The sequence below is a fragment of the Serratia sp. 121840015-1 genome (assembly GCF_053627655.1).
Map to the genome: position 1 here is coordinate 225072 of NZ_JBSEYF010000001.1, position 225000 is coordinate 450071.

Consider the following 225000-nt stretch of genomic DNA (forward strand, 5'->3'; position numbering starts at 1 on the left):
CCGCCACCATGGTCATCAGGATCGGCAGCGTGCCGTGCGGCAGCCAGCCGGAAGCGGTCAGGTTATGCAGGAACGGCGCCGGCGTGCCGTCTTTCATCGGCAGCAGGCCGAACATGGCGGCGCCGCCCAGAATGATAAACGCCAGAATGGTCACCACTTTGATCAGCGAAAACCAGAATTCGCTTTCGGCGAAAAAGCGGGTGGTCACCACGTTAAGCAGGAAAATGGCCGCACAGAAGATCAGGCACCATAGCCACACCGGCGACTGCGGGAACCAGTACTGCATGCAGAATCCGGCGGCGGTCAGGCTGGAGCCGAGTGCCACCGTCCAGGTGAGCCAATACAGCCAGGCGACGGCATAGCCGGTGGCCGGCCCCAGATAGCGCGAAGCATAGACGTGAAAAGCGCCGGTTTCCGGCATCGCCACCGACAGCTCGCCCAGGCACAGCATCACCAGATACACCACCAGCGCACCGATCAGGTAGGCCAGCAGCGTGCCGAGCGCCCCAGTGGTGGAGATGATGTAGCCGGTGTTGAAAAACAATCCGGTGCCGATCACGCCGCCCAGCGATAGCATCACCAGGTGCCGGGCCTTCATGCTGCGTTTGAACTGTCCTGCGGCGGGTGCCGATGGTTGCATAATAATCTATCCGTATAGACGTCTAAATATCTGAATGGCTATTGGTTATACCCGCAATGCTTTTTCAACGCAATGCGCAGCCGGCGATCGGCGCGTAAAAAAATCGTTAAGTCGGATCTATATGCAAATGATAATTATTATCTATAATGTCGCCATTTTCGATAATGGGGCAACATGATGAGATACCTGATTTTATTGGCGGCGTTGGCGCTCGGCGCCTGCAGCCAGGCGCCGGTGAAGGCGCCGGCCAACGACGTCGCGAGTTTGGGGAGCATCACCGATCTGCACAGCGGCGCGACCCTGACGCCGGAGCAGCTGTTGACGCGACTGGCGCAGCAGCCGCGGGTGATCCTGGGGGAGAAGCATGACAATCCTTACCACCATCAGATTGAGCAATGGCTGGTGCAGCAGCTGCCGCTGCGGCGGCCGCAGGGCAGCGTGCTGATGGAGATGATCAACCCGAACCAACAGGCGCAGGTCGACAAGGTCAAGCAGTGGTTGCAGAGCGATCCCACGGTGCGTGACGGCCGCGTAGCGGAGCTGATCGCCTGGCAGCCGGGCTGGAAGTGGGAGCTGTATGGCGGGGTGACGATGGCGGCGATGCGCGCGCCTTACCCGCTGTGGTCGGCCAATCTGGATCGCAGCGAGATTACGGCGTTCTATCAGCAGCCACAGTTCCCGGCGGGGCAGCTATCGGCGCAGCCGGCGGTGCGCAAGGCGCTGGAAGAGACCATCCGCACTTCGCACGGCGGCAAGATTGAGGCCGACCAGCTGCAGGCGATGTTGGCGATCCAGCAGCAGCGCGACCGGCGCATGGCGGAACGTCTGCTGGCGGCGCCGACGCCCGCGCTGCTGATCGCCGGTGGCTATCACGCCGCCAAATCGGTGGGGGTGCCGCTGCACGTGCGGGATCTGCAACCGGCGGCGGCGCCGACGGTGCTGATGTTGGCGGAGCCGGGCGTACAGGTCGATGCGAACACCGCAGACTACCTGTGGATCACACCATCAGTGAAATGAATACGTTAAGAGAGTGAAAAGGGGTGTTAATTATATTTGCAAATGATTATCATTAGTAAATGTGATCTGCAATCATTCGCAATTAAGCAAGCTAATGCCCCTATGTTAAGTCAGTCTTACTCCCTCCCGGCCTTTGAACTGCCGCAGCCGCGCTGGGCGCGCGGCCTGCTGCTCGCCCTGGCGGCGCACGCGGCGTTGGTGCTGCTGTTTTACTGGCCGCAGACGGCGCTGGAGCCGGTGGTACTGCCACCGCCGGCGGTGATGATGAGCTGGGCAGCGCAGATTGAAGCGCCGGAAAGCAAGCCGTTGCCGCTGGGCGTGCAGCAGGCGGAATCCGCCGCGGCGCAGCCTGCGGAGCAGCAGCAACAGCCGGATCTGCCCAAGCTGGCGCGCGCCGAGAATGCGAAAATCGTGACGGCGCAGAAGAAGCGTGCCGAACACCGCCCCCCGCAAAAATCGCAGCCGAAGCCGCAGGAACAGGCCAAAGAGACGCGCAATGCCGCCGCGTCCAGCGCCGCCGCGCCGCAGGCGCAGACGCTTTCCCACCAGACCGCCGCACCGATCAACAGCGACGCCAATAGCAACGCGCAGGCCAAACTGTCGTGGGAGAGCCTGGTGAAAGGCAAACTGAACCGCATCAAGGATTACCCTTTGGATGCCCGCAGCCGCCGGCGCAGCGGCATGCCGCAGGTCAGCTTCAGCGTCGACGCGCAGGGGCGGGTCTCGAACGTCATGCTGCAGGTGCGTTCCGGCACCGCGTCGCTGGATCGGGAAGCGGTGGCGGTGGTGTCACGCGCCCAGCCGTTGCCGCCGCCGCCGCCGGAGATGCTGCAGCAGGGAGCCGTCAAGGTGACGATGCCGATCGATTTCAATCTGGCGGAGCTGAATGCCCGCCGTTAATGCCCGCAGGCGCCGCATCGCCGTCGTGCGCCTCTTCAAACTTCGTGAGGGATTATGAATCCGCTGTTATTCACCCCGCGCCGTCGCATCGCGGCCGCGCTCTGGCTTTCTTTAGGCATCGCCGGCGCCGCGCTGGCGCAACCGCAGCCGCCATTGGCGGAACGCGCGCCGAAAGCGCTGACGGCGCACGGCGAGACGCGCACCGACGATTACTACTGGCTGCGCGACGACAGCCGAAAAGAACCGAAGGTGCTGGACTACCTGAAGGCGGAGAACCGCTACACCGAGCAGATGATGGCACCGTACCAGAAGCTGCGCGCCACGCTGTATCAGGAGATGCTGGGCCGCATGAACCCTGACGATCGTTCGGTGCCGTATCAGCTCAACGGCTATCGCTATCAGGAAAGCTACGCCGCCGGTAAAGATTTCGCGCTGTATCAGCGCCAGGCGCTCACCGCCGACGCGCCGTGGCAAACCTTGCTGGACGCCAATCAGCGCGCGGCCGGCCACGCCTACTATCGCCTGGGGGCGATGGACGTCAGCCAGGACAACCGCCGGCTGGCGGTGGCCGAAGATCTGCAGGGTCGCCGCCAATACCGCATCTCCCTGCGTGAGATAGGCAGCGAACGCTGGTCGCCGGAAACGCTGGAAAACACCTCCGGCAACATGGTGTGGGCCAACGACAACCAAACCCTGTTCTACGTGCGCAACCACCCGCAAACGCTGTTGCCATACCAGGTTTATCGCCATCAGTACGGTACGCCGACGGCGGAAGATAAGCTGGTGTACCAGGAAAACGATCCGGCGTTCTACCTCAGCCTCGGCCGCTCGTCCTCGCGCGATTACCTGATTCTGACCATCAGCGGTAACACCACCTCCGAGGTGCGCCTGATCGACGCCAACCAGCCGCAGCGCGAGCCGCAGCTGTTCGCCGCCCGGCAGAACGGCCGCGAGTATTACCTCGATCACTACCGCGGCGAGTTCTACCTGCGTTCTAACCATCAGGATCCGAACTTTGGCCTGTACCGCACGGCGGCGGCGGGCAAACCCTGGCAGACGCTGATCGCGCCGCAGGCGCAGCACGAGGTGGAGAGCTTCAGCCTGTTCCGCGACTGGCTGGTGGTGCAGGAGCGCGCCAACGGGCTGGTGCAGCTGCGGCAAATCAGCTGGGACGGCAAAACCGAGCGCGCCATCCCGTTCGATGACGCCAGCTACATGGCCTGGCTGGGCTATAACCCCGAGCCGGACAGCGATCGGTTGCGCTATGGCTATTCGGCGATGACCACGCCGACCCGCACCTATGAATGGGATTTGAACAAGGGCGAGCGCACCCTGCTGAAGCAGCAGGAGGTGAAAGGCGTCGATCCGAGCCTGTATCACAGCGAGCGCATCTGGGTCACGGCGCGCGACGGCGTGAAGGTGCCGGTCTCGCTGGTGTACCGCACATCGCTGTTCAAAAACGGGCATAACCCGCTACTGGTGTACGGCTACGGCGCTTATGGCATGAGCATGGATCCGGCGTTCAGCGCCAACCGCATCAGCCTGCTGGATCGCGGCTTCGTCTATGCGCTGATCCACGTGCGCGGCGGCGGCGAGCTGGGGCAGAGCTGGTACAAACAGGGCAAGCTGACGCATAAACCGAACAGCTTCAACGACTTCATCGACGCCACCCAGGCGCTGATCAAAGACGGCTATGGCCAACCGGGGCGCATCTACGCCATGGGCGGCAGCGCCGGCGGCTTGCTGATGGGGGCGGTGATCAATCAGGCGCCGCAGCTGTACAACGCGGTGGTGGCGCAGGTGCCGTTCGTCGACGTGGTGACCACCATGCTGGACGACAGCATTCCGCTGACCACCGGGGAATACGAGGAGTGGGGCAACCCGCACCAGCCTGCCGCCTATGCGCTGATGAAGTCCTACAGCCCGTACGACAACGTGCGCAAGCAGCGTTACCCGAACCTGCTGGTTACCAGCGGCTTGTACGACTCGCAGGTGCAGTATTGGGAGCCGGCCAAATGGGTGGCGAAGCTGCGGCGCTTCAAGCAGGGCGATTCGCTGCTGCTGCTCTCCACCGACATGACCGCCGGCCACGGCGGCAAGTCGGGCCGCCTGGCGCGGCTGGAAAACGGCGCGCTGGAGTACGCCTTTATTCTGGCGGCGGATCGGCAGGCGCAGAAATAACCTTCAGCGCCGCGGCACGCTGCGGCGCAATAAAACAATAACAACTTTTACCGCGCTTTCGGCGGGCTTTTTGCTGGGCATTGTCGGCCATCAAACCTTATTGGCTATTTCTGGGGATATATGAAAATCAAAATGATAGCGAGCCTGATCGGCGCGGGACTGGCGCTGTACGGGCCGGCTGCGGCCGCGCAGGAACAGGCGGAAAATAATAAAGGCAGCGTGGCGTTCAGCCCGCTCAACGTCTCGGCCGCCGACAGCGGCAAAAGCAGCGAAAAAGACGCATTGGCCCGGCCGGGCGCGTTCAGCTCGCGCGATGAAAACAAGAATCTGGAGTCGGTGGACAGCATTCTGCGCAGCATGCCGGGCACCTATACCCAGATCGATCCCGGCCAGGGATCGGTCAGCGTCAATATTCGCGGCCTGAGCGGCTTTGGCCGGGTCAACACCATGGTCGACGGCATCACGCAAAACTACTACGGCAACTCGCCGAGCGACGCAGCGCACGGGGGATTGCCCACCAGCCAGTTCGGGGCGCTGATCGATCCTAACTTTATCGTCGGCGTCGACGTGGCGCGCGGCAATGCCACCGGCTCCGCTGGGGTGAACGCCCTGGCGGGCAGCGCCAACTTCCGCACTATCGGCGTGGACGACGTGGTGTTTTCCGATAACCCGTTCGGCGTGCGCACCAAATTCTCGGTGGGCAATAACGGCATCGGCCGCAGCGGCATGATCGCCGTGGGTGCCAAAACCGCCGCCTTTGCCGACGGCGGCAGCCTGGGAGCGATGGCAGCGATCAGCGGCAGTTCCATCACCTCCAACTACAAAAACGGCGCCGGTTTCGACAGCGAGGTGTTCAACGTTGATAAAACCTACCGCCAGAACCCGAAATCCCAGCTGTTCAAGGTGGACATCAAGCCGGATGCCTTTAACAGCATCGAACTGTCGGCGCGCAGCTACCAGAATAAAATCACCCGCCGCCACATCGACAGCGACGATTTTTACCTTAAATATCACTACGCGCCGTTCTCGGAACTGATCGATTTCAACCTGACCGCCAGCACCAGCCGGGGTGAGCAGAAATTCATGTCCAACAACATGGCGGGCTTTAGCGACAGCACGGCGAAAAACATCTCTGATGCGCTGGATATCAACAACACCAGCCGTTTCAGCCTGCAGGATGTCGATTTCGCCTTCAGCTACGGCGGCAAGCTGGTGCGCAATGAGTATAAGAAAAAGGCCTCCGGTTTGGTGACGGATGACAATCAGGCGGAAAGCATGCCGGTGGGAATGTCGGGCAAGCAAGATATTTCCAGCCTGTATAGCGGGTTGCAGGCCAACTACGGCATCTGGCAGGGGAATTTCGATCTGAACTACACCGCCTATCGCCTCTCCGGCTATAAGCCGGCCTGTGACGAGCGCGTGGAGTGCTTCCCGCAGGGCGCCGGCAATATCAACCGCAACGAACACGGCTTCAACCCGTCGGTCATGCTGTCGGCGCAGGTAACGCCGTGGCTGCAACCGTTCGTCAGCTACAGCAAGTCGATGCGCGGGCCGAATATCCAGGAGGTGTTCTTCGCCAACAGCGGCGGCCAGTCGATGAACCCGTTCCTGAAGGGCGAAAAAGCGGAGACCTGGCAGGGCGGTTTCAATGCCAATGCCCACGATCTGTTGTTCAAGCAGGACAGCTTCCAACTGAAAGCGGTCTATTTCGAAACCAGGATCAAAAACTACATTTCCAGCCAATCCTACCTGGTGTGTAAAAATCGCCAGAAGTGCAATCGCTCGCAGGCGACGCAGGAAGAGTGGGATAACGCGGACGCCAACGTCAAAATGACCATGTACAGCAACGCTCCCGAGCCGGTCAAAATGCGCGGGGTGGAGCTTGAAGCGCTGTACGACGCCGGTTTCGCCTTCACCAAACTGTCGTTAAGCAAGGAGCATACTTCCCAGCCGACCAACCAGGCCAGCAACGAATTCGGCGCGGGCGACATCAGCGAACTGCCGGAATTCTACTTCACGCTGGACAGCGGGGTGCGCCTGCTGGACGAGACGTTGACGCTGGGCGGGGTGGTGAAATACACCGGCAAAGCGGTGCGCCTGTCGCCTGATTCCACTCCCGATGAAAACGAACAGTTGATGAAGGAGCCGGCGCCGCATATTCCGACCATTATCGATCTGTACGGCACCTATCAGGTGAATCGCAATTTGTTGCTGAAGCTCAGCGTGCAAAACCTGATGGACAAAGACTATTCGGACGCGCTGAACAAGATGAACTCGCTACCGTCGCAGTCACAAGATTTCACGCCGACCAACACCGCCCGTGGGCGGACTTATATCTTCGGCGGGGAGGTACGCTTCTAAACCGCAGCAGAGCAGGGCGCAGTCACTGCGCCCGTTTTGCCTGCAGCAGCCATTTGTCCAGCTCGTTGGCGAACTGCTGGCGGTCGCGCTGGTTCAGGGCGTTCGGGCCGCCGGTCTGAATGCCGCTGGCGCGCAGGGTATCCATAAAATCGCGCATGTTGAGGCGCTCGCGGATGGTGTCCGGCGTATAGCGCTCGCCGCGCGGGTTCAGCGCCACCGCGCCTTTCTCTATCACCTCCGCCGCCAGCGGAATGTCGGCGGTGATCACCAGATCGCCCGCTTCGCAGCGGCGCACGATCTCGTTGTCGGCCACGTCGAAGCCGGCCGCCACCTGCAGTGAACGGATGTACTTCGACGGCGGCGTGCGCAATGGCTGGTTCGCCACCAGCGTCACGGTGATGGCGGTGCGATCGGCGGCGCGGAACAGCACCTCTTTGATCACGTTCGGACAGGCGTCCGCATCGACCCAAATCTGCATCATTTCGGCTCCTGCAGCCAGTCGCGCACCGGCAGGAAATCGCGCGCCAGCGCCGCTTCCGGGCTGTCGGCGTCCGGCTGGTAGTTATATTCCCAACGCACCAGCGGCGGCATCGACATCAAAATGGACTCGGTGCGCCCGCCGGTTTGCAGCCCGAACAGCGTGCCGCGATCCCACACCAGGTTGAACTCCACGTAGCGGCCGCGGCGATACAGCTGGAACTGGCGCTCGCGCTCGCCCCAGGTCAAGGCCTTGCGTTTTTCGACGATCGGCAGATAGGCGTCGAGGAAGCCCTGGCCCACCGCACGGGTGAAGGCGAAACAGTGGTCGAAGTCCGGGGTGTTCAGATCGTCGTAGAACAGGCCGCCGATGCCGCGCGCTTCGTTGCGGTGCTTGATGAAGAAGTAATCGTCGCACCACCGCTTGTATTTGGGGTAAACCTCGTCGCCGAACGGCGCGCACAGCTCGGCTGCGGTACGGTGCCAGTGCACGGCATCTTCTGCGAAACCGTAGAACGGCGTCAGATCAAAGCCGCCGCCGAACCACCACACCGGCGCTTCGCCCGGTTTTTCGGCGATGAAGAAACGCACGTTGGCGTGGCTGGTGGGCACGTAGGGGCTGAGCGGATGGATCACCAATGAGACGCCCATCGCCTGGAAGCTGCGCCCGGCCAGTTCCGGACGGTGCGCGGTGGCCGAGGCCGGCAGGGTGGCGCCGGAGACGTGCGAGAAGTTGACCCCCGCCTGTTCGAACACCGCGCCGTTGGTCAGCACGCGGCTGCGGCCACCGCCGCCTTCTTCACGCGTCCATTGGTCTTCGGTGAACACGGCGCCGTCGGCCTGGGCGAGCTGCGCGCAGATATGATCCTGCAGCGCCAGCAGGAAGGATTTTACTTCAGCGATGTTAGGTAAACTCATGCGGGGTCTTTATAGCGTCTGGCTGAACAAGGCGCTGAGTATACTCTTATTCGCCGCCCGCGGCATCAGCGGGGTTTGCGCTGGTGGGCGTCGAAGTAGTCGAAGAAGTTGACGATGCCGTCCGCGATGGCGCGGGCTATTTTCTCGCGAAACGCGGTGGTGCCCAGCAGCCGCTCTTCGTTCGGGTTGGTGATGAACGAGGTTTCCACCAGCACCGAGGGAATGGACGGGGATTTTAACACCGCGAACGCCGCCTGTTCGGTGCTGTCGCTGTGCAGGTGGTGTACCGGGCGGATCTGGCCGAGCACGTGGCGGCCGAGCGTCAGGCTGTTGTTGATGGTGTCGGTTTGCACCAGATCGAACAGCACCTGTTGCAGGTAGTTGTCCTGATCCTTGTACTTGCCGCCCGCCACGTCGTCGGCGGCGTTTTCGCGGTTGGACAGGTAGCGCGCCATGGCGCTGCTGGCGCCGCGGTTGGAGAGGGCGAACACCGAAGCGCCGGAGGCCGATGGGCTGGTAAAGCCGTCGGCGTGAATCGAAATGAACAGGTCGGCCTGGTGCTGGTGGGCGATCTCCACCCGCTGGAACAGCGGAATGAATTCGTCTTCTTCGCGCGTCAGGCGCGCCTCGACGTGGTCATGCTCATGCAGAAAACGGCGCACGTGGTTGGCGATTTCCAGCACGATGTGTTTTTCCTGCGAGCCTTCGTGGCCGACCGCGCCGGAGTCGATGCCGCCGTGGCCGGGATCGATCATCACCAGCTTTTTGCCGCCGGCCGGTTTCGCCGCCGGTTTGCTGTGCTGATTGCGCAGCAGGCCTTCCGCCCTGGCGCTATGGTTTTTCACGCCGAACAGCGCTACCGCCAGGCCGGAAAGCAAAAGTTGGCGTCGCGTCGGAGAAACGGCAAGCGGCTTAAAATTGAGGAATTGTTTACCCTGCTTTTTCATTACGCAACGCTCCATCGACGTTTCTATTTTGCGACGTTATATCGTATTGATAATCATTAATCGACCCGATAACTATTTCCATTTATTACGCCTGTTACCGGCGATTTCTGGGCAAATAGCGCGGTAAATCGCAGTTTGATATTGCGTAAGTGAATAATCACGCGATAATCAGATAAACACCTTAATTAACAGCGGCCAACATCGATGGAAATTCGCGTATTTCGACAAGACGACTTTGAAGAGGTCATTACCCTGTGGGAGCGCTGCGATCTGCTGCGGCCCTGGAACGATCCGGAAATGGACATCGAGCGCAAGCTGAACCACGATCCGGAGCTGTTCCTGGTGGCGGAAGTCGGCGGCGAAGTGGTCGGTTCGGTGATGGGCGGTTATGACGGCCACCGCGGCTCGGCGTATTACCTCGGGGTGCATCCCGACTATCGCGGGCGCGGCATCGCCAATGCGTTGATCAATCGTCTGGAGAAGAAGTTGATCGCCCGCGGCTGCCCGAAGATCCAGATTATGGTGCGCGAAGACAACGACACGGTGGTCGAGATGTACGAGAAGCTCGGCTACGAGATCCAGGGCATCACCAGCCTGGGCAAGCGGCTGATCGAAGATCAGGAATATTGATCGAGCGGCGGGCGGCGGCGTTGCACCGCCCGCCACAGTGCATTACGGCAGCTTTTTGACGGTTTTCACGTCCACTTCGACGCTGCTCCAGTCTTTATCCACTTTGCCTTCCAACTGCACCTTGTCTTTCGGCGTAACGGTTTGGCCGTTCCAGCGTTTGCGATCGATATCGACCGTCAGGGTGCCGGTGGCGTCGCGGAAGGTATAGGTTTCGTCGCCGATGCGCTGCTCGATGTTGCCCTGCAGCATCACCCAGGTGTCGTCGCTCATCGATTTCACCTTGTCCACGGTGGTCAGCGCCGCGCTGGGGCCGGAGAAACCGCCTTGTGCGGTGGTTTGCGTTTGGGCCTGCGGCGCGGCCGGATCGAGGAATCCGCCTTGTTGCGCCAGTACCGGTGCGCTGCACAGCGCGATCAGAGCGGCCAGAGTCAGTTTTTTCATGTTGCGCTTCCTTATCGTTATCGAAAATCACATCCCGCTGATATCGGGTTGCTTGCTCAGTGATAAGGATTAAAACACGCCGATCTTAAGAGCTTCTTAAGCCGACGCATTGAAATTCACGCCGCCGGCGCCCATCTGTAGCCATAGTCTTTATTCTGTTGGCAAGGAACGATCGTTGAAGCCATTCTCACCCCGGTTTTCCCCGGACGATTACGACCAGCATGGCGCGCTGCGGCTGCCGCTGGGATTTTGGGCCGTGCTGATTTTGCAGGCGCGCACCTGGCTGCTGTTCGTGATGGCCGGCGCTTCGCGTGAGCAGGGTGAAAGCTTGCTGGCGCTGTTTTATCCGGATACCCAACGCTTTTGGTACGGCATGCTGCTCGGCCTGCCGGCGGCGCTGGCGTTTTTGCTGAGCGGCCGCCGCCACCAATGGCCGCGGCTGTGGCGCGGCTGGCGTTGGGGGCTGATTATCTCCGTGCTGGCGTCCCTCGGCGGCTCGCTGTTCAGCCTGTGGCGCCAGGACGGCGATGCGCCGGGGCTGGAGCTGGCGTTGGCGCTGCTCGATGCGCTGGCGCTGAGCTATCTGCTGTTGAATGCGCGCCTGAAAGCCTGTTTTGCGCCGGTGGAGCACGCCGACTAATTGCCGAGAAGTGCGGCACTTTTCGCATTTTCCGCACTCCAAGCTGGCAACCGTTGGCGTAGTGCGGGCCGTTGTGAGAGGCTGGCACGCAGCAAAACGCCGAGTGCGGCAGGGGCGGGTCACCGCCCCGTGCCATTGATGTTTAAGGAGCTAGAGATGAATATTCGCCCCCTGTTGTTAGGGCTTCCGCTGTTACTGACCGGCTGTTCGAGCATGTCCAATTTCTCCTGGTCCAGCCTGTCGCCGTTCAACTGGTTCGGCAGCAGCCTGGAGGTCGGCGCCAAGGGCGTCGGCAAGCTCAACGCCGGCACGCCGATGTCGGAAAGCGCCATCAACGACGGGTTGGACGGCAACTACCGCCTGCGCGGCGGCATGGCGACCAGCAACGGTCAGATCGTCTCTTATTACCAGGCGCTGTCCGGCGACGAAGTGAAGCTGGTGATCACCGGCGAGCCGAAAGGGCACGTGCAGCGGGTAGACGTAATAGATCAGAAAGTGGCGACGGAGTGGGGCAACAAGCTCGGCACGCCGTTCGGCGATATGTACAGCAAGGCGTTCGGCTCCTGTAAACCGGGCAGCGGCGAAGACGCCGGCAAAGTGGAGTGCGTGGCGGAACAGAGCAAGTACGTTACCTATATCTTCAGCGGCAAGTGGGCCGGGGCGCAGGACATCATCCCGCCGGACGACACCCTGAAAAGCTGGACGGTCAGCAAAATCATCTGGCACGCCAAGCCGCAGCAGTAATATGTTCAACGGGCGCCGGTTCACGGCGCCTGCCTTTCCAAGCCATTACCCCTATTTTCTTTGCGCTGCTGCAAGGCAATCGCCCGTGCTTGCGGTATGATAGCGCGCGTTTGTAACAGGGAACCCGCGCGTCAACCGCCATACCTTACCTGTTGCCGGATTCTGGTATTGAGGATAACAACATGACACAGGTTCAGAGCGGCATTCTGCTGGAGCACTGCCGTTTCGCCATTTTTATGGAAGCCACCGTACAGGGCGAATTCGCCGACTTGCGCCAGGGCTGCAAACAGTTTTGTCAGACGCTGAGCGAGCTGCAGCAGCAGTTTCCCGATGCGCGCCTCGGCGCGGTGATCGCCTTCGGCTATGACGTTTGGCACGATCTTTCCAACGGCCAGGGCGCGAAAGAGCTGAAGCCGTTCACGCCGCTCGGCAAAGGGCTGGCACCGGCCACCCAGCGCGATATGCTGATCCACATTCAGTCGCTGCGTCACGACGTCAACTTCACGCTGGCGCAGGCGGCGCTGGCGGCGTTCGGCAACGCCATCAAGATTGAAGAAGAAACCCACGGTTTCCGCTGGGTGGAAGAGCGCGATCTGAGCGGTTTCATCGACGGTACCGAAAACCCGCAGGGCGAGCAGCGCCCGGCAGTGGCGACGATCGCCGAAGGCGAAGAGGACGCAGGTGGCAGCTACGTGCTGGTGCAGCGCTACGAGCACAACCTGCGCCAGTGGCAGCGTTTTACCACCGAACAGCAGGAGCAGATCATCGGTCGCACCAAGCAAGACAGCGAAGAGCTGCCGGCCGATCAGCGCCCGGATACCTCGCACGTCAGCCGCGTCGATCTGAAAGAGAACGGCAAGGGCCTGAAAATTCTGCGCCAGAGCCTGCCTTATGGCACCGCCAGCGGCAAGCATGGCCTGTTCTTCATCGCCTATTGCGCACGCCTGCACAATATCGAGCAGCAGCTGCTGAGCATGTTCGGCGATCTGGACGGCAAACGCGACGCGATGCTGCGTTTCAGCCGTGCGGTTACCGGCAGCTACTACTTTGCGCCATCGCTGACGCGCCTGCTGTCACTTTGACGCCGTTGCCGAAGCCGGCGCGCCCGGCTTCGGCCCGTTTTCCCGCCCCGAAAACGCCTCGCATTCCCTGTCTTATAGCGTTTGATGCTTGTAAATCACTAAACGGTATATAAAAGCGTTACAGCTCCGCACCGAGTTATAAATACACTGGTCGTCAATAAGGCGAAAGCCTGAAGGAATGACTCAGTGATAAGGTGCAGAATGAAACAAAACCGGGTTAAAAATCTCGTGCTGAAAGGTTGGCTGGCGGCTGCGCTGTTGGCGAGCGGCGCCGCGTCGGCGGCGGAATTGCTGAACAGCTCTTATGACGTTTCCCGTGAATTGTTCGTCGCGCTGAATCCCGGCTTTGAACAGCAGTGGAATCAACAGCATCCGAATGACAAGCTGACAATCAAACAATCGCACGCCGGTTCCTCCAAGCAGGCGCTGGCGATCCTGCAGGGCCTGCGCGCCGACGTGGTGACGTACAACCAGGTGACCGACGTGCAGATCCTGCACGATCGCGGGCAGCTGATCCCGGCGGACTGGCAGGCGCGCCTGCCGAACAACAGTTCGCCGTTCTACTCCACCATGGCGTTTCTGGTGCGCAAGGACAACCCGAAGGGGATCCACACCTGGAACGATCTGGTGCGCGACGACGTGAAGCTGGTGTTCCCGAACCCGAAAACCTCCGGTAACGGCCGTTACACCTATCTGGCCGCCTGGGGCGCTGCCAATCAGGCCGACGGCAACGATCCGGCCAAGACCCGCGCCTTCATGACCCGCTTCCTGAAGAACGTGCTGGTGTTTGATACCGGCGGCCGCGGCGCGACCACCACCTTCGTCGAGCGCGGCTTGGGCGACGTGCTGATCAGCTTCGAGTCCGAAGTGAACAACATCCGCAAGCAGTACGGTGAGGACAAGTACGACGTGATCGTGCCGCCGGTCGATATTCTGGCGGAGTTCCCGGTGGCCTGGGTCGACAAAAACGTCGAGCGCAACGGTACCGAACAGGCGGCCAAAGCCTATCTGAACTATCTCTACAGCCCGGCGGCGCAGCAGGTGATCACCAGCTTCTACTACCGCGTGTATGACCAGAAAGCGATGGCGGCGGCGAAGGGGCAATTCCCGGACACCCAACTGTTCCGCGTGGAAGACCAGTTCGGCGGCTGGCCGCAGGTGATGAAAACCCACTTCGCCACCGGCGGCGAGCTGGATCAGCTGTTAGCGGCAGGGCGCAAGTAAATGTTGGCGTTGTCGTCCAGTAAGCGGGTGCTGCCCGGATTTGGCCTCAGCCTCGGCAGCAGCCTGTTTTATACCTGTTTGATCCTGCTGTTGCCGCTCACCGCGCTGGTGATGCAGCTGGCACAGATGAGCCTGGCGCAATACTGGGAAGTGATTTCCAACCCGCAGGTGGTGGCGGCGTATAAAGTGACGCTGCTGGCGGCTGGCGTCGCCAGCCTGTTCAACGCGGTGTTCGGCATGCTGATGGCCTGGATCCTGACGCGCTACCGTTTTCCCGGCCGTTCGCTGCTGGACGGCCTGATCGATCTGCCGTTCGCACTGCCGACCGCAGTGGCCGGCCTGACGCTGGCGGGGCTGTTTTCCACCACTGGCTGGTACGGTCAGTGGCTGGCGCACTTCGACATCAAGGTCACCTTTACCTGGCTTGGGATCGCGGTAGCGATGGCGTTCACCAGCCTGCCGTTTGTGGTGCGCACCGTGCAGCCGGTTCTGGAAGAGCTGGGGCCGGAATACGAAGAGGCGGCCGAGACGCTGGGCGCTACGCGCTGGCAGAGTTTCCGCCGCGTGGTGTTGCCCGAGGTGGCACCGGCATTGCTGGCCGGCACCGCCATCTCGTTTACCCGCAGCCTGGGCGAGTTCGGCGCGGTGATTTTCATCGCCGGCAACATCGCCTGGAAGACGGAAGTGACCTCGCTGATGATTTTCGTGCGTTTGCAGGAGTTCGATTACCCGGCGGCCAGCGCCATCGCCTCGGTGATCCTGGCGGCGTCGCTGCTGCTGCTGTTCAGCATTAACGTATTGCAAAGCCGCTTCGGCAGACGTTTGGGAGGAGGGCACTGATGGCCGATGTTTCCGCCTTCAACGGCGCCGAGCGCCCGCGCGTCAACTGGGGCAAGTGGACGCTGATCGCCATCGGCACGCTGTTCTCGGTGCTGCTGCTGGTGGTGCCGATGATGTCGATTTTCGCCGAGGCCTTTTCCAAAGGGTTCGGCGCGATGTGGAGCAACTTGCTCGATCCGGACATGCTGCACGCCATTTGGCTGACGGTCTTGATCGCGCTGATCACCGTGCCGTTCAACCTGGTGTTCGGCACGTTGCTGGCATGGCTGGTGACGCGCTTCACCTTCCCCGGCCGCCAGCTGCTGCTGACGCTGATCGATATCCCGTTCGCCGTTTCACCGGTGGTGGCGGGGCTGATTTACCTGCTGTTTTACGGCAGCAACGGCCTGCTGGGCGGCTGGCTGGATGCGCATAACATCCAGATCATGTTCTCCTGGCCGGGCATGGTGTTGGTGACTATTTTCGTCACCTGTCCCTTCGTGGTGCGCGAGCTGGTGCCGATGATGCTCAGCCAGGGCAGCCAGGAAGACGAGGCCGCGATTCTGCTGGGGGCGTCCGGCTGGCAAATGTTCCGCCGCGTGACGCTGCCCAACATTCGCTGGGCGCTGCTGTACGGCGTGGTGCTGACCAACGCGCGCGCCATCGGCGAGTTCGGCGCAGTGTCGGTGGTGTCCGGTTCGATTCGCGGCGAAACCTACAGCCTGCCGCTGCAGGTCGAGCTGTTGCAGCAGGATTACAACACCGTCGGCTCCTTTACCGCCGCCGCGCTGTTGACCCTGATGGCGATCGTTACCCTATTTTTGAAGAGTGCGCTGCAGTGGCGTCTGGAACGTCAAAACGCGCGTCTCGAGCGGGAGGAAAATCATGAGCATTGAGATTAACGGCATCAACAAGTACTTCGGTCGCACCAAGGTATTGAACGATATCTCGCTCGATATTGCTTCCGGCGAGATGGTGGCGCTGCTCGGGCCGTCCGGTTCCGGCAAAACCACGCTGCTGCGTATCATCGCCGGGCTGGAAAGCCAGAGCGGCGGCAAGCTGGGCTTCCACGGCACCGACGTCAGCCATATGCACGCGCGCGACAGGCGCGTGGGCTTCGTGTTTCAGCACTATGCACTGTTCCGCCACATGACGGTGTTCGACAACATCGCCTTCGGCCTGACCGTGCTACCGCGCCGCGAGCGCCCGAACGCCGCGGCGATCAAACAGAAAGTCACTCAACTGCTGGAAATGGTACAGTTGGGTCACCTGGCCAACCGCTATCCATCGCAGCTGTCCGGCGGGCAGAAACAGCGCGTGGCGCTGGCGCGCGCCCTGGCGGTGGAGCCGCAAATTCTGCTGCTGGATGAACCGTTCGGCGCGCTGGATGCGCAGGTGCGCAAAGAGCTGCGCCGCTGGCTGCGTCAGCTGCACGAAGAGCTGAAATTCACCAGCGTGTTCGTCACCCACGATCAGGAAGAGGCGATGGAAGTGGCCGACCGCATCGTGGTGATGAGCCAGGGCAATATCGAACAGGTCGGGTCGCCGGTCGAAATCATGCGCGAACCGGCGAGCCGTTTCGTGCTGGAATTCATGGGGGAAGTGAACCGCCTGAACGGCGAAATTCGCGGCTCTCAGCTGTTCGTCGGCGCGCACCAGTGGCCGTTGTCGTTCCAGCCGATGCACCAGGGCAGCGTCGATCTGTTCCTGCGCCCGTGGGAAATGGAAGTGGCGACCGAAAGCAGCGAGCGCTGCCCGCTGCCGGTTCAGGTGCTGGAAGTCAGCCCGCGCGGCCATTTCTGGCAGTTGACGGTGCAGCCGATCGGCTGGCATCAGGAACCGATAAGCCTAGTGCTGCCGGAGGGCAACGCCACGCCGGTGCGCGGCGGCCGTTACTACGTTGGCAGCCTCAATGCGCGGCTGTATGCCGGCGATCAACTGCTGCAACCTGTTGCGTTAGCCAAAAGCGCCTGATAGGTTTTAGCAGCCCTTTTCTTCAAGGCAACCCCCGGGTTGCCTTTTTACTTTACGCACACCAACACACAGGCAAAGATCGTGACAACGCTCGAACAATGCATCGGGAACACCCCGCTGGTACAACTGCAACGGCTGGCCGCCCAGGCGGGCAGCGAGGTATGGGTCAAACTGGAAGGCAATAACCCGGCGGGATCGGTGAAGGATCGCGCTGCGTTGGCGATGATCCAGCAGGCGGAGCTGCGCGGCGAGATCAAGCCCGGCGACGTGCTGATCGAGGCCACCAGCGGCAATACCGGCATTGCGCTGGCGATGATCGCCGCGCTCAAAGGTTATACGCTGAAGCTGCTGATGCCGGAGAACATGAGCCTGGAGCGGCAGGCGGCGATGCGTGCGTACGGCGCCGAGCTGATCCTGGTCAGCCGTGAGCAGGGGATGGAAGGGGCGCGCGATCTGGCGCTGGAGATGCAGCGCCAGGGGCAGGGAAAGGTGCTGGATCAGTTCAACAATCTCGACAATCCCTACGCCCACTTCACCACCACCGGCCCGGAGATTTGGCGCCAGACCGAAGGACGCATCACGCACTTCGTTTCCAGCATGGGCACCACCGGTACCATTACCGGCGTGGGCGGTTACCTGAAGAGCCAGAATCCGCAGGTGCAGATCATCGGCCTGCAGCCGGCCGAAGGCAGCAGCATCCCCGGCATTCGCCGTTGGGCGCCCGCTTACCTGCCGGGCATTTTCCGCCCGGAGCTGGTGGATCAGGTGCTGGATATCGAGCAGCGCGATGCCGAGCAGACCATGCGCCAGCTGGCGCAGCGTGAAGGCATCTTCTGCGGCGTCAGCTCCGGCGGCGCGGTAGCCGGCGCCCTGCGCGTCGCGGCGGCCCATCCCGGCAGCGTCGTGGTGGCGATCGTCTGCGATCGCGGTGACCGTTACCTCTCTACCGGCGTGTTCGACTGAATGTGCCCTCCCGGAGGCGTGTTCCGCCGGGAAAACCCTTCTCACTTCCCTTTTGACCGACGGTATAGCCGGCCCGCCTGCGCGGTGGCCGGCGCCTGTCGGCATGCCAATACCCTGACAGAAGTAGAGAAATTGCGCGACAGCAGCCACACTAACGATGGCGAGACGCGAACCGCGATGTGTAAGGATTGAGTAAAACCGGCTGCGGGCCGGCGGAATTGGCGGGAAAATAACGAAAATCGGTGAAGGAGCAAGGCATGAAAATTTTACTGGTCGACGATGACCTGGAGCTTGGCACCATGCTGAGCGAATACCTGACGGGCGAAGGCTTCGACGCCACGCTGGTGCTGACCGGCAAGGCGGGGGTAGAGGGCGCGCTGTCGGGCGACTATACCGCGATGATCCTCGATATCATGCTGCCGGACATGAGCGGCATCGACGTGCTGCGCGACGTGCGTAAAAAGAGCCGGCTGCCGATCATCATGCTGACCGCCAAAGGCGACAACATCGATCGGGTGATTGGCCTGGAGATGGGCGCCGACGATTACATGCCCAAACCTTGCTACCCGCGCGAATTGGTGGCGCGTCTGCGCGCGGTGCTGCGCCGTTTCGAAGAGCGGCCGCAGGAGGCGGACGACGAAGCCGCCATCAGCTTCGGCGAGCTGACGCTGAACCCTTCAACCCGCAGCAGCGAATGGCGCGGTAAGGCGTTTGATCTGACCGCTTCGGAATTCAATCTGCTGGAGCTGTTGCTGCGCGCGCCGGATCGCGTGGTGTCGAAGGATGAATTGTCCGAGAAGGGGCTGGGGCGCCCGCGCGAGGCCTATGATCGCAGCGTGGACGTGCATATCAGCAATATCCGCCAGAAGCTGAGCGCGCTGGCCGGCAATACGCTGAGCATCGAGACGGTGCGCAGCATCGGCTATCGCATTCGGTAACCTGACATGCGCGGAAGACTGTTCTGGAAAATTTTGCTCGGCTTTTGGCTGACCTTCCTCATCATGACGCAGGCCCTGTGGGTGGCGTTTTCTTTGTATGGCGACCGCTATGTGCCGCCGGAGAACGCCATGGCGCGGCGGGTCATCGGCCTGCAGCTGACCTCGGCGGCTACCCAGTTGCGCAGCGGCGGCATGCCGGCGCTGGAAGCCCTGATGCGCGACTGGCCCGAGGACGATCGACGCCTGTTGTCGGTGACGCCGATGACCCAACCGCCGCCGCCCGCGCCGGAAGAACCGGCATTTGAAGGGCGGCGGATGCCGCAGGAAATCTCTGCCTGGGTGCAGACCGGGGAAGGGCAGGGATACTGGCTGAGCTATAACGTGCGCGGGCTGCGGGAAGAGTATCGGCCGGAGCGGCGTTCCCATTTCTTCAACATTCCTGCGCCGATGCTGTGGGTCGGCGGGCTGGGCGGTTTGCTGTTCAGCGCCGTGCTGGCCTGGAACCTGACCCGGCCGATGCGTCAGCTGCGCGGCGGTCTGGATCGGGTGGCGCAGGGCGATCTGTCGGTGCGGCTGTTCCCGAAAATGCGCCGCCGTCATGACGAGCTGTCCGACGTGGCGCGCGATTTCGACACCATGGCCGAGCGGCTGGAGCTGCTGGTCAGCGCCCGCGAGCAGCTGTTGCACGACGTTTCACACGAGCTGCGTTCGCCGCTGGCGCGCCTGCAGCTGGCGATCGGCCTGGCGCGGCAGAATGCCGGCAACGTCGAAACCTCGCTCAAGCGCATCGAACACGAGTCGGGGCGGCTGGATAAGATGATCGGCGAGCTGCTGGCGCTGTCGCGCGCCGAACACAGCAGCCTGCCGGACGAGGAGTATTTCGATCTGTACGGCCTGGTGGATGCGGTGGTGAGCGATGCACGCTACGAGGCGCAGGTGCCCGGCGTGGATATCGTGCTGCAGGCCGAGTCGGACGTGGAGTACACCGTCAAGGGCAATGCGGAGCTGATGCGGCGAGCGGTGGACAACATCGTGCGCAATGCGCTGCGCTTTTCCAGCCACGGCCAGCGGGTGACGGTGGCGCTGACGCGCGTTGATAACCAGTTCCAGATCGCGGTCAGCGATCAGGGGCCGGGAGTCGAGGAGGCGAAGCTGTCGAGCATTTTCGATCCGTTCGTGCGCGTGAAGTCGGCGCTGTCGGGCAAGGGGTACGGCCTGGGGCTGGCGATCACCCGCAAGGTGGTGCTGGCGCACGGCGGCCAGGTTGAGGCGCGCAACGGCGATAAAGAGGGGCTGGTCATTACCCTGCGTATCCCGCGCTGGCAATAATAGACTATCTTACTTGCCATTTTGAACTAGGGCAGTGCTCGCCTTCGTCACGTACTGCGTGTACGCTCCGAAGGTTGCGCGCTGTCCATGTTCAAACTGCCTGCGCCGATAACGTCTATTATCCGCGGCATGCCCAAAGGATTTCGAATTGCAGCTAGGCGGCAAGCGGGGGAATCCCCGGGAGCTTACTCCGGTAAGTGACAGGGGGGAGCACGTGCGGCCAACAACGCTGCGGTTCGAAAGACGAAGGATATAAAAAAAACGGCGCCGAGGGCGCCGTTTTTCTTGCTCATTCGCGATTACTTCTTGATGCGGATGATCGGGGTTTCGCCAACGGTCACGCTGCCGGACAGTTTGATCAGCTCTTTGATCTCGTCCATGTTGGAGATAACGACCGGCGTCAGGGTAGACTTGGCTTTCTCTTCCAGCAGAGGCAGGTTGAACTCGATAACCACGTCACCTTTCTTGACGCGCTGACCTTCTTCGGCAATGCGTTTGAAGCCTTCGCCTTTCAGTTCTACGGTATCGATGCCGAAGTGGACGAACAGCTCAATGCCGCTGTCGGATTCGATAGAGAATGCATGGTTGGTTTCGAAAATCTTGCCGATGGTGCCGTCAACCGGAGCAACCATTTTGTTGCCGGCCGGTTTGATGGCGATACCGTCGCCAACGATTTTTTCAGCGAACACTACGTCCGGCACATCTTCGATATTGACGATTTCGCCAGAAAGGGGAGCGACGATCTCGATAGTGCCCGTGTCTTTCTTGTCATCAGAAACCAGAGATTTCAGTTTATCGAACAAACCCATGATCTTCTCCTAAGCATTAAATTGGGCGGCGTTCCAGTGTCGTGGAAGTTTAGCAGAGCGTTTTTTCTTCGATGAATTTATTGACGCAATTCATCAGGTCTTGTGCCGTTGGCTGTGCCAAGGCCTGCGCTGCCAACGCCTTCACATCTTCGAAATTCGTGTTACGAATAATTTTCTTGATGCGCGGGATTGAAATCGCACTCATGCTGAACTCATCCAGCCCCATGCCCAATAACAACAGTGTAGCACGCTCATCGCCAGCCAGTTCGCCGCACATGCCGGTCCACTTGCCTTCCGCGTGAGATGCATCAATAACCTGTTTGATCAGGCCAAGCACTGATGGGGACATCGGGTTATAGAGATGAGAAATCAGCTCGTTGCCGCGATCTACCGCCAGAGTATACTGGGTTAGATCGTTTGTCCCAATACTAAAGAAGTCGACTTCTTTCGCCAGGTGGTGAGCAATGACCGCCGCAGCCGGTGTTTCCACCATCACGCCCACTTCGATGCTCTCGTCAAACGCCTTGCCTTCTTCGCGCAGCTGCGCTTTCAGCGTCTCGATTTCGCCTTTCAGATCGCGCACTTCTTCCACGGAGATGATCATCGGGAACATGATGCGCAGTTTGCCGAACGCCGAGGCGCGCAGGATAGCGCGCAGCTGGGCGTGCAGGATTTCACGGCGGTCCATCGCGATGCGGATGGCGCGCCAGCCGAGGAACGGGTTCTCTTCCTTCGGCAGGTTCATGTACGGCAGGTCTTTGTCGCCGCCGATGTCCATGGTACGGACGATCACGGCCTGCGAGCCCATGGCTTCCGCCACGGCTTTATAAGCCTGGAACTGCTCGTCTTCGGTCGGCAGCGAGTCGCGGTCCATGAACAGGAACTCGGTACGATACAGGCCGACGCCTTCCGCGCCGTTGCGCTCTGCACCCGCGACGTCGCGCACGGTGCCGATGTTGGCGCAGACTTCAACCTGATGGCCGTCCAGCGTAATCGCCGGCAGGTCCTTCAGCTTGGCCAGATCGTTTTTCTCGGTGATGTATTGGTTCTGGGCGGCTTTCAGCTGATCGATAACGTCAGCGGTCGGGTTAACGTAAATTTTGTTGTTAACCGCATCCAGAATCAGGTAGTCGTCGTTTTTCACCTGCTTGGTCACGTCGCTGGTACCGACGATCGCCGGCAGCTCCAGGGAGCGCGCCATGATAGAGGTGTGGGAAGTCCGGCCGCCGAGATCGGTAATGAAGCCCAGCACTTTGTCCAGGTTCAGCTGCGCGGTCTCTGACGGGGTCAGATCGGTGGCCACCAGGATCACTTCGTCCTGAATGGAGCCCAGATCGACGATCGGCATGCCCAGGATGTTCTGCAGCAGGCGCTTACCGATGTCGCGCACGTCGGCGGCGCGCTCTTTCAGGTATTCGTCGTCCAGCTCTTCCAGCGCTTTCGCCTGACCTTCGATCACGGTGTAGGCGGCGGCGTCTGCGGAGGCCAGATCGTCTTTGATTAGGGCTATGATTTCCTGCTCAAGCTCTTCGTCTTCCAGCAACATGATGTGGCCTTCGAAGATAGCTTCCTTCTCTTCGCCGAAGGTTTCGCCAGCTTTGGTCTTGATCGCTTCCAGCTGTTCGGACGCTTTCGCGCGGCCGGCCAGAAAACGCGAGACTTCCTGCTCTACTTGATCAGCAGAGATTTTTTTCCGGTTGATGACAATGTCGTCTTCTTTCAGCAAGAGAGCCTTACCAAAAGCGATGCCCGGTGATACTAAAATGCCTGAAATCATAACCCTACCTTACTCTTGACTGGTGTTAACTAAAAAGACGGGCCGATTACTCAAGCTCTGCCATCAGTTTTACCAAGTGCTCAACGGCTTTCTGCTCGTCTTCACCTTCAGCGGAGATGGTCACTACGGTCCCTTGAGTCAGCCCCAGAGTTTGCAGTTTGAACAGGCTTTTAGCGCTGGCGCTTTTGCCGTTGGAGGTCACGGTGATGTCAGACGTGAAGCCTTTGGCTTCTTTAACGAACTGAGCGGCAGGGCGAGTATGCAGACCATTCGGAGCGGTAATAGTAACTTCTTGCTGGAACATTGATGTTTCCCCAACTTATTGGATTAATGTTGTGGAGCTAAAGTTTAGCCCAGGGGCCTAACTTTAGCTTGTCTGGTTATAGCGCCTGACTATGGACAGGGGCGAACGTTGATGCAACAGAAAACGACGCGTTAGGCACTTCAGATCAAAAAACTCGGCTTTAGACGTCGTTCCAATCCGCTCCCCATTATGCCCGATTCGACGCGTCGGCGACAGATGAGTAAATCGATTCAGCCTTGACCGGGCTCGGGGGGTGATTAATTTTGCGCATCGAAATAATGCACCGTTAAATACTAAAGCCGACGGGCAAAAGCAATCTTGGACTGCTATAAAGTTTGATCCAGTCCACAAAAAAGCACCCCGCAGGGTGCTTTTTTAGCGATTTGTGCAGTGGTGGAATTACTGCTGCAATTCCTGCTCGGTGAACAGATCGGCAAACAGCGCGGTGCTCAGATAACGTTCGCCGGAAGAGGGCAGGATCACCACGATGGTCTTGTCGGCGAACGCCGGTTCTTCGGCCAGTTTCACCGCCGCCACGACCGCTGCGCCCGAGGAAATGCCCGCCAGGATGCCTTCTTCGTCCATCAGGCGACGCGCCATGCTGATGGCTTCGTCGTTGGAGACCTTCTCGACGCGATCCACCAGGTCCAGATCGAGGTTGCCTGGAATGAAGCCGGCGCCGATGCCCTGGATCTTGTGCGGGCCCGGTTTCAGCTCTTCACCGGCCAGCGCCTGGCTGATGACCGGCGAGTCGGTCGGCTCGACCGCCACGGTAGTGATGGCCTTGCCTTTAGTGTTCTTGATGTAGCGGCTGACGCCTGTCAGCGTGCCGCCGGTGCCGACGCCGGAGATGAACACGTCGACTTCACCGTCGGTGTCTTCCCAGATTTCCGGGCCGGTGGTTTTTTCATGGATGGCCGGGTTGGCCGGGTTGCTGAACTGTTGCAGGATCAGGTAACGGTTCGGATCGGTGGCGACGATCTCTTCGGCCTTGGCGATAGCGCCTTTCATGCCTTTCGCCCCTTCGGTCAGCACCAGATTGGCGCCGAGCGCCTTGAGCAGCTTGCGGCGCTCGATGCTCATGGTTTCCGGCATGGTCAGCGTCAGCTTGTAACCGCGCGCGGCGGCCACGAAGGCCAGCGCGATGCCGGTGTTGCCGCTGGTCGGCTCCACCAGCTCTTTACCGGCGGTCAGCACACCACGTTGTTCCGCATCCCAAATCATATTGGCACCGATGCGGCATTTGACGCTGAAGCTCGGGTTGCGTGATTCAACCTTGGCCAGAATGCGTCCGTTGCCGATACGGTTCAGACGAACCAGCGGCGTATGGCCGATTGTTAATGAGTTGTCTTCATATATCTTGCTCATAGCCCGTCCTTTAACTCTATGAAAATGTGGGGAACATCGAAAGCATACGCTAACAGTACCGGCAGGGAAGTAAAGAATTGGTATATCTATATGTTATTAGGAAATAAGTTTTAAGCACAATGATAAGGGCGCGAAATGCGCGCCCTGTCGAAAATTCCCGCGCTATCGGCGGTAAAAAGCGGCGGTTATCGGACGAATTGCGAGCGGTAGCGATCGACCCACATCGCGGTGGCGCCGCAGACGGCGACCGGCAGGATCACCAGGTTGAGGATCGGGATCATGGTGAACAGGCTGACCAGCGCGCCGAACTGCAGGTTGTCGGTTTTGTGCTGGCGCAAGGCGCGGCGCATGTCGGCAAAGCTCACCTTGTGGTTGTCAAACGGGTAGTCGCAATACTGGATCGCCAGCATCCAGGCGCTGAACAGGAACCATAGCACCGGCGCCACCGTCTGGCCGATGCCGGGCACGAAGTACAGCGCCAGCAGCAGCAGCGCGCGCGGCAGGTAATACATCAGCTTGCGCCATTCGCGCGCCATGATGCGTGGCAGATCTTTGGCGATGCCGAGCAGGCCGGTGTCCGGCAGCGGTTTGCCGGTCAGGCTGCCTTCGAGCTGCTCGGCCAGCAGGCCGCAGAACGGCGCCGCAATCAGATTGGTGATGGTGCTGAACAGATAGCTGAACACCAGCAGCACCGAAATGACCGCCAGCGGCCACAGCAGGTAGCTCAACCATTGCAGCCAGTCGGGAACGTGGCTCATCATCGCCGGGATCCAGTCGCCGAGCCGGCTGAACAGCCACCAGAAAGCGGAGCCCATCAGCAGCACGTTGACCAGCAACGGCAGGACCACATAGCGTTTAATCCCCGGGCGCGAAATCAGGCGCCAGCCTTCGGCGAAATAGTGAATGCCGCTGGTTGAGCGGGCAGGGGGCTGCGTATAGGACATATCTTAAGTTATCTCGTTGTCTGAACAGGCATCATTATCATATAGGGATGATTTTCCACTGGCTAGGGTAGGGTTGGCTGAAAAACCAGCAGAAAAAGGCAGTATAATCATCTTTATTGGCATAAAGTTCAGCACGGACTTGCACTTGTGTGCGCGGGCAAATAGAGTTAAAGAGTGAATGTTTGCCGCGGTGGCAATGTATTGGAACAACAGAGATAGCAATGATGCAGGATTTGCGTCTGATATTAATCGTTGTTGGCGCGATCGCCATAATAGCGCTGTTATTGCACGGTCTGTGGACCAGTCGCAAAGAACGGTCAGCGCTCTTCCGCGATCGCCCAGCCAAACGTTCCCAAAAGGAACGTGAACAAACTCCGATCGACGATCTCGAAGAAGGCGTCGGTGAGGTGCGCGTACGCGCCGCTCACCCGCAAGACGAGCCGTCATTCGGCCATTTCGATGCCGCACGCGAAGAACCCGTGGCCGCGCCGAAGCCCGCTCCGGCGGCTGCGCCTGCGCCCCGCGCCGTTCAGCCGGCTGCCCATCAGACGCCGCCTCCGCTGTCTCAGCGGCCGGAGTATGATGACATCCTGCTGAACAACTACGCGCCGAACGAAGAACAGGCCGAGCCGCAGCAACCGCAACCGGCCGCGCGCCGTGAGCCGCGCGTCGACGATCTGCCGCATGAACATGAGGCGCCGCAGGGGGCGGAACCGGCATTCCACGCCGAGCCGGCCCCTGTGCAGCAGGCGCCGGAAGTGAAGCCGGCGCAGGAGCCTGCGCCACAGCCACAACAGCCGGCGGCTGCGCCCATTCAGGCCAAGCTGAAAGAGACCGTGCTGGTGCTGCACGTCGCGGCCCATCAGGGCGGCGTAATCGGCGGCGAAGTGCTGCTGCAGAGCGTGTTGCAGGCGGGCTTCCAGTTTGGCGAGATGGGCATCTTCCACCGCCATATCAGCCCGGCCGGCAGCGGCCCGGTGCTGTTCAGCCTGGCGAACATGGTCAAGCCGGGGTCGTTCGATCCTGACATGATGTCCGATTTCTCCACGCCGGGCGTGTCGATGTTCATGATGGTGCCGTCTTACGGCGACGCCAATCAGAACTTCAAGCTGATGCTGCAGTCGGCACAGCGCATCGCCGACGACGTGGGCGGCGTGGTGCTGGACGACGAGCGCCGCATGATGACGCCGCAGAAGCTGGAAACCTACAAAGCGCGTATCCGTGAAGTGTTGGAAAACAACGCCTGACCGGGTTGCCGCGCGCACTGAACATCCGTAACAACAAAGCCCCCGCTAGCCGGGGGTTTTTTATCTTTGATGGTGAGCCATGGAATCGATAATCCAACAAATCAATCAACTACGAGCCACACTGCGCCATCATGAATACCAGTATCATGTGCTGGATGCGCCGGAAGTGCCGGATGCGGAATATGACCGCCTGATGCGCGAACTGCGCGAACTGGAGAGCGCGCATCCGGAGTGGGTCACCGCCGATTCACCGACCCAGCGCGTGGGCGCCGCGCCGCTGGCGGCGTTCGACCAGGTGCGTCACGAAGTGCCGATGCTGTCGCTGGACAACGTGTTCGACGAAGAAAGCTTCCTGGCGTTTTACAAGCGCGTGCAGGATAGGCTCAAAAGCAGCGATCCGCTGACCTTCTGCTGCGAGCTGAAGCTGGACGGCCTGGCGGTCAGCCTGCTGTACGAAGACGGTGAGCTGGTGCGCGCGGCGACGCGCGGCGACGGCACCACCGGCGAGAACATCACCACCAACGTGCGCACCATTCGCGCCATCCCGCTGCGCCTGACCGGCGACAACATCCCGCGCCGCCTGGAAGTGCGCGGCGAGGTGTTCATGCCGCAGGCCGGTTTTGAACAGATGAACGAAGAAGCCCGCCGCAAAGACGGCAAGGTGTTCGCCAACCCGCGCAACGCCGCCGCCGGTTCGCTGCGCCAGCTCGATCCGCGCATTACTGCCAAACGCCCGCTGACCTTCTTCTGCTACGGCGTCGGCCTGCTGGAAGGCGGCGAGCTGCCGCGCAGCCACTTTGAGCGCCTGATGCAGTTCAAGGCCTGGGGCCTGCCGGTCAGCGATCGCGCCCAACGCCGCACCGGCAGCGAGGAAGTGCTGGCGTTTTATCGCCAGGTCGAGCAGGACCGCGCGCAGCTCGGTTTCGACATCGACGGCGTGGTGATCAAGATTGACGATATCGATCTGCAGGAAACGCTGGGCTTCGTGGCGCGTGCGCCGCGCTGGGCGACGGCGTTCAAATTCCCGGCGCAGGAGCAGATCACCGTGGTGCGCGAAGTGGAGTTTCAGGTTGGCCGCACCGGCGCGATTACGCCGGTGGCGCGCCTTGAGCCGGTGCTGGTAGCCGGGGTGACCGTCAGCAACGCCACCTTGCACAACGCCGATGAAATTGAGCGTCTGGGGCTGCGCATCGGCGATACGGTGATCGTGCGCCGCGCCGGCGACGTCATCCCGCAGGTGGTGGGGGTGCTGGAAGATCGTCGGCCACAGGATGCGCGCGAAGTGGTGTTCCCGCTGCACTGCCCGGTGTGCGGCTCCGACGTTGAGCGCGTGGAAGGCGAGGCGGTAGCGCGCTGCACCGGCGGTCTTATCTGCGGCGCGCAGCGCAAAGAGGCGTTGAAGCACTTCGTTTCCCGCCGCGCGCTGGACGTTGAAGGCATGGGCGACAAGATCATCGAGCAGCTGGTGGACAAAGAGTACGTGAAGAACCCGGCCGATCTGTTCCGTCTGTCCGCCGGCATTCTGACCGGCCTGGATCGCATGGGGCCGAAATCGGCGCAGAACCTGGTCAATGCGCTGGAGAAATCCAAACAGACCACCTTCGCTCGCTTCCTGTATGCGCTGGGCATTCGCGAGGTCGGCGAGGCGACCGCCGCCAACCTGGCGGCGCATTTCGGATCGCTCGAGAAGCTGTTCGCCGCCGATATCGAGGCGCTGAAAGAGGTGCCGGACGTCGGCGAAGTGGTGGCCAAACACACCCGCAATTTCCTCGATGAAGCGCTCAATCAGCAGGTGATCGACGAGCTGGTGGGCGCCGAGATCGGCATCCACTGGCCGGCGCCGGTGGTGGTGGTCGCGGAAGAGATAGACAGCCCGTTCGCCGGCAAAACCGTGGTACTGACCGGCTCGCTGAGCCAGCTGTCGCGCGACGAGGCCAAAGATCGCCTGACGGCGCTGGGCGCCAAGGTCAGCGGCAGCGTGTCGAAGAAAACCGATTTGGTGATCGCCGGCGAAGCGGCCGGCTCCAAGCTGGCGAAGGCGCAGGAGCTGGGTATCGCCGTGATCGACGAAGCGGAAATGATCCGCCTGCTGGGTGACTGATGGAAAAGGAAAACCTGCTGGAGATCGCCAATACCGTGATGCCGTTCGGCAAGTACCAGGGGCGGGTGCTGATCGACCTGCCCGAAGAGTACCTGCTGTGGTTCGCCCGCAAGGGCGAATTCCCCAAAGGCAAGCTCGGCATGCTGATGGAGATGACGTTGGCGATTAAAATCGAAGGGCTTGACCACTTGGTCAAGCCGCTGAAAAAAAGCTGATCTGACGGGCCTCGGCCCGTCTTTTTTTACCCGCGCGATGCCTGCACGTTGGCGTTGGGCACCGCCTGTTGCGCCCGCTGCTTGCGCTGATACCTTTTCGCCAGCACCGCACAGGTCATCAACTGCACCTGATGGAACACCATCAGCGGCAGCACCATGATCCCCACCGTCGCCGCCGGGAACAGGATATTGGCCATTGGAATGCCGTTCGCCAGGCTTTTCTTCGAACCGCAGAACACGATGGTGATCTCGTCCGCCTTGCTGAACCCGAGCCAGCGCGCCATGTAGGTGTTCACCACCAGCACGATCGCCAGCAGCACGATGCTGCCGCCGACGATAAACGCCAGCGAACCGATCCCCACCTGATGCCAGATGCCGTGCGTGACCGCCTCGCTGAAGGCGGCGTACACCACCAGCAGAATCGAGGTCTGGTCGGTTTTGCCGATCAGCGGGCGATGGCGCTCGATCCAGCCGCCGATCAGCGGCCGCAGCAGGTGGCCGGCGACGAACGGCACCAGCAGCTGCAGCACGATCGAGCCCACCTGCCGCAGGCTGCCGGTATCGCCGTGCACGTTCATCAGCAGGCCGACCAACAGCGGCGATACGAAGATCCCCAGCAGGCTGGAGGCGGAGGCGCTGCACACCGCCGCCGCCACGTTACCGCCCGCCAGCGAGGTGAAGGCGATGGCCGACTGCACGGTGGCGGGCAGGATGCACAGGTAGATGAAACCGGCGTACAGCTCGGGGCTGACGTCGATCGGCGTCCACCAGGCGAACAGCATCCCCAGCGCCGGAAAAATGATGAAGGTGCTGAACATCACCCACAGATGCAGCCGCCAGTTATTGCTGCCGGCCAGGATGGCCTCGCGCGACAGCTTGGCGCCGTGCATGAAGAACAGCAGGGCGATGGCGGCGATGGTCAGGGCGTTGAGCCAGCCGACGAACTCGCCGCGCGCCGGCAGGAAAGAAGCCAGCAGCACGGTGGCGATCAGCGTCAGGGTAAAACGATCGGGTAGGAATCTCATGGCGATGCGCTCGGGTAGAAAATCGATGGGGCTATTCTCCCGCGTGGGTATATAATAATTAAATTGATTTATTTAATTCATCTATGAATAAAATACATGAATTACTCACTCAAACAGCTGCGGGTGTTCGTCGCTGTCGCCCGCCACGGCAGCTTCAGCCGCGCCGGTGAGGCGATCGGCCTGACGCAATCGGCGGTCAGCCACAGCGTGAAAGAGCTGGAGGCGGAGGTCGGCGTGCGCCTGCTGGATCGCACCACGCGTGAAGTGGTGTTGACCGACGCCGGCCTGCGGCTGGCCAACCGGGTCGAACGGCTGCTGGACGAACTGCAGGCCGCGTTGCTGGATGCGCGCAGCTTTGGCGTACAGCGCAGCGGCACGGTGCGGGTGGCGACCAGCCAGACCATTTCCGCCCATCTGATGCCGCAGTGCATCGCCGCCGGCGAGCGCGAATATCCGGAGATACGCATCATGCTGCGCGATCAGGCGCAGCAGCAGGTGCTGCACAGCGTGCGCAATGCCGAGGTGGATTTCGGCATCGTGGTCGATCCGGTGCAGGCGGTGGATTTGGAGTGCGAAGCGGTGCTGCATGAACCGTTCCTGCTGCTGTGCCGCGACGATCACCCGTTTGCTGCGCGTCAAGAGGTGCGTTGGTCGGCGTTAAACGGCTGCCGCCTGGTGTTGCAGGATTACGCGTCGGGCAGCCGGCCGTTGATCGACAGCGCGCTGAGGCAGCAGGGCGTCGAGGCGCAGGTGGTGCAGGAAATCGGTCATCCGGCTACGCTGTTCCCGATGGTGGCGGAAGGGATTGGCATCAGTATCTTCCCGGCGTTGGCGCTGCCGCTGCCGGAAGGGGGGCGGCTCCGGGTACGGCGGCTGGTGCCGGAGATCAATCGCGCGTTGATGCTGGTGCGGCGCAAGAACCGCTCGCTGACGCCAGCGGCGGAGGCCATCTGGCAGGTGGCGCGTCAGCAGGCGGCGCTGCTGCACCAGCGCCGGCAGGAAAACGCCGAATATTGATTCAGATATAGACGTCCACCGCGTTGAGCGGCGTCGGGCGGTTTACGCCGTCGCCGGATTGCGCCGCGGCTTTTTCCATTTGCTCCTGTTGCTGCTTTTCCATTTCTTCTTTCTGGATGCGCGCGATCTCGGCCTGCAACATCTTGATCTGTGCTTCAATCAGCTGCTTTTGCTTCTCGATCTCTTTGGGATCGGCGCTGGAGTCCTTCAGCTCCACCAGCTTTTGCTGCAGAGCCTGAATCTGCCGGTTCAGCGCCTTGATGCGTGCCGAGGCGCGGCTTTCGTTGAGATTTTCCGGTTCGTCATTGCCGCTGGCGCCTTCGCTTTTCTTCGCCTTGCCGCCTTCCGGCTGGTTGTTGACCGGTTTGGCCATCAGCAATTCGCCCTGATGGCCCGGCGCGCTGAAGACGTGGCTGACGCCGGGAACGGTATTTTTGATCGGTACGATCATGGTGATGGTGGTCGACATGGGTGCTCTCCCTGAGTCTGGCTATCGCTGTTCAGGGTATCGGCAGCGGCGATTAAATCTTTACCTGCCGCAGGTGCGGCCAGCGCTGCAGCCAGCCTTTGTTGAGCACGCGCTGGGCATAGGCCGCGCGATCGCCGTTTTTCACGTTGAAGGTGATGGTGTCGTCGAACAGCGCCGTGAGCCCGAAGGGGGCCACCAGCGTGATGCTGTCGTCGGCGTTCAGGCGCGCGCCGATCGCCGTTTCCACTTCGGTCCAAAAGCTGATGGCCTCTTCGCTGTCGCGGTAAGGCGCCCGCCCGCCGCGCAGGTGCATGCGCGCCTGATTCTTGACCGACCAAGGCCGCGGCAGCCATTGGTGCAGGCGCGTCTCCAGCATGCGATCGCGCTCGGCGTCCGCACGCTCCGCATCGAAGTGGATCACGTCGATATCGTTGAGCGGCGTGGCGTCCAGGTAGCCGTGGCGCCGATCCCACACCAGATTGCGTACGAAGCCGGCGCCCAGGCACCAGTCATTCAGGCCGAGCCGGCGCGCGGTGCGCAGGGCGGCCATGCGAGCGTCATCTTGTTGCAGCCAGTCGATAATTTGCCGTTGCGGATCCATCACCCCTCCTTTTTTCGCGGCTACTGTAACCCGAAGCGGCGGCGGGTGAAATGGGGGAAAGCGCGACGGCGGCGATCGCGTGCAAAATAATTTTCTTTTCCCACTGACTACACTTGGTGCAGGGCTGTTATCTCGTCACTCGGGGCAAGGGAGGGGGCTATGTATCAGGCAACGGTGGGCCAACGCGGCTATCGCTTTGGCGATCTGCGTCAGCTGATGGCGAAGGCTTCGCCGGCGCGTTCCGGCGATTATCTGGCGGAGGTGGCGGCGCAAAGCGCCGAAGAGCGTATGGCGGCGCGCATTGCGCTGGCGGACTTGCCGCTCAAGGCGTTCCTGCAGCAGGCGCTGGTGCCGTACGAAGAGGACGAGGTGACGCGCCTGATTATCGACGGCCACGATGCCGCCGCCTTTGAGCCCATCTCGCACCTCACGGTCGGTGATTTTCGCGATTGGTTGCTGAGCGAGCAGGCGGACAGCGCCATGCTGGCGCAGGTGGCGGCCGGTATCACGCCGGAGATGGCGGCGGCGGTGAGCAAGCTCATGCGCAATCAGGATCTGATCCTGGTGGCGAAGAAGTGCCGGGTGGTGACGCGCTTTCGCAATACGATCGGCCTGCCGGGCCACCTCAGCGTGCGGCTGCAGCCCAATCACCCGACCGACAGCCTGCAGGGCATCGCCGCCAGCATGCTGGACGGCCTGTTGTACGGCAGCGGCGATGCGGTGGTCGGCATCAATCCGGCCAGCGACAGCCTGCCGCTGCTGGAAAAGCTCAACTACATGCTGGACGACGTGATCCAGCGCTTCGCCATTCCCACCCAATCCTGCGTGCTGACCCACGTGACCAACACGCTGCGGCTGATAGAGCGCGGCGCGCCGGTGGATCTGGTGTTTCAGTCGATCGCCGGTACCGAAGCGGCCAATCGCGGCTTCGGCATCAGTTTGGCGCTGCTGGTGGAAGCGCAGCAGGCGGCGCTGAGCCTCAGGCGCGGCACACTGGGCGACAACGTGATGTATTTCGAAACCGGGCAGGGCAGCTGCCTGTCGGCCAACGCCCATCACGGCGTCGATCAGCAAACTTGCGAGGCGCGCGCCTATGCGGTGGCGCGCCATTTCTCGCCGCTGCTGATCAACACCGTGGTAGGGTTTATCGGCCCCGAATACCTGTATGACGGCAAGCAAATTATCCGCGCCGGGCTGGAGGACCACTTCTGCGGCAAGCTGCTCGGCCTGCCGCTGGGCTGCGACGTCTGCTACACCAACCATGCCGAAGCCGATCAGGACGACATGGACACGCTGCTGACGCTGTTGGCCGCCGCCGGGTTAACGTTCCTGATCGGCGTGCCGGGCGCGGACGACATCATGCTCAACTACCAAAGCACATCGTTCCATGACGCGCTCTATATCCGCGAACTGCTGGGGCTGAAGCACGCGCCGGAGTTCGCCGCCTGGCTGGCGGCGATGAACATTACCGACGAACGCGGACGGCTGCGCGACGCCGCCGCCAATCATCCGCTGTTGCTGGCGCTGCAGGGAGAACGCACATGAGCAAACCGGTTCACGCCAACAGCTGGGACGCGCTGCGCGCCTTTACCGATGCGCGCATCGCGCTGGGGCGCACCGGCGCCAGCCTGCCGACCGATGAGCTGCTGCGCTTCGGGCTGGCCCATGCCCAGGCGCGCGACGCGGTGCATCAACCTTTCGACAGCGAGCGGCTGGCGGCGGATCTGCACGATGCCGGTTGGCCCACGCTGGCGGTGCACAGCCAGGCCGCCGATCGCGCCGCCTATCTGCGCCGACCGGATCTGGGGCGGCGGTTGGCGTCGGACAGCCGCAGCCTGTTGCTCGGTTCGCCATCGCGCCGCGTCGATCTGCTGCTGATAGTGGCGGACGGCCTCTCCTCCAAGGCGGTGCACCGCCAGGCGCTGCCGCTGCTGCAGGCGCTGCGGCCCTATCTCGATTCGCTGGGGCTGACCGTCGCGCCGGTGGTGCTGGCGCATCAGGCGCGGGTGGCGCTGGGGGATGAGATCGGCGAATGCCTGCAGGCCCGGGCGGTGGCGGTTCTGATCGGCGAACGGCCGGGGCTGTCGTCGCCGGACAGCCTGGGCGTCTATTTGACCTGGGGGCCGAACGCGCGCAGAACGGACGCCGAGCGCAACTGTATCTCCAACGTGCGGCCCGAGGGGTTGGATTATCCGCAGGCGGCGTTCCGCCTGGCCTGGCTGCTGGAGCAGGCGTTCCTGCGGCGGCTGAGCGGCATCGAGCTGAAGGACGAGAGCGACAACCCGGCTTTGCACGGCCGGGTGACGCCGCTTTACCCCCAGCTGGGCGGTTGACCGATGGTTTGCTGCAGCAGGGCGGTGAAGGCCGCCAGCCGGGCGGACACCTTCGCCATCGGGCGCAGCAGATAGATGCCTTGCTGCTCATGGCGAGGATCTTCCAGCATTTGCACCAGCTGCCCGTGCTGCACGTCCGGCCCCACCACCCAGTTGGGCAGGAAGGCGATGCCGAGCCCGAGCAGCGCGGCCTGGCGCTGCGCGGTGAAGTCGTCGCAGCGCAGCGCCATGGTGCAGCGGCTCATCAGCGCCGCGTCGAGGATCTGCGCCCAGCAGGCCGGCTGCTGCTTGTGGTAGCGGGCGATCAGCCGATGCTGCGGCAGCGCCTCCAGATCGGCCGGCAGGCCATAGCGGGCGACGTAGGCGGGGCTGGCGCACATCACCCAGCGTTGGGTGGCGATGCGGCTGGCATACAGCGCGCTGTCCTTCTGTTCGCCGATGCGGATGGCGGCGTCGAGCCGTTCCTGCGTCGGATCGGTCAGACGTTCGGTCAGATCGAGGTCGACCGACAGCTGCGGGTAGCGTTCCGCCAGCGTCGGCAGCAGCGGCAGCACATAGGTTTTGCCGAAGGTCGGCAGGCAGCTGATGCGCAGCGTGCCCTGCGGCGTTTCGTTCAGCGCGCTCAGCTCGGCGCGAAGGCCGGTAATGTCCGTCATCAGCGCGGTGGCGCGCGTCAGCAGCAGCTCGCCGGCGTCGGTCAGCAGCAGGCCGCGGGTGGAGCGCACGAACAGCGCGGCGCCGAGCGCGCTTTCCAGGGCATCGATGTGGCGCACCAGCGAGGAGGGCACCATGCCCAGCCGGCGCGCGGCGGCGGAAAAGCTGCCCAGGCGGGCCACGTCGAGAAAAATTGGCAGATGTTCTACATAGCGGGCGTCATTCATTTTTGCATTATATGCAAAAGCGTTTCTTATGAATACCCGCTTCTCTGCCGACGGCGCGGCGGCTACTCTGGCTGCGGGTTGACGACGGGCTTCAAGGCCGTCCCATCCCGGCCGTATAGAGAGAAAACGTATAAACCTCGCGGCGCTTAGCACTAAATAGCAGATGTTTTTCCCAGGCTGCGCGAGCCGCCTGCGGAGTTGATTGTCGCTCCAACACCAGATTAACCGTTCAATTTGATAACCGGTTCAGTCTCAATGATTAGTAAGCCTTTACTTTATCTCATTCTGATCTGATACCTGGTTATCGGCCGGCCAGCCGTGCCGGTTTTTTTGTCGCCTTAGGCTGAATCGTTCCAACTGATGAACGCGCCTTGGGGGACATCTTGGCTCACCGTCGGTGGGCCTTTTGAACGCGCGGAACCGCGATCCCGCGCTGGTGGAGGAGTCAGTCATGAACGAAAAACACGGGTGTTCCTGTGCGCGCCATTTGGCGCAGGGTTTTGCCAGGCAGTCGATCAACGCCGGGGAGGGCGAAATCTATCAAATCTCGCTGATGAGCGCGCTCATCGACGGGGTTTACGAGGGGGAGACCACCATTGCCGAGCTGCTCAAGCACGGCGATTTCGGCCTTGGCACCTTCAATCACCTGGACGGCGAACTGATCGCCTTCGATCAGGAAATACACCAGCTGCGCGCCGACGGCAGCGCCCGGCCGGCCGGCCTGCAACAGAAAACCCCCTTCGCCGTCGTCACCTTTTTCCAGCCCAGCGTCAGCCAGCAATTCGACCGGCCAATCACCAAGGCGCAGCTGCACCAGTGCATCGACGAGCAGGTCGCCTCGCCGAACCTGTTTTGCGCGGTGCGGGTCGACGGCGAGTTCAGCCACGTGGAAACCCGTACCGTGCCTCGCCAGGAGCGGCCCTACCGCCCGATGCTGGAGGCGATAGAAGAGCAGCCGACCTTCTCGTTCCATCAGCGGCGCGGCACGCTGGTCGGTTTCCGCTCGCCGGATTACATGCAGGGCATCGGCGTGGCCGGCTATCACGAACACTTCGTTACCGACGACCGCAGCGGCGGCGGCCACGTGCTGGACTACCAGCTCGATCATGGCCGTCTGCAGTTCGGCGTCATCACGCGTCTCAATCTTCAGTTACCGCATGATGCGGATTTCTTGCGCGCCAACCTCTGCCCAGAGGATTTGGATCGCGCGATTCGTTCCGCCGAGGGCTAACCCCGGCGATCGTTTTCTTAGGAGGTGGAACCATGGCACAGGAAAAAACAGGCAATGACTGGCAATGCGGCGCCGATTTGGTGGTGAAAAACCTGGAAGCGCAGGGCGTCAAACACGTTTTCGGCATTCCGGGCGCCAAGATCGACCGGGTGTTCGACTCGCTGGAGGACGCGCCATCGATTGAAACGGTGGTGGTACGGCATGAGGCCAACGCGGCCTTTATGGCGGCGGCGGTCGGCCGCTTGACCGGTAAGGCCGGGGTGGCGCTGGTCACCTCCGGGCCGGGCAGTTCCAACCTGATCACCGGGCTGGCCACCGCCACTTCGGAAGGGGACGCGGTGGTGGCCTTCGGCGGGGCGGTGAAGCGCGCCGACAGCCTGAAACAGACGCACCAGAGCATGGATACCGTCAGCATGTTCCGGCCGGTGACCAAGTATTGCGCCGAAGTGCATGCCGGTTCGGCGATTTCCGAAGTGATCGCCAACGCCTTTCGCCGCGCCGAGTTCGGCCGGCCGGGGGCATCGTTCGTCAGCCTGCCGATGGATATCGTCAATGAACCGGTCAGCGCGCCGGTGCTGGCCGGCTGCCGCTTGCCGCGCATGGGGGCCGCCGCGGCGGACGACATTCAGGCGGCGGTGAAACTGATCCGCCAGGCCAAATGCCCGGTATTGCTGCTCGGCCTGCAGGCCAGCCGGCCGGAGAACAGCGAGGCGGTGCGCCATCTGCTGTACCGCACCCATATGCCGGTGGTCGGCACCTATCAGGCGGCGGGGGTGATCGACGTCAACCACTTCGCCCGTTTCGCCGGCCGCGTCGGCCTGTTCAACAACCAGCCGGCCGATCAGCTGTTGCAGAAGGCCGATCTGGTGGTGAGCGTCGGTTATGATCCGATCGAATACGATCCCTGCATGTGGAACAGCCACGGGCGGCTGAAACTGGTGCACATCGACGTGCTGCCGGCGGATATTGATACCTGCTATCGGCCGGACGTTGAGCTGGTGGGCAACATCAGCGCCACGCTGAACATGATGACCGAAACGTTCACTGAGGCGGTCTGCGTGCCGCCGGAGGTGGAGCTGATCCTCACCGATCTCGGCCGCCAGCGCACTGAACTGGCGGAGCGCGCCGCCCGCCGCGGCGGCATGCCGATCCACCCGCTGCGCATCGTCAAGGAGCTGCAGGACATCGTCAGCGACGACGTAACCCTGTGTGTGGACATGGGCAGTTTCCATATCTGGATCGCCCGCTACCTGTACAGCTTCCGCGCCCGCCAGCTATTGATCTCCAACGGCCAGCAAACCATGGGGGTGGCGCTGCCGTGGGCCATCGGCGCGGCGCTGGTGCGCCCCGGCGATAAAGTGGTGTCTATCTCCGGCGACGGCGGGTTCATGCAGTCGAGCATGGAGCTGGAGACTGCGGTGCGGCTGAAAAACAACATCGTGCACGTCATCTGGGTCGATAACGCCTACAACATGGTGGAGATGCAGGAAGTGAACAAATACCAGCGCAAATCCGGCGTGGAGTTCGGGCCGATTGATTTCAAGGCCTACGCGGAATCCTGCGGCGCGGTCGGTTTCGCCGTGCAGTCGGTGGACGATCTGCGGCCGATGCTGCGCAAGGCGATGGCGATCCAGGGGCCGGTGGTGGTGGCCATTCCGGTCGACTACGCCGACAACTATAAGCTGATGGCGCAGATGAACTTCAGCCAGATGATTTAATTTCATCATCATCGGGCGGTTTCACCGGGGCAGGCCGCTTGCGCGCCTGCCCGTTTTTATGCGCGGAATTTGTCCTTTACTTCGCTAACTGCATGATTTATTGCTATCCGTTGGGCTGTTTTTTCACCACTGGGGATAGCGCAATGAAAAGAAAAGCAATAACGATCGGGCTGCTGGCGTTGGCGATTGCCGGCGGCGCGCGGGCCAATACGCTGGTCTACTGTTCCGAAGGCTCGCCGGAAGGCTTCAACCCGCAGCTGTTCACCTCCGGCACCACGGTGGACGCCAGTTCGGCGGCGATCTACAACCGGCTGGTGGACTTCAAACCCGGTACCGTCGAGCTGCAACCCAGCCTGGCGGAAAGCTGGGAAGTGAGCGAGGACGGCAAGCGCTATACCTTCCACCTGCGCAAGGGCGTGGCATTCCAGAGCAATAAATATTTCACGCCTACCCGCGATTTCAACGCCGATGACGTCATCTTCTCGTTTATGCGACAAAAGGACGACAACAACCCGTATCACAAGGTCTCCAACGGCGCCTACACCAACTTCGAGTCGATGGAGTTCGGCACGCTGATCGACCGGATCGTCAAGGTGGACGATCACACCGTGCGCTTTGAGCTCTCCCGCGCCGAGGCGCCGTTCGTCGCCGATCTGGGCATGTACTTCGCCACTATTTTTTCGGCGGAATATGCCGACGCGATGCTGAAGGCCGGTACGCCGCAGCGGGTGGACAACGATCCGATAGGCACCGGGCCGTTCCAGCTGGTGCAGTACCAGAAGGACGCGAAAATCCTGTACAAGGCGTTCGACCGCTACTGGGAAGGCAAACCGAAGATCGATCGGCTGGTGTTTTCGATCACGCCGGATGCGACGGTGCGTTACGCCAAGCTGCAAAAGAACGAGTGCCAGGTGATGCCGTTCCCCAACCCGGCGGATCTGGCGCGCATGCGGCAGGACGGCAACCTTCAGGTGATGGAAAAATCCGGCTTGAATATCGGCTTCCTGGCGTTTAATACCCAGAAAAAACCGTTGGATAACGTCAAGGTACGCCAGGCGTTGGCGCTGGCGGTCAACAAGCCGGCGATCATCGAGGCGGTGTTCCACGGCGCCGGCCAGCCGGCCAAGAACCTGCTGCCGCCGACCCAGTGGGGCAGCAACGCGCAGCTTGAAGACTACCCGTATTCGCCGGAGCGGGCGAAGCAGCTGTTGCAGGAAGCCGGGCTGGGGCAGGGGTTTGACATCGATCTGTGGGCGATGCCGGTGCAGCGGCCCTATAACCCCAACGCCAAGCGCATGGCGGAGATGATCCAGGCCGACTGGGCCAAGATCGGCGTGCGCGCCAAAATCGTCACCTTCGAATGGGGCGAATATTTGCAGCGGATTAAAAACGGCGAGCACCAGACGGCGCTGATGGGCTGGACCACCGCCAACGGCGATCCGGACAACTTCTTCGGCCCGCTGTTCACCTGCGCTTCGCTCGGCGGCTCCAACTCGGCGAAATGGTGCTACAAACCGTTCGACCAGCTGATCCTGCAGGCGCGCGAGGAGAACGATCACGCCAAGCGGGTGGCGATGTACCAGCAGGCGCAGGTGATGATGCACGATCAGATGCCGGCGCTGATGATCGCGCACTCGACCATTTTCGAACCGGTGCGCAAGGAAGTGAAAGGCTACGAAATAGACCCGTTCGGCAAACACATCTTCAAGCAGGTGTCGCTGGAGAAGTAACGAAAAGGCCGGGGTAACCCGGCCTTTTTCATGCCTGCGGCGCGTCGCAGTGATAGCGGCCGCGCGGGATCACCAGCGGGGTGTGGGACAGCGGATCGTCGATGATCATGCACGGCATGCCGAACACCCGTTCCACCAGCTCGGCGGTGATGATTTCCGCCGGGTTCCCCTCCGCCACGATCTTGCCGTCGCGCATGGCGATGATGTGATCGGCATAGCGGCAGGCGTGGTTGAGATCGTGCAGCACCGCGATGAGGGTTTGGCCGTGCTCGCGGTTGAGCTGGCGGAACAGATCCAGCAGCTCGATTTGGTGCGCGATGTCCAGATAGGTGGTCGGTTCATCCAGCAGCAGCAGCGGCGTTTGCTGTGCCAACGCCATCGCCACCCAGACGCGTTGGCGCTGCCCGCCGGACAGCTCGTCGACGCTGCGGTCCGCCAACTGGCTGACGTTGGTGGCCGCCATGGCGGCTTCCACCGCCTGTTTGTCGGCCTGCGTCCACTGTTTCAGCAGGCTCTGGTGCGGATAGCGGCCGCGCGATACCAGGTCCGCCACGGTAATGCTGTCCGGTGCGATCGAAGTTTGCGGCAGCAGCCCAAGCTCGCGCGCCAGCGCCTTGGTGGCGAAGCTGCTGATGTTTTTGCCGTCCAGCATCACCTCGCCGGCGCTGGGTTTGAGCAGGCGGCACAGGGCGCGCAGCAGCGTCGATTTGCCGCAGGCGTTCGGCCCGACGATCACCGTGAAGGCGCCGTCGGGGATCGCCACGCTCAGATCGTCAGCGATGATTTTATTGTCGTAGCCCAGCTTCAGGTGCGAGGCGTGCAGGCGGTGGCTCATGGCGTTATCACTTTTCATTATCTGCGGGCCTCACGGATGAGCAGCCAAATCAGGTACAGGCCGCCGATGCAGACGGTCACGACCCCGACCGGCAGTTGGATCGGCGCAAAAAGATGTTGGGACACCACGTCGGCGCCGAGCAGCAGCGTCGCGCCCATCAGCGCCGAGGACGTCAGGGTGACCGAGGATTGTCCAGCCAGGCGGCGGGCGATCTGCGGCGCCGCCAGCGCGATAAAGGAAATCGGCCCGGCGGTGGCGGTGACGGCGGCGGTGAGGGTGACGCCGAACAGCATCAGCCACAGCCGGCTGCCTTCGGCGTTCACGCCCAGTGCGCGCGCCGTGTCGTCGCCCATTTCCAGCAGCTGCAGCCGTTTGCCCATCAGCAGCGCGGCCGCGGCCGCCAACACGATGAACGCCGTAGCGGGCTGGGCTTTCTGCCAGGTCATGCCGTTGAGTGAACCGGCCTGCCACATGGCGGCGTCCATGGCGCGCTCCAGCGAGGCGGTGATGATCAGCCAGGTATTGGTGGAGACCAGCACCGCGCTGATGGCGATGCCGACGATGATCAGCCGGAAGCCGGCGATGCCCTGGCGCCAGGCCAGCAGGTAGATGGCCAGCGCGGAGAGAATGCCGCCGGCCAGCGCACCGCCGGCGATGTAGTAATAGCCGCCGTTGAACAGGGTGATGGCGATCAGCGCGCCGGTGTAAGCCCCCATGTTAAAGCCAATCACGTCCGGGCTGCCGAGCGGGTTGCGGATAATCGACTGGAAGATGGCGCCGCTCATGCCGAGTGCGCCGCCTAACAGCAGCGCCATGGCGATACGCGGCAAGCGCCATTGGGTAACCACGGTGACCAGATTTTTCGGCGCCTCGCCGCTGAGCGCGGCAAAGACCTGTTCCAGCGAAAGCTGCAGCGTGCCGTAGCACAGCGCGGCAACGGCCATTGCCAGACACAACGCCAGCAGCGAAAGATTGACCAACAGCAGGCGCAGCGGCATGCGCCAGTTGATGACGCCGTCTGGGCGGCCGATATGCAACGTGTGGGGCAGACTCATCACAGACCCCCCAGCGTTTTCTTGCGGCGCACCAGCCAGATCAGCACCGGCGCGCCGATGAAGGCCGCCACGATGGAAACCCGCAGCTCACCGGCCGCCAGCAAACGGCCGACCACGTCGGCGCACAGCAGTAAAATCGGCGCCAGCAGCATGGAGTAGGGCAGGATCCAGCGCTGGTCGGGGCCGACCCACCAGCGGGCGATATGCGGCACCATCAGGCCGATGAAACTGATTGGGCCGACGGTGGCGGTCGCCGCACCGCACAGCAGCGTGATGGCGATCACCGCGACGACCTGAGTCAGCACCACGCGCGCGCCGAGCGCGATAGCCAGGTCTTCCCCCATGCCGATGGTATTCAGCGGCCGGGCGATGAGCAGCGTCAGCAGGCAGCCGAGCAAAATGGCGGGGGCGGTAACCGGCAGCGTGGACAGCGTGCGGATATCCAGCGTGCCGGCCTGCCAGAAGCGCAGTTGGTCGAAGGTTTGTGGATCGATCAGCGACAGCCCGGTGGTGATGCCGAGCAACACCGCGCCGATCGCCACGCCAGCCAGCGTCAGCCGCACCGGGTTGATGCGCCCGCCCGCCAGCGTGCCGATCAGGTAGACCAGCAGGGTGGTGAGGGCGGCACCGACGAAGGCGTAGGCCATATAGCTTTCGGTGGTGGCCGCGCCGAAAAACATGATGCCGATGACCACGGCGAAGCTGGCGCCGGCGTTGATGCCGAGCACGCCGGGATCGGCCAACGGATTGCGCGTCAACGCCTGAATCAGCGCGCCGGCGGCGCCGAGCGCCATGCCGGCCAAGATGCCCGCCAGCGTGCGGGGTACCCGGGCGTTGAGAATGATGGTGCTGTCGGAACCGCTCGCGGCGCCCTGCAGGCTGAGCCAGACGGTATGGAAGGGGATGGCTTTGGAACCCAGCATCAGGCTGGCAATGATGCACAGCAGCAACAGCGCCAAGCCGATACCGAACCCGGCGATGCGTTTGAAGCCACTGACGTAAGCTGCGTGCGGTGCGGACGAAAGCGTCCGCTCAGTCGGAGTGGGTACGTTCACACCGGTAACTCCTGTATGATTTTTATTCTCATTGTTATTTGCGTTCATGCGGGCGCTAATAGTAGCACGAGTTTACGCCCGCATGCACCCGCCGGTTGGTGGCGCAGGTGCGTTGACGATGTTAATAACTATTGATATTTCAATTGATTGAATGTGAACGGTTGCCCTGTTTATGGCAAACGTCGGCAGGAGGCTGGCCTGCCGACGGCGTGGTTCAGGGCTTTTTGAACAGCCGTTCGATTTGGTTCAGCATGTTGGTGGCGCTGTAGTAATCGAGACGGAAAGTGTCGTTGCCGACGGCGTAGACGTGCCGCTGTTCCACCGGCTCCAGATGTTTGAGGAACGGGTTGGTCAGCACCTCTTGCACTTTACGCTCGTTGGTGGCGAACAGGATCAGCGTTTTGCCGTTCAGGCCCTCGGCCATTTTTTCGCCGGAGATCTGGATGATGTCATGGCGTTTACCCATGCTGGCATTGCCTTTGGCGCTTTCCGGCGGGGTGGCCAGTTGGAAGCCGAGCTGGGTCAGCAGTTTGCCCTGGGCTGACCCCGGTGTCCACAGCATGGCCTCGCGGCCGTTGTCGGCATACACCAGCGGGGTGGTCGGCTGCGGCGGCAGCGCGATCGCCTGCTTCACTTGCTCCACGCGCTGTTCGAAACGATCTTCCGCCTGTTTGGCGCCGGCTTCATGGCCGGTGATCTCGCCGAGCTCGCTGGCCAGCTGTTGCCAGCTTTTGTCGCCATAATCGAGCACCAGCGTCGGCGCAATGGCGGACAGCTGATCATACAGTTTCAACGCCGAATCCCCGCCGGTTGCGGCGACGACGATCAAATCCGGCGCGGCGGCGGCGACGGCTTCGGCATTGGGCTCCACCTGATACAATCGTTCGACGTGGCGCTGTTTGGCTACCTCGCTCCACTGGGTAAAGAAGCCTTGTTTATCGGCCACCAGAGGGTTCGGGCTGGTGGCGCCGCTGGCGACCACCGGGGCGTCGATAGCCAGCAGCGTGCCGGTGATGGTGACGCTGGTGGACACGATGCGCTGCGGCGGTTTTTCCAGCGTGAACTTCCCTTTGGCGCTGTCGATGGTGCGCGGCCAACTGCTGTCGGCAGCGGGGGCGGACGGTTTCTGCCCGTCGCTCTTGTCGTCCGGGCCGCAGCCGCTGAGCAGCAGGCTGGAAGTGGCGATAAATGCAATGAACAGCTGGCGTAAGGATAGGGTCATGAGCGGGCTCTTTCTTTCCTTGAACTAAGGCGTATCAATCCGGCGGCGGATTGGCTGCGTGGTGGATGCCCGCTAATTTACCATTCAAGCCGCCAAAATGATAACCATTCGTATCTTAGCGTGTGGTGAATAGAGAGAATAAGAAGAAGGGGAAGTGAGTGCGGCAGAAACGAAAAAAGTGCCAAAAGGCGCTTTTTTCTGAATTGGTGGGTCGTGCAGGATTGATTCGGCCCGTGGCCTCACCCTGCGGGCAACGCTGCGCGTTGTCGTATCGCTGCGCGATGCTCGAACCTCTACGGCTATCCGCCTATTTCATAGCCGGCCCCTTCGGGCCAGCGCAAGCGCTGTTCAAAAGCATAAATGCTTTTGTCTTATCCTGCACGACTCGGTGAACTCTGTCGGCAAGAAGATTAAGTCGGGTTTAGGGGGGCGCAGAAACGAAAAAAGCGCCAAAAGGCGCTTTTCTCTGAATTGGTGGGTCGTGCAGGATTCGAACCTGCGACCAATTGATTAAAAGTCAACTGCTCTACCAACTGAGCTAACGACCCGCAGAAGTGGTGGGTGATGACGGGCTCGAACCGCCGACCCCCTCCGTGTAAAGGAGATGCTCTACCAACTGAGCTAATCACCCACTTCAGGACTTCCAGGTACTGCTAAACGAGAGAATGATGGTGGGTGATGACGGGCTCGAACCGCCGACCCCCTCCGTGTAAAGGAGATGCTCTACCAACTGAGCTAATCACCCTCATTCGTTCTCATTTTTACTCAACAAGATGGTGGGCGATGACGGGCTCGAACCGCCGACCCCCTCCGTGTAAAGGAGATGCTCTACCAACTGAGCTAATCGCCCCGTCTTGTTGGAGTCGCATTATAGGGATAGTTCAAAGTGAGTCAACGGTTTTTAAAATGATTTCAATCGTTCGCCGCAAATTTAGGCAGGGCGCGATAATTATCGCCAACGGCGCCGATTCTTTGCGCAACGCTATGCGAAACTCGCCGCAAAACGCGCGAAATCGACCGGTGCAATATCGTGTCGGCGTTGAGGAATTAGCGCGTGGTGATACAATGTCGTCCACTCTTTTTTCAATTCCGAGCAATCGTCGGCAACCGCCGACACGCGTTGCGTAATAAGGCAGTGAACCCAATGAAAATCAAAACCCGTTTTGCACCGAGCCCGACCGGCTATCTTCACGTCGGCGGCGCGCGTACCGCACTTTACTCCTGGTTGTTCAGCCGCCATGCGGGCGGTGAGTTCGTTCTGCGTATCGAAGATACCGATCTGGAACGCTCCACCCAGGACGCGATCGACGCAATTATGGATGGCATGAACTGGTTGAACCTGGATTGGGATGAAGGCCCGTATTTCCAGACCAAGCGTTTCGATCGTTACAACGCGGTCATCGACGAGATGCTGGAGCAGGGCACGGCCTATAAATGCTATTGCTCCAAGGAACGTCTGGAAGCGCTGCGCGAGAAGCAGATGGAAAACGGCGAAAAGCCGCGTTACGACGGCCACTGCCGCGACAGCCAGTGCAGCCACACCGACGACGAGCCGCACGTGGTGCGCTTCCGCAACCCGCAGGAAGGCTCGGTGATCTTCGACGACAAAATTCGCGGCCCGATCGAATTCAGCAACCAGGAGCTGGACGATCTGATCATCCGCCGCACCGACGGTTCGCCAACCTATAACTTCTGCGTCGTCGTCGATGACTGGGACATGGAAATCACCCATGTGATCCGCGGCGAAGACCACATCAACAACACCCCGCGCCAGATCAACATTCTCAAAGCGCTGGGCGCGCCGGTGCCGGAATACGCGCACGTGTCGATGATCCTCGGCGACGACGGTAAAAAGCTGTCCAAGCGTCACGGCGCCGTCGGCGTTATGCAGTACCGCGACGACGGCTATCTGCCGCAGGCGCTGCTGAACTATCTGGTGCGCCTGGGCTGGTCCCACGGCGATCAGGAGATCTTCTCCATCGATGAGATGAAAGAGTTCTTCACGCTGGAAGCGATCAACAAATCCGCCAGCGCGTTCAACACCGAGAAGCTGCAGTGGCTGAACCACCACTACATCAACCATATGCCGGCGGAAGAAGTGGCGGTGCATCTGGCATGGCACGTTGAGCAGCTGGGCATTGAAACCCGCAACGGGCCAGAGCTGAAAGACATCGTCAAACTGCTGGGCGAGCGTTGCAAAACGCTGAAAGAGATGGCGGAGTCCTGCCGTTACTTCTACGAAGACTTCAGCGAGTTCGACGCCGACGCGGCCAAGAAGCACCTGCGCCCGGTGGCGCGTCAGCCGCTGGAAGCGGTGCGCGCCAAGCTGGCCGCCATCACCGTCTGGACGCCGGAAAACGTGCACGACGCCATTCAGGGCACGGCGGATGAGCTGGGTGTCGGCATGGGTAAAGTCGGCATGCCGCTGCGCGTTGCGGTGACCGGCGCCGGCCAGTCGCCGGGCATGGACGTGACCGTGCATGCGATCGGCCAGAAGCGTTCGCTGCAGCGCATCGACATGGCGCTGGCTTACATCGCCGAGCGCGAAGCGCAAGCCTGATTCGCTGATACGTCATAAAGAAAAAGCCCCGTGGAGCGATCCCGGGGCTTTTTTCATGGCGGTGCGTCAGGCTTGCTCGCTAGCCGGCAGCCCCGGGCGGTAGGCGAGGAAATACATCAGCCCGACAAAGCCGGCGCCTCCCAGCGCGTTGCCGAGAAATACCGCGACGAAATTGGGCAGATACTGCTCCCAGCCCATGCCGCCGGCAAAGATGGCCGCCGGGATGATGAACATGTTCGCCACCACGTGCTGGAAGCCGATGGCGACAAAAGCCATGACCGGGAACCACATGCCGATCACTTTGCCCGGCACATCCTTGCTGGCGAAGGCTAACCATACCGCCAGGCACACCAGCCAGTTGCAGCCGACGCCGGAAATAAAGGCGTGCAGGAAGTCCGCATCCACTTTGGCCTGCGCGATCGCCAGCGTTTTATGCAAGAACGCACCTTCGGTCAGGCCCAGCAAATGACCGAAGAAGTAGGCGACGGCCAGGCTGCCGGCCAGGTTGGCCAGGGTGACCCAAAACCAGTTACGCAGCACGGCGATGGCGGGGATTTCGCGGGCAAACCAGGCCATCGGCAAGGTCATCATGTTGCCGGTCAGCAGTTCGCCACCGGCCAGAATGGTCAGGATCAAACCGATAGGAAAGACCGCGGCACCCAACAGGGCGCCGAAAGAGCCCCATTCGGCCGGCAGGGTGCCGATGACGTGAATATCCAGCAGAAAGCCGGTGGCGATAAAAGCGCCGGCGAGAAAGCCCAGAATCAACAGATTAGCGAGAGGGGCGCGGCTTTTGTTTACCCCGGCCTGAACGGCGAGGGCGGCGATTTCTTTTGGTGAATGCAAAGACATGACGGACTCGGTTTATAGTAATGAAGTTTGTGGCGCGGGCAGTCTATGCCGCTCGGGAGTCCGACTCAAGCGCATTTCACTAACATTCCGTTAATTAAAAATCAATGTGATATGCAGGGTCTTTTGCCATTTTGAGATGTAGCGCGCAAAATGGATGAACTCTGCACAAAGTGATGATTTTTTGGCGCCAAACATGCTGATTTGGCGGCTTTTTCAACGCTTGATTCAGGAATTCAATTTAGCCGTTGACAGCTTTGAGCGGGTTTCATATCATGCGCCCCGTTCACAGCACAAAGTGATTGTGGAACGGGGCTATAGCTCAGCTGGGAGAGCGCTTGCATGGCATGCAAGAGGTCGACGGTTCGATCCCGTCTAGCTCCACCAACCTTCTTCTCAGAGAGGTTGGGGAATACCGTAACGCCGGTCAACGCGTACCACTTTTGTGGGGCTATAGCTCAGCTGGGAGAGCGCTTGCATGGCATGCAAGAGGTCGACGGTTCGATCCCGTCTAGCTCCACCACCATTTAAAAAGCCGACCTTAGGGTCGGCTTTTTGCTTTGCGTTATTTCACCTTCGCCGAATGCAGGCCAACAAAAAAGGCGCCCGCAGGCGCCTTGTTATCGCAGTCGGCTCGAGGCTTAGCCCAGCACCAGACCCGCGATGGAAGCGGACAGGATGCTGACCAGCGTAGAGCCGTACACCAGCTTCAGGCCAAAGCGCGACACCACGTTGCCCTGGTGTTCGTTCAGGCCCTTGATCGCACCGGCCACGATGCCGATGGAGGAGAAGTTGGCGAAGGACACCAGGAACACCGACAGGATCCCCAGGCTGCGCGGCGACAGTTCGGCAGACACTTTCTGCAGCTCCATCATTGCCACGAACTCGTTGGAAACCAGCTTGGTGGCCATGATGCTGCCAACCTGCAGGGCTTCGTGTTTAGGAATCCCCATGATCCAGGCGAACGGATAGAAGAAGTAGCCGAGGATTTCCTGGAAGCTCAGGCCGAAGATGGCGCTGAACACACCGTTGAGCGCGGCGATCAGGGCGATGAAGCCGATCAGCATCGCGGCAACGATAATCGCTACTTTGAAGCCGGCCAGGATATATTCACCCAGCATTTCGAAGAAGCTCTGGCCTTCGTGCAGGTTGCCGAGGTGCAGCTCTTCTTCTTTATTGGTGTCGTACGGGTTGACCAGCGACAGCACGATAAAGGTGCTGAACATGTTCAATACCAGCGCCGCCACCACGAACTTGGCGTCCAGCATGGTCATGTAGGCACCGACGATGGACATGGACACTGTAGACATCGCGGTCGCCGCCATGGTGTACATGCGCTTTTCCGACATCTTGCCCAGGATATCCTTGTAGGCGATGAAGTTTTCGGATTGGCCCAGGATCAGCGAGCTGACGGCGTTGAACGACTCCAGCTTGCCCATGCCGTTCACTTTCGACAGCACGGTACCGATAATACGGATGATGAACGGCAGCACCTTGATGTACTGCAGAATACCGATCAGCGCCGAAATGAAGACGATCGGGCACAGCACCTTCAGGAAGAAGAACGCCAGGCCTTTGTCGCCCATGCCGCCGAATACGAAATCAGTCCCTTGTCCCGCAAACCCGAGCAGTTTGTCAAACAGCGCGGCAAATCCTTTTACGAAGCCCAAACCCGCTTCCGAATGCAGGAAAAAGTAGGCCAGCAGTACTTCGATAACCAGTAGTTGAATAACATAGCGAATGCGGATGCTTTTACGATCGCGGCACACCAACAGGGCCAGGATCGCCACCACCACTATCGCCAACGCAAAGTGCGCAATATGGGACATGTTTGCTCCAAATTTGAGGCAGGCTGAATTTCGGCTGTCATTTTATGTAACGCTACGTTTAAAAACGAGACTTCTATTGCAAATATGGAAAATCATAGCGGGAGTTCTCCTAAAGTGTTGCGCAAAAGCATAAAAAATCAAGACGTTAAAGCGGCAATAGGAAATTCGTATTCTTGTGCTAACCTATCTTTCAGGGGTATTGCAGCCAAAATCCCATCAGAAAAGCACGGAAATCGGCAAGCTCCGCGCTGAACCCTTCGATAAAACCGTTAATGTTGGCTATTACAGAGATAAGTTTTACCGCTCTAAATGCGCTTGATAATTATTATCATTTATATAGAGTGGAGATAAACGTAATTTCAGTAAGGGTTCAACATATGCTGAACAGTCGCGTGGTTGAAACCACCTCCGGGCGCTCCGCCAGGAAAATCAAACTCTCGCTGATGGGGCCCGCCTTCATCGCCGCTATCGGCTATATCGATCCCGGTAACTTCGCCACCAACATCCAGGCCGGCGCCTCGTTCGGCTACAGCCTGCTGTGGGTGGTGGTTTGGGCCAACGTGATGGCGATGCTGATCCAGCTGTTGTCCGCCAAGCTGGGCATCGCCACCGGGAAAAACCTGGCCGAGCATATTCGCGATCGCTTTCCGCGGCCGGCGGTGTGGGCTTATTGGGTACAGGCGGAGATCATCGCCATGGCGACCGATCTGGCCGAGTTTATCGGCGCGGCGATCGGCTTCAAGCTGCTGCTCGGCGTTTCCCTGTTGCAGGGCGCAGTGCTGACCGGCATCGCCACCTTTTTAATCTTGATGCTGCAAAAGCGCGGGCAAAAGCCGCTGGAGCTGGTGATTGGCGGCCTGCTGCTGTTCGTCGCCGCCGCTTATATCGTCGAGCTGGCGTTCTCCCAGCCGCAGCTCGCGCCGCTGCTGAAGGGCATGGCGCTGCCCGATCTGCCTAACGGCGATGCGGTATTTCTGGCCGCCGGGGTATTGGGCGCCACCATCATGCCGCATGTGATCTACCTGCATTCGTCGCTCACCCAAATCGGCGGCGAGCACGACAAGGCGGAGCGCTATGCCGCCACCAAAGTCGATGTCGCCGTGGCCATGACCATTGCCGGTTTCGTTAACCTGGCGATGATGGCCACCGCCGCCGCCGCGTTTCATTTCAGCGGCCACAGCGGCATCGCCGATCTCGATGTGGCTTACCTGACGCTGCAACCGCTGCTCGGGCAAGCCGCTGCTACCGTGTTCGGCCTGAGCCTGGTGGCCGCCGGCCTCTCCTCTACCGTGGTGGGCACGCTGGCGGGGCAGGTGGTGATGCAAGGGTTCGTGCATTTCCATATCCCGCTGTGGCTGCGGCGCGCGGTGACCATGCTGCCGTCGTTTATCGTCATCATGCTGGGGATGGACGCGACGCGCATTCTGGTGCTGAGCCAGGTGCTGCTCAGCTTCGGCATTGCGCTGGCGCTGGTGCCGCTGCTGGCTTTCACCGGCAATCGGGCGCTGATGGGGGAGATGGTCAACGGCCCAGTGGTGCAAAACCTGGGTAAGCTGATCGTACTGGTGGTGGTGGGATTGAACGGCTATCTGCTGATCGGCAGCGTGCTGTAGGCAAAAAAAGCGCGGGCCGGCATGGTGCCGGCCCGTCGTCGTTAATCGCGGTCGTCATCGCCGTGGCGGCGCCAGCGATCGTGATCGTGATGGTGTTTTTTCTCTTTCTTCCAGTAATGCTTGTCGCAACGGCGGTCGCACTTGTAATAACGGCCATCGCGAGAGTAGTAGTATTTGCGCCAATAGTCGCGATCGCGCCAGCGATAGCCGTCCCAGTAATAGCCACGCGAGCTGCGGTCGCCGAGATAGCGGCCCTGATGGCCTTGCCACCAGTCGCGATCGCGCCAGTCGTAACCGTCCCAGTAACGGCCGCGATTGTCCTGATCGCCGATGCGCAATGAAACGCCCGGCATCAGATCGATGCTGAGCCCTTCGGCGCGAGCCTGCTGTACGGCGGGCAACACCGTCGCCGCCAAGATAGCGGCCAAGAGCAGAGGTTTAAACATGACTTCTCCTTTCCGCTTGCGCGGCCTGGCCGTTAATCACTTTATGAAGCGCGTTCATCAGTTTAAAAAGCGGCCTTATCGTTATTTTTGCTGCAATATCGGCATCATAGCGCCGGCGCATAGGATTGAATCTGAGAGCCACTCTGAAAACGGCGCCGCAGGCCGAGATTTGAGATTTTTCTGGGGGATCGCCGCTCGGTGGAGCGGCGGTATTTGTAAGCGATTACAGTAGGATTTGTTCGATCTGCGCGAGCTCTTCTTCACTGAAATGACGATTGGCCAGCATGCCTACCGCGTCTTCTATCTGCGCATTCTTGCTGGCGCCGATCAGCACCGAGGTGACGCGATCGCCGCGCAGCACCCAGGCCAGCGCCATTTGCGACAGCTTTTGCCCGCGTTGCCGCGCCAGCGCATCAAGGCGGCGCACCTTGTCCAGCCGTTCGGCGGTCAGTTGCTCCGGCTGCAGGAAGCGGCTGCCGCTGGCGGCGCGGGAATCTTGCGGGATGCCGTGCAGGTAGCGGTCGGTCAGCAGGCCGCCCGCCAGAGGGGAGAAGGCGATCGACCCGACGCCATGCTCCGCCAATGTGTCCAGCAATCCCGCCTCCGGCCCGCGTTCCAACATCGAATACTTCGGCTGGTGGATCACGCACGGCGTGCCGAGCTGCTGCAGAATGTCGAACGCCTGTCGCGCGCGTTCGGCCGGGTAGTTAGACAGGCCGACATACAGCGCTTTGCCCTGGCGCACCAGCAGATCCAGCGCCGCCATGGTTTCTTCCAGCGGCGTGTCCGGATCCGGCCGGTGGTGATAAAAGATATCCACATACTCCAGCCCCATGCGCTTCAGGCTCTGATCGAGGCTGGCGATCAGATACTTTTTCGAGCCCCAATCGCCGTAGGGGCCGGGCCACATGGTGTAACCGGCTTTGGACGAGACGATCAGCTCGTCGCGCCAGGCCCGCAGATCGGCGTTGAGTATGCGGCCAAAGTTCTCCTCGGCGGCGCCGGGCGGCGGGCCGTAGTTGTTGGCCAAATCGAAATGGGTAATGCCGCGATCGAAGGCGCAGCGGATCAGGCCGCGGGCGTTGTCGTACAGCGTGGCGTCGCCGAAGTTGTGCCACAGCCCGAGCGAGACGGCGGGCAGCTTCAGCCCGCTGCGGCCGCAGCGCCGGTATTCCATATCTTGATAACGCGTAGGGGAGGCTTGGTAGGACATAGTTATCCTTGTCGGCGGGAGGTGAAGTGCTTTGAGTGTATACGCTTTCACACCGCGCTGCCGGGGGAGCGATCACAGCGCCGGCATGTAACGCCAGGTTGCCGATCGAGGCAGGAGCGTTTGTTCGAAATTTGAACGGCATCTTCGATACTTAAGATAATCGCTCCAGCTGCAGACAGGTGATGATCATGACTCAGACCTATACGGTGGCCGATTATCTGCTCGATCGTCTGGCCCAAATCGGCATCCGTCATTTCTTCGGCGTGCCGGGGGATTACAACCTGCAATTCCTCGATCACGTTCTCGCTCATCCGCAAATCACCTGGGTAGGCTGCGCCAACGAGCTGAACGCCGCCTATGCCGCCGACGGCTACGCTCGCTGCAAACCGGCGGCGGCGCTGCTCACCACCTTTGGCGTGGGGGAGCTGAGCGCGTTGAATGGGGTGGCCGGCAGCTACGCCGAATACCTGCCGGTGATCCACGTGGTCGGCACGCCGGCGCAGCGCGCCCAGCGCGCCGGTGATTTGCTGCACCATTCGCTGGGGGATGGCGACTTTACCCACTTCGCGCGGATAGCCAAAGAGGTGACCGTCGCGCAGGCCGACCTGACCGCCGACAACGCCGCCGTGGAGATAGACCGCCTGATCGGCGTCGCCTTGCTGGAACATCGCCCGGTTTACCTGATGTTGCCCAGCGACGTCGCACAAGCGCCGCTGTCGGCCAAACCGGCGCCGCTGATGCTGCGTCAGGCCAAACTGTCGCGCAGCGCATTGCAGGCATTTATCGCCGCAGCGCGCGAAAAGCTGCTGCCGGCGCGGCGGGTATCGCTGCTGGCGGACTTCCTGACCGATCGCTTCGGCGCCGAAGCGGCGCTGGACGAGTGGCTGCAGGCGGTCGACATTCCGCACGCTACGCTGCTGCTCGGCAAAGGCGTGCTGGATGAGAACCGAGCCGGGTTTGTCGGGACCTACTGCGGCGGCGCCAGCGATCCGGCGGTGAAACAGCTTATCGAAAACGCCGATGTGGTGATCAACGTCGGCGTGCGTTTGACCGACACCATTACCGCCGGTTTCACGCATCATTTGCCGGTGGAAAAATGCATCGACATTCAACCGTTCGAGGCCTGGGTCGGGCGGCAGCGCTTTAGCCGCATTCCGATGCGCGAGGCGGTGCAGGCGCTGCACCGCCTGAGCCTGTCGCTGGCGTCACGCTGGCCGTTGCCGCCGATCGTCCGCCCGACGCTGCCGGAAACCGATGGGGAAGGGCTGGATCAGCACGCCTTCTGGCGGCAGATACAGGATTTCCTGCGGCCCGGGGATATCGTGCTGGCCGATCAGGGCACTGCCTGTTTCGGCGCGGCGGCGTTGACGTTGCCGCGTGGCTGCCGCCTGATCGTGCAGGCGCTCTGGGGATCGATCGGCTATACCCTGCCGGCGACGTTCGGCGTACAGACCGCTGAACCGCAGCGGCGGGCAATATTGCTGATCGGCGACGGCGCCGCGCAGCTGACCGTACAGGAACTGGGATCGATGCTGCGCGACGGGCTTAAGCCGGTGATCTTCGTGCTGAATAATCAGGGTTACACGATCGAGCGTGCGATCCACGGGCCGGAGCAACGTTATAACGACATCGCGCGCTGGAACTGGACGCAGCTGCCGCCGGCGCTGGCCGGCGAGCGGCCGGTGAAGGCGTTGCGGGTCAGCGATCCGGACGGACTGCGCCAGGCGCTGCGCGAGGTAGCGGACGACGATCGGCTGGCCTTCATCGAAGTGATGCTGCCGAAGATGGACATGCCGGAACTGCTCGATACCGTCTCACGCGCCATTCAGGCACGCAACGCCGCCGCTTAAGGCAGGGTATCGCCCAGCAGGCGATCCAGCATCCAGAACCCCGCCGGGCCCGGCGGGGTCAGTTTGGACCAGACCGCATCCACCGAAATCAGTTTTGGCCAGCCGCGCGGCCGCAGCTGGGTGAGTTTGCCGTGGCCGTATTGTTGCACCAGCCAGTGCGGCAGTACCGCCCAACCGAACCCCTGTTCCGCCATCTCCAGCAACAGCAGATAGCTGGGCGCCGACCAGACCAGGCCACCCTGTCTGGCCGCTTCGGCGCCGGTGTAGGTATTCAGGATCAGCTGGCGGATGCTGGACAGCTGCTCCGGCGTTGGCGCGGCGACCTGGGCCAGCGGGTGCTGATGGGCGACGAACAGCCCCATTTCGGTCTGTTCAGGCAGCCGGGAGAAGGCGATATCCGGCGGATAACTTTTTTGCACTTCCACCATGCCCAAGTGCGCGCGGCCGCTTTGCAGCAGATCGATAACGTCGCCTTCTTCGGCGATCATCCATTCCAGCTCAATCTCCGGGTAGCGCTGTTCGAACAGCTGCATCAACCGATCGTGATGCTTGGGCTGGTAGGTATCGGAAAACACCATGCTCAGGCGCGGTTCAACCTCGCCCGCCAGCTGAATGCTCAGGGCGTCGAGCCGTTCGCTGGCCGCGAGGATCGCCTGCACATGCCCCAGTACCTTGCGGCCGGCGGCGGTGAGCACCGGCTGGCGCGCGCTGCGATCGAACAGCGTCAGCGCCAGATCGGCCTCCAGATTGGCGATGGCAGTGCTGACGGTGGATTGGCTTTTGCGCAGCTTGCGCGCGGCGGCGGAAAACGAGCCGAGGGCGGCGGCTTCGACAAACGCATGCAGCGCTTCCGGAGAATAGTGCATAACCTATCTACTTTATCGATGGAATCTATTTTTAACCTACCCGAAAAAGCGATGATAATCACCTGGCTTTCGCAACAACTGTTGAAAAAAGGTGATGTATGCAACTGCAAAACAAGTCTCTCATTGAACGTATCGTCCACGCCGTCGGTTTCGAGGCCATCGCCGTGATGGTTTGCGCCCCGCTGGGCGCGTGGCTGCTGAACCGCTCAATGGTGCAGGTCGGTGCGTTGGCGGTGATGCTCTCCACCGTCGCGATGCTGTGGAACATGGTTTACAACACGGTGTTCGACCGCCTGTGGCCGGTCAGCCGGGTGGTGCGTAACCTGAAAGTGCGTGCGCTGCACGCCGTCGGCTTTGAAGCCGGTTTTATCCTGATCGGCGTGCCGATCGCCGCCTGGATGCTGAGCATCTCCTGGGCGCAGGCGTTTATGCTGGAAATCGGTTTCTTCCTGTTCTTCCTGCCGTACACCATGGCCTATAACTGGCTGTACGACACGCTGCGCCAGCGCTGGTTCGAAGCGCGCCAGCCGATCAATTCCGGCGCCAAATAAGGCGTCGTCAGCCCGGCGATTCTCAGGTAAGGTCAGAGGATCGTCGGAAATGCTGAGGAACGAATGATGAAAGTGTTGGGCTTGCTGAGTGGCATGAGCTGGGAATCCACCATTCCTTATTACCGCACTATTAACGAGCAGGTAAAGGCACGCCTCGGCGGGCTGCATTCGGCCAAAATCGTGCTCTACAGCGTCGATTTTCAGGAGGTTGAACGCTTGCAGCACCAGGGCGATTGGGACGGTGCCGGCCGGCTGCTGGCCGCCGCCGCAGTGGCTTTGCACGCCGCTGGCGCCGAAGCTATCGTGATCTGCACCAACACCATGCACAAGGTGGCGGAGGCGGTCGAGCAGGCCAGCGGCCTGCCGCTGATTCACATCGCCGATGCCACGGCGCTGCAGGTGCGGGAAAAAAACATTCGCCGCGTCGGGCTGCTGGGCACGCGCTTTACCATGGAGCAGACCTTCTATCGCGGCCGCCTGCAGGAATTGCACGGCATCGACGTGGTGACGCCGGTCAGCGCCGATCGCGACATCGTACACCGCATCATCTATGACGAACTGTGCCTGGGTAAAATTCGCGACGCCTCGCGCGACGAGTATCGCCGGATCATCAGCGATCTGGAGCAGCAGGGCGCGCAGGGGATTATTTTCGGCTGCACCGAAATAGGTTTGCTGGTGAGCGAGCGTGATGCGTCGGTGCCGGTGTTCGACACCACCGCGATCCACGCCCGCGCCGCCGCGGCGTTCGCGTTGGCCTAATCGTCGTGCGGCGGCTGCCGGCGATTCACCAGCATCAGCGGTTTGCCCGCCAGCGCCAGCCAGGCGGGCAGCATCACGATGCACAGCACCGGCAGCAGGTGCAGATCCGGCACCACCGCCACCGCCATGAACAGGCTGAGCCAGCCGTCGCGCGTGACCACCAGCACCAGCCCCATGATGGCGCAGGAGACGGTGATCGCCGCCGGCACTGCGGGAACGTGCTGATGCAGCATCAGCCCCAGCGCCACGCCGACGAACACCGCCGGGAAGATACGCCCACCGCGAAAGCCGCTGGCGGCGGCGATCACCAGCGCCGCCAGCTTGGTCAGGGTAATGGTCAACAGCGCCGGCACCGAATAGCCGTCGTCTTGCGCGAGGCGCTTCATTTCATCCAGCCCTTTGAACAGGGTAATCTCTCCGCCCACCAGCGCCAGCAGGCCCAGCACAAAGCCCCCCAGCCCTAACATCAACACCGGGTTCTTCATCGAATGGAACAGGCGGTGAACGTGCGGGAAGCACCACAGCGCCACCATGCCGAGCGCGATGGCGATCAGCGCCACGATGGCGCCGCTGAAGATGTCCGGCAGCCGAGTTACATCGTAGGCGTCGAGCTGCAGGGCGAAATTGGGCACGAAGAACATCTGGGTGGTGACCGCGCCGGCGGCGGCGGCAACCAGCGGGGCGAACAGCCGATCCCACAGCGGCGTTTCGTTATTGCCCGCCAGGGTTTGCGAGAAGATCAGCGCGGCGGCGACCGGCGTGCCGAACATCGCGCCGATGGTGCCCGCAGCCGCCAGGATGATCCAGTCCATGCGCGGCACCTTCGGCAGCAGGCGCGCTCCGGCGGCCGCTACCAGCGCGATATTGATGGCGGTGATCGGGTTCTCCGGCCCCAGGCTGACGCCGCCGGCCAGGCCGACGATCAGCGCCAATCCCAGCCCCGGCAGGGCGGAAAGCGGCAGCGGCATGCCGATCAACGATTCCGTCGCCGGGTCCGGCCCGGCGTGGCCCGGCATATAGCGCACGATAAGGCCGACAGCCACGCCGGTCAGCGTCAGCATCGCGACCGGCCACCAGGGCGACTGGGCGTCCAGGCTCAGCGCACCGGGCAGCGTCACCCACAGTAATTGCTGCAGTGCGGCGGCAATTTTCATCACCAACAGCAGCACCAGACTGGAAGCGGAACCGATAATCAGCGCAGGCAAAGCAAAGGCCAACATGGCATTGGCGCGCGGATGCAGCATGGATAATCCCTTGTCGATGCCTCCCGGCAGGGCAGGGAGAACGGGTGGTTGAGCAGTGGCCACAGCTTGCCAGACTATCGGCGCGCAGGCACGCATTGATATTGCCCGGCGTCGATGACGGTTAACAGTCGCCGGGGAGCGTTTTTTGCCGCAATTTGTTTCAAAACGCGGCGCCGCAGGCCAGCTGAAACGTTTTTTGTGATCCGGATCGCTATTGGGGTGCAGATCCGAGGCGGGTGATTGTTGTTTTTGCAGCAGGATTTTACAGTGTGGGCAGCTTTTTATTTTTCATTTTGCGGAGACGAAATCAATGACCTATGCCCTCGTAGGTGATGTTGGCGGCACCAATGCCCGCCTGGCGTTGTGCACTGTTGCGACGGGTGAGATTACCCAGGCGAAAACCTATTCCGGCCTGGAGTTCGACAGCCTGGAGGCGGTGATCCGCCAATACCTGAAAGCGTGCGATATCGAGGTGCAGGACGCCTGTATCGCGATCGCCTGCCCGGTGACCGAAGACTGGGTGGCGATGACCAACCACAGCTGGGCGTTCTCGATCAAAGAAATGAAGGCCAGCCTGGGGCTGAGCCATCTGGAAGTGATCAACGATTTCACTGCCGTCTCGATGGCGATCCCGATGCTCTCGCCGGACGACGTGCTGCAGTTTGGCGGCGGCGATGCGCAGCCGGGCAAACCGATCGCGGTGTATGGCGCCGGCACCGGGCTGGGCGTTGCCCACCTGGTGCACGTCGATCGCCGTTGGGTCAGCCTGCCGGGCGAGGGCGGCCATGTCGATTTCGCGCCGAACAGCGAAGAAGAGGACATCATTCTGGAGGTGCTGCGCGCGGAAGTGGGGCACGTTTCCGCCGAGCGCGTGCTGTCCGGGCCGGGCCTGGTCAATCTGTATCGCGCCATCGTCAAGGCGGACAGCCGCCTGCCGGAGAAATGGGAGCCGAAGGACATCACCGAGCGGGCGCTGGCAGACAGCTGCATCGACTGCCGCCGCGCGCTGTCGCTGTTTTGCGTGATCATGGGGCGCTTCGGTGGCAACCTGGCGCTGAATCTGGGCACCTTCGGCGGCGTGTACATCGCCGGCGGCATCGTGCCGCGCTTTATGGAATTCTTCAAGGCCTCTGGCTTCCGCGCCGCCTTTGAAGACAAGGGGCGCTTCCGCGACTATGTGCGCGAAATCCCGGTGTTCATGATAACGCACGGCCAGCCGGGCCTGCTGGGTGCCGGCGCGCATCTGCGCCAGACGCTGGGCATGCACCTGTAAGCTCAGGGGCGGGGCAATAAAAAAGGGGCGCAACCCACAGGTTGCGCCCCTTGTCGTTTTCACGGGGTATCAGGCTTTGGCCAGCTCCGCCGTTTGGGTGGTTTCTGCCGTTTCCGCTTCCACCGCCTTCGGCGCTTTGATGAACAGCGTAATCAGCAGAGAGGCGGCGGACAGAACGCCAATCACCATGAAGGTGGCGTGGAAGCCGCCGAAGTATTTGGCGACGAACGAACCGGCCAGCGCGCCCAGGCCGAAGCCCTGGTAGATGATGCCGTAGTTTTTGCTGTGGTTCTTCAGGCCGAAGAAGTCGCCGACAATCGCCGGGAACACGGTGATGTTGCCGCCGAAACAGAAGGCTACCGCGCCGACGCAGATAAAGAACAGCGTGTGGTTCAGGGTCATGAAGCTCAGCGCGACAATCGCCAGCACGGTAACCAGCATGGTGAAGCTGATGACGCGCATACGGCCAACTTTATCGGACAGCGTACCCAGGATGATGCGGCCGGCGGTGTTGAAGATGGCGACGGCGGACACGGTGTTGGCGGCGGTGGCCAAATCCATCCCGGCCAGTTGAACGCCCATGTCTTTCACGATGCCGATGAGGTACAGACCGCTCATGCAGGCAGCGAAGAAGATGGTGAACAGCAGGTAGGCTTCTTTGGTGGCCAACATCTGGCGCACGCTGAAGTCGTTGCCCAGACCGTTGGCGCCTTGCTGCGCGGCGTTGGTCGCCAGCACCGGCTCTTTCAGCAGCAGGGAACCGACGACGATCAGGCCCATCACGATGGCGCCCCAGTAGAAGAAGGCACCGGAAACGCCGACGTCGGCGATCAGGGCGGCGTTGACGTATTTGAACAGCAGGCTGCCGCTGCCGAAGGCGCCGACGGAGATGCCGGAAATCAGGCCTTTGTTGGCCGGGAACCACTTAATCAGGTTGGACAGGGTGGAGATGTAGGCGATACCGACCGCAAAGCCCACCACCACGCCGGCCAGCAGGTAGATCATGTCGAGCGAGCTGACGTGAGCGCTGGCGATAAGGCCCAGGCCGACCAGGATGCCGGAACACAGCGTCAGGTTGCGGATGCCGAAGCGTTCTTGCAGCTTGCCGGCGAACAGCGTGGCGAAGGCCAGGAAGAAGCTGGTGATGGAGAAGGTGGTGGCGACGTCCGCCAGTCCCCAATGGAACTTGTCGACCAGCGGCTGGTTGAACAGGCTCCAGGTGTAGATGGTGCCCAGGCCCATCTGACAGATGATGGTGCCGAGAACGATTAAGCTGCGATTTGCCGGTTTGGTGTTCATGGCCGGTCTCCTTCCTGTGTGTGCGTTGCCGGGCGTGAGCCGCTGGCTGAAATTTGCGGGGTGAAGCTGGGTTCCCGCGGTATGGGCTTATTATATGGCCGCCCCCCCCGGCGGGCGGCGGATCGGGAATGAGTTGCACGGTGAAAGGAATGAAATGCATGTTATGCGGCGTGAGCTGCCGTTTTTGCACCGAAAAGCGCGTGAAATGCCGTGGGTGGCACGTGATCTACATCAAAGATATCAACGATTTATTGTTAACTGCCGGTGAACGATTGTGGTGAAATTGTGAAGGATGCGTCTGAAAGGCGTAAATCGGCATTGCGCCTATAGAGCGGCGATGAGCGCGGGACTATGTTATCTGCGATCGGACGAGGTCCGCTCTGCAGGAGTCCATGAAATGAAAAAAACGCTGTTGTTACTGGCCGCGCTGCTGGCGCTGCCGCTGGCGAGCCAGGCCGACGTGTCCATCGGCGTGAACGTGCCGGGCCTGTCGTTGCATATCGGCGATCGCGATAATCGCGGCCACTACTGGGACGGCTATCGCTGGCGCGATCCGCGCTGGTGGGCCGATCACCACCGGTATGAACGCCCGCGCGGGTACTATTATGGCCCGCCGCCACGGGTGATTTACTACGGGCCGCCGCCGCGCGACTGGCGCGACCGGCCGCATTACCGCATGCCGCCACCGCCGCCGCCCGGCTATTACTACCGTCCGGGCCCGCGCTGGTAAGCGCTTACAGGCGCATCAGCTGGCGAAACTCTTTCACCTTGCTGCGGCTGACCGGCACTTCAAACTCAAGATCGCTCAGCCGCAGAATGTAGGTATTGTTGAACCAGGGCACGATCTCGCGGATCTTCGCCAGGTTAACGCAGTAAGAGCGGTGGCAGCGGAAGAAATGCGCTTCCGGCAGCCGGCCGTAAAACTCGGTGATGTTCATCGGCATCACGAACTCTTCCCGGCGGGTATAGACCCGCGTCACCTTTTCATCGGCGGCGGCGTAGTAGATGTCGTTGATGTCGGTAACGATGATCCGCTCGTCTTTGATCAGGTTGATGCTGTGGCTGCCGCGGCTCGGCGCGCTGGTCGGTTCCGCCCCACCGGCGGGGCGCTGATGCAGCGCCTCCAGTTTTTGCAGCATGGTGACGATGCGCGCCTCGTGATAGGGCTTGAGGATGTAGTCGAACGCCTCGATCTCGAACGCTTCCACCGCGTGCTCTTTATAGGCGGTGATGAACACGATCGACGGGCGATGCGCGAACTTGCTGATGTTTTGCGCCAGCAGCACGCCGTCCAGCGAGGGGATGTTGATGTCGAGGAAAATGGCGTCGACCTGGTGGGTTTGCAGGTATTTCAGGACGTCGAGGCCGTCCTCGAAGCTGGCGACGATATCGATATTGCTGTGTTTTTTGATCAGGTAGCTGAGTTCTTCCTGCGCGAGGAATTCGTCTTCCACGATGATGGCTTTCATGAGGCCTCCCCGACCGGCGGCGCGCTCGCTTCCTGATGCAGCTTGCCGCCGTTTTTGCTGATGTAGAACGCGATTTCGGTGCCTGGCTCCAGGCGGCGAATATGCAGCCCTTCACCGTACAGCAGCGACACGCGGTGGTGCACGTTGAGCAGGCCAATATTGTGGCCCGGCATCTCGTTGCGCGCCACCCGATCGATGGTTTCCTGATTGATGCCGTGGCCGGTATCCTTCACCGAAATCTTCACCCGATCGCCTTGATCTTTCACCGCGATCACCACCACCCCTTTACCCTTGCAGGGCTGGATGCCGTGCACGATGGCGTTCTCCACCAGCGGCTGGATCAGCAGGCTCGGAATGCGCACCGAGACGTCGTCGTCGATGTCGTAAATCACCGTCAGCTTGGCGCCGAAGCGCGCCTGTTCGATGGCGATATAGTCCTGAATCTGATGCAGCTCCTTGCGGATATCGATCAGTTCGTCGTTCAGCTCCAGGTTGTAGCGCAGGTAGCGCGACAGGTTAATGATCAGTTGGCGCGCGGTGTCCGGATTCAGGCGGATAGAGGAAGAGATGGCGTTCAGCGCGTTGAACAGGAAGTGCGGGTTAATCTTGCTCTGCAGCGCACGCATTTCGGCCTTGTCCGCCATCTGGCGCAGGTGCTCGATGCGGGACACTTCCATCTGCGTGGAGATGATTTGCGACAGCCCTACCGCCATCACCTTCAGCGTGTTGGTGATCTGGTGAGCGTGGCAGTAGTAGATTTTCAACGCGCCGGTCACTTCGCCTTTTTCCCACAGCGGCACCACCAGCTGCGAATGGATCTGCGGCGCCGCCGGGTTTTCCAGGTTGTTCTTGATGATGATCTTGCCGTGGCGAATGCTTTCGCGGGTGACGCGGCTCAGCCCTTCGCGGCCGATCGGGTAGGCTTCGCGCCCTACGCCGACGTAGGCCAGCACCTGATGGGTATCGGTGATCGCTACCGCATCGGCGCGGATGTCCTGGCGGATGATATCGCAGATGGTGGCCAGCGATTCGCTGTTGATGTTGCGGAAATAGGGCAGCGTCTTGTGGGCGATATCCAGCGCCAGCTTGGCCTGGCGCGCGGCGATCACCTCTTTTTCATCCTCGACGCTCTGCACCAGCAGCACGATCAGGCCGATGCACACCGTGCCGAGGATCATCGGCAGGGCAATCTGCGACACGATGTCCAACCCAAGCTCGGTCGGCTTGGCCCACAGCACGATTAGCAGCATGGTGAGGGATTCGCACAGCATGCCGCCGACGATGCCAGCGCGCCAGCGCTGCTCTTTTTTCACCTTGAGGTTGATGTAGCCGGCGCTGATGCCGGCGATGATGCTGGTGATAAGACAAGGCACCGACGTGATGCCGCCGATATCGATCAGATAGCGGTGTACCCCGGCGACGATGCCGGTGACGATCCCCACCCAGGGGCCGAACAGGATGCCGCCGGCCATAATGGCGATGACGCGCACGTTGACCAGCGATCCTTCGACGTTGATGCCGGAGTAGGTGCTGAACAGCGCGAACAGCGAGAAGATCGCCGTGACGATGCCGAGCTCGAGCGGCGTATGGTCTTCTTTTTGCAGCAGTTGGCGGAACAGCCGGGTGCGGGTCAGGAAAAACAGACAGATCAACATCAGCGCGGCGCGATCAAACACCGCCAACAGCATTTCAAAAAAAGGGTGCACGACGGGTTCTCGCTGCGGCCTACGGATGGCGGCAGTATACCACAGCGAAAGGGGCCCGTGGCGCGCGCCACGGGCGGGGGGATCAGCCCATGCCGAGCTGCGTTTTGCCCAGCGGCGTCAGCAGGTCGGCGGTGGCGCGGCCGTCGAAATCCACCTCGAAATCGTCGGGGGCGAAGTCCGGCGGCGTTCTGCCGTCGATAAAGCTCGGCAGCTGGCGCTGCAGATAGGCGTCGTTTTTCTCGCAGCCCGGCGCGGCGGCGATGTACATCACGTTGCTGTCGAATTCGCCGTTATGCTCGTTCTCCACCGCGTGGATCACGTCGCAGTGCCAAAAGACCGTGTCGCCCGGCTCCAGATCGGGAATAGGGGAAATCCCACTTAATAAAAGGGGATGCCACTTTTCCGAGATCGACAGCGCGCGGCCCGGCGCCGCATCGCACAGATCGTCGTCGGCGACGTCGTCCTGCAGCGCGCGCAGCAGCACATAGGCCATGGCGTTGGCGATCGGCACCAGGTTCAGCGTGCCGGCGTTGGTGCGCTGCGGCGTCAGCGCCGTCCAGCCCTGGAAGGTACGGAACATCGAGCAGACCGCCGGGGAGGCTATCTCGCGCACCTCGGTGCGGCCGTCGGCGGCGAAGGGATCGTACTGCTGCCAGTCGCCGGAGAAAACGTGGCGATACACATAGCGGAAGTTTTCGTCCAGCCAGCGCTCGATGGTGCCGCTGTCGACGTGCGGCGACAGGCCCAGCGACGAGGAGTTCGGCGGGCGGCGGCGGGTGCGATCGGCGTAAGTGGCGACGCGGGTCGGATCGAAATGCTGTTTGCCGTTGCTCTCGGTGGCCCACAGGCTGTTGAGGAACACCTGCACCGCATGCATGCGCGCATCCTGCCGCGCCTCGACCTGCGGTTGCGACCAATAGATGCCGTAGATCTGCGGTTTGCTGGCGGCCAGCTTGCCGAAATAGTTGTCTTCGGCGGCGTTTTTCAACCGCTCGACGAAGTTGTTGCGCTCAAGGTAGTCGCCGATTTCCCGGTTCCAGCCCTCGGCCTTGGCGCGGGGAAACACGCCGCGAATGGCGCAGGCGCCGCGCTGTTTGATCAGCGCTATCTGCTGCTCGCTGACGCGCTGCTGCAGGATATCTTCCGCGTCGATCTGCGGCACCGGATTGTGGCCGGCGGCCAGCTCGCGGCGGATCTGTTCGACCTGGCCGCGGATGTTCTCTTCCAGCGCCAGAAACACGTCGCGGTAGTTCGGCAATGCCTGGCGCAGCTGGCGTTTGACGTTAACGATCGTTTGCGGAATATCGTCGATGACTAAAGAGGCCATGGTGTTCTCCTCGTGCCGCATGAGTGACTGCGGCGAGCGGTTGTAGGGAATCGGGCAAGACGTTATGGTTTTGTGGTTTTAACGTGAATGATTATCGGCAACCCATCGGGGAAAATAAAGAAATATCTTTCATTCGTAAGTTCCTCTTTTTCGTTTTTCGGAGATTATATGAAGCTGGTCACTGAACGTCTGAGCTTGCAGTCGATAACCGCCGAGGATTGGCCGCTGTTTTTGCGCCTGTACCAAGATCCCGAGGTGATCCGTTACATCTCAGATCCGCGCAGCGAAGCGGAGATCCGCGCCCGGTTCGAGGAGCGGCTGCCGGCCTGGGACAAACACGGCGAGCAGTGGCTGTGCCTGGTGATGCGTGAGAAGCACAGCGCAGAGGCGGTGGGCATTACCGGTTTTCGCCCGCAGTGGGTGCCGTATCGGCAGGCGGAAGTGGGATACGGGAGTTTGCCTGCCGGGCAGGGCAAGGGGTATGGCAAGGAGTCGCTGCGGGCGGTGCTGGATTTTGCGGTGAACGCCTGCGGCTTTCACAAGCTGACCGCCACCGTGACCGCGGGCAACCTCGCTTCGCGCGGCCTGCTGGAATCGTGCGGCTTTCAGCTGGAAGGCACGCTGCGCGACAACTACCGTCTGGCGGGGCAGTGGTGCGACGACTGGCTGTTCGGGCTGCTGGCGGCGGAGTTTCAGGGCGGCAAATAAAAATATCGCGCCGGGTATCGACAAGCTCGTCGGCGCTGCGCTATGTTCGATATTCGGTCAGTTCGCTGGCCTGCGTCGCTCGGACGGTCCGGGCGCTAACGTCTATCGAGGAATCCCCTATGGCTGATAACAGTCCACAGCGCCGTTTCACGCGCATTGAACGCCTTCCCCCTTACGTATTCAACATCACCGCCGAACTGAAGATGGCCGCACGCCGTCGCGGCGAGGATATTATCGACTTCAGCATGGGTAACCCCGACGGCCCGACGCCGCCGCACATCGTGGAAAAACTGTGTGCCGTCGCCCAGCGCGACGACACCCACGGTTATTCCACCTCGCGCGGCATTCCGCGCCTGCGCCGCGCCATTTCGCGCTGGTATGCCGATCGTTATCAGGTGGATATCGATCCGGAAAGCGAAGCCATCGTCACCATCGGTTCGAAAGAGGGGCTGGCGCATCTGATGCTGGCGACCCTCGATCACGGCGATACCGTGCTGGTGCCGAACCCCAGCTACCCGATCCACATTTACGGCGCGGTGATCGCCGGCGCCCAGGTGCGTTCGGTGCCGCTGGTGGACGGCGTGGATTTCTTCGGTGAGCTGGAGCGCGCCATTCGGGAAACCATCCCGCGTCCGAAAATGATGATCCTCGGCTTCCCGTCCAACCCGACCGCACAGTGCGTGGAGCTGGATTTCTTCGAGCGAGTGGTGGCGCTGGCCAAGCAGTACAACGTGCTGGTGATCCACGATCTGGCCTATGCCGATATCGTCTATGACGGCTGGAAAGCGCCGTCGATCATGCAGGTGCCGGGGGCGAAAGACATTGCGGTGGAGTTCTTCACCCTGTCGAAAAGCTACAACATGGCCGGCTGGCGCATCGGTTTCATGGTCGGTAACCCTGAACTGGTCAGCGCGCTGGCGCGCATCAAGAGTTATCACGATTACGGCACCTTTACGCCGCTGCAGGTGGCGGCCATCGCCGCGCTGGAAGGCGATCAGCAGTGCGTGCGCGATATCGCCGAGCAGTATCGGCAGCGCCGCAACGTGTTGGTGAAGGGGCTGCACGAGGCCGGCTGGATGGTGGAAAGTCCGAAGGCGTCGATGTACGTGTGGGCGAAAATTCCCGAGCCTTATGCCCACCTCGGTTCGCTGGAGTTCGCCAAACGCCTGCTGGCAGAGGCCAAGGTCTGCGTCTCGCCGGGCATCGGCTTCGGCGACTACGGCGATACCCACGTGCGCTTCGCGCTGATCGAGAATCAGGACCGTATCCGCCAGGCGGTGCGCGGTATCAAGGCGATGTTCCGCGCGGACGGGTTGCTGAAGCCGGGCAAGGCCGGCAGCGCCAAATAATGCTGTCAGGCCGGGCGTTCGCCCGGCCTTATTTTTTCCGTCCCAAGGTTTTCTTCATCATTTCCCCATTATGCTCATCTACGCTGAATTTTATTTTTTGGATAGAGTGTATGAGCAACCGCTACGCGCGATCGCAAATCGTTTTACATTGGCTGACGCTGCTGATGGTGATCCTCACCTATGCGGCGATGTTGCTGAAAGATTCAGTGCCGGAGGCGTGGGTGCCGATGGTCAAAAATCTGCACTTTAATTTTGGGGCTTCGGTCTTTGCCCTGATGCTGATTCGGTTGGCGGTGCGTTCTTTCCACACGCCGCCGCCGACCACGCCACCGCTGGAAGAATGGCAGGAGGTTGGTGCCAAGATCTTCCATTGGCTGCTGTATGTGGTTTTCCTGATGTTGCCGCTGCTGGGCATGTTAACCCTGGCCTACGGCGGGAAATCGTGGTCTTTGCTGGGCTGGCCGGTGCCGCAGTGGGTGATGCCGGATCCGGTGATGCGCAAGCTGGTCAAAACGGTTCATGAGACGCTGGCAAACATCGGCTACTTTATCATTGGCGCACATGCGCTGGCGGCGCTGTATCATCACTACCTGCGCAAAGACGACACCCTGCGCCGCATGATGCCGGGCAAATGATCGCAAGCCGAAACGACAAAGGGACGCTTGCGCGTCCCTTTGGCTGTGTTCCTGGTCTGGCTGCTGTCAGGCAACCATCAACATGAAGGTGCCAACCCAGGCAACCAGCATGAATGACACGCCCATCAAAAAATATTTCACTGAACAACTCCTGTCTGGAGTCCTCGCCAGCAATGATCCCGATTGTTGTGCTGAGTATTTTATGGGCAACCTGCCTGTCGGGTGGGTTCTTCCAAGCGAAAGAACAACGGCCCCACGTACGGGTTGTCCGGTTGTCGCGCCTCATGCTCCGTGAGGTAAAATCCGAACCGCGACAGGATCGGCGCTAATGTACTCTCAATACTGGTCTGATTTCAATACTGTGTTTTTGATCACAATTTTCGGCTGTTTTTTGCACAGCGTGGACTGTTTTATAACGCTTTTTATGGGCAAGCGACAGGAAGTAGCCTGCCGCTGCGGGTTTTAAAATCGGGGTATTGCAATGCGGTGGCAGGCGCTCAAGCGACGGCGTTGATGCCGGTCACCAAAATGGCCCAAAAAACGAGACAAGACAGCAGAATAACGGCCCAAATATGACGGCGACTCCACTCCATTTTTAGCCTTCGTTGTTGCGACAAGTGATTAGGTAACGATCATATCGGCGCACAATGGGGAAAATTTAGCCCCATCGGATAATATTTCGCTTACCTGCCGCTAACTTATTGGCAAACTCCGCTTATTGTCACGCGCACTTCGTAGCCCAGCAGATACAGCGCCTGCTCCAACGCCTCAACCTTCGAGGCGTAGCCGAGATCCAGCAACCGCTCCATTTGCCCGCTGTTGAATCCCAGCTTGCGTGCCAGCTCCGCTTTGCCGGTGTTTTTGCGCAGCATGGCGTTGTGCAGTTCGATCTTCAGCGCCACCAGCACCGACAGGTGTACCCTCAAGTCATCGGTTTGCAGCGGGGAAGGAGCAGGCAGGGGCAGCCCTTCGTCCATCGCGGCGGCGATGGCGGCCAGCAGGCTTTCCTGCGCTTCCAGCTCGACGTCTTCGCGTTTATAGCAGGCCGATTGCCACTCGGGGAAGTCGTGGAAACCGATCTGCCAGGCGTCGCTGTCGCTATCGAAGGTGTAATGGGCGGGGTAGTGGCTGTACATGGCAATCCCTGATTGAAGCCTGAATGAGGCGCTATTGTGACGGCATGCCCGGGAGATAGCCAGCATGAACGTCGCCGTGGGGAATTTAAATTGAAAGTAATAATTATTAGCAGGCAAATTTAATTTTCTTGTTAGCAATATTCTTATTATTTTTTACGGAAAGAAAGATTATTTAATTAGGTGCTTGGATTAACATCCCCATTAATGATTGATAATGAGAATTGAAATCAAATATCACGTCGGTTTTTATACAATTTCACACGAAGGGATGAAGATAAGAATATTGATCATGATAAAAATGTATATTTATGATTTTTATGGCTTTAATTTTTATTATTTCACTTTTTAACAATTGTGAAATTCCATTTTCATTCAGATATCACCTGGCTGCGGTATTCATCGGCAGATTTATAAAATACTCTTTTTAGGCAAAGGCGCATTCGATTCTATTTAAGCGTGCGTCAGACAGAAATATTCATTACTCCATGCTTATTACCCGACGGCCTTAGCCGATTTTTCGGGTGCCTGCTCGCATTTCCACTTTGCCAGGACAGCAGCTCACGGATTAAAGGAATACCTCGTGCCTAAAGTTAACTCGCGTTCATTACGCTTTACCGAACGCCACGCCACCAAATATGCGGCGTCATTGCTGTTTATCGGTTTATCCCTGCCGGCCGCCGCGCTGGCGGATGAACGCTATGACGCGCTGATCCGTCAGGCCAGGTCGGGTGATACCGCGCCGGTGCTGGCGTATTTATCGCAGCGGCGCGCTCAGGAGGGGTTGAGCCTGCAGCAGCGAGCCGATTATATCCAGGTGGCCGGCTGGGCCGGCCACGATGAAGAGGTGGTCGCGCTTTGGCGTGCCGACGGCGCTGCGCTGCAGCGGGATAGCGCCAGTTTGGCGACGGCGGCCCGCGCCTATCGCAACCTGAAGCAGTGGCAACCATCGCTGCGCCTGTGGCGTGCGGCGTTGCAGCTCGCTCCCGCCGACGGCGGTCTGCAGCGCGGCTATGTGATGACGCTGGCAGATGCCGGGCAGGATGTGCAGGCGCAAACGGAAGCGGCAAAAGCGGAGAAGCTGCTGGAGCCGGCGACGTGGTATCTGACGCGCGCCTATGTGGACCAGGCCGCCGGCCGCAGCTGGGCGGCGCTGGAAAACGCCACCCATGCCCGTGCGCTGGCGCCGTCCGACACCGGAATTCAGGCTTATTACGTGACGCTGCTGGCGGCAAATCGGGTTGCGGATCCGGCGCTGCGTGAAAGCCAGGGGCTGGCATTGCCGCCCGCGCAGCAGCGCCGCCTGCAGGCGGATGAGGCCGCCGAACTGGTGCGGCTGTCGTTTATCGATGCTCGCGGCGAACAGGAACGTTTCGTCATCGCCGACCGCGCGCTGGCGCGCTATGACCAACTGCTGACGCAGTGGCGGCCGCTGCCGGAGGCGCAGGACAGCTACCAACAGGCGCGTATCGATCGCCTGGGTGCGCTGCTGGCGCGTTATCGAATGGCCGACGTGGTGAGCGAGTATCAAACCCTGCAGGCGGAAGGGCGCACGGTGCCGGATTATGCCCAGCGCTGGGCGGCGTCCGCCTACCTCTATCTGCAGCAGCCGGACAAGGCGCAGGCCATTTTCGGCCGCCTGAACGCCGCCGCACCGCAGGCGGTGACCGCCGAAGACGAAACCGATCTGTTTTACGCGCAGGCGGAGAACGAACGCATCGATCAGGCGGCGTTGCTGGCGCAGCGCGTCAGCCAGCGCTATCCCTACGCGACCCGCCTGTACCAGCTGCCGACGCTGGCCTACAACGATGACTGGCTGGTCGGCCAATCGCTGCTGGCGCAGTCGCGGGTTTATCAACGCGATCTGGCCGAGGCCGAACGGCAGCTGACCCATCTGGCGCGCACGGCGCCGGGCAATCAGGGTCTGCGCATCTCCTTGGCCAGCGTTTATTTGGCGCGCGGCTGGCCGCGTCGCGCCGAGGATGAGCTCAAGCAGGTGGAAGGGCTGGAGCCGCGCAGCCTGCCGTTGGAGATCCAGCAGGGCTATGTCGCGCAGGAGTTGCAGGAGTGGCGCCAGCTGGATTTGCTGGCCGACGATGTCATTCAGCGCGCGCCGGAAAGCGTCGCCGCTCAGCAGCTTGAACGTTCGCGACGCATTCACCACATGTCTGAACTGCGTATCAGCGGCAATCAGGGCATCGATTCCGACGGGCCGGTCAGCGGCAGCCACGATTTTGGCATTCACGCCGCGCTCTATTCACCGCCGATCGACGACAACTGGCGGCTGTTCACCGGCTGGGGATTCAACACCGGCCAGTTCGACGAGGGCAAGGGCATCAACCGCGATCTCAGCGCCGGCGCCGAGTGGCGCTCGCGCGATCTGTGGCTGGAGGCCGAGGTGGCCAACCGCAACTACGGCCACGGCAATGAGCTCGGCCTGCGCCTCTCATCCTGGTATGACCTGAATGATCAATGGCGCCTCGGCGGTTCGGTGGCGCGCCTGTCGGCCGAGACGCCGCTGCGTGCGTTGACCAACGGCATCAGCGCCAACGGCGGCAACCTGTGGCTGCGTTGGCAGCAGAACGAAAGCCGCGAGCTGCGCGCCAGCGTGGCGCCTTCGCACTTCTCGGACGGCAACAACCGGCTGGAATACGGCCTGGAAGGGCGGCAACGGCTGCTCGCCGGCGCCCGCTATCGGCTGGACATGAACCTGACGCTGTCCGGCAGCCGTAACAGCCAGGAGAACGTGCCGTATTACAACCCGAAGCGCGACTTCACGCTGCTGCCGTCGTTAACGCTCGATCACACCCTGTATCGCCATTATCAGACCGAGTGGAGCCAGCAGTTCCAGGCCGGTGCCGGCAGCTATTGGCAGCGGGACTATGCGCGCAAGCCGATCACCCAGCTGGGTTACGGCCAGCGCATCAGCTGGAACGGGGTGTTGGACGCCGGCGCGATGCTGCAGTTTGAGAAGCATCCGTACGACGGCAAACGCGAGCGGAACATCGGCGTGACGTTTGATCTGAATTATCGTTTTTAAAGGAATAATCATGCTTATTCGATCCTCGCTTTTCGTGTTGGCCGCGTTGCTGACCACCGCCTGCAGCCAGGCGGACGTGCCGCGCTTCACGCCGCCGGCGGAGCGCCCCGTGGGGCCGATGGAACGCCCTTGGCCGGCCAACCGTTACGCGGTGCTGGCGTATCACGACGTGGAAGACGGCGCGGCGGACCAGCGCTACATGTCGGTGCGCACCAGCGCGCTCAACGAACAGTTCGCCTGGCTGAAGCAAAACGGCTACCAGCCGGTGTCGGTCGAGCAGATCCTGCAGGCGCAAAACGGCGGCCCGGCGTTGCCGAACAAGGCGGTGCTGCTGACCTTCGACGACGGCTACCGCAGCTTCTACAGCCGGGTCTTCCCGCTGCTGAAGGCCTACAACTGGCCGGCGGTGCTGGCGCCGGTCGGCGTCTGGCTGGATGCGCCGGCCGGCAAGCCGGTCGATTTCGGCGGCCTGCTGACGCCGCGCGATCGCTTCCTCACCTGGCAGCAGGTGCGGGAGGTGTCGGACTCCGGGCTGGTGGAGATCGGCGCGCACACCTACGCGTCGCATTACGGCGGCATCGCCAACCCGCAGGGCAATACCGAACCGGCGGTCGCCAATCGGCTGTACGACGCCAAACAGGGCCGCTACGAAAGCGAGGCGGAATATCGCCAACGCATCGAGAAGGACGTGGCGTTGATCACCCAGCGCATCACCGCCGCCACCGGTAAGGCGCCGCGCGTGTGGGTCTGGCCGTACGGCGCGGCCGGCGGCGTGGCGCTGGACATCGCGCGCAAGCACGGTTACCGCATGGCGCTGACGCTGGAGAACGGGCTGGGAGACGTCAACGCGCCTGAAAACGTGCCGCGCATGCTGGTGGCCGGTAACCCGTCGCTGACGAGCTTCGCCCAGCAGCTGACGCAGATACAGAACCGGCAGATCATGCGGGTGGCGCACGTCGATCTCGACTACCTCTACGATCCCGATCCGCAGCAGCAGGCCAAAAACCTCGACAAGCTGATCCAGCGCATCTACGACCTGCGCATCAATACCGTTTTCCTGCAGGCGTTCGCCGATCCAAAAGGCGATGGCAACGTGCGCGAGCTCTATTTCCCCAACCGCTGGCTGCCGATGAAGGCCGACCTGTTCAACCGGGTCTCCTGGCAGCTCTCTTCGCGCACCGGCGTGGCCGTGTATGCCTGGATGCCGGTGCTGGCGTTCGAACTGGGCTCTGACGTGCCGCGCGTACAGCGCCTCGATCCGCAAAGCGGGCAGCTGTCGGTAGACGACAAGCAGTACCGCCGCCTGTCGCCGTTCAGCCCGGTGGCGCGCCAGCGCATCGGTGAGATCTACGAGGATCTGGCGGCCCACGCCACCTTCAAAGGGATCCTGTTCCACGACGATGCCCTGCTGTCGGACTTCGAGGACGCCGGCCCCGACGCCGTTGCGGCCTACCGCCAGGCCGGCTTCGCCGATTCGGTGGCGGCGATACGCCAGGATCCGCAGCAGATGGTGCGCTGGACGCGCTTCAAGAGCCGGGCGCTGATCGCGTTTACCCAGTCGCTGACCGAGCGGGTGCGGGCGATCCGCGGCCCGCAGGTGCAAACCGCGCGCAACATCTATGCGATGCCGGTGCTCGAGCCCGCCAGCGAAGCCTGGTTCGGCCAGAATCTGGCGGATTTCCTGCAGGCCTACGACTGGGTAGCGCCGATGGCGATGCCGCTGATGGAAAACGTGTCGCGTGCCGACAGCGGCCGCTGGCTGGATCAACTGGTGGGCAAAGTGGCCGCTTACCCCGGCGCGCTCGATAAAACGGTGTTTGAGTTGCAGGCCGTCGACTGGCGCAAGGAGCGCCGGATCAGCCTGGATGACGGTCAACTGCTGGCCGAATGGATGCGTCGCCTGCAGCGCAATGGCGCTCAGAGCTTTGGTTATTACCCCGACAACTTCCTCGACGATCGGCCTAAGCTGGATGCCATTCGCCCGGTGTTGTCCTCAGCCTGGTTCCCACTGCCATGACCGATCGTTTAATTGCCTTATTTATCCTGTGCCTGGTGTTGAGCGTGCCTTTCGGCATCGTCCTGCTGTTTACCGGCGAAGTGCTGCTCAACTTCGTGTTTTTCTGGCCACTGTTCATGTCCGGTATCTGGATCGCCGGCGGCATCTATTTCTGGCTGCACCGCGAGCGCCACTGGCGCTGGAGCCCGGACATGCCCGCGCCGGTGCTGCCGGGCAACCCGTCGATCAGCGTGCTGATCCCCTGTTTCAACGAAGGGTTGAACGCGCGTGAAACCATTTCGGCGGCGATGGCGCAGCGCTATGAAAATATCGAAGTGATCGCCATCAACGACGGTTCCAGCGATGACACCGCCGAGGTGCTGGATCAGTTGACGCTGGAGTTCCCCCGCCTGCGGGTGATCCATCTGGCGCAAAATCAGGGCAAAGCGATCGCGCTGCAGGCAGGCGCGGCGGCGGCGCGCAGCGAGTTTCTGGTGTGCATCGACGGCGATGCGCTGCTGGATCGCGATGCGGCGGCCTATTTGGTGGCGCCGCTGTTGGCCAATCCGCACGTCGGCGCCGTGACCGGCAACCCGCGCATCCGCACGCGCTCCACGCTGATCGGCCGCATCCAGGTCGGTGAGTTTTCGTCGATCATCGGCCTTATCAAGCGCACGCAGCGCGTCTATGGCCGCCTGTTCACCATCTCCGGCGTGGTGGCCGCGTTTCGTAAGCAAGCGCTTACCGATGTCGGCTACTGGAGCCAGGACATGATCACCGAAGACATCGACATCAGCTGGAAGCTGCAGCTCAAGCACTGGGCTATCTTCTTCGAACCGCGGGCGCTGTGCTGGATCCTGATGCCGGAGACCCTGCGCGGACTGTGGAAGCAGCGCCTGCGCTGGGCGCAGGGCGGCGCCGAGGTGTTTTTAAAGAATCTGCGCAACCTGTGGGCCTGGGAGCACCGGCATATGTGGCTGCTGTTCGCCGAGTATTGCCTCTCTACGTTGTGGGCGTTCACTTACCTGGTCAGCGTGCTGATTTTCCTGGTCGGGCTGGCGGTGCCGCTGCCGGAGGGCATCCGCATTCATTCGTTGCTGACGCCGGCGTTTACCGGCCTGGTGCTGGGCGTGGTGTGCCTGCTGCAGTTCACCGTCAGCCTGCTGCTGGAAAAGCGCTATGAGAAGGGCTTCGGCCGCTCGCTGTTCTGGATTATCTGGTATCCGCTGGTGTATTGGCTGCTCAGCCTGCTGACCACGCTGGTGGCGTTTTCCAAAGTGATGTTGAAAGCTCGGCGCGGGCGTGCGCGCTGGATCAGCCCCGATCGGGGCATTGGGAGGATCAAAGAATGACGGACGTCCTGATTTATTCCGAACGCGGCCTGCTGCCGCGCGTGGTAGACAGCCTGTTGACGCTTTTTGCCTGGTGCGGCTTCCTTTATCTGTTCAGCCGAGGCCTGATGTCGGTGATGGATCAGCACGGGGTGGGGTCCGCCCTGTCGCTGCTGGAGGTGATCTCGCTGTATATCATTGTGGCGTTGTTCAATGCCGTCACGTTGATCGCCTGGGCCAAATACAACCAGTATTTCTCCCGCCGCAGGGCGGCCGGCCGCTGGCGGAAACAGCAACCGAACACCCACATCGGCTATATCACGCCGGAGTTAACCCGGCAGCTGCGGCATTTGCCGATCGCCGTGGTGTCCCATAACAGCGGCGGCGGCATCAGCCAGGTCAGCGGCAGGCTGACGGCGGCCGAACCGGCAGCGAACAAGGTGGTGCAGCTGCGTTAGTCGTCAGCGTTGCCGTCCGGCTTGCGGCGCAGCCCGCCCGGCGGCAACAGCAGGGCGCAGATCATGACGGCCAGGCTGAACAGCGGCAGCCAGCGCGCCACCGGGCCGGGGGAGTAGTTGTTGAGCACCGAGCAAACATAGCACGCCACGGCCAGCGCCCAACCCGGCAGGCCGATATCGTTGAGCCGAAACGCGGTTTTGGCCATAAACCACGTCACCAGGCCGAAACAGAACAGCGCCCAGACCATAATGCACAGCAGGTACAGCAATACCGAGACGAATTCCTCGGTATCGCCGTGCGCATGGGCGCGAAAATGGTTTTTATCCAGGTAGGTCGACAGAAACGACAGCAACACGATGCCAATGGCGAAGATCGCCAGCGAGAAAACAAAGGGTTTGCGCGAGATGCGCCCACGGTAAAGATCTTTGGCGAGTTGTCCGAGAGATTCCATTACAGTCCATTGTCGTGATCATTGCGGCGATAGCCGGATGGCAAGCAGCCGGGCATTTTATCGGGGTAAAAGGGGGCGTCAAGGTGATAATTTTTCTCATTTAGTCGCGGTTGAGATTCCGCGCGGCCGCACCGGGCGTCCTTTCACCGTGCAAAACGTCACAATTTGGCACGTTTGGCTACCTGACGCGGTAATTGGCGACATAATCCAGTTTGTTCGCGCCGAACAATGCATTAACATAACTCCCACTTATCTCTTGCATGGTTATATGGATATCCGATGCGTCACCTGGTTGCGCTTTTACCGCTGATTACCTTGCTTGCTGCCTGTAGCAGCACGCCGAAACCCAGTCCCACCGCTACGCCGCAGGGCACCCCGGTAAAGGGCGGCTTTTTGCTGAGCCCGGCGCACAGCGGCGCGCCGCTGGGTGGTGATTTCGCCAATAACCCGAATACCGCGCGCTTTATCGATAAGATGGTGCAGGAACACGGCTTTGATCGGCAGCAACTGCACGACGTGCTGGCGCAGGCACGGCGCCTGGATTCGGTTCTGCGGCTGATGGACAGGCAGGCGCCGACGCCGTCGACCCAGGGGCCAACCGGGCCGAATGGCTCCTGGCTGCGCTACCGCAACAAGTTCATCACGCCGGATAACGTGCAAAACGGCGTGGTGTTCTGGAATCAATATCAGGATGCGCTGCAGCGTGCCTGGCAGGTGTACGGCGTGCCGCCGGAGATCATCGTGGGGATTATCGGCGTGGAGACCCGCTGGGGCCGCGTAATGGGTAAAACCCGCATTATCGATGCGCTGGCGACGCTGGCCTTCGACTACCCGCGCCGCGCCGATTACTTCGCCGGTGAGCTGGAAACCTTCCTGCTGATGTCGCGCACCGAAGGCGACGATCCGCTCGAGCTGCGCGGCTCCTTCGCCGGCGCGATGGGCTATGGGCAGTTCATGCCTTCTTCCTTCAAGAGCTATGCGGTCGACTTCAACGGCGATGGCCATATCAACCTGTGGGATCCGGTCGATGCCATCGGCAGCGTGGCCAATTACTTCAAGGCGCACGGCTGGTCCAAAGGCGAGCCGGTCGCGATTCAGGCCAACGGCCAGGCGCCGGGGTTGGAAAACGGCTTCAAGACCCGCTACTCGGTCACCGCGCTGGCGGAAGCCGGCCTGAGCCCGCAGGGATCGCTCGGGGATAACCAGGAAGCCAGCCTGCTGCGGCTGGACGTCGGCACCGGCTACCAGTATTGGTACGGCCTGCCGAACTTCTACACCATCACCCGCTATAACCACAGCACCCATTACGCCATGGCGGTATGGCAGCTGGGCGAAGCGGTAGGGCGCTCGGCGCGCGGCGGTTTCTGACGCTGCGCCCATAAACGAAAAAGGCCGCTTGCGCGGCCTTTTTTACGTTCTGAGCAATCAGAAATCGTAGCGCAGACGCACCACGGTCATATCGCCGAGGTTGTCGGTGCTCGATGTCAGCACGTGCTCTACGTCAACGCGGAAGCCGTAGTCAAACTGCACGGTAACCCCGAGGCCGTTGTCGATGCGCTGGTAGTTGCGCCCGGTGACGTATTCCAGGCGATCGCCCATAAAGTACGGCATCACCGATTTCACCGCGTACTGGCCAACCGGCACGGTATAACCGGCCAGGTATTCGATACCCCACGCATCGCCGGCGAAGTAATTGTTGACGTCGGCTTTCTTGGTGGTCAGGAAGTCGTGGTAGTAACCGCCGCCGAAGGTGAGGGTCCAGTTGTCCGGTTTCCAACTGAGGGCGGTGCCGACGATGTTCTGATCGTAGCTCTTGCTGCCGCTGGTGGACGGGTTGCGCATTTCGGCGCGGGTGTAGTTCCAGGCGGTGCCCCAGGTCAGATCCTGCGTGATGTGGTAATCCACGCCCAGTGAGCCGCCGCCTTTGCGCTTATAGCGCAGGCCGTTGCCCGGCAGGTAGTCGCTGTCGCTGAACAGGTACGACGCATAAACGTCCGCATCGCCGAAGCGGTTCTTGTACTTCAGCATTTTGCGTGAACGGTAAGAGCCGTCGTAGTCGCCGTTGATGCCGTTGCCCGGCGCCTGGGCCAACATGTCGTAGTCCCAGATATCGGTCTTGGCGCCAACCACATCATAGTAAACGCTGTTCTGCTGGCCGAAGGTCATCTGGCCCCAGGTGTTGCTTTTCAGGCCGGTGTACAGCATGCGGCGGCTGGTGTTTCTCGCGCCGTCGGCATAGTGATGATCCCAGTCGAACAGCGCCGGAATGTTTACGCCCAGCTCGTAGTAGCTGATCCAGCTGATATCGTCGAACAGGTAGTAGTCCGCCGCGAAACGGAAGCGGGTGCCGCCGTCAAAGCCGTTACGTTTGTAGGAACCTTTGTCGCCGTCGCCCGTCATGTTGTTGAACTGCGGACGGATGCTGCCGCCAACGGTGAAGTTCAGGCGGCTGAGCGGATCACCGGCCTGTGGATCCTGCTTCAGCAGGGTGATTTCCGCCTGAGCGGCGAACGACGCGCTGCCGATCGCCAGACCCAGCGCCACCGCTTGAGTCAATACGCGCAATTTCATTGCCATGTGTTATCCCTGTTTTATGTATGACCGCCCCCATCAGCGCCGCCATGCCGATGTTTTGCGCAGAACGCTGCGTTTTTGCGCATTTTGACGGTTTTTTTTGGTGTTTTAGCGGCGGGCGGCATTTGTAACATAAACAGGGACATAAATAATTACTTTTCTTGCTAATTATTGGCCGGTTTTTGACCATTCCGTGCGGTGCAAAGGGCCGCTGTTCATGTTTCTCGATTCGGATGAATTCATTTAACGCCAAGGTTTATATTTTTCATTTGTCAGTCACCGGCGCCAGCCTGTAATTTCATCCGTGCAAGAGGTAATTAATTTGAGCCTTTTACCGGTGTATTAACGTCAGCCTTTGTCTGCGTAATCGGCCGGCATGAATAAGCGATTGGGAGGTCGCCATGAGAAACCTGTTAATGTTGTTAGTGGGGCTGTTTTCACTGCCGGCGATGGCGGCGGAGTCGCACGTTTGTCATTCTCAAGCGTATGATTATGCAGAGGTTAGTAAGCTTAGGTTGTCGGATGACACCCTGTTCACCTGCCGCGGCGTGGGGCGCCTGACGATCCCTGAATTAGCGCGTAAAGGATGGAGGGTGATTCATTTGGCGCAGCAAACGGAATATACCGACTCTGTCGATAGCGATGGTGAGGTTATTAAACTTTATCAGGAAATCGTGGTTTATAAAGAATAACGCGACGGTTGCCCGTTATTATTCTCACGGTGGCGAGAACCCTATTATGAATGCGAGAATCGGAATCGACGGCAGGGCTGCCGCCGCGATGGTGATGCTATGCGCCATCTGGGGAATGCAACAGGTGGCAATCAAGGCCGCCGAGCCGGATGTGTCGGCGGTGCTGCAAATCGCCATTCGCTCGGGTCTCGCCGCGTTGGCGGTTTACCTGCTGGCGCGCGGCCGCGGCGAGCGCTTCACCTGGGATCGCGCCACGCTGTGCGCCGGTTTGAGCGTGGGGGCATTGTTCGCGCTGGAGTTCTTTTTTGTCTCCGCAGGGCTGCGTTACACCAGCGCCTCGCATATGGCGGTGTTTTTGTACACCGCGCCGCTGTTTTCCGCCCTTGGCCTGCATTTTCTCCTTCCTCAGGAGCGCCTGTCGCCGGTGCAGTGGCTGGGCATGCTCATCGCCTTTGGCGGCGTGGTGCTGGCCATATCGGGCATGGCTGAGGGAAGCGGCGGAGCCGAACGGCTGAAAGGCGATCTCTACGGCCTGCTGGCGGGGATCGCCTGGGGAGCCTCTACCCTGGTGATCCGCACCACGCGCCTGGCGGAGTGCCCGGCCAAACAGACGCTGCTGTGCCAGCTGACGGGCGCCTGTGTGCTGTTGTCGTTGCCGGCGCTGGCGACGGGAAACCTGCATTTCACTCTGAGCCCGGTGGCCTGGTACAGCCTGCTGTTCCAGACCGTGGTGGTGTCGTTTTTCAGCTACCTGATCTGGTTTTCACTGCTGCGCCGTTATCAGGCCTCCTCACTGGGCATTCTCACCTTTATGACGCCGGTATTCGGTATCCTGGCGGGGGGCGTGATTCTCGGCGAGCCGTTGCAAATTGAGTTTGTATTGGGGGCTGTGCTGATCGTGCTGGGATTAATCGTGGTGAGTTGTTCTTATCTTATTTATTTTGACCGAAGGGTGGCACCCAAAATATAAATTATGGATGTTGATGTACAGAACTACCAAATAAGCTGCGAAAGCCAATTCATTATCCAGCTGCAAATATCCCGCTATGCCTGGGGCGTGCCGCTGATCACGCTCAGCGATAACGGTGATTTTACCGTGATAAGAAGCCGAGGCTGGTCGAGGTTGGCTAATGGGATGCAATTGGAGGTTTATTATTTTGCCAATAATTCCCTGCTTACCTGGGATAAAAACCGCAAATATATCTCTTATTCAAAGGCCGGCCGGCTCTACGCCTGCGCGCTGCGTTTTTCTTATTCCCCCAAAATAGAGCGCTAACCCTCTGGCCATCAGACCAGAGGGGCGATTTTCATGATCCACTGCTTAAACGCGAGGATTTTCGGCCACTGCCGCTCGGAGATGGTCGAGGTAAAATAGCAGTGCTCGCAGGGCACGGTCATGTCGGTGAACGGAATGATCAGCTCGCCGCTTTTGATCCAGTCCTGCACCAGATTGAGCCGCCCCATGGCGACGCCAAGGTGCCGCGTGGCGGCCAGCACCGCGAGATCGGAGCGGTCGAACTCCATGCTCTTGCTGTCGGTATCCAGCCCCAGCGCAAAGTGTTGCGACCAGGTTTGCCACTCGTCTTCGCCGGAGTTGTAGCGATCGTGCAGCAGCGTGCAGTGGGCCAGGTTTTCCGGCGCATCGTACAGGCTATGTGCGGCGGCATACTGCGGCGTGCAGATCGGCACCATCGATTCCTGCATAAAAGCCTCGTCCAGATGCCGCCCCGAGGGCAGTTTGCCGAAGTACATCGCCAAGTCTACGCCGCGGTTGGCCAGGTTGATGATCTCCTGCCCGGTCAGAATGTTGAGGTGAATGGTGGGGTGCTGGGCGATAAAGTCGCCGATGCGCGGCAGCAGCAGGCATTGCACCAGAGACGGGTGCGAATAGAGGGTCAACGTCCCTGTCAGCTCGCGATTTTTGATGTCCAGAATTTCCTGGTTTAAGGTGTTGAACGAGCTGTCCAGCGCCCATTGCATGCGCTCGCCCTCCGGCGTCAGGGTAATTCTGCGATGAAAGCGCTGGAATAGCAGGAAGCCCAACTCCTTTTCGAGCAGATTAATGCGGTGGCTTACGGCGCTGGGGGTGATCGACAATTCTTGCGCCGCCAGCGCAAAAGATAAATGACGGGCGACGCATTCGAAAGTATGCAACCGGGAAAATTGATAGCTGGTCAGCGGGGTGGCCCGCTGTGAATGTTTTTTACTGGGGAACATGCTATTTCTCCGTGCGCATAATACGCCAATGTTAACATCTAATGGAGAGAGGGATAAACCCAGGTTGACCGATAGAGTCGGTTTTTAAACTGGCGGTTTTAACTATGTTGAGGGTAAACCGATGGAGCGTATAAAAACCGGAAATAACAGCCGGTGAACGCTTTGATGGAGAGGGCGATGATAATCGGGAATAGGGCGAATATAATAAAATGGCGGGTTGTTAAACGGCGAGTAAAGGCGGTATGCGACAACCTGAATGATAAAGGCCCGTATTTAATAAGGGATATAACGGCTTAACCATAATAATCCGCCGTTGTGACGACGCGGAGTACCCGTTAATCATCATTGCCGGCGAATAAATCGATAAGACCGCATGTTCGCTACGTTTGCTCTTTGACCTGGGGAACCGCGCCCGGTGGTGACCCTCCGGGCACGGCATTCAGGGAAAAACGGTATGCTTGTCGGCGCGCATCAACGGCGGCGCAGCAGCAGGCCGGCCAACAGGCCTGCACCAGCAATGAGGGCTAATGCGGCGAGGGGGTTTTTCTTCATCATGCTGCCGGCGCAGCTCAGGGCGTCGCCGTATTTTTCTTGCAGCGCGCCCGCTGCATAGCGCGTGACGCCTTCGGCCTGCAAACGTTCGTTTCCGGTGACGTCGCCCGCCATTTCCTGCGCTTTGCCCGCCACTTTTTCCATCATGCCATTGGCTTTTTCGCTGTTCATTATGATGCGCTCCTAAGGTTCGATCCGTTTGGCTTCCGCACAGGGCGAAAGCCTGCATTTGCACCTCCATGTTATGCACTTCACGTTGTGCCTATAAGGGGCGTTTGCATCGGTACGGATAGTGCATTTGCAGGCTACTTGCCGTTCCTGGTGGCCGGCCCGCCGGTAAACAGACCGCGCTCCCTGGCCCAGACGATGGCTTCGCTGCGGCTATGCACACCCAGTTTGGAATAGACCGTCGCGACATGATTGCGAATGGTGTTGAGCGCCAGATTGAGACGCGCCGCGATTTTCTTGTCCGGCAGCCCCTCGCAAATCAATTCCAGCACATCGCGCTCGCGCGGCGTGAGATCGCTGGCGTTAAATCCGGTCTGATCGGGCCGGTTGATGCTTTTCACGTTGGCCAGTTTTTCAATCAAGGTTTGGCTGAACCAGGAAGCGTCCTGCATCACTTCCTCGATGGCGCTCACCAGCTCCAGCTCCGAGCGTTTGCGTTCGGTAATGTCCATGAGCACCAGCAGGTAGCAGGGCGTATTGTGAATGCTGACGGCATCCGCCGAGGCCACGCAGTCGATCGGCTCGCTCCCTTTCTTGCGTACCCGGATGTCCAGCCCTTCGACGTTACCGCTTTTTTCCAGCGCGGCAAACAAACGGCGGTTCGCCTCGGGATCGTCAATAAATTGGATCTCATCGACCGTTTTGCCGATCAAGGCTTCGGCGTCGTACTCGGTGGTGCGGGTGAAGGCTTCGTTGACGTCCAGCACGCGCCGCTCGTGCGCCGTACACAACAACGTCGGCACCGGGCTCAGGCGAAATGTCTTGGCGAACCGCTCTTCACTTTCCCGCAGCGCCGATTCCGCCTGACGCCGGGGTTCGAGATCGGTAAAAGTGAACAGCATGCAGTCGTCTTCATTGATGTCCAGCGGTTGGCCGGCAACCACCACCAGCTTGCTTCCGCCACCGGGCAGTTTCAGCTCGGCCTCCATTTGCGGAATAGTTGCGCCTTCCCCCAGGCGCTGAATCGCCAGCTCTTTGTGCTCAGCCTGTTCCAACACGTCGAGTTCATAGACCGAACGCCCCATGACCTGTTCACGCTGGTAACCGGTCATATCGAGGAACCCCTGATTGACCTTGACGTAACGCAGGTCGCTTAGCCGACAAATGACCGCCGGCGCCGGATTGGCGTTGAAGGTTTTTTCAAAGCGCTGTTCGGCGCTGGCCCACTCCGTCGCGTCGCTCAGGATCAGCGCCAGCAGCTCCGGCTGCCCCTGTGCATCGGTGATAATCAGGCTCCGCAGGCGGTGTACCCAGAAGCTGTCCGGATCGTCGACCTGCCGAACTTCCACCACCACATCGGTGAAGGTCTCGCCATCGGCAACCCGGTTCAGCGGGTACTGTTCCAGCGCCAGCGGGTGGTTGTTGCGATAACGCAGGGCAAACCGCGCCGCGTACTCGTCGGCATTGGCCCCCAGGGCTTTCTGGTGGCTCACGCCATGCATGGCCAAGGCGGCTTCGTTGGCCCAAAGCAGCGTTTGATCGGTATCCGTCAGGATCACGCCGTCGGACAAGCCGGAGATGATTTGCTGCAGGTGGCCGCGGTGGGTTTCGCTGGCCAGGACGGATGGGTTCATGTGCTCTCCGCTAGACAGAAGGGGGAGCGGCCTCTGACGGGGGCCGCGGGTTACGCTACTCGCTGAGCAGCTTAGTGCATAACGTGCGTATTCGCAGGGTGTGAATGCACTAGTCATTCTGGCGCAAATGAACCGGGACGGCCGACGATGCCGCGCGGCAGACTGGATTTGTCTGCGCGGTTATCCGCCGTGCGTGCAATCACTTGTCCAGAAAATATAAGGAACAACGATGACCACTGTCTATGAATCAAATCGCTTTGCGTTTCAGGTGTCATGGGGCTCGATATTGGCCGGGAGTGCCGTGGCGCTGGTGACTTATCTGATCTTCAGCGTGCTGGGTACGGCTGTCGGTGCCCAGGCCGTGGATATGATGCAAAAGGGCAACCCGCTGAGCGGCTTTGGCACCGGCACCGGGATCTGGCTGCTGGTTTCAACGCTGGCCTCGCTGGCCGCAGGCGCGTTCGTCGCCGGCCGCACCGCACCGAATCGCGGCGGCTTGCATGGCCTGCTGAGCTGGGCGATCACCACCTTGCTGACCACCTGGCTGGTGGTTTCATTGGCGAGTGGCGTGGTGGGGCTGGCGGGCAGCGCGGTGGGCAAAGGGCTTTCGCTGGCGGGCAGCGGCCTGGCTGCGGCAGCGCCAAACGTGGGCGAAGGCCTCAAGCAACAGCTGGATAAAAAAGGCATCAGCCTTGACTGGGGAAGCCTGGAAAACCAGTTGAACGCCACGCTCAAGCAGACCGGCAAGCCAGAACTGGATCCGGCTCGGTTGGAACAGAAGGCCGATAGGGCGACCGCCGACGGCAAGCAATCGGCCATGGACGCGGCGGCCGATCCGGCGCGGGCCGCCTCCGAGCTCAAGCAGTGGTTCGACCGCGTCAAGCAGTCCGGTGAGCCGACGTTGAGCGCGGCTGATAAGGATGCGTTGGTGAATATCGTTGCGGCGCGCACCGGCAAGAGCCGTGATGAAGCGAGCCAAATCGTCGATAACTACGCTCAGGCTTATCAGCAGGCGGTGCAGAAAGTGGAGAAACTCAAGGCTGAGGCCGAGCAGAAAGCGCGTGAAGCGGCCGATGAAGCAGCTAAACAGCTGTCGCGCGCCGCATGGGGGTCGCTGTTGGTGCTGCTGTTGGGCGCCGCGCTGAGCGCCGGCGTGGGGCGGATTGCCGAATCAACTCGCCGCACCCTCGCGGTAAGTTGAGATGAAAAAAAACCTGTCGTGCATTTCGCTGAATTATCGAAAAGTAGCCGGGGCCTCTGCGCCCGTGCTCGTCATCGATTTTTGCAACGAAAACAACGAGCGCTATACCCTGCGCTACAACCTGCCGCCGGATACCCCGGAACGCACCGAGCGGCGGGTGTCTTTGCTGCTGTATCTGTTGCGTAAGCACAGGTCCGCAGAGATCGACAACCTGGCTGATTGATCAGTCCGTGAATGAAAAGCCCGGCTTTGCGAGCCGGGCTTTTTGCTGCGCTTGGGCAATAAAGCGTGGCACAAGCAGACGCGGCACTGTTACGAGGGAAGGAGAGGCGGTTCAGCGGGGCACCAGTGGCGATCCTATTGACATGGAGGGAAAATAGGGCATCGAACAGGGTTTGTTGAAACGTCGATTCTTCACCGTGCGGGAGAAGATAAAAAAGAAACTCGCAATGACGATCTGTGATTATCGGGCCCGAGGTTAAGATCTTGCGCTTATCCGCCGCATCTTCCTTCGCCACCGTTCATACTTTTTCGTATTCGGCTCAATAGTTTTATCAACCGGCCAAACAATAAAACACGATTTAATTTGTGATGATGAAATTCCTATTCGGCCATGCCCGTGGAGCGTAAAAAAACACTTTAAGATAAAACAATTAACATAAAGTGTGATTCACCCTGGCGGGGCAAATGCATCTTTAATGGATGCACTTTGCGTGACGCATTTTTTATTCACGGATTTTTCGCAAGCGTATTTATATAACATGATCATTTTCAGTTATTTATATGATGACTTTTCCTATGCCGTAAAAATTGCATTGACAGGGTGATTTTTTTTAGGATTAATCTTAATGACTTGATTTGAGAGGTTAACGATTTTAATAAAAAGGACACAATCTTTATAAAGGCAGGGAGCGCTCATGGATTATAGAAAGGATATTCTTGTACAGGTCTTGGAGTATATGGAGAAAAATATTATAGAGGGGCTTTCCGTTGAGAAGGTTTCCATTATCTCGGGTTACTCTAAATGGCATTTACAGCGGTTATTTAAACATTATTTTGGCATTACGTTAGGGACTTATATCAGGAATAGAAAGCTGAGTCGGTCCGCTGTCCTGCTCAAACAGCATCAAGGTAACATATTGGATGTTGCCCTGGCATCCGGGTTTGCTTCTCAGCAATGCTACACGCGGGCATTCAAACGTTTCTTTGGCGAAACGCCCAACAGCTTTAGGAACAGCCGGGGATGGGATTTCTCCACCCAGATCCCACCGTATGGCAGCGACAATAAACCCTATTTTTATCATACGGTCATGCCGGATGATATCGACATGTTGAAGCAGTACAAGGCATTGATTTTCCACTCCGTCAGGAAGTACAGAGATGCCAGTGACATTACCCAGACGAATGATAAATGGCTAAGTAAAAATGGGAGGACTTATAGCGTAGAAAAAAGAAAAGGGGGGCGGCCGCATGCCAACGGCAAGGAGCAAGAGGTTTTTCATTCCATATTTAACTTCTATATACCCATGGGGAAATATATTGTCATTCCCTTTATCGGGGAGCTACCTGAGTATATTGCCTTTTTTGAGGGTATCTATGACGCCCATCTGCCGGCTATTAATGTCAAAATGAGGGAGAGCTTTTTCATCGAATTATACAGGCACGAGCATTTAAACAGTAAGATCATCAATGTCGATATACTTATTCCTGTGGCGTAGTGTTGAGGAAAGGAGGCATCATGAGTAAAGAAAAATCCTCTGGCTCGATTAATAAACACCGCCGCGCGCTCTTTATGCTACCTTTAACGTTGCCTGCCTTTGGCAGAGTGAACGTTAAAGGTTTAGGCCGGCAGGCAATTCAATTAGCGCTGGCATTAACGCTCTTCATGTTTTCAGGAAATGCGATGGCAAATAATCGGGAACAGCATCAAATAGCGTTAGTCGGCACCTGGACCCATATTCCGGATGCGCCAACGGTGCAGAAACCGACGCGCCCCAGTGAAGGGCTCTATCGTCTGGCGGTTAATGGCGACGGCACGTTAACGCTGCTCGATGCCCTTAAAATGAAAAGCCCGTCGTGGATCGTCACATCCCGCGATGGCCGCTTCGCCTATGCCACCAATGAGGAGGACGCGGGAACGGTGACCGCCTTGGCGATAGACCAGGCTGGCAGCCTGCGGGTGCTGAATACGGTGAGCAGCGCGGGTCGGCAGCCGACGCATGCCACCCTCAGCCCGGACGGCAAGTTTCTGTTGGTCGCCAACTATTCCGTCGCCAAAGGCGGCGCGGGGGTGACGGTATTGCCGATTGGCAGCGACGGCAGGCTGGGTGAACGCGTACAGCATTATCCGTTTACGCCCGGCTCCGGCATCGTGCAGGGGCGCCAGGAAGGCGGGCATGCGCACTCCACCACCTTCAGCCGCGATGGGCAATACCTGTACGCGGCGGATCTCGGCGGCGATAAGCTGCACGCCTACCGCTATCGTTCGGATAACGCGCAGCCGTTGCAGGCGGATGCTTCGCGCGATGTCGCCTTTGCGCCCGGCGCCGGCCCAAGGCACATGGTGTTCTCGCCGGCAGGCGACTATGCCTATGTCATCACCGAAATGGCGGGCGAGATCGAGGCGTTTGCCGTTAACGACAATCGATTGACGCGGCAAGGGAAAGTGAAACTGAACGGCGGCCTCGATTCGGCGGAGGCGAAAAGCGGTGGGGCCATTATCCTGAGCCCGAGCGGCAGATATCTTATTGCCACCCATCGCGGTACCGATAACCACCTGCTGGTATTAAAAATAGGCAGGGACGGTCTGCCAGGCGTGCCGACGCGCTATGAGGCCGGCGGCATTGAGCCGCGTGCGCTCGCTTTCGATGCCGGCGGTAACCATCTCTATGTGACGAATGTATTCACCAATAGCGTGACGCTGTTCGATTTCGATGATGAAAAGGGCGAGTTGCAGGCCAGAGGGCAGGCGGCGACGATTTCAACGCCGACGGATATTAAGTTTTTCAATTAATGCCCATCATAAGGCGCGTGAGAAACCGGGTCTGAACAGGGGAAAAGGGGAATTGCGGGTGCAGATGATGGGGAATGGCGTGATAAGAAAGAATGGTGTCCCCGACTGGAATCGAACCAGTAACTAGCCCTTAGGAGGGGCTTGTTATATCCGTTTAACTACGGGGACGCTGCGGGCCGGCAACCGAAGCTGCCGGGGCATTATACCTTTTTTTACCCGCAGAATAAGCGCTTAGCGGCGCGTTTGCTCAATACCTCGCCATTTCACGCCGAAATTTCCTCGGCTAACCGACCGCGATCACGGTTTTTCCCCGCCGTGGCGCCGCTTTTCCTCTTGCCGACGCGCGGCCTGGTTTTTGGCGCTCAAATCGTTGCGGATCTGCGCGTGGCTTATCAGCGCAAAGATAAAGGTGCCGCCGATGATGTTACCCGCCAGCGTCGGCAGAGCGAACGGGTAAATGAATTCTTGCCAGCCAATCGCGCCGTTGAACACCAGATACAGGATCTCGACCGAACCGACCACGATATGGGTCAAATCGCAAATCGCCACCAGGTAGGTCATCAGCACGATCACCCAGATTTTCGCCGCGCCGGCGGCCGGGAACATCCACACCATGGTGGCGATGATCCAGCCGGCCAGGATGCCGTTGGCGAACATTTCCCCCGGCGTATGGCGCATCACCTCTTCGCCCAGGCTGACGAAGGCGCCGCGCGTTTCGGTGTCGAACAGCGGCATATGGGTAAACGCCAGCGCCGCCAGCCCGGTGCCGATCAGGTTGCCGAGCAGCACCACGCCCCACAGGCGCAGCAGGATCAGCAGGTTGCGCGGCGTGGGCTTATGCATGATTGGCAATACCGCCGTGACGGTGTTTTCGGTAAACAACTGCTGGCGCGCCATGATGACAATGATGAAACCGAAGGTATAGCCGAGGTTCTCGATGAAAAAGCGGCTGGGATCGTCCGGCAGGCGGGCGTGGAAAATGCCTTTCGCCGCCAGCGAGGCACCCATCGACAGCCCGGCGGCGATCGCCGACCACAGCAGCGCCAGCCCGTCGCGCTCCAGCTCTTTTTCGCCTTCCATCCGGATCTGTTCATGCACCGCTGCCGCGCGCGACGGCAGATTCTCTTCCCTGACTTCGATTTCGCGCTTGCCCTGTTCCTGCTCCTCGCTCTCTACCTGCATCGTCTCATCCGGCTCGTGCTCTTGGCGCTGCTGCTCGCTCATGCTGTCGCTCCTGCTCATTAAGGGTGAGTTCACGTCATTAAGCGTAGTTGCCTGGCCCAAATGCGGCGAAATACAGAAAAAGGTAACAAGAGTTAAAATCCGCCGATTTTTTCCACGCATTCTTGATCCTGCTCGCCATATTGGCCCGTCGGCGCGCCCGCCGCGGGCTGCGTGCGGGGAAAGGCTTATGCTATGATTCGCTATCCCAAAGAAAAATATGAGTTCCCCGATGCTGGAAGCCAAAAGTCTGAGTTGCGTGCGCGATGAGCGCATCCTGTTTAGCGAGCTAAGCTTTTCAGTTCAGCCGGGCGATATCATTCAGGTAGAAGGGCCGAACGGCGCGGGCAAAACCAGTTTGCTGCGCATTCTCGCCGGCCTGGCGCGGCCGGACGGCGGCGAGGTGTGCTGGCGCGGGCGCAGCACGCTGCGCGATCGTGCGGGTTACCAGCAAGATTTGCTGTTTATCGGCCATCAGCCCGGCATCAAAGCCGTATTGACGCCCTTCGAAAATTTGCAGTTTTATCAAGCGGTGCGCGGCACAACCGATCATCCGGCCATCTGGCGCGCCCTGGAGCAGGTGGGGCTGGTGGGCTACGAAGATCTGCCGGTGGCGCAGCTTTCCGCCGGGCAGCAGCGGCGCGTGGCGCTGGCGCGGCTATGGCTCAGCGCGGCGCCGCTGTGGATCCTCGATGAGCCGCTGACGGCGATCGACAAACAGGGCGTAGCCGAGTTGATTAGCCTTTTTGAACAACATGCGCAGCGGGGCGGCATGGTATTGTTGACCACCCATCAGGATTTGGCCGGCGTCAGCCAAACGGTAGGTAAAGTTCGTTTGGCGGAACATGACGCGGGGAGCCTGTGATGTTTTTGACCCTGGTGCGCCGCGAACTGAAGATCGCCTGCCGTAAAGGCTCGGAGATCGTCAACCCGCTGTGGTTTTTCCTGATTGTGATCACGCTGTTTCCGTTGGGGATTGGCCCGGAGCCGCAGCTGCTGGCGCGCATTGCGCCGGGCATCGTGTGGGTGGCGGCGCTGCTGGCCTCGCTGCTGTCGCTGGAGCGGCTGTTTCGCGACGACTTCCTCGACGGCTCGCTGGAGCAGCTGTTGCTGCTGCCGACGCCGCTGCCGATGACGGTGCTGGGCAAAGTGTGTGCTCACTGGGTCGTGACGGGATTGCCGCTGCTGATCCTGTCGCCGCTGGTGGCGCTGCTGCTGTCGCTCGATATGCAGACCTGGCTGGCGGTGGCGGGGACGCTGCTGCTCGGCACGCCGACGCTGAGCCTGATCGGCGCTATCGGCGTGGGGCTGACCGTCGGCCTGCGCAAAGGGGGCGTGCTGCTCAGCCTGCTGGTGCTGCCGCTGTATATCCCGGTGCTGATCTTCGCCACCGGCGCGATCGACGCCGCCTCGATGGGCATGCCGATCGACGGTTACCTGGCGATACTCGGCGCGATGCTTGCGGGCAGCGTGACATTGGCACCGTTTGCCACCGCGGCGGCGCTGCGAGTGAGCGTGCACTAGCTAACGTATTGAATGAACAGACGGGGCAAGGCCGACAAGAGCGTACCCCGCAGAAGATTTTCGCCGTTTCGATCGCTCGGGGCGGCCGACGCATAAAAATTACCGTGAGCACTGACGACAATGTGGAAATGGTTACATCAACTGGCGCGGCCTGAACGGCTGTATCACGTCTGCGGCCGCTTTATCCCCTGGCTGGGGCTGGCGGCGGCGGCCTGCCTGCTGCTTGGCTGGGCATGGGGCTTTGGTTTCGCGCCGAAGGATTATCAGCAGGGCGACAGCTTCCGCATCATTTATATTCACGTGCCGGCGGCCATGTGGTCGATGGGCATCTACGCCTCGATGGCGGTGGCGGCGTTTATCGGCTTGGTGTGGCAGATGAAAATGTCCGATACCGTGGTGGCGGCGATGGCGCCGATCGGCGCGGTGTTCACCTTTATCGCGCTGGTGACCGGCTCCGCCTGGGGCAAGCCGATGTGGGGCACCTGGTGGGTGTGGGATGCGCGTCTGACCTCCGAGCTGGTGCTGCTGTTCCTTTATATGGGCGTCATCGCGCTGTACAACGCCTTTGAAGACCGCCGTCTGGCGGGCCGCGCCGCCGGGATTCTGGTGCTGGTGGGCGTGGTGAATATCCCTATCATCCATTTTTCGGTCGAATGGTGGAATACGCTGCATCAGGGCTCGACCAATATGCAGCAATCTATCGCGCCAAGCATGCGCACCCCGCTGCGCTGGGCGATCCTCGGTTACCTGCTGCTGTTCGTCACGCTGACGCTGATGCGCCTGCGCAATCTGATCCTGTTCCAGGAGCGCCAGCGCCCGTGGGTCGCCGGGCTGGTGAATAAGGAGCGTCAGTCATGAATGCCGCGTTCGATTCCTGGTCGGCGTTTTTCGCCATGGGCGGTTACGCCTTCTATGTTTGGCTGGCGGTCGCCGCCACGCTGATTTCGCTGTTGGGGCTGGTGGCGCACACCGTCTGGCAACGGCGGCAGTTGCTCGCCGAGATCGGCCGCCGTCAGGCGCGCGAGCGGCGCATTCGCCATGCGCAACAATCAAAACAAAAATCCGCCGCACCGCGGGAGAAATCATTGTGAATCCACGTCGTAAAAGCCGCCTTTATCTGGCGATCGTTGTGCTGATCGGCATCGCGCTGACCGCGACCCTGATGCTGTACGCGCTGCGCTCCAACATCGATCTGTTCTATACCCCGGGTGAAATCCTGCAGGGCAAGGGCGAAAATCATGAGAAGCCCGAGGTCGGCCAGCGGCTGCGCATCGGCGGCATGGTGATGCCGGGCTCGGTGAAACGCGATCCCAATACGCTGCAGGTCAGCTTCAAGATTTACGACGCGCGCGGCGCGATCGGCGTGACCTACACCGGCATTCTGCCGGACCTGTTCCGCGAAGGGCAGGGCGTGGTGGCGCAGGGCGTGCTGGGCGAGGGCAACGTGGTCAATGCGCGCGAAGTGCTGGCCAAACACGACGAGAAATACACGCCGCCGGAAGTGGCCGACGCGATGAAAGAGAACCACAAAGGCCCGGCGGAAGCGTATAACGCGCCGCAGGCGGAGGGCGCCAAGTCATGATGCCGGAACTGGGCAGTTTTCTGCTGTGCCTGGCGCTGGCGATAGCGCTGCTGCTGAGCATTTACCCGCAGTGGGGCGCGGCGCGGCAAGACAGCCGCATGATGGCGGTCGCCCGCCCGCTGACCTACGGCATGTTCGCCGCGATTGCGCTGGCGTTCCTGTGCCTGGTGCACGCCTTCGTGGTCAACGATTTTACCGTCGCCTACGTGGCCACCAACTCCAATACCCAACTGCCGGTGTATTACCGCATCGCCGCCACCTGGGGGGCGCATGAGGGGTCGCTGCTGTTATGGGTGCTGCTGCTGAGCTGTTGGTCGCTGGCGGTGGCGTTGTGCAGCCGGGCGATGCCGCAGGATGCGGTGGCGCGGGTGCTGTCGGTGATGGGGATGATCACCGCCGGTTTCCTGCTGTTCATTATCATGACCTCCAACCCGTTCACCCGCACGCTGCCGAATTTCCCGATCGACGGCAGCGATCTCAACCCGCTGCTGCAGGATATCGGCCTGATCTTCCACCCGCCGCTGCTGTATATGGGCTACGTCGGCTTCTCGGTCGCCTTTGCGTTCGCCATCGCCTCGCTGATGGCCGGCCGGCTCGACACCGCCTGGGCACGCTGGTCACGCCCGTGGACCACCGCGGCCTGGGTGTTCCTCACGCTCGGCATCGTGCTCGGATCGGCCTGGGCCTACTATGAGCTGGGCTGGGGCGGCTGGTGGTTCTGGGATCCGGTGGAAAACGCCTCCTTTATGCCGTGGTTGGCCGGCACCGCGCTGATGCATTCGCTGGCGGTGACCGAGAAACGCGGCACGTTCAAAGCCTGGACGGTGTTGCTGGCGATCACCGCCTTCTCGCTGTGCCTGCTGGGCACCTTCCTGGTGCGTTCCGGCGTGCTGGTCTCGGTGCACTCTTTCGCCTCCGATCCGGCGCGCGGCATGTTTATCCTCGCCTATCTGGTGATCGTGATCGGCGGTTCGCTGCTGCTGTATGCGGTCAAGGGCGGCCAGGTGCGCAGCCGGGTGCAGCACGAGACCTTCTCGCGCGAGACCTTCCTGCTGGGCAACAACGTGCTGCTGATCGCCGCCATGCTGGTGGTGCTGTTGGGCACGCTGCTGCCGTTGGTGCACAAACAGCTGGGGCTGGGCAGCATCTCGATCGGCGAGCCGTTCTTCAACACCATGTTCACCTGGCTGATGGCGCCGTTGGCGCTGCTGTTGGGCATCGGGCCTTTGGTGCGCTGGCGCCGCGATGAGCCGAGCAAGCTGTGGCGCCGCCTCGGCGTGGCGCTGTTGGCGACGCTGGTGCTGTCAATCCTGCTGCCGTGGCTGCTGCAGGACAGCATCGCCGGCATGACGGTGGTGGGCCTGATCATGGCGCTGTGGGTGATCATCCTGACGCTGATGGAGCTGCATGAGCGCGCTACCCACCGTCACGGTTTCTGGCGCGGCCTGCGCCAGCTGTCCCGCAGCCACTGGGGTATGGTGCTCGGCCACCTCGGCGTGGCGGTGACGGTGATCGGCATCGCCTTTAGCCAGAACTACAGCGTGGAGCGCGACGTGCGGATGAAGGCCGGCGACAGCGTGGATATTCACAACTATCACTTCGTGTTCCGCGACGTGCACGACATTCGCGGCCCGAACTACAGCGGCGGCGTCGGCATCATCGACGTCACGCGCAACGGCAAGCCGGAGGCGACGCTGCACGCGGAGAAACGCTACTACAGCGTGGCGCGCAGCATGATGACCGAAGCGGCGATCGACGGCGGTTTCAGCCGCGATCTGTACGCGGCGCTGGGCGAGGAGCTGGAGGACGGCTCCTGGGCGGTACGCCTGTATTACAAACCCTTCGTGCGCTGGATTTGGTTCGGCGGCGTCTTTATGGCGATCGGCGGCCTGCTGTGCATCCTCGACCCGCGTTACCGCATGAGCAAAAAACTCAAGCGCGAAGGCAAGCTGGAGGCGCAACCATGAATCGTAAGCTGCTGTTTATCCCGTTGGTCCTCTTCCTGCTGCTGGTGGCGGCGCTGATGGTGCAACTGACGCGCAACGCCGGCGGCGAAGATCCGACCATGCTGGAATCGGCGCTGATCGGCAAACCGGTGCCGACCTTCAGGCTGGAATCGCTGGATCAGCCCGGCAAAACCTACGATCAGGCGGTGCTGCGCGACGGCAAGCCGATATTGCTTAACGTCTGGGCCACCTGGTGCCCGACCTGCCGCGCGGAACACCAGTATCTCAATACGCTGGCGGCGCGTGGCGTGCGGGTGGTTGGCCTGAACTATAAAGACGATCGCGCCAAGGCGGTGACCTGGCTGAATTCCCTCGGCAATCCCTATGCCCTCAGCCTATACGACGGCGACGGCATGCTGGGGTTGGATCTCGGGGTCTACGGCGCGCCTGAGACCTTCCTTATCGACGGCCAGGGGATTATTCGCTATCGCCACGCCGGCGACATGAATGAGCGCGTTTGGCAGCAGGAAGTGCTGCCGCTGTATAAAAAGTACGGGGGTGAGGCATGAGGCTGATTGTCCTGCTGTGCGCCGCGCTGCTGAGCTGGAGCGCCGCCGCGGCGATCGATACCTATCGCTTCAACTCCGTCGATCAGGAGCAGCAGTATCGCGAGTTGACCGAACAGCTGCGCTGCCCGAAATGCCAAAACAACAGCATTGCCGATTCCAATGCCATTATCGCCGCCGACATGCGCACCAAGGTGTACGAGCTGATGATGCAGGGGCAAAGCAAGCAGCAGATCATCGATTACATGGTGGCGCGCTACGGTAACTTTGTCACCTATGAGCCGCCGGTAACGCCGGCGACGCTGATCTTGTGGATCGGCCCGCTGCTGTTCGTGCTGATCGGCGGGGCGGTGGTGATCCTGCGCACCCGTCGCCGGCCTGGCGCGGTGGTGGACGATGAATTCTCCGAACGGGAACGGCAGCGCCTGGCGGCGCTGTTGCAAGAGACTGACAGGAAGAAACCCTAATGGCTTTTTGGCTGATTATTTGCGTGTTGCTGGCCGGTGCCGCCGCGCTGCTGATGGTGCCGGCGATGCGCCACGGCAAGCAGAGCGCCGCCACGCGCGATGCGTTGAACAAGGCATTTTATCAGGATCGCCTCAGCGAGCTGGAGCAGGACGAGCAGCAAGGCGTGGTGGCCGAGCGCCCGGAGCTGGTGAAAGAGCTGCAACAAAATCTGCTGAACGACATTCCCGTCGAGCAGGCGGCGCAGGCGAAGCCGATCAATCGCTGGGCGCTGGTGCCGGGCGTGCTGTTATTGCTGGCGGTGACCGTTGGCTTTTATCTGAAAACCGGCGGGTTGGCGCAGGTGCTGGACTGGCGCCTGGTGCAGGCGCAAATGCCGGAATTGCGCGAGCGCGTCGCCAATGAGCGCGCCAAACCGCTGAGCATGGAAGAGATCGCCCGCCTCGGGCTGGGGCTGCGCACCGCGCTGCAGCAGGACGATCGCAACATCAACGACTGGATGATGCTGGGGCGGGTCGGCATGGCGCTGAACAACGCCACCACCGCCACGCAGGCGTTTGCCCATGCTTATCAATTGGATCCGAATAGTCTGGAAGTGCGGCTCGGCTATGCCGAGGTCTTGACGCGATCCAACGATCCGGAGGATAACAAGCAGGCGACGCAGCTGTTGCGGCGCATGATCGCGGAAAATCACGGCGATCCGCGGGTGCTGAGCCTGCTGGCGTTCAATGCCTTCGAACAGGGCGACTTCAAGCAGGCGATAGGCGCCTGGCAGGTGATGCTGCAGCTGCTGCCGGCCAACGATCCGCGCGCGGAAGTGATAAAGCGCAGCATTGCACAAGCAAAAGCCCAGGCCGGCGGAGAAACTGTTAAACTGAATGTGACCGTTTCGCTGTCACCGCAGGCGGCGAAAGCCCTGCCGACGCAGGGGACGCTGGTCATCTCGGTGACCGACGGCGTCAGCCCGGTGCCGGTGGCGGTAAAACAATTGCCGCTGAGCCGTTTTCCGCTGTCTTTCTCTCTGGATGACAGCAACGCCATGATGCCCGAGCGTCTACTCTCGGCACAGCATCAGGTGCAGGTGCGTGTGCGCCTCTCACAGGACGGATTGGCCACGCCGCAGCCGGGAGACTGGTTCGGCGAAAGCTCGCTGCAGACATTCAGCGGTAAAGAGCAGGTTAGCGTTCAGATAAACAAGCAGGTCAATGAAAAATAAGACCGAACGTGTTTTTATGGAGAAAAATATGAACTTTCGCCTGACTGGGGTGGCATTCGCAACGGTATTACTGGTGGGCTGTGCCAGCGCGCCAGACAAAGATCCGCAAGGGCGTTCCGATCCTTTGGAAGGATTTAACCGGACGATGTTCGACTTCAACTACAACGTCCTGGATCCTTATATCCTGCGCCCGGTCGCGGTGGCCTGGCGCGACTACGTGCCGATGCCGGCGCGTAACGGCATCAGCAACTTCACCTCTAACCTGGAAGAGCCGGCCAGCATGGTCAACGCCTTCCTGAAGGGCGATCCTTACCGCGGGATGATCCACTTCAACCGTTTCTTCCTGAATACCCTGCTCGGGATGGGCGGCCTGATCGACGTGGCCGGCATGGCCAACCCGAAACTGGCGCGCGAAGAACCGAATCGCTTCGGCAGCACGCTGGGCCATTACGATGTGGGTTACGGCCCGTACGTGATGTTGCCGGGCTACGGCAGCTTCACGCTGCGTGACGAAGGCGGCGACTTTGCGGATACGCTGTATCCGATGCTGAGCTACCTGACCTTTTGGATGTCGGCGGGCAAGTGGGTGGTCGAGGGGATCGAAACCCGCGCCCAGCTGCTGGATTCCGATGGTCTGCTGCGCAACTCTTCCGATCCTTACATCATGGTGCGCGAAGCTTACTTCCAGCGCCACGATTTCATCGCCAACGGCGGTTCGCTCAAGCCGGAAGAGAACCCGAACGCCAAGGCGATTCAGGGCGAACTGGACGAGATCGACTCGCAGTAATCACGGGCGTTACGCCAATGAAAACCCGCCGTCAGGCGGGTTTTTTTATGCCGGCGGCAAGCGGCGGGCAAAAAAAGCGCCCCGAGGGGCGCTTTGGCTTCTTTCTCAAGCGAGATTAGAAGCGGTAGTTGAAGTTGGCGCCGTACAGCCAGGCCTTGCCCACCGAGTTGAAGGTGTAAGGGCCTTCGTTGATGGTGACTTTCTGGCCGTGCATGTAGGACACACCGACGTCGACCGACGCGTCTTTGTTGAACGCGTAAGAGGTACCTGCGCTGACCCAGAAGCGGTCCTGATCCGGAATGGAGATAGAGCGGTTCTGTGCCGGCACCGGGCTGTCATCGAAGGCGACACCGCCGCGGAAGGTCCAGTTGTCGTCGTAGAAGTAAGTGGTACCCAGCGCAATGCGGTAGGCATCGCGGAAGCCTTCATGCTTCTGGAACAGGGTCTGGCCGTTGCTGCCGGTGGCTCTCAGCTCCTGGAACTGACTCCAGCTGGTGTACGCCAGGCTGTAGTGGATGGCCCACTGCGGCGCCACTTTGTTGTAGCCGGACAGTTCCCACATTTCCGGCAGGTTCAGATCCAGAGAGCCCGGGATGGTGCTGCCGCTGGTGCCCCACGGCAGACCAACGCCCAGCGCCTGGGTAATTGGGTTGTACTGTGCAGGCAGGCTGCTTTTGTAGTCGCCGTCGAACTTGATTTTCACTTCAGAACGGTAGGTGAAGCCGTAACGGTTGTTTTCGTCCACTTCGTACAGCAGGCCGGCATTCCAACCGAAGCCCCACTTATCGCCTTTCAGGTGAGAAATCTGGGTATCGCCAGGAATTTGAGCGATCATCCCGGCTTGCTGAGGCGTTAATTGACCGGTTTGCAGGCCTTGACCAGCAAGCAGCTTCGGCAATTCGCCGGCGTAGCGTTCCAGTTTGGCTCTGGCGTATACGGCGTCGAAGCCTAGACCGAAGCTGAAGTGTTGATCCAGGCGGTAAGCGCCGCTCAGATTCAGGTTCAGGGTTTCCAGATCGGTTTTGCCGCCATAAGCGCCTGCGGTGTAGCCGTCGTTGAATTCGGTCGCCAGACCGTAGTTGCTGGTGACCGATCCGCCTACGGCGAACTGATCGTTAATCGGGTGAACATAATGCAGGTTCGGCACCCAGGCGGTTGGCGCGATGTTTTTCGCATCCAGGCTGGCGCCGGAAGGGGATTTGCCGGTGATGTCTACATCCGGGTCGATAAAGACCGCGCCGATGGAAAGTTCCGGGCGGGTGTACATCATCAACAATGCCGGGTTGCGGCTCGCGGAGGCCGCCGTATCCGCCATGGCGCCTTCGCCAGAATACGAACGTCCTAAACCAGCTGCTGAGAACTCATTCAGCTGGAATCCTGCGGCAGACACGTTTGATGAAATAATTGCCACTGCAGCTGCGAGAGCTGATTTAGTCAATAGGTTTTTCTGGCTCATGACCAAAACCTCATTATGTGTTTATTATTTAAACTATGTTACGCAAGGTAACAAGGAGCGCGGGATTGTAGGGTCCGTTATCATTCAGACAAATCAGACCAGTGGCTGAAGTATAGGTCTGACCTGTGAAAATGTTGCAAGTTTGTTTTTGAAATATTTCCAACCTGATATCAAAAAAGAGATCTGCTTAACAAAAAGCCAGCGGTAAATAACAAAATTCTTACCATTCCTTAGCAGGCGCTCATTTTTATTTGTGATTTCCATCACTTAAAACACCCAGTAAAAGTAAGTGCTAGTGATTACCGGCGCGGAAGCGTAAAATACCTACAGAATTTTGTGGCTTTGTGCCGGTGAGTAAAACGGCAATTTGGGCTGATAACCGAGGCCCTTGAGGAGAACCAATCATGTCAGATGCAATTAATAAATGCAGCGCCCAGGAAACCGCCGCGTGTTGCTGCGTGGATGTCGGCACCGTGATGGATAACACCGATTGCACCGCGTCCTACAGCCAGGTGTTCAGCAATCAACAAGATGCGGAAGCCATGCTGGCCGCCCTGAGCGAAAAGGCGCGCGCGGTAGAATCCGACCCTTGTGACATCAGCAGTAGCATTAAACCGGTTGACGGCGGCGTGCAGTTGGAGGCCGATTTCACCTTCGCCTGCCAGGCGGAAACCCTGATCTTCCAGCTCGGCCTGCGTTAATCCCCGCTTTACCCCCGGCGCCGCCTGCCGCGCGTCGGGGATTGCCTTCCCTACATCGCCCCCCGATAGAAAGTGCGCCTGCTCGCAGTTTTGATCTCTGCCGGTTTGCCAAATGTAACCGTTTGGTTAACAATGACCTCATCAGGTCAGACCTCTTTCTGCCCATTGCGCTGACGTTATTTTCTTCAGGAGCATTTATGAGTAAGGCACTGCCGTTGGTGGCCCGTCATGGTGACCGCATTGCGATTGTGAATGGACTGCGTACCCCCTTTGCCAAACAGGCGACTGCCTATCACGGCATTCCGGCGGTGGATTTAGGGAAAACGGCGGTGAGCGAGCTGTTGGCGCGTAGCGGCATCGATCCGCAGCTTATCGAGCAGCTGGTGTTCGGCCAGGTGGTGCAAATGCCCGAGGCGCCGAACATCGCGCGTGAAATCGTGCTCGGCACCGGCATGAGCGTCCATACTGACGCCTACAGCGTGTCGCGCGCCTGTGCCACCAGCTTCCAGGCAATCGCCAACGTGGCGGAGAGCATCATGGCCGGCAGCATCAGCGTCGGCATCGCCGGCGGGGCGGACTCGTCTTCCGTCTTGCCGATCGGCGTCAGCAAGGCGCTGGCACGCACGCTGGTGGACGTCAACAAGGCGCGTACGCTGTCGCAGCGTCTCAAACTGTTCAGCCGGCTGAAATTCCGCGATCTGATGCCGGTGCCACCGGCGGTGGCGGAGTATTCCACCGGCTTGCGCATGGGCGATACCGCCGAACAGATGGCGAAAAGCCACGGCATCACCCGTGAAGCGCAGGATGAGCTGGCGCATCGTTCGCATGAGCTGGCGGCCAAGGCCTGGCAGGAGGGGTGGCTGCGCGATGAGGTGATGACCGCCTACGTACCACCGTACCGTGCACAGCTTTCTGAAGACAACAACATCCGCAAAGACTCCAGCCTGGCGTCCTACGCCAAGCTGAAACCGGCGTTCGATCGCAAGCACGGCAGCGTCACCGCGGCCAACAGCACGCCGTTGACCGACGGCGCGGCGGCGGTATTGATGATGAGCGAGTCGCGCGCCAAAGAGCTGGGGCTGCAGCCGCTGGGCTATTTGCGCAGCTTTGCCTTCGCCGCCATCGACGTGTGGGAAGACATGCTGCTGGGGCCTTCCTACGCTACGCCGCTGGCGCTGGATCGCGCCGGCATCGGTCTGGCCGATCTGACGCTCATCGACATGCATGAAGCCTTCGCCGCGCAAACGCTGGCCAACCTGAAGATGTTCGCCAGCGAAGAGTTCGCCCGCGAGAAGCTTGGCCGCAGCCAGGCGATCGGCGAGGTGGACATGGCAAAATTCAACGTCCTGGGCGGTTCCATCGCCTATGGCCACCCGTTTGCCGCCACCGGCGCGCGCATGATCACCCAGACGCTGCGTGAGCTGAAACGCCGCGGCGGCGGGCTGGGCCTGACCACCGCCTGCGCCGCTGGCGGGTTAGGGGCCGCGATGATCGTGGAGGTGGAATGATGAGCTTTGAAAACGCATTGCATGAACAGCGCGCCAAACCGTCGGCCTTTCAGCTGACGATTCGCCCCGACAACATCGGCGTGATCGCCATCGACGTGCCGGGCGACAAGGTGAACACGCTCAAGGCCGAGTTCGTCGAACAGGTGAACGACGTGCTGATCCGGGCGCAACAGCATACCGCGCTGGAAGGGTTGGTGATCGTTTCCGGCAAGCCGGACTCGTTTATCGCCGGCGCCGACATCACCATGATTGCCGCCTGCACCAGCGCCAAAGAGGCGGAAACGCTGGCCAAGAAAGGGCAGAGCACGCTGGCGCAGATCGCCGCGTTCCCGGTGCCGGTGGTGGCGGCCATTCACGGCGCCTGCCTGGGCGGTGGGCTGGAACTGGCGCTGGCCTGCCACGGCCGCGTCTGTTCGCTCGATGAAAAAACCGCGCTCGGGCTGCCGGAAGTGCAGCTGGGCCTGCTGCCGGGCTCCGGCGGTACACAGCGCCTGCCGCGCCTGGTCGGTGCCGCCAAGGCGCTGGACATGATCTTGACCGGCAAGCACATTCGTGCCCGCCAGGCGCTGCGCATGGGGTTGGTGGACGACGCCGTGCCGCAGTCGATTCTGTTGCAGACCGCTATCGAGCGGGTGAAACAGGGCTGGAAACATCAGCGCGAGCTGCCGTGGCAGGATCGCCTGCTCAACGGCCCGCTGGGCAGAAATCTGCTGTTCAGCATCGTGCGCAAGAAAACGTTGGTGAAAACCCACGGCAACTACCCGGCGGCGGAGCGCATCATTCAGGTGGTGCGCACCGGGCTGGATCACGGCAGCGCCAGCGGTTATGAGGCCGAAGCGCGCGCCTTCGGCGAACTGGCGATGACGCCGCAGTCGGCGGCGCTGCGCAGCCTGTTCTTCGCCTCCACCGCGCTGAAAAAAGAGCGGGGCGGCAATGCTCAGCCGCGCGCCCTGCACCGCGTCGGCATTCTCGGCGGCGGTCTGATGGGCGGCGGCATCGCCTGCGTCACCGCCACCCGCGGCGGTTTGCCGGTTCGCATCAAAGACATCAATGAAACCGGCATCAATCACGCGCTGAAATACAGCTGGGACGTGCTCGGCAAGCGGGTGCGCAGCAAGCGCATGCGCCCGGCCGAGCGGCAAAAACAGATGATGCTGATCTCCGGCTCTACCGATTACACCGGCTTTGAACAGGTGGATGTCGTGGTCGAGGCGGTGTTTGAAGATTTGGCGCTGAAGCAGCAGATGGTGGCCGAGGTCGAAGCAAACTGCGCGCCGCATACCGTGTTCGCCTCCAATACCTCCTCGCTGCCTATCGGCCGCATCGCCGAAAAAGCCCGGCGGCCGCAGCAGGTGATCGGCCTGCACTACTTCAGCCCGGTGGACAAGATGCCGCTGGTGGAAGTGATCCCGCACGCCGGCACCAGCGAAGAGACCATCGCCACCACCGTGGCGCTGGCGCACAAGCAGGGCAAGACCGCCATTGTGGTGGGCGACAGCGCCGGTTTTTACGTCAACCGCATCCTGGCGCCGTACATCAACGAAGCGGCGCGCTGCCTGCTGGAAGGCGAGCCGATGGAGTCGCTGGACAAGGCGCTGGTGGACTTCGGTTTCCCGGTCGGCCCCATCACCCTGCTGGATGAAGTGGGCATCGACGTCGGTACCAAGATCATCCCGGTACTGGTCGAGGCGCTGGGGCCACGCTTCGCCGCGCCGGCTGCGTTCGATGCGGTGCTGAAAGACGGGCGCAAAGGGCGCAAGAACGGCCGCGGCTTCTATCTCTACCCGAGCGAAGGGCAGCAGCGGCAGCGGCGCAAACGTGCGGATACCTCATTGTATACGCTGCTCGGCGTCACGCCGAAGGCGCACATGCTGCCGGCGACCGTCGCTCAACGCTGCGTGATGATGATGCTGAACGAAGCGGCGCGCTGCCTGGACGAAGGCGTGATCCGCAGCGCGCGCGACGGCGACATCGGCGCAGTGTTTGGCATCGGCTTCCCGCCGTTCCTCGGCGGCCCGTTCCGCTATATGGACGAACTCGGTGCCGAGAAAGTGGTGAAGACGCTGGACTACCTGCGTCAGCAGCACGGCGAGCACTTCGCCCCGTGCGAACGCCTGCAGCGCATGGCGCAGCAGGGCGAGCGCTTTTACCCGCTGGGGAGCTGAACGCAGGGCGGCCCGATTTGCACTATAGTTGCAACAGGGCCGCGTTGTGATCGCCATCACTCCTTGCAACAGCGTCAGCCGGTGAGGCTGTACAGCGAGGCGGAGGCAGCGGTAAGTTAGCTTGACCGCCATCAATAAATTTCATGGCGGCAAGGTTAAAATTTAACCCGTTGAATTGATTGTTCTGTGAGCAATCGAGGTTTGCCTGGGGAGGATTGCTGTAAAAAACAGCGTTTTCTTTACGCAAACTTTCAGGCAAAATGCCCGGCCGCCATAAAGAGACGGCGCGTTATCGTTTTAAAGCTTTGGCTTTGGGTTGTAAAACTCGGCGGTACAGCACGCACGGCGTTTCTGTATAGCGTTACTTTGTCAACAACAGCGGTGCAATATGCAAGTTTTGATTATGCGTCACGGAGAGGCGGCGCTCGAGGCAGCCAGCGATGCGGTAAGGCCCCTTACCCTATGCGGCCGCGATGAGTCCCGTCAGATGGCGGCCTGGTTGAACACCAAGTCTGTGGATATTGAACGCGTGCTGGTCAGCCCCTATCTGCGGGCCGAACAGACGCTGGCGACGGTGCGTGAAGCCTTGACGCTGCCGGAGGGCGAAGAAGTGCTGCCCGAGTTGACGCCGGGCGGCAACGCCGAACAGGTCGGCAGCTATCTGCAGGCGCTGGCGATGCAGGGGGTGAGCTCGGTGCTGATCGTGTCGCACCTGCCGCTGGTGGGCTATCTGGTGGCCGAACTGTGCCCGGGTGAGTGCCCGCCGATGTTCGCGACCTCGGCGATTGCCAACGTCGATCTGCCGGCGGACGGCAGCTACGGCAAGTTTGAATGGCAGGTCAGCCCGTCGCAGGTGATGGCCAAAGTGTGAGCCGCGGATGCGGTGCGGAATAAACTCAGGGCGATGTCTGACATCGCCCTGAGTCGTTTCTGCAGGGTTACTCGGCCAGCTCCACCAGCAGTAGGATGGCGGCGTTGCCGCCCCATTCCTTCGGCGCCTGGTGGAACGCCAGCACGTCGGGATGCTGCGCCAGCCACAGCGGCGTTTGCTGTTTGAGAATGTGCTTGCCATGCCCGTGCATCACGCAGGCGCAGTGCACGTGTTCGCGTTTGCAGGCGGCGATCAGCGCCCCCAACTCCTGCTTGGCCTGCAGCTGGGTCAGGCCGTGCAAATCGAGAAACAGCTCCGGCGAATAATCGCCGCGTCGCAGCTTCTTCAGCTCATACGGGCTGCTGCCGGGGCGCACGTAGCGCGTGGGGCCCTCTTCTTCCAGCTGCGGCTGGTATTCATCTGAAAAATAATAGCTGGCATCGACCTGCTCCTGCAGCAGCCGCTGCGGGGCAATCTGTTTGACCTTGGGTTTCGGCGGGCGGTGGACGATGGTGTCCTGGCGCAGCTTTTTCGCGCCCGCCACCGACTCTCTGAAGAGCTGTTGTTCGTCTTTGCTCAGAGGGGGCTTGTTCTTCATGCTTCATTCACCGGAAATCGTTTATTTCGCTAGTTTACCTTGTGAACGAGCGCTGTCGACGCAAAACTCGGGCCAGAATGAAAAGCGCGAGGGGCAAGCGTGATTTGTCGCGGGCTTCATGGCAAACTATGCGGCTAAATCATGAAACACAGCGCCTGCCGGAGGGCAAATTGGACAAAATTTTCGTCGACGAAGCAGTGAACGAACTGCACACCATTCAAGATATGCTGCGCTGGACGGTAAGCCGTTTCAACGCCGCCAATATCTACTATGGTCACGGAACCGATAATCCGTGGGACGAAGCGGTGCAATTGGTGCTGCCAAGCCTGTTCCTGCCGTTGGATATTCCGGAGGACATGCACACCGCCCGTCTGACCTCCAGCGAGCGCCATCGCATCGTTGAGCGCGTGATCCGCCGCGTCAACGAGCGCATCCCGGTCGCCTACCTGACCAACAAGGCCTGGTTCTGCGGCATGGAATTCTACGTCGACGAGCGCGTGCTGGTGCCGCGTTCGCCGATCGGCGAGCTGATCAACGATCGCTTCAGCGCGCTGATCCCACACCCGCCACGCCATATCCTCGACATGTGCACCGGCAGCGGCTGTATCGCCATCGCCTGCGGCTACGCTTTCCCGGAGGCGGAAGTGGACGCGGTGGACATCTCCAGCGAGGTGCTGGCGGTGACCGAGCGCAACATTCAGGCGCACGGCGTCGAACATCAGGTGATCCCGATCCGTTCCGATCTGTTCCGCGACGTTCCCGCGATCCAATACGATCTGATCGTCACCAACCCGCCGTACGTCGATGCGGAAGACATGTCCGATCTGCCGCAGGAGTTCCGCTTTGAGCCGGAGCTGGGCCTGGCGGCGGGCAGCGACGGCCTGAAGCTGGTGCGCCGCATCCTGGCCTGCGCGCCGGACTACCTGACCGACGACGGCGTGCTGATTTGTGAAGTGGGTAACAGCATGGTACACCTGATGGATCAATATCCGGACATTCCGTTCACCTGGCTGGAGTTCGAAAACGGCGGCGACGGCGTGTTCATGCTGACCAAACAGCAGCTGGTGGATTGCAAGGAACACTTCAGCCTCTACCGCAGCTAAACCGCATTTCCAGGGCCCGCACGGCGGGCCTCATAACGATAAAAGACTAACGGTAAGGAGCCGTGATGGCAGGAAACAGTATTGGGCAGATTTTCCGCGTCACCACCTTCGGTGAATCTCACGGGGTGGCGCTGGGTTGTATCGTCGACGGCGTGCCGCCCGGCATTCCGCTCACCGAAGCCGATTTGCAACACGATCTGGACCGCCGTCGTCCGGGCACCTCGCGTTACACCACCCAGCGCCGCGAACCGGATCAGGTGCGCATTCTCTCCGGCGTATTCGAAGGCGTGACCACCGGCACCAGCATCGGTTTGATCATTGAGAACACCGATCAGCGCTCACAAGACTACAGCGCCATCAAAGACGTGTTCCGTCCCGGGCATGCCGACTACACCTACGAACAGAAATACGGCCTGCGCGACTATCGCGGCGGCGGCCGTTCTTCGGCGCGTGAAACCGCCATGCGCGTCGCGGCGGGCGCTATCGCCAAGAAATACCTGCAGCAGAAGTTCGGCGTGCAGGTACGCGGCTATCTGGCGCAGATCGGCGACGTGACCTGCGAGCTGAAAGACTGGGATCAGGTCGAGCAGAACCCGTTCTTCTGCCCGGATCCGGACAAGCTGGAAGCGCTGGACGAACTGATGCGCGCGCTGAAAAAAGAGGGCGACTCCATCGGCGCCAAGGTCAGCGTGATCGCAGAAAACGTGCCGGTTGGCCTGGGCGAGCCGGTATTTGACCGTCTCGACGCCGATCTGGCGCATGCGCTGATGAGCATCAACGCGGTGAAAGGCGTTGAGATCGGCGACGGGTTTGCCGTGGTGACCAAACGCGGCAGCGAAAACCGCGATGAAATCACCCCGGAAGGCTTCCAGAGCAACCATGCCGGCGGCATTCTCGGCGGCATCAGCAGCGGCCAACCGGTGGTGGCGCATCTGGCGCTGAAGCCGACCTCCAGCATCATGGTGCCGGGCCGCACCATCAATCGCCAGGGCGAAGCGGTGGAAATGGTCACCCGCGGTCGCCACGATCCGTGCGTGGGCATCCGCGCCGTGCCGATCGCCGAAGCGATGATGGCGATCGTGCTGATGGATCACCTGCTGCGTCAGCGTGCGCAAAACGGTGATGTGGTTTCCGACGTGCCTCGCTGGTAATCGCCATGAAAAACTGGATGTTGGGCCTGGTGGCCCTGACGGCCTCCGCCTCCGCCATGGCGCTGACGCCGTGGCAGAAAATCGATCACCCGGTGGCCGGCGCGCCGCAGGCGGTGGGCGGTTTCGCCAACGGCTGCATCATCGGCGCGCAGCCGTTGCCGCTGAACTCACCGAACTACCAGGTGATGCGTACCGACCAGCGCCGCTATTTCGGCCACCCGGATCTGCTGGCGTTTATTCAGCGCCTCAGCAGCCAGGCGAACCAGAAAGCGCTGGGCACGGTGCTGATCGGCGACATGGCGATGCCGGCCGGCGGCCGCTTCAGCAGCGGCCACGCCAGCCACCAGTCGGGGCTCGACGTCGACATCTGGCTGCAGCTGCCGCGCCAACGCTGGAGTGCGCAGCAATTGCTGAAACCACAGCCGATCGACCTGGTATCAGGGGACGGCAAACAGGTGGTGGCCAGCCAATGGCAGCCGCAAATTGAGTCGCTGATCAAGCTGGCGGCGCAGGACGCGGAGGTGACGCGCATCTTCGTCAACCCGGCGATCAAGCAGCGCCTGTGCCTGGATGCCGGCGCCGATCGCGCCTGGCTGCACAAGGTGCGCCCGTGGTTCGGCCATCGTGCGCACATGCACGTGCGCCTGCGTTGCCCGGCCGGCAGCCTGGAGTGCCAGGAGCAGGATACGCCGCCGCCGGGTGACGGCTGCGGGGCCGAACTGGCGAGCTGGTTCGTGCCGCATCAGCCTAACGCCAAGCCGGGCAAATCCGTGCCGCCGCCGTTACCGCCGACCTGTCAGGCATTGCTGGATCACCATTTCTCAGCGGAATAACACATGGACTGGTTTGTCATTGGCCCCGAGATGCTCGGGGTGTTGTTTGCGGTAGCGCTGCTGGCGGGGTTTATCGACTCCATCGCCGGCGGCGGTGGGTTGCTGACGGTACCGGCCCTGCTGGCGGTGGGGGTTCCCCCGGCGCAGGCGCTGGCCACCAACAAGCTGCAGTCGGTCGGCGGCTCCTTCTCCGCCAGCCTGTACTTTATTCGTCGGCGCGCGGTGAACCTCAATGACCAAAAGCTGACGATATTTCTGACGCTGATCGGTTCGATCGCCGGCGCCATTCTGGTGCAGCATATGCGCGCCGATTTGCTGCGGCAGATGTTGCCGTTGCTGGTGATCGGCATCGGCCTCTATTTCCTGCTGATGCCGCGGCTGGGTGAGGAAGATCGTCAACGCCGCCTCGGGGCCTTGCCGTTTGGGCTGGTGGCCGGTGGCTGCGTCGGGTTTTACGACGGTTTCTTCGGCCCCGGCGCCGGGTCTTTCTACGCGTTGGCCTATGTGACGCTGTGCGGTTTTAACCTCGCCAAGTCCACGGCGCATGCCAAGGTGCTGAACTTCACCTCCAACGTCGGCGGGTTGGCGCTGTTCATCATCGGCGGCAAGGTGGTGTGGAGCATCGGTTTGGTGATGCTGGTGGGGCAGGTGCTGGGGGCGCGTCTGGGGGCGCACATGGTGCTGACCCGCGGGCAGAAGCTGATTCGGCCGATGATCGTGATCGTCTCGCTGGTGATGAGCCTCAAGCTGCTGTACGACAATCACGGCGCGGAAATTCAGCAGTGGTTGACCGCCCTGGTACACGGTTAAAGATGAAGAGGGGGCGTTGCTTACGCGCCCTGTCTTATCGGGTATAATGGCCTCTTTATTTTTGTGGTTATAGAGTTTTTATGTCAGACATGCAGACCCGCTATCACTATGAACAGCTGATCGAGATCTTCAATCAGTGCTTCAGCGATGATTACAACACCCGCCTGGTGAAGGGCGACGACGAGCCTATCTACCTGCCGGCCGACGACGAACTGCCGTATCACCGCATCGTGTTCGCCCATGGCTTCTACGCCAGCGGCCTGCACGAAATCTCGCACTGGTGCATCGCCGGCGAAGCGCGCCGCCAGCTGGTGGACTTCGGTTACTGGTATTGCCCGGACGGGCGCGACGCGCAAACCCAGAGTGAATTCGAAGCGGTAGAGATCAAACCGCAGGCGCTGGAATGGATGTTCTGCGTGGCGGCCGGTTTCCCGTTCAACGTCAGCTGCGACAACCTGAACGGCGACTGCGAGCCGGATCGCATCGCGTTCCAACGCAAGGTGCGCGCCCGGGTATTGGCGCTGCTGGAGCAGGGAATACCCACACGGCCTGCGCGCTTTATTCAGGCGTTGCAATCGTTCTACAATACGCCACCGTTGGCGGCCGAGCATTTTCCGTACCCGGAAGATCTCAACTGACGCCACAGCCCGCTATTTAATGAGGAAATTTGATGATCGCAGAATTCGAAGCGCGCATTTTGGCGCTGATTGATGACATGGTAGAGCACGCCAGCGATGATGAACTGTTTGCCGGTGGCTACCTGCGCGGTCATCTGACGCTGGCGGTGGCCGAAGCGGAAGAGCAGGGTGAGCACACTGCCGAAGCGCTGAAGGCGCGGGTGGAAGAGAGCCTGCACAAGGCGATCGCCGCCGGGGAACTCTCGCCGCCGGATCAGATCCTGGTGCGCGGCATGTGGGAAAACCTCTATCAGGCCGCCACGCCTGCCGCCTGACCGCCATGCCGGGGCGCATCACCGCGCCCCTCATTTATGAATTAAACCGCACGCCCTTTCAGCAGCTTTCGTACCCACATCCGATTCGGATTCAACGCCGCCAGCAGACGCGCATCGCCCGGTAACGGTTCGCCGAACAGCTGCGCCGCCAGAATTTCCGCTGCGAGCGGCGCCGAGCACAGCCCGCGCGATCCCAACCCGCCGATAGCAAATAGGCCGGGATAGACCGGCGCATCGGCGACGGTTTCGCCGCGCTGATTCTGCCGCTGCAAATCCTGATACTGCGTCACCGTGGCCTGATAGTCCGGCAGCGCGCCGACCATCGGCAGATGATCGCGGGTGGCGCTGCGCACGCCGCAGCGCGCCTGATGAGCGCTGACGTCCACCTGCTGCGGCCAGGCCTGTTCCGGCAGGCAGCGCAGCAGGCGCTCGCGGTTTTCCTGTTGCTCCTGCTCGCGGTAGTCGGTGGCGGTGTCGCCACGCTGGTAGCTGGCGCCGATGCAGTGTTGGCCGTTGTTGGCGTTGACCGGCGTCAGGTAGCCGTCGTAGCACAAGACCTGTTTCAACTGACCGAGGGCCGGCGAGCTTGGGATGTGCGACACCTGCCCGCGCACCGAGTACAGCGGCAGGGCTTGCGTCGGCGCCAACTCGGCCAACCGGTGCCCGTTGGCTAGGATCACCGTCGCATGGCGGTGGCTTTCGCCGTGGGCGAAGTCGATGCGCCAGCCGTTTTCTTCACGCGCCAGCGCCTGCGCATCGTGCCGGTAGCGGCAGACCAGACCCTGCCGCTGCGCCAGCGCGATAGCGCCGCGCGTCAGCTCGGCCGGGCAGAGCCAGCCGCCCTGCGGGTAGGTGATGCCGCCAAAGCCGGTATCGACGCCGCACAGTTCACTGAGCGTCTCGCGGTCGGCCGCCATCGCCAGCGCCGGCGGCCAGTCGGTTTTCAGCATATTGGCGATCTTGGCCCCACTCTTTTCGTCGTAGGCCAGCTGGCTGACGCCGCACCACTGGTGATCAAAGGTGACGCCTTGTTGCAAGAGGGTGTCGTATTGACGACGGGCGAAGGGAAACGCGGCGCTGAAGAAACTCTCCAGCGCGTCGCCGCTGCCGTTCAACAGAGGATAAATCGCCCCCTGACGGTTGCCGGAAGCGCCCTCGGCCGCCTGCTCGTCGGCGCAGTACAGCGTGACGCTGGCGCCGCGCCGCAATAAGGCCAATGCGGTGAGCGCGCTGGCGACGCCGCCGCCGATCAGGGCGATGTCGGCGGTGTTGTCCGCCGCCGGACGCCGATACCAGGGGGCCGGGTGGGGTGTAGGCTGCGTATCGGCCGGCAGACCGCCGGCGAGCATCTCACGTTTTTGGCCGAAGCCTTTGCAACGGTTGACCTGAAAACCGGCCTGCTGCAAGCCGCGGCGCACGAAGCCGGCGGCGGTAAAGGTGGCGAAGCTGCCTTCCGGCCGGGCGAAACGCGCCATGGCGGCGAACAGTTGCTCGGTCCACATGTCGGGATTTTTGGCCGGTGCGAAGCCGTCGAGGAACCAGGCGTCGACCTGGTTATTCATGCTGGCGTCGAACTGAGGCAGCAATTCGTTGACGTCACCGAACCACAGATCGAGCGTAATGCGGCCTTCGGCCAACAGCAGGCGATGGCAGCCCGGCAGCGGCAGCGGCCATTGGGCGCGCAGCTCGTCGGCATAGGGAGTCAGCTCCGGCCAGCGCGCATGCGCCGCCGCCAGATCGGCCTGCTGCAGGGGGAATTTTTCAAAGCTGATAAAGTGCAGGCGTTGCAGCGCGGCGTCCGGCTCGGCCTGGCGGAAGCCCGCGAAGGCCTGCCACAGGGTCAGGAAATTGAGCCCGGTGCCGAATCCGGTTTCCGCCACCACCAACAGCGGGCGCGGGTGAGTGGCGAAACGCTGCGGCAGCCGGTTGCCGTGCAGGAAGACATAGCGGGTTTCTTCCAGCCCATCCTGATTGGAAAAATAGACGTCATCAAACTGTTTCGAAACAGGTGTACCCTGTTCGTTCCAGGTTAGCGTTGCGGTTTGGATGGGGGCGTGGTTCACGGTCAATAGCTCGAAATTCAAGGGATGCCGCGAATTCTAACGGCGCTGGCGCCCAGGCGCAAACTGGACAACAATAAAGCTGAAAAACGCTGATCGGACTTGTTCGGCTTACATCTGTACGCTAAAGTGCGATGCAAAATCCCGTAGGTAAATAGTGGAAGAGGTATTGAATGAAACGTGCAGTGATTACTGGCCTGGGAGTTGTCTCCAGCATTGGTAATAACCAGCAGGAGGTCCTGGCGAGCCTGCAGGAAGGACGTTCTGGGATCACTTTCTCCCAGGAACTGAAAGATTCCGGCATGCGTAGTCACGTATGGGGGCAAGTTAAGCTCGACACGACCGGCCTGATCGACCGCAAGGCGGTACGTTTCATGAGCGATGCTTCCATCTATGCCTTCCTGGCGATGCAAGAAGCGATCGCTTCTTCCGGCCTGAAGGAAGAAGAGTATCAAAACAACCCGCGCGTGGGCCTGATCGCCGGTTCCGGCGGCGGTTCTCCGCGCTTCCAGGTGTTCGGCGCCGATGCGATGCGCAGCCCGCGCGGCCTGAAAGCGGTTGGCCCGTACGTGGTCACCAAAGCCATGGCCTCCGGCGTTTCCGCCTGCCTGGCGACGCCGTTCAAAATCCACGGCGTAAACTACTCCATCAGCTCCGCTTGCGCGACCTCTGCACACTGCATCGGTAACGCGGTTGAGCAAATTCAGCTGGGCAAACAGGACATCGTGTTCGCTGGCGGCGGCGAAGAGCTGTGCTGGGAAATGGCCTGCGAGTTCGACGCGATGGGCGCGCTGTCCACCAAGTACAACGACACGCCGGAAAAAGCCTCCCGCACCTACGACGCCGATCGTGACGGTTTCGTCATCGCCGGCGGCGGCGGTATGGTCGTGGTTGAAGAACTGGAGCACGCGCTGGCGCGCGGTGCGCACATCTACGCAGAAATCGTTGGCTACGGCGCAACGTCCGACGGCGCCGACATGGTTGCGCCATCGGGCGAAGGCGCAGTACGCTGCATGAAGATGGCGATGCAGGATCTGGATGCGCCTATCGACTACATCAACGTGCACGGCACCTCCACGCCGGTAGGCGACGTGAAAGAGCTGGGCGCGATTCGCGAAGTGTTCGGCGACAATACCCCGGCTATCTCCTCCACCAAGGCGATGACCGGTCACTCGCTGGGCGCCGCAGGCGTGCAGGAAGCGATCTACAGCCTGCTGATGCTGGAGCACGGCTTTATCGCGCCGAGCATCAACATCGAAACCCTGGATGAGCAGGCGGCCGGCATGAACATCGTGACTCAGCCGACTCAGCGCGAGCTGACCACGGTGATGTCCAACAGCTTCGGCTTCGGCGGCACCAACGCCACCCTGGTGATGCGCAAACTGGCGAAATAATTCCGCCTGAGCTTCATCTCGCCATCAAGCCCGCGTTTTCGCGGGCTTTTTACCGTTCAAAGCCCGCCGGGCGAGCGCTCGGAGTTTTCCCAAATCACATCCCCTGACACATCATTACCTCGCCATTACACGCGTTGGGCATACAATAGCCAGGTAGCGTGATTATCGCTCGGCGTGGCTTTCTAAAGTGATCGAACATTGAGGCAAGAAGTATGAAAAAGTTAATTGCGGTTGGGTTACTGTCGGCCGTGTTGGCCGGATGCGCCACTGATTCTCCCTGCGTTCCGGTCTACGATGACCAGGGGCGTCTGGTGCACACCAACACCTGCATGAAGGGCACCACTCAGGATAACTGGGAAACCGCGGGCGCGATCGCCGGCGGCGCGGCGGCAGTGGCCGGTCTGACCCTCGGCATCATCGCGCTGACCAAGTGATCGGCGCGGCGCCTGCGGGCGCATGCAACCAGTCCGGCCATTGCGTGCCGGGCTTTTTTATTTCACTGCACCAAAAACGCCTTGAACTGCGGCGTCATCACGGCGCTAAAGCCGTCGTCGGTTTTGCTGATCAGGTAGACCGCCAGCCCTTTCTCTTCGGCAAGTTTCAACGCTTTCTCCGTGCCCAGCACCATCAGGCCGGTATCCCAGCCGTCGGCCTCGAGCGCGGTGGGGGCGATCACCGTGGCGGAAACCAGCCGGTGGTTGATCGGCCTGCCGGTGGTCGGATCGATGACATGAGAGTAGCGCTGGCCGTTTTGTTCAAAGTAGTTGCGGTAGCTGCCGGCGGTGCTGATGCCGTAACCGTGCAAATCCACCAGCGCCTGCACCGCGTTTTCACGGTCGGTTGGCTTTTGGATTGCCACCCGCCAGGGTTTGCCCTGGCCGTTGACGCCGCGTGAAGAGACCGCGCCGCCGACCGATACCAGGTAGTTGGTAATGCCGTTGCGGTTCATCAGGCGCACCAGTTCATCGGCACCGTAGCCTTCGCCCAGCGTCGAGAGATCGACGTACATGTCCGGCAGATCTTTTTGCAGCCACTCCCCGCGATTGTCGCTGATAAGCTTCAGGTGCTGCAGGCCGATGCGCTGATTCGCCGCGTCGATCTGCGCCTGTTCCGGCACCTTGACCGGATGCTTGTCGGGGCCGAATCCCCACAGGTTCACCAGTGGGCCAACGGTAATGTCCATGGCGCCGCCAGTATCGCGGCCGATGCGCTGGGCCATCAGCACGATGTCCGCCATGCCGCGCGGGATCGGCTGCGGTTCGAGGCTGGCGCTACGGTTAAATTGCGACAGCACCGAGTCGGCGCGGTAGGTGGAGATATCGTCGTTGGCCCGTTCGAGCACCGCGTCGATCTGCCGCTGCAGTTCTTGCTTGCCGATCGCGACGTCACCGCTGACTTTAACGCTGTAGAAGGTGCCCATGGTCTTGCCGTCGATAGCGATTTGCGGGCGGGAGGAGGCATCGTCGCAGGCGGCGAGCAGGGCGCATAAGGCGCTGAGCAACGCCCCTTTGGCGAACAGGGAAGCCATAACATGTCCTTTGAAAACGAGAAAGCCGCTACAAATAAAGTAAAGCGCGGCAAATGGAAAGCGGATAAAGGTAAAATAGCATTTTGCTGGCGTTGCGGCTGCGCCTGAGCTAACGTCTCGCTCATGCTTTTCGCTGAGGTTTCAAGCTGCCACCATGAGTGCAACCGCCATTTCCCGGCTTATCCATCCCTTTGTCAAAGACCGTTTCCTGCATGCGCTGTTGCTGGCCGGCGTGGCGATGTTCGCCTTTCATCCGCAGCCGCTGGCGGCGCTGGGCGGGTTTATCGACGGCCGCACCCTCATTACCCTGTTGGGGCTGATGCTGCTGACCAAAGGCGTCGAGGTCAGCGGCTACTTCGACGTCGTTGGCCGCAAGATTATCAACCGGCTGCATAGCGAACGGCGGCTGGCGCTGTTCCTGGTGTTTTCCGCCGCGCTGCTGTCGTCGTTTCTGACCAACGACGTGGCGCTGTTTATCGTCATTCCGCTCACCATCACGCTGAAAAAGCTATCGGCGCTGCCGGTGGGCCGTTTGATCATCTTTCAGGCGCTGGCGGTGAACGCCGGTTCGCTGCTGACGCCGATCGGCAACCCGCAAAATATCCTGCTGTGGAGCCGCTCCGGCCTTTCTTTCCTCGGCTTCATCGGCCAGATGGCGCCGTTTGGCGCCGCGATGATGCTGAGCCTGTTGGCGTTGACCTGGTTCAGCTTCCCGGCGCGCGACATCGTGAAAACGCCGAATACCGAGGGCTACCCCTATCAACGGCCGCTGTTGCTGAGCTGCGTGGGGCTGTATGCGATCTTCCTGCTGTGCCTGGATATCGGTCTGCCGCTGTATGGGCTGCTGGCGGTGTTCGCCGGCTTTTTGTTGCTGGCGCGCCGGGTGCTGTTGCAGATCGACTGGAGCCTGATTTTCGTGTTCGCCGCCATGTTTATCGATGTTGGCCTGTTTACCCGCCTGCCGCCGCTTCAGCCGGCGTTTGCTGCTATCGCCGGGCTGAGCGACGGCGGGGTGTATGCGCTGGGCGTCGGGCTGTCGCAGATCGTCAGCAACGTGCCGGCCACCATTTTGCTGCTCAACTATGTGCCCTCCAGCGCGCAGTTGGCCTATGCGGTCAATGCCGGCGGCTTCGGGTTGGCGGTCGGCTCGCTCGCCAACCTGATTGCGCTGCGCATGGCGGGGGAGCGCAAGATCTGGTTGCGCTTCCACTATTACTCGCTGCCGTTGCTGGCGTGGGCCGCGCTGGTAGGCTGGCTGTTGAGCTAGCCCGGATTACCGCTCTGCCGGGCGGCCAACAGGCAAATGCTGCGGGTTACCTGGTAGGATTTCACAAAGGCGCTGACGGGTAAAAACTCGAAGCGCGAGTGGAAGTTATGCGCGCCGGTGAAGTAATTGGGCGTCAGGATGCCGCGGCTCGAGAGCGCCGCGCCGTCGGTGCCGCCGCGCATCGGGATCACCTTCGGCGGGATGCCGTGGGCGGCAAGGGCGCCAAAGATCAGATCGATGGCGCGCCGATCTTCGCCGATGGCGTTGCTGATGTTGCTGTAGATGTCGCTGATGCTGCAGCTGACGTTGGCGCGCGGATAATTGGCCGCCACCTGATGCACCGTCTCCTCAAGGCGGGTTTTGCGCGCCTCGAAGGTGGCGCGATCGAAGTCGCGAATCGACACCTTCAGCGTCGCCTGATTGGCATTGGCGGCCAGATCCGTGAACCAGAAATAGCCCTCGCGCCCGTCGGTGTGTTCCGGGGTATCCTGCACGTCGAATCGGTTGATGATGTCGTTGGCGATGCGTATCGGGTTGATTAACACGTTTTTCGCCGACATCGGGTGGGCGGTTACCCCTTCGATGCGGATCTCCGCCGCCGCCGCGTTGAAATTCTCGTAAACCACTTCACCCAGTTCGCAGCAGTCGATGGTGTAGGCGAAATCGACGGCGAAACGCTGCAGATCCAGCGCCTTGGCGCCGCGCAGGCCGATCTCTTCATCCGGCACGAATGCCACCACGATATCGCCGTGGCGATCGGCGGCGGTCAGGTTGGCCAGCAGCGTCATCACCACGGTGACCGCCGCCTTGTTGTCGGCGCCCAGCACGCTGGTGCCGTCGCTGAACAGGATCTCTTCGTTCCGGTAGGGCAGGATCTCCGGGTGCTCGGCGGTGCGCAGCCAGATATCTTGCTCGGCGTTCAGGCATAAATCTTCGCCGGTGAAGCGCAGGCGCTGCGGGCGAATTTCGGGCGACAGGCCGACGTCCACGGTGTCGATATGGGTGATGAAGCCGATGCGCGGCGCGCCGGGTTGGGTGCCGGGCTTGCGGGCGGTGACGGTGGCGTGGTCGTCTATCTGCACGTCGGCCAGGCCGAGCCGGCGCAGCTCTTCCGCCAGCAGCTGTGCCATCTCATGCTGCCCCGGCGTGCTGGGCAGGGTGGTTGCGGCGGCGTCGCTCTGGCTGGTCACCGCCAGATAGCGGAAGAAACGTTCGGTGAGCTGTTCGGCAATCGGGCTGGTCATCGGAACTCCTCGCGGTTGGCAATCTACCGGTTTTAAAACGAAATCAGCCGTTTGTCCAACGGTGCAATGCGTAAACCGCCAGAATGCGAAGCATCGCGCAGAAACAAAAAATAGCGGTGAAACTAGGAAATCGTCGCAGGTTTCTGCGGCAAAATCGGTGTTAGCTGTGGGCCGGGAAGCGCCCGCATAACACTTATCTGTTCCTCAAGGAGAATTCATGCACACCGGTCACGCTCTGCTTATCACCATACTGTCCCTTGGCCTCTCTCCCAGCGCCTGGTCCTCTGCCGACACCGGACATGCCAACAGCAACGCCAACAGCCGCGAAGTGGCCAGCGCGCTGGGCGGCCTGAAAAACAAAACCTACGAACTGGAACAGGCGCCGAAGATCCGCGTCGCCAGCTTCAATATCGCCGCCGGCAAGGTCAGCGACATGACCGCCATCGCCAAGGCGATTCGCGCGATGAACGTCGACGTGGTGGCGCTGCAAGAGGTGGATAAGCTCACCGCCCGCAGCGGCCGCGTCGATCAGGCGGCGGAGCTGGCGAAGCTGACCGGCATGCAGGCGGTGTTCGGCCGGGCGATCGACTTCGACGGCGGTGAATATGGCCTGGCGTTTCTCTCCAGGTATCCGCTGCACGACGCCGTGATCTATCCGCTGCCGTCCGGCCAGCGCGAACAGCGCATTGCCTTCAGCGCCAAGGTCGACGTGCCGGAGTTCCCGGCGCCGATCACCCTGTTCAACACCCACCTCGATACCAAGGAAGACCCGACAATGCGCCTGGATCAGGTGCGGGAGCTGAACGATCGCACCATAGAAGTGCGCGGTATCAAGCTGCTGTTCGGCGACATGAACGATGTGCCGGGCAGCGTGACCTGGCTGGAATTGAGCCGCTATTGGAACGACATCATGCCTAACGGGCAGGATGGCCGCAGCTGGCCGGCGGAAAACGCCGAGATCAAGGTGGATTACCTCTTCACCGGCAACGCGCAGCGCTGGCATCTGGACAGCCTGACGGTACCGAACGCCAGCGGCGACTGGAACGGCGTGCATTGGCCGGCGGTGAGCGACCACCTGCCGCTGGTGGCGGAAATGCGCCTGACCGAGCAATAAGCCGGTCGCATTCCGTTGAGGCCGGGCTAAGCCACGGCGATCTGCGCCAGCCGCTCGACGGCGCTGCGGATCTCGCCCGGCGTCAGGGCCGAAAAGCCCAGCAGCCAGCCGTCGCGCTGCGCCTGAGCCGTCTGGTATTGTGCCGTCAGCCGGGGCGTGAGGATGCCGAGCCGCTGCGCCTGTCGGCTGAGCGCCGCCTCCTGGCCGGGCGGCAGCCAGACGCTGAGCTGCAGGCCGCCGGCGGCGGGAGCGGGCGTGGCGAAGTGGCCGAGTTTTTCGCGTACTTCCGCCAGTAACACATCGCGCCGGCTGCGGTAGAGCTGGCGCATATAGCGAATATGCGCGGCGAAGTGCCCCTGATGGATGAATTCGGCGGTGACCGCCTGCATCAGCTGCGCGCTGTGGCCGTCATACACCGTGCGCGCGGTGACGAACGCGTCAACCAGCGTGGGCGGGACGATCAGGTACGCCAACCGCAGCGAAGGGAACAGCGATTTGGAGAAGGTGCCGAGGTACAGCACCCGGCCACGGCGATCCAGGCCCTGCATCGCCGGTATCGGCAGGCCGTCGTAATGAAACTCGCTGTCGTAATCGTCCTCGACGATCCAGGCCTGCTGCCTGTCCGCCAGCGCCAGCAGCGCCAACCGGCGTGCCAGGCTGAGCGCTGCGCCGGTTGGGTATTGGTGCGAGGGCGTCAGATAAATCAAACGAGGGTCGGGCAAGGAGGGGTCAGCGCGCAGGCCGTCGCCGTCCACCGCGACCGGCGTCAGGGCGGCTCCGGCGCTGATAAAGGCGTTTCTTGCCCCGGTGTAACCCGGTTCTTCCATCCAGACGCTGTCGCCGCTGTCCAGCAGCAGCGTGGCGATCAGCTGCAGCGCCTGCTGCGAACTGGTCAGCACGATAACCTGCCGTGCATCGCAGATCACGCCGCGCGTTTGATTGACGTGGGCGGCAATCGCTTCACGCAGCGGCAAATAGCCCTGAGGGTCGCCGTAGCGCAGCAGGCTTTCTCCCTGTAGCCGCAGGCGCTGTGCGGTCAGTTGCTTCCACAAGGCCAGCGGAAACGCGCGCAGATCCGGCGAACCGGCGGCAAACGCCCGTGGCTGCTGCGGATCGCGGCAGCCGCCGGTTTGTACGATCTGTTGGCCGCGCTGCGAAAGGCGCGGTATGCCGGCAGCGGTCGCCGGCGGCGGTGATCTGGCGATGATAATCGCCACAAAGGTGCCCTGGCCGACGCGGCGCTGCAGATATCCCTCCGCCTCCAACTGACCGTAGGCCGCTTCGACGGTCACTCGCGAGAGGCCCAGATCGCTGGCCAGCACCCGGCTGGAAGGCAGGCGTTGCCCCACGCTCAATGCCCCTTGGTGGATGGCCTGCCGTAATGCGCCGCACAGGCGATCGCGCAGCGTGCCGGCGGTGTGGGGCGATTGCTGAAACAACGTGACCAGCGAGTGCCGCATAATGGGTCTTATCACGGTTGGAAAATGGGTATCAATCATAAGACCAAAATGGGGCACTATTGTCATCTGTCTTGATGCACGGGAGTGAATGGTATGTCGAAAGAATCATTGGTGCTGGCTTTTCCTCCGGCGGCGCCGGAAGAGAGCCTGGCCTACCTGGCGGCCAAACTGAGCCGCTATGCGGATGCCTGGGACGTGGCGGAGGATCTGCGCAATGGCGTGGAGGGGGTGATAGTGATCGACACCCGCGCGGAGGCGATGTACGCCGCCGGGCATATTCCCGGTGCGCTCAGTTTGCCGCATCGTCTGATGGATGAAGCCAGCACGGCGCAGCTGGATCGCGAAAAAGTGTATGTGACCTACTGCGACGGCATCGGCTGCAACGGTTCCACCAAGGGCGCTTACAAGCTGGCGAAGCTGGGATTCCGGGTGAAGGAGCTGATCGGCGGGCTGGACTTCTGGCTGCGCGACGGCCATCCGTTGGCCATCGGCGAACAGCCGGGATCGTTGCGCGATCGGGCGGCTGTTGAGGACTGCGGCTGCGCCTGAGGCGTTAAAACACCAGAGCCAGCACGACGGCCAGCGCCAACAGCAGCAGGATCAGCGCGACGGCGGGTTTGCTGAGCGCTTTTTGCAGCGGCAGCGGCAGGGCGGCGATCAGCGGGTTGAGCAGCGGCTGCGGATCGACAGGGTGGCTGACGATAGCCTGAGCCTGGCCGGCTTTTTCCAGGCGGCGGGCAAACAGTTGATGAATGGCGTCGCTCATTTGCGGATGCGTCAGCGGCGCATTGGCACCGCAGTTGAAGCGCGCCTGGCAGTAGTCGTTCATCTGCTGCAGCTCTTGCTCGTCCGCCGGCTGCTTGAGCGCCGCCAGCAGATTGTTCAGCGTCGGCGCGCTCTGCGGGCTGAGGGCCACCTTCACTTGCAAGAATTGGTTTAACAGCTGGAAGTGGCGCGCTGGCAGCGGATCGTTGGTTTTCACGCCCGCCAGATCAAACAGCGTTTGCCAGATTTTAGCCGGCGCTTCACCGGTGGCCGCGCTAAGTTTGGTGAACTGCTGCTGCAGGCTCTGATGCTCTGCGGGCAGCAGCGGGCGATCGCTGGTGGCGGTTTGCTGCGGCTGAGGAATGGTCAGGCCGCCGGTCTGCAACAGATTCAGCACCTGCTGCAGCTGTGGTGGGCTCAGCTGGCTCAGTACCGTGTGGCCGAACTGCTGGCGAATAAAGTCGCTGACCGCCTGGCGGTTGTTGCCCTGCGGCAGCAATTCGGCCAGCTGTTGCAACAGCTGGCGCCCGGCGTGGTTTTGCTGCGCCTGCGTCAGGCGCGTTTGCAGCAGCTGTTCCGCCGGTTGAAAATGGCGCGCCAGCAGTTCACCGCCGTTGTCGGCGCCGAGCTCGTGGCGCAGAGTCGCCCAGATCTCCGCCGATTTTGCCGGGCTGAGCGTCATGATTTTCACGATCAGCTTTTCCAGCGTCGTGCGCTGTGCCGGAGAAAGGGGTTGATCGTCAGTGGCCGCCGTTTTGCCCGGGGAGGGAGGGCGTTCGCCGGCGATTGGGGTGCCCGGCCCACTCAAAGGTTGCATATCACCAGTCCTTCGCTGTGTATCCCCGCAGAATGCCTGGAGGAGAGAATCATCATCGTACCCGGCGAAAAGCGCAGGCTTACCCGCTATGATACCTGTAAATCGCCGCCATCAATACCGCCGCTCAGACATTTCTTTACCGACAAAACGTTGCTAATCGCGCCCGCGTCGCTAAGATAACCCCAGACCCGAACATGAGGATGGCATGGTTAAACGGCAGCGGATTGCAAAATGGTTTTTATGCCTGGCTTGCCTGGTGGTGCTGACGTGCATGACCCAGCGCATGGCGGGCCTGCATGCGCTGCAGCAAACGCTGGGGATCCCGGCGGCCATCGCCGTTCAATCCGGTGACGTCGCCGCCGAAGCGCAGCCGACGCCCTGTGAACTGAGCGCCAAGTCATTGCTGGCCGCGCCGCCGGTGATGTTCGAAACCGTACTGTTCGGGCTGGGCCTGCTGCTGGCGCTGTTGGCGCCGACCATTGCCGCGCGCCTGCGTATTCCTCCTCCTCGCGCCATTTCACCGCCCACCCTCAGGGTGCACCTTCGATTATGCGTTTTCCGTGAATGAGTTAATCGCCCGTTTTTCGCGGTGAATTAATCATTTATGGAGAATTAACATGTTGAAAATTATCAGGCTGGCCTGCGCTTGCCTGTTTATGCTGTGGCTGCCTGCCTTGCAGGCGGCGGACAGCGGCTGGCTGCAAAACCCGGCCAACGATCATGCCAAGGTGCGGCTGCGTGCCGACACGTCACAGCCGGGGGAGACCCGCCTGCTGCTGTCGGTCGAGCTGCAAAAGGGCTGGAAAACCTACTGGCGTTCCCCTGGCGAAGGCGGCATCGCGCCGGCTATCGTCTGGCAGGGCAACCCTCCGCCGGCGACCTGGCACTGGCCGACGCCGCAGCGTTTCGAGGTGGCCGGCATTTCTACCCAGGGCTATCACGATCGGGTCACGCTGCCGATCGTAATGTCTGGTCAGGTATCCGGCCCGCTGGCGGGCACCCTGACGCTATCCACCTGCAGCAACGTCTGCATTCTGACCGACTACCCGTTCAGCCTGGATCTGACGACGCCGAACGATCCGCAGTTTAACCACGACTTCGCGCAGGCGATGGGGCAGGTGCCGATCGCCGCCGGGGTGGCGGAGGGCGTCAAGGCCGGTTACCGCAACGGCGAGCTGCAGATCGCCGCCGAGCGCGCCGCCGGTTGGCAGCAGCCCGCGCTGTTCTTCGATACGCTGGCGGATGCCGATCTCGGCAAGCCGCAGGTTGAGACCGACGGCGCTCAGCTGTTGGCGCGAGTGCCGGTCAGCGATGGCTGGGGCGATGCGGCGCCGGATCTGCGCGGCAAAACGCTGACGCTGGTGATCGACGACGGCGGCATGGCGCAGCAGATTACACTGCCGATTGGCGATCCGCTGGCCGCGCCCGCCGGTGCGGCATTCCCGCTATGGCAGGCGGTATTGATGGCGCTGGCGGGCGGGTTGATCCTCAACCTGATGCCGTGCGTACTGCCGGTGCTGGGCATCAAGCTCGGCTCCATCCTGCAGGTGGAACGGCGCGATCGGCGCAGCGTGCGTTTGCAGTTCCTGGCGTCGTCGTTGGGCATCGTCGCCTCGTTTATGGCGTTGGCCTTGCTGATGACGCTGCTGCGGCTCGGCAACCATGCGCTCGGCTGGGGTATTCAGTTCCAGAATCCGTGGTTTATCGGTTTTATGGTGCTGGTGACGCTGCTGTTCAGCGCCAACCTATTTGGCCTGTTCCATCTGCGCCTCTCGTCCGATCTGAATACGTCGCTGGCGACCCATAATGGGCACGGTCTGAGCGGCCATTTCTGGCAGGGCGCGTTTGCCACGTTGCTGGCGACGCCGTGCTCGGCGCCGTTTCTCGGCACGGCGGTGGCCTTCGCGCTGGCGGCGTCGCTGCCGGTGCTGTGGGGCATGTTCATCGCGCTCGGTATCGGCATGAGCCTGCCGTGGCTGCTGATCGCCGCCTGGCCATCGCTGGCGCTGCGCTTGCCGCGCCCCGGCCGCTGGATGAATACCGTCAAGCTGGCGATGGGGCTGCTGATGCTGGCGTCGTCGCTGTGGCTGCTGAGCCTGCTGAGCAACCATATCGGCGTGCAGGCCACGCTGTGGCTGGGGGCGTTGGCGCTGCTGGCGTTGCTGCTGGCGGTGTGGCGTCAGCAGGGCGCACGGTTGGCGGCTAAGCTGGCGGCGGGCACGTTGGTGCTGGCGGGCGTGGCCTTGCTGGCCGGATCGCTGGCCGCCGGCCTGTGGCGCCAGCCGTTGCAGGATCGGGTGCAGTGGCAACCGCTGAGCGAGCAAGCGATTACCGAGGCGCTGGCCCAGCATAAGCGGGTGTTCGTCGACGTGACCGCAGACTGGTGCGTGACCTGTAAAGCCAATAAATTCAATGTGCTGCTGCGCGATGACGTACAGCGCGCGCTGAGCGCCGACGACGTGGTTGCGCTGCGCGGCGACTGGAGCCGCCCGTCGGCCGACATCAGCGCCTTCCTGCAAAAGCGCGGCAGCGTCGCCGTGCCTTTCAACCAAATCTATGGCCCCGGCAGCCCGGACGGCGAGGTGTTATCCCCGCTGTTGACCCGTGACGCCGTGCTGCAAACGCTTTCCCATGCCAAAGGAACCGAACAATGAAAAAGCTACTGATTTTACTGATGATCATCGCCGCCCCGGTGTGGGCCGCCGAGCCTTTCACCCCGGCACAAGAGGCGCGTATCAAAGAGATGATCCGCGAAACGCTGGTGTCCAACCCGGACATTCTGGCGCAGGCGGTGGACGCCTGGCAGCAGCAAACCGCCGGCCAGCAAATCAGCCAGGCTATCAAGCAGAACGCCAAAACGTTGTACCAGGATCCGGCCAGCCCGCGCCTCGGCGCCGCCAACGCCAAACTGACGCTGGTGACTTTTACCGACTATAACTGCCCGTACTGCAAGCGTTTTGATCCGATGCTGGAGAAGATCGTCAAGCAATACCCGGACGTGGCGCTGGTGGTGAAGCTGCTGCCGTTCAAGGGCGAAAGCTCGGTCAGTTCGGCGCGCGTGGCGCTCACCACCTGGCAACAGCACCCGGATCAATTCTGGGCCCTGCACCAGCGGCTGATGGCGAAAAAGGGCTTCCACGACAACGCCAGCATCGCCGCCGCGCAAGAGAAAACCGGCGTCAAGGCGGTGGCGCCCAGCGAACAGAGCATGACCACGTTGCGTACCAATATGGAGCTGGCGGAACAGCTGGGCGTGCAGGGGACGCCGGCGACGCTGATCGGCGATCGGATGCTGCCGGGGGCGGTGTCGTATGAAGAGCTGGAAGCGATGGTGAAGCAGCAGCTGGCGAAGGCCAACCATGGCTAAGCTCAAGCGCTGGGGGCGCGAGTTGCTGCTGCTGGCGCTGATCGCGCTGGCGGTGGTGACGGTGATGGATTGGCTGAACGCGCCGCAGGCGCCGCCGGCCTTCGATGCTCAGACCCTGACCATGCTGGACGGCGAGCGCGTGTCGTTGGCGCAGCTCAGCCATGAGCGGCCGCTGCTGGTTTACTTCTGGGCCAGCTGGTGTGGCGTCTGCCGCTTCACTACGCCGGACGTCGCCCGTTTGCAGGCGGCGGGCGGCAACGTGCTGACCGTCGCGCTGCGCTCGGGCGACGATACCCAGGTGAAACACTGGCTGGCGCGCAAACGGCTGGCGCTGCCGGTGGTCAACGATCCGGCCGGTACGCTCTCGGCGCAGTGGCAGATTGGCGTGACGCCGACCTTCGTGGTGGTCTCGCAGGGCAAGGTGGTGCAGAGCACCACCGGCTGGACCAGCTACTGGGGGATGAAGCTGCGGCTGTGGTGGGCCGCCGTCTAACCGGCGCTTTTCTCCGTTATCACCTCCTCAATCGCCCGGCACAGCCGGGCGATACCTTCTTCAATCTGCGGCGGCGAGTTGGCGGCGAAGTTCAGCCGCAGGCCGTGCGCGCCCAGCTGTTCCTGCGCATAAAAGCATTCGCCGCGTGCGAAGGTTACGCCGTGCCGCCAGGCGACCGGCATCAGTTCGGTGGTGGTCACCGTCGCCGGCAGCGTCAGCCAGATAAATAAGCCCCCCTGCGGCGTTTCGAAGCGGCACCCCGGCGGCAGCTGCCGTTGCAAGGCATCAATCATCACCTCCAGATGGCGGCGGTAGACGCGCCCGGCGCGCCGCAGCTGCTTGTCGTAACGGCCGACGGTGACGAACGCGTCCAGCGCCCGCTGGATCAGGCTGGAACTGGTGAAGCTGTCGACGTGTTTCAGCCTGGCGAAACGCTGATAGTGTTCGCTGTCCGCCACCAGATAGCCGATGCGCATGCTGGGCAGCAGCATTTTGGAGAAGGTGCTGACGTAGATCACCGCGCCCGGCTGCGCCAGCGCGCGCAGCGACGGCAGCTGTTTGCCCTGGTAACGCAGATCGCCGACGAAGTCGTCTTCCAGGATCACCACGCCGGCCTGTTGGGCGACAGTCAGCAGGCGTCGCCGCCGCGCCTCGCTCAGGCAGCGGCCGGTCGGGTTGTGGAAATTGGGGATGGTGTAGATCAGTTTGGGGCGGTAGCGTTCCAACAACTCCGGCAGCAAATCCACCCGCATGCCGTGGCGGTCGCCCGGTACGGTGACGATATTGATGCGGTGCTGGCGCAGCAGGCCCAGCGCTTCGGCGTAGGTCGGTTCTTCGACGATCACCGTATCGCCCGGCGCCAGCAGGCTTTGCACCACCAGACTGATGGCGTGCTGCGAGCCGTTGGTGATCAGCACCTGTTCCGCCTGCGTGGGGATGCCCTGCGCGCTGAGAATGCGGCTCAGCGTATCGCGCAGCGGGTAGTAGCCGCAGTATTCCCCGTAGCTGAAGGCCTCTTCCGCATGGCGGCTGAGCACCGACAGCAGCACTTTGCGAAACGCCTCCAGCGGAAACACCTGAGGGCTGCCGACGCCGGCGGCGAAGTTGATCAGCCCCTCCGGCAGCGGGGCGTCGGCGTAGCCGTCCAGCCGCGAGGTGAGGGTGGTGAAGCTCTCCAGCGGGAATGGAGCATCGCTGCTCGGCCGGGCCGGGCGCGCCTGCGCTTGCGGGTGCGCGACATAGGCGCCGCTGCCGCGCCGCTGATGCAAAAAGCCTTTGGCCGCCAGTTCGGCGTAGGCGTTATCCACCGTTAAACGGCTGACCGCCAGTTCGGCCGCCAGCGTGCGCGTCGAGGGCAGTTTGTCACCATCGACGAACACGCCGGTGAGGATGGCGCGCCGCAGCGCTTCTTCGATCTGTAAATAGAGCGGAACGTCCTGCTCGCGATCCAACGGGATATGCATGCGAAATTGGCCCGGTTATGGAGAGTGATTTTTACTATACCCCATGTCAACAGGGCTTCAAGCGCAGAAAAGTGGCCTGCATGACAACGCCGTAAAGTGGCTATAGTGATAAAGAATGGCCGCGTTACACTGTCCGCCTGAGCATTTACGTCGCCATTTCTCCGAGGATCTCATGTCATTACCGTCAGGCGTTTCCGCCCGGCCGGCGCTGCCCGGCGCGCGCCTCTTTCAGGGCAGCCACCAGGGGTACGTCATCGCCATTATCAGCGCCATGCTGCTGGCCTTTACCGCCATCATCATTCGCGCGCTGACCGAGTACTATCACCTGCCGACCTTCGTGCTGGCGTTCTGGCGCGCGGCGCTGGTGGCGCTGGTGCTGTTGCCGCTGTTGTTGCTGGTGAAACCGCAGTGGGCGCGCCTGCGCCGTGAACAGGTGGTGTTCTACGCACTTTACGGGCTGCTGCTGGCGCTGTTCAACAGCCTGTGGACGCTGTCGGTGGCGCTGAACGGCGCGTCGGTGGCGACCATTCTGACCTACTGCTCGGTGGGCTTTACCGTGTTCCTCGGCTGGGTGATGTACAGCGAACGCCTGACGCTGCGCCAATTGCTGGTGATCGCCATCAGCCTGGGCGGTTGCTTCCTGGTCAGCAACGGCGACAGCATGGGGAACAGCCACTTCGATCTGCTGGGGCTATTGGTCGGGATGCTGTCGGGCATCGGTTATACCCTGTATACCCTCGGCGGGCGGGTGGCCAGCGAGCGCGGCTATCCGGTGTGGAACACCATCCTGTACGTGTTCGGTTTTTCGGCGCTGTACCAGCTGGTGTTCAACGCGGCGCTGACGGCGTTCCCGCTGGCGGCGTTCCACGGCATGGCCGGCTCTCTGTGGTTCCTGTCGCACGGCGCACTGGGCATCCAGTGGAGCGGCTGGCTGTTGCTGCTGGCGCTGGCCGCCGGGCCGACGCTGCTGGGCTTCGGGCTGTACAATATCAGCCTGAAAACGCTGCCGCTGGCGGTGGCCAACCTGATCCTGTCGCTGGAACTGGTGTTCACCGCGGTGATCGCCTATTTCCTGCTGGGGGAGAGCATGAATCAGCTGCAGCTGCTGGGCAGCGCGCTGGTGATGGGCGGGGTGCTGCTGCTGAAAAGCAAGACCGCCGAGGCGTGATCGGCTACCATTACGCCTCGCAAGAGAGGCCGTAAGATGAATAACCCGAGATTGAAACGAGCGCTTATCGCTTGAATGGCCGTGTTGAGTGAACGACAACACGGCCACAGACATTCCGTTCCGTGGCTTTTATTCCCGTAACAAGAGAATACGCCATGTCCGAAAAACATTGGTCCAAAACCGAGCTGCTGCATCAGACGGTGACCAACCCGAATATCATCATCAAAGGCACCCACAGCTACTACAGCGACTGCTGGGATAACGGCTTCGAGCGCTCGGTGGTGCGCTATCTGCACGGCGACGCGGTCAGCCGGCAATGGCAGCCGCTGGGTGACATAGATCGCTTGCTGATCGGCGATTATGTGTGCATCGCGGCCGAAGCGGTGATCCTGATGGGCGGCAACCACACCCATCGTATCGACTGGTTGAGCCTGTATCCGTTTATGGCAACCATCAAACGGGCGTACCGCCCCAAAGGCGACACCCGGCTGGGGGACGGTTGCTGGATTGGCATGCGGGCGATGTTGATGCCAGGGGTATCGATAGGCGAAGGGGCGATCGTCGCCGCCGGCAGCGTGGTGGTCGGCGATGTTGAGCCTTATGCCATCGTCGGCGGTAACCCCGCGCGGTTTATCCGTTGGCGGTTCGCGCCGGAGGTCATCGCGCGGTTGCTTGCCTTGCGCCTCTATGACTTGTCCGAGGCGGACTTTGCGGTGATTCAGCCCCTGCTCGCCGATGACGATATCGAGGCGTTGGAAAGGGGAATTGCGGCCCTACGCCGTTAAACACAACGGGCGGGGGATCCCCGCCCGTTTCGCGTTACTCGGCTTTGGCCTCGGCCGCCGGTTGGCGGCGTTTGCGCATCAGGCGCAGCAGCGGCGGCAGCGCCAGTACCGCGACCGCCAGCACCAGCAGCGTTTGCGCGATGCTGCTGCTCCACAGAATGCCGAACTCGCCGTTGCTGATCGACAGCGCGCGACGCAGATTCTGCTCCAGCATCTCACCCAGTACGAAGCCCAGAATCAGCGGCGACATCGGGAAGTGCATTTTGCGCAGGATGTAGCCGAACACGCCCAACCCGACCATCAGCAACAGGTCGAAAGTGGTGCTGTGCACCGCATAAACCCCCACCGCCGACACCGCAGCGATCGCCGGCACCAGGAACCACAGCGGGATGGTCAGCATGCGGGTGAACAGGCCGACCAGCGGCAGGTTCATGATCAGCAAAATGACGTTGGCGATCAGCAGCGCGGCGATCAGTCCCCAGACGATGTCCGGCTGTTCGGTGAACATTGCCGGGCCGGGGGTGATGTTGTACAGCGTCAGCGCACCCATCATCACCGCCGTGGTGCCGGAACCCGGCACCCCCAGCGTCAGCATCGGAATGAACGAACCGCAGGCCGAGGCGTTGTTGGCCGCTTCCGGCGCCGCTACGCCGCGGATGTCGCCCTTGCCGAAGGTGTCGCTGTTGCCGCTGATTTTCTTCTCGGTCATGTAGGTCAGCGCACTGGCGATAGTGGCGCCGGCGCCTGGCAGAATGCCGACGAAGAAGCCGATCACCGACGAGCGCAGGGTAGGGCCTGCGCACTGCGCCGCCTCTTTGCGGTTGAACAGCAACCGGCCGGTTTTACGCACCAGCTTTTGCCCGGCGCTGGTGCTTTCCAGCATCAGCAGGATTTCGCTGACCGAGAACAGGCCGATCACCACCACGATAAACTGCACGCCGTCGGAGAGGTGCACGCTGTCAAAGGTAAAGCGGTAAACGCCGGTGTTGGCGTCGACGCCCACCGTCGCCAGCCCCAGGCCGATCAGCGCCGCCAGCAGCGATTTCAGCGGGTTTTGGCTCATCATGCTGCCGAGGCAGGCGATGGCGAACACCATCAGAGCGAAATACTCCGCCGGGCCGAAGGCCAGCGACCAGCGGGCCAGCAGCGGCGCGAACAGGATGATGCCGCCGATGGCGATCATCGATCCAACGAACGAACTGACCGCCGAGATGGACAACGCCACGCCGGCGCGCCCCTGCTGCGCCATCGGGTAGCCGTCCAGCGCGGTCATGATCGCCGCCGCGTCGCCCGGTACGTTAAGCAGAATCGACGAGATGCGTCCGCCGTACTCGCAGCCGATATACACCGTCGCCAGCAGGATCAGCGCCGATTCGGCCGGCAGCTTGAGGGCAAACGCCAGCGGCAGCAGGATCGCCACGCCGTTGATCGGCCCGAGGCCCGGCAGCAGGCCGACGATGGTGCCGACGAAGCAGCCGATCAGGGCGATAATCAGGTTCTGCGGCACCAGCGCCACTTCGAACCCTTGAGTCAAATACATCCAGGTATCCATCATCGCTCCCGTTAGCTCAGCCAGGCGCCGAGCGGCAGTGTGACATCGAGAAGTCGGTCAAAGGCGTAATACAGCGCTGCGCCCATGACGACGCCGGAAATGGCCGCCGCCGGCAGGCTGGCTTGAAACAGCAGGCCGATGCTGAACGTCAGCAGCGCGGTCGCCAGCGGGAAGCCCAGCCATTCAAAGCCCCAGGCATACAGCACCAGGGTGATCACCAGCACCAGCAGCCGCTGCAGCACCTTGTTGTGCGGCCACTCCACCGCCTGCGGGCGGCGCAGCAACAGCAGGGCCGCGCACAGCGCCATCAGGCTGAGGATCGCCAGCGGGAACGGGCGCGGCCCCAGCGGTTCATAGCTGTATTCGCTTTGGATGCCCCAGCCGATGAACAGCCCGCCGATACACAGCAGCAGCCAGAAGCCGGCAAAAATACGATCGCTCATGGTTTTCCCCTGCGGTTATTTGGCCAGGCCGAACACTTTTGCCTGCTCACGGTATTGGGCAACCTGATTCTTCACGTAGGCGTCCAGCTCTTTGCCGGTCATGTTGAATTCGAACAGGCCGCGCAGATCGCGCTGTTGCTTGAATTCGTCGGTCGCCATCATTTTCTGGAAGGTGTCGATCCACCACTGATATTCTTCATCGCTGACTTTCGGCCCGACGTAGAAGCCGCGAATGATCGGCCACACCAGGCTGTATCCCTGCTCTTTGGCGGTTGGAATGTCGGCCAGCTGGCCCGGCAGACGTTGCTCGGCATACACCGCCAGCACGCGGATCTTGTCGCCCTGCAGATAAGGCACCATCTCGCTCAGGTCACCGGAGACCGCCTGGATATGGTTGCCGAGCAGCGCGGTTACCGGCTCGCCGCCGCCTTCGAATGCCACATAGCGCATCTTGCGCGGATCCACGCCGACTTCGCGCGCCAGCAGCGCGGTTTTCATCCAGTCCTGGCTGCCGATGGAGGCGCCGGCGCCGAACACCACGCTGTTGGGATCTTTTTGGAAGGCGTCCATCAGGTCTTTCAGGGTTTTGTAAGGCGAGTCGGCGCGCACCGCGATCATGCCGTAGTCGGTACCGACCGCCGCCAGCCATTTCACGTCGTCCACGTTGTAGCGGCCGAACTTGCCCTGGGCCAGATTGAGCAGCGAGCCGCCGGAGAAGGCCACCACGGTGCCGAACTCCGCCGGGCGCTGCGCTACGATGGCGTTATAGGCCACTGCGCCGACGCCGCCGGGCATATAGGTGACGCGCATCGGCTTATCGATGGCCTTGGTGTCCTGCAGCGACACCTGGATCAGCTTGCAGGTCAGATCGAAGCCGCCGCCGGGCTTGGCCGGCGCGATGCATTCGGTGCGTTTGGGCGCTTCAACGGCAAAGGCCTGATTGGCCGCCAGCAGCAGGGCGGCGGCGGTAAAGGTACGGGTCATTATTTTTTTCATTGTGACTTGCCCTCGGTATTGTTCTGTTTGTGAAATCCCGCCGGGTGCGGTTGCAGGATTGTTAAAACAACAACCTTTCATTTACCTTTCAGCGGCCGGAAAAGTTTCCAGTCTGTGATTGGGGTCGCTTGTCGCGAGCGGAGAGCGGGTGCGCTACCATAGAAAGGAAGAGAAGAACAGGGGGCAAAACCGGCCAAAATCCTGCGTAATATCAGGTTTGCGGCTCTGCTTTTGCGATAGAATCATGAGCAATGAAATGAATAGAGATGCAGTAATATGTTTTCGTTAGGGAAATTGTTTGGTGGCAGGGACAGCGCCAAAGTGTGCGCGATTAAACGGCTGCCGGAGGTCTATGCAGAGATGACCGGTGAAACCGGGCAGTGTCGTTTAAAGCGGCTGCGTGCCGATATTGGCGTATTTGAGCTGCATTTCGTCAATGCCGACGGTGAAAAGTATGCCTGCCAGATGACCGCCTGCGTGGCCGGCATTGATCTGGTGTTTGCCGCCAACAATCGCTCCGTGCTGGTTTCTTCACCGTTTACCGCCGACAAGCTGCGCCCGGTGATTGACATTGCCGTTGCCGACAGCCCCATTCCGTTGATCTGATACCGGCCTGCGATCGCGCTCCATATGCATAATTGTGTGCCAGCTCCCAAAACTGGCGGCGCGGCGCTCTTTTATCCCCTTATTTTCCATGCCATTCTCTGTTATCGACCTGTTAACAAGCACGCTATCGGCGTCAGGTTGTTCAGGTAAATCAATGGAATGGAAACATGCGACTGTTATTGGTTGAAGATCACCCCGAGCTGTCTCACTGGTTGCAAAAGGCGCTGACCGGCGCCGGCTTTGCCGTCGACGTCGCCCCGGACGGCGTGGCGGCCGATCATCTGTTGCTCAACGAACGCTATGCGCTGGCGGTGTTGGATGTGGCGCTGCCGCGTTTGAACGGCCTGGATTTGTTGGCGCGCCTGCGCAAGCGCGGGCAGGAGCTGCCGGTGCTGCTGCTGACGGCGCGCACCGACGTGGCCGATCGGGTGAAGGGCCTGAATCTGGGGGCGGACGATTACCTCACCAAGCCGTTCGAACTGGACGAGCTGGAAGCGCGCATTCGGGCGCTGCTGCGCCGCAGCGTCGGCGCCGCGCAGCCGGCGTTGCAATACGGCGCGTTGACCTATCACGACGAAGGCTATTTCCTGCTGGAAGGCAAGCCGCTGGCGCTGACGCCGCGCGAACTGGCGGTGTTGACCGCGTTGATGCACCGCCGCGGCCGCCCGGTGGCCAAGCAGCAGCTGTTTGAGCAGGTGTTTACGCTGTCCGACGAGGCCAATCCGGAGAGCATCGAGCTTTACGTACACCGTTTGCGGAAAAAGCTGCAGGGCAGCGACGTGGCAATCATCACGCTGCGCGGTCTGGGTTACAGCCTGGAGCGGTGCAATGCGGTGGTTTAACGCGCCGCGTTCGTTGTTTTATCAACTGCTGCTGTTTTTTGGCCTGCCGCTGGTGGCGTTGGGCGGCATCTCGATCTACACCCACTATTTCAGCGCCATGAGCGCCGCCACCCTGGCTTACGATCGCACGCTGCTGGCGTCGGCGCGCACCGTGGCGGAGCGGCTGGTGGTGCGCGACGGCAAGCTGGCGGTCGATGTGCCCTATGTGGTGCTCGACAGCTTCGAGCGCAACATGAACGATCAGCTCTATTACGAGGTGATATCGCCGCAGGGGAAAAGCATTTCGGGCTATGACGATTTGCCGCCTTTGCCGCCCCATATCCCGCGTTCCACGCTCTACCCGGCGCTGGTGCATTTTTACGATGCGGAATACCTCGGCCGGGCGATCCGCGTGGCGGCGCTGTTTCAACCGATCAACGAGTCGGGCGTGAGCGGCATGGCGACCATTCTGGTGGCGGAAACCCTGGAATCGCGCCGTTACCTGGCGCGACAGATGATGATCGCGGCGCTGTTGAGCCAGGGCACGGTGGTGGTGTTGACCCTGATTCTGGCGTTCGCGCTGCTCAAGCGGGTGTTGAAGCCGATGCGCAAGCTCTCCGGCATCATGCTGCGGCGCGATCCGGGCGAGCTGACGCCCCTGCCGCGGGTATTGCCGTGGTCGGAGATGCAGCCGCTGCTGGTGGCGTTCAATCGCTATATCGAACGGCTGCGGCTGATGGTGGCGCGCCAGGAGCGTTTCAGCGCCGATGCTTCGCACCAACTGCGCACGCCGCTGGCAGTGTTGAAGACTCAGGTTGGGGTGGCGCTGGCCAGCGACCGGCCGCAGCAGTGGCGCGAAAGCCTGCAGGCGATGAGCGCGACGCTGGATAATACCGTGTCGCTGACCGACCGCCTGCTGCATCTCTCACGCCTGAAGGCCAGCGAGCACCGGGCCGAGCGCCAGCTGCAGCCGGTCAATCTGGCGCAGGTGTTGCGCGACGCCTGTTTTTCCCGCTTGCCACAGGCGCGCAGTAAACAGATCGATCTCGGATTTGAAGGCGAGGCGGCGTGCCAGGTGGCGGGGGAACCGCTGCTGTTGGCCGAACTGTGCGCCAACCTGCTGGACAACGCGCTGAAATACACGCCGCGTCAGGGCGTGGTGACCGCGCGCCTCACTCAGGATCAGGCGGCAGGGGAAGGCGTGCTGGAGATTGAAGACAGCGGCCCCGGCATCGCCTTGCAGGACAAGGCGCTGGCGCTGCAGCCGTTTCATCGGCTGGACAACGTGGGCGATCAGCCGGGCGCCGGCCTGGGGCTGGCGCTGGTGAAGGACATCACCGCGTATCACGGCACCCGCCCGGAGCTGCTGAGCTCCGCCGCTCTGGGCGGCCTGTTGGTGCGGGTGCGTTTCAGGCTGCTGCCTTAAGCCTGTTCTTTGCAGGATTCGACGTCGGCCGCCGGGGCCTTGGCTTTACGCGTCAGCGGCGTGCGCAGCCGCTGCGACAGAATAACGCCCAGCAGGGTGATGCCGCCGCCGATCAGGTGGTAACCGTGCAGCTGCTCATGCAGGAACAGCACGGCGATAGCGGCGGTAAACACCGGCGCCAGGTTCATAAAGATCGAGGCGGTGTTGGCGCCCAGGCGCATCACGCCCTGGATCCACAGGAAGGGAGCGATGATCGAAGCCGGAATGCCGGCGAACAGCACCAGCGGCAGGTTATGGCCGTTCAAGCCGACATCCTGCGCCATCAGGAAATTAGGTAGCAGGAGCAGCACGCCGAACAGGATCTGCACGTACAGCGATTGCCAATTCGGCAGCGCGATGGCCCAGCGTTTGGTCAACACGCCATACAGCGCGTAAGAGGCGGTGGCGAGCAGCATCATCAATTCCCCCTTGCCGATACCGTGCTGCAGCAGCACGCCGGGCTGACCGCCGCTGACCAGCCAGATCAGGCCGCAGAAGGAGAGTATGCTGCCGAGCAGCACGCCGACGGTTGGCGCAATGCGCAGCAGTACGATGCTGATCAGGATGGTCAGCAGCGGGATCAGCGATACGATGATGCCCATAAACAGCGCGCTGACGCTGTGTGCGGCGTAATACGCCAGGCTTTGGTACAGCACCATGCCCAGCAAACCGAGGATCATCAATTTCCACCAGTTGGCGCGCACCTGCGCCCAGTTGCGCAGCACGCCCGGCAGCACGAACGGCGTCAGGGCAATCAACGCCAGCAGCCAGCGGTAGAGCGAGATGGCCGCCGGATCGATGGCGGTGGCGGAAAGTTTGCTGACGACGGCGTTAATCGACCAAATCAGCACGGCCAACAGCGGGAAGAGCATATTCATGATAATTATTCTCAATAACGTCCAACATGCTGGCTAGTCTACGCGTGTCCGGTTTATCATATATAGCGATATCCAGACAAAAATCGGCGTAAACAAGACAAATCACGGGACGAAACCATGCCAGAAATCCGCCATTTCCCCGAGTCGCTGATCCCGGCGCCGAAGCCGGTGCAGTTCCGCTGCGAGGAGTTCAACGCGCGCACCGAATTCCAGCCGCACAGCCACACCTGGGGCCAGTTGATGTGGGTCAAAGCCGGGGTGATGGTGCTGCGCATCGGCGGGCAGCGCTTTCTGGCGCCGCCGGAGTTCGTGCTGTGGGCGCCGGCCGGCATCGAACACTCCTGCTATAACCAGCGGCTGGCGCAGTGCCGCATGGTGGACATTACGCCGGCGCTGTGTGCCGGCATGCCGGCCGACCCTTGCCTGGTGAGCGTGACGCCGATATTCCGCGCTATCGCCGAGGATTTCTATGCGCGCAAGCAGTACATTCCGCAAACGGAAGAGGATTTGCGCCTGTGCCAGGTACTGATCGATCAGCTGCGCCTGTCGCCGCGCCAGCAAACCTATCTGCCGTCGTCGGACGACAAATTTTTGGCGCCGGTGCTGGAAGCGCTGGAGCACTGCCCGGCGGACAACACCTCGCTGGCGGCGTGGGCGGCTCGGGTCTACACCACTGAGCGCACGCTGTCGCGCCGCTGCCAGCAGGATCTGGGCATGTCGTTCAGCGAATGGCGCCAGCGCCTGCGTTTCCTGCATGCCGTGTCGCTGCTCGAGCAGGGCAAGACCGTGCAGGACGTGGCGCTGGACGTCGGCTACAGCTCCGCGTCGGCGTTTATCGTCATGTTCCAGCAGATCGCCGGCACCACCCCTGAGCGCTTTCGCCGTGCCTGATTCAGTGGCACACTATTTCGCAGACAAATAGCCGTAAACCGTCGGAGAACGCAGTGAAAATTCTGGTTGATGAAAATATGCCGTACGCGGCCGAGCTGTTCAGCCGCCTGGGCGACGTGCAGGCAGTGCCGGGCCGCCCGATCCCGCGTGAGGCGCTGGCGGATGCCGATGCGCTGATGGTGCGTTCGGTCACCAAGGTCAATGAAGCGTTGCTGGCCGGCAGCCGCATCGGCTTTGTCGGTACCGCCACCGCCGGCACCGATCACGTCGATGACGCCTGGCTGCAACGGCAGGGCATTGGCTTTTCCGCCGCACCGGGCTGCAACGCCATTGCGGTGGTCGAGTATGTGTTCTCTGCCTTGATGCTGCTGGCCGAACGCGATGGCTTCCATCTGCGGGATAAAACCGTCGGCATCATCGGCGTGGGCAACGTCGGTTCCCGCCTGGACGCGCGCCTCAAAGCGCTGGGCGTGCGCACGCTGCTGTGCGATCCGCCGCGTGCCGATCGCGGCGACGCCGGGGAGTTTTGGCCGCTGGAGAAGCTGGTGGCCGAGGCCGACGTGCTGACCTTCCATACGCCGCTGAATAAATCCGGCCCATACCATTCGCTGCATCTGGCGGACGCCGATCTGTTGGCGGCGCTGCCGGACAACCGCATTCTGATCAACGCCTGCCGCGGGCCGGTGGTGGATAACGCCGCGTTGTTGCAGGCGCTGGAAAAGGGCAAAAAGCTGAGCACGGTGCTGGACGTGTGGGAACCGGAGCCGGATCTCTCCTTGCCGCTGCTGGCGCGGGTGGATATCGGCACTGCGCACATCGCCGGGTATACGCTGGAAGGCAAGGCGCGCGGCACCACTCAGGTGTTCGAAGCGTTCAGCCGCCATCTGGGGCAGCCGCAGCAGGTGGCGCTGGCCTCGCTGCTGCCGGTGCCGGAGTTCAGCCAGATCCGCCTCAACGGGCCGCTGGATGAAGCGCGGTTAAAACGATTGATGCACTTGGTGTATGATGTGCGCCGCGATGATGCGCCGCTGCGCAAAGTCGCCGGACAACCGGGCGAATTCGATCGCCTGCGCAAGCACTATCAGGAACGCCGCGAGTGGTCGTCGCTGGCCGTGCAATGCGATGACAGCGCCAGCGCCGAGCTGCTCGGCAAGCTGGGTTTCAGCGTGGCATAGCGCGTAAGGTTGTCTTAAGCCAACGCCGCTACAGTGAGCGGCAAAGATTATCGGGCGGTGATTGCACTGCCCGTCTGCTTTTATGAATGAAATACTCTGGAGAAAACCCGATGTCTGACGGCTGGAATATCGCGCTGCTCGGCGCCACTGGCGCGGTAGGTGAAGCGTTGCTGGAATTGTTGCAGGAACGCCAGTTCCCGGTGGGTGAGCTCTATCCTCTGGCAAGCGAACGCAGCGCGGGCGCCAATGTGCGCTTCAACGGCAAGTCTCTTCTGGTGCAAAACGCCGAAGAGTTCGACTGGTCACAGGCGCAGCTGGCCTTCTTCGTCGCCGGCAGCGAAGCGTCCGCGCGCTATGCCGAAGAAGCCGGCAACATGGGCTGCCTGGTGATCGACACCAGCGGCCTGTTCGCCATGGAGCCGGATGTGCCGCTGGTGGTGCCGGGCGTTAACCCGCAGGTGCTGGCGGATTACCGCAACCGCAATATCGTGGCGGTGGCCGACAGCATGGTCAGCCAACTGCTGACGGCGATCAAGCCGCTGACCGAACAGGCGGGGCTGTCGCGTCTGCACGTCACCACGCTGATGTCGGTATCGTCGCGCGGCAAGGTGGCGGTGGACGATTTGGCCGGCCAGAGCGCGCGCCTGCTGAACGGCATTCCGGCCGAGGAAGGCGTTTTCGGCAAGCAGCTGGCGTTCAACCTGTTGCCGCTGATTGCCGACGAGCAGGGTAGCGTGCGCGAAGAACGCCTGATCGTCGATCAGGTGCGCAAGGTGCTGCAGGATGAAGGGCTGCCGATTTCGGTGAGCTGCGTTCAGTCGCCGGTGTTTTACGGCCACGCGCAGGTGGTGCACCTGGAAGCGCTGCGCCCGCTGTCCGCCGAAGAGGCGCGCAGCGAGCTCGAAGAGATCGAGGACATTCAGCTGAGCGAAGAGGACGATTACCCGACTCAGGTCACCGACGCCTCCGGCAGCGATGCGCTCAGCATCGGTTGTCTGCGTAACGATTACGGCATCCCCGAGCTGTTGCAGTTCTGGACGGTGGCGGACAATGTGCGCTTCGGCGGCGCATTGATGGCTATCGAAACCGCCGAGCGTTTGGTGCAGGAGCAGATGTACTGATGTCTGAGGTGGTCTCGCCCGTTCAGCCAACGCTGAAAATTGCGCTGGGCATCGAATATGACGGCAGCCGGTACTACGGCTGGCAGCGGCAGCAAGAAGTGGCCAGCGTGCAGCAACGCCTGGAGCAGGCGTTGAGCAAGGTGGCGGATGCGCCGATTAGCGTGCTGTGCGCCGGGCGTACCGACGCCGGGGTGCACGCCACCGGGCAGGTGGTGCATTTCGAAACCACCGCGCGCCGCAAGGACGCCGCCTGGACGATGGGGGTAAATACCCATCTGCCGCCGGATATCGCGGTGCGTTGGGTGAGCCCCGTTGCCGACGATTTTCACGCGCGTTTCAGCGCCACCGCGCGCCGCTACCGCTATATTATTTTCAACCATCGCTACCGGCCGGCGGTGCTGCAACAGGGGGTGACGCATTTTTATCACCCGCTGGACGCCGATCGCATGCATCGGGCGGCGCAGGCGCTGCTGGGCGAAAACGACTTCACTTCGTTCCGCGCGGTGCAATGTCAGTCGCGCACCCCGTGGCGCTGCGTAAAACACGTTAAGGTTACGCGCTACGGCGAATATATTGTGGTAGATATCAAGGCGAATGCCTTCGTGCATCACATGGTTCGCAACATCGTCGGCAGCCTGATGGAGATCGGCTGCGGCAATCAGGATGAGAACTGGATGGCCGAGTTGCTGGCGCTGAAGGATCGCAACCTGGCGGCGGCGACGGCGCGAGCCGAGGGGCTGTATCTGGTTGCCGTGGATTACCCTGACCACTTTGGTCTACCGCGGCCGCCGATGGGGCCGCTGTTTTTGCCCGACGATTAAACGCCGGCACGCCTGAAAGCGTCGCTCCCTTGTGCTTCTGCCGGGTGACTGAAACACCCGGCATCAATGAGAGAATTTATGGACATCATCAAGTTTATTATTGATTTCATTCTGCATATTGATGTGCACCTGGCCGAACTGGTCGCACAATACGGCATGTGGGTCTACGCTATTCTGTTCCTGATCCTGTTTTGCGAAACCGGTCTGGTGGTGACGCCGTTCCTGCCGGGGGATTCTTTGCTGTTTGTCGCTGGTGCGCTGGCGGCGTTGCCGACCAACGATCTTAACGTGCACACCATGGTGGCATTGATGGTGGTGGCGGCGATCCTCGGCGATGCGGTGAACTACACTATCGGGCGGTTGTTCGGCGAGAAGCTGTTCAGCAACCCGAATTCGAAAATTTTCCGCCGCAGCTATCTGGACAAGACGCACCAGTTCTATGAGAAACACGGTGGGAAAACGATTATTCTGGCGCGATTCGTGCCGATCGTGCGTACTTTTGCGCCGTTCGTCGCCGGTATGGGGCATATGTCCTATCGCCACTTCGCCGCCTACAACGTGATTGGCGCACTGGTTTGGGTGCTGCTCTTCACTTATGCTGGCTACCTGTTCGGCGATCTGCCGGTGGTGCAGGAGAACCTGAAACTGCTGATCGTCGGGATCATCATCGTTTCGATTCTGCCGGGCGTGATTGAAATTTGGCGCCACAAGCGCGCGGCCGCCCGCCAGCAAAAACAGTAAAAACATTGTTTAACCTGTCGGTTCGACCAGTTTTTTGTCCACAGCGTCGGGCCGATATGGTTTAATGAGCGACATTATGGTCTGTTCCTGCGAACAACCCTGAAGCCGATGCCTCAGTCGCCGCGCTTGCCGCGCCGCGAACGGGCATTTTTTCATTGGGGTGTTTTCGGGGGGATTGTTAAAGCATGAACAGCGGACTGGCGTGTGCCAGGTTCAAACAGAAAGGTCATCGATGAGCTGGATTGAACGAATTCTTAACAAGAGCAATATCACACAAACCCGTAAGGCGAGCATTCCTGAAGGGGTCTGGACCAAATGCGACAGCTGCGGCCAGGTTCTCTACCGCGCCGAGCTGGAGCGTAATCTGGAAGTGTGTCCGAAGTGCGACCACCATATGCGTATGGGTGCGCGCGCGCGTCTGCATACCCTGCTAGACGAAGGCAGCGAAGTGGAGTTGGGCAGCGATCTGGAGCCGAAAGACGTTCTGAAATTCAAGGATTCCAAGCGCTATAAAGATCGCCTGGTCGCCGCACAGAAAGCGACCGGCGAGAAAGACGCGCTGGTGGTGATGAAGGGCACGCTGTACGGTATGCCGATCGTCGCGGCCTCCTTCGAATTCGCCTTCATCGGCGGCTCGATGTCTTCCGTGGTCGGCGCGCGCTTCGTGCGTGCGGTTGAGCAGGCGCTGGAGGACAACTGTCCGCTGGTGTGCTTCTCCGCCAGCGGCGGCGCGCGCATGCAGGAAGCGCTGATGTCGCTGATGCAGATGGCGAAAACCAGCGCGGCGTTGGCCAAAATGCAGGAGCGCGGCTTGCCGTACATCTCCGTGCTGACCGACCCGACCATGGGCGGCGTTTCTGCCAGCCTGGCGATGCTGGGCGACATCAACATCGCCGAGCCGAAAGCGCTGATCGGCTTTGCCGGCCCGCGCGTCATCGAGCAGACCGTGCGCGAGAAATTGCCGCCGGGCTTCCAGCGCAGCGAGTTCCTGATCGAAAAAGGCGCGATCGACATGATCGTTCGCCGTCCGGAAATGCGCCAGACGTTGGCGAGCATTCTGTCCAAGCTGACCAACCAGCCGCAGCCGCATTTCGATGAGGCCGCGCCGGTCATTGAGCCGGAGCAGCAGGCCGACGCCTGAGGCAAAGACAGATCCCGCCCGGGTTCAGCCGCCACTTTGTGGCTAAGTGACGGCTGATGCCCGTTCCCTGCCGGCCGCAGCCCATCTCGCTGCGGTTTGCAGGCTGGCGGCAGTCACGAAGCGCATCGCCTTTACCGCGGTGAGGGTGGTGCCCTGATGGATTAATGAACCCAAGTTCAGTGATGGGACTCATGCAAAACCACCAAATTCCCCAAGCCACGTCGCCATTGAGCTCGTGGCTTTATTATCTGGAACGTCTGCACAGCCAGGCGATCGAACTCGGCCTTGAGCGCGTACAGCGCGTCGCGGCGCATCTGGATTTACTGACCCCCGCTCCCACGGTGTTCACCGTTGCCGGCACCAACGGCAAAGGCACCACCTGTCGTACCCTCGAAGCCATTCTGCTGGCCGCCGGCCTGCGCGTCGGCGTCTACAGTTCGCCGCATCTGGTGCGCTATACCGAACGCGTGCGCATTCAGGGGGAAGAGCTGAGCGAAGCGGAGCACAGCCGCTCGTTCGCCGCCATTGAAGCCGGCCGCGGCGAAACGTCGCTGACCTATTTCGAGTTCGGCACCCTGTCGGCGCTGCAGCTGTTCAAACAGGCGCGGCTCGACGTGGTGATCCTGGAAGTGGGGCTGGGCGGGCGTCTCGACGCCACCAACATCGTCGATCCGAGCGTGGCGGTGATCACCAGCATCGCGCTCGATCACACCGACTGGCTGGGCAACGATCGCGAAAGCATCGGCCGCGAGAAGGCCGGCATTTTCCGCAGCGGCAAGCCGGCGGTGGTGGGCGAACCCGACATGCCGGACAGCATTCGTCAGGTTGCCGAAACGCTGGGCGCGCCGCTGTATCGCCGCGGCGAAGCCTGGAGCTTCAGCGAGCAGGGCGATCGCTGGCAGTGGCAGGGCGGCGACACGCTGCTGACCGATCTGCCGACGCCGAACGTGCCGCTGGCCAACGCCGCTACCGCGCTGGCGGCGCTGAACTGCTCCCCGCTGGAAATCGACGAACGCGCGATCTTCACCGGGCTGCAACAGGCGACGCTGCCGGGGCGTTTCCAGATCGTGCGGCGGGAGCCGACGCTGATCCTCGACGTGGCGCACAACCCGCACGCCGCCGGCTATCTGGCCGGGCGCCTGGCCAAACTGCCGCGCGACGGCGGCAAGGTGCGCGCGGTGGTGGGCATGCTGTCGGACAAAGACATCGCCGGCACGCTGGCCTGCCTCAGCGAGCAGGTGGATGAATGGTACTGCGCACCGCTCGACGGGCCGCGCGGCGCCAGCGTCGAACAGCTGGCGCAACATCTGACGGAACCGCGCCGCTTTAATGATGTCGAAACTGCCTGGCGGCAGGCTATGCAGGATGCTGATAAACAGGATATTGTGATCGTCTGTGGATCGTTCCACACCGTGGCGCAGGTGATGGCGGCGTTAGACGAGATGCGGGGAGTGTGAGTGGCGAGTAAATTTCAGAACCGACTGGTCGGAACCGTGATTCTGGTGGCGCTGGGGGTAATCATCCTGCCAGGGCTGCTGGACGGCAAAAAGAAGCATTACGAGGATGAATTCGCGGCCATTCCGTTGGTGCCGAAGGCGGGCGATGTCGAAGAGAACGACGTGCTGCCGCCGGTGACGCAGCCGCTGCCGGCACAGCCGCCGGAAGGGGCGGGCGCGCTGGTCGAGCAGCAGGCGGCCAACGAAGCGGCGGCGCAACAGGCGGCGCGGCAGACTGCTCAGCAGCCGACGCAGGTGGCACCACCGCCGGTCGAAACGCGTCCTCAACCGGTGCCGCAGCCCAAGCCGAAACCGGTAGAAACCAAACCGGTAGAAGTGAAGCCGAAGCCGACACCGCAACCGAAGCCGGTGGAAGTGAAGCCGGCGCCGAAGCCGGAACCAAAACCTGAACCGACGCCGAAGCCTGAACCGGCACCGCAGCCGAAACCGGCGGAAGAAAAAGCGCCGGCTGGACAAGCCTATGTCGTGCAGCTCGGGGCGTTGAAAAACGCCGCCAAGGCGAACGAGATTGTCGCCTCGCTGCGCCTCTCGGGCTATCGCGCCTTTACCGTGCCGTCAACGCCGGTGCAGGGGCAGATCACCCGCATCTACGTTGGCCCGGACGCTTCCAAGCAGAAGCTGCAGGCGGCGCTGCCGTCGCTGAACTCGATCAGCGGGCTGAGCGGGCAGGTGAAGCCGTACGGCCGTTAAACCCCGCGGGGGCGCAGCACGATGCGCCCCTGAATTAAGGAGTGGTGGAGAGAAAGCGAGAAAAACCGCGCCTTTTACAGGCGAAATCACCTATGTAGGCGCGGCGATTGGGAATTTTTTGATCGCCGCTTTTTATTTGTAACGTGGTAGGAAATCCCCTACGCAAACGTTTTCTTTTTCTGTTAGAATTCGCCGCGAATTGGATGCAGGGGCGATTCATCATTGGAATAGTTCATGGTCTGGATTGATTACGTCATTATAGCGGTGATTGGATTTTCGGCTCTGGTGAGCCTGATCCGAGGGTTTGTTCGCGAAGCATTGTCACTTGTGACATGGGGATGTGCGTTTTTTGTTGCCAGCCATTTCTACTCTTACCTTGCGGTCTATTTCACTCGTTTTGAAGATGAACTGGTGCGAAACGGCATCGCGATCGCGATTTTGTTCATCGCGACCTTGATCGTAGGGGCTATTGTTAACTATGTGATTAGCTCACTGGTAGAGAAAACCGGGTTGTCGGGCACCGACCGCGTGTTGGGCATCTGCTTCGGCGCGCTGCGCGGAGTGTTGATCGTCGCGGCGATCCTGTTCTTCCTGGACACCTTTACCGGCTTCTCACAAAGCGCCGACTGGAAACAGTCGCAGCTCATTCCCCAGTTCAGTTACGTCATCAGGTGGTTCTTTGACTACCTGCAGAGCACGTCGAGTTTCTTGCCGACCCAATTGCCGGGGCGGTAGCGCTGATGAGGAAAAGACAACATGTGCGGTATTGTCGGTATCGCCGGTTTCATGCCGGTAAACCAGTCGATTTATGATGCGCTGACGGTGCTTCAGCACCGTGGCCAGGATGCCGCAGGCATCGTCACCATTGACGCCCACAACGGGTTCCGTTTGCGTAAAGCCAACGGCCTGGTGAAGGATGTGTTTGAGGCGCGCCATATGCAACGCTTGCAGGGCAACATGGGCATTGGCCATGTGCGTTACCCGACGGCCGGCAGCTCGAGCGCCTCTGAGGCCCAGCCTTTCTACGTCAACTCGCCGTTCGGCATTACGCTGGCCCACAACGGCAACCTGACCAACGCCCATGAGCTGCGCCAAAATCTGTTCGAAAGCGGCCGCCGCCATGTCAACACCACCTCCGACTCGGAAATCCTGCTGAACGTGCTGGCCAGCGAGCTGGATCGCTTCCCGCACTACCCGCTGGAGGCCGACAACATCTTTACCGCGGTCGCCGCCATGCATCAGCAACTGCGCGGCGCTTACGCCTGCGTGGCGATGATCATCGGCCACGGCCTGCTGGCGTTCCGCGACCCGAACGGCATTCGCCCGCTGGTTATCGGCAAGCGCACGCTGGAGGATGGCCGCAGCGAGTACATGGTGGCTTCCGAGAGCGTGGCGCTGGATACCCTGGGCTTTGAGTTCCTGCGCGACGTGGCGCCGGGCGAAGCGGTGTACATCACCACCAAGGGCCAGCTGTTCACCCGCCAGTGCGCGGAGAACCCAAAAACCAACCCGTGCCTGTTCGAATACGTTTATTTCGCGCGCCCGGACTCCTTTATGGACAAGATCTCGGTCTACAGCGCCCGCGTGCGCATGGGCCAGAAGCTGGGTGAGAAGATCGCCCGCGAGTGGGAAGATCTGGACATCGACGTGGTGATCCCGATTCCGGAAACCTCCTGCGACATCGCGCTGGAGATCGCGCGCATTCTCGAGAAGCCATACCGCCAGGGCTTCGTGAAGAACCGCTACGTCGGCCGCACCTTCATCATGCCGGGCCAGCAGGCGCGTCGCCAGTCGGTGCGCCGCAAGCTGAACGCCAACCGCGCCGAGTTCCGCGACAAGAACGTGCTGCTGGTGGATGATTCCATCGTGCGCGGCACTACGTCGGAACAGATCGTCGAGATGGCGCGCGAAGCGGGCGCCAAGCGCGTGTACCTGGCTTCCGCCGCGCCGGAAGTGCGCTTCCCGAACGTCTACGGCATCGACATGCCGAGCGCCAACGAACTGATCGCCCACGGGCGTGAAGTGGATGAAATCCGCCAGATCATCGGCGCCGACGGGCTGATTTTCCAGGACCTGGACGATCTGATCGAAGCGGTGCGCGAAGAGAACCCGGACATTACCCAGTTCGAATGCTCGGTGTTCAACGGCATCTACGTGACCAAAGACGTCGACCAAAGCTATCTGGAATACCTGGAGTCGCTGCGCAGCGACGACGCCAAGGCGCTGCGGGTGCAAACCGAAGCGGAAAATCTGGAACTGCACAACGAAGGCTAACCGCCTGCGTTGATCCCTCAGGGTGCATCGCCGCGTCTGCGGCGGTGCACCTTGCTCCTCTGACTTGCTTATCCCTCGCCATTGCGGCAAAGTCTGCCTGATCTTACTTTTTACGGCAGAGGCCATTTTCCATGAAACGACTCATCATCGGCATTTCCGGCGCCAGCGGCGCTGTCTACGGCGTGCGCCTGTTGCAGGTTTTGCGCGACGTCGCAGAGGTGGAAACCCATTTGGTGATGAGCAACGCGGCAAGACAGACGCTGGCGCTGGAAACGCCGTACAGCCTGCGTGAAGTGCAGGCGCTGGCCGATGTGGTGCACGATGCGCGCGACATCGCCGCCGGCATCTCCTCCGGCTCCTTCAAGACCCTGGGCATGGCAATCCTGCCCTGCTCGATCAAAACCCTGTCCGGCATCGTTAACAGCTACAGCGACGGGCTGCTGACCCGTGCCGCCGACGTGGTGCTCAAAGAGCGCCGCCGTTTGGTGCTGTGCGTGCGGGAAACGCCGCTGCATTTGGGGCACCTGCGGTTGATGACCCAGGCGGCGGAGATGGGGGCGGTGATCATGCCGCCGGTGCCGGCGTTTTACCACCAGCCGAAAAGTGTGGAAGACATCATCGATCAAACCGTCAATCGGGTGATCGACCAGTTTGATATCGAACTGCCGACCGACCTGTTCACCCGCTGGCAGGGTGCTAATTAACAGTTTTATCCCTAAATTGGTACATTTGTGCAACACCGCACTGAATTGGGGCGGAGTATGCACCATAATGATCCCACTTCATCACGCTCACTGTTTCATGGCGCCGCCTTGTCGCGGCTGCCAGTGGCGCGGCCCCGACCGGCCGATTTAATTTTGCGGTTATCGTCCCAGGAAACAGTATTGTGAAGGCCGGAGCCGTTCCCTCCGCCCGTAGCACCGAATGTGGCACGATTACTGCAAATTGATTTGGTGGGGAAAGTAATGCCCGTAGTGGCATCAAAAAAATCAATTTGAGGGTAATTTATGAAAAAGCGGGTTTTGATTTTGCCGTTAGTTCTGGCTTTGAGCGCCGCCAGCAGCGCCTTTGCCGCCATTCCTTCCACGCTGAAGATTGGCACCGATCCGACATACGCGCCGTTTGAATCCAAAAACGCCAAAGGCGAGCTGGTCGGCTTTGACATCGATTTGGCCAAAGAGCTGTGCAAACGCATCAATACCCAATGCACCTTCGTGGAGAGCGACTTCGACGCGCTGATCCCATCCCTCAAGGCGAAGAAGATTGACGCCATTATCTCTTCGCTGTCCATCACTGAAAAACGCCAGCAGGAAATCGCCTTTACCGACAAGCTGTATGCCGCCAACGCGCGTCTGATCGCGCCGAAGGGCTCCAAGCTGCTGCCGACCGCCGAAGCGCTGAAAGGCAAGAGCGTGGGCGTGCTGCAGGGCACCACCCAGGAAGCCTACGCCAACGCCATGTGGCAGCCGAAAGGGGTGACCGTTGTGCCTTACCAGAACCAGGATCTGGCTTATGCCGACCTGGCCTCCGGCCGTATCGATGCCGCCTTCCAGGATGAAGTGGCGGGCAGCGACGGCTTCCTGAAACAGCCGCCGGGCAAAGACTATGCGTTCGCCGGCGAATCGGTGAAGGATGACAAGTTCTTTGGCGTCGGCACCGGCATGGGGCTGCGCAAGACCGATACCGAGCTGAAAGCGGCGCTGGACAAAGCCTTCGCCGAGATGCGTAAAGACGGCACCTACGACAAATACGCGAAAAAGTACTTCGACTTTGACGTCTACGGCGGGTAATCCGCTTCCCGTTCCATGCTGTGACTGCGGGGCCGGTGCGCCGGCCCCGATGGTTCGGATCCTAGACCACAGGGTGAAGTAGATGCTGCAAGGCTATTCCCAACTGATTTTCGAGGGGGCTCTGGTGACGTTGGAGCTGGCCCTCAGTTCCGTGGTGCTGGCGGTGGTGATCGGTCTGATCGGCGCCGGTGGCAAACTGTCTCATAACCCCTTTATCTCCGGCCTGTTCGGCGCCTATACCACGTTGATCCGCGGCGTGCCCGATCTGGTGCTGATGCTGCTGATCTTTTACGGTTTGCAGATCGCGCTGAACAACATCACCACGCTGCTGGGCTTCTCGCAGATCGACATCGATCCGCTCGGCGCCGGCATCATTACCCTCGGCTTTATCTACGGCGCTTATTTTACCGAGACCTTCCGCGGGGCCTATCTGGCGGTGCCGAAAGGGCAGATCGAAGCGGCGACGGCCTACGGCTTCAGCGGCGCGCAGATCTTCCGGCGCATTCTGTTCCCGGCGATGATGCGTTTCGCCTTGCCGGGCATCGGCAACAACTGGCAGGTGATCCTGAAGGCGACGGCGCTGGTGTCGATCCTTGGCCTGAACGACGTGGTGAAAGCCACGCAGCTGGCGGGGAAAGGCACCTATCAGCCGTTTTTCTTCGCCATCGTGGCCGGCGTGGTGTACCTGATCTTCACTACCGTTTCCAACGGCGTGCTGCTGTGGCTTGAACGGCGTTACTCACTGGGCGTCAAGAGGGCCGAGCTATGATTGAGATCCTGCAACAGTATTGGCAGTCGCTGCTGTGGAGCGACGGCTACCGTTTCACCGGCGTGGCAGTAACGCTGTGGCTGCTGATCGCCTCGGTGGTGATGGGCGGGCTGCTGGCGATCCCGATGGCGGTGGCGCGCGTCTCTTCCATCCGCTGGGTGCGTTTCCCAGTGTGGCTCTACACCTATGTGTTTCGCGGTACGCCGCTGTACGTGCAGCTGCTGGTGTTCTACTCCGGCATGTACAGCCTTGAGATCGTGCGCGGCAGCGAGTTTCTCAACGCATTTTTCCGCAGCGGGCTCAACTGCACCATCCTGGCGCTGACGCTCAACACCTGTGCCTATACCACCGAGATCTTCGCCGGGGCCATCCGCTCGGTGCCGTACGGTGAAATCGAGGCCGCCAACGCCTACGGTTTCTCGCGCTTCAAGATGTATCGCTGCATCATTTTGCCTTCGGCGCTGCGCACCGCGCTACCGGCTTACAGCAACGAAGTGATCCTGATGCTGCACTCCACCGCGCTGGCGTTTACCGCCACCGTGCCGGATCTGCTGAAGATCGCGCGCGACATCAACGCCGCGACCTATCAGCCGTTCTACGCCTTCGGCATTGCGGCGGTGCTGTACCTGATCATCTCCTACGTGTTAATCAGCCTGTTCCGCAAGGCTGAAAGACGCTGGATGGCCCACGTTAGTCACTGATAAATGACGGGAAGAAAAACCATGTCTGAGAATAAATTAGCCGTCACGGAACTGCATAAACGCTATGGCGACCACGAAGTGCTGAAGGGGGTCTCGCTGGCGGCCAACGCCGGGGATGTGATCAGCATCATCGGCTCCTCCGGCTCCGGCAAAAGTACCTTTCTGCGCTGCATCAACTTCCTCGAGAAGCCGAGCGAAGGCTCGATCAGCCTGAACAACGAAGACATTCGCATGGTGCGCGACAAAGACGGCCAGCTGAAGGTGTTCGACAAGAAGCAGCTGCAGCTGCTGCGCACCCGCCTGACCATGGTGTTCCAGCATTTCAATCTGTGGAGCCACATGACGGTGCTCGAGAACGTGATGGAGGCGCCGGTGCAGGTGCTGGGGCTGAGCAAGGCCGAAGCGCACGAGCGCGCGGTGCGCTATCTGGATAAGGTGGGTATCGATGAGCGGGCGCGCGGCAAATACCCGGTGCACCTGTCGGGCGGCCAGCAGCAGCGTGTTTCTATCGCCCGCGCGTTGGCGATGGAGCCGGAAGTGCTGCTGTTTGACGAGCCGACGTCGGCGCTGGATCCCGAGCTGGTGGGCGAGGTGCTGCGTATCATGCAGAAGCTGGCGGAGGAGGGGAAAACCATGGTGGTGGTGACGCACGAAATGGAGTTTGCGCGCCACGTTTCCAACCACGTGATCTTCCTGCACAAAGGGTTGATTGAAGAGCAGGGGCCGCCGGCCGAGCTGTTCGGCAACCCCAAAAGCCCGCGCCTGCAGCAGTTCCTGTCCGGCGCGTTGAAGTAACTTCAGATCAGCGGGCTTCGGCCCGCTGATTAATCACGTCATCCAGAGCCTGTTCCAGCTCCAGATAGCGGAAGTGGAAGCCGGCCTCCTCCAGCCGCTTCGGCACCGCCCGCTGGCCGCCAAGCACCAGCACTGCCGCTTCCCCCATCAACAAACGCATGACGAACGCCGGCACCCGCAGAAACGCCGGGCGATCGAGCACGTTGGCCAATTGGGCGGCGAACTGTTCGTTATGCACCGGGTAGGGAGCGACCATATTGAACGGGCCGGTCAGAGTGGCGTGATCCAGCAGATAAATAATGGCGTTGACCATGTCTTCGAGATGGATCCACGGCAGGTATTGGCGACCGTCGCCGATCGGGCCGCCCAGCCCGAAGCGGAACGGCGGCAGCATTTTAGCCAGCGCGCCGCCCTGTGGCGCCAGCACCACGCCGGTGCGCAGCAGGCAGACCCGGGTGGCGTCGCTCTGCGCCTGCAGCGCCAGCGCTTCCCAGCGTTGGCACAGCTGGTGGGTGAATTCGTCGTGCGGCGGCTCCTCTTCGGTGACCACCGCCTGCCCCTGGTCGCCGTAGTAGCCGACGGCGGAACCGGAAATCAGCACGCCGGGCGGCGTGCTGCCGGCCTTGATAAGCTGCGCCAACCGCTCGGTCAGATCCCAGCGGCTATGGCACAGCCGCTGTTTCTGCTGTGCGCTCCAGCGCTTGTCGGCGATAGGTTCGCCGGCCAAATTGATCACCGCATCGAAGTCATCCAGCGACTGCCGGTCGTCCAGCGTTTGCCAATAGCTCGGCTGGTCGCCCAGCCTGGCCCGGGCTCGCCGTTCGTCTCGCGTCAGCACCGTAATGTGGTGAGAAAGCGCCAGCAGCCTGGCCGTCAGGCTGCTGCCTATCAATCCCGTTGCGCCGGTGATCAGGATCCGCATGGTCGACCTCCCTGAGTTAGCCCCGGCGGTAGCTCATGGTCATGGAGACCGAATCGGCGTAGCGCAGGGCCAGAAGTTTATCTATCTCCACTTCAGCATAGGTCACCCAGGCATGTTCTTTTACGATATCGAGCACATCCTGCGTTAATTTTTCCAGCAGCGCGAAACGGTTATCTTCCACATGGCGGATGATCGCTTTGGTGATGGTGCGGTAGTTGAGCGCGTCGGCGATGTCTTCGCTGTTGCGCGCCTTGTCCGCCGGGTAGTGGATCACCACGTTAATCAGGACGTCCTGTCGGTTGTTGATTTCTTCTTCCTTGATACCGATGAACGTGCGCAACCGCAGATTTTTAATGCGAATAACGGCGTCGGGTTGACTGAAAGACATCAGAGATTCTCCATAGGTCTGATTATTGGCGTTCAGAATACACGGAAAGTAGGGAAATGATAACGCAGGGGCGATGTGACTCCCCGGCGGCGGGGAGTCGGGGAGCGGGGGTTAGCCCTGTTCAGCCAGCTTATAGGCGCGCTCGGTCGCCGGGCGGTTGCTGATGCGCTCGAACCAGTTGCGCACCGCCGGGTAATCCGCCAGATCGATGCGCTGGCGCGGATGCGACACCACCCACGGGTAGGTGGCGATATCGGCGATGCTGTAGTTGTCGCCGCCCAGGTACGGGTGTTTTTGCAGTTCGGCTTCCAGCACGCCGTACAGCCGCTTGGTCTCCAGCTGATAGCGTTCGATGGCGTAAGGCACCGGCTGCGGCGCGTAGTGGTTGAAGTGGTGATTCTGCCCGAGCATCGGCCCGAACCCGGCCACCTGCCAGAACAGCCACTGCAGGGTGGCGGCGCGTTCGCGCAGGCCCTTGCTCAACAGCTTGCCGGTTTTCTCCGCCAGATACAGCAGGATTTCCCCGGACTCGAACAGGCTGATTGGCGCGCCGCCGTCCACCGGTTGCTGATCGACGATCGCCGGGATTTTGTTGTTGGGAGAAATGCTCAGAAAGTCCGGTTTGTACTGCTCGCCGGCGCTGATGTTTACGCGATGGATACGGTAGGGTAAGCCGACCTCTTCCAAAAACAAGGTGATCTTGTGACCATTGGGAGTAGGCGCGTAATACAGGTCAATCATGTTGCCTCCTGCGGTAAGGTGATCTGTAATTCATTACACGTTGCTGCGGTCTTCGCCGCGCACAAAGGTATATCAGAGATCCAACAATAGCAGCTAAGGATAGCAGGCTATGTGGGATTCGTCCGATGCTATCTGCGCGGTTGGATCACAATTCTCCACCGGGGCGGACGGCGGTTTGCCGCACGGCGCCGGCGCGGTAAAATGGCGCTTATTTCCCTCTATAGGACAAGGTTATGAAGCTGATGTTCGCCTCGGATATTCACGGATCGCTGCCGGCCACCGAACGCGTGCTGGAATTATTCGAACAAAACGGCGCCGACTGGTTGATTCTTCTGGGTGATTTGCTGAATCACGGCCCGCGCAACGCGCTGCCGGCCGGGTATCAGCCTGCTCAGGTTGCCGAACGATTGAATCGCTATAGCGACAAGATCATCGCCGTTCGCGGCAATTGCGACAGCGAGGTCGATCAGATGCTGCTGACGTTTCCCATCGAGGCGCCCTGGCAACAGGTTTTACTGCAAAAAAGACGATTGTTTTTGACCCACGGTCACCTTTATCATCCCTCGGCACTGCCGCCGTTATCCCGCGGTGACGTCCTGGCCTACGGCCATACGCATCTGCCGCAGGCGGAGCGGCAGGGTGAGATCTATTGCTTCAATCCGGGCTCGGTCAGCATTCCCAAAGGGGGCTTTCCGGCCAGCTACGGCATGTTGGATCGGGGCACTTTGCGCGTGCTGACGCTCGACGACGGCAAGGTCGTCGCGGAGGTGGCGTTAACACGCTAAACGCACTAATTTATACACACACAATAAAAATCTTTGAAAAACACTCATTGATTAACCAGCGCGCGGGATGCATCGCGCCAAAATAGAAGGTTTTAGAGGATGGCGGAACAGGGTCAGGCTGCAGATACCGAATGGGTTGATATCGTCGACGAGCAAAACGAGGTGATCGCGCAATCCAGTCGTCAACAGATGCGGGCGGAGCGGCTGCGCCATCGTGCTACCTATATTGTGGTGCATGATGGGATGGGAAAAATTCTGGTGCAGCGTCGCACCGAGATCAAGGACTTCTACCCGGGCTGGTTGGACGCAACGGCGGGTGGCGTAGTGCAAAGCGGTGAAAACGTGCTGGATTCGGCGCGCCGCGAGGCGGAAGAAGAGCTGGGCATTGCCGGTGTGCCTTTCGCCGAACACGGTCTGTTCTACTTCGAAGAAGAGCAGTGCCGGGTGTGGGGCGCGCTGTTCAGCTGCGTTTCGCACGGCCCGTTCGCGCTGCAGGAAGAAGAAGTGGCCGAGGTGTGCTGGTTGACGCCGGAAGAGATCACCGCGCGCTGCGACGAGTTTACCCCGGATTCGCTGAAGGCGCTGTCGCTGTGGCTGACGCGCAACAACGAACAGGATTACGGTAAGCCGCTCGACAACCACTGAGACGCCAACGCGTGAGAAAGCCGGTCATCGACCGGCTTTTTTTATGGCGCGGATTCAGCAGCTGTCGCGGCGGCACAGCGTGGCGGGCAGGGAGCCTGCCGGCTGCCAGGGTTGCTCGTTCAGGCGCGCCAGCAGCGCCTGGCCGGCCTGAATGCCGATGTCGCGATGCGGAATGGTCATGGTGGTCAGCGGCGGTTGGCAGACCCGGCTGAACTCGCTGTTGCCGAACCCCACCACCGCCAGATTGTCCGGCACCTTGATGCGCCGCCGCTGGCATTCATACAGCGCGCCGCCGGCCAGTTCGTCCGAGGCGCACACCAGCGCGTCCAGCTCCGGCCAGGCCAGCAGGAATTCCGGCAGCTGCTGCGCGCCGGTGCTGAAGCTGGCGGGCTGCGCGGCGTTGATCACCCGATGCGGCGACATATGGTTGCGCAGCAGCGCCTTGTGCCAGCCCTGCAGGTGCTGCTGGAAGATCCACTGTTCCTGGTTGGCGCACAGCAGCCCGATGTTCTGGTAGCCGCTGGCGATCACCGTTTGCGTCAGCTGATACATGGCCGCCACGTAGTCGATGCCGATGCTCATGTCGATAGGATCGGCGCGCACGGCGCCGATCTCCACCACCGGAATGTTGGCGGCGATCAGCGCGTTGCGGGCATTTTGCGAATGCTCGACGCTGAGCAGCACCGCCGCCGCCAGGTTGTAAGAGAGCAGGGTCTCCAGCAATTTCTCTTCGCGTTCGAGGTGATGCTGCGACTCCGCCAGCATGATGTGATAACCGGCCGGCTGCAGCACTTTCTGCAGGCCGGCGAACATCTCGGCGCAGCCGGATTCGGACAGGCTGGGCACCACCATGGCGATGGTGTAGGACGAGGCCGACGCCAGCGAACTGGCGGCCAGGTTGGGCAGATACCCCAGTTCGCTCACCGCGGCTTCAATCTTCTCGCGCAGTTTGTCTGATACCTGCTCCGGCGTGCGCAGCGCGCGCGACACCGTCATGGTGCCGACGCCCGCCAGCTGCGCTACGTCAGCCAACGTCACCCTGCCCGTGCTGCGTCGTTTTTTACCGATCGACATGCCTAATCCCGACTGAAATGCGCGCGCGGCGCATAAAAATGGTGAGGGCGGGAAGCCGACGGCGCGGCTTCGACGATCCCCGTATGCGGCACATTCTACCCCGTTACCCGAAATAGCGAGAAAAAATTGTGGTTAACGCCATGCCGCAGCGCGGCGTTTTGATAGCGCTATCACAGATCTGCATGATAGCGCTTTGGTAGCGCTATCTTTGTGATATCCATCACTGTGTGGCCGGGTGGGGTTGATTAAAGTTTTACCGTCGTCGGTGAATTAATCACCGGCCGAAACCATCAACCTTTAGGAGGGTAACGTGCTGAAAGAGTGGCTGACCGCCGATCATATACAGCTGTGCGAACGGGTGGAGGACTGGCGCCAGGCGGTAACGCTGAGTGCGCAGCCGCTGCTGCAAGACGGCGTGATCACGCCGAATTACCTGACGGCCATCTTTCATCAGCAGGAGAAGCTCGGGCCTTACTTTGTCCTGGCGCCGGGCATCGCCATGCCGCACGCCCGGCCCGAAGAGGGCGCCAACGCGTTGGGATTATCGCTGTTGAAGATCCATCAGGGGGTGAACTTTCATTCCACGGATAACGATCCGGTTCAGGTGGTGGTGATGCTTTCGGCGCCCGACGGCGACAGCCACATCGAATTGATTTCGCAACTGGCGGAATTATTTTCAGACAATCAGGCCATGGAGGCGTTATTTCACGCCAAAGATAAACGGCAAATCGAGGATATTATCGCCCGCTATTAACGCTTAATCACCAGGAACACTATTAATGCTAACAACGCCGGGAATATGACCGGCGGCGCTACCCTACACGCTAAATTCAACAGGTGGATATTATGAAAATCATGGCGATTTGCGGTTCCGGTCTCGGCAGCAGTTTTATGGTGGAAATGAACATTAAAAAGGTGCTGAAAAAGATGGGCGTGGAGGCCGAGGTCGAACACTCCGATCTGTCGTCCGCCACCCCGGGCGCCGCCGACGTGTTCGTGATGGCGAAAGACATCGCCGACAGCGCCAGCGTACCGGCCGAGCAGCTGGTGGTGATCAGCAACATCATCGACATTAATGAGCTGGAAGCCAAGCTGCGCGCTTACTTCGAAGCCCACTCAATCATCTGAATAAAACGATTGGCGAGGTGGATATGTTTATCCAGGAAACGCTTAAGTTTGTGGTGGATATATTAAAGGTGCCTTCGGTACTTGTCGGGCTTATTGCGCTGATCGGTTTGCTGGCGCAAAAGAAATCGTTTTCCGACGTGGTAAAAGGCACGGTAAAAACCATTCTCGGCTTTATCGTTTTGGGCGGCGGCGCCACGGTATTGGTCGGATCGCTCAATCCGCTGGGCGGCATGTTCGAACACGCGTTCAATATTCAGGGCATCATTCCGAATAACGAAGCCATTGTCTCCATCGCGCTGGAGAAATACGGCGCCTCCACCGCGCTGATCATGGCGTTCGGCATGGTGGCGAATATCGTGGTGGCACGCTTCACCCGGCTGAAATACATCTTCCTGACCGGCCACCACACCTTCTACATGGCCTGCATGATCGGCATCATCCTGACGGTGGCGGGCTTCGAGGGCGTGCAGCTGGTGTTTACCGGCGCGCTGACCCTGGGGCTGGTGATGGCGTTCTTCCCGGCGATCGCCCAGCGCTATATGCGCCGCATCACCGGCAATGACGATATCGCCTTCGGCCACTTCGGCACCCTGGGCTACGTGCTGTCCGGCTGGATCGGCTCGAAGGTGGGTAAAAACTCGCGCTCGACCGAGGAGATGAACCTGCCGAAAAACCTCAGCTTCCTGCGCGACAGCTCCATTTCGATCTCGATGACCATGATCGTCATCTACCTGATCCTGGCGATCTGCGCCGGGCGGGCCTATGTGGAAAGCGAGCTCAGCGGCGGCCAGAACTACCTGGTGTATTCGATCATTCAGGCCATCACCTTCGCCGCCGGGGTGTTCATCATCCTGCAGGGCGTGCGTTTGATTCTGGCGGAAATCGTGCCGGCGTTCACCGGCTTCTCGGAAAAGCTGGTGCCGAATGCGCGGCCGGCGCTGGATTGCCCGGTGGTCTATCCCTATGCCCCCAACGCGGTGCTGATCGGCTTCCTGTTCAGCTTCCTTGGCGGATTGGCCGGGCTGTTCCTGCTGGGGCAGCTGAAGATGGTATTGATCCTGCCCGGCGTGGTGCCGCACTTCTTCACTGGCGCTACCGCCGGGGTGTTCGGCAACGCCACCGGCGGGCGGCGCGGCGCGATGCTGGGCGCCTTCGCCAACGGGCTGCTGATCACCTTCCTGCCGGTATTGCTGCTACCGGTGCTGGGGGCGCTGGGCTTTGCCAACACCACCTTCTCCGACGCCGACTTCGGCGCGATCGGCATCCTGCTGGGCAATATGGCGCGCTTTATGTCGAAGGAGATGATCATGCTGGCGATCGTCGCCGTGTTCGCGCTGCTGGTGGCGCATAACTTCCTGGGAAAACGCAAAGGCGCGCCGGCCGCTGACCGCGTCGAGAAATAACGAGGGCAGACTGATGAACTACACAACGAGCGAAACGGAAATTGAAGAGCTGCATACCCTGGCGCGGGCGATCCGCCTGGAAACGCTGAAAGCGCTGACCGGGCTGGGCTTCGGCCACTACGGCGGCTGCATGTCGGTGGTGGAGACGCTGGCGGTGCTGTATGGCAGCGTGATGCGCATCGATCCGGCGGATCCGGACTGGCCGGAGCGCGATGACTTCGTGCTGTCGAAAGGGCACGCCGGCCCGGCGCTTTACAGCACGCTGGCGATCAAGGGCTACTTCCCGCTGGCGGAGCTGAAGACCCTCAACCAGAACGGCACGCGTCTGCCGAGCCACCCGGACCGGCTGCGCACGCGCGGCGTGGACGCTACCACCGGCTCGCTGGGGCAGGGCGTGTCGATCGCCGCCGGCATGGCGTTGTCTCATCGGCTGGCGGGGCGCCGCAATCGGGTGTTCAGCATCCTCGGTGACGGGGAACTGAACGAAGGGCAGTGCTGGGAGGCGTTCCAGTTTATCGCCCACCACAATCTGAACAACCTGACGCTGTTCATCGATTACAACAAGCAACAGCTGGACGGCGCGCTGGACGAGGTGATCCAACCGTTCGATCTGGCCGCCAAGTTCCGCGCCTTCGGCTTTGAGGTGCAGACCATCAAGGGCGATGACATCGCGGCGCTGCTGGCGGCGGTGGCGCCGGCGCGCGGCGGCGAACAGCGGCCGCTGGCGATCGTGCTCGACAGCATCAAAGGGCAGGGCGTGGCCTATCTGGAAAACTTGTCGAACTCTCACCACCTGCGCCTGACGCCGGACGTGCAGCAGGAAATCGAAAAAGCCATCGCCGAACTGGAGGCCGCCCATGTTTAACGTAGTGACGCAGTTGGAAAACGACGCCGTCGAAATGCGCAAAGTCTACGCCGGCGCGGTGCGTCGGCAGATTGAGGCGGGCGCGCCGATCATCGCGCTGGAGGCGGATCTGATGAGCTCGATGGCGATGGATGGCGTGCACAAGGATCACCCGCAGCACGTGATCAACTGCGGCATCATGGAGGCCAACGTGATCGGCGTCGCCGCCGGGCTGTCGCTCACCGGCCGGGTGCCGTTCGTGCATACCTTTACCGCCTTCGCCAGCCGCCGCTGTTTCGATCAGCTGTTCATGTCGCTGGATTATCAGCGCAACAACGTCAAGGTAATCGCCTCCGACGCCGGGGTGAGCGCCTGCCACAACGGCGGCACCCACATGTCGTTCGAGGATATGGGCATCGTGCGCGGGCTGGCGCATTCGGTGGTGCTGGAGGTGACCGACGCCACCATGTTCGCCGATATTCTGCGCCAGCTGATGGATCTGCGCGGCTTCTACTGGGTGCGCACCATTCGCAAGCAGGCGACGCGCATCTACCAGGAGGGCTCGTGCTTTACCATCGGCAAGGGCAACCTGCTGCGCGACGGCGACGACATTACGCTGATTGCCAATGGCATCATGGTGGCGGAGGCGCTGAAGGCGGCGCAGATGCTGGCGCAGCAGGGCGTCAGCGCGGCGGTGATCGATATGTTCACCCTCAAGCCTATCGACCGTGAACTGATCAAAACCTATGCGGCCAAAACCGGGCGCATCGTCACCTGTGAAAACCACAGCATTCATAACGGGCTGGGATCGGCGGTGGCGGAGGTGCTGGCGGAAGAGTGCCCGACGCCAATGCGGCGCGTGGGGGTGAAGGAGCGTTACGGCCAGGTGGGCACCCAGGCGTTTTTACAGCAGGAGTACGGCCTGACCGCCGAGCATATTCTGGAGGCTGTTGGGCAGCTGCTGCAAAAACAGTTCTCGAGTCAATAACAACTGCTGTAACGAATGAGGTCTGGTGCTCTGGATAAAGCACATACCTTCCTGACCAGTATCTGAGTTATGACTCACACGTTATCAACTGAGAAGCCCCTTAAGGGGCTTTTTGTTTTTAATGGATAATAGATGGCCAATGCTAGGGTAAAAAGAGATAATAAAAATAGTCCAATAAATACAATAAGTTATATTCATGGAGTGAATGATGATAACAACAAGAGGCTCGTTCAGAAGGCTGACGCTAGGCGAGATCACGCTATCCCGCTCTTTCTATACCCTCATCATGATGATGTTGCTCAGTGGCTGTATCCTTGAAAAGCAACGTTTTTACGCTGCGGATATTACGCTGCGGGGAAATGATCTCTGTTTCTCTTTACCACAAACCTACCCAACACAGAGTGGCAGGGTCAGTCTGGTCAGTATCGCTATTGAACAACGGTTGGATAGCCAAACGCATGAACTCTGGCGCAGGAGCACTCTACCACTGAATCCCGTTGAGATGATTACGCCCGGCCAATGTATCCCATACTCGTTCAAGGCATTTGAGAGCAATGCGCTATACACCGTGGCAATCAGTACCGTGGATCCTCAGGATGCAGATTCCAAACGTTTCTGGCAGCGCAGTTTCTCGCTGAAAATCAGCGACGGCCAGATTTTGCAGGTTATTGCCAGCGCGGAGCAATAAAGCGAGAGAAGGGATGAATGAAATAGCAAGGGCCGGCAATGCCGGCCCTTGTTTCGTTTGGCGATGAATTACGCCTTGGCGGCAGCGTCAGCCTGGGAAGACTGGATCGCCGTCAGCGCAACGGTGTAGACGATATCGTCAACCAGTGCACCGCGCGACAGGTCGTTCACCGGCTTGCGCATGCCTTGCAGCATCGGCCCGATGGAGACCAGGTCAGCGGAACGCTGTACCGCTTTGTAGGTGGTGTTGCCGGTGTTCAGATCCGGGAAGATGAACACGGTCGCCTGGCCGGCTACCGGTGAGTTCGGCGCCTTGGACTTGGCAACGTCGGCCATGATGGCGGCGTCGTACTGCAGCGGGCCGTCGATGATCAGGTCCGGGCGTTTTTCCTGCGCCAGGCGGGTCGCTTCGCGCACTTTCTCGACGTCGCTGCCCGCACCGGAGTTGCCGGTGGAGTAGGAGATCATCGCTACGCGAGGCTCGATGCCGAAGGCCGCGGCGGAATCCGCAGACTGGATGGCGATCTCAGACAGCTGCTCGGCGGTCGGATCCGGGTTGATCGCGCAGTCGCCGTAGACCAGTACCTGGTCAGGCAGCAGCATGAAGAACACGGAGGACACCAGCGAGCTGCCCGGCGCGGTTTTGATCAGCTGCAACGGCGGACGGATGGTGTTGGCGGTGGTGTGAACCGCGCCGGAGACCAGACCGTCGACTTCGCCTTGTTCCAGCATCAGGGTGCCGAGCACCACGTTGTCTTCCAGCTGCTCGCGCGCGACCACTTCGGTCATGCCTTTGCTCTTGCGCAGCTCAACCAGACGCGGCACGTAGTTTTCACGCACGGCGACCGGATCGACGATTTCGATGCCTTTGCCCAGCTCAACGCCTTGCGCTGCCGCGACGCGCTGGATCTCGTCCGGGTTGCCGAGCAACACGCATTCCGCGATGCCGCGTTCGGCGCAGATGGCTGCCGCTTTCACGGTGCGCGGCTCGTCGCCTTCCGGCAGCACGATGCGTTTGCCGGCTTTACGCGCCAGCTCGGTCAGCTCGTAACGGAACGCCGGTGGAGACAGACGGCGTGAACGTTCGGAGGTGGCGGTCAGCGAGTCGATCCACTCGGTGTTGATGTGGCTGGCCACGTAGTTCTGCACTTTCTCGATGCGCTGGTGGTCGTCCGCCGGCACTTCGAGGTTGAAGCTCTGCAGGCTCAGCGAGGTCTGCCAGGTGTTGGTGTCGACCATGAACACCGGCAGGCCGGTCTGGAAGGCGCGTTCGCACAGCTTCTTGATCGGCTCGTCGATGGCGTAGCCGCCGGTCAGCAGGATGGCGCCGATTTCCACGCCGTTCATCGCCGCCAGGCAGGCGGAGACCAGCACGTCAGGACGGTCTGCGGAGGTCACCAGCAGAGAGCCCGGGCGGAAGTGTTCCAGCATGTGCGGGATGCTGCGCGCACAGAAGGTCACGGACTTCACGCGGCGAGTCATGATGTCGCCTTCGTTGACCACGCGGGCCTTCAGGTGGCGAGCCATGTCGATGGCGCGGGTGGCGATCAGATCGAAGCTCCACGGCACGCAGCCCAGAACCGGCAGCGGGCTGTTGGCGAACAGCTGCGCAGGATCGACGTGGGCGATGCTGGCTTTGGTGGAGTCGTCGAAGATTTCGGATAGGTCAGGACGGGTGCGGCCCTGATCGTCGACCGGTGCGTTCAGCTTGTTGATGATTACGCCGGTGATGTTTTTGTTCTTGCTGCCGCCGAAGCTGGTGCGCGCCAGTTCGATGCGCTCTTTCAGCTGCGCCGGGGAGTCGTTGCCCAGCGCCAGCACGAAGACGATCTCGGCGTTCAGGGTTTTGGCGATCTCGTAGTTCAGCGCGTTGGCGAACTGATGCTTGCGGGTCGGCACCAGGCCTTCGATCAGCACCACTTCCGCGTCTTTGGTGTTCTCGTGGTAGCGCGCCACGATCTCTTCCATCAGCACGTCTTGCTGGTTGGAGCTCAGCAGGCCCTCAACGTAGTCCATGCGCAGCGGTTCGGCCGCCGTAATGGTGGAGTTGCTGCTGCGGATGATGGTGGTGGTCTGGTCGAGCGCGTTGTCGCCGGTGCGCGGTTGAGCGATAGGCTTGAACACGCTCAGACGAACGCCTTTTTGCTCCATGGAGCGGATGACACCCAGGCTGACGCTGGTCAGGCCGACGCTGGTGCCGGTGGGGATCAACATAATAGTACGTGACACAGAATAGTCCTCTTCACGATTAACATGAGGCTAAAACAACACCGTCAGCCTGGGCTGACGGTGTTTTGAGAGCATTACGCGGTCAGGCGGGATGCGTCCTGCGCGATGACCAACTCTTCGTTGGTCGGGATCACCAGCGCCAGGCGGCTGCCGTCTTTGGTGATGGCGCCGGATTTGCCGAAGCGAGCGGCCATGTTGCGGTCGTGGTCGATTTCGAAGCCCAGCAGGCCCAGTTTGTTCAGGGTCAGCTCACGCACCATGCCGGCGTTCTCGCCGATGCCGCCGGTGAAGATCACCGCGTCCAGACGGCCTTCCATCAGGGCGCTGTATGCGCCGATGTATTTGGCCAGACGGTGGCAGAACACGTCCATGGCGCGTTTGGCGTCGGCTTTGCTGTCGTAGTTGTCTTCAACGTAACGGCAGTCGCTGGTGACTTCGGTCAGGCCCAGCAGGCCGGATTCTTTGGTCAGCATCTTGTTGATCTGGTCAACGCTCATGCCCAGAGAATCGTGCAGGTGGAAGATGATAGCCGGATCGATGTCACCGCTGCGGGTGCCCATCACCAGGCCTTCCAGCGGGGTCAGACCCATGGAGGTGTCAACGCACTGGCCGTTGCGCACTGCGGTAACGGAACCGCCGTTGCCCAGGTGGCAAGTGATCACGTTCACTTCTTCTACCGGCTTGTTCAGCATCTTCGCGGCTTCCTGAGTCACGTAGAAGTGGCTGGTGCCGTGTGCGCCGTAGCGGCGAACGCCGTGGTCGCGGTACAGGCTGTACGGCAGGGCGTACAGGTAAGATTCTTCCGGCATGGTCTGGTGGAACGCGGTGTCGAACACGGCAACGTTCTTGTCGGCCAGGTTAGGGAAGGATTTCAGCGCTTCCGCGATGCCGATCAGGTGAGCCGGGTTGTGCAGTGGTGCAAACGGCACGGAATCTTTGATACCCTGCAGAACTTCGTCGTTGATCACGGCGGAAGCGGTAAACTTCTCGCCGCCGTGCACGATGCGGTGGCCGATAGCGGTCAGCTGCGCAGAAAGCTCTGGTTTTTGTGCCAGAATAGTATTAACAATGAAGTTCAGCGCTTCGCTGTGTGCAGCGCCGGCCCCCAGGGCAGCTTCGTGTTTGGCGCCGTCCATTTTCCACTTGATGCGAGCTTCAGGCAGGTGGAAACACTCGGCCAAACCGGAGAGGAATTCGTCGCCGTTAACGGCATCGATGATGGCGAATTTCAGAGAAGAACTGCCGCAGTTAAGAACCAGTACTAGCTTACTCGACATGGAAGTACCTACTTAAATAGTCGTGTTGTTAAAAGAAAATCGAAAACACGTGGTGAATTAATCGTCAATCAGACAACAAGCGTAGCGCATAGTGCCGATGACATTTATGATTAACATCATGTGAAGTGCACAAATCACAGGATGATGGAAAAACCGATGATTTCTCTGCGGTTTAAATAATCTTGATTTTTATAGGGCTAAAAGTTGACAAAATTTGCGTCATCTTCTACCGGCCACAAGGCCGGCTTAGGATACCGATAGCCCGGTGCAAACACAAAATAAATTTAAAGCTTCAAATTTTTTAGTATGGTCTCTGGCAGCACGCTTTTAGTTTCTTTACGTGACGTTGAGGTACGCAATGACGAGCAAACCGTCCGGTTCCGTAAGCTGGTTTCAGGTCTTCCAGCGCGGGCAGCATTATATGAAAACCTGGCCGTCGGACAAACGTCTGGCACCGGTCTTTCCGGAGAACCGCGTTGCGCGTGCCACCCGTTTCGCTATCCGTTTCATGCCGCCGTTGGCGATTTTCACGCTGACCTGGCAGATCGCGCTTGGCGGTCAGCTCGGCCCGGCGATCGCTACCGCGCTGTTCGCCTGCAGCCTGCCGATGCAGGGACTGTGGTGGCTGGGGCGCCGTTCGGTCACGCCGCTGCCGCCGACGCTGCTGCAATGGTTCCATGAGGTGCGCAACAAGCTGACGGAAGCCGGGCAGGCGGTCGCGCCGCTCGAAGGCACGCCGACCTATCAGACGTTGGCCGATCTGCTCAAACGTGCTTTTAAGCAGCTGGACAAAACCTTCCTCGACGATCTGTAACTGAGAAAAGGCCGCGTTGATGCGGCCTTTTTCGTCAAAGCGCCAATAACCCCGGTTTAAATCAAAGAACGGTCGAGTTGTGATTTCCTGCGTTCTTGCGCTGTGCGATGCTCCCGCCATCACACAGAAATGAGGAAATCCTGATGGAAATGACCAACGCCCAGCGGCTGATCCTGTCGAACCAGTACAAGATGATGACCCTGCTCGACCCGGACAACGGCGACCGTTATCGCCGGTTGCAAACCATCGTCGAACGCGGCTTCGGGTTGCAAATGCGCGAACTGGATCGCGACTTCGGCGAACTGAGCGAAGAGGTGTGCCGCACCATCATCAACGTGATGGAGATGCACCATGCGCTGCAGGTTTCCTGGGGCAACCTGAAAGAGAAGCAGGATCTGGACGAGCGCCGCCTGGCGTTTCTCGGCTTCGACGCCGCCACCGAAGCGCGCTACCTGAGCTACGTGCGTTTCCTGGTCAGCACCGAGGGGCGTTATACTCACTTCGATTCCGGCAGCCACGGTTTCAACGCCCAGACCAAAATGTGGGAAAAATACCAGCGTATGCTGGCGATCTGGCTGGCCTGTCCGCGCCAGTATCACCTGAGCGCCGTTGAGATAGCGCAAATCATCAATGCTTGATTAAGAAGAGGTTTTCTGTGGAGTGTAAGGGTTTTCTGTTCGATCTTGATGGCACCCTGGTGGATTCATTGCCGGCGGTAGAGCGCGCCTGGACGCACTGGGCCGAGCGCCGCGGTGTCAACCCGCAAGCGGTGCTGGATTTCATTCACGGTAAACAGGCCATTACTTCTCTGCGCCACTTTATGCCGGGCGAAAGCGAAGCGGAAATTCAGCGCGAGTTCGAGTTGCTGGAGCAGGCCGAAGCGCAGGATACCGACGGCGTTCGCGCGCTGCCGGGCGCGATTGCGCTGCTGGAGCGCCTGAACGCGCTCGGTATCCCTTGGGCGATCGTCACCTCCGGTTCGGTGCCGGTGGCCGGCGCTCGCCGCCAGGCCGGCGGTTTGCCGCAGCCGGAGGTGTTCATCACCGCCGAGCAGGTTAAACACGGTAAGCCACAGCCCGACGCCTATCTGCTGGGCGCCGAGCGCCTGGGGCTTGTGCCGCACGAGTGCGTGGTGGTTGAAGACGCGCCGGCCGGCATTCTCTCCGGCCTGGCGGCGGGCTGCCAGGTGATTGCGGTCAACGCGCCGGCGGATGCGCCGAAGCTGGAGCAGGTCGACCTGCGGCTGGATTCGCTGGCGCAGATCGCCGTCGATAAAACGGCGCAGGGCGCGATCGTTCGCCGGCTGGCCTGAGCGGCATTATCTTCACCCTAATTGATTAGACCCCGCTTCGGCGGGGTTTTTTTATGCTATTTTTTAGACCCTTGGACATTTGCCGGATGAGGCCGTTTTGAACAGCGAATTACTGTGGGTGCTGAGTTTACTGCTGATTGCCATCGTGCTGTTTACCACCAACAAGCTGCGCATGGACGTGGTGGCCCTGTTGGTGATCATCGCCTTCGTGCTGAGCGGCACGCTCAGCCTGCAGGAGGCGACGGTCGGTTTCAGCGATCCCAACGTGATTTTGATCGCGGCGCTGTTCGTGATCGGCGAAGGGCTGGTGCGCACCGGCGTGGCCTATCAGGTGGGGGACTGGCTGGTGAAAGTGGCCGGCAGCAGCGAAACCAAAATGTTGATGCTGCTGATGGTGACGGTCGCCGGGCTGGGGGCGTTCATGAGCTCGACCGGCGTGGTGGCGATCTTTATCCCGGTGGTGCTCAGCGTGACGGCCAGAATGAAGATCGCGCCGGGGCGGCTGATGATGCCGCTCAGCTTCGCCGGGCTTATCAGCGGCATGATGACGCTGGTGGCCACGCCGCCCAACATGGTGGTCAACAGCGAGCTGGTGCGAGAAGGCATCCATGGTTTCGGTTTCTTCAGCGTGACGCCCATTGGCCTGGTGGTGCTGGCGCTGGGCGTCGGTTACATGCTGATCGCCCGGCGTTGGCTGGGCAGCGGTGAAACGGGCAAAGCCGGCGATGACTGGCAGCGCCGTACCTTCCGCGATTTGATCCGCGACTACAAGCTGACCGGTCGCGCGCGGCGGCTGGCTGTCCGCAGCGCTTCGCCGCTGATCGGGCGTTCGCTGGATGAACTGCACCTGCGTGCGCGTTATGGCGCCAACGTGGTGGGTATCGAGCGCTGGAAACGCTTCCGGCGGGTGATGATCAGCGCCTCTGGCAGCACCGAGCTGCGCGAGGGCGACGTTCTTTTGATCGACATGTCGGACAGCCAGGTCGATCTGCGCGAATTCTGCGGCGAGCAGCGGCTGGAGCCGATGGTGCTGCGCGGCGATTACTTCTCTGAACAGTCGCGCAACGTCGGCATGGCGGAAGTGTCGCTGATCCCGGACTCGGCGCTGCTGGGCAAAAGCCTGCGCGAAGCGGCGTTCCGCAGCCGCTACGATCTCAACGTGGTGGGCATCCGCCGCCACGGCGAGACGCTGGGCGGCAAGCTGGTGGACGAGCCGCTGGAGCTGGGCGACATTTTGCTGGTGATCGGTGACTGGAAGGCGATCCGTCAGCTGCAGGCCAAAACCCACGACTTTATCGTGCTCAACCTGCCGGCTGAGGTGGACGAAGTGGCGCCGGCGATCACGCAGGCGCCGCACGCGCTGTTTTGCCTGGCGTTGATGGTGGCAATGATGTTGACCGACGAAATCCCCAATCCGATCGCGGCGCTGATCGCTTGCCTGCTGATGGGTAAGTTCCGCTGTATCGATATGGAAAGCGCCTATAAATCGATCCATTGGCCGAGCATTATTTTGATCGTCGGGATGATGCCGTTTGCGCAGGCGCTGCAAAAGACCGGCGGGGTGGATCTGATCGTCAGCGGGCTGATGGACGTCGCCGGCGGCGCGGGGCCGCGCGTGATGCTGCTGTGCCTGTTCGTCTTGTGCGCCACCATCGGCCTGTTTATTTCCAACACCGCGACGGCGGTGCTGATGGCGCCGATCGCCATCGCCGCCGCGCGCGAAATGGGCGTCTCGCCACACCCATTTGCGATGATTATCGCCATCGCCGCGTCCGCCGCCTTTATGACGCCGGTCTCTTCACCGGTCAACACGTTGGTGCTGGGGCCGGGCAATTACAAGTTCGGCGATTTCGTGCGTCTCGGCGTGCCGTTCACTCTGCTGGTGATGGCGGTCAGCGTGATTGTGGTGCCGTGGCTCTACGGCTTTTAACGGCGCAGCGAGGCTGCGCCGGCGGGGTTACAGCGAACTGTCGAGGCTGATTTCGTCCAATGACAGGCTGAAGCTGGGAATGAACACGTCCATGAAGTAGTCCATTTCCGGGCTGCGGCGCTGTTCCAGGGTTTTATCCAGCCGCGCCTTGGCCAGGGTGAATTCGTTGTTGCCGGCAGAGAGTTCCTCCAGGCATTTCAGGTAGGCGCACAGCGCGTCTGCCTGCTTCACTACCTGCTTTTCATCTTCGCTGTAGTAGTGCTCATCGAGAATGGTGCGGAAATCGTTGCGCAGCTCCGCGGGGATCATGTCCAGCAGCTTTTGCTGGGCGATCTTTTCGATCTTCTTGTATTCATGGGCGATCTGCGGATTGTAGTACTTGATCGGCGTCGGCATGTCGCCGGTGATCACTTCGCTGGCGTCGTGGTACATCGCCAGCAGCGCAACGCGGTCGGCGTTGAGGTTGCCGTTGAATTTGCGGTTCTTGATCACCGCCAACGCGTGGGCGACAAAGGCCACCTGCAGACTGTGTTCGGAGACGTTCTCGGTACGCACGTTGCGCATCAGCGGCCAGCGGTTGATCAGTTTCAGGCGGGACAGATGGGCGAAGAAATGGCTCTGGCTCATGGTGCTCTCTTTAACGGCAAGTGAGGGCCCCATTGTGAAGCAGTGACAGCGAATTTTGCAACCGGGCAATGAGAGAAGGGCGCAGCAAGGCGCTGCGCCCCAGGCGATTACTGGTGGTAACCTTCCAGGAAGCGGCCCAGTTTGCCGACCGCCATTTCCAGTTCGTCTACGCGCGGCAGGGTGACGATACGCACGTGATCCGGGTAAGGCCAGTTGAACGCGGTGCCCTGCACCAGCAGCACTTTTTCCTGCAGCAGCAGATCAAGCACCAGCTTCTGGTCGTCGTGGATGTTGAAGCGCTTGGCGTCGATGCGCGGGAACATATACAGCGCGCCCTGTGGCTTCACGCAAGAGACGCCCGGGATGTCGTTGAGCAGTTCCCAGGTGCGATTGCGTTGTTCGTACAGGCGGCCGCCAGGCTGAATGAATTCGCTGATGCTCTGATAACCGCCCAGCGCGGTTTGAATGGCGTGTTGCATCGGCACGTTGGCGCACAGGCGCATCGAAGCCAGCATCTCCAGCCCTTCGATATAGCCTTTGGCGTGCTTCTTCGGCCCGTTCAGCACCATCCAGCCCTGGCGGAAGCCCGCCACGCGGTAGGTTTTCGACAGGCCGTTGAAGGTCACGGTCAGCAGATCCGGCGCCAGCGCGGCGATCGAATGGTGCTCGGCTTCGTCATACAGGATCTTGTCGTAGATCTCGTCGGCGAAGATGATCAGGTTGTGTTGACGGGCGATCTCGACGATCTGTTCCAGCAGCGCTTTGCTGTAAACCGCGCCGGTCGGGTTGTTCGGGTTGATGATCACGATGCCGCGGGTGCGCGGGGTGATCTTGCTGATGATGTCGTCCAGATCCGGGAACCAGCCGGCCTGCTCATCGCACAGGTAGTGCACGGCCTTGCCGCCGGAAAGCGATACCGCAGCGGTCCACAGCGGGTAGTCCGGCGCCGGCACCAGCATTTCGTCGCCGCTGTTGAGCAGCGCCTGCATGGATTGGACGATCAGCTCCGAGACGCCGTTGCCAATGTAGATATCCTCAACGGTCACGTCACGCATGTTGCGCGCCTGGTAGTGCTGCATGATCGCTTTACGCGCCGAGAAGAGGCCTTTGGAATCGGAGTAGCCTTGCGCCGTGGGCAGATTGCGGATCACGTCGACCAGGATTTCGTCCGGGGCGTCGAAACCGAACGGGGCAGGGTTGCCGATGTTCAGTTTCAGGACTTTGTTGCCTTCTTCTTCAAGACGTTTAGCTTCTTTAAGCACCGGGCCGCGAATGTCATAGCAGACGTTGTCCAGTTTGCTGGATTTCTCAATGGGGGACATAAAAAGTTGAGCCTTTTGCTGGGATAGGGGCGCTCCTACCGTGGGACGCCGCAACCCGCCCAATGTACTCCTGGCGTAGTTGCTTTTGAAGGGTTTTGCACGCCTTTGGTGCAAATGCATGTCGTAACGGGGGATTTTAGTTATGATAAGCAAAGGTAAAGTTATTTTGTGGTTCATAATTTCATGAACTATAATTTTACTAGGGTTTTGTTCTGTAAAATCCCGCCTCGATAAACGCGACGTGCCGGCGAGCGCTGCCGGCAGCAGTAAACTGATAAGCCGAAAGGGAGAATAGGCTTCAATAAACTGTAAAGGAACGATAATACCGGAGTTGTCTGATAGCGGGGTGTCAGTTAGCGCACCACACTAAGGAAAATGACATATTTACATTAGCTTTACTTTATATTTTACCTTAAGCATTGTTTATGTGGTTATAGGATTATTATTTAAAGCAAAAATCTTACTGATTGAATTTATTAAATTCATTGAGTGGTAACACGAAGTCGGTAGCGTTAATTATTTATCTTTTTTGCTCTGTAATGCAGTCTGAACGCCGGTTGATAAGGGTTCTCAGTAGCACGAATGGAGTGGAAATTAGGCAGTATGAATGAGTAAAATCTCAGGTTCGGTGGGGGTTTTCCCTTTTCACCGGTATTCAGTCCCCCGCGTTCTATAAGCACCATCGATAGATCGCATTTTAAAAAGCGATAGAGGTAACGAATCATAAGTAATTTTTTTGCCCTCCACTTATGAGTGGGGTACTGTCATAACAGGCTCCGTCCTTTTCAACGGCGTCTGAGAAACACACCAGGGTAGTAGTTCGTAAATTAGAATTTAAAAAAGTGAAGAATACACTATGACAACTGCAAATCGTCCGATACTTAATCTCGACCTCGATCTGCTAAGAACCTTTGTTGCGGTTGCTGATTTGAATACCTTTGCGGCGGCGGCGGTTGCCGTATGCCGTACTCAATCAGCCGTCAGTCAACAAATGCAGCGATTAGAGCAACTGGTCGGCAAAGAACTGTTTGCCCGCCATGGGCGTAACAAACTCCTGACTGAGCATGGTATTCAGCTTCTCGGTTATGCCAGGAAGATCCTGCGCTTTAACGACGAAGCCTGTACCTCGCTGATGTACAACAATATTAAAGGTGTTCTGACCATCGGCGCTTCCGACGACACCGCCGATACCATTCTGCCTTTCCTGTTGAACCGCGTGACCGCCATCTATCCGAAGCTGGCCATTGACGTGCGCGTAAAGCGCAGCACGACGATGGTCGATCTGCTGGAAGAGGGCGAGATCGATCTGGCGGTGACCACGGCCGATCCGGCCGGACATCCGCATATCGTGCTGCGCACATCGCCGACGCTGTGGTACTGCGCCGCCGATTACCACTATCAGGCGGGCGAACCGATCCCGTTGGTGGTGATGGATGAGCCAAGCCCGTTCCGCGCGCTGGCGATCAAGCAGCTGGACGAAGCCGGTATCCCGTGGCGCATCGCCTACGTCGCTTCCACGCTGTCCGCGGTGCGGGCGGCCTGTAAGGCCGGCCTGGGCGTGACCGCGCGGCCGATCGAGATGATGAGCCCCGATCTGCGGGTGCTGGGGGCGGTGGAAGGTTTGCCGCCGCTGCCGGATACCCAGTATGCGCTGTGCAAAAACGCGCAGTGCAGCAATGAGCTGGCGATGGCCATCTTCAGCGCAATGCAGGGCGGCAATGACGGTTATGGCTTCAACGGCGCGGAAGCCGGTCTCCAGGGCGATCAGGATGACGCCAGCCTGGTGGACGAAGAAGAATAACGCCGCGGCGTTAGATCTGATGAAAACCTCTGCTTCGGCGGAGGTTTTTTTTGCCCTTTTTTTGGCGATTTTTACTGTTATAGGGATTTAATGACGATTTTGTTATGAGTTGGCTGTTTTATTAACTTTTAAGCGTTACTGAAAAGAGAGTTTGGCCGGGTTTAAGACGCTGAGTTTGTTTTTTGAGCAATAAGATTGAATGGGTTAAAGGCATGGTAATAACAGGGTTATTTTGTTAGCTTATAGCGGCCGTTTTTGCGGCTTAATTTGAGGAAAATTGTTAAAGGGCCACACTTTTTTTGAGGATTTATGCTGAAAACGTGTCCTGGATCAAAAAAATACCCCTAGGTAGTGAGTGGAAGAACAGGGAATTCCTGAGACAATGGTATAGTAAAACTGAAATGTGCACGTTGGTTTATATCTATCTGTTTCTACACAAAAATTAACTGACACGATTTAGCCAGCCCCTGGCGCATCAAATGTTAATCAAATGATACGTATGTAAACTAGTGTGTAGATACTTTTGTCAAAGTTGACAAAAGGTTATAGAAAGGAGTAAAAAGCCCACAGAAAAACGCTGCCTAACTCGCTGTAAAAGCAGTTTGTTTGTGTGGTTATTTATCCTTCCCTTAAATCGATGTGGCGCACTAACTGCCGGTGACAAGAGCAGCGCGATCGACGCCACTTTTGATGAGTAAGCATAGAGTATGTCAACAACCACTGAAGTTATCGCTCATCACTGGGCGCTCGCCGTATTTCTCGTCGTGGCTATCGGGCTTTGCGGCTTAATGCTGCTGGGTGCGTTCTTCTTGGGCGGGAGAGCCCGGGCGCGCGCCAAACACACCCCGTTTGAATCAGGCATCGACTCGGTCGGTACGGCGCGCATGCGCTTGTCCGCCAAGTTCTACCTGGTGGCCATGTTCTTCGTTATTTTCGACGTTGAAGCCTTATACCTGTATGCCTGGTCGGTCTCGGTTCGCGAGAGCGGTTGGGTAGGCTTTATCGAAGCCGCCATTTTCATTTTGGTGCTATTGGCCGGTCTGGTTTATCTGGTGCGCATCGGCGCGTTGGATTGGACTCCGGCGCGTTCCCAACGCCGCAGCAAACCGAGCACGATCACTAACACCAACAGTCATCCGCAGTAACAGCGAGGCATTAAGATGGACTATACGCTCACCCGCATAGACCCGAACGGTGAGAACGACCGTTATCCCCTGCAAAAACAGGAGATCGTCGCCGATCCCCTGGAACAACAGGTCCACCGCACGGTTTACATGGGTAAACTCGAACATGCGCTGCATGACATGGTGAACTGGGGGCGTAAAAACTCTATTTGGCCGTATAACTTCGGCCTTTCGTGCTGTTACGTGGAGATGGTGACGTCGTTTACCGCCGTTCACGACGTGGCGCGTTTCGGTGCGGAAGTACTGCGCGCCTCCCCGCGTCAGGCTGACCTGATGGTGGTGGCCGGTACCTGTTTCACCAAGATGGCCCCGGTCATCCAACGCCTGTACGAGCAGATGCTGGAGCCTAAGTGGGTGATCTCGATGGGCGCCTGCGCCAACTCCGGCGGCATGTACGACATCTATTCCGTGGTGCAGGGCGTGGACAAGTTCCTGCCGGTCGACGTGTACATTCCCGGCTGCCCGCCGCGTCCGGAAGCCTACATGCAAGCGCTGATGCTGCTGCAGGAATCCATCGGCAAAGAACGTCGCCCGCTGTCGTGGGTTGTCGGCGATCAGGGCGTTTACCGCGCCAATATGCAGTCTGAAAGAGAGCGTAAACACGGCGAACGCATCGCGGTGACCAACCTCCGGACGCCTGACGAGATTTAAGACGTTCATTTAACGTCCATCTTAGTGCGCTATTGGTTAACACAGCGAAAAGTGAAACTTGCGGCGAATAACCCTTTAGTGTGGTGAAAAAAAATTATGACAGATTTGACGACGCACGACGCCTTGCCTGCCTGGCAGACCCGAGATCACCTTGACGACCCGGTGATCGGCGAACTGCGCAACCGTTTTGGGCCGGAAGCCTTTACTGTTCAGGCCACCCGTACCGGCATGCCCGTGGTATGGGTTAAACCTGACCAGTTGCTGGAAGTAATGACGTTCCTGAGAAAACAGCCGAAGCCGTATGTCATGCTGTTCGATCTGCATGGCGTGGACGAACGTCTTCGCACCCACCGCGACGGCCTGCCCGCTGCGGATTTCTCCGTTTTCTACCATCTGATTTCCATCGAACGCAACCGCGACATCATGCTGAAGGTGGCGCTGTCTGAAAAAGACCTGCACGTGCCGACGGCGACCAAGGTGTTCCCGAACGCCAACTGGTACGAGCGCGAAACCTGGGAAATGTTCGGCATCACCTTCGACGGCCACCCGCACCTGTCGCGCATCATGATGCCGCAGACCTGGGAAGGGCACCCGCTGCGCAAGGACTACCCGGCGCGCGCCACCGAATTCGATCCTTTCGTGCTGACCAAGCAGAAAGAAGATCTGGAGATGGAAGCGCTGACCTTCAAGCCGGAAGACTGGGGCATGAAGCGCGGTACCGAGAACGAAGACTTCATGTTCCTCAACCTCGGCCCGAACCACCCGTCCGCGCACGGTGCGTTCCGCATCATTCTGCAGCTGGACGGCGAAGAGATCGTCGACTGCGTGCCGGATATCGGCTATCACCACCGCGGCGCCGAGAAGATGGGCGAGCGTCAATCCTGGCACAGCTACATTCCGTACACCGACCGTATCGAGTACCTCGGCGGCTGCGTGAACGAAATGCCTTATGTGCTGGCGGTCGAGAAGCTGGCCGGCATCAAGGTGCCTGAGCGCGTCGACACCATCCGCGTGATGCTGTCCGAGCTGTTCCGCATCAACAGCCACCTGCTGTACATCTCCACCTTCATTCAGGACGTCGGCGCGATGACCCCGGTGTTCTTCGCCTTTACCGACCGTCAGAAAATCTACGATCTGGTGGAAGCGATCACCGGTTTCCGTATGCACCCGGCCTGGTTCCGCATCGGCGGCGTCGCGCACGATCTGCCGCGCGGCTGGGATCGCCTGCTGCGTGAATTCCTCGACTGGATGCCGAAGCGTCTGGACTCCTACGTGAAAGCGGCGCTGAAGAACAGCATCCTGAAAGGCCGTTCCATCGGCGTAGCGTCTTACAACGCCAAAGAAGCGCTGGAGTGGGGCGTGACCGGCGCCGGCCTGCGTGCCACCGGCGTCGAGTTCGACGTGCGTAAATGGCGTCCGTACTCCGGCTACGAGAACTTCGACTTCGAAGTGCCGGTCGGCGACGGCACCAGCGACTGCTACACCCGCGTGATGCTGAAGGTGGAAGAGCTGCGCCAGAGCCTGCGCATTCTCGAACAGTGCCTGAACAACATGCCGGAAGGCCCGTTCAAGGCCGATCACCCGCTGACCACGCCGCCGCCGAAAGAGCGCACGCTGCAGCATATTGAAACGCTGATCACCCACTTCCTGCAGGTTTCCTGGGGCCCGGTGATGCCAGCCAACGAATCATTCCAGATGATTGAAGCCACCAAAGGGATCAACAGCTACTACCTGACCAGCGACGGCAGCACCATGAGCTACCGCACCCGGGTACGTACGCCGAGCTTTGCGCACCTGCAGCAGATCCCATCGGTCATCCGTGGCAGCCTGGTTTCCGACCTGATCGTCTATCTGGGTAGTATCGATTTTGTAATGTCAGATGTGGACCGCTAACTATGCATGATCAAAAAGACAATCACGCAGTCAATGATGCGCTCGAGCCCATCAACGCAGCCGCTCCTCAGAGCGGCGTTGATGCATTTGTACTGAGCGCGGAAGAACGTGATGCGATCGAGCACGAAAAGCACCATTACGAGGATCCGCGCGCCGCTTCCATCGAAGCACTGAAAATTGTGCAGAAGCAGCGCGGCTGGGTTCCGGACGGTGCGATTTACGCCATCGCGGAAGTGCTGGGCATCCCCGCCAGCGACGTAGAAGGCGTGGCCACGTTCTACAGCCAGATTTTCCGTCAGCCAGTAGGACGTCACGTGATCCGTTATTGTGACAGCGTTGTCTGTCACATCACCGGTTACCAGGGCATTCAGGCCGCTATCGAGAAGAAGCTGAACATCAAGCCGGGTCAAACCACCTTTGATGGCCGCTTCACGCTGTTGCCGACCTGCTGTCTGGGCAACTGCGATAAAGGGCCGACCATGATGATTGACGAGGACACTCACAGTCAGCTGAAGCCTGAAGATATCGAGACGCTACTGGAGCAGTATCAATGACCAAGCACATTGTACGCACTCCCGAAACGCATCCGCTGACCTGGCGTCTGCGCGATGACAAGCAGCCGCTGTGGCTGGACGAGTACCGCAGCAAAAACGGCTATGCCGGCGCAGAAAAGGCCCTCAAAGGCCTGGCCCCGGACGAGATCGTCGGCCTGGTGAAAGACTCCGGGCTGAAGGGCCGCGGCGGCGCGGGCTTCTCCACCGGTTTGAAGTGGAGCCTGATGCCGAAGGACGAATCCATGAACATCCGTTACCTGCTGTGTAACGCCGATGAAATGGAGCCGGGCACTTATAAAGACCGCCTGCTGATGGAGCAGCTGCCGCACCTGCTGGTGGAAGGCATGCTGATCTCCGCGTTCGCGCTGAAAGCCTACCGTGGGTACATCTTCCTGCGCGGTGAGTACATCGAAGCGGCGGCGCACCTGCGTCGCGCCATCGCGGAAGCCACCGAAGCCGGCTATCTGGGCAAGAACATTCTCGGCACCGGGTTCGATTTCGAGCTGATTGTGCACACCGGCGCCGGCCGTTACATCTGCGGCGAAGAAACCGCACTGATCAACTCGCTGGAAGGCCGCCGCGCCAACCCGCGTTCCAAGCCGCCATTCCCGGCCAGCGCCGGCGTATGGGGCAAGCCGACCTGCGTCAACAACGTCGAAACGCTGTGCAACGTGCCGGCCATTTTGGCGAACGGCGTGGAGTGGTACACCGGCATCTCCGGCAGTGAAGACAAAGGCACCAAGCTGATGGGCTTCTCCGGCCGGGTGAAAAATCCGGGCGTCTGGGAGTTGCCGTTCGGCACCACCGCGCGCGAGATCCTGGAAGACTACGCCGGCGGCATGCGCGACGGTCTGCGCTTCAAAGCCTGGCAGCCGGGCGGTGCGGGGACCGACTTCCTGACCGCCGATCACCTCGACCTGCCGATGGAATACGGCGCGATCGGCAAAGCCGGCAGCCGTCTCGGCACCGCGCTGGCGATGGCGGTAGACCACGAGATCGGCATGGTGCCGCTGGTGCGTAACCTGGAAGAGTTCTTCGCCCGCGAGTCCTGCGGCTGGTGTACGCCATGCCGCGACGGCCTGCCGTGGAGCGTGAAGATCCTGCGTGCGTTGGAAAACGGCGAAGGGCAGCCGGGGGATATCGAAACCCTCGAACAGCTGTGCCGTTCCCTCGGCCCGGGCAAAACCTTCTGCGCCCACGCGCCAGGTGCCGTAGAGCCACTGCAAAGCGCGATTAAATATTTCCGTGAAGAGTTCGAGGCGGGCATCGCCGTGCAGCACTTCGGCAACGCCCATGCGATTGGCGGCATTCAGCCGAACAATCTGCTGAAGCAGCGCTGGTAAGCCGACTCGCCCGAACACGGCCAGAATTTTTGATTAACGCCTGCCGCAAGGCAGGCCACTTGGAAGCATGCTGACTATGGCTACGATTCATGTAGACGGCAAAGAGTATGAGGTAGACGGAGCGGACAACCTGCTGCAGGCTTGTCTTTCCCTCGGCCTTGATATTCCTTACTTTTGCTGGCATCCGGCGCTGGGAAGCGTCGGCGCTTGCCGCCAATGTGCGGTAAAGCAATACCAAAACGCGGAAGATACGCGCGGCCGTTTGGTGATGTCCTGTATGACCCCGGCATCCGACGGCACCTTCATCTCCATCGATGACGGTGAAGCGAAGCAGTTCCGTGAAAGCGTGGTCGAGTGGTTGATGACCAACCACCCGCACGATTGCCCGGTCTGTGAAGAAGGCGGTAACTGTCACCTGCAGGATATGACGGTAATGACCGGCCACAGCTTCCGCCGCTACCGCTTCACCAAGCGCACCCACAACAACCAGGAGCTGGGGCCGTTTATCTCGCATGAGATGAACCGCTGCATCGCCTGCTACCGCTGCGTGCGTTACTACAAAGACTATGCGGACGGCACCGACTTCGGCGTGTACGGCGCGCACGACAACGTCTACTTCGGTCGCCCGGAAAGCGGCACGCTGGAAAGCGAGTTCTCCGGCAACCTGGTGGAAGTGTGCCCGACCGGCGTATTCACCGACAAAACGCACTCCGAACGCTACAACCGTAAATGGGACATGCAGTTCGCGCCGAGCATTTGCCAGCAGTGCAGCATCGGCTGTAACACCAGCCCGGGCGAACGCTATGGCGAGCTGCGCCGTATCGAAAACCGTTACAACGGCAGCGTGAACCACTACTTCCTGTGCGACCGCGGCCGTTTCGGTTACGGCTACGTCAACCAGAAAGATCGTCCGCGTCAACCGCAGCAGCTGCGCGGCGATGACTGGATCACCCTGAACGCCGAGCAGGCGATGCAGGGCGCGGCGGACATCCTGCGTCAGGCGAAGAAAACCATCGGCATCGGCTCCCCGCGCGCCAGCCTGGAAAGTAACTTCGCGCTGCGCGAGCTGGTCGGCGCCGAGAACTACTACACCGGTATCGCTCAGGCGGAGCAATCACGCCTGGCGCTGATGCTGAACGTGCTGAAAAACGGCGGTGTCCATACGCCGGCGCTGCGTGAGATCGAAGATTACGACGCGGTGCTGGTGCTGGGCGAAGACCTGACGCAAACCGGTGCGCGTATCGCGCTGTCCGTGCGCCAGGCCGTCAAGGGGAAAGCCCGTGCGATGGCGGCGGCGCAACGCGTGGCCGACTGGCAGATCGCGGCGGTGCAGAACATCGGTCAGCACGCCAAGTACCCGCTGTTCACCACCAACGTCGACAACACCCGTCTGGACGACATCGCCGCCTGGAACTACCGCGCGCCGGTGGACGAGCAGGCGCGCTTCGGCTTCGCCATCGCTCACGCGCTGGACAGCGCGGCGCCGGCGGTGAACGATCTGGCTGAAGGCCTGAACAAGAAAGTCGATATCATCGTGCAGGCGCTGACCGGCGCACGCAAACCGCTGATCGTGACCGGCAGCAACGCCGGCAGCGAAGCCATCATCGAAGCGGCGGCCAACATCGCCAAAGCGTTGAAGGGCCGCGGTTCCGATGTCGGCATCACCTTCGTGGCGGGCGCAGCCAACAGCATGGGCCTGGCGATGATCGGCGGCGGTTCGCTCGATCAGGCGCTGGAACAGCTGGCGAGCGGCGCAGCCGACACCGCCATCGTGATGGAAAACGATCTCTATCGTCATGCGCCGGCGGCGCAGGTGGATGAGGCGTTGGCCAAGGTCAACAACCTGATCGTCGCCGACCACCAGCGCACTGCGATCATGGACAAAGCCAACCTGATCCTCTCCTCGGCCAGCTTCGCCGAGAGCGACGGTACGCTGATCAACCAGGAAGGCCGCGCGCAGCGCTTCTTCCAGGTATACGATCCGGCTTACTACGACGACGCCAAGAAGAATCAGTTCACCGTGATGCTGGAAAGCTGGCGCTGGATGCACTCGCTGCACTCCACCTACACCAGCCGCCACGTGGACTGGACCCAGCTCGATGACGTGATCGCCGCTTGCGTTGCCGCGTTGCCGCAGCTGCAGGGCATCGTCGACGCTGCGCCGGACGCGACTTTCCGCATTCGCGGTCAGAAGCTGGCGCGTTCGCCGCACCGCTCCAGCGGCCGTACCGCCATGCGCGCCAACATCAGCGTGCACGAGCCGCGTCAGCCACAGGATAAAGACACCATGTTCGCCTTCTCGATGGAAGGGAACAACAGCCCGCTGGCCGATCGTCAGCAGATCCCGTTCGCCTGGGCGCCAGGCTGGAACTCACCGCAGGCATGGAACAAGTTCCAGGCCGAAGTGGGCGGCAAACTGCGCCACGGCGATCCGGGCGTGCGCCTGATCGAAGCGGGGGAGGGCAGCCTCGGTTACTTCGATCGCGTGCCTGCCGCGTTCAATCCGGTCGACGGTTGGCGTGTCGCGCCTTACTACCACCTGTTCGGCAGCGACGAAATGTCGCAGCGCTCTCACGTGATCCAGCAGCGCATGCCGGAAGCCTACGTGATGGTCAACCCGGCCGACGCGGCGACGCTTGGCGTCAACGCGGGCAGCCTGGTGGAGTTCAGCTGTGCGGGTCAGACCCTGCGTCTGCCGGTGCGTCTGAGTGAAACCCTGACCCAGGGCCAGGTTGGTTTGCCGCTCGGCTTGCCAGGGATCCCGCCGATCTTGGTGGGTGCTAAGGTAGACAATCTGCGGGAGGCAGCACGATGAGCTGGTTTACCCCTGAGGTGATCGACATTCTGATCGCCATTCTTAAAGCGGTCGTGATCCTGTTGGTGGTCGTGGCGTGCGGGGCATTCATGAGCTTCGGCGAACGCCGTCTGCTCGGCCTGTTCCAGAACCGCTACGGACCGAACCGCGTAGGCTGGGGCGGCTCGCTGCAGCTGGTCGCCGACATGATCAAAATGTTCTTCAAGGAAGACTGGGTACCGAGATTCTCCGACCGGGTGATCTTCACCCTGGCGCCGATGATCGCCTTTACTTCCCTGTTGCTGGCATTTGCCATCGTTCCGGTCAGCCCGACCTGGGCGGTGTCCGATCTCAACATCGGTATTCTGTTCTTCCTGATGATGGCCGGCCTGGCGGTGTACGCCGTGCTGTTCGCCGGATGGTCGAGCAACAACAAATACTCGCTGTTGGGCGCGATGCGCGCCTCCGCGCAAACCCTGAGCTACGAAGTGTTCATCGGCCTGTCGCTGATGGGCGTGGTGATGCAGGCGGATTCGTTCAACATGCAGGCCATCGTTGAATCCCAGGCGCACGTCTGGAACGTCATTCCGCAGTTCTTCGGCTTCGTGACCTTCGCGATCGCCGGCGTGGCGGTGTGCCACCGTCACCCGTTTGACCAGCCGGAAGCCGAGCAGGAACTGGCCGACGGTTACCACATCGAATATTCCGGCATGAAGTTCGGTCTGTTCTTCGTGGGGGAATACATCGGTATCGTCACCGTGTCCGCCCTGATTGTGACGTTGTTCTTCGGCGGCTGGCAGGGTCCGTTCCTGCCGCCATTCATCTGGTTCGCGTTGAAAACGGCCTTCTTCATGATGATGTTCATCCTGATCCGTGCCGCGCTGCCGCGTCCGCGTTATGACCAGGTGATGTCCTTCGGCTGGAAAGTGTGCCTGCCGCTGACGCTGCTGAACCTGCTGGCAACCGCCGCGGTCATTTTGTACAACGCTCAATAAGGGGTGAATAAACCATGACATTGAAAGAGTTAGTGGTTGGTTTCGGCACCCAGGTGCGCAGCATTTGGATGATTGGCATGCATGCCTTCGCCAAGCGCGAAACCCAGATGTATCCGGAAGAACCGGTTTACCTGCCGCCGCGCTACCGTGGCCGCATCGTGCTGACGCGCGATCCGGACGGCGAAGAGCGCTGCGTCGCCTGTAACCTGTGTGCGGTGGCCTGCCCGGTCGGCTGTATCTCGCTGCAAAAAGCGGAGCAGAAAGACGGCCGTTGGTATCCGGAGTTCTTCCGCATCAACTTCTCGCGCTGCATTTTCTGTGGCCTGTGCGAAGAGGCTTGCCCGACTACCGCTATCCAGCTGACGCCGGATTTCGAACTGGGTGAGTACAAGCGTCAGGATCTGGTGTACGAAAAAGAAGATCTGTTGATCTCGGGGCCGGGTAAATATCCGGAATATAACTTCTACCGGATGGCCGGTATGGCGATTGACGGCAAAGCCAAAGGCGAAGCCGAAAACGAAGCCAAACCGATCGACGTCAAAGGTCTGTTGCCCTAAGGAGCCAGCAAGCATGGAAATTGCATTTTACCTGGCAGGTTTGATTGCGGTGGCCGCGACGATTCGCGTGATCACCCATACCAACCCTGTACATGCGCTGCTGTATCTGATCGTCTCGTTATTGGCGATCTCGGCAGTCTTCTTCTCGCTCGGCGCCTACTTTGCCGCCGCGTTGGAAATCATCGTCTATGCGGGCGCCATCATGGTGCTGTTCGTGTTCGTGGTGATGATGCTGAACCTCGGCAACGTGCAGCAGCAAGAGCGCGACTGGATGAAGCCGACGGTGTGGATCGGGCCTGGCCTGTTGTCGCTGGCGCTGCTGGTGGTATTGATCGTCGCTATTCGCAGCGTATCCGACCAGGGTATCAGCGGCGAGATGGTCGACGCGAAGGCGGTGGGCATCAGCCTGTTCGGGCCTTACGTACTGGCGGTTGAGCTGGCTTCAATGCTGCTGTTGGCGGGTCTGGTTGTCGCCTTCCATATCGGCCGTGAGCACAAGCCTGGCGAGGTGCTGAGCAACGCGCCGGCGAGTGGCGAAATGGCGAGAAGAAAATCGGAGGAGCAAGCATGATCCCTCTTCAACACGGCCTGATCCTGGCGGCTATCCTGTTTGTGCTCGGGCTGACCGGGCTGCTGGTGCGCCGCAACCTGCTGTTTATGCTGATCAGCCTGGAAGTGATGATCAACGCTGCGGCGTTGGCGTTTATCGTGGCGGGAAGCTACTGGGGCCAGGCGGACGGTCAGGTGATGTACATCCTGGCGATCAGCCTGGCGGCAGCCGAGGCCAGTATCGGCCTGGCGCTGCTGCTGCAGCTCTACCGTCGTCGTCATACCCTGAATATTGATACTGTCAGTGAGATGCGCGGATGAACCTATTATATTTAACAATTCTGCTACCGCTGATCGGGTTCCTGCTGTTGGCATTTTCCCGCGGTCGTTGGTCTGAGAACACGGCGGCCACCGTCGGCGTGGGCTCTATCGGCCTGGCTGCGCTGGTCACGGTGTATGTGGCGATGGATTTCTTCGCCCAGAAAGCCGCCGGCGTGCAGCTGTTCGAGCAAAGCCTGTGGACCTGGATGGCCGTCGGCAACTTCAATATCGGCGTGACCCTGGTGCTGGACGGCCTGTCGCTGACCATGCTGTCGGTGGTCACCGGCGTCGGCTTCTTCATCCACATGTTTGCCTCCTGGTACATGCGCGGTGAAGAGGGCTACTCGCGCTTCTTCGCTTACACCAACCTGTTTATCGCCAGCATGGTGGTCTTGGTGCTGGCGGACAACCTGCTGCTGATGTATCTGGGTTGGGAAGGCGTGGGCCTGTGCAGCTACCTGTTGATCGGTTTCTACTACAAAGATCCGGCCAACGGCGCGGCGGCGATGAAAGCCTTCATCGTGACCCGCGTTGGCGACGTGTTCCTGGCGTTCGCGCTGTTCATCCTCTACAACGAGCTGGGCACGCTGAATATCCGCGAGCTGATGATCCTGGCACCGCAGAAACTGGCGGTGGGCGATACGGCCATCACTTGGGCGACCCTGATGCTGCTGGGCGGCGCGGTCGGTAAATCGGCGCAGCTGCCGTTGCAAACCTGGTTGGCGGACGCGATGGCGGGCCCAACCCCGGTTTCCGCACTGATCCACGCGGCGACCATGGTGACCGCGGGCGTCTATCTGATCGCCCGTACGCACGGCCTGTTCCTGATGGCGCCGGAAGTGCTGCACCTGGTGGGCATCGTCGGTGCGGTCACTCTGCTGCTGGCCGGCTTCGCCGCGTTGGTGCAGACCGACATCAAGCGCGTGCTCGCTTACTCCACCATGAGCCAGATCGGTTACATGTTCCTGGCGCTGGGCGTGCAGGCATGGGACGCGGCGATCTTCCACCTGATGACCCACGCGTTCTTCAAGGCGCTGCTGTTCCTGTCGTCCGGTTCGGTGATCCTGGCTTGCCACCACGAGCAAAACATCTTCAAGATGGGCGGCCTGCGCAAGAGCATCCCGCTGGTGTACGTCTGCTTCCTGGTGGGTGGCGCGGCGCTGTCTGCGTTGCCGCTGGTCACGGCCGGCTTCTTCAGTAAGGACGAGATCCTGGCGGGCGCGATGGCCAACGGCCACATCAACCTGATGGTGGCCGGCCTGGTCGGTGCGTTCATGACCTCGCTGTACACCTTCCGTATGATTTTCATCGTGTTCCATGGCGAAGAGAAAATCAAAGCGCATGCCGGTAAAGGCATCACTCACCACCTGCCGCTGCTGGTTCTGCTGGTGCTGTCCACCTTCGTCGGCGCGATGATCGTGCCGCCGTTGCAGGGCGTGCTGCCGGATACGACCGAGCTGGCGCACGGCAGCGTGCTGACGCTTGAAATCACCTCCGGCGTGGTAGCTATCGTCGGCATTCTGCTGGCGGCCGCGCTGTGGCTGGGCAAACGTAGCCTGGTCAACAGCATCGCCAACAGCGCGCCGGGGCGTTTCTTCTCGACCTGGTGGTTCCATGCCTGGGGCTTCGACTGGCTGTATGACAAAGTGTTCGTCAAGCCGTACTTGGGCATTGCGAAGCTGCTGCAGCGCGATCCGCTGAACTCGCTGATGAACCTGCCGGCCGTCTTCTCCCGCTGGGGGAACCGCGGTCTGACGGTGAGCGAGAACGGTCAGGTGCGTTGGTATATAGCGTCTATGGGTGTGGGTGCAGTGGTCGTATTGGCTCTGTTGATTTTGGTTTAATTGAATAATTTAAACAGACGCATTTTTCGGGCGTAGCGCCGGGCAGGCGCTACGTACAAAGTTTGAAATTATTCGTATAAGGGACACAAAACGCCATGCTATTACCTTGGCTAATTCTTATCCCCTTTATCGGCGGTCTGCTGTGCTGGCAGCTTGAGCGCTTCGGTACTAAGGTGCCGCGCTGGATAGCGCTGATCGCAATGGGGCTGACGTTGGCGCTCTCTCTGCAGCTGTGGATGCAGGGCGGCTATACCTTGACCACGCCGAAAGGCATTCCGCAGTGGCAGAGCGAATTCCTGCTGCCGTGGATCCCACGCTTCGGCATCTCCATCCACCTGGCGCTGGACGGCCTGTCGCTGCTGATGGTGGTGTTGACCGGTCTGCTGGGCGTGCTGGCGATCCTCTGTTCCTGGCGTGAAATCCAGAAGTATCAGGGCTTCTTCCACCTCAACCTGCTGTGGATCCTGGGCGGCGTTATCGGCGTGTTCCTCGCCATCGACATGTTCCTGTTCTTCTTCTTCTGGGAAATGATGTTGGTGCCGATGTACTTCCTGATCGCGCTGTGGGGCCACAAGGCGTCGGACGGTAAAACCCGTATCACCGCGGCGACCAAGTTCTTCATCTACACCCAGGCCAGCGGTCTGGTGATGCTGATTGCGATCCTGGGCCTGGTGTTCGTGCACTACAACGCGACCGGCGTATGGACCTTCGATTACGAAGACCTGCTGCAAACGCCGATGTCCCACAACGTGCAATATCTGTTGATGCTGGGCTTCTTCATCGCCTTCGCGGTGAAAATGCCGGTGGTGCCGCTGCACGGCTGGTTGCCGGACGCGCACAGCCAGGCACCGACCGCAGGTTCCGTCGACCTGGCGGGCATCTTGCTGAAAACGGCGGCCTACGGCCTGCTGCGTTTCAGCCTGCCGCTGTTCCCTGAGGCTTCGCACGAGTTTGCGCCAATCGCCATGTGGCTGGGCGTGATCGGCATCTTCTACGGCGCCTGGATGGCGTTCGCGCAGACCGACATCAAGCGTCTTATCGCCTACACCTCGGTTTCGCACATGGGCTTCGTGCTGATCGCCATCTACACCGGCAGCCAGCTGGCTTACCAGGGCGCGGTGATCCAGATGATCGCGCACGGTCTGTCCGCCGCCGGTATGTTTATCATCTGCGGCCAGCTGTATGAGCGTCTGCATACCCGCGACATGCGTCAGATGGGCGGCCTGTGGGGGCGGATCAAATTCATCCCTGCGCTGTCGCTGTTCTTCGCCGTGGCTACGCTGGGGATGCCGGGTACCGGTAACTTCGTCGGCGAATTCATGATTCTGTTCGGCAGCTACCAGGTGGTGCCGGTGATCACCGTGATTTCTACCTTCGGTCTGGTGTTCGCTTCGGTTTACTCGCTGATCATGATGCAGCGCGCTTATTACGGTGCGCCTAAATCCGACCAGCCGCTGCAGGGCATGACCGCGCGCGAGCTGTTCATCATTCTGCTGCTGGTGGTGTTGCTGGTTCTGCTGGGGGTTTACCCGCAGCCGATTCTGGATACTTCCAACGCGGCGATGAGCAACGTGCAACACTGGTTTGGTTCGTCAGTTTCAGCAATTTCAACAACAAGGCCGTAATTCGCCATGACAATAACTCCTCAACAACTGATCGCACTGCTGCCGCTGTTGATCGTCGGATTGACGGTGGTGGTTGTGATGCTAGGCATTGCGTGGCGACGCGACCACTTTATCAACGCCACCCTGACCGTGATCGGTCTCAACCTGGCGCTGCTTTCGCTGTACTTTGTCGGCCAGGCAGGCCCAATGGACGTCACCCCGCTGCTGCGGGTTGACGGTTACTCGATGTTCTACACCGGGCTGGTGCTGCTGGCGAGTCTGGCGACCTGCACCTTCGCCTATCCTTGGCTGGTCGGCTATCCGGATAACCGCGAAGAGTTCTACCTGCTGGTGCTGATCGCCGCCATGGGGGGCATCCTGCTGGCGAGCGCCAACCATCTGGCTTCGCTGTTCATCGGTATCGAGCTGATCTCGCTGCCGCTGTTCGGCCTGGTGGGCTACGCCTACCGCCAGAAGCGCCCGCTGGAAGCCGCCATCAAGTACATGCTGCTGTCCGCCGCCGCGTCGTCGTTCCTGCTGTTCGGTATGGCGCTGCTGTATGCCGAGTCCGGCGATCTGTCGCTGGCCGGCCTCGGCAAGAGCCTGCAGGAAAACATGATGCACCAGCCGCTGATCCTGGCCGGTATGGGCATGATGATCGTCGGTCTGGGCTTCAAGCTGTCGCTGGTGCCGTTCCAACTGTGGACGCCGGACGTGTATCAGGGCGCGCCTGCGCCGGTCTCGACCTTCCTGGCGACCGCCAGCAAGATCGCGATCTTCGCGGTCGTGATGCGTCTATTCCTGTATGCCCCGGCCGCCGACAACGAAGCGCTGCGCATGGTGCTGTCGATCATCGCGTTCTGCTCTATCTTGTTCGGTAACCTGATGGCCATCAGCCAGACCAACATCAAGCGTCTGCTGGGCTACTCGTCGATCGCTCACCTGGGCTACCTGCTGGTGGCGCTGATTGCGGTGCAAACCCATCAGCTGTCGCTGGAAACCGCCGGCGTTTACCTGGCCGGTTACCTGTTCAGCAGCCTGGGCGCCTTCGGCGTGGTCAGCCTGATGTCCAGCCCGTACCGCGGCCCGGATGCGGATTCGCTGTTCTCTTACCGTGGTCTGTTCTGGCACAAGCCAATCTTGTCCGCGGTGATGACGGTGATGATGCTGTCGCTGGCCGGTATCCCGATGACGCTGGGCTTTATCGGTAAGTTCTTCGTGATCGCGATGGGCGTCAGCGCACACCTGTGGTGGCTGACCGGCGCAGTCGTGGTAGGCAGCGCCATCGGCCTGTACTACTACCTGCGCGTGACCGTCAGCCTGTTCCTCAGCGCGCCGGAATCGCTGCAGCGCGATACCCCGAACAACTGGGCGTTGACCGCCGGTGGCGTCGTGGTGCTGATCTCAGCCGCGCTGGTGCTGCTGTTGGGCGTCTATCCGCAGCCGCTGATTTCGCTGGTGCAGATGGCTCAGCCGACGTTCTGATAACGCTTCAGACGGTAAAAAGGTCGCTTCGGCGACCTTTTTTTATGGGCGGGGGAAAGAAGCTATTACAACGTCATTTGTGCCGGTTGGCAGCGATAGAGGACAGCCAGCTTTTCCCGGGTTTTCTTTTGTGGTTTCGAGTGAGGGGCTTCCCATTGGGAAACGGCGGATTGTGTCGTGCCCAATTTTTCCGCTACATCGTATTGCGAGAGGCCACGGAAAATTCGCCAAGCGGCAATCAAGCTGACGTCTTGATCCAGCATGATGGAAACGACTTCATGGGGGACGGTTTCATCATCATGCTTATCGGCATGGTAGGGAAGAGGCTCGTAGTCCTCTTGCTGTCTCACAAGCCTTTTATACTCATCGAGCGGCAATACCACATAGAGCGGCTGGCCGGAGTCATCATGGATATACTGTAACTTCGCCATTCGGCATACCTCTGACTTTCAATAAGTTGTCGATGTTCTGCGTTTTACCTGCTGAATCAGGCACACGACAGGTTCATCATCGACAATCTCAAAAATAATGCGGTAGTTCCCTGCGCGTAGACGGTACTGGTTATCGGTACCGTGCAGCTTTTTAATGTCCAGTCTGACGGTCGGGAAAGTGCCCAAGAGTTCAACCTTGTGCGCAATGGCCAACCGGTTCTGAGAAGGCAGTGTCATCAATTGTTTCAGTGCTTTACGTGACCAGCTGATCTTTGCCATTGTTCCCTCGGGCCGAATGCACGTCCTGTGCAGTGATTAGATAATAAGCTTTATATCTTATTATTTCAATCTTGGACGAAGAAGGATACGTGAGACATCAGCGATGTTTCTCCACGTGTCGGCACTCAGCCGTAATGGACGCTAAACGACGTTTCCAGCGCCTGCACCACCGCGCGCACGCGGGCGGCGCGTTGCAAATCGGGATGCAGTACCAGCCAGATATCCACCCAGTCTTTGTTCTCCGGGAGCAGGCGCACCAGCTCCGGGTCTTTGTCCGCCAAAAACGCGGAGAGCAGGCCGATGCCTAGCCCGCTGCGGGTGGCGGAGCGCAGCAGCAGCTGCGAATTGCATTGCAGCACGACGTTGGGCTCGTGCAGAGCCTCGCCGCAGAAATTGTTCCAGTGGCGCGGCACCAGCTCGCGCGGGAACATCAGCAGATCGTGGCCGCGCAGCTGCTCGCCCCTGACCGGCATGCCGCGCCGCGCCAGGTAGTGCTGAGAGGCGTACAGACCCATTTCGATGGTGGCTAAGCGTTTGATGATCAGCTCATCGTCATCGGGGCGGGCGCCGCGGATCGCCAGATCTGCGCCGTGGTAAGAGATATCGGCGATGTTCAGCGCCGTTAACAGCGTGACGGTGATGGCGGGGTAGCGTTCCCGCAGATCTTGCAGCGCCGGCATCACGAAGGCTTCGGCCAGGGTGTCGGTGGTGGCGATGCGCACGTTGCCGTTCAGGCTTTCGTCACCGCTGGCGGCTTTACGGTTGATCGCCTGCACCGCATTTTCCATCTTCATCACGTCCGCCAGCATTTCCTCCCCCAGCGGGCTGAGGGCGAAGGATTTCGGCGTGCGGATAAACAGCTTGGAGCCGAGCGCATCTTCGAAAGCGGACAGCCGTCGACCGACGGTCGCCTGATCGACATGCAGCTGGCTGGCGGCTTTGCGTAGCGTGCCACAGCGTGCGACGGCCAAAAAGAAGCGCGCGTCGTCCCAATTCATCATGCCATTTCCTCTCTGCAGATTTGTCGGCACCGTGGGGCACGGGCCAAGCCAGGCGAACAATAACGGTTTCTATCATAAAGCGTTGTTCCGTCCGGGGGGAGACAAAGACGGTTAACGGCCTGCACATCGGCGGTTATTTCTCCGGTGATGCAAGAATGCATCAGGGTGATTCATTCTTGACGATACTTCGCCCGTCGCCGTAACGCTATGATAAGCGCCGTTCCCGGCTCGTCGGGTGAGGAAAAACGTCGATGGCAGGCCGCCACCTGCCGACTTTGGGAGTTAAAGCATGTCAGAAAATACCGCCATCCAGGACACGGTGCCGAAAAACGCGCAGGCATCGCGCATGGGTATTCTATTGTTCCTGGCATTGGCACTGATGTCGGCATTGCTGAACAGCAGTGCGCCGACGCCGCTGTATCCGCTGTATCAGCAGCAGCTTGCGCTGAGCTCCGTCAGCCTGACCGTTGTTTACGGCGCTTACGCCGCCGGCGTGCTGATCGCTTTGTTCGGCGTCGGCAATCTGGCCGGCAAAGTGAAGGATTTGCGCAGCATGATCGTGCCGGCATTGCTGGTGGTGTTGAGCGGTGCGCTGCTGTTCGCGCGGGCTGATACCTTTGCCATGATGCTCATGGCGCGACTGTTAGCCGGGGTGGGCACCGGGGCATTGACCGGTGCGGCAAACATCGCGTTGGTGCGTTTTGGGCCACGAGACGGCGGTAAAAACGCCGCGCTGATCGCCACGTTGTCCTTTACCACAGGATTGGCGCTGGGCCCGATCTTCAGCGGCATCGCTTTGCAGACCGGTTTTCATCCCACGACGCTGCCGTTCGTTTTCATCATGGTCATTGCCGCCGTGGCTGCGTTGGGCGTGATGTTCTCGTGGCCGCGTGGCGTGGTTACGGCGCCGACCCATGCTGCGCCGGCTGCGACAGAAAAAAGCTCGCTGCTCGATGGCCTGCGCGCCACCGGCGGTAAATTCTATGTCTGTGCCGGGGCGCTGTTTATCTGTTGGGCCCTGGCCGCCAGCATTTTGGCTATCGGCCCCAGCGTGGCGGAAACGCTGTTAGGCCTGCACGCTCGAGGCGTCTTTGGCTATGCGATTGCGGTTTATCTGTTGATCGCCGGTATCAGCCAGATCCTGAGCCGCCGCCTTAACGCCCGCCATTCGCTGTTGTTCGGTTGCCTGGCGCAGGTGCTGGCGGCGGTGGTATTCGCCGTGGCGATCCAGCGGCATTCACTGTGGCTGGCGGCTGCGGGGCTGGTGGTGGCCGGCTATGCTTACGGCGCCATTTTCGTTGGCAGCGCGACCCTGGTAAACCTGATTTCGCCGCCGGCCAGCCATGCACGTTTGCTTTCGCTGTTTTACGTTATCGCTTATATCGCCAACTGGGTGCCTATCTTGCTGGGGATCGTGGTCGACCGTGTCGATCTACAGCAGGCAACCCATCTGCTGTTCCTGAGCAGCACCACGGTATGCCTGTTGTTGGCATGGATGACGGTACGTGCTGGGTTCCCACGTTAATAATTTTGTGATTGAAGTCTCTTTTATTTAATTAATTATTCTTTAATTGCATTTATATTGTGATTTTAATCACATGAAATGACCGGCTTTCGGGTAAACTGCGCGCTTTCTTTTTGCCGCGGGTCACTTTATGAACGTTCTTTTCGCCATTGCCGTTACTACCGGGATCCTCTCCGGCGTGTGGGGCTGGGTTGCCGTCAGCCTGGGGCTGATCGGTTGGGCCGGTTTTCTCGGCTGCACGGCGTATTTCGCCTGCCCGCAGGGTGGGTTGAAAGGGCTGGTGATCGGCGCGTTGACCTGCTGCAGCGGCGTCTTCTGGGCAATGGCGATCATCCACGGCAGCGAACTGGCGCCGCAGTGGAATCTCTTGGGGTATCTGCTGACCGGCGTCGTGGCATTCCTGATGTGCATTCAGGCTAAACAGCAGTGGCTGGGGTTCGTGCCCGGCACCTTTATCGGCGCCTGCGCGACCTTCGCCGGCGGCGGTGATTGGCCGCTGGTGACGCTTTCCCTGCTGGTGGGCCTGCTGTTCGGCTATGCGATGAAAAACAGCGGTTTGTGGTGGGCGGCGCGCAGCGAAAAAGCCCGCGCTACGCCGCCGATGGGCTCGAATGCCGGCTCAAACGGTGCCGCCGAGTGAGAGGCGGTAATACAGATCGTGGCGCTCGGCGCAAGGCTCGCCCGCGATCCGCAACAGCAGCATTTCGGCGGCGGTTTTCCCCATGTCAAAGCGCGGCGTGATCACGCTGGCGATGCTCGGCGTGGTCGCCTGGCCAATATCCAGGCCGTGAAATCCCGATAACGCAACCTCCTGCGGCACGCGCACGCCGAGACGCAGGCAGGCCTGCAACACGCCCACCGCCAGATCGTCGTTGGTGCACAGGATACCGTCGAGCTGCGGGTAGCGTTCGCGCGCCATCGCCAGCATGTCGGCGCCGATCGAAACCGAAGAGACCCGATGCGGCGCGATCTGACGTGGCGTTTTCCCCTGAGCCGCCATGGCGCGGCAGTACCCCCGATAGCGTTTATTGTCGCGGGCGTCCGACATGGCGCCAAAGTAAACGATATGCCGTTTGCCGCTGGCGAGCAGCGCTTCGGTCATGTCATACCCCGCCTGTTCATTATCGAACCCCACCGCAATCCGCCCCGGCGGCGCGTCGAGATCCATTACCTGCGCGAGGGGGATTTTGGCGGCGCCGAGGTAGGTCTCTGCGCGCAAGGTATGCGCAGAATCGGTGAGGATCAGCCCGGCAATCGGGTAGCTCAACAGCTGTGCGATCTGCTCTTCTTCCCGTTGCGGGCTGTAATCGTAGTTCATCACCAGCGTTTGGTAACCCCGTGCTTGGGTTACGGATTCGATGCCGGCCAGCAGATCGGCGAAGATCTGGTTGTTGAAGGAGGGGACCAGCACGCCGAGACGCGGTTTTCTGCCGGCCTGTGCCGCATCGGCGCCGGTGACGTTCAGCTCCCGCATGACCTGCGCAATGCGTTCGGCGGTGTCGGCCGCCACTTTTTCCGGCGTGCGCAGGAAGCGGCTGACGGTCATTTTGGTCACGCCGGCCAATTGTGCGATGTCCTGTAGCGTAACGCGGGGGTGTTTCATTCGGTGGCCTTCACGGGCGGCGCGGCAAGGGCGGATAGCGGTATGTTAACAAATCGATTTGGCGATAACAATGAATGCACCTCTATTGAAAATAGCCATTTTTCAATCGGATAGCTGATTTTTACCCGCGTGCTGCCTGCGTGAGATCACGTTAAGGGTAACAGGGTTTCGTAACATGATTTTCAGTGATTTTCATCACGTTTTTACCGGTAACAATCGGCTGAGATAGAGGCCTGTCCGATTGGAGGCCTGATGGCCGGGAATCACCATGAACAATCTGTTTTCACTGGATAATAAAATCGTCTTGATCACCGGCGCCTCGCGCGGCATTGGTTTTCTGCTGGCGCGCGGCCTGGCGCAGCAAGGCGCACATATTCTGGTCAACGCCACCACCGGAGAACATGCCCGGCACGCCGCCGAGCGCCTGCGCGAAGAGGGCCTGCGTGCCGATGCGGCGGCGTTCGACGTCACCGATTCCCAGGCGGTGCATGCCGCCATCGACCGTATCGAAGCGGATATCGGCGCGATAGACGTCTTGATCAACAACGCCGGCATCCAGCGCCGCCACCCGTTCACCGAGTTTCCGGAGCAAGACTGGGACGACATCATCGCCGTCAACCAGAAGGCGGTCTTCATCGTGTCGCAAACCGTGGCGCGTTACATGGTGCCGCGCCGGCGCGGCAAGATAGTCAACATCGGCTCGATGCAAAGCGAGTTGGGGCGGGACACCATCACCCCTTATGCGGCGTCCAAGGGCGCGGTGAAAATGCTGACGCGCGGCATGTGCGTGGAGCTGGCACGCTACAACATTCAGGTCAACGGCATTGCCCCCGGCTATTTCAAAACCGAGATGACGCAGGCGCTGGCCGACGATCCGGCCTTCACCGCCTGGCTGACCCAACGCACACCCGCCGCGCGCTGGGGCGATCCGCAGGAGCTGATCGGCGCGGCGGTGTTCCTGGCCGCCGACGCCTCCGCCTTCGTCAACGGGCAGCTGCTGTTTGTCGATGGCGGCATGTCGGCGGCGGTGTAACCTTTTTTCGTGGAGTCTTGAGATGAAAATTCAAACTCAGTCCTGCGTGGTCAATGGCAAACGAGACGTGGCGGTGATCGCGCAAGAAGTGGATTACCGGGGGCAGGGAACGCTGGTGAAAATCAGCCGCGGCGGTATCTGCGGCTCGGATCTGCATTACTTTCAGGAAGGCAAGGTCGGCAATTTTCAGGTGCGTCAGCCGATGGTGCTGGGCCATGAGGTGATCGGCGAGGTGGTCGCCAGCGATTCACCGCGGCTGCCGGTCGGGCAGAAGGTGGCGCTCAATCCCAGCAAACCCTGCGGGCAGTGCAAATACTGTCTGGCGCAGCAAAGCAATCAATGCGTCGAGATGCGTTTTTTCGGCAGCGCGATGTATTTTCCGCACGTTGACGGCGCTTTTACCCAATACAAAGTGGTGGATAGCGCGCAGTGTGTCCCTTACGGTGCCGATCGCGACGACAGGGTGATGGTGTTCGCCGAACCGCTGGCGGTGGCGATCCACGCAGCGAAGCAGCCCGGCGACGTGACGGGAAAAAAGGTCTTCGTGTCCGGCGTCGGCCCGATCGGCTGCCTGTTGGTGGCGGCGCTGAAAGCGCTGGGCGCCGCCGAGATTGTCTGTGCCGATCTCAGCCCGCGCTGCCTGGCGATCGCCAGGCAAATGGGGGCCGATCGGTGCCTGCATGCCGCGGACGACGATGTTAGCGATTATCAGCAGGACAAGGGGTATTTCGACGTCGCCTTCGAAGTGGCGGGGCATCCGCAGTCGCTGCAGCGTTGTCTGGAGATCACCCGCGCCAAAGGCACCGTGGTGCAGGTGGGCATGGGCGGCAGCTTTCCCGATTTCCCGCTGATGTTGTTGATCGCCAAGGAGTTGAACCTGCTCGGATCCTTCCGCTTCGTGGCAGAGTTTGCGCTGGCGGTGGCGTGGCTGGCCGACGGCGTGGTCGATCCGCTGCCGTTGCTGTCGGCGGAGTTCGCCAGCGGGCAGCTGGCGCAGGCGCTGGAGTTTGCCGGCGATAAGCGCCAGGCCGCCAAGGTGCAATTGGTGTTTTAGGGTAAAAGTCCGATGGCCGCAGGCGGCGATCCTTGTCTATAGTGTAGGAACGCTTAATTTTTCAACCACGGAGATCTCACGATGGCAAGACATACGGATGCTGAGCAAACTACGCTGGATGACGATCTGAGAATGCTGACCGAGACGCTGGAAGAAGTGCTGCAATACACCGGCGATCGCGCGGATCAGGCTTACGTCGACATCAAGTCGCACGCCGAGCAGGCGCTGAGTGAGGTCAAGGCGCGCTGGGCGAACACCGGTGAATCCTACTACGCGCGCGCCAAAGAAGCGGTACATCGCACCGACGACTACGTGCGGGATAAACCCTGGCACAGCGTAGGTATCGGCGCCACCGTCGGGCTGGTGCTGGGGCTGCTGCTGGCCCGTAAATAATGACGGCATCGGGGCGGCGCAGGCCGCCTCGTGCTTTTCTGCAGGCTGTGTTGTTCATCTCGCTGTTTCCCCGCTGGCTTTCCCTTATCCCGCCTATACTTCCCGCTAGCCGTCGTCGGAGCGCCTCTATTTCCCTTGTTTTTGTATGGACGGATTGAGCCGGCGCCGCCGCAAGTGTAAAGTATTTGTGTCTTTATTGTTTATTTTTTGTTCTAAATCAAATAATTATCTGGTGTAAACACCCAGGGATATACGGCGTTCTTGCGCTGGCGCAAAAGCCGTGAAAATAACACCTCATATAATACAGAGCGTAACTACAGGCGCGGCGTCCGTCGGCTGCGCCGGAGACGATCTCTGCTAACTGACTTGTGAGCGAACTATGTCGACAAGTGTTTTTAATCGCCGGTGGGCGGCTGTGCTGCTCGAGGCGCTGGCCCGCCATGGGGTGCGGCATGTTTGTATCGCTCCGGGATCGCGCTCCACGCCGCTGACGCTGGCCGCTGCGGCCAACCGATCGTTTATCTGTCATACCCATTTTGATGAGCGCGGGCTCGGCCATCTGGCGCTTGGGCTGGCGAAGGCGGCGCGTGAGCCGGTGGCGGTGATTGTCACGTCCGGCACCGCGGCGGCGAACCTTTATCCCGCGTTGATCGAAGCCGGCCTGACCGGTGAGCGGCTGGTGTTTCTCACTGCCGATCGGCCGCCGGAGTTGATCGACTGCGGCGCCAATCAGGCGATCCGTCAAAGCGGCCTCTACAGCAGCCACCCGACGCTGGCGATCGATCTGCCGCGTCCTACGCCGGATATTCCGGCCGCGTGGCTGGCCTCCAGCGTCGACAGCGCGATGGCGCGCTTGCAACACGGCGCTTTGCATATCAACTGCCCGTTCGCCGAGCCGCTGTACGGCGGCGACGAACGTCACTATGCCGATTGGTCCGCCGCGCTGGGCGACTGGTGGCAGAGCGATCGTCCGTGGCTGCAGGAAAGCGAGACACATGCGGCGCCATTGCCGCAGCCGGACTGGTTCTTCTGGCGGCAGAAACGCGGCGTGGTGCTGGCCGGGCGCATGAGCGCGCAAGAGGGCGCTCAGGTGGCCGAATGGGCCGCAACGCTGGGCTGGCCGCTGATCGGCGACGTGCTGTCGCAGACCGGGCAACCGCTGCCCTGCGCCGATTTGTGGCTCGCTTACCCGCAGGCGCAGCGCGTACTGCAAGATGCGCAACTGGTGGTGCAGTTCGGCGGCAGCCTGACCGGCAAACGCCTGCTGCAGTGGCAGGCGCAGTGCCGGCCTGAAGAGTATTGGGTCATCGACGAGCTGCCGGGGCGGCTCGATCCGGCCCAGCACCGGGGGCGGCGACTGCGCGCCGGCGTGGCGCAGTGGTTGGCGCAGCACCCGGCACAGCCGCGCGCGCCGTGGGCCGCCGGGCTGGCCGCGCTGGCGGATAAGGCGCTGACGGCGGCATCCACGCATCTGCACGATAACTTTGGCGAAGCGCAGCTGGCGCATCGCCTGCCGGAACTGCTGCCGGAGAACGGCCAGCTGTTTCTCGGCAACAGCCTGGTGGTGCGACTGATTGACGCGTTAACGCCATTGCCCGTCGCCTACCCGGTATTCAGCAACCGCGGCGCCAGCGGCATCGACGGCCTGATCTCTACCGCCGCCGGCGTGCAGCGCGCAACCGCCAGGCCGACGTTGGCGGTGGTGGGCGATCTTTCCGCTCTGTATGACCTCAATGCGCTGGCGCTGCTGCGCCAGAGCTCGGCGCCAACGGTGTTGATCGTCGTCAACAACAACGGCGGCCAAATTTTCTCGCTGCTGCCGACGCCGGAAGAGGATCGTCAGCGCTTTTACTGCATGCCGCAGAACGTCGAGTTTAGCCACGCGGCGGCGATGTTCCAGCTGGGTTACGCGCGGCCGGAGAACTGGAGCCAGCTGCAACAGGCGGTTGAACAAGGCTGGCGGCGCAGCGGCGCTACGCTTATCGAACTGCAGGTGCCGCCGAGCGCGGGGGCCGAAAGTCTGCAATACCTGGTGCAACAGATGGCGGTGCAATGATGCTGGCGACGCGAATTTTGCAACAGGGCGAAGCGGGCCGCCCGTGGCTGGTGTGGCTGCATGGCCTGCTCGGCAACAACAATGAATGGCGGGTGATCGCCGCACGCTGCCCGGAATGGCCGTCGCTGGCCATCGATCTGCCCGGCCACGGCGATTCCGTGGCGGTGAGCTGCTACGGCTTCGACGACATCAGCGCGCAGATTGCCGCCACGCTGCAGCTGCGCAATATCGAACGCTATTGGCTGGTGGGCTACTCGCTCGGCGGGCGCATCGCCATGTATCACGCCTGCCACGGCCGCCATGCCGGCCTGCAGGGGGTGATCGTCGAGGGCGGCAACCCGGGGCTGGAGGACGAAGAGCAGCGCCGTCGGCGCTGCGAACAGGATGCGCTGTGGGCGGCGCGTTTTCGCAGTGAGCCGATCGCCGAGGTCCTGGCGGACTGGTATCAGCAGCCGGTGTTCAAAGAGCTTAGCCACGTGCACCGCCAGGCGCTGATCGCCGCACGCTCGGTCAACAGCGGCCCGGCGATCGCCGACATGCTCGAAGCCACGTCGCTCGGGCGGCAGCCCTATCTGGCGCCGCAGCTGCGCCAACTGAGCGTGCCGCTGCAGGTGCTGTGCGGTGAGAACGACCCCAAATTTCAACGGCTGGCGCGCGACGCCGGGTTGCCGTTGCGCATCGTGCCGCAGGCCGGGCACAACGCGCATCTGGCCAATCCGCAGGATTTCGTCGCCGAGCTGCAGACCTTTCTCGTTAACCCTGGTTAAAGGAACCGAATATGCTTTATCCGAATGAAGAACAGCTGTATGCCGCCATCGCCTGGCAGGATTGCACCGGCGATTTCGAAGACATTCTGTATCACAAGTCCGCCGACGGCATCGCCAAAATCACGATTAACCGGCCGCAGGTGCGCAATGCGTTTCGCCCGCAAACGGTTAAAGAGATGATCGACGCGCTGGCCAACGCCCGTTACGACGACGGCATCGGCGTCATTATTCTGACCGGAGCCGGCGATAAGGCCTTCTGCTCCGGCGGCGATCAGAAAGTGCGCGGCGACTACGGTGGCTATCGCGACGACAGCGGCGTGCATCACCTCAACGTGCTGGACTTCCAGCGCCAGATCCGCACCTGCCCAAAACCGGTGGTGGCGATGGTGGCCGGTTATTCGATCGGCGGCGGCCACGTGCTGCACATGATGTGCGATCTGACCATCGCGGCGGATAACGCCATCTTCGGCCAGACCGGCCCGAAAGTGGGCTCGTTCGACGGCGGCTGGGGTGCGTCTTACATGGCGCGCATCGTCGGCCAGAAGAAGGCGCGCGAAATCTGGTTCCTGTGCCGCCAGTACGATGCCGCTGCCGCGTTGGACATGGGCCTGGTCAATACCGTGGTGCCGCTGGCCGATCTGGAAAAAGAGACGGTGCGCTGGTGCCGAGAAATGCTGCAGAACAGCCCGATGGCGCTGCGCTGCCTGAAGGCGGCGCTGAACGCCGACTGCGACGGCCAGGCCGGTTTGCAGGAGCTGGCGGGCAACGCCACCATGCTGTTCTACATGACCGACGAAGGGCAAGAAGGGCGCAACGCGTTCAACGAGAAGCGTCAGCCGGACTTCAGCAAATTCAAGCGTAACCCGTAATGAGCGGGGTAAACCGCAGTGCGGCGCTTTACCGTTACAGCCTGCCGATGGAGGCGGGCGTGGTGCTGCGCAATCAGCGGTTGAAAACGCGTGACGGATGGGTGGTGCAGCTGCGTCAGGGCGAGCGTGAAGGCTGGGGCGAGATCGCGCCGCTGCCGGAATTCAGCCAGGAAACGTTGGCGCAGGCCGAACAGGCCGCGTTGGACTGGCTGCAGGCCTGGTTGGCGGGCAACGAACCGGATGACAGCACGCTGCCCTCGGTGGCCTTTGGGCTCAGCTGCGCGCAGGCCGAGCTGGAGCAGCGTTTGCCGACGCAGGCGGATTTTCGCAAGGCGCCGCTGTGCACCGGCGATCCGGACGAGCTGTTCGAGATATTGAGCGCCTTGCCGGGCGAGAAAGTCGCGAAAGTGAAGGTGGGGCTGTATGAGGCGGTGCGCGACGGCATGATCGTCAACGTGCTGCTGGAGGCGCTGCCGGATCTGCGGCTGCGGCTGGATGCCAACCGCAGCTGGACCCGCGCCAAAGCCGACGGTTTCGCCAAATACGTCAACCCGGCGTGGCGCGATCGCATCGCCTTTTTGGAAGAGCCCTGCAAAACTCGTGATGAATCGCGCGATTTCGCCCGGGCGACCGGCATTGCCATCGCCTGGGATGAGAGCGTGCGTGAGGCGGACTTTGTGGTGCAGGCCGAGCCGGGCGTGGCAGCCATCGTGATCAAGCCGACGCTGGTCGGCAGCCTGGCGCGCTGCCAGGCGCTGGTGGCGCAGGCGCATGCGGCGGGGCTGACGGCGGTGATCAGTTCCAGCATCGAGTCCAGCCTGGGGTTAACCCAACTGGCGCGCATCGCCCGCTGGCTGACGCCGGACACCGTGCCGGGGCTGGATACGCTGGGGCTGATGCAGGCGCAGGTGCTGCGGCCTTGGCCGGGCAGCGCATTGCCGCTGCTGGATATTTCGGCGCTGGAGTGCCTATGGCGCCGTTAAGCGATTGGCCGTGGCGACACTGGGCGCGCCTTCAGCCGCAGGCGACGGCCCTGTTGCTCGGCGAACAGCCGCTGAGTTGGCTGGCGTTGCAAGGCCAGGTGGATGAGCTGGCGGCGGATTTTCAGCACCAGGGCGTGGAGCCGGGCTGCGGCGTGGCGCTGTGCGGTAAAAACAGCTATCCGCTGCTGTTGGCCTATCTTGCGCTGCTGCAATGCGGCGCGCGTCTGTTGCCGCTCAATCCCGCCTTGCCCACGCCGCTGCTGACGCAGCTGTTACCCGAATTAGACATCACCTTTGCCTTCGGCCCGGATCCGTTGCCAGCGCTGCCGGAAGAGGTGATTCGATTGACGCCGCCCTCGACCGAGCCGCGCTGGCCGAACCTGCCGAGGTGGGATGTGCGGCGTCTGGCGACGCTGACGCTGACCTCGGGCTCCAGCGGCATGCCTAAAGCGGCCGCACACAGCTACGCCAACCATCTGGCCAGCGCCGACGGGGTGTTGCGGTTGATGGATTTTCAGCGCGAGGATTGCTGGCTGCTGTCACTGCCGCTGTTTCACGTCTCCGGCCAGGGCATCGTCTGGCGCTGGCTGGCGGCGGGTGCGCGGCTGGCAGTACGCGAAATGCATCCGCTGGCCGAGGCATTGGCTGGCTGCACGCACGCCTCGCTGGTGCCGACACAGCTCTGGCGGCTGCTGGCGCAACCGCTGACGGATACGACGCTGAAAGAGGTGCTGCTCGGCGGCGCAATGATCCCGGTGGCGCTGACCGAACGGGCGGAGGCGGCGGGGATCCGCTGCTGGTGCGGCTACGGCTTGACCGAACTGGCTTCCACGGTGTGCGCCAAGCGCGCCGATGCGCGGCCGGGCGTTGGCCTGCCGCTCGGCGGCCGCGAGATCAAACTGGTGGACGAAGAAGTCTGGATCCGCGCCGACAGCCTGGCGCTCGGCTACTGGCGTCATGGGCATCTGCAGCCGCTGGCCGATGAACAGGGCTGGTTTGCGACCCGCGATCGCGGCGCGATGGCTGAGGGGGAACTGCGTATTCTCGGCCGGTTGGACAACCTGTTTTTCAGCGGCGGTGAAGGGGTGCAGCCGGAGGATATCGAACGCGTGCTGGCGGCGCATCCGCAGATCACGCAGGCGTTTGTGGTGCCGGTGGTGGACGCCGAGTTCGGCCAGCGGCCGGTGGCGGTGATCGACGGCGAACCGTCGCTGTCGCTGGCGGCGTTGCTCGCCTGGTCGCAGGATAAGCTGGCCAATTTCCAACGCCCGGCGGCGTTGCTCCCGCTGCCTGAGGAGCTGAAAAACGGCGGCATCAAGATTTCGCGCCGCCAGTTGCAGCAGTGGGTGACGCAGCGTCTCTCTCAGGCATAAAAAAGCCGCCCGAAAGGGCGGCTGAGCGGATGGCAGCAGGGGGTTATTTCAGCCCCAGCGCCTTGGCGACACCGGCGCCGTAGTCCGGGTGCACCTTGGTGAATAGCTCGACCTGACGGCGCTGGATGTGTTCCGGCACCTGCGACAGTTCGCCGGCGATGCGGGTGAACATGCGCTGGTGCTCTTCGGCGCTCAGCAGGTTGAACAGCGCGCGCGGCTGGCTGTAGTAATCGTCGTCTTCACGATGATTCCAGTGGTCGGCCGCGCCCTCAATGCTCAGCGGTGGCTCGCTGAAGTCCGGCTGCTCCTGGAACAGGCCGAAGCTGTTCGGTTCGTAGGTGGCGCCGTTGCCGCTGTTGCCGTCCACGCGCATCGCGCCGTCGCGATGGTAGTTGTGGAACGGGCATTTGGCGCCGTTCACCGGGATCTGGTGGTGGTTGACGCCCAGGCGATAACGGTGCGCATCGCCATAGGAGAACAGACGGCCCTGCAGCATTTTATCCGGCGAGAAACTGATGCCCGGCACCACGTTGGCGGGGTTCATCGCTACCTGCTCAACCTCTGAGAAGTAGTTGTCGGGGTTGCGGTTCAGCTCGAAATAGCCAACGTCGATCAGCGGATAGTCGCCGTGCGGCCACACCTTGGTCAGATCGAACGGGTTATATGGCGTCTGCGAGGCTTCGTGTTCCGGCATGATCTGAATTTGCAGCTTCCAGCGCGGGAAGTCGCCGCGTTTGATCGCGTCGAACAGATCGCGCTGTGAGCTTTCGCGATCCTTGGCGATGATCGCTTCTGCTTCTTCATCCATCAGGTTTTCAATGCCTTGCTCGCAGCGGAAGTGGAATTTCACCCAGAAACGTTCGTTGGCGGCATTGATAAAGCTGAAGGTGTGGCTGCCGAAACCGTGCATGTGACGGTAGGATTTCGGAATGCCGCGATCGCTGAAGTCAATGGTCAGCTGGTGCAGCGATTCCGGCAGGTGGGAGAAGAAGTCCCACTTGTAGACGGGGTTGCGCAGGTTGGTATGCGGATCGCGTTTCACCACGTGGTTGAGATCGGGGAACTTCAGCGGATCGCGCAGATAGAACACCGGCGTATCGTTGCCCACCAAATCCCAGTTGCCTTCTTCGGTATAGAACTTCATGGCGAAGCCGCGAATGTCGCGCTCGGCGTCGGCGGCGCCGCGCTCACCGGCGACGGTGGAGAAGCGGATAAACATGTCGGTCTGTTTGCCGACCTCGGAGAAGATCTTGGCGCGCGTATAACGGGTGATGTCGTGGGTAACGGTAAAGGTGCCGTAGGCGCCGGATCCTTTGGCGTGCATGCGGCGCTCGGGGATAACCTCACGGTCGAAGTGGGCCAGTTTTTCCAGGAACCACACGTCCTGCAACAGCATCGGGCCGCGTTTGCCTGCGGTGATCACGTTATTGTTATCGACAACCGGGGCGCCGGCTGCGGTGGTCAGTCCTTTCTTGCTCATCACTTGCTCCTTATCGTAGTGCAGTTAAGTAAAGACTCGGGCGGTTTAAGCGTTCATCAGCATAGTCCTTTGGCGGGGCTTCTTCCCCTGACCTTGGTCAAAGCCACTACTAGTTGTAGCCCTATTGGCGCGCGGCGGCAAATAGGTCTCGGTTATCGTTGGCATCGCCTTGACGAATATAGAATCTTGTTTGCAAATATTTACATTTATTTGATTATTGAAGAATTTTTTCGCTTTTATCCCTTAAATACTCATTGCGCTTTGGTATAGACTCGTGACGTTATTATTATGCGTTGATTCGATCATTCGGTACGGATGACAAACCAGAGGGAAAGATGATGAAAAAGACTTGGGTCGCGTGCGCGGCAGGATTGCTGTTTGTGACCGGTGCGGCGAACGCCATCAGCGTGTCGGGCGAAGCCGGGCAGCACTACACCAACCTGGGCGTCGGCATGAGCACCGGCTCTTCAGGCCTGGGCCTGACCGGCAACTGGGCGCGCAGCGACCACGACGGCAACGTCGGCAGCCTGGGGCTGAACTTCGGCGTGCCGCTGGGGCCGTTGACGGCGACCGTGGGTGCCAAAGCGCTGTACCTCAGCCCGAAAGACGGGAAGAGCGGCGGGGCGGTGGCGCTGGGCGGCGGCCTGGAGTGGGAGATTAACCGTTACTTCAGCCTGCACGGCGAAGGGTACTTTGCGCCTGAATCCTTCACCAGCGGCGTGAAAGCCTATAACGAAGCCAGCGGCGGCCTGCGCTGGAAGTTCCGTCCGCTGAGCGTGGACGTGGGCTACCGTTACATGCAAATGGAAGGCAAAGACGGACGTCGTAACAATACGCTGGCCGATGGCCCTTATGTCGGTGTCGGCCTGAGCTTCTAAGGCCGGCTGACGGGCTGTGGCCCATCGCGTTTTCCGAATCCCTCGGTCATTGGCCGGGGGATTTTTATTTGTGCCATCAACGGGAAATCCATCCGGACTCTGAATGGCAAAAGATTAAATAATTTAAAGACTCGACGATCGGCATCGCCATATGGGGGCACATGCCGTAAAATTCGCAATATAAATACTTATATAACGATATGGACGTCATGACTTACCGAAATCCACTGGCGGCGCTGATGCCGCTGTTTGCCTCACTCTTTCCTTATACCGCTGCGGCGCAGGCCGATCGTGACGAGGTGTTGACCGTCACCGGCAGCGCGTTATCCCCCGCGACGGAAAGCGCATCCGGCGCCGGTTTTAAAACGCCGGAGATTGAACTTGGGCCGCTGGGCACCAGGGCGTGGATCGATACGCCTTATTCTTCTACCACCGTGACCCAACCGATGATCAAAAATCAGCAGGCGAAAAGCGTCGCCGAATTGCTGAAATATTCACCGAGCACGCAGATGCAGGCTCGCGGCGGCATGGACGTCGGGCGGCCTCAAAGCCGCGGCATGCAGGGCAGCGTAGTGGCGAATAGCCGCCTGGATGGGTTGAACATTGTCTCCACCACGGCCTTTCCCGTTGAAATGCTGGAACGGCTGGATGTGCTCAACAGCCTGACCGGCGCGTTGTATGGCCCTGCGAGCCCGGCCGGGCAGTTCAACTTTGTGGCTAAACGCCCGACGCCGCAACCGTTACGCGAGGTGACGCTCGGGTATCAGAGCCGCAGCGCCTTTAGCGGCCACGTCGATCTCGGCGGCCATCTCGACGACGACAATACGTTTGGCTATCGCATCAATGCCCTCAACGAAGAGGGTGAAGGCAGCGTTGACGACAGTACCTTGCGCCGTCGGCTGTTGGCCGTGGCGTTCGACTGGAATATCAAGCCGGGCACGCAGCTGCAGCTGGACGCCAGCCATTACGAATTCCTGCAAAAGGGCTACCCCGGCGGCTTCAGCTATGGGCCGAATGTTCCGTTGCCCTCCGCCCCTAATCCGCAAAATAAACACCTGGCGCTCGAGACGGCGGGCAACGATTTAACCACCGACACCCTCAGCACGCGCCTGGTTCATTACTTCAATGACGATTGGTCAGTCACGGGCGGCATAGGGTGGCAACAGGCGGATCGCGCCATGCGTTCGGTATCCAGCACTCTGCTCAACGGCAGCGGCGATATCAAACGGTCGATGAGCGACTCCAGCGCCTCGGGGCGATTTCGGGTGTTGAGCAACGCACTGGCGCTGAACGGCCATGTCGATACCGGTTCGGTGGGGCATGAGTTGGCGCTCGCCACGACGGGCTACGTCTGGTCTATCTACAGCGGCAAGGGGGCCAGCCGGCGCTACGATTTGGGCATCGACAATATGTACCATCCGTCGGCGCTGCATGAGCCGGGCGACGGAAAAATCCCCAAGAACGGCGCACGCTATAAATCCAGCGAGAACAGCCAGCAGAGCGTGACGTTCGGCGATACGCTGACCTTCAATCCGCAGTGGTCGGCGATGCTCTATTTAAGCGAAAGCTGGTTGCAAACACGGAATTACAGCGCTGACGGCAAGAAAATCGAAGAAGACAATCAGCAGGGTTTGAGCCCGAATGCGGCGTTGATGTACAAAATCACCCCGACGCTGATGGCCTATGTCAGCTATGCCGACTCGCTGGAGCAAGGCGGTACGGCCCCGTTGGGGGAAGGCGTGAAGAACGAAGGGCAGACGCTCAAGCCCTATCGCAGTCGGCAATATGAGATTGGCCTGAAAGCCGACGTCGGGGAGATGAATCTCGGCGCCGCGCTGTTCCGCCTCAAGCGGCCGTTCGCTTATGTTGACGCCGAAGACCGGGTGTACAAGGAGCAAGGCGAACAGGTGAACAATGGCCTTGAGCTGACGGCCGCCGGGCGCGTGGGTGACGGGCTGAGCCTGTTTGGCGGCGTCACGCTGCTCGATCCGCAACTGAAAGAGACGGTTTCCGACAGCACGCGCGGCAAACGCGTGGTCGGTGTGCCGAAGGTGCAGGCCAATATGCTGGTGGAGTACAGCCTGCCGTCGATGCCGCAATGGGTCTATAGCGCCAACGTGCACTATACCGGCAAGCGAGCGGCGAACGACACCAACAGCGCCTGGGCTGACAGTTACACCACGCTGGACTTGGGGGCCCGCTACGTCACCCGCATTCATTCCGTGCCTGCGACCTGGCGGCTGGCGGTCAATAACGTCACTAACGAACATTACTGGGCCTCTATTTTCCCCTCGGGCACGGATGGTAATGGCGGTTCGTCGAGCGCCTTTCTCGGCAACGGCCGTGAAGTGCGCGCATCTGTCACGTTTGACTTCTGAGGGCGCTATGAGGATCGCATCGTTGTCTGCATGGGCACTGTTGGTTGGCGTGTTGTTGCACGGCGATTTGTGGGCTGCATCACCTGCGAGCGAAATGCGCATTGCCTCGCCGTGGCCCGCGCAAAACGCCATCATCGCGATGCTGGGTTATGGCGATAACATCGTCGGCACCTCGAATGTCGCGAAACAGATCCCGCTGTTTCGCCAAAGCCTGCCGCGCATTGACGCCGTTCCGGTGGTGAGTGTGAATAGTGGGCAAGCGTTGAATCCGGAACAAATCATCGCGCTTGGCACTCGGCTGCTGTTTGTGCCTGACAGCATGAAAGTGCCGCAATTGGATTTACTCGAACGGGCTGGGGTGCGCGTATTGGCGTTTAAAGCCAATTCGATGGCGGCTCTGCGCGCGCGAGTGTTAAAAACGGGGGCCGCGCTGGGGCCGGATGCACAGGAAAAAGCGTTGGCTTACGAGCGCTATTTTTCTCGTAATGTGGCGCGCGTCGCCGAGCGACTGAAGGATTTACCGCCAGGGCAGCGCATTCGCGTTTATCACAGCATGGGCAATCCGCTGACCACCTCAGGGCGACCGTCGCTTAACCAGGATTGGATGGATCTGGCCGGCGCCGCCAACGTGGCGGAAACGTGGTTTGGTCTGAAAAAAGAGGGGGCGGGCGAAGTGGCGTTGGAGCAGATCGTGGCCGCCAATCCGCAGGTGATCGTGGCGATGAACAGGCGCGATGTCGAAGAGATACGCACGTCCGCGCAATGGCAGGGCATCGATGCCGTTTTGCGGCATCGGGTCGTGGTCAATCCCAAGGGGATGTTCTGGTGGTGTCGCGAGACCAGCGAAGAGGCGCTGCAGTTTTTATGGTTGGCGAAAACGCTGTACCCGGCACGTTTTGCCGACATTGACATGCGGGAAGAGACGAGAAGTTTTTATCGGGACTTTTTCGGTCTGTCGCTCACTGCGGCGCAGATTGACGCTATTCTTAATCCACCCGCTTGAACAGATTCGGGGGCCCAAACGGCCCCCGAATGCGTTACCCCACCGCCGGCAGCATGCCGCTGGCGATGCCCAGTTGAATCGCGATGACCGTCACCCCGCAGACAAACACCAACGCCAGCGCTGGCGTACCGCCCCAGACGCGATACTGCGCCTGATGTTTTTGGCGCGTTTTCCACACCAGCAGTGAAGGCAACAGCAGCGCCAGCACCGACAGGGCAATGGCGGCGAATCCCAACGCCAGCACGAAGCCGCGCGGGTAGAACAGCGCAAAGGCCAGCGGCGGCAGGAAGGTGATGGCGCCGGTTTGCAGGCGGCCACGCACGTTGTCTTGCCGCTTGAACAGGTCGGCCAGGAAATCAAACAGCCCGAGCGCCACGCCGAGGAACGAGGTCGCCAGCGCCAGATCGGCGAACAGGTGCACCGCCAGTTCAACGTGCGGCGAAGCCACCGCATCGCGCACCGCCTGCAACAGGCCATTCAGCCCGGCCTGCTGCGCCAGAATGCCGACGAAGGTGTCGGAGCTGATGCTGCCCAGCGTCGCCAACTGCCAGAAGATATAGGCGATCAGTGGGATCGCGCTGCCGATGATAAACACCCAACGCAGTTTGCGAATGTTGCCGCCCATGTAGTTGACGATGCTCGGCACGCTGCCGTGGAAGCCGAAGGAAGTGAAAATAACCGGAATGGCCGACAGCGCCAGGCCTTGCTCCAGCGGCAGCGTCATCAGATTGGTCTGGTGGATATTCGGCAACATCAGGCCGAGCATCACCACCAGAAACACCACTTTGGCGCTGAACAGGATGCGGTTGAACAAGTCGACCGAGTGGGTGCCGATGCAGACCACGCCGCCGGCCACCAGGGTGAACAGCAGCACGCCGAGCGACACCGGGAAGTCCTGCGACGTCCATTGGCTGATGCTGGTGGCGAGCAATTCGCCGGCGCCGCTGATATAGGCGGCGGTGAGGGCATACATCAGGAACATCATGCTAAAACTGGTCAGCCACTGGCCGCCGCCGCCGAGATAACGTTTGGCGAGCGTGCCCAGACCGGTATCCGCTTGCTCATGCTGGTAAACCTCCACCAGCAGCAGCGCGGTGTAACACATCAACAGCCACAGCCCGACCAGTAAGGCCAGCGTGACGCCGAAGCCGACGCCGGCTGCCGCCAGCGGCATCGCCAGCATCCCGGCGCCAATGGTGGTGCCCGCCACGATAAAAACACTGCCAAGAGTGCGATTCTTCACGTTTTTTCTCTACCAGCCGAAAGATTTTGAAAATTATAGGTAACGATTTATGAGGATGGCAGGATAGTGGAAGCCCTAATTTGTGTCAAACCGGCGTTACGCATGATGTACAAAAATGTTTACATTGCGGCGGGCTGCATGGCGCATGAGGAACGGGCCCATGGCTGAAATTATCCGCAGGCGGCTAGTGAAAAGTTATTTACGGGCTTCTATAGTGGAATGACCAAAAAATGTGGGAGAGATCAATGTTAAGGGTGGAGATGCTCAGCACCGGCGATGAGGTGCTGCATGGGCAAATTATTGATACCAACGCCGCGTGGCTGGCGGACTACCTGTTCCAGCAGGGGGTGCCGATGAGCGGGCGTGAAACGGTCGGGGACAGCCTCTCTGCGTTGATCGAGATCCTGCAGGAACGAAGCCATATCGCCGATGTGCTGATCGTCAACGGCGGCCTGGGGCCGACCAGCGACGATCTCAGCGCGCTGGCCGCCGCGAAAGCCTGTGGCGTAGAGCTGGTCGAACGGGCCGACTGGCTGGCGCGCATGGAAGCCTATTTCGCCGAGCGCGGGCGGCCGATGGCCCCTTCCAACCGCAAGCAGGCGCAGATCCCGGCCAACGCGGAAATGCTGGATAACCCGGTAGGCACCGCCTGTGGGTTTGCGCTGCAGCTGAACAAATGTCAGATGTTCTTCACCCCCGGCGTGCCGTCGGAATTCAAAGTGATGGTCGAACAGCAGATCGTGCCGCGCCTGCGCCAGCGCTTCACCTTGCCGGCGCCGCCGCTGTGCCTGCGCCTGACCACCTTCGGCACCTCCGAGAGCGATCTGGCCGCCGAGCTGGATGGCATGCCGCTGCCGCCGGAAGTGGTGCTGGGCTACCGCTCATCCAGCCCGATTATCGAGCTGAAGCTGACCGGGCCTGAAAGCCGGCGTGCGGAGATGGAGCAGGCCTGGCGGCGCGTGCGCGAGGTGGCGGGGGACAACTGCATCTTTGAAGGCACCGCCGGGTTACCGGCGACGCTGACGCAGCGTCTGAATCAGCAAGGGCTGAAGCTGGCGTTGAGCGAGCAGTTCAGCGCCGGGTTGATCAATCTGCAGCTGCAGAGCGAAGGGGCGCCGCTGGCGGGGGGCGAGCTGCTGCCGGCGCACTGCATCGAAACGCTGGAAACGACGCTGGCGCGCGCCCGTTCGCTGGCGGAATTGACCGGTGCGCCGTTGGCGTTGGCGGTCAGCGCTATGTGCGACGAGCAGGTGAGCATTGCGCTGCATACGCCGCGCGGCGGCATTGGCCAGACGGTGCGTTATCGGGCATCGCGCCACGGCCTGCGGCTGCGGCAGGAGTCGGTGGCGATGCTGGCGCTGGATATGCTGCGCCGCTGGCTGAATGGGGGCCAGGCGTGCGGTAAAAACGCCTGGCTGGAGGTGGTGGAAATTATCGAGTGACGGTCATGATGCTGAGTCGCCGGCGTCACGGTTTTGCTGCAACCGTTCGGACGCCAGGCGTGAAAGGCGTATCGCCGCCGCGCCCCGCGTTTGCAGATCTGCACCATAGTCCTTGAGCGCCTGCGCGGCGCTGCCGGCCTGCGCCAGATGCATCGCCAGGCTGGCGGCGTCCGCCAACGCGGTGTTGGCGCCGAGCCCGCCCGCCGGGCTCATGGCGTGCACGGCGTCGCCGAGAAAGGCGATGCGTTCGCTGTGCCACACCGGCATCGCCTGCGTGACCTGCACCGCCCGCACGCTGAGTGACTGAGGATCCGCCAGCGCTAACGCCGTTTGCAAAGCGGGGGCCCATCCCTGCGAGATATGCCTTACGCGCGCCTGCAGCGCAGCGCTTCCCTCCGCCCGCGCCGGCCCGCCGAGCCGTTCAGCCGTTCCGATACAGGCCCAATAGAGATAGTCGTCGACCGGCGTGAGGGGGCAGTCCGGCGCATAGTCGGCTGCCAGCTGCGCCATGGACGCCTGAAAGCGCATCGGTTCAATCACCAGCGACAAGCCGTCGGCGAAGACGACCGACACGCCGCGCAGCAATTCGGGGGCCAATTGGGCACGGGTCGCCGCATCGAGCGGCGTTTTGCCGTAGAGGGTGACCGCGCCGCTGTCTTCGGGCCCCGCCTCGGGCAGGCAGCGCCGCCGCACCAGCGAGTTGACGCCGTCGGCGGCGATCAGCACATCGACCCGCGCTTGTTCGCCGTTGGCGAACTGAAGCTCCACGCCCTGCGGCGTTTGTGCAAATTCACACAGGGTATAGCCGAAGCGCACCCGGTCTTGCAGACCGGTGAGCAGGATTTCGCGCAGCGTTTGCCGATGAACGCCGAGATCGCCGCTCGGTTCCTGCGCCTGCCGCGGGCTGGAGGGCAGCCAGTGCTCGGGGCGTCGGGCGTTGAGCGGGGCAAGCTGCGGATCCCATAGATTGCTCTCGCCGCTGTTTTGCGCGCTGCCGGCGCAGAGCAACCGGTAATGCGCCGGCGGCAGACAGGCGGCCAGTGCCTGCTGGCCCGTCGGATCGATGCGCAGCCGGTAGCCCTGATCGCGCGCTTGCGGCGTGGTGTCACGTTCAAACACCGTGGCGTGGATGCCGAAGCGATGCAGTCCCTGAGCCAGACACAGGCCGCCGGGCCCGGCGCCGATAATGCCAATGCTGAGTGTTGTCATCATGTTCCCTCGTGAGTCAGTGGCCACAGAAGGTAGCGGCCGGAAGCATTTCATTATGTCGGCGCAGGGAAAGGTTGGTATAACGGTATCTGGACTAAAAATAGTGATTAGTGGCCAATATGAACGATAACCCTCACTTCGCCGACGCTGACTGCAGCGAATGGCGGGCGGGCCCCTGGCTGATCGCCCTTGGCGGCCGCGACGCGGCAGGCCGGGAGTATCGGTTGGGCACGCGCGAATACAGCTGGCATCAGCATGTACGCGGGCAGCTGCTGTGCGTCGAAAGCGGTTTGCTGCATGTGCGCACGGCGCACGGCGATTGGGTGCTGCCGCCGCAGCGGGCGGGGTGGATCCCGCCGGCGACGCAGCACCGGGTGCAGGTCTGCGGCGCGCTGAGCGGCTGGAGTTTGCTGCTGGCGCCGGAGGCCTGCAACGATCTGTCGAATGCACCCTGCGTCATCGGTATTAGCCCCGTGTTGCAGGCGCTGGCTCTGCGAGCAGAAGGCTGGGATAAACGCAGCGCGCTCACCCTGGAGCAGGATCGCATGGCGCAGGTGATGCGGGACGAGATACGTCTGGCGCCAACGGAGCCGCTGCATTTGCCGATGTCGTCCCATCCGCGCCTGGCCGGCGTTCTGCAGGCCTTGCTGGCGCAGCCGGGGAGCGAGCGTTCGCTGGAAGCCTGGGCCGAATGGGGGGCGATGTCGCCGCGTACCCTGCGGCGGCTGATGATCGGCGAAACGGGGCTGAGTTTTACCCAGTGGCGCCAGCAGGCTCGGTTGTCATATGCATTGGCGAAGCTGGCCGAAGGTGAAACGGTGTTGCAGATCGCGGAAACGCTGGGGTATGCCTCGCCGAGTAATTTTATCGCCATGTTTCGCAAAGCCTTTGGCGATTCTCCGGCGCGTTATTTTTCCGCATCGGCAGGAAAGGGGCGCTAAGCGAAATACTTTGAGGATGGTTATATATCCCTGATTAATCATAATCTTATAGGGGATATTCGCGGCGAGGGAATGCTGTTACTCTTTTGGCGGGTGCTTGAGACTGTTCGTCTTGGGCATTGTGTGACCAGGCGGATAGATGAAAGCCCCAGACTGACTCTCAATCAGAATGGGGCTGCACATACCGCCTAGACACCGGTATGGTAGCCCCTTCACAGCAAGGAGGCAAGCATGTGTTTAAAGCATGTGTTTCACTCGCTAACCGTTGTATGTATTACGATTTTGTTATTTATCTGGATGATAAGAGACTCGCTGTGCGAGCTGAAAATCTACCAGGAAAATATCACTATCCTGATCAGGTTGGCGTGTGAGGTGAAGCGGTAATCATAGGGCGGGGGCAACCCCGCCTTCTGGTCTCCAGGCGCGGTTTCCGGCACCCGACTTTACATTTCCAGCTCGATGTCCGTCAGCGGCATACAGCAGCAGGGCAGGATCTCGCCGGCATTGATAAACGCCAACGGCTGTTGGCGGTAGGCCACTTCGCCTTTCACCAGCTTCAGGCGGCAGGCGCCGCAATAGCCGGAGCGGCATTGGTACTCCACCTGCACGTCGTGCAGTTCCAGCACGTCGAGCAGGCAGTTTTCACTGTTGGGGCAGGAGAGCTGCGTGCCGGCGGCGCGCAGCGTTACGATTGGCGTCGCCATCGCTTACAGTTCGAAGTCGCTCAGGTCGTCGGCGTTGATCTCCGAGTCGATCTGGCCAACCAGGTAGGAGCTCACTTCCACTTCCTGCGGCGCCACCTGTACGTTGTCGGACACTAACCAGGCGTTGATCCACGGGATCGGGTTGGAGCGGGTTTCGAACGGCAGACCGAGGCCGACCGCCTGCATGCGGATGTTAGTGATGTATTCCACATACTGGCACAGGATGTCTTTGTTCAGGCCGATCATCGAACCGTCGCGGAACAGGTATTCCGCCCACTCTTTTTCCTGCTGGGCGGCCAGCACGAACAGATCGTAGCACTGCTGCTGGCATTCTTCGGCGATCTCTGCCATTTCCGGATCGTCGGCGCCGGAACGCATCAGGTTCAGCATGTGCTGGGTGCCGGTCAGGTGCAGCGCTTCGTCGCGGGCGATCAGCTTGATGATTTTGGCGTTGCCTTCCATCAGTTCGCGCTCGGCGAACGCGAAGGAGCAGGCGAAGCTGACGTAGAAGCGGATCGCTTCCAGCGCGTTCACGCTCATCAGGCACAGGTACAGCTGCTTCTTCAGCGCGCGCAGATTGACGGTGACGGTTTTACCGTTCACCTGGTGGGTGCCTTCACCCAGCAGGTGATAGTAGCTGGTCATCTCGATCAGATCGTCGTAGTAGCCGGAGATGTCTTTCGCGCGCTTCTTGATCTCTTCGTTGGTGACGATGTCGTCGAACACCAGCGCCGGATCGTTGACGATGTTGCGGATGATGTGAGTGTAGGAACGGGAGTGGATAGTCTCGGAGAACGACCAGGTTTCCACCCAGGTTTCCAGCTCAGGGATCGAGATCAGCGGCAGCAGCGCGACGTTCGGGCTGCGGCCCTGGATGGAATCCAGCAGCGTCTGATACTTCAGGTTGCTGATGAAGATGTGCTTCTCGTGCTCCGGCAGCGCCTGGTAATCGATGCGATCGCGGGAGACGTCAACTTCTTCCGGGCGCCAGAAGAAGGAGAGCTGTTTTTCGATCAGTTTTTCGAAGATTTCATGCTTTTGCTGGTCGAAACGCGCAACGTTTACCGACTGGCCGAAGAACATCGGCTCTTGCAGCTGGTCGTTTTTGGTCTGAGAAAAAGTGGTGTAAGCCATAAGCCTGAATCCATCGTAACGTGGCTAAATGAAGGGGCCGGAAAATTCCGGCCCGCTAGGTCAAACTTTAGATCTTGCAGGCGCCGCTTTCGCAGTCGTCATCGCCGGCCTTGGCAGGCTGCAAATCTTCCTGGGCGTCTTCCGCACCGTCGCGGGTGTTTTGGTAGTACAGCGTTTTCACGCCGAACTTGTAGGTGGTGAGCAGGTCTTTCAACAGCTGCTTCATCGGCACCTTGCCGCCCGGGAAGCGGGTCGGATCGTAGTTGGTGTTGGCCGAAATCGACTGGTCGATGAATTTCTGCATCAGCCCCACCAGCTGCAGATAGCCGTCGTTGCTCGGCATTTCCCACAGCAGCTCGTAGTTGTCTTTCAGACGCTCATACTCCGGCACCACCTGGCGCAGGATGCCGTCTTTCGACGCCTTGATGCTGATGTGGCCGCGCGGCGGCTCGATGCCGTTGGTGGCGTTGGAAATCTGCGAAGAGGTTTCCGACGGCATCAGCGCAGACAGGGTCGAGTTGCGCAGGCCGGTTTCCTGGATCTCTTTACGCAGGGTTTCCCAGTCGTAGTGCAGCGGCTCGTTGCAGACCGCATCCAAATCTTTTTTGTAGGTGTCGATCGGCAGGATACCCTGCGAATAGGTGGTTTCTTTGAACCACGGGCAAGCGCCTTGCTCCTGAGCCAGACGGTTGGAGGCTTTCAGCAGGTAGTACTGAATGGCTTCGAACGTTTTGTGCGTCAGGTTGTTGGCGCTGCCGTCGGAGTAGCGCACGCCGTTCTTCGCCAGGTAATAGGCGAAGTTGATGACGCCGATGCCCAAGGTGCGGCGGCCCATCGCGCCACGGTGTGCGGCCTTGATCGGATAATCCTGATAATCCAGCAGGGCGTCGAGCGAGCGCACCGCCAGGGTTGCCAATTCTTCCAGGTCGTCCAGGCTGTCGATCGCGCCCAGGTTGAAGGCGGACAGGGTGCACAGCGCAATCTCGCCGTTTTCGTCGTTGACGTCTTCCAGCGGCTTGGTCGGCAGGGCGATTTCCAGGCACAGGTTGGACTGACGCACCGGCGCGATCTGCGGATCGAACGGGCTGTGGGTGTTGCAGTGGTCGACGTTCTGGATGTAGATGCGGCCGGTAGAGGCGCGCTCTTGCATCATCAGCGAGAACAGCTCAACCGCTTTCACGCGCTTCTGGCGAATGCTGTCGTCTTTCTCGTACTGGGTATACAGGCGTTCGAATTCGTCCTGATCGGCGAAGAACGCGTCATACAGCCCCGGCACGTCGGACGGGCTGAACAGGGTGATGTCTTCGCCCTTGATCAGACGCTGGTACATCAGGCGGTTCAGCTGCACGCCGTAGTCCATGTGACGCACGCGGTTGCCTTCAACGCCGCGGTTGTTTTTCAACACCAGCAGGCTTTCCACTTCCAGGTGCCACATCGGGTAGAACAGCGTTGCCGCGCCACCGCGCACGCCGCCCTGCGAGCAGGATTTAACGGCGGTCTGGAAGTGTTTGTAGAACGGAATACAGCCGGTATGGAAGGCTTCACCGCCACGGATCGGGCTGCCCAGCGCGCGGATGCGGCCGGCGTTGATACCGATGCCGGCGCGCTGCGAAACGTATTTCACAATGGCGCTGGAGGTGGCGTTGATGGAGTCCAGGCTGTCGCCGCACTCGATCAGCACGCAGGAGCTGAACTGGCGGGTTGGGGTGCGCACGCCGGACATGATCGGCGTAGGCAGCGAAATCTTGAAGGTGGAAATCGCGTCGTAGAAACGTTTGACGTAATCCAGACGAGTTTCACGCGGGTAGTTGGAGAACAGGCAAGCGGACACCAGCATGTACAGGAACTGGGCGCTTTCGTAGATCTCGCCGCTGACGCGGTTCTGCACCAGATACTTGCCTTCCAGCTGCTTGACGGCGGCATAGGAGAAGTTCATGTCGCGCCAGTGATCGATAAAGGAATCCATCTGCTCGAACTCTTCAGCGCTGTAGTCTTCCAGCAGATGCTTATCGTATTTGCCCATCTCGACCATGCGAGTGACGTGGGCGTGCAGCTTCGGCGGCTCGAACTGGCCATAAGCCTTTTTGCGCAGGTGGAAGATCGCCAGGCGTGCGGCCAGGTACTGATAGTCCGGCGCATCGCGGGAGATCAGATCGGCTGCGGCTTTGATGATGGTTTCATGAATGTCGGCGGTTTTGATGCCGTCATAAAACTGAATGTGTGAACGCAACTCTACTTGAGAAACCGAGACGTTGTGTAATCCCTCTGCGGCCCAATCGATGACCCGGTGGATTTTGTCGAGATTGATGCGCTCTTTACGGCCATCGCGTTTAGTTACAAGCAGACTTTGGTTCATGTGGTGTTTTACCTGTCCGTATGGTGCCCCTAAGCAGAAGTGTAGTCGCTCTGCTCAGTATGTAAACACTATATATAGGGGTTGTATGTCGGTGAGGTAACAAGATAGTGAGAAAAAACGGCGTTTGCAAGTGAACAAAACCGGCCTAATTTGTGGATAACTTGGGGGTGAAATGTAACTTGCCGCGCGAAGCGCGCGCCGTGACTGGCGCGACAAGCTTGTCAATAAGCGCGATCAGATTTTACTGAAAAACTGAAAAAACCGATCGTTTGGCGCTTTATTAAACGTTAGAAAAAAACGGCATATTGATCTGATTTAATATTCTAAAAAACTGTTTACAACGGCTATTTTGATCGAAGTCGCGGAAATTAGGTATTTTTCCGAATGCTACGCCGGCGCCGCCCCCCGGTAATGCAGGGCCGGCGCGGTTTACAACGCTTAGCCTTCGTGCTGGGTGTGCACCATGTAGTTCACGTCAACGTTGCGTCCAAGCTTGAAATGATCGGTGATCGGGTTGTAATGCAGGCCGATCATGTGCTTTTCGCGCAGCGGCGTGCCGTCGACCCAGCCGATCAGTTCGGAAGGGCGAATGAACTTCTTATGATCGTGGGTGCCCTGCGGCACCATCTTCAGCACGTACTCCGCGCCGATCACCGCCATCAGCCAGGCTTTGGTGTTGCGGTTGATGGTGGAGAAGAACACATGGCCGCCCGGTTTCACCAACTGGGCGCAGGCGCGCACCACCGAGGCCGGATCCGGCACGTGCTCCAGCATCTCCATGCAGGTGACGACGTCATAGCGTTGCGGGTTGGCCTGAGCGTGGCTTTCCACCGTCTCCTGCACGTAAGTGACGTTCATGCCGCTTTCCAGCGCGTGCAGCCGCGCGACCTGCAGCGGCTCCGCGCCCATGTCCAAGCCGGTGACCTTGGCGCCTTCGCGCGCCATGCTTTCCGCCAGAATGCCGCCGCCGCAGCCCACGTCGAGCACCTGCTTGTCAAAAATGCCGTCGGCGCGCTGCATGATGTAGTTCAGGCGCAGCGGGTTGATGCGGTGCAGCGGTTTGAACTCGCCTTCCAGATCCCACCAGCGGGAGGCGACGGCCTCGAACTTGGCGATTTCCTGGTGGTCAACGTTTTGCACTCGGCTGGATGATTCTGCGTTCATGGGCTTGTCTGGCTCCTTGTTCTCGTTGCGCGGATTATACATGTTCCGGCGCGGCATCGTCTGCGCCGATGCGTTTTTAGCGCACTTATCTGCACAATTTCCGTGAAACAGCGGCGGTTATTTTCCCGTAAAGCGTGCTTTGTGATATAGTTTTACACCTTTGCCACTATGGCAGCGGGCAGATGAATCATTAGTAGAGGGATAGCAGCTCCATGAGCGACCTTGCCAGAGAAATCACACCGGTAAACATCGAAGACGAGTTGAAAAACTCGTATCTGGACTATGCGATGTCCGTTATTGTCGGACGTGCGCTGCCAGATGTTCGTGATGGACTGAAGCCGGTTCACCGCCGCGTTCTGTACGCGATGAGCGTACTGGGTAACGACTGGAATAAACCATACAAGAAATCGGCCCGTGTCGTCGGGGACGTGATCGGTAAATATCACCCACACGGTGACAGCGCGGTTTACGACACTATCGTGCGTATGGCCCAGCCGTTTTCACTGCGCTACATGCTGGTGGACGGCCAGGGTAACTTCGGTTCCGTCGACGGCGACTCCGCCGCGGCGATGCGTTATACCGAAGTGCGCATGTCCAAGATTGCTCACGAACTGTTGGCGGACCTGGAAAAAGAAACCGTCGACTTCGTGCCTAACTATGATGGCACCGAGCAGATCCCGGCCGTCATGCCGACCAAGATCCCGAACCTGCTGGTCAACGGCTCGTCGGGTATCGCCGTGGGCATGGCCACCAATATTCCACCGCACAACCTGGCGGAAGTCGTCAACGGCTGCCTGGCCTATATCGACGATGAAAACATCAGCATCGAAGGGCTGATGGAACACATCCCGGGGCCGGACTTCCCGACGGCGGCGATCATCAATGGCCGCCGCGGCATTGAAGAGGCCTACCGCACCGGGCGCGGCAAAGTCTACCTGCGCGCGCGCGCGGAAGTGGAAGCCGACGCCAAGACTGGGCGCGAAACCATCATCGTTCACGAGATCCCGTATCAGGTGAACAAGGCGCGTCTGATCGAGAAGATCGCCGAGTTGGTAAAAGAAAAACGCGTGGAAGGCATCAGCGCGCTGCGCGACGAGTCCGATAAAGACGGCATGCGCATCGTGATCGAAGTCAAACGCGACGCGGTCGGCGAAGTGGTACTGAACAACCTGTATGCGCTGACGCAACTGCAGGTCACCTTCGGCATCAACATGGTTGCGCTGCATCAGGGCCAGCCTAAGTTGCTGAACCTGAAAGACATCCTCGAAGCCTTCGTGCGTCACCGCCGCGAAGTGGTTACCCGCCGCACCATCTTCGAACTGCGCAAGGCCCGCGACCGCGCCCATATCCTGGAAGCGCTGGCCATCGCGCTGGCCAACATCGATCCGATCATCGAGCTGATTCGCCGTGCGCCGACCCCGGCCGAAGCGAAAGTTGCGCTGGTGGCGCAACCGTGGGATCTGGGCAACGTCAGCGCCATGCTGGAGCGCGCCGGTGACGACGCCGCCCGCCCTGAGTGGCTGGAGCCGGAGTTCGGCATCCGCGACGGAAAATACTACCTGACCGAGCAGCAGGCTCAGGCGATTCTGGATCTGCGCCTGCAGAAACTGACCGGCCTGGAGCACGAGAAGCTGCTGGACGAATATAAAGAACTGCTCAACTTTATCGCCGAGCTGATCTTTATTCTGGAAAGCCCAGAGCGCCTGATGGAAGTGATCCGCGAAGAGCTGGTGGCGGTCAAAGAGCTGTACAACGACGGCCGCCGCACCGAGATCACCGCCAATACTTCCGACATCAACATCGAAGACCTGATCAACCAGGAAGACGTGGTGGTGACCCTGTCTCATCAGGGCTACGTGAAGTATCAGCCGCTGTCCGACTATGAAGCTCAACGCCGCGGCGGCAAAGGCAAATCTGCGGCGCGTATTAAAGAAGAAGACTTTATCGATCGCCTGCTGGTGGCCAACACCCACGATACGATCCTGTGCTTCTCCAGCCGTGGCCGCCTGTACTGGATGAAGGTGTACCAACTGCCTGAAGCCAGCCGTGGCGCGCGCGGTCGCCCAATCGTCAACCTGCTGCCGCTGGAGGCCGATGAGCGTATCACCGCTATCCTGCCGGTACGCGAGTATGAAGAAGGGCGCCACGTGTTCATGGCCACCGCCAGCGGTACCGTGAAGAAAACTGCGCTGACCGAGTTCAGCCGCCCACGCAGCGCCGGCATCATCGCCGTCAACCTCAACGAGGGCGACGAACTGATCGGTGTCGATCTGACCGACGGCAGCAACGAAGTGATGTTGTTCTCCGCCAACGGTAAAGTGGTACGCTTCCCGGAAACGCAGGTGCGTTCGATGGGCCGTACCGCAACCGGCGTGCGCGGCATCAACCTCGGCGAAGGCGACAGCGTGATCTCCCTGATCGTGCCGCGCGGCGAAGGCGACATCCTGACCGTGACGCAAAACGGCTTCGGTAAACGCACCGCCGTGACCGAATATCCGACCAAGTCACGCGCCACCCAGGGGGTTATCTCCATCAAGGTGAGCGAGCGTAACGGCCAGGTGGTCGGCGCCGTACAGGTGGAAACCAGCGACCAGATCATGATGATCACCGATGCCGGCACGCTGGTGCGTACCCGCGTTTCGGAAGTCAGCGTGGTGGGCCGTAACACCCAGGGCGTGACGCTGATTCGCACGGCGGAAGACGAAAACGTCGTCGGCCTGCAGCGCGTGGCCGAGCCGGTGGAAGACGAAGAGCTGGACAGCCTGGAACCGGGCGCGGAAGCGGTGGAAGAAGACACCACGCCGCTGGACGATGGCGACGACGCGGCTGAGCCGATGGACGACGACAACGTTTAAAGCAGGGTGAGGGCGTCGGCATGCCGACACCCTAATGCACTGAGACAGAAGGGCCTGGCAGCGATGCTAGGCCCTTTTTCAGTTATATGGTTTAATTGGCGCACCGAGCCGCCGGCTGCCGCGCCGGCGAATGCGTGCACCGCCACTGACTTTCGTATGGTATCCGATTGAAATACTTAGCCTCTTTTCGAACTACGCTGAAGATATCCCGCTATCTGTTCCGGGTGCTGGCGATTTTGCTGTGGTCGTTGGGAGCGCTGCTCACCACCTTTTATATTCTGAATATCCTGCATCAGAAAGAGTCGGATATCCGGCAGGATTACAACCTTAACTTCGATCAGGCGCAGGGCTACATCCGCCATTCCGCCGACATCATCCGCGACATCAAGTATATGGCGGAGAACCGTCTCAACGGTTCGGTCAGCAGCCTGGACATGTTCAGCGGCGTGTTTCCCGGCAAGGGCAGCCCGCCGCAATTCTTTCCGCTGTACCCGGAGTCCAACTGCACGCTGAGCACCACCTACCGCAGTTCGCTCGATTCGCTGAGCGGCCTGATCCAGTATTGGAAAGAGAACTTCGTGGCGGCCTACGATCTCAACCGGGTGTTCTTCATCGGCGGCGACAGCCTGTGTATGGCGGAGTTCGGCGGCGGCAACGCGAGCGCCAATCGGGAAAACGTGCTGAAGTCGCTGCACGAGCGCATTCTGAAATACCGCAACGCCAAGAATCTGGACAAAGACAACAACCTGTATTGGATCAGCCCCAGCGCGCAGCGGCCGGACGTCGGCTATCTGTATGTGCTGACGCCGATTTATATCGGCAACAAGCTGGAGGCGTTGCTGGGCATCGAACAGACCGTTCGGCTGGAGGATTTCGTTACCGCCGGCAACCTGCCGATCGGCGTCACGCTGCTGGATGAGAACAACGAGCCGGTGCTGCGCCTGGCGGACGGCGATCGCTATGCCGCTTCGCTCAACAGCTATCCCGCAGAGCACGCCTACTTCGGCTATGTCGACAATTATCGCGATCTGATCCTGAAGAAAGCGCTGCCGCCTTCTTCGCTGAGCATCGTCTATGCGCTGCCGGTGAAAAGCGTAGTAGAACGCTTCAAAATGCTGATCCTCAACGCGCTGTTGCTGAACCTGCTGTCGGCCATCGTGCTGTTCACGCTGGCGTGGCTGTTTGAACGTAAAATGTTCCTGCCGGCGGAGGACAACGCCTTCCGCCTGGAAGAGCACGAGCAGTTCAACCGCAAGATCGTCGCTTCGGCGCCGGTGGGTATCTGTATCCTGCGCATCAGCGACGGCACCAATATCCTGAGTAACGAACTGGCGCACAACTACATCAACCTGTTGACCCACGAAGATCGCGATCGCATTACGCGCATCATTTGTGAACAGCAGGCGAATTTCGTCGATGTGATGACCAGCAACAACAACAACCTGCAGATCAGCTTTGTCCACTCGCGCTACCGTAACGAAGAGGTAGCGATTTGCGTGCTGGTGGACGTCAGCGCCCGCGTGAAGATGGAAGAGTCGTTGCAGGAGATGGCGGCGGCGGCGGAGCAGGCCAGTCAGTCCAAATCGATGTTCCTGGCCACCGTCAGCCATGAGCTGCGCACGCCGCTGTACGGCATTATCGGCAACCTCGATTTGCTGCAAACCAAGGCGTTGCCGCAGGGGGTCGATCGGCTGGTCAATGCGATGAACAACTCTTCCGGCCTGCTGCTGAAAATCATCAGCGATATTCTCGATTTCTCCAAAATCGAGTCCGAGCAGCTGAAGATAGAACCGCGCGAGTTCTCCTGCCTGGAGGTGATCACCCATATCGCCGGTAACTATTTGCCGCTGGTGGTGAAGAAACGTCTGGGGCTGTACTGCTTTATCGAACAGAACGTGCCGGAGCGCATTTTCGGCGATCCGGTGCGGCTGCAGCAGGTGCTCTCCAACCTGGTGAACAACGCCATCAAGTTTACCGATACCGGCTGTATCGTGCTGCAGGTCTGCACCCGCGGCAGCTATCTGGAGTTCAGCGTGCGCGATACCGGCGTCGGTATTCCGGAAAAGGAAATTTCGCGCCTGTTCGATCCGTTCTTCCAGGTGGGCACCGGCGTGCAGCGTCATTTCCAGGGAACCGGCCTGGGGTTGGCTATCTGTGAGAAACTGATCAACCTGATGGACGGCGATATCGCCGTCGAGTCCGAACCGGGTCTGGGCAGCTTGTTCAGCATCCGCATTCCGCTGTTCAACGCTCAGTTCCCCATCCCGCAGGCCAGCGATACCTGGCAGGGCCGTCGGCTGTGGCTGGATATTCGCAATCAGCGGCTGGAAAGTTACCTGATGGCGATTCTGGGGGGCTACGGCGCCGATATCCAGCGCTATGACGGCCAAGAGACCGCCGCCGGAGAGGTGATGCTTAGCGATCATCCGCTGATGCTGGACACGCCGCTGCTGGCTCAGATCCAATTCTCCACCGAGCATATCGGCCCATCGCTGGAAACTCGGCCGGGTTATTGGATGCACAGTACCTCCACGCCGCGAGAAACGCTGAGCTTGCTAAACCGGTTGTTCGGCGTCGGCAGCGGCGCGGCAGAGGCGCTGGTGCAGCTGCCGGTGCCCGCCAAGGCCAGCGCGGCGGACAACGGCGATATTCATCTGCTGGTGGTTGACGATCATCCGATCAACCGTCGCCTGCTGTCCGATCAACTGGGATCGCTGGGGTATCAGGTGGTGACCGCCAACGACGGCGTCGACGCGCTCGGCGTGCTGAAACAGCACCACGTCGATATTGTGCTGACCGACGTCAATATGCCGAACATGGACGGCTATCGCCTGACGCAGGAACTGCGACAGATGCAGTTCAGCGCGCCGGTGATCGGCGTGACGGCCAATGCGCTGGCGGAAGAGAAGCAGCGCTGCCTCGAGGCGGGTATGGATAACTGCCTGTCGAAACCGGTCACGCTGGAGACGCTGGCACAGACGCTGGCTTACTACAGCCAACGGGTACGCTACAGCCGCAGCGAGGCTTGAAAAGCAAACAGGCACGGCGAATGCCGTGCCTGTTTGGCGCTAACCTGCCGTGAGGCGGGATTTAGTCTTTGTCCAACGGCGTCATGCTGACGGAGGAGAGGTAGTTGAGCAGGGCGATGTCGTTCTCGACGCCCAGCTTCATCATCGCCGATTTCTTCTGGCTGCTGATGGTTTTGATGCTGCGGTTGAGTTTCTTGGCGATTTCGGTCACCAGGAAACCTTCGGCGAACAGGCGCAGCACTTCGCTCTCTTTCGGCGACAGGCGTTTGTCGCCATAGCCGCTGGCGCTGATCTTCTCCAGCAGTTTAGAGACGCTTTCCGGCGTGAATTTCTTGCCTTTCTGCAGGGCGGCCAGCGCCTTCGGCAGATCGGTCGGCGCGCCTTGTTTCAGCACGATGCCTTCGATATCCAGATCCAATACCGCGCTCAGGATCGCCGGGTTGTTGTTCATGGTCAGCACGATGATCGACAACTGCGGATAGTGGCGCTTGATGTATTTAATCAGCGTGATGCCGTCGCCATACTTGTCACCCGGCATCGACAGATCGGTGATCAGCACGTTGGCGTCCAGCTTGGACAGATTGTTGATCAGTGCGGTTGAGTCTTCGAACTCCCCAACGACATTCACCCATTCAATTTGCTCAAGTGACTTCCGGATGCCAAACAGTACGATAGGATGGTCATCAGCAATAATTACGTTCAGGTTATTCATGTTGTTGGCTACCTTGCTTCAGCAGTCTGCTGACGAAAAAATCAATCTGACTGATGTTATTCTCGATCTCGGGCGCATCACCTTCTGCGATGCGCTGTTCTAACGATTCGCACAGCTGCTTGCCGGGAAGCAGATTTAACATGGCAAACACGCCTTTAAGGCGGTGTGCGGTTTGTGACAGCGCATTGAAATCACTGCTGCCCGCCTCAGTATACAGTTTTTTGACATCGTCGGGTACTGTATCGACAAACAGCCCATAGTAATCACTTGATTTCAATTGTTTTTCATAGAGTTGGATATCTTCTGAGCTCAATGAAAGCGGGCTTTCTTCCTGTTCCAGCGCGGCCATTTGCTGTTCGATCAGCATCAGCACGGCGTCGATTAATGCGCCGTTCAGATTATAGTTCACCCGAATGTAGCGTTTATCCAGCGCTTGCCAGCCCGGCTCATCGGTCGCCAACAACAGGGTGTAGTCATCGGCGCGTTGTGGGTTATCGGTCAGCAGCACGTCATAATCGCGGTTGACCGCGCGATCTTCGGCGACGAGACAGTCGGCGCCGTAGGCCTGCAGCAGGCGGGTCACGATGCCGCGCACCTCATCCGACGTGACGTCCAGCAGGGCAGTGACGCCGTCGAGCAGCTTTTCCTGCTCCTGCGGCTCTTTTTTCTCCATCTCCATGGCGACGCGAATGGTATAGCGAGTGCCGATATCCACCTTGCTGCGAATATCCAACTGGCCATTAAGCTTTTTGCACAGCTGGTTGCACAGGAAGAAGGTGAGCCCGGAACCGTGGTTGAAGCGGTCCACCAGCGTCTGGCTGAGGAAGGGATAGTTGAGGTTGCTGATCTCTTCGTTGGAGATGCCGGAGCCGGTGTCGTTGATTTGGAAAATCAGGCGATCCGGGTGCTCGGGCTCATGGTCGACAACCAGCGAAATCTTGCCGCAGGCGGTGGTGATAATGGCGTAATGCACCAGCAGCGCGATCACTTTGCGCAGCGCGTTGGCGTCGCCGATATAGTTCTGCTCGACGTCCAGCTGGAAATGCTTGAACAGCGCCAGCCCCTTCTGATTAAGGGCGGGCAGGGCCTCCAGCAGCAACTCGTCGACCATCGCCGCCGGGTTGAACGGTTCACGCGTAGGCTGCCAGTCCTGGGTTTCCAGCCTGGTCAGCAGGGTAATGTTATCGATCAAACCCAGCACCGAAGCCGACTCCGCGGTCAACTGGCCCAGCAGTGCCTGCTGCTGCTCCTCATCCGGCCGGTTACGCAGACGATCGACCAGATCGTGCATATGGCGTACCGGCTGATTGAGCTCGATGCCCAGGTTGTGCAGCATCAGCTTGCGTGCCTGAACGTTCTTGTCGTATTCGCGGCGCGCCTGCTGCAGCCGCTTGTTCACCATCACCTCTTTATCCTGATCGTGCATCAGGAACAGGTAGGTGTCCGGCGACAGCTGGCTGCGGAAGATACGGATTTCATACACTTCATTGTTGACCGTCGCCTGGATCACCCCGTGATGCTGTTCGGCCATATGGGCAATTTTTTGCAGGCTGAGGTGCGGCAGCAGGTGTTCGGCGATTTTGTTGCTGGCGATCACCGTATTGTTGGCGAAGCTGTAGACCAGCAGGCCGGAAGGCAGGCTGGAGACGATCTCCTGATTCAGCGCGCGCTCGGCTTCCAGCTCCACCGCCATGTTTTCGCTCGGGCGAATGTACTGGCGGCGGATAAAGTAGATGCTCAGCATCGACAGTGCCAGCAGCAGCAGGTTGATCGCGATCAGCCAGATGTTGTTGCGCAGCAGATCGATGGCCAGATTGATGGCCGAAACGCGATACACCACCTTCAGCGGCGCATTGGGCAGGGCGGCGCTGAACTCGACCCAACCGCCGCTCATCGTCGCATGGGTACCGAGAGCCGTTTCCGCCGGAATGGCGCTGTCGTCGAGATCGACGTCGTCCGGCAGCAGCAGGAAATTGGCGCGGGCCAGATTGGCCGGAATGATGTCGTTGATCGGCAAGTCGAAGGCGATCACCGTCGCCAGATGTCCCGGCTGATTAAAGGTGGTGCGAATCGAGAACGAATAGGCGTTCTGGAAACGCTGCTTGCGCAGATCGGAAAAGCTCTCGCGCTCGTCGAGCATGTTGGCCTGTTGCAGCATCTCGGCGCGGCGTTCGTCCGCCGAGGTGGTCAGGTAGCTCTCTCGAAAGCGCGAAGCCAGCTCTTTGAGCGGCTGGGTGGTGATCAGACTGAGGCTGTTGTCCTGGCCATTGAGGTAATACATGGCGTAGTTCTCGGTCTTGGCACCCCAGCGGGTGTCCAGATAGTCCGAGATGTTGGCGATCATTGCCAGCGTGTTCTCGTCATGGCTGCCGAAGATCACCGCGTCGGTTTTCTTGTGCGGCTTCTCGACATAATAGACGTCGGGCCGCAGGCGGGTTTCCTGCAAACCGGGATCGCTGTTCTGTGCCGGCGCATTGCCGAATTTGTCATAGACCTGGTAGGTCATATAGCGGTAGGTATCGATACGCTTTTGCAGCGAACCGGCAATGCTGTTCAGCGTGTACTTCTTTTCCGCCAGCCAGGCGTTGGTGTAGTTGTAACCATACAGGCCAATGCCGATCGTCAGCAGCACGATAAACAGCAGGAAGCAGCGGGTAATGTTGCTGGAGCTGATGGTC

General features: G+C 60.7%; 208 protein-coding genes and 7 tRNA genes (2 of these 215 running past the window's edge). 141 read left to right on the plus strand and 74 right to left on the minus strand.

What is annotated here, in order from left to right; genetic code table 11:
* Nucleotides 1-640, minus strand: partial view of an S-methylmethionine permease gene (mmuP, locus tag ACUXAC_RS01060; RefSeq protein WP_047730133.1) — the 5' portion only. Its footprint begins 770 nt before the window's first position; 640 of the gene's 1410 nt are visible here — the first part of the coding sequence; its start codon is at nucleotides 638-640; its stop codon lies beyond the left edge, outside the window.
* A 177-nt stretch (nucleotides 641-817) separates the two neighbouring features.
* Between mmuP and ACUXAC_RS01065 the strand changes: the two genes are divergently transcribed.
* The 4 genes from ACUXAC_RS01065 to ACUXAC_RS01080 all read left to right on the plus strand — a co-directional run bounded on the left by ACUXAC_RS01065 (nucleotide 818) and on the right by ACUXAC_RS01080 (nucleotide 7099).
* The gene (locus ACUXAC_RS01065) at nucleotides 818-1657 is read left to right on the plus strand and encodes a ChaN family lipoprotein (protein WP_084827304.1); all 840 of its coding nucleotides are present in this window, start codon (nucleotides 818-820) and stop codon (nucleotides 1655-1657) included.
* A gap of 102 nt (nucleotides 1658-1759) precedes the next feature.
* Complete coding sequence (locus tag ACUXAC_RS01070) at nucleotides 1760-2557, plus strand: energy transducer TonB family protein (protein ID WP_070914519.1); 798 nt, start codon at nucleotides 1760-1762, stop codon at nucleotides 2555-2557.
* 54 nt (nucleotides 2558-2611) lie between these two features.
* A complete protein-coding gene (locus tag ACUXAC_RS01075; RefSeq protein WP_080435372.1) occupies nucleotides 2612-4738 on the plus strand; it encodes a S9 family peptidase in 2127 nt (708 codons plus the stop codon).
* A 120-nt stretch (nucleotides 4739-4858) separates the two neighbouring features.
* The gene (locus ACUXAC_RS01080) at nucleotides 4859-7099 is read left to right on the plus strand and encodes a TonB-dependent receptor domain-containing protein (RefSeq protein ID WP_387441881.1); all 2241 of its coding nucleotides are present in this window, start codon (nucleotides 4859-4861) and stop codon (nucleotides 7097-7099) included.
* A gap of 22 nt (nucleotides 7100-7121) precedes the next feature.
* Here the strand turns inward: ACUXAC_RS01080 and ACUXAC_RS01085 are convergent, their stop codons facing one another.
* The 3 genes from ACUXAC_RS01085 to amiA all read right to left on the minus strand — a co-directional run bounded on the left by ACUXAC_RS01085 (nucleotide 7122) and on the right by amiA (nucleotide 9441).
* The gene (locus tag ACUXAC_RS01085; RefSeq protein WP_004936514.1) at nucleotides 7122-7577 is read right to left on the minus strand and encodes a YaiI/YqxD family protein; all 456 of its coding nucleotides are present in this window, start codon (nucleotides 7575-7577) and stop codon (nucleotides 7122-7124) included.
* Nucleotides 7577-8494, minus strand: a complete 918-nt coding sequence (gene hemF, locus ACUXAC_RS01090) for an oxygen-dependent coproporphyrinogen oxidase (protein WP_387441879.1) — start codon at nucleotides 8492-8494, stop codon at nucleotides 7577-7579. The genes ACUXAC_RS01085 and hemF overlap by 1 nt, the downstream gene beginning before the upstream one ends.
* 65 nt (nucleotides 8495-8559) lie before the next feature.
* Nucleotides 8560-9441, minus strand: coding sequence for an N-acetylmuramoyl-L-alanine amidase AmiA (gene amiA / locus ACUXAC_RS01095; RefSeq protein WP_070914520.1), 882 nt, complete (start codon nucleotides 9439-9441; stop codon nucleotides 8560-8562).
* A gap of 204 nt (nucleotides 9442-9645) precedes the next feature.
* Here amiA and ACUXAC_RS01100 point away from each other — a divergent pair, with 204 nt between their 5' ends.
* Nucleotides 9646-10071: a GNAT family acetyltransferase gene (locus ACUXAC_RS01100; protein ID WP_004936504.1), complete on the plus strand. Its 426-nt coding sequence runs from the start codon at nucleotides 9646-9648 to the stop codon at nucleotides 10069-10071.
* A gap of 42 nt (nucleotides 10072-10113) precedes the next feature.
* On the opposite strand, the gene ACUXAC_RS01105 is transcribed toward ACUXAC_RS01100, so the two are convergent.
* Nucleotides 10114-10512: a YgiW/YdeI family stress tolerance OB fold protein gene (locus tag ACUXAC_RS01105; protein WP_049198414.1), complete on the minus strand. Its 399-nt coding sequence runs from the start codon at nucleotides 10510-10512 to the stop codon at nucleotides 10114-10116.
* A 175-nt stretch (nucleotides 10513-10687) separates the two neighbouring features.
* Between ACUXAC_RS01105 and ACUXAC_RS01110 the strand changes: the two genes are divergently transcribed.
* The 10 genes from ACUXAC_RS01110 to ACUXAC_RS01155 all read left to right on the plus strand — a co-directional run bounded on the left by ACUXAC_RS01110 (nucleotide 10688) and on the right by ACUXAC_RS01155 (nucleotide 20225).
* Nucleotides 10688-11152, plus strand: coding sequence for a DUF2919 domain-containing protein (locus tag ACUXAC_RS01110; RefSeq protein ID WP_060419823.1), 465 nt, complete (start codon nucleotides 10688-10690; stop codon nucleotides 11150-11152).
* Between the two features lie 156 nt (nucleotides 11153-11308).
* Entirely contained in the window at nucleotides 11309-11896 is a 588-nt protein-coding gene (locus tag ACUXAC_RS01115; protein WP_060439269.1) for an RpoE-regulated lipoprotein, read from the plus strand.
* A gap of 182 nt (nucleotides 11897-12078) precedes the next feature.
* Nucleotides 12079-12978: a Dyp-type peroxidase gene (locus ACUXAC_RS01120; RefSeq protein WP_060419825.1), complete on the plus strand. Its 900-nt coding sequence runs from the start codon at nucleotides 12079-12081 to the stop codon at nucleotides 12976-12978.
* Between the two features lie 201 nt (nucleotides 12979-13179).
* Complete coding sequence (locus ACUXAC_RS01125; protein WP_308343152.1) at nucleotides 13180-14202, plus strand: sulfate ABC transporter substrate-binding protein; 1023 nt, start codon at nucleotides 13180-13182, stop codon at nucleotides 14200-14202.
* The gene (gene cysT, locus ACUXAC_RS01130) at nucleotides 14203-15042 is read left to right on the plus strand and encodes a sulfate/thiosulfate ABC transporter permease CysT (protein WP_019453852.1); all 840 of its coding nucleotides are present in this window, start codon (nucleotides 14203-14205) and stop codon (nucleotides 15040-15042) included.
* The gene (gene cysW, locus ACUXAC_RS01135) at nucleotides 15042-15917 is read left to right on the plus strand and encodes a sulfate/thiosulfate ABC transporter permease CysW (protein ID WP_025303787.1); all 876 of its coding nucleotides are present in this window, start codon (nucleotides 15042-15044) and stop codon (nucleotides 15915-15917) included. Before cysT ends, cysW begins: the two co-directional genes overlap by 1 nt.
* Nucleotides 15907-16995 (plus strand): sulfate/thiosulfate ABC transporter ATP-binding protein CysA, encoded by a 1089-nt coding sequence (gene cysA, locus ACUXAC_RS01140; protein WP_063988895.1) that lies wholly within the window; start codon nucleotides 15907-15909, stop codon nucleotides 16993-16995. Before cysW ends, cysA begins: the two co-directional genes overlap by 11 nt.
* Nucleotides 16996-17076: 81 nt before the next feature.
* Nucleotides 17077-17958 carry a cysteine synthase CysM gene (gene cysM / locus ACUXAC_RS01145; RefSeq protein ID WP_033638551.1) on the plus strand — a complete coding sequence of 294 codons (882 nt, stop codon included), beginning with the start codon at nucleotides 17077-17079 and terminating at the stop codon, nucleotides 17956-17958.
* 257 nt (nucleotides 17959-18215) lie between these two features.
* Entirely contained in the window at nucleotides 18216-18896 is a 681-nt protein-coding gene (locus ACUXAC_RS01150; RefSeq protein WP_038881296.1) for a response regulator transcription factor, read from the plus strand.
* Nucleotides 18897-18902: 6 nt separating this feature from the next.
* Nucleotides 18903-20225 carry an ATP-binding protein gene (locus tag ACUXAC_RS01155; protein WP_308343151.1) on the plus strand — a complete coding sequence of 441 codons (1323 nt, stop codon included), beginning with the start codon at nucleotides 18903-18905 and terminating at the stop codon, nucleotides 20223-20225.
* 299 nt (nucleotides 20226-20524) lie between these two features.
* On the opposite strand, the gene crr is transcribed toward ACUXAC_RS01155, so the two are convergent.
* The 5 genes from crr to cysZ all read right to left on the minus strand — a co-directional run bounded on the left by crr (nucleotide 20525) and on the right by cysZ (nucleotide 25427).
* Nucleotides 20525-21034, minus strand: a complete 510-nt coding sequence (crr, locus tag ACUXAC_RS01160; RefSeq protein WP_004936467.1) for a PTS glucose transporter subunit IIA — start codon at nucleotides 21032-21034, stop codon at nucleotides 20525-20527.
* Nucleotides 21035-21083: 49 nt separating this feature from the next.
* The gene (gene ptsI, locus ACUXAC_RS01165) at nucleotides 21084-22811 is read right to left on the minus strand and encodes a phosphoenolpyruvate-protein phosphotransferase PtsI (RefSeq protein ID WP_015378671.1); all 1728 of its coding nucleotides are present in this window, start codon (nucleotides 22809-22811) and stop codon (nucleotides 21084-21086) included.
* Between the two features lie 46 nt (nucleotides 22812-22857).
* Complete coding sequence (gene ptsH, locus ACUXAC_RS01170; protein WP_004936458.1) at nucleotides 22858-23115, minus strand: phosphocarrier protein Hpr; 258 nt, start codon at nucleotides 23113-23115, stop codon at nucleotides 22858-22860.
* Nucleotides 23116-23514: 399 nt separating this feature from the next.
* Complete coding sequence (cysK, locus tag ACUXAC_RS01175; RefSeq protein WP_038881303.1) at nucleotides 23515-24483, minus strand: cysteine synthase A; 969 nt, start codon at nucleotides 24481-24483, stop codon at nucleotides 23515-23517.
* A 185-nt stretch (nucleotides 24484-24668) separates the two neighbouring features.
* Nucleotides 24669-25427 (minus strand): sulfate transporter CysZ, encoded by a 759-nt coding sequence (gene cysZ / locus ACUXAC_RS01180; RefSeq protein WP_049198406.1) that lies wholly within the window; start codon nucleotides 25425-25427, stop codon nucleotides 24669-24671.
* Between the two features lie 221 nt (nucleotides 25428-25648).
* Between cysZ and zipA the strand changes: the two genes are divergently transcribed.
* The 3 genes from zipA to ACUXAC_RS01195 all read left to right on the plus strand — a co-directional run bounded on the left by zipA (nucleotide 25649) and on the right by ACUXAC_RS01195 (nucleotide 28990).
* A complete protein-coding gene (gene zipA, locus ACUXAC_RS01185; RefSeq protein WP_149571667.1) occupies nucleotides 25649-26674 on the plus strand; it encodes a cell division protein ZipA in 1026 nt (341 codons plus the stop codon).
* Nucleotides 26675-26753: 79 nt separating this feature from the next.
* On the plus strand, nucleotides 26754-28775 hold the full coding sequence (ligA, locus tag ACUXAC_RS01190; RefSeq protein ID WP_060419842.1) for an NAD-dependent DNA ligase LigA: 2022 nt from the start codon (nucleotides 26754-26756) through the stop codon (nucleotides 28773-28775).
* On the plus strand, nucleotides 28775-28990 hold the full coding sequence (locus ACUXAC_RS01195) for a DUF3820 family protein (RefSeq protein WP_004936441.1): 216 nt from the start codon (nucleotides 28775-28777) through the stop codon (nucleotides 28988-28990). Before ligA ends, ACUXAC_RS01195 begins: the two co-directional genes overlap by 1 nt.
* A 26-nt stretch (nucleotides 28991-29016) precedes the next feature.
* Here the strand turns inward: ACUXAC_RS01195 and ACUXAC_RS01200 are convergent, their stop codons facing one another.
* Nucleotides 29017-30015 (minus strand): bile acid:sodium symporter family protein, encoded by a 999-nt coding sequence (locus ACUXAC_RS01200; protein WP_421115177.1) that lies wholly within the window; start codon nucleotides 30013-30015, stop codon nucleotides 29017-29019.
* 96 nt (nucleotides 30016-30111) lie between these two features.
* Here ACUXAC_RS01200 and ACUXAC_RS01205 point away from each other — a divergent pair, with 96 nt between their 5' ends.
* Nucleotides 30112-31032, plus strand: coding sequence for a LysR family transcriptional regulator (locus tag ACUXAC_RS01205; protein WP_086580266.1), 921 nt, complete (start codon nucleotides 30112-30114; stop codon nucleotides 31030-31032).
* 1 nt (nucleotide 31033) lies between these two features.
* Here ACUXAC_RS01205 and ACUXAC_RS01210 read toward each other — a convergent pair whose 3' ends face one another.
* Both ACUXAC_RS01210 and ACUXAC_RS01215 read right to left on the minus strand, forming a co-directional pair.
* Nucleotides 31034-31501: a FlxA-like family protein gene (locus tag ACUXAC_RS01210; RefSeq protein WP_060419851.1), complete on the minus strand. Its 468-nt coding sequence runs from the start codon at nucleotides 31499-31501 to the stop codon at nucleotides 31034-31036.
* Between the two features lie 52 nt (nucleotides 31502-31553).
* Nucleotides 31554-32102 (minus strand): nucleotidyltransferase family protein, encoded by a 549-nt coding sequence (locus ACUXAC_RS01215; protein ID WP_060419854.1) that lies wholly within the window; start codon nucleotides 32100-32102, stop codon nucleotides 31554-31556.
* A 159-nt stretch (nucleotides 32103-32261) separates the two neighbouring features.
* On the opposite strand from ACUXAC_RS01215, the gene ACUXAC_RS01220 reads away from it, so the two are divergent.
* Nucleotides 32262-33647 carry an ethanolamine ammonia-lyase subunit EutB gene (locus ACUXAC_RS01220; protein WP_343181830.1) on the plus strand — a complete coding sequence of 462 codons (1386 nt, stop codon included), beginning with the start codon at nucleotides 32262-32264 and terminating at the stop codon, nucleotides 33645-33647.
* A complete protein-coding gene (gene eutC, locus ACUXAC_RS01225; protein WP_084827315.1) occupies nucleotides 33644-34435 on the plus strand; it encodes an ethanolamine ammonia-lyase subunit EutC in 792 nt (263 codons plus the stop codon). Before ACUXAC_RS01220 ends, eutC begins: the two co-directional genes overlap by 4 nt.
* On the opposite strand, the gene ACUXAC_RS01230 is transcribed toward eutC, so the two are convergent.
* Complete coding sequence (locus ACUXAC_RS01230; RefSeq protein ID WP_060439281.1) at nucleotides 34414-35316, minus strand: LysR family transcriptional regulator; 903 nt, start codon at nucleotides 35314-35316, stop codon at nucleotides 34414-34416. The genes eutC and ACUXAC_RS01230 overlap by 22 nt on opposite strands.
* Nucleotides 35317-35767: 451 nt before the next feature.
* On the opposite strand from ACUXAC_RS01230, the gene budA reads away from it, so the two are divergent.
* From budA to ACUXAC_RS01245, 3 genes are all read left to right on the plus strand, one after another.
* Nucleotides 35768-36547: an acetolactate decarboxylase gene (gene budA / locus ACUXAC_RS01235; RefSeq protein ID WP_033643951.1), complete on the plus strand. Its 780-nt coding sequence runs from the start codon at nucleotides 35768-35770 to the stop codon at nucleotides 36545-36547.
* 32 nt (nucleotides 36548-36579) lie between these two features.
* Nucleotides 36580-38265 carry an acetolactate synthase AlsS gene (alsS, locus tag ACUXAC_RS01240; RefSeq protein WP_033635442.1) on the plus strand — a complete coding sequence of 562 codons (1686 nt, stop codon included), beginning with the start codon at nucleotides 36580-36582 and terminating at the stop codon, nucleotides 38263-38265.
* A gap of 143 nt (nucleotides 38266-38408) precedes the next feature.
* Nucleotides 38409-39995: an ABC transporter substrate-binding protein gene (locus ACUXAC_RS01245; RefSeq protein ID WP_421115178.1), complete on the plus strand. Its 1587-nt coding sequence runs from the start codon at nucleotides 38409-38411 to the stop codon at nucleotides 39993-39995.
* Nucleotides 39996-40023: 28 nt separating this feature from the next.
* On the opposite strand, the gene ACUXAC_RS01250 is transcribed toward ACUXAC_RS01245, so the two are convergent.
* From ACUXAC_RS01250 to ACUXAC_RS01285, 8 genes are all read right to left on the minus strand, one after another.
* Nucleotides 40024-40830, minus strand: a complete 807-nt coding sequence (locus ACUXAC_RS01250) for an ABC transporter ATP-binding protein (RefSeq protein ID WP_049272132.1) — start codon at nucleotides 40828-40830, stop codon at nucleotides 40024-40026.
* Between the two features lie 17 nt (nucleotides 40831-40847).
* Nucleotides 40848-41885 (minus strand): iron-enterobactin ABC transporter permease, encoded by a 1038-nt coding sequence (gene fepG, locus ACUXAC_RS01255; protein ID WP_060419869.1) that lies wholly within the window; start codon nucleotides 41883-41885, stop codon nucleotides 40848-40850.
* On the minus strand, nucleotides 41885-42940 hold the full coding sequence (gene fepD, locus ACUXAC_RS01260; RefSeq protein WP_060439285.1) for a Fe(3+)-siderophore ABC transporter permease: 1056 nt from the start codon (nucleotides 42938-42940) through the stop codon (nucleotides 41885-41887). Before fepD ends, fepG begins: the two co-directional genes overlap by 1 nt.
* 214 nt (nucleotides 42941-43154) lie before the next feature.
* A complete protein-coding gene (gene fepB, locus ACUXAC_RS01265; protein ID WP_060419877.1) occupies nucleotides 43155-44162 on the minus strand; it encodes a Fe2+-enterobactin ABC transporter substrate-binding protein in 1008 nt (335 codons plus the stop codon).
* A 472-nt stretch (nucleotides 44163-44634) separates the two neighbouring features.
* Nucleotides 44635-44710 (minus strand) — tRNA-Lys (locus tag ACUXAC_RS01270).
* 7 nt (nucleotides 44711-44717) lie between these two features.
* Nucleotides 44718-44793, minus strand: a tRNA-Val gene (locus ACUXAC_RS01275).
* Between the two features lie 38 nt (nucleotides 44794-44831).
* Nucleotides 44832-44907 (minus strand) — tRNA-Val (locus ACUXAC_RS01280).
* Nucleotides 44908-44936: 29 nt separating this feature from the next.
* Nucleotides 44937-45012 (minus strand) — tRNA-Val (locus ACUXAC_RS01285).
* A gap of 294 nt (nucleotides 45013-45306) precedes the next feature.
* On the opposite strand from ACUXAC_RS01285, the gene gltX reads away from it, so the two are divergent.
* Nucleotides 45307-46722 (plus strand): glutamate--tRNA ligase, encoded by a 1416-nt coding sequence (gene gltX, locus ACUXAC_RS01290; RefSeq protein ID WP_033643946.1) that lies wholly within the window; start codon nucleotides 45307-45309, stop codon nucleotides 46720-46722.
* Between the two features lie 66 nt (nucleotides 46723-46788).
* Here the strand turns inward: gltX and ACUXAC_RS01295 are convergent, their stop codons facing one another.
* Nucleotides 46789-47574, minus strand: coding sequence for a formate/nitrite transporter family protein (locus ACUXAC_RS01295; RefSeq protein ID WP_047730144.1), 786 nt, complete (start codon nucleotides 47572-47574; stop codon nucleotides 46789-46791).
* A gap of 308 nt (nucleotides 47575-47882) precedes the next feature.
* Here ACUXAC_RS01295 and ACUXAC_RS01300 point away from each other — a divergent pair.
* Both ACUXAC_RS01300 and ACUXAC_RS01305 read left to right on the plus strand, forming a co-directional pair.
* Nucleotides 47883-47958, plus strand: a tRNA-Ala gene (locus ACUXAC_RS01300).
* Nucleotides 47959-48018: 60 nt separating this feature from the next.
* A tRNA-Ala gene (locus tag ACUXAC_RS01305) sits at nucleotides 48019-48094 on the plus strand.
* Nucleotides 48095-48212: 118 nt separating this feature from the next.
* On the opposite strand, the gene ACUXAC_RS01310 is transcribed toward ACUXAC_RS01305, so the two are convergent.
* Nucleotides 48213-49400, minus strand: a complete 1188-nt coding sequence (locus tag ACUXAC_RS01310; protein WP_004936373.1) for a NupC/NupG family nucleoside CNT transporter — start codon at nucleotides 49398-49400, stop codon at nucleotides 48213-48215.
* Nucleotides 49401-49777: 377 nt separating this feature from the next.
* On the opposite strand from ACUXAC_RS01310, the gene ACUXAC_RS01315 reads away from it, so the two are divergent.
* Nucleotides 49778-51013 (plus strand): Nramp family divalent metal transporter, encoded by a 1236-nt coding sequence (locus ACUXAC_RS01315; protein ID WP_033635427.1) that lies wholly within the window; start codon nucleotides 49778-49780, stop codon nucleotides 51011-51013.
* Between the two features lie 41 nt (nucleotides 51014-51054).
* On the opposite strand, the gene ACUXAC_RS01320 is transcribed toward ACUXAC_RS01315, so the two are convergent.
* Nucleotides 51055-51459 (minus strand): DUF2502 domain-containing protein, encoded by a 405-nt coding sequence (locus tag ACUXAC_RS01320; RefSeq protein ID WP_308343146.1) that lies wholly within the window; start codon nucleotides 51457-51459, stop codon nucleotides 51055-51057.
* 223 nt (nucleotides 51460-51682) lie between these two features.
* The gene (gene mgrA / locus ACUXAC_RS01325) at nucleotides 51683-52672 is read right to left on the minus strand and encodes an L-glyceraldehyde 3-phosphate reductase (protein ID WP_197783011.1); all 990 of its coding nucleotides are present in this window, start codon (nucleotides 52670-52672) and stop codon (nucleotides 51683-51685) included.
* Nucleotides 52673-52860: 188 nt separating this feature from the next.
* Between mgrA and ACUXAC_RS01330 the strand changes: the two genes are divergently transcribed.
* The gene (locus ACUXAC_RS01330) at nucleotides 52861-54522 is read left to right on the plus strand and encodes an alpha-keto acid decarboxylase family protein (RefSeq protein WP_387441853.1); all 1662 of its coding nucleotides are present in this window, start codon (nucleotides 52861-52863) and stop codon (nucleotides 54520-54522) included.
* Here ACUXAC_RS01330 and ACUXAC_RS01335 read toward each other — a convergent pair.
* Complete coding sequence (locus ACUXAC_RS01335) at nucleotides 54519-55388, minus strand: LysR family transcriptional regulator (RefSeq protein WP_060419900.1); 870 nt, start codon at nucleotides 55386-55388, stop codon at nucleotides 54519-54521. The two genes, ACUXAC_RS01330 and ACUXAC_RS01335, sit on opposite strands and share 4 nt — an antisense overlap.
* 98 nt (nucleotides 55389-55486) lie before the next feature.
* Here ACUXAC_RS01335 and ACUXAC_RS01340 point away from each other — a divergent pair, with 98 nt between their 5' ends.
* Nucleotides 55487-55939, plus strand: coding sequence for a multidrug/biocide efflux PACE transporter (locus ACUXAC_RS01340; protein ID WP_016926809.1), 453 nt, complete (start codon nucleotides 55487-55489; stop codon nucleotides 55937-55939).
* Nucleotides 55940-56005: 66 nt separating this feature from the next.
* Nucleotides 56006-56698: an aspartate/glutamate racemase family protein gene (locus ACUXAC_RS01345; RefSeq protein WP_454266701.1), complete on the plus strand. Its 693-nt coding sequence runs from the start codon at nucleotides 56006-56008 to the stop codon at nucleotides 56696-56698.
* On the opposite strand, the gene ACUXAC_RS01350 is transcribed toward ACUXAC_RS01345, so the two are convergent.
* A complete protein-coding gene (locus tag ACUXAC_RS01350) occupies nucleotides 56695-57942 on the minus strand; it encodes an ion channel protein (protein ID WP_060439294.1) in 1248 nt (415 codons plus the stop codon). The two genes, ACUXAC_RS01345 and ACUXAC_RS01350, sit on opposite strands and share 4 nt — an antisense overlap.
* A 310-nt stretch (nucleotides 57943-58252) precedes the next feature.
* Between ACUXAC_RS01350 and glk the strand changes: the two genes are divergently transcribed.
* Nucleotides 58253-59215 (plus strand): glucokinase, encoded by a 963-nt coding sequence (gene glk / locus ACUXAC_RS01355; RefSeq protein ID WP_342120422.1) that lies wholly within the window; start codon nucleotides 58253-58255, stop codon nucleotides 59213-59215.
* Nucleotides 59216-59284: 69 nt separating this feature from the next.
* Here the strand turns inward: glk and ACUXAC_RS01360 are convergent, their stop codons facing one another.
* A complete protein-coding gene (locus ACUXAC_RS01360) occupies nucleotides 59285-60514 on the minus strand; it encodes an L-lactate MFS transporter (RefSeq protein ID WP_033635420.1) in 1230 nt (409 codons plus the stop codon).
* A 397-nt stretch (nucleotides 60515-60911) separates the two neighbouring features.
* On the opposite strand from ACUXAC_RS01360, the gene ACUXAC_RS01365 reads away from it, so the two are divergent.
* Nucleotides 60912-61244 carry a DUF2502 domain-containing protein gene (locus ACUXAC_RS01365; protein ID WP_019453817.1) on the plus strand — a complete coding sequence of 111 codons (333 nt, stop codon included), beginning with the start codon at nucleotides 60912-60914 and terminating at the stop codon, nucleotides 61242-61244.
* 4 nt (nucleotides 61245-61248) lie between these two features.
* Here ACUXAC_RS01365 and ACUXAC_RS01370 read toward each other — a convergent pair whose 3' ends face one another.
* The 3 genes from ACUXAC_RS01370 to ACUXAC_RS01380 all read right to left on the minus strand — a co-directional run bounded on the left by ACUXAC_RS01370 (nucleotide 61249) and on the right by ACUXAC_RS01380 (nucleotide 65016).
* Nucleotides 61249-61983, minus strand: coding sequence for a LytR/AlgR family response regulator transcription factor (locus ACUXAC_RS01370; protein ID WP_060419911.1), 735 nt, complete (start codon nucleotides 61981-61983; stop codon nucleotides 61249-61251).
* A complete protein-coding gene (locus tag ACUXAC_RS01375; protein WP_060419914.1) occupies nucleotides 61980-63671 on the minus strand; it encodes a sensor histidine kinase in 1692 nt (563 codons plus the stop codon). Before ACUXAC_RS01375 ends, ACUXAC_RS01370 begins: the two co-directional genes overlap by 4 nt.
* Before the next feature lie 100 nt (nucleotides 63672-63771).
* The gene (locus ACUXAC_RS01380) at nucleotides 63772-65016 is read right to left on the minus strand and encodes a DUF1479 domain-containing protein (RefSeq protein WP_164268545.1); all 1245 of its coding nucleotides are present in this window, start codon (nucleotides 65014-65016) and stop codon (nucleotides 63772-63774) included.
* A gap of 168 nt (nucleotides 65017-65184) precedes the next feature.
* On the opposite strand from ACUXAC_RS01380, the gene ACUXAC_RS01385 reads away from it, so the two are divergent.
* From ACUXAC_RS01385 to ACUXAC_RS01395, 3 genes are all read left to right on the plus strand, one after another.
* A complete protein-coding gene (locus ACUXAC_RS01385; RefSeq protein ID WP_060419919.1) occupies nucleotides 65185-65724 on the plus strand; it encodes a GNAT family N-acetyltransferase in 540 nt (179 codons plus the stop codon).
* Between the two features lie 119 nt (nucleotides 65725-65843).
* The gene (gene alaC, locus ACUXAC_RS01390) at nucleotides 65844-67073 is read left to right on the plus strand and encodes an alanine transaminase (protein ID WP_421115221.1); all 1230 of its coding nucleotides are present in this window, start codon (nucleotides 65844-65846) and stop codon (nucleotides 67071-67073) included.
* Between the two features lie 110 nt (nucleotides 67074-67183).
* Nucleotides 67184-67708 (plus strand): cytochrome b, encoded by a 525-nt coding sequence (locus ACUXAC_RS01395; RefSeq protein ID WP_060419922.1) that lies wholly within the window; start codon nucleotides 67184-67186, stop codon nucleotides 67706-67708.
* Between the two features lie 66 nt (nucleotides 67709-67774).
* Here ACUXAC_RS01395 and ypdK read toward each other — a convergent pair whose 3' ends face one another.
* Both ypdK and ACUXAC_RS01405 read right to left on the minus strand, forming a co-directional pair.
* The gene (gene ypdK, locus ACUXAC_RS01400; RefSeq protein ID WP_099782600.1) at nucleotides 67775-67849 is read right to left on the minus strand and encodes a membrane protein YpdK; all 75 of its coding nucleotides are present in this window, start codon (nucleotides 67847-67849) and stop codon (nucleotides 67775-67777) included.
* Nucleotides 67850-68406: 557 nt separating this feature from the next.
* Nucleotides 68407-68844, minus strand: a complete 438-nt coding sequence (locus ACUXAC_RS01405) for a type II toxin-antitoxin system HicB family antitoxin (protein ID WP_343181823.1) — start codon at nucleotides 68842-68844, stop codon at nucleotides 68407-68409.
* A 580-nt stretch (nucleotides 68845-69424) separates the two neighbouring features.
* On the opposite strand from ACUXAC_RS01405, the gene pgaA reads away from it, so the two are divergent.
* From pgaA to pgaD, 4 genes are read left to right on the plus strand one after another with little or no spacing between them, the layout of a single operon-like run.
* Nucleotides 69425-71881, plus strand: a complete 2457-nt coding sequence (pgaA, locus tag ACUXAC_RS01410) for a poly-beta-1,6 N-acetyl-D-glucosamine export porin PgaA (protein WP_072270996.1) — start codon at nucleotides 69425-69427, stop codon at nucleotides 71879-71881.
* Between the two features lie 10 nt (nucleotides 71882-71891).
* Nucleotides 71892-73898 (plus strand): poly-beta-1,6-N-acetyl-D-glucosamine N-deacetylase PgaB, encoded by a 2007-nt coding sequence (gene pgaB / locus ACUXAC_RS01415; protein ID WP_421115223.1) that lies wholly within the window; start codon nucleotides 71892-71894, stop codon nucleotides 73896-73898.
* Entirely contained in the window at nucleotides 73895-75229 is a 1335-nt protein-coding gene (gene pgaC, locus ACUXAC_RS01420) for a poly-beta-1,6-N-acetyl-D-glucosamine synthase (RefSeq protein WP_038876552.1), read from the plus strand. The genes pgaB and pgaC overlap by 4 nt, the downstream gene beginning before the upstream one ends.
* The gene (gene pgaD, locus ACUXAC_RS01425) at nucleotides 75226-75666 is read left to right on the plus strand and encodes a poly-beta-1,6-N-acetyl-D-glucosamine biosynthesis protein PgaD (RefSeq protein WP_060419934.1); all 441 of its coding nucleotides are present in this window, start codon (nucleotides 75226-75228) and stop codon (nucleotides 75664-75666) included. The genes pgaC and pgaD overlap by 4 nt, the downstream gene beginning before the upstream one ends.
* On the opposite strand, the gene ACUXAC_RS01430 is transcribed toward pgaD, so the two are convergent.
* Complete coding sequence (locus ACUXAC_RS01430) at nucleotides 75663-76118, minus strand: DUF805 domain-containing protein (RefSeq protein WP_060419938.1); 456 nt, start codon at nucleotides 76116-76118, stop codon at nucleotides 75663-75665. The two genes, pgaD and ACUXAC_RS01430, sit on opposite strands and share 4 nt — an antisense overlap.
* A gap of 279 nt (nucleotides 76119-76397) precedes the next feature.
* Here ACUXAC_RS01430 and mltB point away from each other — a divergent pair, with 279 nt between their 5' ends.
* Nucleotides 76398-77486, plus strand: a complete 1089-nt coding sequence (gene mltB, locus ACUXAC_RS01435) for a lytic murein transglycosylase B (RefSeq protein WP_038876549.1) — start codon at nucleotides 76398-76400, stop codon at nucleotides 77484-77486.
* Nucleotides 77487-77543: 57 nt separating this feature from the next.
* Here mltB and ACUXAC_RS01440 read toward each other — a convergent pair whose 3' ends face one another.
* Nucleotides 77544-78695: a porin gene (locus ACUXAC_RS01440; protein ID WP_038876548.1), complete on the minus strand. Its 1152-nt coding sequence runs from the start codon at nucleotides 78693-78695 to the stop codon at nucleotides 77544-77546.
* A 398-nt stretch (nucleotides 78696-79093) separates the two neighbouring features.
* Between ACUXAC_RS01440 and ACUXAC_RS01445 the strand changes: the two genes are divergently transcribed.
* The 3 genes from ACUXAC_RS01445 to ACUXAC_RS01455 are packed head-to-tail and all read left to right on the plus strand — an operon-like array spanning nucleotide 79094 to nucleotide 80660.
* Nucleotides 79094-79384, plus strand: coding sequence for a hypothetical protein (locus ACUXAC_RS01445; protein ID WP_049200124.1), 291 nt, complete (start codon nucleotides 79094-79096; stop codon nucleotides 79382-79384).
* Nucleotides 79385-79430: 46 nt separating this feature from the next.
* The gene (locus ACUXAC_RS01450; RefSeq protein WP_070915258.1) at nucleotides 79431-80354 is read left to right on the plus strand and encodes a DMT family transporter; all 924 of its coding nucleotides are present in this window, start codon (nucleotides 79431-79433) and stop codon (nucleotides 80352-80354) included.
* A 3-nt stretch (nucleotides 80355-80357) separates the two neighbouring features.
* The gene (locus ACUXAC_RS01455) at nucleotides 80358-80660 is read left to right on the plus strand and encodes a hypothetical protein (RefSeq protein ID WP_159318352.1); all 303 of its coding nucleotides are present in this window, start codon (nucleotides 80358-80360) and stop codon (nucleotides 80658-80660) included.
* Between the two features lie 11 nt (nucleotides 80661-80671).
* Here ACUXAC_RS01455 and dsdC read toward each other — a convergent pair whose 3' ends face one another.
* The 3 genes from dsdC to ACUXAC_RS01470 form a co-directional block, all read right to left on the minus strand.
* Nucleotides 80672-81601 (minus strand): DNA-binding transcriptional regulator DsdC, encoded by a 930-nt coding sequence (gene dsdC, locus ACUXAC_RS01460; RefSeq protein ID WP_033648097.1) that lies wholly within the window; start codon nucleotides 81599-81601, stop codon nucleotides 80672-80674.
* A gap of 471 nt (nucleotides 81602-82072) precedes the next feature.
* On the minus strand, nucleotides 82073-82324 hold the full coding sequence (locus ACUXAC_RS01465) for a CsbD family protein (RefSeq protein WP_100396445.1): 252 nt from the start codon (nucleotides 82322-82324) through the stop codon (nucleotides 82073-82075).
* Between the two features lie 134 nt (nucleotides 82325-82458).
* Nucleotides 82459-83955, minus strand: a complete 1497-nt coding sequence (locus ACUXAC_RS01470; RefSeq protein WP_421115228.1) for a helix-turn-helix transcriptional regulator — start codon at nucleotides 83953-83955, stop codon at nucleotides 82459-82461.
* A gap of 229 nt (nucleotides 83956-84184) precedes the next feature.
* Between ACUXAC_RS01470 and ACUXAC_RS01475 the strand changes: the two genes are divergently transcribed.
* The 4 genes from ACUXAC_RS01475 to ACUXAC_RS01490 all read left to right on the plus strand — a co-directional run bounded on the left by ACUXAC_RS01475 (nucleotide 84185) and on the right by ACUXAC_RS01490 (nucleotide 88169).
* A complete protein-coding gene (locus ACUXAC_RS01475; protein WP_038876539.1) occupies nucleotides 84185-85156 on the plus strand; it encodes a YrzE family protein in 972 nt (323 codons plus the stop codon).
* 1 nt (nucleotide 85157) lies between these two features.
* Nucleotides 85158-85379: a hypothetical protein gene (locus ACUXAC_RS01480; RefSeq protein ID WP_004936288.1), complete on the plus strand. Its 222-nt coding sequence runs from the start codon at nucleotides 85158-85160 to the stop codon at nucleotides 85377-85379.
* A 694-nt stretch (nucleotides 85380-86073) separates the two neighbouring features.
* Complete coding sequence (locus tag ACUXAC_RS01485; RefSeq protein ID WP_225529450.1) at nucleotides 86074-86874, plus strand: helix-turn-helix domain-containing protein; 801 nt, start codon at nucleotides 86074-86076, stop codon at nucleotides 86872-86874.
* Nucleotides 86875-86894: 20 nt separating this feature from the next.
* On the plus strand, nucleotides 86895-88169 hold the full coding sequence (locus tag ACUXAC_RS01490; RefSeq protein ID WP_225529451.1) for a lactonase family protein: 1275 nt from the start codon (nucleotides 86895-86897) through the stop codon (nucleotides 88167-88169).
* A 93-nt stretch (nucleotides 88170-88262) separates the two neighbouring features.
* Here the strand turns inward: ACUXAC_RS01490 and ACUXAC_RS01495 are convergent.
* Nucleotides 88263-88337: transfer RNA gene (locus ACUXAC_RS01495), tRNA-Arg, on the minus strand.
* A 129-nt stretch (nucleotides 88338-88466) separates the two neighbouring features.
* Nucleotides 88467-89393 (minus strand): formate/nitrite transporter family protein, encoded by a 927-nt coding sequence (locus ACUXAC_RS01500; protein WP_421115230.1) that lies wholly within the window; start codon nucleotides 89391-89393, stop codon nucleotides 88467-88469.
* Between the two features lie 229 nt (nucleotides 89394-89622).
* On the opposite strand from ACUXAC_RS01500, the gene ccmA reads away from it, so the two are divergent.
* The 10 genes from ccmA (at nucleotide 89623) to mlaA (ending at nucleotide 97476) form a co-directional block, all read left to right on the plus strand.
* Entirely contained in the window at nucleotides 89623-90255 is a 633-nt protein-coding gene (ccmA, locus tag ACUXAC_RS01505) for a cytochrome c biogenesis heme-transporting ATPase CcmA (protein ID WP_060419962.1), read from the plus strand.
* On the plus strand, nucleotides 90255-90914 hold the full coding sequence (gene ccmB, locus ACUXAC_RS01510; protein ID WP_025303731.1) for a heme exporter protein CcmB: 660 nt from the start codon (nucleotides 90255-90257) through the stop codon (nucleotides 90912-90914). Before ccmA ends, ccmB begins: the two co-directional genes overlap by 1 nt.
* A 120-nt stretch (nucleotides 90915-91034) precedes the next feature.
* On the plus strand, nucleotides 91035-91772 hold the full coding sequence (locus tag ACUXAC_RS01515; protein ID WP_004936270.1) for a heme ABC transporter permease: 738 nt from the start codon (nucleotides 91035-91037) through the stop codon (nucleotides 91770-91772).
* On the plus strand, nucleotides 91769-92005 hold the full coding sequence (gene ccmD / locus ACUXAC_RS01520; protein WP_004936267.1) for a heme exporter protein CcmD: 237 nt from the start codon (nucleotides 91769-91771) through the stop codon (nucleotides 92003-92005). The genes ACUXAC_RS01515 and ccmD overlap by 4 nt, the downstream gene beginning before the upstream one ends.
* Nucleotides 92002-92496, plus strand: a complete 495-nt coding sequence (gene ccmE / locus ACUXAC_RS01525; protein ID WP_004936264.1) for a cytochrome c maturation protein CcmE — start codon at nucleotides 92002-92004, stop codon at nucleotides 92494-92496. Before ccmD ends, ccmE begins: the two co-directional genes overlap by 4 nt.
* Entirely contained in the window at nucleotides 92493-94463 is a 1971-nt protein-coding gene (locus tag ACUXAC_RS01530) for a heme lyase CcmF/NrfE family subunit (RefSeq protein WP_039564915.1), read from the plus strand. Before ccmE ends, ACUXAC_RS01530 begins: the two co-directional genes overlap by 4 nt.
* On the plus strand, nucleotides 94460-95011 hold the full coding sequence (locus ACUXAC_RS01535) for a DsbE family thiol:disulfide interchange protein (RefSeq protein ID WP_033653726.1): 552 nt from the start codon (nucleotides 94460-94462) through the stop codon (nucleotides 95009-95011). The genes ACUXAC_RS01530 and ACUXAC_RS01535 overlap by 4 nt, the downstream gene beginning before the upstream one ends.
* Nucleotides 95008-95475 carry a cytochrome c-type biogenesis protein gene (locus ACUXAC_RS01540; protein WP_421115231.1) on the plus strand — a complete coding sequence of 156 codons (468 nt, stop codon included), beginning with the start codon at nucleotides 95008-95010 and terminating at the stop codon, nucleotides 95473-95475. The genes ACUXAC_RS01535 and ACUXAC_RS01540 overlap by 4 nt, the downstream gene beginning before the upstream one ends.
* Entirely contained in the window at nucleotides 95475-96689 is a 1215-nt protein-coding gene (ccmI, locus tag ACUXAC_RS01545) for a c-type cytochrome biogenesis protein CcmI (protein ID WP_343181814.1), read from the plus strand. Before ACUXAC_RS01540 ends, ccmI begins: the two co-directional genes overlap by 1 nt.
* Before the next feature lie 28 nt (nucleotides 96690-96717).
* Entirely contained in the window at nucleotides 96718-97476 is a 759-nt protein-coding gene (gene mlaA / locus ACUXAC_RS01550) for a phospholipid-binding lipoprotein MlaA (RefSeq protein WP_049200138.1), read from the plus strand.
* Between the two features lie 115 nt (nucleotides 97477-97591).
* Here mlaA and fadL read toward each other — a convergent pair whose 3' ends face one another.
* Nucleotides 97592-98932, minus strand: a complete 1341-nt coding sequence (fadL, locus tag ACUXAC_RS01555) for a long-chain fatty acid transporter FadL (RefSeq protein WP_087763423.1) — start codon at nucleotides 98930-98932, stop codon at nucleotides 97592-97594.
* Between the two features lie 404 nt (nucleotides 98933-99336).
* Here fadL and ACUXAC_RS01560 point away from each other — a divergent pair, with 404 nt between their 5' ends.
* The 4 genes from ACUXAC_RS01560 to sixA all read left to right on the plus strand — a co-directional run bounded on the left by ACUXAC_RS01560 (nucleotide 99337) and on the right by sixA (nucleotide 104177).
* Nucleotides 99337-99633, plus strand: a complete 297-nt coding sequence (locus ACUXAC_RS01560) for a YfcZ/YiiS family protein (protein ID WP_072145088.1) — start codon at nucleotides 99337-99339, stop codon at nucleotides 99631-99633.
* Nucleotides 99634-99830: 197 nt separating this feature from the next.
* Nucleotides 99831-101141, plus strand: a complete 1311-nt coding sequence (gene fadI, locus ACUXAC_RS01565) for an acetyl-CoA C-acyltransferase FadI (RefSeq protein ID WP_421115232.1) — start codon at nucleotides 99831-99833, stop codon at nucleotides 101139-101141.
* On the plus strand, nucleotides 101141-103306 hold the full coding sequence (fadJ, locus tag ACUXAC_RS01570) for a fatty acid oxidation complex subunit alpha FadJ (protein WP_454266702.1): 2166 nt from the start codon (nucleotides 101141-101143) through the stop codon (nucleotides 103304-103306). Before fadI ends, fadJ begins: the two co-directional genes overlap by 1 nt.
* A 388-nt stretch (nucleotides 103307-103694) precedes the next feature.
* On the plus strand, nucleotides 103695-104177 hold the full coding sequence (sixA, locus tag ACUXAC_RS01575; protein ID WP_004936230.1) for a phosphohistidine phosphatase SixA: 483 nt from the start codon (nucleotides 103695-103697) through the stop codon (nucleotides 104175-104177).
* A gap of 67 nt (nucleotides 104178-104244) precedes the next feature.
* Here the strand turns inward: sixA and smrB are convergent, their stop codons facing one another.
* On the minus strand, nucleotides 104245-104775 hold the full coding sequence (gene smrB, locus ACUXAC_RS01580; protein ID WP_004936226.1) for an endonuclease SmrB: 531 nt from the start codon (nucleotides 104773-104775) through the stop codon (nucleotides 104245-104247).
* A gap of 170 nt (nucleotides 104776-104945) precedes the next feature.
* Here smrB and prmB point away from each other — a divergent pair, with 170 nt between their 5' ends.
* From prmB to ACUXAC_RS01610, 6 genes are all read left to right on the plus strand, one after another.
* Nucleotides 104946-105878, plus strand: coding sequence for a 50S ribosomal protein L3 N(5)-glutamine methyltransferase (prmB, locus tag ACUXAC_RS01585; protein ID WP_033648158.1), 933 nt, complete (start codon nucleotides 104946-104948; stop codon nucleotides 105876-105878).
* Nucleotides 105879-105943: 65 nt separating this feature from the next.
* Nucleotides 105944-107029 (plus strand): chorismate synthase, encoded by a 1086-nt coding sequence (gene aroC / locus ACUXAC_RS01590; protein ID WP_033635387.1) that lies wholly within the window; start codon nucleotides 105944-105946, stop codon nucleotides 107027-107029.
* A gap of 5 nt (nucleotides 107030-107034) precedes the next feature.
* On the plus strand, nucleotides 107035-107862 hold the full coding sequence (mepA, locus tag ACUXAC_RS01595; protein WP_038876512.1) for a penicillin-insensitive murein endopeptidase: 828 nt from the start codon (nucleotides 107035-107037) through the stop codon (nucleotides 107860-107862).
* A gap of 3 nt (nucleotides 107863-107865) precedes the next feature.
* Nucleotides 107866-108672 carry a sulfite exporter TauE/SafE family protein gene (locus tag ACUXAC_RS01600; RefSeq protein WP_025303718.1) on the plus strand — a complete coding sequence of 269 codons (807 nt, stop codon included), beginning with the start codon at nucleotides 107866-107868 and terminating at the stop codon, nucleotides 108670-108672.
* 89 nt (nucleotides 108673-108761) lie between these two features.
* Nucleotides 108762-109310, plus strand: a complete 549-nt coding sequence (locus ACUXAC_RS01605; protein WP_169318894.1) for an elongation factor P hydroxylase — start codon at nucleotides 108762-108764, stop codon at nucleotides 109308-109310.
* 32 nt (nucleotides 109311-109342) lie between these two features.
* A complete protein-coding gene (locus ACUXAC_RS01610) occupies nucleotides 109343-109624 on the plus strand; it encodes a YfcL family protein (RefSeq protein WP_016926855.1) in 282 nt (93 codons plus the stop codon).
* Nucleotides 109625-109665: 41 nt separating this feature from the next.
* On the opposite strand, the gene mnmC is transcribed toward ACUXAC_RS01610, so the two are convergent.
* On the minus strand, nucleotides 109666-111687 hold the full coding sequence (gene mnmC / locus ACUXAC_RS01615) for a bifunctional tRNA (5-methylaminomethyl-2-thiouridine)(34)-methyltransferase MnmD/FAD-dependent 5-carboxymethylaminomethyl-2-thiouridine(34) oxidoreductase MnmC (RefSeq protein WP_201965867.1): 2022 nt from the start codon (nucleotides 111685-111687) through the stop codon (nucleotides 109666-109668).
* 170 nt (nucleotides 111688-111857) lie between these two features.
* Between mnmC and fabB the strand changes: the two genes are divergently transcribed.
* Both fabB and ACUXAC_RS01625 read left to right on the plus strand, forming a co-directional pair.
* A complete protein-coding gene (gene fabB, locus ACUXAC_RS01620) occupies nucleotides 111858-113078 on the plus strand; it encodes a beta-ketoacyl-ACP synthase I (RefSeq protein WP_016926857.1) in 1221 nt (406 codons plus the stop codon).
* Between the two features lie 212 nt (nucleotides 113079-113290).
* Nucleotides 113291-113512 carry a putative periplasmic lipoprotein gene (locus ACUXAC_RS01625; protein ID WP_004936201.1) on the plus strand — a complete coding sequence of 74 codons (222 nt, stop codon included), beginning with the start codon at nucleotides 113291-113293 and terminating at the stop codon, nucleotides 113510-113512.
* Between the two features lie 62 nt (nucleotides 113513-113574).
* On the opposite strand, the gene apbE is transcribed toward ACUXAC_RS01625, so the two are convergent.
* Entirely contained in the window at nucleotides 113575-114606 is a 1032-nt protein-coding gene (gene apbE / locus ACUXAC_RS01630; protein WP_421115233.1) for an FAD:protein FMN transferase ApbE, read from the minus strand.
* Between the two features lie 154 nt (nucleotides 114607-114760).
* Between apbE and ACUXAC_RS01635 the strand changes: the two genes are divergently transcribed.
* Nucleotides 114761-115873 carry an SLC13 family permease gene (locus ACUXAC_RS01635; RefSeq protein ID WP_060419991.1) on the plus strand — a complete coding sequence of 371 codons (1113 nt, stop codon included), beginning with the start codon at nucleotides 114761-114763 and terminating at the stop codon, nucleotides 115871-115873.
* Here ACUXAC_RS01635 and pepT read toward each other — a convergent pair.
* Entirely contained in the window at nucleotides 115870-117117 is a 1248-nt protein-coding gene (gene pepT, locus ACUXAC_RS01640; RefSeq protein WP_060419994.1) for a peptidase T, read from the minus strand. The genes ACUXAC_RS01635 and pepT overlap by 4 nt on opposite strands.
* A 217-nt stretch (nucleotides 117118-117334) precedes the next feature.
* On the opposite strand from pepT, the gene ACUXAC_RS01645 reads away from it, so the two are divergent.
* The gene (locus ACUXAC_RS01645; RefSeq protein WP_142110291.1) at nucleotides 117335-118231 is read left to right on the plus strand and encodes an endonuclease/exonuclease/phosphatase family protein; all 897 of its coding nucleotides are present in this window, start codon (nucleotides 117335-117337) and stop codon (nucleotides 118229-118231) included.
* A 26-nt stretch (nucleotides 118232-118257) separates the two neighbouring features.
* Here the strand turns inward: ACUXAC_RS01645 and pdxR (ACUXAC_RS01650) are convergent, their stop codons facing one another.
* Nucleotides 118258-119691, minus strand: coding sequence for a MocR-like pyridoxine biosynthesis transcription factor PdxR (pdxR, locus tag ACUXAC_RS01650; protein WP_421115234.1), 1434 nt, complete (start codon nucleotides 119689-119691; stop codon nucleotides 118258-118260).
* A gap of 93 nt (nucleotides 119692-119784) precedes the next feature.
* Here pdxR (ACUXAC_RS01650) and ACUXAC_RS01655 point away from each other — a divergent pair, with 93 nt between their 5' ends.
* Nucleotides 119785-120240: a rhodanese-like domain-containing protein gene (locus tag ACUXAC_RS01655; RefSeq protein ID WP_197782866.1), complete on the plus strand. Its 456-nt coding sequence runs from the start codon at nucleotides 119785-119787 to the stop codon at nucleotides 120238-120240.
* Nucleotides 120241-120244: 4 nt separating this feature from the next.
* On the opposite strand, the gene flk is transcribed toward ACUXAC_RS01655, so the two are convergent.
* Nucleotides 120245-121273, minus strand: coding sequence for a flagella biosynthesis regulator Flk (flk, locus tag ACUXAC_RS01660; protein ID WP_454266404.1), 1029 nt, complete (start codon nucleotides 121271-121273; stop codon nucleotides 120245-120247).
* Between the two features lie 205 nt (nucleotides 121274-121478).
* Between flk and ACUXAC_RS01665 the strand changes: the two genes are divergently transcribed.
* From ACUXAC_RS01665 to ACUXAC_RS01680, 4 genes are read left to right on the plus strand one after another with little or no spacing between them, the layout of a single operon-like run.
* A complete protein-coding gene (locus tag ACUXAC_RS01665) occupies nucleotides 121479-121841 on the plus strand; it encodes a copper resistance protein (RefSeq protein ID WP_387441827.1) in 363 nt (120 codons plus the stop codon).
* A 49-nt stretch (nucleotides 121842-121890) separates the two neighbouring features.
* A complete protein-coding gene (locus tag ACUXAC_RS01670) occupies nucleotides 121891-123927 on the plus strand; it encodes a protein-disulfide reductase DsbD family protein (protein ID WP_387441825.1) in 2037 nt (678 codons plus the stop codon).
* Nucleotides 123924-124640, plus strand: coding sequence for a DsbA family protein (locus ACUXAC_RS01675; protein WP_038876482.1), 717 nt, complete (start codon nucleotides 123924-123926; stop codon nucleotides 124638-124640). The genes ACUXAC_RS01670 and ACUXAC_RS01675 overlap by 4 nt, the downstream gene beginning before the upstream one ends.
* Nucleotides 124633-125133 (plus strand): protein disulfide oxidoreductase, encoded by a 501-nt coding sequence (locus ACUXAC_RS01680; RefSeq protein ID WP_084827340.1) that lies wholly within the window; start codon nucleotides 124633-124635, stop codon nucleotides 125131-125133. Before ACUXAC_RS01675 ends, ACUXAC_RS01680 begins: the two co-directional genes overlap by 8 nt.
* Here ACUXAC_RS01680 and pdxR (ACUXAC_RS01685) read toward each other — a convergent pair.
* Nucleotides 125130-126596, minus strand: a complete 1467-nt coding sequence (gene pdxR, locus ACUXAC_RS01685) for a MocR-like pyridoxine biosynthesis transcription factor PdxR (RefSeq protein WP_387441823.1) — start codon at nucleotides 126594-126596, stop codon at nucleotides 125130-125132. The two genes, ACUXAC_RS01680 and pdxR (ACUXAC_RS01685), sit on opposite strands and share 4 nt — an antisense overlap.
* A gap of 172 nt (nucleotides 126597-126768) precedes the next feature.
* On the opposite strand from pdxR (ACUXAC_RS01685), the gene ACUXAC_RS01690 reads away from it, so the two are divergent.
* Together ACUXAC_RS01690 and ACUXAC_RS01695 are read left to right on the plus strand one after the other, a co-directional pair.
* On the plus strand, nucleotides 126769-127764 hold the full coding sequence (locus tag ACUXAC_RS01690; RefSeq protein WP_084827342.1) for a DMT family transporter: 996 nt from the start codon (nucleotides 126769-126771) through the stop codon (nucleotides 127762-127764).
* Between the two features lie 155 nt (nucleotides 127765-127919).
* Nucleotides 127920-128549 (plus strand): CatB-related O-acetyltransferase, encoded by a 630-nt coding sequence (locus ACUXAC_RS01695; protein ID WP_084827343.1) that lies wholly within the window; start codon nucleotides 127920-127922, stop codon nucleotides 128547-128549.
* Between the two features lie 34 nt (nucleotides 128550-128583).
* Here the strand turns inward: ACUXAC_RS01695 and ACUXAC_RS01700 are convergent, their stop codons facing one another.
* From ACUXAC_RS01700 to ACUXAC_RS01710, 3 genes are read right to left on the minus strand one after another with little or no spacing between them, the layout of a single operon-like run.
* Nucleotides 128584-130101, minus strand: coding sequence for a tripartite tricarboxylate transporter permease (locus tag ACUXAC_RS01700; RefSeq protein ID WP_016926872.1), 1518 nt, complete (start codon nucleotides 130099-130101; stop codon nucleotides 128584-128586).
* A gap of 11 nt (nucleotides 130102-130112) precedes the next feature.
* Nucleotides 130113-130544 carry a tripartite tricarboxylate transporter TctB family protein gene (locus ACUXAC_RS01705; RefSeq protein WP_049200155.1) on the minus strand — a complete coding sequence of 144 codons (432 nt, stop codon included), beginning with the start codon at nucleotides 130542-130544 and terminating at the stop codon, nucleotides 130113-130115.
* A gap of 15 nt (nucleotides 130545-130559) precedes the next feature.
* On the minus strand, nucleotides 130560-131540 hold the full coding sequence (locus ACUXAC_RS01710) for a Bug family tripartite tricarboxylate transporter substrate binding protein (RefSeq protein ID WP_033635359.1): 981 nt from the start codon (nucleotides 131538-131540) through the stop codon (nucleotides 130560-130562).
* 276 nt (nucleotides 131541-131816) lie between these two features.
* Here ACUXAC_RS01710 and ACUXAC_RS01715 point away from each other — a divergent pair, with 276 nt between their 5' ends.
* The 3 genes from ACUXAC_RS01715 to ACUXAC_RS01725 all read left to right on the plus strand — a co-directional run bounded on the left by ACUXAC_RS01715 (nucleotide 131817) and on the right by ACUXAC_RS01725 (nucleotide 134393).
* A complete protein-coding gene (locus tag ACUXAC_RS01715) occupies nucleotides 131817-132146 on the plus strand; it encodes a hypothetical protein (protein ID WP_421115236.1) in 330 nt (109 codons plus the stop codon).
* Nucleotides 132147-132313: 167 nt separating this feature from the next.
* Nucleotides 132314-132988, plus strand: a complete 675-nt coding sequence (tctD, locus tag ACUXAC_RS01720) for a transcriptional regulator TctD (protein ID WP_164113517.1) — start codon at nucleotides 132314-132316, stop codon at nucleotides 132986-132988.
* A complete protein-coding gene (locus ACUXAC_RS01725) occupies nucleotides 132975-134393 on the plus strand; it encodes a sensor histidine kinase (protein WP_421115237.1) in 1419 nt (472 codons plus the stop codon). Before tctD ends, ACUXAC_RS01725 begins: the two co-directional genes overlap by 14 nt.
* Here ACUXAC_RS01725 and ACUXAC_RS01730 read toward each other — a convergent pair.
* Nucleotides 134390-135310 (minus strand): DMT family transporter, encoded by a 921-nt coding sequence (locus ACUXAC_RS01730; RefSeq protein ID WP_055311859.1) that lies wholly within the window; start codon nucleotides 135308-135310, stop codon nucleotides 134390-134392. The genes ACUXAC_RS01725 and ACUXAC_RS01730 overlap by 4 nt on opposite strands.
* 117 nt (nucleotides 135311-135427) lie before the next feature.
* Here ACUXAC_RS01730 and ACUXAC_RS01735 point away from each other — a divergent pair, with 117 nt between their 5' ends.
* The 15 genes from ACUXAC_RS01735 to hisP all read left to right on the plus strand — a co-directional run bounded on the left by ACUXAC_RS01735 (nucleotide 135428) and on the right by hisP (nucleotide 149736).
* Nucleotides 135428-136201 (plus strand): AraC family transcriptional regulator, encoded by a 774-nt coding sequence (locus ACUXAC_RS01735; RefSeq protein WP_038876456.1) that lies wholly within the window; start codon nucleotides 135428-135430, stop codon nucleotides 136199-136201.
* Nucleotides 136202-136254: 53 nt separating this feature from the next.
* Nucleotides 136255-137376, plus strand: a complete 1122-nt coding sequence (gene pdxB / locus ACUXAC_RS01740; protein WP_060420017.1) for a 4-phosphoerythronate dehydrogenase PdxB — start codon at nucleotides 136255-136257, stop codon at nucleotides 137374-137376.
* Between the two features lie 110 nt (nucleotides 137377-137486).
* Entirely contained in the window at nucleotides 137487-138497 is a 1011-nt protein-coding gene (locus tag ACUXAC_RS01745; protein ID WP_060420019.1) for an aspartate-semialdehyde dehydrogenase, read from the plus strand.
* On the plus strand, nucleotides 138497-139318 hold the full coding sequence (truA, locus tag ACUXAC_RS01750; RefSeq protein ID WP_055311861.1) for a tRNA pseudouridine(38-40) synthase TruA: 822 nt from the start codon (nucleotides 138497-138499) through the stop codon (nucleotides 139316-139318). The genes ACUXAC_RS01745 and truA overlap by 1 nt, the downstream gene beginning before the upstream one ends.
* A 78-nt stretch (nucleotides 139319-139396) precedes the next feature.
* Complete coding sequence (locus ACUXAC_RS01755; protein WP_019453745.1) at nucleotides 139397-140059, plus strand: DedA family protein; 663 nt, start codon at nucleotides 139397-139399, stop codon at nucleotides 140057-140059.
* Between the two features lie 232 nt (nucleotides 140060-140291).
* A complete protein-coding gene (gene accD / locus ACUXAC_RS01760) occupies nucleotides 140292-141200 on the plus strand; it encodes an acetyl-CoA carboxylase, carboxyltransferase subunit beta (protein WP_004936126.1) in 909 nt (302 codons plus the stop codon).
* A 191-nt stretch (nucleotides 141201-141391) separates the two neighbouring features.
* Entirely contained in the window at nucleotides 141392-142657 is a 1266-nt protein-coding gene (folC, locus tag ACUXAC_RS01765; RefSeq protein WP_047730185.1) for a bifunctional tetrahydrofolate synthase/dihydrofolate synthase, read from the plus strand.
* The gene (gene dedD, locus ACUXAC_RS01770; protein ID WP_038876445.1) at nucleotides 142658-143407 is read left to right on the plus strand and encodes a cell division protein DedD; all 750 of its coding nucleotides are present in this window, start codon (nucleotides 142658-142660) and stop codon (nucleotides 143405-143407) included.
* Between the two features lie 234 nt (nucleotides 143408-143641).
* Complete coding sequence (cvpA, locus tag ACUXAC_RS01775) at nucleotides 143642-144142, plus strand: colicin V production protein (RefSeq protein ID WP_004936119.1); 501 nt, start codon at nucleotides 143642-143644, stop codon at nucleotides 144140-144142.
* A 21-nt stretch (nucleotides 144143-144163) separates the two neighbouring features.
* The gene (gene purF, locus ACUXAC_RS01780; RefSeq protein WP_049200165.1) at nucleotides 144164-145681 is read left to right on the plus strand and encodes an amidophosphoribosyltransferase; all 1518 of its coding nucleotides are present in this window, start codon (nucleotides 144164-144166) and stop codon (nucleotides 145679-145681) included.
* A 131-nt stretch (nucleotides 145682-145812) separates the two neighbouring features.
* Nucleotides 145813-146385: a UbiX family flavin prenyltransferase gene (locus ACUXAC_RS01785; protein WP_073532549.1), complete on the plus strand. Its 573-nt coding sequence runs from the start codon at nucleotides 145813-145815 to the stop codon at nucleotides 146383-146385.
* Between the two features lie 303 nt (nucleotides 146386-146688).
* A complete protein-coding gene (gene hisJ / locus ACUXAC_RS01790; RefSeq protein WP_019453740.1) occupies nucleotides 146689-147471 on the plus strand; it encodes a histidine ABC transporter substrate-binding protein HisJ in 783 nt (260 codons plus the stop codon).
* Nucleotides 147472-147553: 82 nt separating this feature from the next.
* Nucleotides 147554-148240: a histidine ABC transporter permease HisQ gene (locus ACUXAC_RS01795; RefSeq protein WP_060420026.1), complete on the plus strand. Its 687-nt coding sequence runs from the start codon at nucleotides 147554-147556 to the stop codon at nucleotides 148238-148240.
* Entirely contained in the window at nucleotides 148237-148941 is a 705-nt protein-coding gene (locus ACUXAC_RS01800) for an ABC transporter permease (protein WP_048234483.1), read from the plus strand. The genes ACUXAC_RS01795 and ACUXAC_RS01800 overlap by 4 nt, the downstream gene beginning before the upstream one ends.
* A gap of 21 nt (nucleotides 148942-148962) precedes the next feature.
* Nucleotides 148963-149736 carry a histidine ABC transporter ATP-binding protein HisP gene (gene hisP, locus ACUXAC_RS01805; protein WP_038876434.1) on the plus strand — a complete coding sequence of 258 codons (774 nt, stop codon included), beginning with the start codon at nucleotides 148963-148965 and terminating at the stop codon, nucleotides 149734-149736.
* 7 nt (nucleotides 149737-149743) lie between these two features.
* On the opposite strand, the gene ACUXAC_RS01810 is transcribed toward hisP, so the two are convergent.
* The 3 genes from ACUXAC_RS01810 to yfcG form a co-directional block, all read right to left on the minus strand.
* Entirely contained in the window at nucleotides 149744-150658 is a 915-nt protein-coding gene (locus tag ACUXAC_RS01810; protein WP_087763410.1) for a TIGR01777 family oxidoreductase, read from the minus strand.
* 16 nt (nucleotides 150659-150674) lie between these two features.
* Entirely contained in the window at nucleotides 150675-151046 is a 372-nt protein-coding gene (gene folX / locus ACUXAC_RS01815) for a dihydroneopterin triphosphate 2'-epimerase (RefSeq protein WP_004936094.1), read from the minus strand.
* Nucleotides 151047-151157: 111 nt separating this feature from the next.
* Nucleotides 151158-151787: a GSH-dependent disulfide bond oxidoreductase gene (gene yfcG / locus ACUXAC_RS01820; RefSeq protein WP_055317045.1), complete on the minus strand. Its 630-nt coding sequence runs from the start codon at nucleotides 151785-151787 to the stop codon at nucleotides 151158-151160.
* Between the two features lie 233 nt (nucleotides 151788-152020).
* Between yfcG and yfcE the strand changes: the two genes are divergently transcribed.
* Together yfcE and yfcD are read left to right on the plus strand one after the other, a co-directional pair.
* Nucleotides 152021-152572: a phosphodiesterase gene (yfcE, locus tag ACUXAC_RS01825; RefSeq protein ID WP_038876428.1), complete on the plus strand. Its 552-nt coding sequence runs from the start codon at nucleotides 152021-152023 to the stop codon at nucleotides 152570-152572.
* A 99-nt stretch (nucleotides 152573-152671) separates the two neighbouring features.
* Entirely contained in the window at nucleotides 152672-153217 is a 546-nt protein-coding gene (gene yfcD, locus ACUXAC_RS01830) for an NUDIX hydrolase YfcD (RefSeq protein ID WP_004936086.1), read from the plus strand.
* A 54-nt stretch (nucleotides 153218-153271) separates the two neighbouring features.
* On the opposite strand, the gene ACUXAC_RS01835 is transcribed toward yfcD, so the two are convergent.
* Nucleotides 153272-154291, minus strand: coding sequence for a LacI family DNA-binding transcriptional regulator (locus ACUXAC_RS01835; RefSeq protein WP_004936083.1), 1020 nt, complete (start codon nucleotides 154289-154291; stop codon nucleotides 153272-153274).
* Between the two features lie 310 nt (nucleotides 154292-154601).
* Here ACUXAC_RS01835 and ACUXAC_RS01840 point away from each other — a divergent pair, with 310 nt between their 5' ends.
* From ACUXAC_RS01840 to ACUXAC_RS01865, 6 genes are all read left to right on the plus strand, one after another.
* Nucleotides 154602-155045: a PTS sugar transporter subunit IIA gene (locus ACUXAC_RS01840; RefSeq protein ID WP_070915294.1), complete on the plus strand. Its 444-nt coding sequence runs from the start codon at nucleotides 154602-154604 to the stop codon at nucleotides 155043-155045.
* A 92-nt stretch (nucleotides 155046-155137) separates the two neighbouring features.
* Complete coding sequence (locus tag ACUXAC_RS01845; protein WP_025303676.1) at nucleotides 155138-155419, plus strand: PTS sugar transporter subunit IIB; 282 nt, start codon at nucleotides 155138-155140, stop codon at nucleotides 155417-155419.
* A gap of 23 nt (nucleotides 155420-155442) precedes the next feature.
* Nucleotides 155443-156822, plus strand: a complete 1380-nt coding sequence (locus ACUXAC_RS01850; RefSeq protein WP_004936074.1) for a PTS ascorbate transporter subunit IIC — start codon at nucleotides 155443-155445, stop codon at nucleotides 156820-156822.
* Between the two features lie 13 nt (nucleotides 156823-156835).
* Nucleotides 156836-157687, plus strand: coding sequence for a transketolase (locus tag ACUXAC_RS01855; protein ID WP_049270484.1), 852 nt, complete (start codon nucleotides 156836-156838; stop codon nucleotides 157685-157687).
* Nucleotides 157680-158654 (plus strand): transketolase family protein, encoded by a 975-nt coding sequence (locus ACUXAC_RS01860; protein ID WP_084827353.1) that lies wholly within the window; start codon nucleotides 157680-157682, stop codon nucleotides 158652-158654. The genes ACUXAC_RS01855 and ACUXAC_RS01860 overlap by 8 nt, the downstream gene beginning before the upstream one ends.
* 205 nt (nucleotides 158655-158859) lie before the next feature.
* Nucleotides 158860-159342 (plus strand): putative T6SS immunity periplasmic lipoprotein, encoded by a 483-nt coding sequence (locus ACUXAC_RS01865; protein ID WP_308343120.1) that lies wholly within the window; start codon nucleotides 158860-158862, stop codon nucleotides 159340-159342.
* A 68-nt stretch (nucleotides 159343-159410) separates the two neighbouring features.
* On the opposite strand, the gene pta is transcribed toward ACUXAC_RS01865, so the two are convergent.
* Nucleotides 159411-161570, minus strand: a complete 2160-nt coding sequence (pta, locus tag ACUXAC_RS01870) for a phosphate acetyltransferase (protein WP_049203683.1) — start codon at nucleotides 161568-161570, stop codon at nucleotides 159411-159413.
* A 74-nt stretch (nucleotides 161571-161644) separates the two neighbouring features.
* Entirely contained in the window at nucleotides 161645-162847 is a 1203-nt protein-coding gene (gene ackA, locus ACUXAC_RS01875) for an acetate kinase (protein ID WP_055312511.1), read from the minus strand.
* A 358-nt stretch (nucleotides 162848-163205) separates the two neighbouring features.
* On the opposite strand from ackA, the gene yfbV reads away from it, so the two are divergent.
* The 4 genes from yfbV (at nucleotide 163206) to ACUXAC_RS01895 (ending at nucleotide 166903) form a co-directional block, all read left to right on the plus strand.
* The gene (gene yfbV, locus ACUXAC_RS01880; RefSeq protein WP_004936061.1) at nucleotides 163206-163661 is read left to right on the plus strand and encodes a terminus macrodomain insulation protein YfbV; all 456 of its coding nucleotides are present in this window, start codon (nucleotides 163206-163208) and stop codon (nucleotides 163659-163661) included.
* A 143-nt stretch (nucleotides 163662-163804) separates the two neighbouring features.
* Entirely contained in the window at nucleotides 163805-164299 is a 495-nt protein-coding gene (locus ACUXAC_RS01885) for a YfbU family protein (protein WP_016926898.1), read from the plus strand.
* Between the two features lie 17 nt (nucleotides 164300-164316).
* Nucleotides 164317-164973 carry a sugar phosphatase gene (locus tag ACUXAC_RS01890; RefSeq protein ID WP_387441805.1) on the plus strand — a complete coding sequence of 219 codons (657 nt, stop codon included), beginning with the start codon at nucleotides 164317-164319 and terminating at the stop codon, nucleotides 164971-164973.
* 79 nt (nucleotides 164974-165052) lie between these two features.
* Nucleotides 165053-166903, plus strand: coding sequence for an SLC13 family permease (locus tag ACUXAC_RS01895; RefSeq protein ID WP_387441803.1), 1851 nt, complete (start codon nucleotides 165053-165055; stop codon nucleotides 166901-166903).
* Between the two features lie 27 nt (nucleotides 166904-166930).
* On the opposite strand, the gene yfbR is transcribed toward ACUXAC_RS01895, so the two are convergent.
* Complete coding sequence (gene yfbR / locus ACUXAC_RS01900; protein ID WP_025303666.1) at nucleotides 166931-167530, minus strand: 5'-deoxynucleotidase; 600 nt, start codon at nucleotides 167528-167530, stop codon at nucleotides 166931-166933.
* Nucleotides 167531-167637: 107 nt separating this feature from the next.
* Nucleotides 167638-168852 carry a pyridoxal phosphate-dependent aminotransferase gene (locus ACUXAC_RS01905; protein ID WP_004936047.1) on the minus strand — a complete coding sequence of 405 codons (1215 nt, stop codon included), beginning with the start codon at nucleotides 168850-168852 and terminating at the stop codon, nucleotides 167638-167640.
* Nucleotides 168853-169708: 856 nt separating this feature from the next.
* On the opposite strand from ACUXAC_RS01905, the gene lrhA reads away from it, so the two are divergent.
* From lrhA to nuoN, 14 genes are all read left to right on the plus strand, one after another.
* A complete protein-coding gene (lrhA, locus tag ACUXAC_RS01910) occupies nucleotides 169709-170653 on the plus strand; it encodes a transcriptional regulator LrhA (protein WP_004936045.1) in 945 nt (314 codons plus the stop codon).
* A 707-nt stretch (nucleotides 170654-171360) separates the two neighbouring features.
* Nucleotides 171361-171798 carry an NADH-quinone oxidoreductase subunit NuoA gene (nuoA, locus tag ACUXAC_RS01915; protein WP_025303663.1) on the plus strand — a complete coding sequence of 146 codons (438 nt, stop codon included), beginning with the start codon at nucleotides 171361-171363 and terminating at the stop codon, nucleotides 171796-171798.
* A gap of 15 nt (nucleotides 171799-171813) precedes the next feature.
* Nucleotides 171814-172488 carry a NuoB/complex I 20 kDa subunit family protein gene (locus tag ACUXAC_RS01920; RefSeq protein ID WP_004936039.1) on the plus strand — a complete coding sequence of 225 codons (675 nt, stop codon included), beginning with the start codon at nucleotides 171814-171816 and terminating at the stop codon, nucleotides 172486-172488.
* Nucleotides 172489-172584: 96 nt separating this feature from the next.
* Nucleotides 172585-174381 (plus strand): NADH-quinone oxidoreductase subunit C/D, encoded by a 1797-nt coding sequence (nuoC, locus tag ACUXAC_RS01925; protein WP_004936036.1) that lies wholly within the window; start codon nucleotides 172585-172587, stop codon nucleotides 174379-174381.
* A 2-nt stretch (nucleotides 174382-174383) separates the two neighbouring features.
* Nucleotides 174384-174935 carry an NADH-quinone oxidoreductase subunit NuoE gene (gene nuoE, locus ACUXAC_RS01930; RefSeq protein ID WP_004936034.1) on the plus strand — a complete coding sequence of 184 codons (552 nt, stop codon included), beginning with the start codon at nucleotides 174384-174386 and terminating at the stop codon, nucleotides 174933-174935.
* Nucleotides 174932-176278: an NADH-quinone oxidoreductase subunit NuoF gene (gene nuoF / locus ACUXAC_RS01935; RefSeq protein WP_015378579.1), complete on the plus strand. Its 1347-nt coding sequence runs from the start codon at nucleotides 174932-174934 to the stop codon at nucleotides 176276-176278. Before nuoE ends, nuoF begins: the two co-directional genes overlap by 4 nt.
* Nucleotides 176279-176354: 76 nt before the next feature.
* Entirely contained in the window at nucleotides 176355-179093 is a 2739-nt protein-coding gene (nuoG, locus tag ACUXAC_RS01940) for an NADH-quinone oxidoreductase subunit NuoG (RefSeq protein ID WP_421115240.1), read from the plus strand.
* The gene (gene nuoH, locus ACUXAC_RS01945) at nucleotides 179090-180067 is read left to right on the plus strand and encodes an NADH-quinone oxidoreductase subunit NuoH (protein ID WP_004936022.1); all 978 of its coding nucleotides are present in this window, start codon (nucleotides 179090-179092) and stop codon (nucleotides 180065-180067) included. Before nuoG ends, nuoH begins: the two co-directional genes overlap by 4 nt.
* A gap of 14 nt (nucleotides 180068-180081) precedes the next feature.
* On the plus strand, nucleotides 180082-180624 hold the full coding sequence (gene nuoI / locus ACUXAC_RS01950) for an NADH-quinone oxidoreductase subunit NuoI (RefSeq protein ID WP_025160170.1): 543 nt from the start codon (nucleotides 180082-180084) through the stop codon (nucleotides 180622-180624).
* A gap of 13 nt (nucleotides 180625-180637) precedes the next feature.
* Nucleotides 180638-181195 (plus strand): NADH-quinone oxidoreductase subunit J, encoded by a 558-nt coding sequence (gene nuoJ, locus ACUXAC_RS01955; RefSeq protein ID WP_019453717.1) that lies wholly within the window; start codon nucleotides 180638-180640, stop codon nucleotides 181193-181195.
* The gene (gene nuoK / locus ACUXAC_RS01960) at nucleotides 181192-181494 is read left to right on the plus strand and encodes an NADH-quinone oxidoreductase subunit NuoK (protein ID WP_004936014.1); all 303 of its coding nucleotides are present in this window, start codon (nucleotides 181192-181194) and stop codon (nucleotides 181492-181494) included. The genes nuoJ and nuoK overlap by 4 nt, the downstream gene beginning before the upstream one ends.
* On the plus strand, nucleotides 181491-183338 hold the full coding sequence (gene nuoL, locus ACUXAC_RS01965; protein WP_019453716.1) for an NADH-quinone oxidoreductase subunit L: 1848 nt from the start codon (nucleotides 181491-181493) through the stop codon (nucleotides 183336-183338). Before nuoK ends, nuoL begins: the two co-directional genes overlap by 4 nt.
* A gap of 95 nt (nucleotides 183339-183433) precedes the next feature.
* Nucleotides 183434-184963 (plus strand): NADH-quinone oxidoreductase subunit M, encoded by a 1530-nt coding sequence (nuoM, locus tag ACUXAC_RS01970; protein WP_025303660.1) that lies wholly within the window; start codon nucleotides 183434-183436, stop codon nucleotides 184961-184963.
* A gap of 6 nt (nucleotides 184964-184969) precedes the next feature.
* On the plus strand, nucleotides 184970-186427 hold the full coding sequence (gene nuoN / locus ACUXAC_RS01975) for an NADH-quinone oxidoreductase subunit NuoN (RefSeq protein WP_033635324.1): 1458 nt from the start codon (nucleotides 184970-184972) through the stop codon (nucleotides 186425-186427).
* A gap of 65 nt (nucleotides 186428-186492) precedes the next feature.
* Here nuoN and ACUXAC_RS01980 read toward each other — a convergent pair whose 3' ends face one another.
* From ACUXAC_RS01980 to ACUXAC_RS01990, 3 genes are all read right to left on the minus strand, one after another.
* A complete protein-coding gene (locus ACUXAC_RS01980; RefSeq protein ID WP_072022352.1) occupies nucleotides 186493-186858 on the minus strand; it encodes a helix-turn-helix domain-containing protein in 366 nt (121 codons plus the stop codon).
* A gap of 18 nt (nucleotides 186859-186876) precedes the next feature.
* A complete protein-coding gene (locus ACUXAC_RS01985) occupies nucleotides 186877-187137 on the minus strand; it encodes a type II toxin-antitoxin system RelE family toxin (protein WP_033635320.1) in 261 nt (86 codons plus the stop codon).
* A gap of 125 nt (nucleotides 187138-187262) precedes the next feature.
* Complete coding sequence (locus ACUXAC_RS01990) at nucleotides 187263-188138, minus strand: LysR family transcriptional regulator (protein WP_033635319.1); 876 nt, start codon at nucleotides 188136-188138, stop codon at nucleotides 187263-187265.
* Between the two features lie 289 nt (nucleotides 188139-188427).
* Between ACUXAC_RS01990 and ACUXAC_RS01995 the strand changes: the two genes are divergently transcribed.
* Both ACUXAC_RS01995 and ACUXAC_RS02000 read left to right on the plus strand, forming a co-directional pair.
* Nucleotides 188428-189663 (plus strand): MFS transporter, encoded by a 1236-nt coding sequence (locus tag ACUXAC_RS01995; protein WP_421115242.1) that lies wholly within the window; start codon nucleotides 188428-188430, stop codon nucleotides 189661-189663.
* Nucleotides 189664-189793: 130 nt separating this feature from the next.
* Nucleotides 189794-190303: a DUF1097 domain-containing protein gene (locus ACUXAC_RS02000; RefSeq protein WP_033635316.1), complete on the plus strand. Its 510-nt coding sequence runs from the start codon at nucleotides 189794-189796 to the stop codon at nucleotides 190301-190303.
* Here the strand turns inward: ACUXAC_RS02000 and ACUXAC_RS02005 are convergent.
* Nucleotides 190283-191266 carry a LacI family DNA-binding transcriptional regulator gene (locus ACUXAC_RS02005; RefSeq protein WP_421115243.1) on the minus strand — a complete coding sequence of 328 codons (984 nt, stop codon included), beginning with the start codon at nucleotides 191264-191266 and terminating at the stop codon, nucleotides 190283-190285. The genes ACUXAC_RS02000 and ACUXAC_RS02005 overlap by 21 nt on opposite strands.
* A gap of 268 nt (nucleotides 191267-191534) precedes the next feature.
* Between ACUXAC_RS02005 and idnO the strand changes: the two genes are divergently transcribed.
* From idnO to menE, 8 genes are all read left to right on the plus strand, one after another.
* Nucleotides 191535-192299 carry a gluconate 5-dehydrogenase gene (gene idnO, locus ACUXAC_RS02010; RefSeq protein ID WP_197773370.1) on the plus strand — a complete coding sequence of 255 codons (765 nt, stop codon included), beginning with the start codon at nucleotides 191535-191537 and terminating at the stop codon, nucleotides 192297-192299.
* 22 nt (nucleotides 192300-192321) lie between these two features.
* The gene (idnD, locus tag ACUXAC_RS02015; protein WP_070915309.1) at nucleotides 192322-193353 is read left to right on the plus strand and encodes an L-idonate 5-dehydrogenase; all 1032 of its coding nucleotides are present in this window, start codon (nucleotides 192322-192324) and stop codon (nucleotides 193351-193353) included.
* Between the two features lie 81 nt (nucleotides 193354-193434).
* Nucleotides 193435-193746 carry a stress response protein ElaB gene (gene elaB, locus ACUXAC_RS02020; RefSeq protein ID WP_025160172.1) on the plus strand — a complete coding sequence of 104 codons (312 nt, stop codon included), beginning with the start codon at nucleotides 193435-193437 and terminating at the stop codon, nucleotides 193744-193746.
* A gap of 379 nt (nucleotides 193747-194125) precedes the next feature.
* Nucleotides 194126-195802 carry a 2-succinyl-5-enolpyruvyl-6-hydroxy-3-cyclohexene-1-carboxylic-acid synthase gene (menD, locus tag ACUXAC_RS02025; protein ID WP_342143210.1) on the plus strand — a complete coding sequence of 559 codons (1677 nt, stop codon included), beginning with the start codon at nucleotides 194126-194128 and terminating at the stop codon, nucleotides 195800-195802.
* The gene (gene menH, locus ACUXAC_RS02030) at nucleotides 195799-196569 is read left to right on the plus strand and encodes a 2-succinyl-6-hydroxy-2,4-cyclohexadiene-1-carboxylate synthase (RefSeq protein WP_387441790.1); all 771 of its coding nucleotides are present in this window, start codon (nucleotides 195799-195801) and stop codon (nucleotides 196567-196569) included. Before menD ends, menH begins: the two co-directional genes overlap by 4 nt.
* A gap of 11 nt (nucleotides 196570-196580) precedes the next feature.
* On the plus strand, nucleotides 196581-197438 hold the full coding sequence (gene menB / locus ACUXAC_RS02035) for a 1,4-dihydroxy-2-naphthoyl-CoA synthase (RefSeq protein WP_033635308.1): 858 nt from the start codon (nucleotides 196581-196583) through the stop codon (nucleotides 197436-197438).
* A complete protein-coding gene (gene menC / locus ACUXAC_RS02040) occupies nucleotides 197438-198421 on the plus strand; it encodes an o-succinylbenzoate synthase (protein WP_064289773.1) in 984 nt (327 codons plus the stop codon). Before menB ends, menC begins: the two co-directional genes overlap by 1 nt.
* Entirely contained in the window at nucleotides 198409-199794 is a 1386-nt protein-coding gene (menE, locus tag ACUXAC_RS02045; protein ID WP_201965825.1) for an o-succinylbenzoate--CoA ligase, read from the plus strand. The genes menC and menE overlap by 13 nt, the downstream gene beginning before the upstream one ends.
* A 43-nt stretch (nucleotides 199795-199837) precedes the next feature.
* Here menE and katA read toward each other — a convergent pair whose 3' ends face one another.
* Entirely contained in the window at nucleotides 199838-201274 is a 1437-nt protein-coding gene (gene katA / locus ACUXAC_RS02050) for a catalase KatA (RefSeq protein ID WP_060420075.1), read from the minus strand.
* 338 nt (nucleotides 201275-201612) lie between these two features.
* Here katA and ACUXAC_RS02055 point away from each other — a divergent pair, with 338 nt between their 5' ends.
* The 3 genes from ACUXAC_RS02055 (at nucleotide 201613) to ACUXAC_RS02065 (ending at nucleotide 205533) form a co-directional block, all read left to right on the plus strand.
* A complete protein-coding gene (locus ACUXAC_RS02055) occupies nucleotides 201613-202152 on the plus strand; it encodes a YfaZ family outer membrane protein (protein WP_225529467.1) in 540 nt (179 codons plus the stop codon).
* 200 nt (nucleotides 202153-202352) lie between these two features.
* The gene (locus tag ACUXAC_RS02060; protein WP_387441786.1) at nucleotides 202353-204530 is read left to right on the plus strand and encodes a TonB-dependent receptor; all 2178 of its coding nucleotides are present in this window, start codon (nucleotides 202353-202355) and stop codon (nucleotides 204528-204530) included.
* Nucleotides 204531-204537: 7 nt separating this feature from the next.
* Entirely contained in the window at nucleotides 204538-205533 is a 996-nt protein-coding gene (locus tag ACUXAC_RS02065; protein ID WP_387441784.1) for an ABC transporter substrate-binding protein, read from the plus strand.
* Between the two features lie 34 nt (nucleotides 205534-205567).
* Here ACUXAC_RS02065 and tyrP read toward each other — a convergent pair whose 3' ends face one another.
* Complete coding sequence (tyrP, locus tag ACUXAC_RS02070; RefSeq protein WP_004935940.1) at nucleotides 205568-206776, minus strand: tyrosine transporter TyrP; 1209 nt, start codon at nucleotides 206774-206776, stop codon at nucleotides 205568-205570.
* A 245-nt stretch (nucleotides 206777-207021) separates the two neighbouring features.
* On the opposite strand from tyrP, the gene ACUXAC_RS02075 reads away from it, so the two are divergent.
* On the plus strand, nucleotides 207022-208218 hold the full coding sequence (locus ACUXAC_RS02075; protein WP_102984335.1) for a nicotinamide mononucleotide deamidase-related protein YfaY: 1197 nt from the start codon (nucleotides 207022-207024) through the stop codon (nucleotides 208216-208218).
* A 3-nt stretch (nucleotides 208219-208221) separates the two neighbouring features.
* On the opposite strand, the gene ACUXAC_RS02080 is transcribed toward ACUXAC_RS02075, so the two are convergent.
* A complete protein-coding gene (locus ACUXAC_RS02080) occupies nucleotides 208222-209430 on the minus strand; it encodes an FAD-dependent oxidoreductase (protein WP_421115248.1) in 1209 nt (402 codons plus the stop codon).
* Between the two features lie 116 nt (nucleotides 209431-209546).
* Here ACUXAC_RS02080 and ACUXAC_RS02085 point away from each other — a divergent pair, with 116 nt between their 5' ends.
* Together ACUXAC_RS02085 and ACUXAC_RS02090 are read left to right on the plus strand one after the other, a co-directional pair.
* Nucleotides 209547-210368: an AraC family transcriptional regulator gene (locus tag ACUXAC_RS02085; protein WP_454266414.1), complete on the plus strand. Its 822-nt coding sequence runs from the start codon at nucleotides 209547-209549 to the stop codon at nucleotides 210366-210368.
* Between the two features lie 231 nt (nucleotides 210369-210599).
* Nucleotides 210600-210752: a Hok/Gef family protein gene (locus tag ACUXAC_RS02090; RefSeq protein WP_421115251.1), complete on the plus strand. Its 153-nt coding sequence runs from the start codon at nucleotides 210600-210602 to the stop codon at nucleotides 210750-210752.
* 59 nt (nucleotides 210753-210811) lie between these two features.
* On the opposite strand, the gene yfaE is transcribed toward ACUXAC_RS02090, so the two are convergent.
* From yfaE to ubiG, 4 genes are all read right to left on the minus strand, one after another.
* A complete protein-coding gene (gene yfaE, locus ACUXAC_RS02095; RefSeq protein WP_033653779.1) occupies nucleotides 210812-211072 on the minus strand; it encodes a class I ribonucleotide reductase maintenance protein YfaE in 261 nt (86 codons plus the stop codon).
* A 3-nt stretch (nucleotides 211073-211075) separates the two neighbouring features.
* On the minus strand, nucleotides 211076-212206 hold the full coding sequence (nrdB, locus tag ACUXAC_RS02100; protein ID WP_019453694.1) for a class Ia ribonucleoside-diphosphate reductase subunit beta: 1131 nt from the start codon (nucleotides 212204-212206) through the stop codon (nucleotides 211076-211078).
* 67 nt (nucleotides 212207-212273) lie between these two features.
* Entirely contained in the window at nucleotides 212274-214562 is a 2289-nt protein-coding gene (nrdA, locus tag ACUXAC_RS02105; protein ID WP_033648028.1) for a class 1a ribonucleoside-diphosphate reductase subunit alpha, read from the minus strand.
* 438 nt (nucleotides 214563-215000) lie between these two features.
* Entirely contained in the window at nucleotides 215001-215726 is a 726-nt protein-coding gene (ubiG, locus tag ACUXAC_RS02110) for a bifunctional 2-polyprenyl-6-hydroxyphenol methylase/3-demethylubiquinol 3-O-methyltransferase UbiG (protein WP_047730871.1), read from the minus strand.
* A 212-nt stretch (nucleotides 215727-215938) separates the two neighbouring features.
* On the opposite strand from ubiG, the gene gyrA reads away from it, so the two are divergent.
* Both gyrA and rcsC read left to right on the plus strand, forming a co-directional pair.
* Nucleotides 215939-218581 (plus strand): DNA topoisomerase (ATP-hydrolyzing) subunit A, encoded by a 2643-nt coding sequence (gene gyrA, locus ACUXAC_RS02115; protein ID WP_004935906.1) that lies wholly within the window; start codon nucleotides 215939-215941, stop codon nucleotides 218579-218581.
* A 167-nt stretch (nucleotides 218582-218748) separates the two neighbouring features.
* Entirely contained in the window at nucleotides 218749-221610 is a 2862-nt protein-coding gene (rcsC, locus tag ACUXAC_RS02120; RefSeq protein WP_147840083.1) for a two-component system sensor histidine kinase RcsC, read from the plus strand.
* 61 nt (nucleotides 221611-221671) lie between these two features.
* Here the strand turns inward: rcsC and rcsB are convergent, their stop codons facing one another.
* Nucleotides 221672-222322, minus strand: coding sequence for a response regulator transcription factor RcsB (gene rcsB / locus ACUXAC_RS02125; protein ID WP_004935900.1), 651 nt, complete (start codon nucleotides 222320-222322; stop codon nucleotides 221672-221674).
* A protein-coding gene (gene rcsD, locus ACUXAC_RS02130) for a phosphotransferase RcsD (protein WP_060420091.1) crosses the window boundary here: on the minus strand, nucleotides 222315-225000 show its 3' portion. It continues 17 nt past the right edge of the window; only the last 2686 of its 2703 coding nucleotides appear in the window; the start codon falls outside the window, past its right edge; it ends in the stop codon at nucleotides 222315-222317. The genes rcsB and rcsD overlap by 8 nt, the downstream gene beginning before the upstream one ends.

Excerpts from the sequence above, each read along its gene's own strand:
- ACUXAC_RS01065 (WP_084827304.1), top strand. The coding sequence starts at position 818 with ATGAGATACCTGATTTTATTGGCGGCGTTGGCGCTCGGCGCCTGCAGC.
- ACUXAC_RS01070 (WP_070914519.1), top strand. The coding sequence starts at position 1,760 with ATGTTAAGTCAGTCTTACTCCCTCCCGGCCTTTGAACTGCCGCAGCCG.
- ACUXAC_RS01075 (WP_080435372.1), top strand. The coding sequence starts at position 2,612 with ATGAATCCGCTGTTATTCACCCCGCGCCGTCGCATCGCGGCCGCGCTC.
- ACUXAC_RS01080 (WP_387441881.1), top strand. The coding sequence starts at position 4,859 with ATGAAAATCAAAATGATAGCGAGCCTGATCGGCGCGGGACTGGCGCTG.
- ACUXAC_RS01085 (WP_004936514.1), bottom strand. The coding sequence starts at position 7,577 with ATGCAGATTTGGGTCGATGCGGACGCCTGTCCGAACGTGATCAAAGAG.
- hemF (WP_387441879.1), bottom strand. The coding sequence starts at position 8,494 with ATGAGTTTACCTAACATCGCTGAAGTAAAATCCTTCCTGCTGGCGCTG.
- amiA (WP_070914520.1), bottom strand. The coding sequence starts at position 9,441 with ATGAAAAAGCAGGGTAAACAATTCCTCAATTTTAAGCCGCTTGCCGTT.
- ACUXAC_RS01100 (WP_004936504.1), top strand. The coding sequence starts at position 9,646 with ATGGAAATTCGCGTATTTCGACAAGACGACTTTGAAGAGGTCATTACC.
- ACUXAC_RS01105 (WP_049198414.1), bottom strand. The coding sequence starts at position 10,512 with ATGAAAAAACTGACTCTGGCCGCTCTGATCGCGCTGTGCAGCGCACCG.
- ACUXAC_RS01115 (WP_060439269.1), top strand. The coding sequence starts at position 11,309 with ATGAATATTCGCCCCCTGTTGTTAGGGCTTCCGCTGTTACTGACCGGC.
- ACUXAC_RS01120 (WP_060419825.1), top strand. The coding sequence starts at position 12,079 with ATGACACAGGTTCAGAGCGGCATTCTGCTGGAGCACTGCCGTTTCGCC.
- ACUXAC_RS01125 (WP_308343152.1), top strand. The coding sequence starts at position 13,180 with ATGAAACAAAACCGGGTTAAAAATCTCGTGCTGAAAGGTTGGCTGGCG.
- cysT (WP_019453852.1), top strand. The coding sequence starts at position 14,203 with ATGTTGGCGTTGTCGTCCAGTAAGCGGGTGCTGCCCGGATTTGGCCTC.
- cysW (WP_025303787.1), top strand. The coding sequence starts at position 15,042 with ATGGCCGATGTTTCCGCCTTCAACGGCGCCGAGCGCCCGCGCGTCAAC.
- cysA (WP_063988895.1), top strand. The coding sequence starts at position 15,907 with ATGAGCATTGAGATTAACGGCATCAACAAGTACTTCGGTCGCACCAAG.
- ACUXAC_RS01150 (WP_038881296.1), top strand. The coding sequence starts at position 18,216 with ATGAAAATTTTACTGGTCGACGATGACCTGGAGCTTGGCACCATGCTG.
- ACUXAC_RS01155 (WP_308343151.1), top strand. The coding sequence starts at position 18,903 with ATGCGCGGAAGACTGTTCTGGAAAATTTTGCTCGGCTTTTGGCTGACC.
- crr (WP_004936467.1), bottom strand. The coding sequence starts at position 21,034 with ATGGGTTTGTTCGATAAACTGAAATCTCTGGTTTCTGATGACAAGAAA.
- ptsI (WP_015378671.1), bottom strand. The coding sequence starts at position 22,811 with ATGATTTCAGGCATTTTAGTATCACCGGGCATCGCTTTTGGTAAGGCT.
- ptsH (WP_004936458.1), bottom strand. The coding sequence starts at position 23,115 with ATGTTCCAGCAAGAAGTTACTATTACCGCTCCGAATGGTCTGCATACT.
- cysK (WP_038881303.1), bottom strand. The coding sequence starts at position 24,483 with ATGAGCAAGATATATGAAGACAACTCATTAACAATCGGCCATACGCCG.
- cysZ (WP_049198406.1), bottom strand. The coding sequence starts at position 25,427 with ATGTCCTATACGCAGCCCCCTGCCCGCTCAACCAGCGGCATTCACTAT.
- zipA (WP_149571667.1), top strand. The coding sequence starts at position 25,649 with ATGATGCAGGATTTGCGTCTGATATTAATCGTTGTTGGCGCGATCGCC.
- ligA (WP_060419842.1), top strand. The coding sequence starts at position 26,754 with ATGGAATCGATAATCCAACAAATCAATCAACTACGAGCCACACTGCGC.
- ACUXAC_RS01195 (WP_004936441.1), top strand. The coding sequence starts at position 28,775 with ATGGAAAAGGAAAACCTGCTGGAGATCGCCAATACCGTGATGCCGTTC.
- ACUXAC_RS01200 (WP_421115177.1), bottom strand. The coding sequence starts at position 30,015 with ATGAGATTCCTACCCGATCGTTTTACCCTGACGCTGATCGCCACCGTG.
- ACUXAC_RS01205 (WP_086580266.1), top strand. The coding sequence starts at position 30,112 with ATGAATTACTCACTCAAACAGCTGCGGGTGTTCGTCGCTGTCGCCCGC.
- ACUXAC_RS01210 (WP_060419851.1), bottom strand. The coding sequence starts at position 31,501 with ATGTCGACCACCATCACCATGATCGTACCGATCAAAAATACCGTTCCC.
- ACUXAC_RS01215 (WP_060419854.1), bottom strand. The coding sequence starts at position 32,102 with ATGGATCCGCAACGGCAAATTATCGACTGGCTGCAACAAGATGACGCT.
- ACUXAC_RS01220 (WP_343181830.1), top strand. The coding sequence starts at position 32,262 with ATGTATCAGGCAACGGTGGGCCAACGCGGCTATCGCTTTGGCGATCTG.
- eutC (WP_084827315.1), top strand. The coding sequence starts at position 33,644 with ATGAGCAAACCGGTTCACGCCAACAGCTGGGACGCGCTGCGCGCCTTT.
- ACUXAC_RS01230 (WP_060439281.1), bottom strand. The coding sequence starts at position 35,316 with ATGAATGACGCCCGCTATGTAGAACATCTGCCAATTTTTCTCGACGTG.
- budA (WP_033643951.1), top strand. The coding sequence starts at position 35,768 with ATGAACGAAAAACACGGGTGTTCCTGTGCGCGCCATTTGGCGCAGGGT.
- alsS (WP_033635442.1), top strand. The coding sequence starts at position 36,580 with ATGGCACAGGAAAAAACAGGCAATGACTGGCAATGCGGCGCCGATTTG.
- ACUXAC_RS01245 (WP_421115178.1), top strand. The coding sequence starts at position 38,409 with ATGAAAAGAAAAGCAATAACGATCGGGCTGCTGGCGTTGGCGATTGCC.
- ACUXAC_RS01250 (WP_049272132.1), bottom strand. The coding sequence starts at position 40,830 with ATGAGCCACCGCCTGCACGCCTCGCACCTGAAGCTGGGCTACGACAAT.
- fepG (WP_060419869.1), bottom strand. The coding sequence starts at position 41,885 with ATGAGTCTGCCCCACACGTTGCATATCGGCCGCCCAGACGGCGTCATC.
- fepB (WP_060419877.1), bottom strand. The coding sequence starts at position 44,162 with ATGACCCTATCCTTACGCCAGCTGTTCATTGCATTTATCGCCACTTCC.
- gltX (WP_033643946.1), top strand. The coding sequence starts at position 45,307 with ATGAAAATCAAAACCCGTTTTGCACCGAGCCCGACCGGCTATCTTCAC.
- ACUXAC_RS01295 (WP_047730144.1), bottom strand. The coding sequence starts at position 47,574 with ATGTCTTTGCATTCACCAAAAGAAATCGCCGCCCTCGCCGTTCAGGCC.
- ACUXAC_RS01310 (WP_004936373.1), bottom strand. The coding sequence starts at position 49,400 with ATGTCCCATATTGCGCACTTTGCGTTGGCGATAGTGGTGGTGGCGATC.
- ACUXAC_RS01315 (WP_033635427.1), top strand. The coding sequence starts at position 49,778 with ATGCTGAACAGTCGCGTGGTTGAAACCACCTCCGGGCGCTCCGCCAGG.
- ACUXAC_RS01320 (WP_308343146.1), bottom strand. The coding sequence starts at position 51,459 with ATGTTTAAACCTCTGCTCTTGGCCGCTATCTTGGCGGCGACGGTGTTG.
- mgrA (WP_197783011.1), bottom strand. The coding sequence starts at position 52,672 with ATGTCCTACCAAGCCTCCCCTACGCGTTATCAAGATATGGAATACCGG.
- ACUXAC_RS01330 (WP_387441853.1), top strand. The coding sequence starts at position 52,861 with ATGACTCAGACCTATACGGTGGCCGATTATCTGCTCGATCGTCTGGCC.
- ACUXAC_RS01335 (WP_060419900.1), bottom strand. The coding sequence starts at position 55,388 with ATGCACTATTCTCCGGAAGCGCTGCATGCGTTTGTCGAAGCCGCCGCC.
- ACUXAC_RS01340 (WP_016926809.1), top strand. The coding sequence starts at position 55,487 with ATGCAACTGCAAAACAAGTCTCTCATTGAACGTATCGTCCACGCCGTC.
- ACUXAC_RS01345 (WP_454266701.1), top strand. The coding sequence starts at position 56,006 with ATGAAAGTGTTGGGCTTGCTGAGTGGCATGAGCTGGGAATCCACCATT.
- ACUXAC_RS01350 (WP_060439294.1), bottom strand. The coding sequence starts at position 57,942 with ATGCTGCATCCGCGCGCCAATGCCATGTTGGCCTTTGCTTTGCCTGCG.
- glk (WP_342120422.1), top strand. The coding sequence starts at position 58,253 with ATGACCTATGCCCTCGTAGGTGATGTTGGCGGCACCAATGCCCGCCTG.
- ACUXAC_RS01360 (WP_033635420.1), bottom strand. The coding sequence starts at position 60,514 with ATGAACACCAAACCGGCAAATCGCAGCTTAATCGTTCTCGGCACCATC.
- ACUXAC_RS01365 (WP_019453817.1), top strand. The coding sequence starts at position 60,912 with ATGAAAAAAACGCTGTTGTTACTGGCCGCGCTGCTGGCGCTGCCGCTG.
- ACUXAC_RS01370 (WP_060419911.1), bottom strand. The coding sequence starts at position 61,983 with ATGAAAGCCATCATCGTGGAAGACGAATTCCTCGCGCAGGAAGAACTC.
- ACUXAC_RS01375 (WP_060419914.1), bottom strand. The coding sequence starts at position 63,671 with ATGCTGTTGGCGGTGTTTGATCGCGCCGCGCTGATGTTGATCTGTCTG.
- ACUXAC_RS01380 (WP_164268545.1), bottom strand. The coding sequence starts at position 65,016 with ATGGCCTCTTTAGTCATCGACGATATTCCGCAAACGATCGTTAACGTC.
- ACUXAC_RS01385 (WP_060419919.1), top strand. The coding sequence starts at position 65,185 with ATGAAGCTGGTCACTGAACGTCTGAGCTTGCAGTCGATAACCGCCGAG.
- alaC (WP_421115221.1), top strand. The coding sequence starts at position 65,844 with ATGGCTGATAACAGTCCACAGCGCCGTTTCACGCGCATTGAACGCCTT.
- ACUXAC_RS01395 (WP_060419922.1), top strand. The coding sequence starts at position 67,184 with ATGAGCAACCGCTACGCGCGATCGCAAATCGTTTTACATTGGCTGACG.
- ACUXAC_RS01405 (WP_343181823.1), bottom strand. The coding sequence starts at position 68,844 with ATGTACAGCCACTACCCCGCCCATTACACCTTCGATAGCGACAGCGAC.
- pgaB (WP_421115223.1), top strand. The coding sequence starts at position 71,892 with ATGCTTATTCGATCCTCGCTTTTCGTGTTGGCCGCGTTGCTGACCACC.
- pgaC (WP_038876552.1), top strand. The coding sequence starts at position 73,895 with ATGACCGATCGTTTAATTGCCTTATTTATCCTGTGCCTGGTGTTGAGC.
- pgaD (WP_060419934.1), top strand. The coding sequence starts at position 75,226 with ATGACGGACGTCCTGATTTATTCCGAACGCGGCCTGCTGCCGCGCGTG.
- ACUXAC_RS01430 (WP_060419938.1), bottom strand. The coding sequence starts at position 76,118 with ATGGAATCTCTCGGACAACTCGCCAAAGATCTTTACCGTGGGCGCATC.
- mltB (WP_038876549.1), top strand. The coding sequence starts at position 76,398 with ATGCGTCACCTGGTTGCGCTTTTACCGCTGATTACCTTGCTTGCTGCC.
- ACUXAC_RS01440 (WP_038876548.1), bottom strand. The coding sequence starts at position 78,695 with ATGGCAATGAAATTGCGCGTATTGACTCAAGCGGTGGCGCTGGGTCTG.
- ACUXAC_RS01445 (WP_049200124.1), top strand. The coding sequence starts at position 79,094 with ATGAGAAACCTGTTAATGTTGTTAGTGGGGCTGTTTTCACTGCCGGCG.
- ACUXAC_RS01450 (WP_070915258.1), top strand. The coding sequence starts at position 79,431 with ATGAATGCGAGAATCGGAATCGACGGCAGGGCTGCCGCCGCGATGGTG.
- ACUXAC_RS01455 (WP_159318352.1), top strand. The coding sequence starts at position 80,358 with ATGGATGTTGATGTACAGAACTACCAAATAAGCTGCGAAAGCCAATTC.
- dsdC (WP_033648097.1), bottom strand. The coding sequence starts at position 81,601 with ATGTTCCCCAGTAAAAAACATTCACAGCGGGCCACCCCGCTGACCAGC.
- ACUXAC_RS01465 (WP_100396445.1), bottom strand. The coding sequence starts at position 82,324 with ATGAACAGCGAAAAAGCCAATGGCATGATGGAAAAAGTGGCGGGCAAA.
- ACUXAC_RS01470 (WP_421115228.1), bottom strand. The coding sequence starts at position 83,955 with ATGAACCCATCCGTCCTGGCCAGCGAAACCCACCGCGGCCACCTGCAG.
- ACUXAC_RS01475 (WP_038876539.1), top strand. The coding sequence starts at position 84,185 with ATGACCACTGTCTATGAATCAAATCGCTTTGCGTTTCAGGTGTCATGG.
- ACUXAC_RS01480 (WP_004936288.1), top strand. The coding sequence starts at position 85,158 with ATGAAAAAAAACCTGTCGTGCATTTCGCTGAATTATCGAAAAGTAGCC.
- ACUXAC_RS01485 (WP_225529450.1), top strand. The coding sequence starts at position 86,074 with ATGGATTATAGAAAGGATATTCTTGTACAGGTCTTGGAGTATATGGAG.
- ACUXAC_RS01490 (WP_225529451.1), top strand. The coding sequence starts at position 86,895 with ATGAGTAAAGAAAAATCCTCTGGCTCGATTAATAAACACCGCCGCGCG.
- ACUXAC_RS01500 (WP_421115230.1), bottom strand. The coding sequence starts at position 89,393 with ATGAGCGAGCAGCAGCGCCAAGAGCACGAGCCGGATGAGACGATGCAG.
- ccmA (WP_060419962.1), top strand. The coding sequence starts at position 89,623 with ATGCTGGAAGCCAAAAGTCTGAGTTGCGTGCGCGATGAGCGCATCCTG.
- ccmB (WP_025303731.1), top strand. The coding sequence starts at position 90,255 with ATGTTTTTGACCCTGGTGCGCCGCGAACTGAAGATCGCCTGCCGTAAA.
- ACUXAC_RS01515 (WP_004936270.1), top strand. The coding sequence starts at position 91,035 with ATGTGGAAATGGTTACATCAACTGGCGCGGCCTGAACGGCTGTATCAC.
- ccmD (WP_004936267.1), top strand. The coding sequence starts at position 91,769 with ATGAATGCCGCGTTCGATTCCTGGTCGGCGTTTTTCGCCATGGGCGGT.
- ACUXAC_RS01530 (WP_039564915.1), top strand. The coding sequence starts at position 92,493 with ATGATGCCGGAACTGGGCAGTTTTCTGCTGTGCCTGGCGCTGGCGATA.
- ACUXAC_RS01535 (WP_033653726.1), top strand. The coding sequence starts at position 94,460 with ATGAATCGTAAGCTGCTGTTTATCCCGTTGGTCCTCTTCCTGCTGCTG.
- ACUXAC_RS01540 (WP_421115231.1), top strand. The coding sequence starts at position 95,008 with ATGAGGCTGATTGTCCTGCTGTGCGCCGCGCTGCTGAGCTGGAGCGCC.
- ccmI (WP_343181814.1), top strand. The coding sequence starts at position 95,475 with ATGGCTTTTTGGCTGATTATTTGCGTGTTGCTGGCCGGTGCCGCCGCG.
- mlaA (WP_049200138.1), top strand. The coding sequence starts at position 96,718 with ATGAACTTTCGCCTGACTGGGGTGGCATTCGCAACGGTATTACTGGTG.
- fadL (WP_087763423.1), bottom strand. The coding sequence starts at position 98,932 with ATGAGCCAGAAAAACCTATTGACTAAATCAGCTCTCGCAGCTGCAGTG.
- ACUXAC_RS01560 (WP_072145088.1), top strand. The coding sequence starts at position 99,337 with ATGTCAGATGCAATTAATAAATGCAGCGCCCAGGAAACCGCCGCGTGT.
- fadI (WP_421115232.1), top strand. The coding sequence starts at position 99,831 with ATGAGTAAGGCACTGCCGTTGGTGGCCCGTCATGGTGACCGCATTGCG.
- fadJ (WP_454266702.1), top strand. The coding sequence starts at position 101,141 with ATGAGCTTTGAAAACGCATTGCATGAACAGCGCGCCAAACCGTCGGCC.
- sixA (WP_004936230.1), top strand. The coding sequence starts at position 103,695 with ATGCAAGTTTTGATTATGCGTCACGGAGAGGCGGCGCTCGAGGCAGCC.
- smrB (WP_004936226.1), bottom strand. The coding sequence starts at position 104,775 with ATGAAGAACAAGCCCCCTCTGAGCAAAGACGAACAACAGCTCTTCAGA.
- aroC (WP_033635387.1), top strand. The coding sequence starts at position 105,944 with ATGGCAGGAAACAGTATTGGGCAGATTTTCCGCGTCACCACCTTCGGT.
- mepA (WP_038876512.1), top strand. The coding sequence starts at position 107,035 with ATGAAAAACTGGATGTTGGGCCTGGTGGCCCTGACGGCCTCCGCCTCC.
- ACUXAC_RS01600 (WP_025303718.1), top strand. The coding sequence starts at position 107,866 with ATGGACTGGTTTGTCATTGGCCCCGAGATGCTCGGGGTGTTGTTTGCG.
- ACUXAC_RS01605 (WP_169318894.1), top strand. The coding sequence starts at position 108,762 with ATGCAGACCCGCTATCACTATGAACAGCTGATCGAGATCTTCAATCAG.
- ACUXAC_RS01610 (WP_016926855.1), top strand. The coding sequence starts at position 109,343 with ATGATCGCAGAATTCGAAGCGCGCATTTTGGCGCTGATTGATGACATG.
- fabB (WP_016926857.1), top strand. The coding sequence starts at position 111,858 with ATGAAACGTGCAGTGATTACTGGCCTGGGAGTTGTCTCCAGCATTGGT.
- ACUXAC_RS01625 (WP_004936201.1), top strand. The coding sequence starts at position 113,291 with ATGAAAAAGTTAATTGCGGTTGGGTTACTGTCGGCCGTGTTGGCCGGA.
- apbE (WP_421115233.1), bottom strand. The coding sequence starts at position 114,606 with ATGGCTTCCCTGTTCGCCAAAGGGGCGTTGCTCAGCGCCTTATGCGCC.
- ACUXAC_RS01635 (WP_060419991.1), top strand. The coding sequence starts at position 114,761 with ATGAGTGCAACCGCCATTTCCCGGCTTATCCATCCCTTTGTCAAAGAC.
- pepT (WP_060419994.1), bottom strand. The coding sequence starts at position 117,117 with ATGACCAGCCCGATTGCCGAACAGCTCACCGAACGTTTCTTCCGCTAT.
- ACUXAC_RS01645 (WP_142110291.1), top strand. The coding sequence starts at position 117,335 with ATGCACACCGGTCACGCTCTGCTTATCACCATACTGTCCCTTGGCCTC.
- pdxR (WP_421115234.1), bottom strand. The coding sequence starts at position 119,691 with ATGCGGCACTCGCTGGTCACGTTGTTTCAGCAATCGCCCCACACCGCC.
- ACUXAC_RS01655 (WP_197782866.1), top strand. The coding sequence starts at position 119,785 with ATGTCGAAAGAATCATTGGTGCTGGCTTTTCCTCCGGCGGCGCCGGAA.
- flk (WP_454266404.1), bottom strand. The coding sequence starts at position 121,273 with ATGCAACCTTTGAGTGGGCCGGGCACCCCAATCGCCGGCGAACGCCCT.
- ACUXAC_RS01665 (WP_387441827.1), top strand. The coding sequence starts at position 121,479 with ATGGTTAAACGGCAGCGGATTGCAAAATGGTTTTTATGCCTGGCTTGC.
- ACUXAC_RS01670 (WP_387441825.1), top strand. The coding sequence starts at position 121,891 with ATGTTGAAAATTATCAGGCTGGCCTGCGCTTGCCTGTTTATGCTGTGG.
- ACUXAC_RS01675 (WP_038876482.1), top strand. The coding sequence starts at position 123,924 with ATGAAAAAGCTACTGATTTTACTGATGATCATCGCCGCCCCGGTGTGG.
- ACUXAC_RS01680 (WP_084827340.1), top strand. The coding sequence starts at position 124,633 with ATGGCTAAGCTCAAGCGCTGGGGGCGCGAGTTGCTGCTGCTGGCGCTG.
- pdxR (WP_387441823.1), bottom strand. The coding sequence starts at position 126,596 with ATGCATATCCCGTTGGATCGCGAGCAGGACGTTCCGCTCTATTTACAG.
- ACUXAC_RS01690 (WP_084827342.1), top strand. The coding sequence starts at position 126,769 with ATGTCATTACCGTCAGGCGTTTCCGCCCGGCCGGCGCTGCCCGGCGCG.
- ACUXAC_RS01695 (WP_084827343.1), top strand. The coding sequence starts at position 127,920 with ATGTCCGAAAAACATTGGTCCAAAACCGAGCTGCTGCATCAGACGGTG.
- ACUXAC_RS01700 (WP_016926872.1), bottom strand. The coding sequence starts at position 130,101 with ATGGATACCTGGATGTATTTGACTCAAGGGTTCGAAGTGGCGCTGGTG.
- ACUXAC_RS01705 (WP_049200155.1), bottom strand. The coding sequence starts at position 130,544 with ATGAGCGATCGTATTTTTGCCGGCTTCTGGCTGCTGCTGTGTATCGGC.
- ACUXAC_RS01710 (WP_033635359.1), bottom strand. The coding sequence starts at position 131,540 with ATGAAAAAAATAATGACCCGTACCTTTACCGCCGCCGCCCTGCTGCTG.
- ACUXAC_RS01715 (WP_421115236.1), top strand. The coding sequence starts at position 131,817 with ATGTTTTCGTTAGGGAAATTGTTTGGTGGCAGGGACAGCGCCAAAGTG.
- tctD (WP_164113517.1), top strand. The coding sequence starts at position 132,314 with ATGCGACTGTTATTGGTTGAAGATCACCCCGAGCTGTCTCACTGGTTG.
- ACUXAC_RS01725 (WP_421115237.1), top strand. The coding sequence starts at position 132,975 with ATGCGGTGGTTTAACGCGCCGCGTTCGTTGTTTTATCAACTGCTGCTG.
- ACUXAC_RS01730 (WP_055311859.1), bottom strand. The coding sequence starts at position 135,310 with ATGAATATGCTCTTCCCGCTGTTGGCCGTGCTGATTTGGTCGATTAAC.
- ACUXAC_RS01735 (WP_038876456.1), top strand. The coding sequence starts at position 135,428 with ATGCCAGAAATCCGCCATTTCCCCGAGTCGCTGATCCCGGCGCCGAAG.
- ACUXAC_RS01745 (WP_060420019.1), top strand. The coding sequence starts at position 137,487 with ATGTCTGACGGCTGGAATATCGCGCTGCTCGGCGCCACTGGCGCGGTA.
- truA (WP_055311861.1), top strand. The coding sequence starts at position 138,497 with ATGTCTGAGGTGGTCTCGCCCGTTCAGCCAACGCTGAAAATTGCGCTG.
- ACUXAC_RS01755 (WP_019453745.1), top strand. The coding sequence starts at position 139,397 with ATGGACATCATCAAGTTTATTATTGATTTCATTCTGCATATTGATGTG.
- accD (WP_004936126.1), top strand. The coding sequence starts at position 140,292 with ATGAGCTGGATTGAACGAATTCTTAACAAGAGCAATATCACACAAACC.
- folC (WP_047730185.1), top strand. The coding sequence starts at position 141,392 with ATGCAAAACCACCAAATTCCCCAAGCCACGTCGCCATTGAGCTCGTGG.
- cvpA (WP_004936119.1), top strand. The coding sequence starts at position 143,642 with ATGGTCTGGATTGATTACGTCATTATAGCGGTGATTGGATTTTCGGCT.
- purF (WP_049200165.1), top strand. The coding sequence starts at position 144,164 with ATGTGCGGTATTGTCGGTATCGCCGGTTTCATGCCGGTAAACCAGTCG.
- ACUXAC_RS01785 (WP_073532549.1), top strand. The coding sequence starts at position 145,813 with ATGAAACGACTCATCATCGGCATTTCCGGCGCCAGCGGCGCTGTCTAC.
- hisJ (WP_019453740.1), top strand. The coding sequence starts at position 146,689 with ATGAAAAAGCGGGTTTTGATTTTGCCGTTAGTTCTGGCTTTGAGCGCC.
- ACUXAC_RS01795 (WP_060420026.1), top strand. The coding sequence starts at position 147,554 with ATGCTGCAAGGCTATTCCCAACTGATTTTCGAGGGGGCTCTGGTGACG.
- ACUXAC_RS01800 (WP_048234483.1), top strand. The coding sequence starts at position 148,237 with ATGATTGAGATCCTGCAACAGTATTGGCAGTCGCTGCTGTGGAGCGAC.
- hisP (WP_038876434.1), top strand. The coding sequence starts at position 148,963 with ATGTCTGAGAATAAATTAGCCGTCACGGAACTGCATAAACGCTATGGC.
- ACUXAC_RS01810 (WP_087763410.1), bottom strand. The coding sequence starts at position 150,658 with ATGCGGATCCTGATCACCGGCGCAACGGGATTGATAGGCAGCAGCCTG.
- folX (WP_004936094.1), bottom strand. The coding sequence starts at position 151,046 with ATGTCTTTCAGTCAACCCGACGCCGTTATTCGCATTAAAAATCTGCGG.
- yfcG (WP_055317045.1), bottom strand. The coding sequence starts at position 151,787 with ATGATTGACCTGTATTACGCGCCTACTCCCAATGGTCACAAGATCACC.
- yfcE (WP_038876428.1), top strand. The coding sequence starts at position 152,021 with ATGAAGCTGATGTTCGCCTCGGATATTCACGGATCGCTGCCGGCCACC.
- yfcD (WP_004936086.1), top strand. The coding sequence starts at position 152,672 with ATGGCGGAACAGGGTCAGGCTGCAGATACCGAATGGGTTGATATCGTC.
- ACUXAC_RS01835 (WP_004936083.1), bottom strand. The coding sequence starts at position 154,291 with ATGTCGATCGGTAAAAAACGACGCAGCACGGGCAGGGTGACGTTGGCT.
- ACUXAC_RS01845 (WP_025303676.1), top strand. The coding sequence starts at position 155,138 with ATGAAAATCATGGCGATTTGCGGTTCCGGTCTCGGCAGCAGTTTTATG.
- ACUXAC_RS01850 (WP_004936074.1), top strand. The coding sequence starts at position 155,443 with ATGTTTATCCAGGAAACGCTTAAGTTTGTGGTGGATATATTAAAGGTG.
- ACUXAC_RS01855 (WP_049270484.1), top strand. The coding sequence starts at position 156,836 with ATGAACTACACAACGAGCGAAACGGAAATTGAAGAGCTGCATACCCTG.
- ACUXAC_RS01860 (WP_084827353.1), top strand. The coding sequence starts at position 157,680 with ATGTTTAACGTAGTGACGCAGTTGGAAAACGACGCCGTCGAAATGCGC.
- ACUXAC_RS01865 (WP_308343120.1), top strand. The coding sequence starts at position 158,860 with ATGATGATAACAACAAGAGGCTCGTTCAGAAGGCTGACGCTAGGCGAG.
- ackA (WP_055312511.1), bottom strand. The coding sequence starts at position 162,847 with ATGTCGAGTAAGCTAGTACTGGTTCTTAACTGCGGCAGTTCTTCTCTG.
- yfbV (WP_004936061.1), top strand. The coding sequence starts at position 163,206 with ATGACGAGCAAACCGTCCGGTTCCGTAAGCTGGTTTCAGGTCTTCCAG.
- ACUXAC_RS01885 (WP_016926898.1), top strand. The coding sequence starts at position 163,805 with ATGGAAATGACCAACGCCCAGCGGCTGATCCTGTCGAACCAGTACAAG.
- yfbR (WP_025303666.1), bottom strand. The coding sequence starts at position 167,530 with ATGAGCCAGAGCCATTTCTTCGCCCATCTGTCCCGCCTGAAACTGATC.
- ACUXAC_RS01905 (WP_004936047.1), bottom strand. The coding sequence starts at position 168,852 with ATGTCCCCCATTGAGAAATCCAGCAAACTGGACAACGTCTGCTATGAC.
- lrhA (WP_004936045.1), top strand. The coding sequence starts at position 169,709 with ATGACAACTGCAAATCGTCCGATACTTAATCTCGACCTCGATCTGCTA.
- nuoA (WP_025303663.1), top strand. The coding sequence starts at position 171,361 with ATGTCAACAACCACTGAAGTTATCGCTCATCACTGGGCGCTCGCCGTA.
- ACUXAC_RS01920 (WP_004936039.1), top strand. The coding sequence starts at position 171,814 with ATGGACTATACGCTCACCCGCATAGACCCGAACGGTGAGAACGACCGT.
- nuoC (WP_004936036.1), top strand. The coding sequence starts at position 172,585 with ATGACAGATTTGACGACGCACGACGCCTTGCCTGCCTGGCAGACCCGA.
- nuoE (WP_004936034.1), top strand. The coding sequence starts at position 174,384 with ATGCATGATCAAAAAGACAATCACGCAGTCAATGATGCGCTCGAGCCC.
- nuoF (WP_015378579.1), top strand. The coding sequence starts at position 174,932 with ATGACCAAGCACATTGTACGCACTCCCGAAACGCATCCGCTGACCTGG.
- nuoG (WP_421115240.1), top strand. The coding sequence starts at position 176,355 with ATGGCTACGATTCATGTAGACGGCAAAGAGTATGAGGTAGACGGAGCG.
- nuoH (WP_004936022.1), top strand. The coding sequence starts at position 179,090 with ATGAGCTGGTTTACCCCTGAGGTGATCGACATTCTGATCGCCATTCTT.
- nuoI (WP_025160170.1), top strand. The coding sequence starts at position 180,082 with ATGACATTGAAAGAGTTAGTGGTTGGTTTCGGCACCCAGGTGCGCAGC.
- nuoJ (WP_019453717.1), top strand. The coding sequence starts at position 180,638 with ATGGAAATTGCATTTTACCTGGCAGGTTTGATTGCGGTGGCCGCGACG.
- nuoK (WP_004936014.1), top strand. The coding sequence starts at position 181,192 with ATGATCCCTCTTCAACACGGCCTGATCCTGGCGGCTATCCTGTTTGTG.
- nuoL (WP_019453716.1), top strand. The coding sequence starts at position 181,491 with ATGAACCTATTATATTTAACAATTCTGCTACCGCTGATCGGGTTCCTG.
- nuoM (WP_025303660.1), top strand. The coding sequence starts at position 183,434 with ATGCTATTACCTTGGCTAATTCTTATCCCCTTTATCGGCGGTCTGCTG.
- nuoN (WP_033635324.1), top strand. The coding sequence starts at position 184,970 with ATGACAATAACTCCTCAACAACTGATCGCACTGCTGCCGCTGTTGATC.
- ACUXAC_RS01980 (WP_072022352.1), bottom strand. The coding sequence starts at position 186,858 with ATGGCGAAGTTACAGTATATCCATGATGACTCCGGCCAGCCGCTCTAT.
- ACUXAC_RS01985 (WP_033635320.1), bottom strand. The coding sequence starts at position 187,137 with ATGGCAAAGATCAGCTGGTCACGTAAAGCACTGAAACAATTGATGACA.
- ACUXAC_RS01990 (WP_033635319.1), bottom strand. The coding sequence starts at position 188,138 with ATGATGAATTGGGACGACGCGCGCTTCTTTTTGGCCGTCGCACGCTGT.
- ACUXAC_RS01995 (WP_421115242.1), top strand. The coding sequence starts at position 188,428 with ATGTCAGAAAATACCGCCATCCAGGACACGGTGCCGAAAAACGCGCAG.
- ACUXAC_RS02000 (WP_033635316.1), top strand. The coding sequence starts at position 189,794 with ATGAACGTTCTTTTCGCCATTGCCGTTACTACCGGGATCCTCTCCGGC.
- ACUXAC_RS02005 (WP_421115243.1), bottom strand. The coding sequence starts at position 191,266 with ATGAAACACCCCCGCGTTACGCTACAGGACATCGCACAATTGGCCGGC.
- idnO (WP_197773370.1), top strand. The coding sequence starts at position 191,535 with ATGAACAATCTGTTTTCACTGGATAATAAAATCGTCTTGATCACCGGC.
- idnD (WP_070915309.1), top strand. The coding sequence starts at position 192,322 with ATGAAAATTCAAACTCAGTCCTGCGTGGTCAATGGCAAACGAGACGTG.
- elaB (WP_025160172.1), top strand. The coding sequence starts at position 193,435 with ATGGCAAGACATACGGATGCTGAGCAAACTACGCTGGATGACGATCTG.
- menD (WP_342143210.1), top strand. The coding sequence starts at position 194,126 with ATGTCGACAAGTGTTTTTAATCGCCGGTGGGCGGCTGTGCTGCTCGAG.
- menH (WP_387441790.1), top strand. The coding sequence starts at position 195,799 with ATGATGCTGGCGACGCGAATTTTGCAACAGGGCGAAGCGGGCCGCCCG.
- menB (WP_033635308.1), top strand. The coding sequence starts at position 196,581 with ATGCTTTATCCGAATGAAGAACAGCTGTATGCCGCCATCGCCTGGCAG.
- menC (WP_064289773.1), top strand. The coding sequence starts at position 197,438 with ATGAGCGGGGTAAACCGCAGTGCGGCGCTTTACCGTTACAGCCTGCCG.
- menE (WP_201965825.1), top strand. The coding sequence starts at position 198,409 with ATGGCGCCGTTAAGCGATTGGCCGTGGCGACACTGGGCGCGCCTTCAG.
- katA (WP_060420075.1), bottom strand. The coding sequence starts at position 201,274 with ATGAGCAAGAAAGGACTGACCACCGCAGCCGGCGCCCCGGTTGTCGAT.
- ACUXAC_RS02055 (WP_225529467.1), top strand. The coding sequence starts at position 201,613 with ATGAAAAAGACTTGGGTCGCGTGCGCGGCAGGATTGCTGTTTGTGACC.
- ACUXAC_RS02060 (WP_387441786.1), top strand. The coding sequence starts at position 202,353 with ATGGACGTCATGACTTACCGAAATCCACTGGCGGCGCTGATGCCGCTG.
- ACUXAC_RS02065 (WP_387441784.1), top strand. The coding sequence starts at position 204,538 with ATGAGGATCGCATCGTTGTCTGCATGGGCACTGTTGGTTGGCGTGTTG.
- ACUXAC_RS02075 (WP_102984335.1), top strand. The coding sequence starts at position 207,022 with ATGTTAAGGGTGGAGATGCTCAGCACCGGCGATGAGGTGCTGCATGGG.
- ACUXAC_RS02080 (WP_421115248.1), bottom strand. The coding sequence starts at position 209,430 with ATGATGACAACACTCAGCATTGGCATTATCGGCGCCGGGCCCGGCGGC.
- ACUXAC_RS02085 (WP_454266414.1), top strand. The coding sequence starts at position 209,547 with ATGAACGATAACCCTCACTTCGCCGACGCTGACTGCAGCGAATGGCGG.
- ACUXAC_RS02090 (WP_421115251.1), top strand. The coding sequence starts at position 210,600 with ATGTGTTTAAAGCATGTGTTTCACTCGCTAACCGTTGTATGTATTACG.
- yfaE (WP_033653779.1), bottom strand. The coding sequence starts at position 211,072 with ATGGCGACGCCAATCGTAACGCTGCGCGCCGCCGGCACGCAGCTCTCC.
- nrdB (WP_019453694.1), bottom strand. The coding sequence starts at position 212,206 with ATGGCTTACACCACTTTTTCTCAGACCAAAAACGACCAGCTGCAAGAG.
- nrdA (WP_033648028.1), bottom strand. The coding sequence starts at position 214,562 with ATGAACCAAAGTCTGCTTGTAACTAAACGCGATGGCCGTAAAGAGCGC.
- ubiG (WP_047730871.1), bottom strand. The coding sequence starts at position 215,726 with ATGAACGCAGAATCATCCAGCCGAGTGCAAAACGTTGACCACCAGGAA.
- gyrA (WP_004935906.1), top strand. The coding sequence starts at position 215,939 with ATGAGCGACCTTGCCAGAGAAATCACACCGGTAAACATCGAAGACGAG.
- rcsB (WP_004935900.1), bottom strand. The coding sequence starts at position 222,322 with ATGAATAACCTGAACGTAATTATTGCTGATGACCATCCTATCGTACTG.